Genomic DNA, 190077 nt, shown 5'->3' on the forward strand with positions numbered 1-190077 from the left:
GAGGAGGGGGGGGGGGGGGGGGAGAGAGGGGGGGGGGGGGGGGGGGGGGGGGGGGGGGGGGGGGGGGGGGGGGGGGGGGGGGGTGCCCACCCCCCCCCGCCCCCCATTGCGTCGCTCTGACGATTACACTGGGCCAGTGCCTCCGTTGAACTTCTGGTCGATCTATCAGCATGGCTTCGCACGCGTCGCCGCATGTACGGGTCACACCGTCATCGCGGACCCGCACGCCAACGCCGAAGCGGTCCTGCGCCACGCACGCCGGTGCGCCGACGAGGGGGTCGCCGTCGCCGTCTTCCCGGAGATGGTGCTGTGCGGCTACTCGATCGAGGACCTGCTGCTCCAGGACGCGCTGCTCGATCAGGTCGAGGAGGCGCTCCAGGAAGTGGTGGCCGGGTCTGCGGACCTGCTGCCGGTGCTGGTCGTCGGTGCCCCGCTGCGCCACCGCAACCGGATCTACAACTGCGCGGTGATCGTCCACCGCGGCCGGATCCTCGGCGTGGTCCCCAAGTCGTACCCGCCGAACTACCGGGAGTTCTACGAGCGCCGGCAGATCGGCGACGGCGCCGACGAGCGCGGCGGATCGATCCGGTTCGGCGGCGAGACCGTGCCGTTCGGCGTGGATTTGCTGTTCACGGCGGAGGACGTTCCCGGTCTCGTGCTCCATGCCGAGATCTGCGAGGACATGTGGGTGCCGGTGCCGCCCAGCGCGGAGGCGGCCCTCGCCGGCGCGACCGTCCTCGTCAATCTCTCGGGCAGTCCGATCACGGTCGGACGGGCCGAGGACCGCAAGCTGCTGTGCCGCTCGGCGTCCTCCCGCTGCATCGCCGCGTACGTCTACGCGGCGGCCGGCCTCGGCGAGTCGACCACCGACCTGTCCTGGGACGGACAGACCATGATCTACGAGAACGGCACGCTGCTGGCCGAGACCGAGCGGTTCCCGCTCGCCGACAGTTACGCGGTGGCCGACGTGGACCTCGACCTGCTGCGACAGGAACGGCAGCGGACGGGCACGTTCGACGACAACCGCCGTACGCACAGGGCGCGGACGAGTGACTTCCGGACGGTGGGGTTCGAACTCGATCCGCCGCTCACCGACCTGGGGCTGCGCCGTCGCCTGGAACGCTTCCCGTTCGTGCCGGCCGACCCCGACCGCCTCGCCCAGGACTGCTACGAGGCGTACAACATCCAGGTCGAGGGCCTCCAGCAGCGCCTCGCGGCGATCGGCGGCGCGAAGGTGGTCATCGGGGTGTCCGGCGGCCTGGACTCCACGCACGCGCTGATCGTCGCCGCCCGCGCGATGGACCGCGCGGGCCGCCCGCGCAGCGACATCCTGGCCTGGACGCTGCCCGGCTTCGCCACCAGCGACCACACCAAGGACAACGCCCACAAGCTGATGAACTCGCTCGGCGTCACCGCGGCCGAGCTGGACATCACGCCGACCGCACGGCTGATGCTGCAGGAGATGGGGCACCCGTTCGCCTCCGGTGAGCCGGTGTACGACGTCACCTTCGAGAACGTGCAGGCGGGTCTGCGTACGGACTATCTCTTCCGGCTGGCCAACCAGCACGGCGGCATCGTGCTCGGCACCGGCGATCTGTCGGAGCTGGCGCTGGGCTGGTCCACGTACGGCGTGGGCGACCAGATGAGCCACTACAACGTCAACTCCGGCGTGCCGAAGACGCTGATCCAGCATCTGATCCGCTGGGTCATCAGCAGCGGCCAGTTCGGCGAGGAGACCGGCAAGACGCTCGCCGCGATCCTCGACACGGAGATCAGTCCGGAGCTGGTGCCGGGCGAGGAGATGCAGTCGACGGAGTCGAAGATCGGCCCGTACGCGCTGCACGACTTCACGCTCTTCCACGTGCTGCGGTACGGCTTCCGACCGTCGAAGATCGCCTTCCTGGCGTGGCACGCCTGGCACGACGCGGAGGGCGGTGCCTGGCCGCCGAACTTCCCGGAGGCCAAGCGGGTGGCGTACGACCTGCCGGAGATCCGACGCTGGCTGGAGGTCTTCTGCCGCCGCTTCTTCGGGTTCGCGCAGTTCAAGCGCTCGGCCATGCCGAACGGCCCGAAGGTCTCGGCGGGGGGTTCGCTCTCCCCGCGGGGTGACTGGCGTGCACCGTCGGACAGTTCGGCCCGGGCGTGGCTGCGGGACCTGGATCGGTTCGACATCCCGGAGGCGTGAGGGTAGGGGCCCGCTGGGCCCCTGCCTGGTATCGATCCTCCGGAGCCGAACTCAGCTCAGTTTCTGGCGACACTCATCGAGCGCGAACTCCCCGAAACTGTCCGCGACCTTCTCCATGAGCCCGCCGTCCGGAACGCCCGGGTTCCATGCGAAGACCGGGTACTCGCCGTCCTGGTCCGGCCGAGAGGTGTCGAGAACGACGACTCCCAGGACGTCGTCGTGCATGACGACCAGGAAGCGGTGCGGCAGTCCCATCTGCGCGCGGTCCTCCAGGGTGTACGCGGATGAGCCCAACAGCTCATCTCCTCCGGCGGGAGTCCGGTACACGCCGGGGAACTCGGCAGGCGGGATGTCCCACGTACCGAATTCCTCGATCAGACGCCGGTACGAGGGCGGGAAGGAGAGGGCCATCTCAGCCTCTGCTCGTGCGATCACCTCCGCGGAGCAGCCGTCGCCGTGATGTGCGAGGTCCTCGTTCTCACGCACGAGGTCGATCACCTGCTCGGCTGCCTGCAGACCGCTCGTCATCCGAATCCCTTCGCCCTGCTCTTGCAAAAGTACTCGGCGCGAGCCCCTTGCGGCCCTCATCGAGGCGCCCGCCCCAGGACGCTGATGGTCTGATGACAGGGTTGTCGCAAGCCCTGCGAAAGGTGACAGTGCGTGGGAGGTCTGTTGAAAGGCATCTCCGGCATCCGCTGGGGGGAACTGCGCGACGCGCGACAGCTCCCCGCCGGGGACATCCCGCCGCTGCTCTCCCGGATCGCGTACGGAGGTGAGCCGGCGGCCCGCAGCGCACGAGCTTCCGGGAGCAGCCTGCCTGGGAGGTGGCAGCCCGGGCAGCCGTACGCGCAGGCCGACCGGTCGTCGAGGGCCTGGCCTCATCCATGCGACCGGAAGAGGCCGAACCAGCACGGAGACTGCTGCTGACGATGGATGAAGCGCCACCGTTCCCGGACCTCTGAGGGGAGCCGCACGCTCACGAACTGCACCGTCTCGTCGGGTGCGGACACAGAGGTCCTGCCCATCCACTGGACGAAAAGGCCAAGGCTCGGCACCCTGCCATCCCCCCTCAGCCGACCTGAGTCAGTCATCGTCGTTGACTGTCTCCACGGCCTCCCTGACATCCGGGTCGGGGTCGTCCGCGAGGCCTTGCAGCAGCTCGGCGACACCTGGCGTGGACCAGCCGGCGACCGCCCACACCAGTGCCTCCCGCACCCCGGGGTCGGGGTGGGCTGCCAGGTGGGCAAGTTGGGCGAGCGGGCCCCGGCGCCGCATGCCGAACCAGTGCAGAGCCTCCCGCAGCACGGCGGGGTCTCCCGGGTCGCCGGCCGCCGCGACCCTGGCGAGCAGCACCCTCGCCGGTGGCGGTGGGCCGTCCAGCGGATGCGGCAACCGCTCGCGCAGGCGCCGCGCCCCGTACCCGCCGCGCACCCGGCAGCCGAAACAGGTGCAGGGGCGCACACCATGCGCGTCGGGCAGGTACCGCCAACCCACCACCTGCGGTGCGGTACGGATCCGGTGCACTTCGCGCGGCCCGATCGCCCGCGGTACGAAGACCTCCCACCCGCGCGGGTCCTCCAGCACCGCGATCCGCCGCACCGCCTCGGCTGCGGACACGGTGGCCTGGGTGCCCCGCCTCCGGTCCGCGTACCGCCCGACCAGCACCTCCTGGTCGTCGTCCAGCCGCACATGCACGGCGACAAGCCCTCCCCGACTGCCGAAACGGCCCAGCTCGCGCAGCCATTGGTGGGTGAGCGTGTACGACGGCAGCACCGGGAAGCAGAACACCCCACGCGCACCGCCCTGTCCGTGACTTACGGCACGGATCCCGGACCGCCGGATGCGCGGCGCGTTCGCCGCCGACGTCAAGTGCACGAACATCGCCATGGGCGGCATGCTAGGTGCCCGTTCCAGTTCGTGCAGTGCCTCAACTCGGCAGCGAGCGTGGCCGCAAGGCGTTTCGTACGAGCCGGCCGAACCGGGGCAGCGGTCGGTCACGCAGAACGAGAAAGCCGTTGCCCAACCCAGGCAGGGTCGGGGCTGGCGTGGGGCCGGTCAACCACGACCACGGTCGAAGGCTACCGCCCGACCGAAGACAGCCCTCAGACCCGGCAGTGCGAGGTGCCGTACAGGGCCAGCCGAGTCGGGGTAACTGAGGGGACATACAGGGGGCGGAAGGGTGGAGCACGCCCGACTGCTCGGGTCCATGGGTCGCGATCACACGGCCCGCGCGGGCGGCCTCGCGGCGCCCATCCACCGCGCGGGCCACGCCCGCCACGCGCGGCCCCAGTACAGCCGACGCCGCCCCGGCCACCGCAGGAGACGTAACCCCGAAGCCCGCCGCCAGCGCCAGCCCCCCGATCCAGGCGCCGCCGGCATTCGCCAGGTTGAACGCCGCCTGGTAGGCAGAGGAGGCGAGGAAGGGAGCCGCGGCGTCCCGCGTACCGGCCGACGGCCAAAGCCTCGTGAGCGATCCAGTCAGTGAATCTTGTCCGCAACAAAGACCAACGCCGCCGAACTTGGCGATACAGACCCGCCGGCTAGTCGTGCGGGTCCAGCAACCGCGTCGCCCGTTCCGTACGCAGATGCAGCGCCGTACGACCCCTCCGCTGCGTCGTCACCAACCCCGCCCCCCGGAGGGCTCCAAGGTGCTGTGACACCGCGCTCGGGGTGACGCCGAGGCACTCTGCCAGGGTTGCTGTCGTCAGGGGTTCGGCCAAGGCCGTGAGCAGAGCCGTCCTGGTGCGGCCCAGGACCGGGACGAGGCCCGCCAGGGCCGGTGGGGGCGGTTCCCAGAGCAGGCCGACGCCCACGGCCGGGTAGCGGATCGACGCGGCGGTGAGCGGTGACTTGTCGACGCCCACGTGCGGCCAGTTGAAGACACTGGGCAGCAGGACCAGGCCGTGCCCGCCCGTGTCCACCGTCCAGACCGAGTGCGGGGTGCGCCTGCCGTGCACCACCAACTGGCCGCCGTCCCAGGCGATGTCCCGGTGCAGCTCGGCGAAGAGGGCCTGAACCCCGCCGTCGACCAGGGTGAGCGCGCGCCTGCCGACGTCCGCCTCCAGAACCGCCCGCATCCGGCCCCAGTGGGGTGCAACGACCAGGTCGTGGCAGCGGTGCAGGGCTGCGGCGAGCCGCGGCAGTACCGCCTCCGGCTCGGGAGCCTCCTCCTGCGGGACGCCCAGAACCGCCGCGTACTCGCGCCGGAAGAAGTCGTCCTCCGTGGCTCGCAGCACCTCCAGTTCCGCCGTCATCGACGGCAGCCGCTCCTGCGGCACCGGGAACAGGAACGACGGCAGCGGCCCGGCGATCAGCGCCCGCAGCAGCGGCAGTTCACACTCGTCCGCCAGCAGCGGCCGCGCCCCGCGCACCCACGGCTCGTGCACCGCGTGGCCACCCGTACCGAGCAGGATCCGCAGCGCCAGCACCGTCTCACCCAGCGGCGAGACAGCGAACCGCACCCTCGCGACCGAGGCCGCGGTGAACCGGATCTCTACCGCCATGCCGCCGTACCGCCATCCGTGCCGCCTGCCGCCCCGCCGTCCCCACCATGTAGCTGGAGCTAAACGATAGTCCGGCGCCCATCGCCACCCCCAGGCTGCCCGCCATGGACTTGAACTTCTTCACCTCGTACGACGGCACGAAGCTCGCCTACCACGTGACCGGCGACGGCCCCGCCGTGGTCTGCCTGCCCGGCGGGCCGATGCAGGACTCCGCCTATCTCGGCGAGCTCGGCGGCCTCGCCGCCCACCATCGGCTGATCCGGCTGGACCTGCGCGGCAACGGGCGGTCGGCACGGCCGGAGGACTCCGCCGGCTACCGCTGCGACCGGCTCGTCGACGATGTGGAAGCTCTGCGCCGCCATCTGGGCCTCGACCGGATCGATCTGCTCGCCCACTCGGCCGGCGCGAACCTGGGCGTGTCGTATGTGAGCCGCCACGCGGAACGGGTCGGCAGGCTCGCGCTGATCACGCCGAGCGTCCTGGCCGTCGGCGTCACGATCGGCGGAGAGGACCGACTCCGGGCCGCGCGGCTGCGTCGCGACGAGCCCTGGTTCCCGGAGGCGTTCGCGGCTCTGGAGGCGGTCGTCGCCGGGCGGGGTACGGCCACCTCCTGGCAGGCTGTCGCACCCTTCTGGTACGGCCACTGGGACGACTCCGCCCGCGCCCACCAGGCCGCGCAGGACGCACAGCGCAACGCCGAGGCTGCGGCCGCCTACGCGGCACCCGGTGCCTTCACCCCGGACACCACGCGTGCGGCGCTGGCACGCTTCCGCTCGCCGGTGCTGGTACTCGCCGGGGAGGCCGACGTGGCGGGCCCGCCCCGCGCGATGACCGAGGTGGCCGGGCTCTTTCCCCACGGCCGGCTGGTGATCCAGCCCGGGACCGCCCATTTCCCGTGGCTGGACGACGGACGCCGTTTCGTGGCAACGGTCACGAACTTCCTGAACGAGACCGAGACCCCATGAGTCAGTGCTGCAACGCCCCCGGCTGCTCAGGCACATGAGCCGCCACGACGCGTCCCACCGAAGCAACCTCCCGGCGCCGGTCCACCAGGTGAGCCACGCTGGCCACACCCAGCCCCAGTACAGCCAGCCCCGCCCCAGCCACCGCAGGCGACGCGACTCCGAACCCCGCCGCCAGCGCCAAGCCACCGATCCAGGCGCCGCCGGCATTCGCCAGGTTGAACGCCGCCTGGTTGGCGGAGGAGGCGAGGGAGGGAGCCGCCGCGGCCTTCTCCATGACCATCATCTGGAGCGGGGATCCGGTGACGAACGCCGCCATGCCGAGCAGCGCCACGGCGAGGGCAGCGCTCCACTCCGCCCGCATCAGGACCGGGAAGAGCAGCAGTACGGCCACCATCGAGGCGAGCCCGCCGAACAGCGTGCCCCGCATCGACTGGTCGGCCAGGCGTCCGCCCAGCAGGTTGCCCGCCGTCGCACCCACACCGAACAGGGCGAGCAGCACCGTCACGCTGCCCTCGGCGAACCCGGCGGAGTCCGTCAGCATCGGGGTGACGTAGCTGTACGCCGAGAAGAGCGCGCCGAAGCCCGCCACCGTCGTACCGAGGGCCAGCCAGACCGGCAGGGACCGCAGGGCGGCCAGTTCGCCGCGCAGGCCCGTGGTGGGGGCGGCGACGCGGTCGCGCGGGATCAGGAGGGCGAGCGACGCTATCGCCGCCAGGCCGATCGTGCTCACGCCGAGGAAGGTCGCACGCCACCCCAGGTGCTGTCCCATCAGCGTGGCGACGGGAACGCCCGCGATGTTGGCGACGGTCAGCCCGAGGAACATCAGGGAGACGGAGCGCGCCTTGCGCTCCGGCGGGACCATCGCCGTGGCCACCACCGCGCCCACGCCGAAGAAGGCGCCGTGCGGCAGGCCGCTGAGGAAGCGGGCGGCGAGCAGGGAGTCGTAGCCGGGGGCGAACGCCGAGAGAGCGTTGCCCACGACGAACAGGGCCATCAGGCCGATGAGCACCGTGCGGCGGGACATCCGGGCGGTGAGCGCGGCCAGCAGCGGGGCACCGATGACGACGCCCAGCGCGTACGCCGAGACCAGGTGCCCGGCGGCGGGGATCGAGATGTGCAGGTCGTCCGCGACATCGGGCAGCAGGCCCATCATCACGAACTCGGTGGTACCGATACCGAAAGCGCCGACGGCCAGAGCGAGCAGGGCCAGAGGCATTGAGGGCCTGTGCCTTTCGAGGTAGGAGAGCGGGGTTCCGTCACCAGTTTATGTTCAACTGCGGAACAAAGTCTCCCGGGCCCAGTATTCCGGCCGGTTACGAGGACGTGTCCACCTTCACACGAGCAGCCACCGGGAGGTGGTCACTGTTCGTGCGCGGCAGCGTCCAGGAGCTCTCCGGCTCGACGCCCTTGACCATGATCTGGTCGATGCGCGCCATCGGGAACGACGCGGGCCAGCTGAACCCGAAGCCGCTGCCCGCCGCGCCCTGGGTGGAGCGCATCTGCGAGGTGACGGCGTTGAGCGAGCGGTCGTTCATCGTGCCGTTCAGGTCGCCGAGCAGCACGACCCGCTGCAGGCTTTCGTGGGCGATGGCCTCGCCGAGCGCGTCGGCGCTCTTGTCCCGCTGCCGGGCGGTGAAACCGGCCTCGACCTTCACCCGCACCGAGGGCAGATGCGCCACGTAGACGGCGAGCGGGCCCTCGGGGGTCGCGACGGTCGCGCGCATCGCGCGCTTCCAGCCGAGCTTGATGTCCACGTCCCGGACGTCGGTCATCGGGTACTTGCTCCACAGGCCGACCGTGCCGACGACCGAGTGGTACTTGTACGTCGACGCGAGCGCCTTCTCGTACACCGGGACGGCGGACGCGGGCAGTTCCTCCAGCGCCAGCAGGTCGGCCCCGGAGGCAGCGACGTCCTGGGCCGTCGCGGCCGGGTCGGGGTTGTCGGCGTTCACGTTGTGGGTGGCCACCATGAGATCGCCGCCGGTGCCCGTCCTGTCGGCGAGCAGCCCGCCGAAGAGGTTCAGCCACACGATCGCCGGGAGCAGGATCGTGAGCAGGGCGGTCGCCGACTTCCGGAGCACGCCGAGGACCAGCAGGACCGGGATGGCCAGCCCCAGCCAGGGCAGGAAGGTCTCCGTGAGGCTGCCCAGGTTGCCCACCCGGTTGGGGATGTGCGAGTGCAGCAGCATCACCAGCGCGAGCAGCAGCGCGAGGACGGCGAGGACGATGCCCCGGCGCCAGATGCGTGGATCGCCGCGCCAGCCGCCGAAGAGCCGGTGCATCAGGCGCCGAAGCCGGGATCCCGGTCGCTCGGGCCCCGAGCCGCCGTTGTCCGTCTCCGTCATGTACGCCTGCTGCGCCATACCGTCTGCCTCACTGCCTGCCGTGCACACCGTCGTTCCCCTGTGTTCATCCGACCCTAGGGGATGATCGACCCCGTTCCCGCCGTCCCATGGCGGCCGTACGGAAGACGAGGACGAACGAGTCGGTGCCCGGGGTTCCGGTTACCCCCAGGACCGGCGTGGTCTGTGACGAAACGTGCACATACGTGCTACGAGCCTGTCGAGCTGACGGGTCGTAGGCCTTCCAGGACCGTGTCGACGATCTGTTCCGCGAGCCCCTCCGGCAGGTCGTCGTCCGGGCGCATGACGGAGCGCACGAGCATGGGGCCCATGAACATGTCGTTGGCCAGCTCCAGGTCGACGTCCGCCCGGAGTTCGCCGCTCTGCCGCGCGCGGCGCAGCACTTCCAGGGAGAGGGCGCGCCGGGGCGCTATGACGCCGGCGTGGTAGGCCGCCCAGATCTTGGGGCTGCTCTTCATCTGGGCGTACACGTTGTGCAGGATCGCCGACGAGCGGCTGGCGAGGCCGCGTTGGCGCAGGGATTCCAGCAGCACGATCAGGTCGTCGCGCAGACAGGTGCCGGGGAGTACGGGGTCGGGGGGTTCGGCGGCGCGCACGACGTCGACGAACAGCTCCTCCTTTCCGCTCCAGCGGCGGTAGATGGTGGCCTTGCCGACCCCGGCCGTGCGCGCGACGCGCTCGATGGAGAGCTCGGCAAGGGGCACGCCGTCCTCCAGGAGCTTCACGACGCCCTCCAGGATGGCGCGTTCCACGGCCTCACTGCGCGGGCGGCCCCGCACGGGCCCGTCCGGTCGCGGCCGGCTGTCGGCAAGGCTCACTCGTCCGTCCTTTCACTGTGCTGCGGGAATTCTCCCGCAACACCCTCCTTCCCCCGTGGACCCGTCGGTTTCGGTCATTCAGCGGCTACGACCAATTCCTGCTCCTTCTTGTCCTCCTGACCGGCCGACGGCTTGCCGGGCAGGAAGAGGGCCGTCACCAGGGCGCCGATGAGCGCCACGCCCGTACCGCACAGGGCGGTGATGTGCATGGCGTGCAGGAAGGCGTCGTTGGCAGGGGTGACGAGGACCTTGCCCTGCGCGCCGAGCTTCTCGGCGACGCCGAGCGTGGCCTCGATGGACTCGCCCGCCGTGTCCCGGAGGCCGGGCGGCAGCAGGCCGAGCTTGCCCTCGATGCCGTTGCGGTACGAGGTGGAGAGCACCGAGCCGAGGACGGCGATACCGAGGGCGCCGCCGACCTGGCGGAAGGTGTTGCTGAGCGCGGAGGCGGAGCCGGCCTTCTCGCGGGGCAGGGCCTGCATGATGACGACCGAGGTCGGCGTCATGATGTGCGCCATGCCGGTGCCCATGAGGAAGAAGACGACTTCCAGCACCCAGATCGGCGTGTCGGCCTCGAAGGAGGAGAACGCGGCCAGCGTCGCCGCGATCAGCACCAGGCCCGCGGTGGTCGTGGCCTTGTTGCCGAACCGGTCGACCAGCAGCCGGGCCCGCGGCGCGAAGATCATCTGGGCGGCGGCCAGCGGCAGCATCATCAGACCGGACTGGAACGGCGAGTAGCCGCGGACGCTCTGCATGTAGAAGACCGAGAAGAACGTCACGCCCATCAGCGCGAAGAAGACGAGCGCGATGGCGGCCATGGCGGACGAGAACACCTTGTTCTTGAAGTAGGTGACGTCCAGCGACGGGTGGTCGCTGCGCTTCTCGAAGATCACGAAGCCGGTGAGCACGGCGAGACCGGCGATGATGGTCGCCAGTACCTTGGCGTCGGTGAAGTCGGCCAGCTCGCCGCCCTTGATGATGCCGTAGACCAGCAGGACCAGGCCGACGACGGACAGGACCACGCCGACGGGGTCGAGCCGCCCGGGCCGGGGGTCGCGCGAGTCGGGCACGAGCCACACCATCAGGGCGAGCGCGATGATCACGATCGGCACGTTGATCAGGAAGACCGAGCCCCACCAGAAGTGGTCGAGCAGGGCGCCGCCGGTGATCGGGCCGATGGCGATGGCGAGGCCGACACCGCCGGCCCAGATACCGATGGCCTTGGGCTGCTCCTCGCGCTCGAAGACGTTCATGAGCACGGCGAGGGTGGCGGGCATCACGAAGGCGGCACCGAGGGCCATCAGAGCGCGGTAGGCGATCAGCTGGTTCGGGGAGCCGGACTCGGCGGCCAGGGCCGAGCCGATGCCGAACACGACGAGGCCGCCGAGCAGGACCTTCTTGCGGCCGAGGCGGTCGCCGATGAGGCCGGCGGTGAACAGCAGGCCGGCGAAGACCAGGGTGTAGGCGTTGATCGCCCACTCGATCTCGCTCTGGGTGGCGCCGAGGCCGGTGGGCGCCGGAGTGGAGATGGTCTTGATCGCGACGTTCAGGATCGAGTTGTCGAGCACCACGATGAGCAGGCTCAGCATCAGCACGCCGAGGATCGCCCATCGGCGCCGGTGTACCGCTTCCGGTATCCGGGGGGCAGGGACGGAACTTGTCATGCCTCCGAGCCTACGATCATTCCGATACGGAACCGTCTCGTATCTTATTTCTTTACCGAGGCCTTACACAGCGGTGTCGGGGCCGTGACCCGCCGAAGGGATCACAGGGGGCTCCTCTGGCCCTCGCTGGCACGAGGTGCCACCATGGAACCGATCCGGGGACGCCGTCAGGGCGCCTCGAGATGACTGAAGGAGCCGTTGCCATGACGCAGCTTTCGGCTGCCCAGAACAAGCCTTCCGACGGCAGCAATGCGCTGTACGGGGGGAAGGGCACCCGCCGCATCACCGTCCGCGACATCGCCCTCGCCAAGGAACGCGGCGAGAAGTGGCCCATGCTCACCGCCTACGACGCGATGACCGCGTCGGTCTTCGACGAGGCCGGGATCCCGGTGATGCTGGTCGGCGACTCGGCGGGCAACTGTCACCTCGGGTACGAGACCACCGTGCCCGTCACCCTCGACGAGATGACCATGCTGTCGGCGGCCGTCGTACGCGGCACCCAGCGCTCTCTGATCGTGGGCGACCTGCCCTTCGGCTCGTACCAGGAGGGCCCGGTGCAGGCGCTGCGCTCGGCGACCCGGCTGGTGAAGGAGGCGGGCGTCGGAGCGGTCAAGCTGGAGGGCGGCGAGCGCTCGCACGAGCAGATCCGGCTCCTCGTCGAGTCCGGCATCCCGGTGATGGCGCACATCGGGCTGACCCCGCAGTCCGTCAACGCGATGGGCTACCGCGTACAGGGCCGGGGCGAGGAGGCGGCGGCGCAGCTGCTGCGCGACGCGAAGGCCGTCCAGGACGCGGGCGCGTTCGCGGTGGTGCTGGAGCTGGTTCCGGCGGAGCTGGCGGCCGAGGTGACGCGGGTACTGCACATCCCGACCGTGGGCATCGGCGCCGGGCCGGAGACGGACGCGCAGGTGCTGGTGTGGACCGACATGCTCGGGCTGACGTCCGGCCGCGTCCCGAAGTTCGTGAAGAAGTACGCGAACCTGCGTGAGGTCATGGGCAACGCGGCGAAGGCGTTCGCCGAGGACGTCGTCGGCGGAACGTTCCCGCTGGAGGAGCACTCCGTCCATTAGCCACTGCGGCAACACCCCGGACAGCCCGCCGATCTTCCCCCGTCGGCGGGCTGTCCCTATTTTGCGCCTAAACCGGCGCCGCTCTCGCGTAGGTGGTTGCTCGCCGTTGTGGTTGCTCAATTGATGGTGGCTGTGGTTGTCGGGGTGTTGTCGGTGGCTGTCGGCGGACCGTCGGTGGTTTGTCGGTGGGGCCTGGCACTGTCTTCCGCATGACGCGAATCGAACACAACCCCGCCGGCGCAAGCCACGCCGTGACGGTACGGGGACTGGTCAAGCACTATGGCGAGACCAAGGCGCTGGACGGGGTCGACCTGGATGTGCGGGAGGGCACCGTGATGGGGGTGCTCGGGCCGAACGGCGCCGGGAAGACCACCCTCGTACGAATCCTCTCCACCCTGATCACGCCGGACGCCGGGCAGGCCACCGTGGCCGGCTACGACGTCGTACGGCAGCCCCGGCAGCTGCGCCGGGTCATCGGCCTGACCGGGCAGTACGCCTCGGTCGACGAGAAGCTGCCCGGCTGGGAGAACCTCTACATGATCGGGCGGCTGCTCGACCTCTCCCGCAAGGACGCCCGCGCCCGCGCCGACGAACTGCTGGAGCGGTTCTCGCTGACGGAGGCCGCCCGGCGCCCGGCGAGCACGTACTCCGGCGGTATGCGGCGGCGGCTGGACCTGGCCGCCTCGATGATCGGCCGGCCGGCCGTCCTGTACCTCGACGAACCGACCACCGGACTCGACCCGCGCACCCGCAACGAGGTGTGGGACGAGGTCAAGGCGATGGTCGGTGAGGGCGTCACCGTGCTGCTCACCACCCAGTACATGGAGGAGGCCGAGCAGCTCGCCTCCGAGCTGACCGTCGTGGACCGCGGGAAGGTCATCGCGAACGGCGGCATCGAGGAACTGAAGGCCAGGGTCGGCGGACGCACGCTTCGAGTGCGGCCGTTGGACCCGCTGCAGCTGCGGCCCCTCGCCGCCATGCTGGACGAGCTGGGCATCACCGGGCTCGCGGCCACCACCGTGGACCCCGAGTCCGGGACGCTGCTGGTGCCGATCCTCAGCGACGAGCAGCTGACCGCCGTGGTCGGCGCGGTCACCGCGCGCGGCATCACGATCTCCTCCATCACCACCGAACTGCCCAGCCTGGACGAGGTGTTCCTCTCCCTCACCGGCCACCGTGCCGGTGCCCCGCAGGACGCCACGCCCGCCGAGACCCGCGAAGAGGTCGCCGTATGACCGCCGCCACCCTCACCCCGGCCGCCACGGCTGCAAAGGGCGACACGCCCATCCCGCTGCGCGCCCACCTGCGCCACACCGGCGCGCTCGTCCGCCGCAACCTGCTGTGGATCCGGCAGGACCCGGAGTCGATGTTCGACGCCATCCTGTTCCCGGTCATCTTCACCCTGCTGTTCGTGTACGTCTTCGGCGGCTCCATCGGGCAGTCCCTGGGCGGCGGTCAGGAGCGGTACGTGCAGTACGTCGTGCCCGGCCTGATGGCCATGATGGGCATGAACATGGCCCAGGGCGTGGGCACGGGCTTCAACCAGGACTTCAACTCCGGTGTCATGGACCGCTTCCGGTCCCTGCCCATCGGGCGCGGCTCCGTGCTGTTCGCCAAGATCGCGGTGGAGCTGATGCGGATGCTCTTCGCCACCGTCGTGCTGATGATCGTCGGTGTGCTGGTGGGCTTCCACATCACCAACTGGCCGGGGCTGCTCGCCTCGGTGGGCCTGTCCGCGCTGTTCGGCTCGGCCCTGATGTGGGTGTTCCTGACCCTCGGCGTGATGATGAAGAGCGCGCAGTCCGTGCAGGCCATGGGCTTCCTGGTGCTGATGCCGCTGCAGTTCGGCTCGTCGATCTTCGCGCCGACCCGCTCGATGCCGGGCTGGCTGCAGAACTTCACGGACTACAACCCGCTGTCCGCCCTGGCGGACGCGGCGCGCGGCCTGATGGTCGGCGGCCCGGTCGCACACGGTCTGTGGGTGACCCTGGTCTGGTCGGCCGGCCTCACCGCGGTGATGGCCCCGGTCGCGATCCACAAGTTCCGCACGAAGAGCTGACGTACCGAGAGCAGACGCACGAAGAGCCGACGCTCAGCGGCTCACAGCAGGGCGGTGGCCTCCGCGAGGGAGAGGCCACCGCCCTCGGCGTACGCGGCCGCGTAAGCGGGGCCCTCCAGCGTCTCGCGGATCCGGGACTCGGTCATCTCGTACGTCCGGCGCTCCAGGGCGGAGGAGACGTGCTCGGCCGGCAGCAGGGCGTCCGCTGCGGCCAGAGCGCGGGCGGCGTCCGCGGCGCGGGTACCGCCGTCCACGCCGGCCAGGGCCATCGCCCCGATGGTGAGGCAGATGGACCCCAGATGCGGGGTGACCACCTGGGACAGCGGGTCGTCGGCGCGCTGCAACGCCGTGCGGACGCGGTCCAGGGACTCCTCGGAGCGGCGGTCGAGGGCGTCCAGCCAGGCCTCCTGGCTGAGGATCATGGCGTCGAAGACGACGAAGTGCGCGATCGTGAATTCCTCGCGCAGCAGCCGGAGTTGCTCGCGCGCCTCCGCGGTGCGCCCGGTCAGGCCGAGCCAGGCGGCGAGGAAGAGCCGGGCGGCCGGCATCGCCTCGTTGACGGCGCCCTCCTGGTGGGCGATGACGTCCCGCAGCATGCGCTCGCCGCGTTCGGCTTCGCCCGCCTCCAGGAGCACGCTGCCGAGCCGGGCGCTGAGCACGGCCATCTGGGCGCGGGCGCCGAGCCGTTCGGCGTGGGCGTTGGCCGCCTCGTAGTCGGCGGCGGCCGCGCGGTAGGCGCCCTTGCGTTCGTTGGCCTCGCCGCGCGCGGACAGCGCCTCGGCGATGCCCCACTGGTCGCCGAGGCGGCCGTAGATCTCCAGGGCCTCGTCGGCGTCGCGGGTCGCGTCGCCCGCCCAGGCGGTGCGGTTGGCCAGCAGGTTGGCGCGCAGCTGCAGGGCGCCGGCCAGCTCCCACTCGAAGCCGGGGGTGTCCCGGCAGGTCTGTATGGTGGCGTCGGAGATCGTGCGCATCCGGTCCGCGCCGTCGGTGAGGATGACGGCGTAGAACCATATGGCGCCCGGGGCGCGGCAGGTCTGCGGCAGGCCGGGCTCGTACACCTGGGCCATGACCCGCAGCTTGGCCTGGGCCTCGGGGGTCTGCCAGCTGTTGATCTCGGTGTCCATGCAGGCCAGATGGGCGAGGTGGACGCCGCGCCGGGCCTCGGCGAGGAGTTCGCCGGTGAACGGGGGCGGGGTGTCGGTGCAGCGCTCCCAGACCGGGAGGGCGGGGCGGACCGGCTCGGCGAACGGGTCGGGGCCGAGAGCCATGGCCTCCTCGCTCCAGGTGCGGCACTCGATGCGCAGGTCGCGCATCTGCCAGTACCAGACCAGGGACAGCACCAGGCTGAGCGCCTCCTGTTCGTCGCCGAGGGCGACGGCGTGCCGCAGGGCGGTGCGCAGGTTCTCGTACTCCAGCTGGAACCTGGCGATGGCGGCGCGCTGTTCGCTGCCGCGCAGCAACGGGTCGGTGGTGCGGGCGAGTTCGCGGTAGTACGTCAGATGGGCGCGCTCGGCCCCGGTCCGGCGGCCGGTCTCGTCCAGCCGTTCGGCCGCGTACTCGGCGACCGTCTCCAGCAGCCGGTAACGCATCCCGCCGTCCGCCGACGGGGAGGCCACGACCAGGGACTTGTCGACCAGGGAGCCGAGCGCGTCCAGGGCGGCCGGGCCGCACACGCCCTCGGCGGCGGCGAGGTCGCAGCCGCCCGCGAAGAGCGACAGCCGGCACAGGACGTCCCGCTCGTCCGCGTCGAGCAGGTCCCAGGACCAGTCCACGACGGCGCGCAGGGTCTGCTGGCGGGGCAGCACGGTGCGGCTGCCGCTGGTGAGCAGCCGGAAGCGGTCGTCCAGCCGGCCGGCTATCTGGCGCGGGGTCAGCATGCGCAGGCGGGCGGCCGCCAGCTCGATGGCGAGGGGCAGACCGTCGAGCCGCCGGCAGATCTCGGCACAGGCCTCGGGGTCCTCCTCCAGGCGGAAGCCGGGCCGGCCCGCCGCACCTCGCTCGGCGAACAGCCGCAGCGCGACCGGTTCGGGCAGCGGCTCCACCGGCCGCACCAACTCCCCGGGCACGCCGAGCGGTTCGCGGCTGGTGGCGAGCACGGTCAGCTGCGGGCAGCGGGCCAGCAGCCGCTCGGCCAGCCGGGCGGCCGCCTCGACGACGTGCTCGCAGTTGTCGAGGATCAGCACCATCCGGCGGCGGGCGCAGTACTCCACGAGCCGGTCGACCGGGTCGTCCACGTCGGTGATCGCGCGCATGGCCTCGACGCCGGCGCCGTGCAGCACGGTCTCGCGGGCGCCGATCGCGGTCAGCACGGCCTGCGGTACGGCGTCCGGGTCGTCGACGGGTGCCAGCTCGGCCAGCCACACCCCGTCCCGGGCGGTGTGCCGTACGGCCTCGGCGGCCTCCTGGGACAGCCGGGTCTTGCCCGCTCCGCCGGGCCCGAGCAGGGTGACCAGCCGGGCGGCCGCGAGGTCGGCGCCGATGGCCGCGATGTCGGCCTCCCGGCCGACGAAGGAGGTGAGCCGGGCGGGCAGGTTGCCGAGGGCGGCGGGCGGCGCGGGCTGCGGTTCCGGCTCGGTCTCGGTGAGCAGTTCGGTGTGCAGGGCGCGCAGTTCGGGGCCGGGGTCGGAGCCGAGCCGGTCCGCGAGGAGCTGTCGTACGTCCTCGTAGGCGGCCAGCGCCTGGGCCGGGCGGCCCGCGTCGCGCAGTGCGCGCAGCCGCAGTGCCTGGAGCGGCTCGTCCAGGGGATGGCTGTCGCACAGCGCGGCCAGCTCGGGCAGGGACTGCTCGGCCCGGCCGAGGGCGAGGGCGGCGGTGTGCCGGGCGCGCAGGGCGTCCAGGCGGCGGGTCTCCCAGCGGGCCGCGTCGGCCGTGTGGTCGGGCAGGTCGGCGAGGGCGGGGCCGTGCCACAGGGCGAGCGCGTCGTCCAGGACGGCGGCGGCCTTGGCGGGGTCGCCGTCGGCCAGGGCGCCCAGGCCCTCGCCGGTCAGCCGGTCGAACCGGCCCAGGTCGATGTCGTCGGGGGCGGCGGAGAGCCGGTAGCCGCCCTCGGCGGAGGCGACCGCGTCGGCGCCGAGGGCCCTGCGCAGCCGGCCGACCAGCGCCTGCAGCGCGCCCGTGGCGTCGGCGGGCGGCTCGGCCCCCCACACCTCGTCCACCAGCAGGTCGGTCGGGACGGTCCGGCCGGCCCGCAGCGCGAGCACGCTCAGCAGGGCACGCAGGCGCGCCCCGCCGACCGGGACGGGCGTGCCGTCGGGGCGGAGGACCTGGGTGGGGCCGAGGAGGCGGTAGCGCACGGGGTTCATTGTCTCCGGAACGGTCGGTACGGGTCACCGGGTTCAGGCGGCGTGCCGCCCGGGACCTCAGGGGCCGTCCGGGATCTCCAGGGTGACGAGGACGCCTACGGCGCGGCGCACGCGGTAGGGAACCCGGCGCGGAGGCTGTTCCTCCTCCTCGAAGTCGCCGAACCACCTCGGGCAGCTGTCGACGGGCTCCAGGGTCCGTGCGCCGGGCACCGGCTCCAGACTGCGCCCCGTCGAGCGGAAGACCACCGTGCCGGGCGCCACGTCGGCCAGGCCGACGGGTTCGGTGGCGCGCGGGTCGTGGTGGGCGGCGTACTCCTGGTGGACCAGGTCGATGGAGCGCACGCGGCCGACGGTCTCGTGCTTCGGACCCCCGTGGTTCTCCACCCATGCCTCGGCGCCCTGCCAGTGGCCGTTCCCGGCCTCGTCCTCGGCCTCGTCGACGGCGACCAGCCGCCAGCCGACTTCCTGGCCCACGCTGAAGGGCTTTCCGCAGCACTCCATCTGCCAGTCCTCGTAGAACACCTTCATCACTGCCATTCCCCCACCCTCCAGGAACCGGACGGCCACCGCGAGACGTTTTCCTGGCGAGTCCCCGGCCGGTACGGTCGGCCTCCCGACCGTACCCGCCCACAGGAGCCGCTCATGACGACCGCCACCACCCGCCACGGCGAGCGCCGGATCAGCCCCGTGTTCGTCGGGATCCTGGCCGTCACGGCGGTGACCGGCTGGGCCACCTGGACCGGATTCGCCGAGCAGCCGGGTATCGCGGTGTTCCTGTTCGTGACGGCGGCCTGGATCGTCTCCCTGTGCCTGCACGAGTACGCGCACGCGCGCACCGCCCTGCACAGCGGGGACATCACGGTCGGCGCGAAGGGCTACCTGACGCTGAACCCGCTGAAGTACACGCACGCGCTGCTGAGCATCGTGCTCCCGGTGCTGTTCGTGATCATGGGCGGGATCGGCCTGCCGGGCGGTGCGGTCTTCATCGAGCGGAGCCGCATCCGGGGCCGCTGGCGGCACAGCCTGATCTCGGCGGCGGGCCCGCTGACCAACGTGCTGTTCGCGGCGGTGTGCACGGCGCCCTTCTGGCTGCACGCGCTGGACGGGGTGCCCCGCGACTTCCGGTACGCGCTGGCGTTCCTCGCCCTGCTCCAGGTGACGGCGGCGATCCTGAACTTCCTGCCGGTGCCGGGCCTGGACGGGTACGGGGTGATCGAGCCGTGGCTGTCGTACCAGGTGAAGCGGCAGGTGGAGCCGTTCGCGCCGTTCGGGCTGCTGTTCGTGTTCGCGCTGCTGTGGGTGCCGTCGATCAACAGCGTGTTCTTCGACGTGATCGACACGATCCTGCGCGGTCTGGGCATCGACGACTTCAACCGCTACTGCGGCCAGGAGCTCTACCGCTTCTGGCGCGGCACCCCGGAGATCTGCACGATCAGCCCGTGACCGACTTCTGCTGCGCCGCGGCGGCCCGGCCGCGCTTGACGTAGTACCAGGTCATGTTGGACGACAGACCCGCCAGCAGCACCCAGACGATCCCCAGCCAGCTGCCCTGGACGAACGAGACGACCGCTGCGGCGACGGCCAGGAGGCACACGGCGAGGGTGTAGAGGGCGATGCGGGGCATGGGGGTCGGCTCCTTGCGGGGGACACTGCTACGACGAACAGTGTCCCCCATGCCCTCAGACGTCCGTGACGCGGAGCCCGGCGTGTGCCTTGTACCGGCGGTTGACGGAGATCAGGTTCGCGACCAGCGACTCGACCTGGTGGGCGTTGCGCAGGCGGCCCGCGAAGACGCCGCGCATGCCGGGGATGCGCCCGGCCAGCGCCTGGACGATCTCCACGTCGGCGCGCGCCTCGCCGAGCACCATCACATCGGTGTCGATCTCCTCGATGTCCGGGTCCTGGAGCAGCACGGCCGACAGGTGGTGGAAGGCGGCGGCGACCCGGGAGTCCGGCAGCAGAGCGGCGGCCTGCTGCGCCGCGCTGCCCTCCTCCGGCTTCAGCGCGTAGGCGCCCTGCTTGTCGAAGCCCAGCGGGTTCACGCAGTCGACGACGAGCTTGCCGGCCAGCTCCTCGCGCAGGGACTCCAGCGTCTTGCCGTGGCCGTCCCACGGTACGGCGACGATCACGATGTCACTGCGGCGGGCGGTCTCGGCGTTGTCGGCGCCCTCGACGCCGTACCCCAGCTCCTCCGCGGCGGCCTGGGCGCGCTCGGTGGCGCGCGAGCCGATGATCACCTTCTGGCCGGCCCGGGCGAGCCGGTAGGCGAGGCCCTTGCCCTGCGGGCCGGTGCCGCCGAGCACGCCGACGACCAGCCCGGAGACGTCGGGCAGGTCCCAGGGGTCCTTGGCGGGAGCCTTCGCGGGAGTCTGTGCGCTGTCGGTAGAGGTCATGGGCCGACTCTACGTGCGTGCGGCGGACGGCACCGGGTCAGGTGAGCCGCGTCACGGGTACCCGGCGGAAGGTGATGGTCTCGTAGGCGCTGAAGTCCCCTGTCTCGTAGAGGAGTCCGACGGTGCCGCGGTCGACGCGGACCAGGTCGGAGTAGGCGGCGGGCAGGCCGTCCACGGAGAGGGCCTTGCGCCAGGTCGTGCCGCCGTCGGCGGAGGCGCGGATGGTCATCAGGGCGCGGGCGGCGGGGTCGGCCGGGGCGGAGAAGAGCAGCAGGTCGGGGTCGCGGAGCTGCAGGACGGAGGCCTCGCAGACCGGGGTGGTGAGCCCGGCCTGCGGGCGGAAGGGCTTCACCAGCGTCCTGCCGCCGTCCCTGGAGTGGGCGTCGGCCCGGTTGCCGGGCGCGGGCGAGTCGTTGCGGGTGTTGAAGTAGACGCGGCCGTCGGGGAGTTCGGCGGCGGTGGTCTCGTTCACGTTGATGTAGCCGTCGGTGTTCTCGTCCAGGTAGCCGAGGTGCCAGGTCTCGCCGCGGTCGTCGCTGAGCAGGCAGTGGCCGCTGTTGTACCTGGCCTCGGCGCCGGTGTCGGTGCCGGTCGGCGGCAGGGTGTGGTTGCCGGGGACGAGCACTCGGCCGGAGCGGAGCTGGAGGGCGTGACCGGGGGTGGTGGCGTACCAGCGCCAGCCGGGCTTCTTCACCTGCGCGGTGATCTCCTTCGGCCTGGACCAGGTCGCGCCGTCGTCGTCGCTGTGCTGCACCCACACCCGACGGCCGTCGGCGTCGCCGATCCGGCCGCGCAGGATGTCGGCCTCGGTGGCACCGGCCGCGGCGCGCACGTGCACCAGCAGGATGCGGCCGGTGTCGAGGACGACCGGGGCGGGATTTCCGGCGAGGTTCTTCCCGTTGCTCGCGGCGACCCGCAGCGGGCCCCAGGTACGGCCGCCGTCCGTGGACCGCTTCAGCACGATGTCGATGTGCCCGTGGTCGGCGGCGGAGTCGACCCGCCCCTCGCAGAAGGCGAGCAGCGTGCCCTTGTTCGTGGCGACGACGGCCGGGATGCGGAAGCCGGCGTAGCCCTCCTGGCCGGCGCGGAAGGGGACGGACACGTCGGTCATGATGCGGCTCCTCACACGGAAACGGGCGGTGACGGGCCGTCAACATCCCCAGGTTGGGCGAATTCGGGGTGAACACCGCGTCACGAGTGACCGGTTGGGGCAGGATGCGGTCGCATGGACGCCGTACGGGTCGCGCTGCTGCGTGAAGTACTCGCCGGGACCGAGTGGTTGGGGGCCACCCGGCGGTTCGCGGGCATGCTGCGCGGCTCCGTGGTGGCGCACGGGGGCGGGCTGCTGCTGGTGGGCACGCCCGAGTACGAGCCCTGGCATCTGGCCGCGCATCTGGTGGACGAGGCGGCCTGGTCCGGCACTCCCGAGCTGGCTCCGACCCTCGTACGACATCACGCGCGTCCCTCCGATCCCGCGCACCTCGCTGTCGGACCCGGCCGGATCGAGGAGGCGCGGCGGGGCGAGACCCTGCTCGTGGTCGCCCCCGAGGAGCCGGCGGAGCTGCTGGAGCGGGTGCACGCGGCCCGGCGGGCCGGGGTCACGGTGCTGGCGCTCGGCGCGGGCGGGCCCGAGCTGTCCGCGATGGCCCACGACACGCTGGCCGTGCCGGAGGGGGCGGAGCTGGACCTGGACAGCGTGCAGCACCTGGTGAGCGCTGCGGCCGGCGAGAACGGAGGCTCTCTGAGGGTGCGCCGGGGTTTCCGCGACCGTCTGTCGAGGCTGGCGGAGATTCTCACGGCACCGCCTGCTGCTCCTTGGTGAGAGCCTGCTGCTCCCTGGTGAGAAAAGAAGTTGCCCCGGGCCTCCCCCGAGCCGAGCATGCCCGAGTGGCTTCAGCTCTCCTCCCCGACCTCGCCCCCTGGAAGGCCTCCGCCGACTTCCGCAGACTCTGGGCATCCGGTCTGATCAGCAACTTCGGCAGCTTCCTGACCTTCGTCGCCCTGCCGGTCCAACTGAAGGACCTCACCGGCTCGGCAGCGGCCGTGGGCGCGATCGGAGCAGTGGAGCTGATCCCCCTCATCGTCTTCGGCCTCTACGGCGGCGCCCTCGCAGACGCGCTCGACAAGCGGCAGCTGATCGTGTGGTCGGAGGCCGGCCAGGGCATCCTCAGCGCCGCCCTGCTGGTCAACGCCCTGCTGCCCGGCCCCGCGGTCTGGCCGCTCTACCTGGTCGCCGCCCTCTCCTCGGCCCTGGTCTCGGTGCAGCGCCCCGCCCTGGACTCCCTGCTCCCCCGGATCGTCGCCCACGACGACCTGCCCGCGGCGTCCTCCCTGAACTCCCTGCGCTGGACGGTCGGCGGGGTGGCCGGCCCGGCGATCGCGGGTGTGGTCGTCGCCTACGCGGGCCTCGGCTGGGCCTACACCGCCGACCTGCTGACGTTCGCCGTGTCCCTGCTCTTCATCGTCCGCATCGCCCCCTCCCCCGCGGCCCACGAGGCCGCGAAGCCGGATCTGCGGGCCATCGCCGAAGGTGCCCGCTACGCCTGGAGCCGCAAGGAACTCCTCGGCACCTACGTCGTCGACCTCGCCGCGATGTTCCTGGCCATGCCCCTCGCCGTCCTGCCGTTCCTCGCCGATGAGCTGCACGCCGAGTGGGCGCTCGGCCTGATGTACGCGAGCGTCCCGCTGGGCGCGATGGTGGTGGGCCTGACCAGCGGCTGGACCTCCCGGGTGCACGCGCACGGACGCATGGTGGTGCTGGCGGCCGCGTTGTGGGGTGTGGCGGTGGCGGGGGCGGGGGTCGTCGGCAACGTGTGGCTGGTGCTGCTGCTCCTGACCGTCGCCGGCGGCTGCGACATGGTCAGCGGGGTCTTCCGGGCCGCGATGTGGAACCAGACGATCCCCGACGAGCTGCGCGGCCGCCTCGCCGGCATCGAACTGCTGTCGTACTCGGTGGGCCCGACGCTGGGCCAGGTCCGCTCGGGCGGGGTCGCCGCGTGGGCGGGCGTACGCACGTCCGTGTGGTCGGGCGGACTGCTGTGCGTGGGCGCGATGGGGCTGCTGGCCCTGTGTCTGCCGGGGCTGATGACCTACGACGCCCGGACCAACGAGCACGCGGTGCGGCTGCGCGCGCAGCGCACCGCCGCCGCACCCACGCAGATGTGATCAGTCCTGGCCGGCGTCCTGGTCACCGCGTGCCGAGGCGTCGTGCCAGCGGGGGTCGGTGTCCCACTCCAGGTTGCGCTCGGCCGCCGTGTCCATCGCGTGCTGGGCCTCCTCCCGGGAGGCGTACGGCCCGAAGCGGTCCTTGCCCGGGCACTCCGGGCCCTCTTCGACCTTCTTGTGCTCCAGGCAGTAGTACCACTCGCCCGGCTTGCCGACGGTGCGCTTCTTGAACAGGGGCATGAACAGCTCCTCTCGCCACGGACATGTTCCCCCATGCCCGCTGGTTAGACTCGCTGGCATGTCTGGCCAGTCGCTGCTCGTACCAGGGGAGCTGTCTCCCACCCGTTCGGTACCCGGAAACATCCGCCGCCCCGAGTACGTCGGCAAGCCCGCGCCGACGCCGTACACCGGACCGGAGGTGCAGACCCCCGAGACCGTGGAGGCGATGCGCGTCGCCGGCCGTGTCGCCGCGCAGGCGATGGCGGAGGCCGCGAAGATCATCGCGCCGGGTGTCACCACCGACCAGCTGGACAGGGTGGCCCACGAGTACATGTGCGACCACGGGGCATACCCGTCCACGCTCGGTTACCGCGGCTTCCCGAAGTCGCTGTGCACCTCGGTCAACGAGGTCATCTGCCACGGCATCCCGGACTCGACGGTCCTCAACGACGGCGACATCGTCAACCTGGACGTGACGGCGTACATCGGCGGGGTGCACGGCGACAACAACGCCACGTACCTCGTGGGTGACGTGGACGAGGAGTCGCGGCTGCTGGTGGAGCGGACCCGGGAGTCACTCGACCGGGCGATCAAGGCGGTCCGGCCGGGCCGGCAGATCAATGTCATCGGCCGGGTCATCGAGTCGTACGCCAAGCGCTTCGGCTACGGGGTCGTACGGGACTTCACCGGGCACGGCATCAGCTCGTCGTTCCACTCGGGCCTGATCATCCCGCACTACGACAGCCCGCACGCGACGACCGTCATGCAGCCCGGCATGACCTTCACCATCGAGCCGATGCTGACGCTGGGCACGCACGAGTACGACATGTGGGACGACGGCTGGACGGTCGTGACCAAGGACCGCAGGCGGACGGCCCAGTTCGAGCACACGCTGGTCGTGACGGCCACGGGTGCGGAGATCCTCACCCTGCCGTAACCGCCGCCACCCTCCCGCAGCCCGCCCCGGCCCCCGGGGCGGGCTTTTCTCTGCCCGGATGTTTTACCGACAGCCTGTCGGTAAACTTACCGACAGAAGGTCGACAAACCGAGGAGAGCCCATGGAGCCGTTCTCGTCCCTCATCCGCACCGCGTCCCACGAGCAGCACGTGGAGGCGGAGACGTCGACGTTCATGAGCGACCTGCTCGGCGGCCGGCTGGGCGTGACCGCGTACGCCCGCTACACGGAGCAACTGTGGTTCGTGTACGAGGCGTTGGAGAGCACGGCCGAGCGGCTGGCGGCGGATCCGGTGGCGGGACCGTTCGTACGCCCCGAGTTGTTCCGGCTGGCCGCGCTGGAGCGGGACCTGGCGCATCTGCGGGGGTCCGGGTGGCGAGCGGGGCTGAGCCCGCTCCCGGCGACGCGGGCGTACGCGGACCGGGTGCGGGAGTGCGCCGAGCGCTGGCCGGGCGGGTACGTCGCCCACCACTACACCCGCTACCTCGGCGACCTCTCCGGCGGGCAGATCATCCGCGACCGGGCGGAGAAGGCGTGGGGCTTCGCCCGGAAGGGCGACGGGGTCCGCTTCTACGTGTTCGAGGGGATCGCCAACCCGGCGGCCTTCAAGCGTGACTACCGGGGCCTGCTGGACGGCGTCACGGCGGACGATCTGGAGAAGCAGCGCATCGTGGCGGAGTGCAGGCAGGCGTTCGCGCTGAACACCGCCGTCTTCCGGGCCCTGGGCGAGGAGTTCCCGCTGAGCGCCTAACGCTCCAGAAAGACCCGCCCGCCGATCTCCACCCATCCGTGCGGCTGAGGTGCCGCGAGGATCTGGGACCCCTTGCCCTGCGTGATGTTCAGCGCCCGCCCGAGCCGGTCGGTGAGCAGCAGCGCCGCCGCACCGGTTGCCTCGTCCTCCTCGATCCCGTCACCACGCCCGGGAAAGCCGCGGGCGCGAATCCGGCCGGCCGCCTCGTCCTCCCATGCCCAGGCATAGACCCACTCGCCGGGCGGCGGTACATCGAGGGCGTCGACCTCGGCGGCGGTGGAGTACTGACGCAGGGTGCGCGGCGGCGCCCACTCCGCGCGGGCCTCGATCCAGCTGAACTCGCCGTCCAGCCGGGCCCCCACCACCCCTGCGGGCGTGACCAGTTCGGGCACGTCCAGCAGCCAGGCCGTGCCTACACACGGGTGCCCCGCGAAGGGCAGGCGCAGGGTGGGGGTGTAGATGTCGATCACCCCGCGCTCGGGGTCGTCCACGAACACGGTCTCGCTGAACCCGAGTTTCGCGGCCAGCTCCTGCCGCTCACCCCGCTCGGGCAACACCGACCCGTCCCGGACGACACCGAGCTCGTTGCCGTAGCCGCCGTTCGGCGCACAGAACACACGGAGCACGTCGTAATCAGTCACTCCGGAATTGAAACATCGCGGCACGAGCGAACTCACCCTTGACTATCTCTTTACCTTTCCTTGGGGTCTCTTTTGAGACGTCGAGATCAAGCCGTGCCTGTGAGATTTTCGTGCGAGCTGAATTACGACCCGGGCGGGTAGTGGTGAGGTAAGCCTCATGTAAGTTAGGCCAGCCTCACCACACCAGTCCCGCTTGGAGCCTGCATGCGAGCCGTCCGACTCACCGTCACCGCCGCCGCCACCGTGGCCGCTCTGACCGCCCTCTCGGCATGCACGGCGAAGAGCGACGCCAAGGACGGTGACGCGATCCAGGTGACCGCCGCCGACTCGAAGTGCGAGACCTCCGCCAAGTCGGTCCCGGCCGGGCAGGTCACGCTGAAGATCGAGAACAAGGGCTCGAAGGCCACCGAGGTCGAGATCCTGTTCCCGGACGACCGGATCGTCTCCGAGAAGGAGAACATCGGGCCGGGTACGAAGTACACGCTGACGGCCGAGGTGAAGGCCGGCTCGTACGAGATCGCCTGCGTCCCCGGCATGAAGGGCAAGGGCGTCCGGCAGAAGCTCACGGTCACCGGCTCCGGCAAGGCGGCCAAGCGCGACCCGCAGCTGGACAAGGCGGTCGCCGACTACCGCGCCTACGCCCAGGAGCAGGCCGACGCCACGCTGCCGCTCGTCGAGACCTTCGTGAAGGCGGTCAAGGACGGCGACGTCGAGGCCGCCAAGAAGGCGTACGCCCCCTCCCGCCTCGGCTGGGAGCGCACCGAGCCGGTCGCCGAGTCCTTCGGTGACATCGACCCGAAGGTCGACGTCCGCGAGGACGGCCTGGAGGACGGTCAGAAGTGGACCGGCTGGCACCGCCTGGAGAAGGCGCTCTGGGCGGACAAGAAGATCGGTGCCGAGGAGAAGACCCTCGCCGACCAGCTGGTGGCCGACCTGAAGGACTGGCAGGGCCGGGTCGGCAAGGCCGAGATCACCCCGACCTCCATGGCCAACGGCGCCAAGGAGCTGCTCGACGAGGTCGCCACCGGCAAGGTCACCGGTGAGGAGGAGCGCTACTCGCACACCGACCTGGTCGACTTCAAGGGCAACGTCGAGGGCGCGCAGAAGTCGTACGAGCTGCTGAAGCCGGTCGCGCAGAAGAACGACGCCGCGCTGGCCACCGAGCTGGACAAGCAGTTCGCGGCGCTGAACACGCTGCTCGACAAGTACCGCTCGGACAAGAACTCGTACGACTTCACCTCGTACGACAAGGTCGGCAAGGCCGAGCAGAAGCAGCTCTCGGACGCGGTGAACGCGCTCGCGGAGCCGCTGTCCAAGCTCGCCGCCGCGGTTGTGAAGTAAGGGGAGACACGTCATGACCGAGACCCCGGAAAGCCAGGACGGCCAGGAAAGCCAGGACGGCCAGGGCGGCTCCTCCCCCTCGCGCCGGACGCTGATCGGCTGGGGTGGTGCCGGCCTCGCGCTCGGTGCCGCCGCGGCCGGCGGTGCCGTGGCTGCGGCCAAGGCGGGCAACGACGTGGAACCGGCCGCCGCCGAGGTGGGCGCCGCCGTGGAGTTCCACGGCGCCCACCAGGCCGGCATCGCCACGCCGGTGCAGGACCGGCTGCACTTCGCCGCGTTCGACGTGAAGACCGAGGACCGCGCCGAGTTCGTGCAGATGCTGAAGGACTGGACCGAGGCCGCGCGCCGGATGACCGCCGGGAAGGCGGTCGGCGAGGGCGCGTACGGCGGGCTCGCCGAGGCGCCGCCGGACGACACCGGTGAGGCCCTGGGCCTGAAGCCCTCGCGGCTGACGCTCACCATCGGCTTCGGCCCCTCGTTCTTCGACAGGTTCGGGCTGTCCGGCAAGCGTCCCGAGGCACTGGTCGACCTGCCCAAGTTCCCGGGCGACAACCTCGAGGGGACCCGCACCGACGGCGACCTGTGCGTCCAGGCCTGCGCGGACGACCCGCAGGTCGCCGTGCACGCCATCCGCAACCTGGCCCGCATCGGCTTCGGCAAGGTCGCCATCCGCTGGTCCCAGCTCGGCTTCGGCAAGACCTCCTCGACGACCCCGGACGCCCAGACGCCCCGCAACCTCATGGGGTTCAAGGACGGCACCCGCAACATCGCGGGCACCGAGACGGACCGGCTGAAGAAGTTCGTGTGGGTCGGCGAGGGCGACGGCACGAAGTGGATGACCGGCGGCTCGTACCTGGTCGCCCGGCGCATCCGGATGAACATCGAGACCTGGGACCGGACCTCGCTGCAGGAGCAGGAGGACGTCTTCGGCCGCGACAAGGGCGAGGGCGCCCCGGTCGGCAAGGCCAAGGAGCACGACAAGCCGTTCCTGAAGGCCATGAAGCCCGACGCGCACGTGCGCCTCGCGCACCCCGACGCCAACAACGGGATCACGATCCTGCGCCGCGGCTACTCCTTCACCGACGGCACGGACGGCCTCGGCCGCCTCGACGCGGGCCTGTTCTTCCTGGCCTACCAGCGTGACGTGCGCAAGGGGTTCATCCCGCTGCAGCGGCAGCTGTCGGCCAAGGACGCGCTCAACGAGTACATCCAGCACGTGGGTTCGGCCGTCTTCGCCGTCCCGCCCGGCGTCCGGGACAAGGACGACTGGTGGGGCCGCACGCTGTTCTCCGAGGAGGCGTAACCGGTGTTCTCCAACTACCTGATCGGCCTGCGCGAGGGCCTGGAGGCGTCGCTCGTCGTCTGCATCCTCATCGCCTACCTGGTCAAGACGGACCGCAGGGACGCCCTGAAGCCGATCTGGATCGGCATCGGCATCGCGGTCGCCATCGCCATGGGCTTCGGCTGCGCCCTCGAATTCGGCTCGCAGGAGCTGACGTTCGAGGCGCAGGAGGCGCTGGGCGGCTCGCTGTCCGTCGTCGCCGTCGTCCTGGTGACCTGGATGGTGTTCTGGATGCGGCGCACCGCCCGGCACCTGAAGTCCGAGCTGCACGGCAAGCTGGACGCGGCCCTCGCCATGGGCACGGGCGCGCTGGTCGCCACCGCGTTCCTGGCCGTCGGCCGGGAGGGCCTGGAGACCGCCCTGTTCGTGTGGGCCTCGGTGCACGCGGCGAGCGACGGCACCCCGCGCCCGCTGATCGGCGTGGCCCTCGGCCTCGCCACGGCGGTCGTCCTCGGCTGGCTGTTCTACCGGGGCGCGCTGAAGATCAACCTGGCGAAGTTCTTCACCTGGACCGGCGGCATGCTGGTCGTGGTCGCGGCGGGCGTGCTCGCGTACGGCTTCCACGACCTGCAGGAGGCCAACTGGATCCCGGGCATCCGGGACCTGGCCTTCGACATCAGCGACACGATCGAGCCGGACAGCTGGTACGGCACGCTGCTGAAGGGCGTGTTCAACTTCCAGCCCGACCCGACCGTGGTCCAGGTCACGGTGTGGCTGCTGTACTTGGTCCCGACACTCGCGATCTTCCTCGCCCCGGTAGGGTTCGCCTCCGGGAAGGGGAAGGTGAAGGCACCTCATGACCAGGGAACGCAGCCGTCGAAGGCTCCGCAGGCGTGACCGGAACGCGCTCATAGCGGTCTCACTGTCCGTCATGTCACTGACGGCGAGCGGATGTGTGGTGGTGCACGGGGAGCGCGAGATGCTTCCCGCCACCACCCGCGCCGAGGCCGCCAAGGCGCTCACCCAGTTCACGGACGCGTACAACAAGGCCGACAAGGCCTATGACCGCTCCCTGGACGAGGACCATGTCACCGGCGCCCTCGCCGACATCGACGGCGCCCGGCTGAAGGCCGGGCACGCCAACAGCCCGTCGGGCAACGCGCATCATGTGCAGCTCACGCTGACGGACGCCCGTTTCACGATCCCGAAGAAGGCCGGCTGGCCGCGCTGGTTCGTCGCGGACGCCAAGGGCAACCTGGGGAGCAGCAACGCCCGTTGGCTGCTGGTGTTCACCCGTGACGGCCTCGGCGATCCGTGGCGGGTGGCCTATCTGACGCTGGTCGCGGCCGGTGACGTACCGCAGTTCAAGAAGGACAAGGACGGCTGGGCCGAGGCCGTGCCCGCCGACTCCACACAACTGGCCGTGCCGCCCGCCGGTCTGAGCAAGGGCTACGCGGCCTATCTGAAGAACGCCGGCCCGGTGTTCGCGGACGGCCGGTACACCAGCGGCCTGCGCGCGGACCGCAAGAAGCAGACGACGAAGCCCGGCCTGGTCCGGCAGTACATCGACGAGCCGCTGACCCACGGCGACTACGCGCCGCTCGCGCTGCGCACGGCGGACGGCGGGGCACTGGTCTTCTTCACCACGCACCACTACGAGAAGCAGACCGCCGCCGCGGGCACCTCCGTGCCGACCCCGAACAAGGACGTGCAGGCCCTGACCAAGGGCGAGATCAAGCAGTCGCTGACCCTGGAGATCATCTCCAACGAGGCCGCCCTCGACCCGGCGGGCAGCGGCCCGGTGTCGGTCCTGGGACGGGTGCAGGGCCTGACGGCGGCACAGGGCGAGTAGGACGCCCTGAAGGGGCCCCGTGAAGCTCCCGCCTCTCCCGGCGGAGCGCTCAGTGCCGCATCGGCCAGGCGGTGCCCGCGTGGTCGGCCTCGGTGCCGACGTGGCGGGCGCAGGCGTCCGTGAGCGCCTCCAGCAGGCTCAGCGGGTCGGTCAGCGCGTGCTCCGGGCCGCGGACCCACCGCACCTGCTGGTCGTCGCCGGGCAGCCGGGCGGGCGGTACGAGGACGTAGGAGCCTCGGCAGTGCCAGCGCAGCCCCGGGTGCTCGTCCATGGTCTCGGGGTGGCAGTCCAGCGCGCAGGGCCACCACTCGTCCTCGTCCTCGGGGGTGCCCCGGGTGAGGGTGAAGAACAGCATGCGGCCGTCGTCGCTCTCGGCGACCGGGCCGACCTCCACACCGTCGCCGAGCAGGCGGTCCAGCGCTTCCCGGCCGGCTTCCAGGGGCACGTCGAGGACGTCGTGCACCATGCCGGTGGCGGTGATGAAGTTGGCCTGCGGCTGGTGCCGGGCCCAGCGCTCGATCTGCGCGCGGTCCGTCGTGGACTGCGTCTGCCAGGCGAACGACACCGGGTGCCGGGCCGGGGTGGGACAGCCGACGCGGTCGCAGGAGCAGCGGTAGTCGGCGGTGGGGTGTGCGGCGGGCGCCAGGGGCAGTCCCGCTGCGGCGGCGGCGAGCAGCAGGGCCTCACGGCCGTCGTCGCCGCCGGCGGCGGTCTCCTTCGGACGGCGTCCGCGCAGCCACTGGGAGAGTTTGCCCTGCCGGCCGGTTCGGCCGCCGAACGTCCCGCTCATCTATCGCCTCGCCTCGCTGTGTGCGGACAGCATGCCCTATCGTCCCATCTTCCGATGCTTCGGGGGGCCGGAGCGGGGATCCGGAGGAACCGGACGAGACCTGCCTCACAGCACCTCAGCGGGGGGTGAGTCCGTACAGGGCGTAGTCGACCAGGGCGTCCGTGTACGCGTACGAGATCGGCCCGGTGTGCTGCAGCCAGCGCTGGGCGAGCGGTGAGACGAACAGCTCCAGGGCGATGCGCGGGTCGACGTCGGGGCGCACCGCGCCGCTGTCCTGCGCGGAGCGCAGCCGGTCGACGTACAGCTGGAGCTGGGGTTCGAGGAGCTTGGTGACGAACTCGCGGCCGAGCTGTTCGTTGACCACGCCCTCGGCGGCCAGCGCGCGGCTGGGTGCCTCGAAGCGGGCGTCGTACAGCTGGTCGACGGTGAGCCGCAGCACCGCCCTGAGGTCGGCGGCGAGATCGCCGGTGTCCGGGATGACGTACGGCTCCTGCCCCGCCGCCCGGGCCGCCTGCTCGCCGAGGTCCACGAAGGCCTCCATCAGCACGTCCGCCTTCGACGCCCACCACCGGTAGATGGTCTGCTTGCCGACCCCGGCACGGGCGGCGATCCCCTCGACCGTGGTCTTCGGGTATCCGACCTCGGCGACCAGCGCGAGGGCCGCCTCGTAGATCGCTCTGCGGGACTTCTCGCTGCGGCGGGTGGCGTCGGGGACGGGCTTCTTGACCATGGGGTGACGTTAACAAGCCCCGGCCGGGCGGGCGGTCGAGTCCTCCGGCGGCCAGGCGTCGCCCCAGTCGGCGTCCCGGGCCGCCTTGTAGAGGTCGCCGTGGCGCTTGGTGACCGTGGTGCGGCGCAGCTGTTCGTCGGCCTCGCACAGGTCGAGGAGCACCTGGCCCTTGCGGATCTGCGGTCGCCGGACCACCCGGGCGGGGGCGGGCTCGGCGGGCAGCCGGGTGGCGGCGACGTAGCTGAACTTCTCGTCCTCGTACGCCAGGGAGCCGCCCTTGACCTGGCGGTGCAGGGAGGAGCGGCTGACCCGGGCGGAGAAGTGGCACCAGTCCGTGCCGGGGACGATGGGGCAGGCGGCGCTGTGCGGGCAGGGCGCGGCGATGCGGAACCCGGCGCGGACGAGGCGGTCGCGGGCCTCGATGACCCGGGCGTAGCCGGCGGGGGTGCCGGCCTCCACGATCACGACGGACTGCGCGGCGGCCGCGGCCGCGTCGACGAGGGCGGTGCGGTCGGCCTCGGCGAGTTCGTTGAGGACGTACGAGACCGTGACGAGGTCGGCGCTGTCGAGGGTGAGCGCCGTGCCGATCCGGGCCCGCTGCCAGCGGGCGTCCCGCAGCGCGGGGTTGGCTTCGGCGATCTCCCGGCCGAGGGCGAGTGCGGGCTCGGCCCAGTCCAGCACGGTGACGCCGCGCTCGCCGGGCCAGGTTGCGGTGACGGCCCAGGTGGCGGCGCCGGTGCCACCGCCGACGTCGACGTGGCTGCCGGGCGTCCAGTCGGGCACGGCGTCCGCGAACGCCTCCAGCGCCGAGCGGACCGCCTCGAAGGTGGCCGGCATGCGGTAGGCGGCGTACGCGGCGACGTCGGCGCGGTCGCGCAGGATCGGGGCGTCGGTCGGGGTGGCCCCGCGGTAGTTGGCGATCAGCCGTTCCACGGCGCGGGCGGCTTGCGATGGCGGTAGCCCCGCGAGCAGGTCGGCAAGGACGGCGCGGAGTTGCTCGGCCGGGCGTACGGGGTCGTTCACCCGGCGATTCTACGGCGCCCGGTGCCGGTGCCGGCCTTGCCGGGGGCTCCGCCTCCCGGACCTCCGGCCCATGCCCACCCTCCCCCACGCTCGGCTGCGCTCGCGTGGGGGACCCCCATCCCGTCTCGGTCGGCTGGAAAGGCGCCGCCACGGGGTCCGACCCGGGCGGCCGGGAGGTGCGCCTCAGACCACCGCTCGCGCCAGACGCGTGGCCGCAGCCGCCCTCGGCCGGCTGTCCGGCGGCCTGCGTACGGGGTGCACGGTGTTCGCCAGCAGCACCAGGAACGTGTCCGTCGCCGGGTCGAGGACCAGCGAGGTCCCCGTGAACCCCGTGTGCCCCGCCGCTCCCCTGCCCGCCAGCTCGCCCATGAACCACGGCTGGTCCAGGCCGAAGCCCAGGCCCGGCGGGGTGAACAGGAGTTCCACGAAGTCGGGGCCGAGGACGCGCGCGGGACCGTACCCGCCGCCCGCGAGCAGGGCGCGGCAGAAGACCGCCAGGTCGTGGGCGGTGGAGAAGAGTCCGGCGTGGCCCGCCACCCCGCCGAGCGCCCAGGCGTTCTCGTCGTGGACCTCGCCGCGCAGCATTCCGCGGTCGGCCTTGGCCCAGGGCCGTCGTTGGTCCTCGGTGGCCGCCGCGCCGGGGCAGGGGCCGAAGGCGGTCGCCGTCATCCCGAGCGGGCGGGTGATGCCGTCCTCGATCAGGACGTCGAGGGGGCGGCCGGTGATCCGCTCCAGCACGAACTGGAGCAGGATCATGTTCAGGTCCGAGTAGAGGGGGCGGCCGGGCTCGGACGTGGGGGCCTCCGCGCGGAGCATCGCGAGGCGGGCGGTGGCGTCCTGGCAGTCGTACAGCGGGAGTTCGGGGCGCAGCCCGGAGGTGTGGGTGAGCAGCTGCCGTACGGTGACGCCGTGCGCGGCGGCCGCGGTGAACTCGGGCAGGTAGGCGCCGATCCGGGCGTCCATGCCGAGGGTGCCGCGCTCGATCTGCTGCACGACGGCGACGGACGTGAAGAGCTTGGTGAGGGAGGCCAGGTCGAACGGGGTGTCGACGGTCATCGGGACCCGGGCGGCGGGCGGCAGTTCGACGCCGGTGTCGGTCTCGGGGTCGTAGGAGGCGTAGCGGACCGCCCAGCCCGCGGCCTCGGCCACGGCGATCACGGGCCCGCGTCCGGCCATGACGACGGCACCGGCGGCCCAGGGGCGTGCTCCGGCGGTGAGGGCGAGCACCTCGCCGGCCAGGTGCCCGAGCTGCCCGGGGTCGAGCCCGGCGCGTTCGGGTGTGCCGGCGCGCAGTCTGGGTGCGCTCAGTTGTCCTCTCCCTCCGACCCCGCACGGGTGTTCCAGGGACGGCACATTCCCACGAAGCAGCCCGCCGCTACCAGTGCTCCCGCCAGTTGGACGATCGCCATGGGCACGGCGGTGTGCTCCCCGGCGACGCCGACGAGCGGGGAGGCGACCGCTCCGACGAGGAAGGAGGTGGCGCCGAGCAGGGCGGAGGCGGAGCCCGCGGCGTGCCGGGTGCGCAGCAGGGCGAGGGTCTGGGCGTTGGGCAGGGTGATGCCCATCGCGGACATGAGGACGAACAGGGCGGCGGCGATCGGTGCCAGGCCGACCTCGCCGAAGGTGCCCGCGGTCATCAGCAGCAGGGCGGTCGCGGCGAGCACGATGATCGCGAGGCCGGTGCCGAGCACCTTGTCCAGGCTGACCCGGCCGACCATGATCCGGCCGTTGACCTGCCCGGCGATCATCAGTCCGACCGAGTTGACGCCGAAGAGCAGGCTGAAGGTCTGCGGGGAGGCGCCGTAGATCTCCTGGACGACGAAGGGGGAGGCGGATATGTAGGCGAACAGCGCGGCGAAGGCGAAGCCGCCGGCCAGCATGTAGCCGGTGAAGGGCAGGTCGGCGAGCAGGCCGCGCATCGAGCGCAGCGCCTGCCGCACTCCCCCGCCGTGCCTCCCCCGCTCCCGGCTCCGCTCGAGCGCGGGGACCCGCGTGGCAGGCGGCAGGGTCTCGGGCAGCCGCAGCCAGACGAGCGCGGCGAGCGCGGCCCCGACCACGGTGAGGACGACGAACACGCCCCGCCAGTCCGTCACCCGGAGGATCTGCCCGCCGATCAGGGGCGCCACGATGGGCGCGACCCCGGAGATCAGCATCAGGGTGGAGAAGAAGCGGGCCATGGCCACACCGTCGTAGAGGTCGCGTACGACGGCCCGCGCGATGACGATGCCGGCCGCGCCCGCCAGGCCCTGGGCGAGCCGGAAGGCGACCAGCGCCTCGACGGTGGGCGCGAGGGCGCACAGGGCGGTGGCGACGAGGTAGACGGCGAGGCCGGTCAGCAGTGGACGGCGGCGGCCCCAGCGGTCGCTCATCGGGCCCACGACCAGCTGCCCGAGCGCCATGCCGGCCAGGCACGCGGTGAGGGTGAGCTGGACGGTGGCGGCGGAGGCGTGCAGGGAGCGGGTGACCGCCGGCAGGGACGGGAGGTACATGTCCATCGCCAGCGGGGGTGTGGCGGTGAGGCCGCCGAGCACGAAGGTGACGAGCAGACCGGTACGGCGGACGGCGGCGCCCGAGGCGGGTGCGGTGGTGGACTGGCGCTCCGTTTCCGGTGTCGGTGCCGCCGCGTGCTCGGGCATGTGTCCCTCCCTCTCGTACTGGATCGGCCTCTATGCTCGCAGCTCGTACACACTGCCGTGGCACACATGAACGAGGGCGGGGCGGGATGGCGGAGCAGAGCGTGCGATGGGGGATCCTGGCGACCGGCGGGATCGCGGCCGCGTTCGCGGCGGACCTGGTGGACCTGCCGGACGCGGAGATCGTCGCCGTGGCCTCGCGCAGCCCGGAGTCGGCCCGGGCGTTCGCCGAGCGGTTCGGGGTCACGCGGGCGTACGGCGACTGGGAGTCCCTGGCCGCGGACCCGGACATCGACGTCGTGTACGTCGCCACGCCGCACGCGGCGCACCGGGCGGCGGCCGGGCTGTGCCTGGCGGCCGGGCGGAACGTGCTGTGCGAGAAGGCGTTCACGCTCAACCTTCGCCAGGCCGAGGAACTGGTGGCGCTGGCGAGGGAGCACGACCGCTTCCTGATGGAGGCGATGTGGATGTACTGCAATCCGCTGGTCCGGAAGTTGAAGGCGCTCGTGTCGGACGGTGCGATCGGCGAGGTGCGCACGGTGCAGGCCGACTTCGGTCTCGCGGGTCCCTTCCCGCCGGCGCACCGGCTGCGGAATCCGGTACTGGGCGGCGGGGCGCTGCTGGACCTCGGGGTGTATCCGGTGTCGTTCGCGCAACTGCTGCTGGGCGAGCCGGACGAGGTCGCGGCACGGGCGGTGCTGTCCGACGAGGGCGTCGACCTCCAGACGGGCGCGCTGCTGTCCTGGGAGAGCGGGGCGCTGGCCTCGGTGCACTGCTCGATCGTCGGCGGTACCGGGGTCACCGCCTCGGTGACCGGCTCACGCGGCCGCATCGACATCCCGTCCGGTTTCTTCCACCCCGACCGATTCGTGCTGCACCGCGACGGCCGTGACCCCGAGGAGTTCACCGCCGACCCGGCCGACGGCCCGCGCACCAGCCTCCGGCACGAGGCCGAGGAGGTCATGCGGGCGCTGCGCGCGGGCGAGAAGGAGTCGCCGCTGGTGCCGCTGGCGGGCAGCCTCGCGGTGATGCGGACGCTGGACGCGATTCGGGAGCGGGTCGGGGTGCGGTATCCCGGGGAGGCTCGCGGGGAGGCCGTGGCCAGCATCACCGTCACCGAGTAACCGTATGGCGGACATTGCGTTCCGCATCGCGGACTTCCCGCCTACGCTGCGGAACCATGACTGACAGGCAATCGAAGATCGCCGTGGTGACCGGTGCCGGTTCCGGCATCGGGCGGGCCGTCGCCGTGGAACTGCTGCGCACCGGCTGGTCGGTGGCGCTGGCCGGCCGGCGCGCCGGGACGCTGGAGGAGACGGCGGCGCTGGCGCCCGGGGCTCCCGCGCTCGCCGTGCGCACCGACGTGTCCCGGCCCGAGGACGTGGAGGCGCTGTTCGCGGCGGCCGTGGACCGGTTCGGGCGCATCGACCTGCTGTTCAACAACGCCGGGACGTTCGGCCCGGGCGGGGTGCCGGTCGAGGAGCTGCCCTACGAGGCCTGGCGGCACGTGGTGGACACCAACCTCAACGGGGCGTTCCTGTGCGCGCAGGCGGCGTACCGGCACATGAAGGAGCAGGACCCGCAGGGCGGCCGGATCATCAACAACGGCTCCATCTCCGCCCACACGCCCCGACCGCACTCGGTCGCCTACACCGCGACCAAGCACGCGCTGACCGGCCTGACCAAGTCGCTGTCGCTGGACGGGCGGCCGTACCGGATCGCGGTCGGGCAGATCGACATCGGGAACGCCGCCACCGACATGACGGCCCGGATGCAGACCGGGGCGCTGCAGGCGAACGGCGAGGTGGCCCCGGAACCGGTGATGGACGTGGCCGACGTGGCGCGCACCGTGCGGCACATGGCCGAGCTGCCGCTTGAGGCGAACGTGCAGTTCGCGACGGTCCTGGCGACGGCGATGCCGTACGTCGGACGAGGCTGAGGACAGGGCTCGGGACCGGCCCCGGGGCGGGCGGAATCGAACCCCTCAAGTTACACAAACGGAATTTCAACGTCCGTACTATTGCGGCCCGTCGGCCGCATATGCTCAACTTTCCTCCACAAGAACTTCACACTTGGAGTACGGGGGTTCCGTAGCCACACCGAGGGGGGAGTCGGCAGTCGTTCCACCGGACCGGAGTTGGGGGTGGACCTCGCGTGGGACCGCGGGGTACGCACCGGTCGGTGGAACGGCTGCCGCTGTCTCGATCCGGTGTCTCAGCGGCGGTGCCGTGGCCCCGAACCGGGCTCCGGCTCGGCCCGAGCCTCTTCAGCCCTGGTGTCTTCAGCCCTGGCCTCTTCAGCCCTGGTGTCTTCTGCCCGAGCAGTCCTGGCCCTGGCGGCCTCGGCCCGGGCCGCCTTGCCTCGCACCACGCGTCGCCGCAGCGCCCACGCACCCGCTCCCAGCAGGGCCGCCGTCCCGGCCGCGCCCTCCAGCAGCCGCCACGACGAGGGGTGCCCGGACGACGCCGAGCCGGGAGCACCGGCCGCGGCCCGCGCCGACTTGCCCTCGGGCGCCGGGCTCGCGCTCGCCCCGCCCTCGCTGATCGGCTCGACGAGCGTGCCCACCGCCTGCGCCGAACGCCCGGTACCAAAGCCCCAGTCGAGCAGCGCGGCGGTCTGCTCGTAGACGGCGTTGCTGCCCTCGGCCGGATGCATCACGGTGACCAGCAGGGTGCGGCCGCCCCGGGTGGCCGCACCGGTGAAGGTGTTGCCGGCGTGGCTGGTGTAGCCGTTCTTCACGCCGATCAGACCGTCGTAGGTGTGCAGCCCCCAGGCACCCGTGAGCAGGCGGTCGGTGTTCTGGATCTGGAAGGTCTTCTTGCCGCCGGCCGGGAAGTCGGCGGTCCTGGTGCCGCAGTAGCCGCGGAAGTCGGCGTCCTTGAGGCCGTGCCGGGCGAAGAGCGTGAGGTCGTACGCCGAGGAGAGCTGGCCCTTGTGGTCGAAGCCGTCGGGGCTCACCACATGGGTGTCCAGGGCCTGCAGGTCCTCGGCCAGGGCCTGCATCTCGGCGACCGTCTTGGCCACGCCCCCGTTCATGTGCGCGAGCACGTGCACCGCGTCGTTGCCGGAGCGCAGGAACACGCCCTGCCACAGCTGCTCCACGGTGTAGGTGATGCCGGGCTTGACGCCGACGAGACTGGAGCCGGCCGGGATGTCGGCGAGGTCGGCGTCGGTGACCTTGTACCGCTCGGTCCGCTCGAACTTCTTCAGCACGGTGTCCGCGAACAGCATCTTCAGCGTGGACGCGGGCGCCAGGCGCCGGTGCGCGTCGAAGGAGGCGAGCACCTCGCCGGTCTCGGCGTCGGCGATCAGCCACGAGCGGGCGGTGAGCTTCTTGGGCAGGCCGCCGGCGCCGCGCACCTGGACTCCGCCACGGGCCAGCCGCTCACCGCCGATCACGGTCGCGGCGGAGGCGGGGGCGGCCACGGACAGGGGGAGGGCGGCGGCCGTCAGCCCGAGGGCGGCCCGCCGACTGAGCCGGGAACATTCACGCACCCGGGGACCGTACACCGCACCCAACAGGCATTTCCTGGCAGGAGGCCCTCCCAGGCATAGGAATTTGCTGTCTTATGAAATTTTGAACCCCCATCCTGCTTTCTCAGCTCTGACACATCCTTTACTCAGCGCGCCTCAAAGGTTCCTCCCTAGCTTGTGGCCGCGCCCACAGCGGGCGCCAAGAACCTTCGAGGAACGGGATGTTTGGCATCTATCTCAAGCGTGAGCTGAGCCGCCGCAAGAAGGCCGCTCTGGTCATCGCGATGGGTCTGGCGCTCGGTATCGCGCTGGTCATCACCGTCAACTCGGTGTCGGCCGGTATGACGCAGGCGCAGGACAAGGTCCTGAAGTCGCTCTACGGCCTGGGCACCGACATGACGGTCACCAAGGCGCAGTCGGCCCCCAGGGCCGGCGGCTCGCAGGGCCCGAACTTCAAGTTCGACGCCAAGTCCAGCGGCAAGACCTCGCAGAGCTCGGACCGGGTGATGACACAGGGCGGTCAGGCCCTGAAGTCCTCGCTGGTCGAGAAGGTCGCCGCGCAGAAGGGCGTGGCGAGCGCGGTGGGCGCCCTCTCCCTGAACGTCACCAAGGTCGACGGCTCCTTCACCCAGGGCAAGGCGAAGTCCTCCACCTCGTCGTCCGGCTCCCAGCAGCAGGGCGGCCCGGGCGGCGGCACGGGCGGCGGGCAGCCGCAGGTGCAGGGCGGCGGCGCCAACTTCGACGTCAACAGCTACTCGGTGGCCGGCGTCGACGTCACCGACCAGGCCCTCGGCCCGCTGGCCACGATGAAGATCACCTCCGGGAAGACCTTCACCGCGGCACAGACCGACGCGAAGGCGGCGGTCGTCGGCAAGTCGTACGCCAAGGAGAAGAAGTACAAGGTCGGCTCGACCTTCAAGATCTCCGGCACCAGGTTCACGGTCATCGGCATCGCCACCCCGGACAGCAGCGAGTCCACCACCGACGTCTACCTGCCGCTGAAGCAGGCACAGTCGCTCGGTGACGCCAAGAACAAGGTCACCACGATCTACGTCAAGGCGACCGACTCCAAGCAGATCTCCACCGTCAAGAAGACGATCCAGAGCAACATCTCGGGTACGACGGTCACCACCTCCTCCGACCTGGCCTCCACCGTCTCCGGCTCGCTGTCCACGGCCTCGAACCTGGCCGGCAGCGTCGGCAAGTGGCTCTCGATCACCGTCCTGGTCGCCGCCTTCCTGGTGGCCGCGCTGCTCACCTCCTCTGCCGTGTCCCGGCGGGTGCGCGAGTTCGGCACGCTGAAGGCGCTCGGCTGGCCGAGCCGCAAGGTGACCCGGCAGGTGGTCGGCGAGTCCATGGTCAACGGCCTGATCGGCGGCGGCCTCGGCATCGCCCTGGGCCTCGCGGCCGCCTACACCGTCACCGCGATCAGCCCGAAGCTGCAGGCGGAACTGGGCAGCGGCGGCGGTGGCGGCATGGGCGGTGGCATGGGCGGCGGTCCCGGTGGCGGCGGCCCCGGACAGCAGGCCACCAAGAACACCCTGGAGATCGCACTGACCGCGCCCGTCTCCCTGACCACCATCGCCCTGGCCGTCGGCCTCGCGATCGCCGGCGGTCTGATCGCCGGCGCCATGGGCGGCTGGCGCGCCTCCCGGATGCGCCCGGCCGACGCCCTGCGCAGCGTCTCCTGACCCACCCTTCTGTTCACTCACGGAGCACCCATGTACAGACTCACCGGCGTCACCAAGCGGTACACCCGGGGCAAGGAGACGGTGGAGGCGCTGCGCGGCGTCGACCTCACCATCGCCGACGGCGACCAGCTGGTCATCCAGGGCCCGACGGGCGGCGGCAAGTCCACCCTCCTGCAGATGATCGGCGGCCTCGACCGCCCCTCGTCCGGCAGCGTCGAACTGGACGGCGTCGACCTCGCCACCATCAGCGAGGCCAAGCTGACCCGGCTGCGCGCCGAGAAGATCGGCATCATCTTCCAGGCGTTCAACCTCATCCCGACGCTGACCGCGCAGGAGAACGTCGAGACGGCCCTGGTCCCGCTCGGCGTCAAGCCGGACGAGCGCCGCGAACGGGCGGCCGAGGCACTGCGCTCGGTCGGCCTCGGCGAACGCCTGACCCACGTCCCGTCCGAGATGTCCGGCGGCCAGCAGCAGCGCGTCGCCATCGCCCGCGCGCTGGTGAAGAACCCGAAGGTGCTGCTGGCCGACGAGCCCACCGGCAACCTGGACGAGGGCACCCGCGACGACATCATGGCCCTGCTGGAGGGCCTGTGGCGGGAGCACGGGCTGACCTTCGTCATGGTCACCCACGACTCCTCCATCGCCCGCCGCGCCCCGCGCCTGGCCACCATCAGGGCGGGCCAGATCACGCTCACCGAGCAGGGCGGCGGCGGGACGGCACGGCAGCAGGCGTACGGCGGGCAGGCTCACGGCCGGCACCCGCAGCAGGAGCAGTACGCGCAGCAGCAGTACGGCGGTCACGGCTACTGACGTCGTGGTGAGCCCCGTCGGGGCCTGCCGCTTCTACGGCTCACCGGGGCCGCTCATCGCCCGAGCAGGCGGTCGATCTCGGCCAACTGCTCTGCGGTGAGCGGCCCCTTCGCGATCGCGCCGGCGTTGTCCTCGGCCTGGGCGACGGACCGGAAGCCAGGGATCGGCACGGTACGCGGGCTGCGCGCCCACAGCCAGGCCAGGGCACCCTGGGCGGGGGTGCGGCCGTCACAGGTGAGGATGTCCCGCAGGGCCTCGACCCGGCTCACCCAATCGGGATCGGAGCCGGACCCGTCGCCCCCGAACCCCTGGAGCCAGGCCGGCGGCCTGCTCCGGATGTCCCCGGCCTCCAGCGAGGTGTGCCGTTTGCCCGTCAGCAACCCCATCGCGAGCGGGCTGCGGTTGATGCTGGCGAGGTCCAGCCGCTCGCACAGGGCCAGCATGCCGGGCGCGTCCTGCAGCACGTTGAGCGCGTGCTGTACGGCCGCGCAGTGCTCCCCCTCGGCGAAGACGGCGGCGCGGGCGGGGTCGTCGGTACTCCAGGCGTAGGCCCGGACGAGCCCTTCCTTGACGAAGTCCTCGCAAGCATCTCGGAGTTGAGCCGCCCGCTCCGGGTCGGCGTCGGAGAGGTGCAACTGGTAGAGGTCGACGTGGTCGGTGCCGAGACGCCGCAGGGAAGCGGTCAGGGCCCGGCGGGCGTGGGCCGGTGAGTCGTCGGCACCGATGAGGGTACGGGTGTCCGCGTCGAAGACGTTGCCCCACTTGGTGGCGACGACTACCTGGTCCCGCCGCTTCCCCAGCGCACGGCCGAGGATCTCCTCGCTGTGCCCGGTGCCGTAGACGTCGGCGGTGTCGAAGAAGGTGACGCCGAGGTCGAGGGCACGGCGGACAGCCCGCACCGACTCCTCGTCGTCGACCTTCCCCCAGCCGAGGGGCTGCCCGTCGGGTGCCTGCCACTCACCGCCGATGGCCCAGCACCCGAATCCGAGGGCACTCACTTCGATCCCGCTGCGTCCCAGTGTCCTGCTGCGGTCCGGTGTCCTGCTGCGGTCCGGTGTCCTGCCGGTGGTCTCCATGCCGCAGAACGCTAGGAGTTGGAGCGCACACGAGGGCAAGCGGTTTCACAGGGGATCACGCGGGGACTCCCGGGGGACTGCTCGGGAGGGTTGCGTGGGGATTACGCCTGCCCGGTTTCGAACCGGGAGATCCGACCGTCGTCCTCGATCTCGAAGTGCCACTTGGTGCGCATCTCGCCCCAGGCGTCGTTGCGGTAGCGGGCGATGAGGTCGCGGCCGCCCCGGGACTCGTTGTCGACGTCCATGTGGCCGTTGGAGGTGAAGATCTCCCGGTCGATCCACTCGGCGAGGTCGCGGTCGGAGCCGTCGTCGGACATCGTCGCGCCCGGCGCCAGGAGGGAAAGGAAGCCCTCGCGGTCGTGCGCGTTCACGGCGCTGACGAAGGCCCGGACGGACGGATCGCTGAGCTTGGCTGGCTGAATCGTCATGGCGTCAGACTCACACCGCTCCCCCGCACCCGCCACCCGAACGCCATCCACGACGGGCCCGCAGGAACACGGGATGCGACGGTGGCAAAGGACTTCATAGGCGCTGACAGGAGTGACGACCGTGACCTGTTACGACCGACGTGATCTGGGCCTGCTGCTGCTCCGGCTGGGGACGGGCGGGGTGCTCGTCGCCCACGGCTCGCAGAAGCTGTTCGGCTGGTTCGGCGGCCACGGCCTGGAGGGCACGGGCCAGTTCATGGAGTCCGTCGGCTACGCGCCGGGCAAGGCGAGCGCGACGGCGGCGGGTCTGGCGGAGGCGGGCGGCGGCACCCTGCTGGCGCTGGGCCTGGCGACCCCGGCGGCGGGAGCGGCGGCGGCCGGCGCGATGGCCGGGGCGGCGGCGGTCCACAAACCCAACGGCTTCTTCGCCCAGGAGGGTGGCTACGAGTACGCGGCCACCCTGGGCCTGGCGGCAGCGGGCCTGGCGATCGCAGGCCCCGGCCGCCTCTCCCTCGACCACGCGTCCGGTCATGTCTTCGACCGGGGGTGGATGGTGCCGCTGGCGCTGGGGGTGACGGCGGCGGCCACGGCGGTCGTGGTCGGGGCACGGAACCGTCGGGTCCGGCAGAAGACGGAAGGCGAGCAGGAGGTCCTGTTCGAGGACTAGCCACTGGCCCACCCGAAGGCATGCCAGGCTTCGGGGCATGAGCGACCAGAACACCTCCCCCGCCCTCTGGCCGACGATCGACGAACTCTGGGACCGCCTGGAGGCGACTCGAAGGCACGCCGGCCCGGAGGGCGTACTGCTCCGCATCCTCAAGCTGTCGGAGGAGGTGGGCGAGGTGGCCGAGGCAGTGATCGGCGCGACGGGCCAGAACCCACGCAAGGGGGTCACCCACACGTGGGAGGACGTCCAGTCCGAACTGTGCGATGTGGCGATCACGGCGCTGGTGGCGCTGCGGACGTTGACGCCGGAGGCGCGGGAGGTGTTCGAAGCACACCTGAAAGGTGTGCGGGAGCGCCCACTGACTTCTCCTGCCTGAGCGCGCGCCAGATGTGACGAACAGTCAGTATCGGATCTCGACTGCGCTTGCGTGGTTACCTTGTTGGCTACGTAGGCCGACGCCCCCGGCCGGGAGCCGTCCGGACGGGGGCTTCATCATCCTCGGAGTGAGCCGGGCGGTGTGCCCTTCGCTGACCTTGATGAATTCACACACCTGTCCGTACACGGCTGCGGCAGCCTCGCGCTCCCACTCGGGAGTCTCGTCCCACGGCGTGACGCAGCCCGCCTTCGGTACACCGGGGTAGTGCTTGGTCACACCGGCGATCCACGCCTCGCGGAAGATCGGCAGGTGCGCACCCCGTCGAGAACCGCAGACCTGACCCGCGTCCGATCGGTGTACTGGCGCCGCCCGGAGTGGCCGTCTTTCCCCCACCTGCCTCCGGACGACTCCCGGTTCGCGGCGGCGCAGGTCCGCTACGGACTCGCAGGCACCCTCTACGCCCTGGACAGCCCTCTCTGGGTCAACCACCCGTTGCACATTGCGGCGGCCGACTACAAGCCCGCTCAGCTCGCCCTCGCCCAGCAGCTCGGCTTCACCATCCCGCCCACCCTCGTCACCAACGTCCCGGCCGAGGCACGCGAGTTCATCCGCACCCAGGGGAACTCAATCTTCAAGACGCTGCGGTGGACCCCGTACATGCGCGAGGGCGTGCCGGTGACCGGATGGGCTGATCCCGTCACCGCCGACGAGATCGACGACAGTGTTCGTGTCACCCCGCACCTGTTCCAGGCACGGGTGGACAAGGTCGCAGACCTCCGTGTTCTGATCGTGGGCCGGCACACGTTCGCTGTACGCATCGACTCCGAACTGCTCGACTGGCGCAAGGACTACAGCGCCCTGACCTACACCATCGAGCACCTCCCCAATCGTGTGGACAAGGCACTACACGCCTACCTCGACCGTATGGAGCTGGTGTCAGGGAGCTTCGATCTCGCGGTGGACCGGGCGGGGAACTACTGGTGGCTGGAGTTGAACCCCAACGGGCAGTGGGGATGGCTGGAGACGGAGACCGGCCTCCCGATGTCCGCCGCCTTCGCCGACCTACTCATGGAAGGAGACCGCCGATGACCAACGCGGCATCCGAGCGGCGTCGCATGGCCGCGCTGCTCACGAGCAACGGCGTCCTGAAGTCGCCCTGGCTGCGCGGAGCCGTGGAGACCGTCGCCCGCGAGCAGTTCCTCCACCCCGGCGTCTTCCTCAACGAGGGGCGGACCTGGCGGCCCGTCACCGCGCTCGGCACCGATCCGGAGGAGTGGCTGAGGATCGTGTACAGCCTCGACACCCTCACCACCCAGCTCGACGGCCACCTCACCGCCGACCAGACCGGCGAACCCGTCACGGGCGTGCCCACGTCGTCCTCCACCGACCCGACCACCGTCGTCGGCATGATCGAGGCCCTGGACCTCACGGCGGAACACCGCGTCCTGGAGATCGGCACGGGCACCGGCTACTCCACGGCCCTGATGTGCCACTACCTCGGCGAGGACAACGTCACCACTATCGAGGTCGACCCTCAGGTGGCGGCACGCGCCGATGCCGCCCTGGAATCCGTCGGCTACTCGACGTGGACGGTGACGGGCGACGGGCTTCTCGGCCATCCGCACCGGGCGCCGTACGACCGGGTCATCGCCACCTGCGCGGTCCGTCGCATCCCGTACGCGTGGGTCCGGCAGACGAAGCCCGGTGGCACCGTCCTCAGCACGGTCGGCTCCTGGCCCTGGGGTACTGGTCTCGCGAAGGTCACCGTCGGCGATGGCGGTACCGCCGAGGGTGCGATTGTCGGACGCTCCTCCTTCATGCAGGCGCGCGCCCAGGCGGTGACGCCCGTGGCAGGCGACCTCTCCGCCCGGGCCGCCTACGCGGACAGCGAGCGGACCGCACTGGTGCCCCCTCTCGCTCTGGAAGAGTGGATGCCCGCATTCCTCGCACAACTCGCCGCGCCCGGTGCGCAGTTCGTCCGCGCCGCGCGCAGCGACGGCTCACCCTTGCGGTACCTGTTCGATCCGGAACGGGAGTCGTTCGCCGAGTTCATCGCCGACGGCGAGAGCTGGACCGTCCGCCAGGGCGGCCCCGTGGCACTCTGGGACGATGTCGAGCGCGCCCTCGCCGCCTGGCAGGACGCCGGCTCCCCGGATATCGGCACTGTTCGGCTCCGCGTGACGGCCGCGTCACACCTGTACTGGATTGACCGGAGCCCATCGCTGCGCTGGCAACACCAGCTCGCCTGAACCACTACTCTCCGAGGCATCCGCTCCCGGACTGCAGGAAGCGAGCACGATGGACGACGAACCGCTGTCCGATTGGGCCGAGCGCCGTGACGCGAAGATCGGGTGGCTCCGTGCCGTCCCTCTCGTCCCCGGCGACGGTCCGCAGGCAGCACATCTGAACCCTGACGCGCCCCGCGCGATCCAGCGTTGGAACGGCCACATCTGGGAGCCCTACAGCTTCGCGGTGAATCTCGCGGACGCGAGACGCATCTTGTTCCCCGACTCCGAGGTCGCCTCGGTCTCGGGGCCGGCGCCGAAGCTCGGCCCTGGGACCGGCAGGCACCGGAAGCCTCAGGCGCCGCGATAGCCCTGGCCGGGGGCTTTAGGAGTGAGCCCGCTTCGCCACTCACTCCGGCGCCGCAAGGCCCCTGGCCTGGGAGGGCCTCTCCCCGGCTCCGCCGACGCCCACCTCCGGCCCGACGAGGCGTGGCTACCTTGGTGGCTACCTTCGTAGCCGTGAGGTCCGGTTTGAACCGGGACGGAACGGGGTGAGGCGAGGCCGGCCACTCCACGAAAAAGAGCCTCTGACTTGTCTCTGACCTGCTCTGACCTGTGATTGCGCTGGCCAGGAGCCCTGCGGGGCAGACGAGTCGGGCTGTACGCCGGGTTCTGTTCCGAGGGGTTCTCGCGAGCCCCTCGGCGACGGCCATCCATCTAGGGCCGACGTTGCCGCCGGCCTCGTGCGGTCTACCCGCGGACTCGGGCGGGCAGCCCTCGAACGTCCGCGCAGGGCCGCCTTTTACAGCGGCCCCTCTTGACCTTGCTCCGGGTGGGGTTTACCTAGCTGCCCAGGTCACCCTGGGCACTGGTGGTCTCTTACACCACCGTTTCACCCTTACCGAGGGCCGAAGCCCCCGGCGGTTTGCTTTCTGTGGCACTGTCCCGCGGGTCACCCCGGGTGGCCGTTAGCCACCACCCTGCCCTGTGGAGCCCGGACGTTCCTCGGGAAGCCCCCTAGGGGGACTCCACGCGGCCGTCCGCCCGGCTCGTCTGCCGTGTCGACCATGGTACCGGGCGTGCGGGGCGGCGTGGGCCGGCGGTCGCCGTGGCCAGTACCGAGCCCGCCAGGATCAGGGTGAAGGCGACCGCGATGCCCGTCGTCAGGGACTCGTCCAGGAACAGCGCGCCCGCCGCCACCGCCACGGCCGGGTTGACGTACGTGATGACCGTCGAGCGGGTCGGTCCGACCTCCTTGATCAGTTCCAGGAAGGCCACGAAGGCCAGCGCCGTGCAGATGACGCCCAGGCCGGCGAGGGAGGCCAGGACCTGGCCCGACGGCACGGTGGACGGCCAGGTGGCCGCTGCCGCGGGGGCGTAGACCAGGGCGGCCAGGGTGAGGCAGGGGGCCGTGAGCTGGAGGGTGGGGACGTCCTTCAGCCATCGCGCGGCTATCAGCGGGGCCGTCGCATAGCCCAGGACGGTCAGCAGGACCTCGCCGAGCGAACGCGCATCGCCGCCGGTGAGGTGGGGAACGGTGAGGACCGCCACGCCGGCGAGGCCCAGGGCCAGGCCCGCGACCCGCCGTGCGCCGAGGCGTTCCGTGTCGCCGAAGAAGCGGGCGAGGAGGACTCCGACTATCGGTACGCCCGCGATCAGCAGGCCCGCCGTGGAGCTGGACAGGTGCCGTTCGGCGTCGGTGAGGGTGAACCACGGGCCGACGATCTCGATGCACGCGAACGCCAGCATGGGACGCCAGTGCGTGCGGACCATACGGATCAGGCCGCCCTGGCGGATCGCGAACGGGAGCAGGAGGAGCGCGCCGAGCGCACAGCGCGTGAACACCACCATGGCGGGGGACAGGTCACCCACCGCCACCTTGATCATCAGATAGGGAATGCCCCAGACCACTCCCATCAGGGAGAACAGGAACCAGCCACGTGCAGTCATGGGGTCGAGTTTCGGCTGCCCCCCGCCCAGGTGTCTTGAACGCTGTTGCGGTACGCCGCCGGGGTCACCCCCAGTACGCGGCGGAACCAGCGGGTCAGGTGCGCCTGGTCCGCGAAGCCCACCAGGCCCGCCACCTCGGCCGGGCGCAGTCCGGCCTCCAGCAGGGTGCGTGCCCGCGTCACCCGGTACTGGGCCAGCCAGGCGTACGGCGGCACCCCCATCGTCGTACGGAAGGCCCGTAGGAGCTGGTAGCGGGAGAGGCCGAGGTCGGCCGCGAGGAGGGAGAGGGAGGGCGGGGCCGTCAGTTCGTCTGCCAGGCGGTCCCGGGCCGTCAGGGCAAGGGTGGTGGCGCCCGGGATGTGGTGCGGGATCTGTCGCGCCGTGGAGTGGCGCTGGGACAGGGCCGTCAGGAGCCAGGGGAGGCGGGATTCGACTTCCAGGGGGTCGGGGCACGTGCTGAGTTCCGTGTGGGTCACGCGCAGGGCCCTGGCCAGTTCGGGGTCCTCCAGGAGCGGTTCGCGGAAGTGCGGGAGGGTGCCGAGGGTGCCGTCCGCCAGCAGGGACGGCTCCGCGTACAGGGCTCGGTAGGCGTAGCCGTCGGTGGGGGTGCCGGGGCCGCCGGTGTGCATCTCGCCCGGTTCGAGGACGACGATCGTGCCGGGGCCGGTGCGGATGTGGCCGCCGCGGTAGTCGATCACCTCGGAGCCGCCCACGCAGACGCCGATCGTGTACTCGTCGTGGGCGTGCGGGGCGTAGGTGTGCCGGTGGAAGTTCGCGGTCAGGAGATCGAGCGGGGGGCCGCAACGGCCGAGTCGCGCTCTCGTCCACAGGGCCTGTTCCGCCATCGCCCACTCCCCTGCCGTACTCCCTTGCTAAGGGTGCAACGCCTTCAGGCCACGCTTCCATGCCGCGTCCAGGTCGGCGTCGGCCGGAAACCGGCCGTGGATCTCCAGGATCACCATGCCGTGGGCGAAGGCCCAGGTCGCGCGGGCCAGGTCGAGGTCCCCGGCGCAGGCCCGCAGGAGTGGCAGGGCGGCCCGGTCCTCCAGCCCTGCGGGGAGTTCGGTGCGCGGGAGGGGCTGTTCCGTGGCCAGGCAGTACAGGTGGGGGTGAGCGAGGGCGTAGGCGCGGTAGGCCCCGGCCAGCGCTTCGAGGGAGCCGGGGGTGTGGGTCTCGGCGGCTTCCAGGGCCTCGGCCGACTCGGTCAGCATCTGTGCGGTCAGCTCGACCTCTACGGCGTGCTTGTCGGGGAAGTGCTTGTAGAGGGACGGGGCCTTGATGCCGAGGCGGTCGGCCAGGGCGCGCATGGTGAGGGCTGCGCCCCCCGACTCCTCCAGGAGGGCCCGCGCCGCCGTCGCGATCTCTCGTGCCCTCGGCGTCAGACGCTCAGCCACGCTGGAAGCCCTCCTTCGTCCGCAGTCCGTATCCGAAGGCGCGATCGTACGAGATGTGGGCCAGCCAGCCGCACAGGGCTGCGAATGCGGGGGCCCAGGTGAAGGGGCCGACCGTGTACGCCGCCATCAGCGCCAGCGGGACCAGGGCTCGGTGCATCGCGTTGTAGTACGGCACCGCGCGCGGCGCCAGTTGGCCCTTCGCCATGTGGGGGGCGTCGTCCAGGGCGACCAGGAAGGTGAGGTCCGGCAGGACGAGGAGGACGAGCGCGAGGGTGCCGGCGAGCCAGCCGTGGTTGACGGCCTCCAGGACTGCGAAGGCGGACCAGAACAGGGCTCCCGCGAGCCAGGCCGTGCGGCGCAGGACGGTGAGGGGCGAGGTGGCGCTCGTGGTCGTGGCGGACATGGCTGCCTCCGGGGTCGTACGGCATCGGGGCCGGGCTGGCTAACACCGTTAGCCATACGGTATGGCTAACGGTGTTAGCCGTCAACCCGGCGACCGGCCGCAGCACCCCGGACCCGGAGCTCGCCGGCACCGCCCGGCCCGCCGCTTGACCCTGCCGCGGCGTCAACGTCTGTACTGGTCCCATGCGGATCGGAGAACTCGCCGCCACCGCCGGCGTCACGACGCGCACGGTGCGGCACTACCACCACCTGGGGCTGCTGCCCGAGCCCGAGCGCCTCTCCAACGGCTATCGGCACTACACCCTCCGGCACGCCGTGGTCCTCGCCCGGATCCGGCGGCTGACGGAGCTGGGGATGGGGCTGACCGAGGTACGGGACGTGCTCGCCGACGACGCCGGCAAGGACCTGGTCGAGGTGCTCACCGAGCTGGACGAGGACCTGGCCCGGCAGGAGGCGGAGATCCGGGAGCGCCGGCAGCGGCTGCGGGCGCTCCTGGAGGCCGGGGCGGCCGGGGAACTGCCCGCCGAGGGGCCGTTCTCGCCCGAGCTGACCGGGCTGCTCGCCGGGCTGCCGGGCAGCGACTCCCCCATGGCCGCCAAGGACCGCGAGATCCTCGCGCTGCTCGACACGGGTGCCGCGCCCGCGGAGCGGGAGCGGCTGCTGTCCACCCTGCGCGGCGCCCTGGACGGCCCGGACGCCCTGGCACGGGCGCAGGAGACGTACGCGCTGCTCGACGCGCTCGCGGACGCCGCGCCGGACGACCCGCGCGTGGAGCAGGCCGCGCGGACGCTGGCCGGCCTGCTTCCCGCGGAACTGCTGTCCGCGACGGACCTCGCCCCGGACAACGCCTTCCTGCGCGCCCTGTACGCCGACTTCGCGCCCGCGCAGGCCGAGGTGATCCGCCGGGTCCTGCGGATCCTCGCCGGGGAACGGCCGTGAGGAGACAGGGAATGGCTGTGAGCGAGTGGGGCCCGGCTGCACGCCGGGAACCCGGGCCGCCCCGTACGGGCACCCTCACGCCGGTGTGAACAGGATCTTCGCGGTGCCCGGATCCGCTCGGGCGAGGCGGACCCGCAGGCGTTCGCCGAGCGACAGGTGTTCGCCCTCGATCCGGCCGATCACGGCCGGGGACTCCAACTGCACGGTGCCGACGGTCGGTTCGTGGTCGGAGAGATCCACCACGCAGCCGTCGAAGACGTCTCCGACCCGGCCCTTGAGGAGCGCGGCCTCGACGATGTCGACGCACTCCCGCTCGACCGTGCCCGCGCGGCGGGTGCCGTCGGCCATCTGCCGGGGCAGCGTGTCGAGCGCGGCGAGGACCCAGTCGGGCGGGGTGTGGCCGGCGGCGGCCGCGAGGCAGAGCTCGGCGGCGTAGCGGTCGGCGAGGCGGCGCAGCGGCGCGGTGCAGTGGGCGTAGGGGGCGGCGACGGCGGCGTGGGTGGTGATCGCGGGCAGGTTTCCGTCCCGGAAGACGGTGTAGCCGGCGCCGCGCAGCAGGGTCGTGCACTCCTGGAGGAAGGCCGCGTGGTGCGGGTCGTGCGGGTCGAGGGTGCGGATCAGCGCCGCGTACGACACGTGGTGCGGCCAGTCGATGTGCAGGGCGACCGCGGTACGGCGCAGCCGGGCCACGGCGCCGTCGGGAGCGGCCGGAAGGGTGCGCAGGATGCCGGTGCCGGTGGCCACCATCAGGTCGGCCGCGGCCATGCCGGTGAGCAGGGAGATCTGGGCGTTCCAGCTGTCGGCGGGCAGCGGGGCGCGGAAGGCCAGCTCGTAGGTGTGGTCCCGTTCGGTGATCTCCTGCTCGGGGACGCCCAGCGAGATGCCGCCGCGCTCCGCCTCCAGGCGCTCCCGGGCCTGCCCGATCTCCCTGAGCAGCGCGACCGGCTCCTCGGCCGTGCCGCTGTCGATCTGCCGCTGCACGCCCGCGTAGTCGAGTTTCGCCCGGCTGCGGACCAGGGCCCGGCGCACGTCGACGGCGACGGTACGGCCCTCCGCGTCCAGGTCGAGCGTCCACAGCACGGCGGGCCGGGTCCGGTCGGGCAGCAGGCTCCCGGCGCCCTCGCTGAGCACCGTGGGGTGCAGCGGGACCCGCTGGTCGGGGAAGTAGAGGGTGTTCACCCGCTTGTGCGCCTCCGCGTCCAGCGGTCCGCCGGGTACGACGAAGGCGGCGACGTCGGCGATGGCGTACCGGACCCGGTAACCGGTGCCCCGCCGGGAGAGGTGCGTCGCCTGGTCGAGGTCGGTGGATCCGGGCGGGTCGACGGTGAAGAAGGGGAGGTCCGTTGCGTCGTACGACGGCAGGGTGGGCGCCTGCGCCGACCGCTCGGCCTCCGCCTGGACCTCGGCCGGGAAGGCCTCCGGTACACCCAGTTCGGCGCGGAGCGCGGCAAGGGCGGCCCGGAGAGGTGCCTTGGGTGCGCCGGTCACGCGGATCTTGCGGCAGGGCATGTGTCGAGCGTAGGTCGAAGGGGCCGGGGCAGCACCCCGTACCCTGGCGCAGAAACCGGAGAGAAGGAGTACCACCCGTGCTTGTCCTGCTGCCGCCCTCGGAAGGCAAGGCGTCCTCGGGCCGTGGCGCCCCGCTGAAGCCGGAGTCGCTGTCCCTGCCGGGGCTGGGCGACGCGCGGGAGGCGGTGCTCGGGGAGCTGGTCGAGCTGTGCGCGGGGGACCCCGAGCAGAACGAGAAGGCGCGCGAGGTGCTGGGGCTGAGCGAGGGGCTGCGCGGCGAGGTCGCGAAGAACGCCGGACTGCGTACGGCCGGTGCGCGGCCCGCCGGTGAGATCTACACGGGTGTGCTGTACGACGCCCTCGGCCTGGCCTCCCTCGACGCGGCCGCGAAGAAGCGGGCCACGCGGTCTCTGCTGGTGTTCTCGGGGCTGTGGGGCGCGGTGCGCGTCAACGACCGCATCCCCTCCTACCGGTGCTCGATGGGTGTGAAGCTGCCGGGTCTCGGGGCGCTGGGCGCTCACTGGCGGACGCCGATGGCGTCGGTGCTGCCCGAGGTCGCCGGGAACGGGCTGGTCCTGGACCTGCGGTCGGCCGCGTACGCGGCCGCGTGGAAGCCGAAGGGCGAGGTGGCCGGGCGTACGGCGACCGTGCGGGTGCTGCACGCGCCGACCCGGAAGGTCGTCAGCCACTTCAACAAGGCGACGAAGGGGCGGATCGTACGGAGTCTGCTGTCGGACGGGGCCGCGCCGAAGGGGCCGGCCGAGCTGGTGGAGGCGCTGCGGGACCTCGGGTACACCGTGGAGGCCCAGGCGCCGGCGAAGGCGGGGCAGCCGTGGTCGCTGGACGTGCTGGTGGAGGAGATCCACTGAGCCCTCCCTGAGGGCAATCCCCCCTGGCGTTGCAACATGCGCAATGCCTTTTGCGCAGCCTGCATCACGTCGGCAGGATGAGCGGCATGCCCTCGTCTGTGCTGGACCTCGCGCCCGTCGTGCCCGTCGTCGTCGTCGAGGACGCCGCCGACGCCGTACCGCTCGCCCGTGCGCTGGTGGCGGGCGGGCTGCCCGCGATCGAGGTGACGCTGCGGACACCGGCCGCGCTGGACGCGATCCGGGCGGTCGCCGGTGAGGTGCCGGACGCGGTGGTCGGGGCGGGCACGGTGATCGCGCCGGAGCAGGTGGGCGCGTGTGTGGCGGCCGGGGCGCGGTTCCTGGTCAGCCCCGGGTGGACGGACGCGCTGCTGACGGCGATGCGGGCGTCCGGGGTGCCGTTCCTGCCGGGGGTGTCGACCACCTCGGAGGTGGTGGCGCTGCTGGAGCGCGGGGTGCGGGAGATGAAGTTCTTCCCCGCGCAGGCGGCGGGCGGTACCGCCTATCTGAAGTCCCTGGCCGGTCCGCTGCCGCAGGCCCGCTTCTGCCCGACGGGCGGGATCGGGCCCGCCACCGCGCCGGAGTATCTGTCCCTGCCCAACGTCGGCTGTGTGGGCGGGAGCTGGATGGTCCCGGCGGACGCGGTGGCCGCCGGGGACTGGGTCCGGATCGAGGAGCTGGCGCGGGCCGCCGCCGGGCTCAGGGACGCAGGTGGGACGTGTCGTTGAACAGCCGCACGCTCGCGTTGCCGTCCGCGTAGTACGCCACCGCCGAGAGGGAGGCGGCGGAGAGTTCCATGCGGAACAGCGACTCGGGCGGGGCGCCCAGGGCGAGGCGCACGAGGGTCTTGATCGGGGTGACGTGCGTGACCAGCAGGACCGTGCGGCCCGCGTGGGCCGCGACCAGCTTCTCCCTGGTGGCCTCCATCCGGACGGCGGTCTCCGCGAAGCTCTCGCCGCCGCCTGTGGGGTGGGCCTCGGGGTCGGCGAGCCAGGCGTTCAGGTCGTCCGGGTGACGCTCGCGGACCTCGCCGAAGGTGAGGCCTTCCCAGGCGCCGAAGTCGGTCTCCCGCAGGCCGTCCTCGATCGTGACGTCCAGGCCCAGGCGGGCGGCGACGATGCCGGCCGTTTCCCGGGTGCGGGCGAGCGGGGAGGCGAGGATCGCCTGGATCGTGCCGCGCCTGGCGAGTGTCTCTCCGGCCCGGTGGGCCTGCTCGCGGCCGGCGTCCGAGAGGGAGGGGTCGGTGCCGCCGCTGCCCGAGAAGCGCTTCTGCGGGGTGAGCGGGGTTTCGCCGTGCCGGAGGAGGACGAAGGTGGCGGGGGCGCCCATGTCCGGGGCCGCGCTCCACCCCGGGGTCGAGGGGCGCTGCTCGGTGGAGGCCGCGGTGCTTTCCGTTCCGGTGCCGGAAAGGTGCTGCTCGCTGGGGGCGGTGAGCCGCTGCTCGCCGGGAGGTGCGCTCTTCTTCGGGACGGGCGCCGCCCCGGCGGCACGACTGCCCGCAGCTACGGCGGATGCCGCGGCATCGGCCGCGCGGCCCTGCGCCAGAGCGGCCCGCGCCTTCGCCGCGCCCGCCGCCGCGTCCCCGGGCGGCCCCGACGGCTCGGGTACGGCGCGCGGGGTGTCCAGCGCGGCCCTGGACTCGGACGGGGACCACTGGCCCCCCTTGGCTCCCGCGTCCATGGCCTCGTTGGCCAGGCGGTCGGCGTGCTTGTTCTGCTCCCGGGGGATCCACTCGTAGGTGAGCTGGTCCGCGGGGAAGACCCGGCCCGCCTCCGCCGCCAGGGGCTTCATCGAGGGGTGCTTGATCTTCCAGCGGCCCGACATCTGCTCGACGACGAGCTTGGAGTCCATGCGGACGTGGATCCGGGCGGTGGGGTCGAGGTCGTACGCGGCGCGCAGGCCCGCCAGCAGGCCCCGGTACTCGGCCACGTTGTTCGTGGCGATACCGATGTACTCCGCGGTCTCCGCCAGGGCCTCCCCCGTCGCCGCGTCGATCACCACGGATCCGTAGCCCGCGGGCCCCGGGTTGCCCCGCGACCCGCCGTCGGCCTCGACGATGAACTCCCGCACCGCCCCGGCTCCTTACAGGCCCGACTCGGCCGTACGCACCAGGATGCGGCGGCAGTTCTCGCAGCGGACCACCGTGTCCGGCGCCGCCGAACGGATCTCGCTCAGCTCGGTGATGGCCAGCTCCTGGCGGCAGCCCTGGCAGGTGCGGGCGTACAGCTTGGCCGCGCCGATGCCGCCCTGCTGCTCGCGCAGCTTGTCGTACAGCTTGAGCAGGTCCGCGGGGACGGAGGCGGCGATGACCTCGCGCTCCTTGGTCACCGAGGCGGCCTCGCCGTCGATCTCCTCGAAGGCCGAGTCCCGGCGGGCGCTCGCGTCGTCGATCCGCGACTGCACGGAGCCGACCCGCTCGGTCAGTTCGGTCACCCGCTCCTGCGCGGCCTCACGGCGCTCCATGACCTCGAGGACGATGTCCTCCAGGTCGCCCTGGCGCTTGGCGAGGGAGGTGATCTCGTGCTGGAGGTTGGACAGGTCCTTCGGCGAGGTGACGGCGCCGGAGTCCAGGCGCTGCTGGTCGCGGGCGGCGCGCTGGCGCACCTGGTCCACGTCCTGCTCGGCCTTGGTCTGCTCGCGGGCGCAGTCGCTCTCCTCGGTCTGCGCGGCCACCAGCAGGTCGCGGATCTGCGTCAGGTCCTTGTTCAGCGACTCGATCTCGGCGTGCTCGGGCAGCGACCTCCGCTTGTGTGCCAGCTGCTGCAGGCGGACGTCGAGGGCCTGGACGTCGAGGAGTCGGATCTGGTCGGCGGGCGCGGCGTTCAGTTGGGGGCTCCCGATTAACTAGTGGTGACGGTGGACGCCGCGTGGGCGGTCCAGGGGTCGGTGACCGTCTTGGACACGTGGACGCGCAGGTCCCAGCCGTGGCGGTCGGAGATCTCGTCGAGCTGGGCTGCGGCCAGCTCGCACCAGGGCCACTCGGTGGCCCAGTGCGCCGCGTCGAGCAGCGCGAGGGGACTTTGGGCCACCGCCTCGGAGACGGGGTGGTGGCGCAGGTCGGCGGTGAGGAAGGCGTCGACGCCGGCCGCGCGGACCTGGTCGAAGAGGCTGTCGCCGGAGCCGCCGCTGACGGCGACCGTGCGGACGACGGCCTCGGGGTCGCCGGCCACCCGGATGCCCTGGGCGGTGGCGGGCAGCCGCTCGGCGGCGCGGGCGGCCAGCTCGCGCACGGTCAGCGGGTGGTCGAGCTCGCAGACGCGGCCCAGGCCCCGGCGGCCCTCGGGGTCGGTCGGGTCCGGCACGAGGGGGCGTACGACACGGAGGTCGAGCGCCCCTGCGAGGGCGTCCGAGACGCCCGGGTCGGCGGTGTCGGCGTTGGTGTGGGCGACGTGCAGCGCGATGTCGTTCTTGATCAGCGTGTGCACGGCCCGGCCCTTGAAGTGCGAGGCCGCGACCGTGGTCGTACCGCGCAGGTAGAGCGGGTGGTGGGTGACGAGCAGGTCGGCGCCCAGCTGGACCGCCTCGTCGACGATGTCCTGCACCGGGTCGACGGCGAACAGCACCCGGGTGACCTCCTGGCCGGGGTCGCCCACGACCGTGCCGACCGCGTCCCAGGACTCGGCCCGCTCGGCGGGCCACAGGTTCTCCAGCGCGGCGATGACTTCAGACAGACGGGGCACGGGGAAAAGGCTACCTGGCTGTTCTGCCGGGCTGTACCGCATCCGCTCCCGCTGGTCCCGCTCAGCACAAACGCCCCGGTCTCCTCAGAGGAATCGCTTCTGCGCCACCCGTATGTGTGAAGCCGGGGCCGGGCGGTGTCACGCCTGTGCGTGCGAAAACTAGCTTCGTCGCCGGAGGTGACCGAACGATGACGGCCTGTGCGATCGAAACCCCCTCCACCGGCGAGGACGACGGTGTGCCGGGGACGCGGTGCGCCATCACGGCGGACGGCGCGTACGCCGCCCGCCTCGCGCTGGACGGCGACTGCTGGTTCCCGGAGCGCTGGACCCTGGACGGCCCGGAGCCGTACGCGGTGCCGCTGCCCGGCAACCAGCCGGAGGAGCCCGGCACCCAGCTGCAGCCGATGGCGGACGGACGGGTGCTGATCCAGCGGCTGGTGGAGCGCCGGCACACCTTCTCGCTGCTGTACCCGGCCGGTCCCGGCACCGGCGAGCTGCCGCTGGGCGCGGTGGAGTGCCCGGAGCCGGGCACCCGGCTCCGGCTGCTGCCGCCGGCGCCGGGCGGGGCGCGCGCGTACGCCCTCGCGGTCGGGCCGCGCTCCAGCGCCGTGTGGCTGGTGACGGGCGGCGCCTTCGGGCCCGAGCGGCTGGCGGAGGTGCCGGGGCGCTGCTCGGGCGGGGTCTGGCTGGACCGTGGCGGGCGGATGCTCGCGCTGGACCGGGAACTCGGCGGGCGCACCAAGACGGTCGTCGTCGACCTGGAGCGCGGCGGGGAGATCTCGCCCCTGCTGCAGATCACGGAGGGCAGCGACGACCGATTGCTGCTCGCCGACCCGGACAGCGGGCTGCTGCTGATCTCCTCGGACGCACCCTCCCCCGGGCAGGAACGATTGGGCTGGGGGGTCATGGGCAGCACGCTGCCGGTGCGCTTCCCGGAGTGCCTGCGGCTCCAGGACTGCGCGGTGACGCCGTTCGCGATCCAGCCGGGGCAGGTGCTGACGCCGGAGAGCTGCGCGGTGGCGCTGTGCGTCGAGGGGCCGGTGGGCAGCTGGGTCGGTGTCTGGCGGCCGGCCGAGCGGCAGGTGTGCCATCTCGCGGCGCCCGAGGGGTGGTTGACGGGGTCCGGTTCATGGACACGTGACGGGGTGCTGCGGCTCCCGTACGCCACGGGGGAGGTCCCGTGCGGCGTGGCGGAGCTGACGGCGCCCAGGGGGGACGCGGGCCCGGGGGATCCGGTCCGGAACGGCACGGCTGCCGGGGTGCCCGAGGCACTCTGGGAGGCGGCGGAACCGGATCCTCCGGGACCGGTGACGGTCCGTCCGGTACCGCTGCAACAAGCACCTCTCGGCCGACTTGTAACGAAGTAGCACCGGTCGGCGTGCCCGCCTGGATTCGGCCCGTGGTGTGCCGGTTACACTCGCCGCGCTGTAAGAGATCTTGTTGACGGGGTGAATTCTTCCGATGAGCGACACCAGCACGACTCAGCCGCTGTCTGCCGACTCTCAGAACGCGGCCGGACACGGCCGGCACCGGGGCCCGATCGCGGCCCAGGACAGTGAGACGGCTTCGCACGGGCGGCACCGCAAGCCGGCCCAGGAGACCGCCGAGGCGGCTGCCTGACGGTAGATGAGAAAACGAGGGGGTGCCCGCTGACCGGCGGGCGCCCCCTCTCTCGTTCTCCCGTTGCGTTCGGCCCGCTCGGGGCCCGGTCCTCAGCCGCGCCTGAGACCCAGCACCTCGGCCGCGGCGAACGTCTCCCGCGGCGGCCGCTGCGCGTAGTGCGGGGTGAGCAGCGCGTCCAGCTCGTCGTGGGTGAACGTCTCCTGCTTGCTGTCGAACTTCGCCTGCACCCGCGGCCGGTCCACCACGGCGACCATGCCGCCGTGGACGACGAGCAGCTGCCCGTTGACCCGGGCGGCGGCGGGTGAGGCCAGGTAGCCGACGAGCGGGGCGACGTGCTCGGGGGCGAGCGGGTCGAGGCTGCCCTCGTCCGGCTCCTGGAAGCCCTCGAAGACGTCCGCGGTCATCCGGGTCCGGGCGCGCGGGCAGATCACGTTGGCCGTGACGCCGTACTTGGCGAGGGCGAGGGCGGTGGAGGTGGTCAGGCCGACGATCCCGCCCTTCGCCGCCGCGTAGTTGGGCTGTCCGGCGGAGCCGGCCAGGAACGCCTCCGAGGAGGTGTTCACGATCCGCCCGTACACCTGGCCTCCCGCCGCCTTGGCGCGGTCCCGCCAGTGCGCGGCGGCGAAGTGGGTGGTGTTGAAGTGTCCCTTGAGGTGGACGCGGATCACCGAGTCCCACTCGTCCTCGGTCATGGAGAAGATCATGCGGTCGCGCAGGATGCCCGCGTTGTTGACGAGGATGTCCAGCCTGCCGAACTCGGCGACGGCCAGGCCGACGAGTTCCCGGGCCTGCTGGAAGTCGGCGACGTCCCCGGTGTGCGCGACCGCCCGGCCGCCGCTCGCGCGTATCTCGGCGGCGACGTCCTCGGCGGGCCCGGCCGAGGCCTGGCCGGAGCCGTCGCGGCCCGGCCGGCCGTAGTCGTTGACGACGACGGCCGCGCCGAGCCGGGCGAGTTCGAGCGCCTCGGCCCGGCCGAGACCGCGCCCGGCGCCGGTGACGACGGCGGACAGTCCCTCGAGTGGCAGTGGCATTCCGGTCCGTCCTCAGATCTCGATGCACGTACGCAGGGCCGTCCCGGTACGCATCTGGTCCAGGGCCTCGTTGATCTCCGCCAGCGGCACCCGGTGGGTGATCAGGCCGGCCAGGTCGACGCGGCCCGCCCGCCACAGGGCGATGGTGCGCTCGTAGGAGCTGAGGACGTCCCCGCCGCCGTACATGGACGGCAGGATGCGCTTCTCGTCGAAGAACAGCTCGAACATGTTGAGCTGCAGGAAGTCGTCCATGGCGCCGGCGCCGACCACCACGAGGGTGCCGCCGCGCCGGGTGTTCTCGTACGCGGTGCGGGCGGTGGCGGACCTGCCGACGACCTCGAAGACGTAGTCGAAGCCCTCGCCGCCGGTGACCTGCTGCTTGGCGTCGGCCAGCTCCTCCGGTGAAACGGCCTTCGTGGCACCGAACTTCAGCGCGGACGCGCGCCGGGAGGCGACCGGGTCCACGGCGACTATCTCGGCGGCGCCCTTGAGCCGCGCCCCCTGTACCGCGGAGATGCCGACGCCGCCGCAGCCGATGACGGCGACCGACGAACCGGCCTCCACGTCGGCGGTGTTGAGGGCGGCGCCGAGTCCGGTCGTCACCCCGCAGCCGATGAGGGCGGCGATGTCGAAGGGCACGTCCTGCGGGATCGGCACCGCGCAGCCCGCGTCCACGACGACCTCCTCGGCGAAGGTGCCGGTGCCCGCGAAGCCGAAGACGTCACCGCCGGGGCGCCTGAAGTTGGGGGTGCCCGCGTTCATGAACCCGGCCAGGCACAGCTCGGTCTGGCCGCGCCGGCAGGCGGGACAGGCGCCGCAGGCGGGCAGCCAGCAGATGACGACCCGGTCGCCGGGCTTCAGATGGGTCACGTGCTCGCCGACTTCGAGGATCTCGCCCGCGCCCTCGTGACCGGGCACGAACGGGGCCGGCTGGGGCAGCACCCCGTTCATCGCGGACAGGTCCGAGTGGCACAGCCCGCTGGCCCGCACCCGGACCCTCACCTTGCCGGGGCCGAAGCCCACCGCCTCTATGTCGTCGAGGATCTCCAGCTTTTCCTGGCCGATCTCGTGCAGTACGGCTGCGCGCATGGTGCGGCTCCCCTCGGAGGCTCTTCAGGAGTGCTGAACGATGGTGTCGGCCAGGACGGGCGCGTCCTCCCGCTCGACGGCGCCGACGGCGACCCTCACCCGGCCCTGCTCGCGCCACATCCGGATGCGCAGGGTCTCGCCCGGGTACACGACCCCGGCGAACCTCGTGGTGTACTCGCGCACCCGGGTCACGTCGCCGCCGAGCAGCGTGTCCACGACCGCCTTGAGCGTGATGCCGTAGGTGCACAGCCCGTGCAGGATGGGCCGGTCGAACCCGGCGAGCTTGGCGAACTCGGGGTCGGCGTGCAGGGGGTTGTAGTCGCCGGAGAGGCGGTAGAGCAGGGCCTGGTCGGCACGGACCGGGCGCTCGACGGTCCGGTCGGGTTCACCGGTGGGCGGCTCGAGTCGGGTGGAGGGGCCGCGGTCGCCGCCCCAGCCGCCCTCTCCGCGTACGAAGATCTGGGCGTCGTTGGTCCACAGCGGGCCCTCGGCGTCGGCGACCTCGGTGCGCATGACGAGGACGGCGGCCTTGCCCTTGTCGTACACGGCGGCGATGCGGCCGGTGGCGGTGGCGGTGCCCTCGGCCGGCAGGGGCCGGTGGATCCGCAGGGTCTGGCCGCCGTGCAGGACCCGGGCCAGGTCGACGTCGACGCCGGGCATGGACAGGCCGCTGATCACCCCGGGCGAACCGGCGCCGGCGACGGTGGCGAAACTCGGCAGCACGTGCAGCCGGGACTCCAGGGTGTAGCGCAGCTCGTCGGGGTCGGTGGCGGGGCTGTCCTTGTCCGGGTTCGCGCCGGCGCCGATGCCGAGGTGGTAGAGCTGGACGTCCTTGGTCGTCCAGGCGATCTCACCGGTCCGGGGTCCGGCGGCGAGGGCCTTGGCTGCGTCGATGGGCATGGGGCTCCTGACGGGGTCTCAAGACCTCGGTGCGGACGTCCGCACCGTCGGCCGCACCGAGGTCGTCCACGGGCGGATCTAGAACGCGTTCCAGTCCGGCGCCCCTTGTATAGCCCAGCGCTCACCACTTGTGAAGACTCCTGACGCTGTGTCAGGTGATCGGGCAGTGACATTTGTACTGCCCGAGTGCGGACATCCGCATCTGCCGGGGCCGGGTCCGGGTTCCTATCGTCGTAGAGGCAGGGGCCCTGCCCCGATGCGATCATCGTGCTACCGCCGCGGGGCGGGGACCATCTGATCGGGGGACGAAGAGATGTCGTGGTGGACGCGGGCGAGATGCCGGTTCCGGGCCGTACGGGAGGCACGTGCCCGGTGGCAGGCGGACATGGAGCGGTTCAAGGCGGCGCAGCGGGCCGCCCGGAAGAACGGGAACGCCGCGGAGGTCGACCATCCGGGCCCGCCGCCCACCGGCTTCGCGCTGCTGCCCTGGCTGCTGATGGGGATGGGGTCGTTCTCCAACCTGCTGCAGGGCAAGACCCCGAACCCGTGGGTCGGCGGCCTGGGACTGCTCGCCTTCAACTCGCTCTACATCTACGTCACCTTCCGCTCCTTCGACCGGGAGAAGCGCGAGGCGGTCCCCACCCGGGTGGCGCTGGGGCTGATGGGCCTGCTGACCACGGGCCTGGCCGTCGGATACGGCGGCAACTGGCTGATGTTCTTCCCGCTGCTGGGCCTCGCGACCGGCGCCACCCTGCGCGGCCCCTGGCTGGGCCGCACCGGCGTGCTGCTCTCGGTGTACGCGGGTGCCGTCTCCGGCGTCCGGGACGGCTGGGGGGACGCGGCGAACATCGGCTACGCCACCTTCCTGTCGAGCATGGTGACCGCCGCGATCCTCGGTCTGTCCGAGGCCGTGCGGGAACTGCGCGCCGCCCGGGAGGAGCTGGCCCGGCGAGCCGTGGAGAAGGAGCGGCTGCGCTTCTCCCGCGATCTGCACGACCTGCTCGGCCACACCCTGTCGGTGATCGTGGTGAAGTCGGAGGCCGCCCGGCGGCTGGCCCCGCGCGACATGGACGCGGCGCTCACGCAGATCGGTGACATCGAGTCGGTGGGCCGGCAGGCGCTCACCGAGATCCGCGAGGCGGTGACCGGCTACCGCGAGGGCAGCCTGGCCACCGAGCTGACCCGGGCCCGCTCGGCGCTGTCCGCGTCCAGCGTGGAGCCGGTGGTGCGCCAGTCCGGGACGCCGCTGGCCCCGCAGACGGAGGCGCTGCTGGGCTGGGTGGTGCGCGAGGCGGTCACCAACGTGGTCCGGCACAGCGACGCCGGCCGCTGCGAGATCACCATCGAGAGCACGACCGAGCAGGCCCGGCTCACCGTGACCGACAACGGCACCGGCAAGGCCGTCACGCGCCCCGCGGAGGGCATCGGCGGCACCGGTCTGACGGGCCTGACCGAGCGCCTCGCGGCGGCGGGCGGCTCCCTCAGGGCCGGCCCGTCGTCGCGTGGCGGCTTCACGGTCACCGCCGAACTCCCGGTGGAGCCGACGGAACCGACCGCCGTGGCAGCGGCTACGGCGCCCAGGGCGAGCTGACCGCCCAGCTGACGTCGTCGCTCCACGAGGTGCTGCTGTCCCAGGCGTTGGAGCCGCCGTTGCTCGCCGTGTAGACGTTGAGGTTGTAGTGGCGCAGGTACCTCGTCGGGTAGTTGTACGAGGCGAACGAGGTGCCCGTCCCGCTCTTGCCGGTCTGCGGGCAGAAGGTGGCGTCGGCCCGGAACTGGCTGGTGCCGTCCATGGGCTGCCGGTAGAGCCGGTAGTTGTAGTGGCGCAGGAAGTCGCCCGGGTAGTTCCGCGACTCGAAGGAGACACAGGAACTGCCGGCGAGCCCCCGGCGCACGATCCAGGTCGCGTCGCTCCTGTCGAGGGACGAACTGCCCGACGTGACCGGGGAGATGACGGCCGCGTCGTTCTGGTGGCGGACGTAGTCGGTGGTGCAGCAGGAGGTCGTCGCACGCAGCGAGATCTCCGAGCCGGCGGTCAGCGTGCCGGTGCTGCCGGTCGGGCCGCCGTAGCCGGCGGAGACGATGCCCGACTGGACGGCGTCGTCGGCGGCGTCCGTCGGGATGCCGGAGGTCATCACGCCCTCGAAGAAGGACCCGATGGAGCCGTTGCTGTTGTCGCCGCCGGTGCCGAGGACGATCGCGCCCTCCTGGTGCATCGGTGAGTAGCCGCCGGCGGTCGGTTCACCGCCGGAATAGGTCGTGGTGAGTCCGCCGGACTGCGCATTGCCGTATTTCAGCGCGAAATGGTTCTGCCCGTTGTTCTTCAGCAGCGCGGTCACGAACGGCAGCGGTCCGGTGCCGGTGTCGGACGTGTTCCTGCTGTAGCCGGCGTCGGACTGGAACAGGCCGTTCTCCAGGTCGGCCTGCACCCACGGCCCCTGCCCGTAGCAGGGCGAGAACCAGCACTCGGTACCGAAGTTGATGGCGTCCATGTGACCGTTGCCGGTGTCCAGGTTGTTCGTCTCGGCGTTGCCGTAGTCGAAGCAGCAGCGGCCGTTGACGTGGGTTCCCGAGGTCACCATGTACATCCCCTCGGCCTGACCGTTCACGGCCACGCCCGAGGTGGAGTTGTCGCGGTAGCCCATGCCCGCGGAGATCTCCAGGCCGTAGACCTGGTGCCCGCCGACGGTCACCGGCAGGGCGTCCGCCGGCGCTCCGACGTCGGCGGCGCCCGCCCCGCCCGCGCCCTCGACGGTGAGGTCGTTGTGGCGCGCGGACTGGTCGTAGATCTCGGTGATGATGCAGGTCGTGCCGGAGCAGAACGAGTCCTGGGCGGCCGCGTCGGCGTAGCCGCCGGCGGTCAGCAGGCCGATGTTCGCGGTGGCGCCGTCGGAGGCCCGCTTCACCTGGTAGAGCGAGCCGCCGTACGACGAGTACAGCGCCCGGACCAGGCTGTGCGCGGCGACGCAGGGCGTGCCCGCGGCCGCGTAGACGTCACAGGGCAGCGAACTGGCGGCGGCGGCCTGTGGGGCGGCCACGCCGACGACGAGCGCGGCGACGGTCGCGAAGGCCGCCAGCACGGACAGGGCGGCTTTTCCGAGCCGCGGCGGACATGAGCGCAGGAGTGTGGGGAGCACGTGCACCTCATTCGGTTCCTCGTAGGGCGGTGCGGGGGACGCCGAGTTGGTCGGTATACCGAACGTCGTTCGACCGAAATACCGAACCAATTCGACGTCGAAATACCGAACAATTACCGGAAATGCAGAGGCGATTGTTTGCGTGTTCCCGTGGACCGTCAACCCCTGCGGACGCGAACCATGACGAGTCTTTGATTTCCCGTTCTTGGCTACGCTGGGACCGTGAAGAACATCCGGGTCCTCCTCGCCGAGGACCAGGGCATGATGCGCGGTGCGCTCGCCCTGCTGCTCGGCATGGAGGACGACATCGAGGTGGTCGCCCAGGTCGCGACCGGTGACGCGATCGTGGCGGCCGCGCTGCTGCACCGGCCGGACGTGGCTCTGCTGGACATCGAACTCCCGGGCATCAGCGGCCTGGACGCGGCCGCCGAGCTGCGCGAGCAGGCGCCGGACTGCCGGGTGCTGATCCTGACCACCTTCGGCCGGCCCGGCTATCTGCGCCGGGCCATGGAGGCCGGAGCGGCCGGATTCCTGGTCAAGGACGGGCCGGTGGAGGAGCTGGCCCAGGCGATCCGGCGCGTGCTCACCGGGGAGACCGTGGTCGATCCGGCGCTGGCCGCGGCCGCGCTCAGCGCCGGGCCCAATCCGCTGACCGCCCGGGAGTGCGATGTGCTCAAGGCCTCGGCGGACGGGGCGACGGTCACCGACATCGCCGGCCGGCTCCATCTGTCCGAGTCCACGGTCCGCAACTACCTGTCGTCCGCGATCGGCAAGACGGGCACGCGGAACCGGGCGGAGGCGGTGCGGGAGGCCCGGCAGCAGGGGTGGCTGTGACCTCCCGGCGGTGCTACTTCGTCACCTCCGCCGACTCGTAGGACGTCCCTCCCGGTGCCGTGCACACGAACCAGTCGGCTCCCTGGAAGCCGTCGATCACGCGGATCGCCGATCCCGTGTCGTGGGCGGAGAAGCCGTCGGCCGGCTCGGCCACGGCCGTCGTACCGTCCTTCCAGTGGCAGGTGACCTGCCGGGCGGTCTTGGCGACGATGCCGATCACCAGCCGGCCGGAGCTCTCGCCGCCGTGCCCCAGCCGGGTCGCCGCGGCCGTGAGGTCCGTGCCCGAGTAGCGCTCGAACTTCTCGACCGAGTTGAACATCACCTGCTGCGGCCGGTCATAATCGCCCCAGCCCCGGGTCGCGAAGTACGAGATCTTGCCGATCAGGTCGGCGGGCTTGCGGGCGTCCGCCGGCTGGATGCCCAGCCCGGCCATGGCCTCGAACTGCCGGGCCGCCTCGTCCTTGTTGCGCGGCGCTCCCCACACCTGGACGACGACGTGCCATTCCTTGCCCTTGTAGACGCCCCGTGCCAGCTCGGTCCGCTGCGGCTCGTAGACATGCCGGGCCTCCGCCGAGGCCGGGGGCTTCGCCACGTGCGCCTGCCGGTCGGCCGGGCCGCCCCCCGGCAGCCCCGTCACCGCGAGGGCGCCCGTCGTCCCGGCCACCACCAGCGCCGTGGCCGAAGCCATCGCCCAGCGCCGTGCTCTGCGTCGCCGGCCGCCGCGGACGACCGCCTGCACCGGGGCTGTACCGATCTCGACCCCGTCCGCGGCGTCCGCGAGGAGGAGGGCGATGTCCGTCTGGCTCATGTCGTGGTTCCTGTTCCGGTCCGCGCTCATCACTTGCACCCTCCCTGCGTCACCATCTCGGCCAGTCCCGGTACGGCGCGGAGTTTCGCGATCCCCTTGGCCGCGTTGCTCTTCACCGTGCCGACCGAGCAGCTCATCGCCTCCGCCGTCTGGGTCTCCGTCAGGTCCTCCCAGTAGCGCAGGACCACCGCCTCGCGCTGCCGCGCGGGCAGTTGGGCGAGCGCCTCGAGCAGGGCGCTGCGGTCGTCGGCCTGCGCGATGCGGTCGCCCGTGTCGGGCACCTCGTGCACCAGGCCCGAGTCGTCCCTCGGCGCGAGGAACTCCTTCAGCCTTCTTCTGTGTCTGCGCGCATGCGCGTTGATCATCACGCGCCGTACGTACGCCTCCGGGTCGTCGGCCGAACCGACCCTGCGCCAGGCCACGTAGACCTTCTCGAGGGTCGACTGGACCAGGTCCTCCGCGGCGTGCTGCTCTCCCGTGAGGAGAAATGCCGTACGCATCAGCCGCGGCCAGCGGCCGATCATGAAGCTCTGGAACTCCTCGTTCCGAGCCTGCTTCCCGTCCCCCATGGGCACCTCCTAGATGTCAGAAGGAGTCCACGGGCCGCCCGGACCGTTGCCTCACCGCGCGGAACTCACCGAGATTTTCTTCGGCAGCCACAGCAGCATGAGCAGCACCCCGCCCAGCAGCACCCCGGCCCCGGTCCGGAAGGCCAGCGCGTACCCCTCGGTCAGGGCCTCGGCCCCGGCGCCGTTCCCGGTGTGCGCCGTACGTGCCGCCGCGATGGTCGACATCACCGCGAGCCCCAGCGAACCGCCCATCGTGCGCGAGGTGTTGACCAGTCCGGACACCAGCCCGGCGTCGGAGGCCGACGCCCCCGAGGTGGCGAGCGCGGCCAGTGGCGTCGCCGAGAGCCCGGCGCCCAGCATCATGAGGATGCCCGGCCCCATGACGGAGGTCGGGTAGGCGCCGTGCGCGGTCATCGTCGACTGCCAGGCGAATCCGGCGGCCGCGATCAACGCCCCCGCCACGGCCACGGTGCGCGCGCCCAGTGCCGGCAGGAAGCGGGGCGCCAGCTTGGAGCCGAGCACCACCGCGAGGGAGCTGGGCACCAGCGCGAGTCCGGCGACCAGCGGGGAGTAGCCGAGCACGTTCTGCGCGTACAGCGTCATGAAGAACCACATGCAGAACATCGCCGAACCGCTCAGGAACATCGCCGTGTTCGCCGACGCCACCGAACGCAGCCGGAACAGTCCGAGCGGCATCAGCGGGGCCGGGGTGCGGGCCTCGACGGCCAGGAACAGTCCGACCAGCGCGAGCCCGGCGAACAGCGGCACCAGCGTGGCCGCCGACGTCCACCCCTCGGACTCGGTCCGCGAGATGCCGTACGCCAGAGTCGCCAGACCCGCCGTCACCAGCAGTGCGCCCGGCAGGTCGAGCCGCCGCCCGTCCCCCGCCCGGCTCTCCGGCAGCCACCTCAGCGAGCCGGCGAGCACCACCGCGCCGACGGGCACGTTGATCAGCAGCACCCACCGCCAGTCCAGCACGTCCACCAGGGCCCCGCCGACCAGTCCGCCCGCGGCACCGCCGCCGGCGCCCACCGCGGTCCAGGTCGCGATCGCCCGGGCCCGGGCCGGGCCCTCGGGCACCGCGGCCGTCAGCAGCGTCAGTGTCGAGGGCGCCAGCACCGCAGCGCCCAGCCCCTGCGCGGCCCGTGCCAGCAGCAGCTGCCAGCCGTCCTGGGCCAGCCCGCCGGCCAGCGACGCCAGCGTGAACAGGCCCAGCCCGACGAGGAACATCCGCTTGCGGCCGTAGAGGTCGCCGGCCCGTCCGCCGAGCAGCATGAACCCGGCGAAGGCGATGGCGTACGCGTTCACCACCCACTGGAGGCCCGAGGTGCTCAGCCCGAGGTCGGTGCGCATCGACGGCAGGGCGACGTTCACCACGGACACGTCGAGCACGACCAGGAACTGTCCGGCACAGGCCAGCGCCACCACCAGCCAGGTGGGCAGGGCGACGCGGCGGGATATGAGGGGCGAGGTGTCGGCGGCTTCCAGCATGGGTGTCATGCTCTCAACCCGGTTACGGTCCTTGCATCGGCATTTCGGACCACCGGGTCCTGGGTCGTACGGCCTACACCCGGCCTACGCCGCCCGCAGCAGTGTGACCACCGCCGCACCGCCCAGGCCGATGTTGTGGGCGAGGCCCACCCGGGCTCCGGGCACCTGGCGCTCCCCCGCCTCGCCGCGCAGCTGCCAGACCAGTTCGGCCGCCTGCGCGAGGCCGGTCGCGCCCAGCGGGTGCCCCTTGGAGATCAGCCCGCCGGAGGGGTTGACCACCCAGCGGCCGCCGTACGACGTCGCCCCCGACTCCACGAGCTTGCCGGACTCGCCCACCGGACACATGCCGAGCGCCTCGTACGTCAGCAGTTCGTTGACGGAGAAGCAGTCGTGCAGCTCCACGACGTCCACGTCCTCGATCCCGAGCCCGGCCCGCTCGTACGCCTGCCGTGCCGCCGCGCGGGACATGGGCTGTCCGACGACGTCGATGCACGAGCCGGACGCGAACGACTCCTCGGTGTCGGTGGTCATGGCCTGTCCGGCGATCTCGACCAGGCCGGTCAGCGAGCGCGCCTCGGCGAACCGCTCCGACACCACCACGGCCGCCGCCGCGCCGTCCGAGGTCGGCGAGCACTGCAGTTTGGTCAGCGGCCGGTGCACCGTGCGCGCGGCGAGGATGTCGTCCACCTCGTACACGTCCCGGAACTGGGCGTAGGGGTTGTGGGCCGAGTGGCGGTGGTTCTTGGCGGCGACCGCGGCGAGCTGGGCCTCGGTGGTGCCGTACCGCTCCATGTGCTCGCGGGCCGCGTCGCCGAAGATCTGCGCGGTCGGCGGGGTCATCTCGAAGCCGTGCCGGGCGGCCATGATCCCGTAGTGCCGGGCCACCGGCGAGGTCGAGAAGTCGCCGCCGTCGGCCCCTCCCCCGAGCGCCCCCTTCCTCATCTTCTCGAAGCCCAGCGCCAGCACGCAGTCGCAGGAACCGCCCTCGACCAGCTGGCGGGCCAGCATCAGCGCGGTGGCGCCGGTCGCGCAGTTGTTGTTGACGTTGTAGACGGGTACCCCGGTCAGGCCGAGTTCGTAGGCGGCGCGCTGGCCGGCGGTCGAGGGCTGGAAGCAGTAGCCGACGGGAACCTGTTCCACATCGGTGTACGCGACCCCGGCATCGGCGAGCGCCGCACCCCCTGCCTCCCGCACCATGTCCCAGTACTGCCATTCCCGGGTCTCGGGCTTCTCGAAGCGGGTCATTCCGACCCCGGCGACATAGGCCTTCATGGCGCGTCAGAGTAGAACGTGTTCCACCAACACACCAGAGCCTGACGGCAGATCAGAAACCCATGGGCCGGTCAAGGATTCATTAGGGGCCCGAAGCAACGGAATAGTTGCCTGTGCATACGAGGTTTACCTACCACTCATGTCACGCGGGAGGCCTCACTCAATGACGCACACGACGACCGCCCAGCCCCACCGGAGGGCCGGCGGAGCCGTGGTCCCGGTGCTCGCCTTCGCGGGCATCGTGGTCGCGGTGATGCAGACGCTGCTGGTACCGGTCATCAAGGACCTGCCGCAGCTGCTGGACACCGCCCCCAGCAATGCCACCTGGGTCCTCACCTCGACCCTGCTGGCGGGCGCCGTGGCCACTCCGATCATGGGCCGGCTCGGCGACCTCTACGGCAAGCGGCGCATGCTGATCCTCAGCCTCGCCGTGATGGTGGCCGGCGCCCTGGTCAGCGCGGTCACCAGCCAGCTGCTCACGATGATCGTGGGCCGCACCCTGCAGGGCTTCGCCATGGGCGCGATCCCGCTCGGCATCGGCCTGATGCGGGACATGCTGCCGCGCGAGAAGCTCGGCTCGGCCATGGCCCTGATGAGCTCCTCGATCGGCGTCGGCGGCGGCCTCGCGCTGCCCGCCGCGGCCCTGGTCGCCCAGCACATGAACTGGCACGCCCTGTTCTACGGCGCCGCCGGCCTCGGCGCCCTCTCCATCGTCGTGACCCTCCTCGTCGTACCGGAGTCCCCGATGCGCGCCGAGGGCTCCTTCGACCTGCTGGGCGCGATAGGCCTGTCCACCGGTCTGGTGCTGCTCCTGCTGCCCATCACCAAGGGCAGCGACTGGGGCTGGTCCTCCGGCACGACGCTCGGCCTGTTCGCCGCGTCCGCCGTCGTCCTCGTCCTGTGGGGCCTGTTCGAGCTGCGCGTCCAGGCGCCCCTGGTCGACCTGCGCACCACCGCCCGCCGCGAGGTGCTGCTCACCAACCTCGCCTCGATCATGGTCGGCGTCAGCTTCTACGTCGTCTCGCTCGTCCTGCCCCAGCTGCTCCAGCTGCCGAAGGCGACCGGCTACGGCCTCGGCCAGTCCATGGTCGTCGCGGGCCTGTGCGTGGCCCCGCTGGGCCTGACAATGATGTTCACGGCGCCGGTGTACGCCCGTCTGTCCGCCCGCTACGGCCCCAAGGTCACCCTGATCGTCGGCCTGATGATCATCGCCGTCGGCTACGGCGGAGGCCTCGGCCTGATGCACGCGGCCTGGCAGACCATCGTCACGTCCGTGGTCCTGGGCGCCGGCATCGGTCTGGCCTACTCCTCCCTCCCCGCGCTGATCGTCGGCGCGGTCCCGGCCTCGGAGACGGGCGCGGCCAACGGCCTGAACACCCTGATGCGCTCCATCGGCACGTCCGTCTCCAGCGCCGTCATCGGCATGGTCCTGGCCAACACGGCCCACAACGTGGGCGGGCTCGCGATCCCGACCATGCACGGCTTCCACGTCTCCTTCCTGATCGCGACGGCCGCGGTGGCGGTGGGCCTGCTGCTCGCCCTCTTCCTGCCGAAGCCCGACCGCGCACCGCAGCTGCGGGCGAGCAGCGAGGAGGACGCGAACCTGCGGCGCGCGGAGGAGGTCCTGCGGGGCTTTCGCGGGCGGGTCCTGGACGCCGGGGGCACTCCGGTCGCCCGGGCCAAGGTCACGCTGATCGACCGGCGGGGGCGGCAGGCGGGCGCGACGCTCTCCGAGGCGGACGGCAGCTATGCCCTGGCGGTGCCGGCCGGGGGTGCGTATGTGCTGGCCGCGAGGGCTTCCGGGCATGGGCCGCTGGCTTCGTCCGCGACGCACCACGGCGAGGAGCGGGTGCTCGACCTGGATCTTTCCTTGCCGGGTGAGAGCGTCAGCGCATAGCGCCCCACCACGGTGCCGCTGTGTCTCGTCCGGCGACTGCGGCACCGTCGTGGCTTGTCGCGCAGTTCCCCGCGCCCCTTGCGGGGCGCGCTGTACGCACCCCCCGTCGTCCAACCGACAGGGGGTGCGGCAGCATGGGCGGCCACACAGCCGTACGACCGAAAGGCCGCCCATGCCCGCCGCACCCAAGCCCGAGATCCTGGCCGCGTTCGAGGCGGCGAAGGGCTTCATGCCCGTGGACGAGGGGCTGGCGCTGTACGCGGCCGCGGTCGAGGCGGGGCAGCTGGGGCTCCCTCTCCTGGAGGTCGGGACGTACTGCGGACGCTCGACGGTCCTGCTCGCGGACGCGGCCCGGCAGGCCGGCCTCAGCGCGCTCACCGTCGACCACCACCGGGGCAGCGAGGAGCAGCAGCCGGGCTGGGACTACCACGACCCGGAGACCGTCGACCCCGAGATCGGTCTGATGGACACGCTGCCGACCTTCCGCCGGACCCTGCACAAGGCGGGCCTGGAGGAGCACGTGGTGGCGCTCGTCGGCCGCTCGCCGCAGATCGCGGCGATCTGGAACTCCCCCCTCGGCTTCGTGTTCGTCGACGGCGGCCACACCGACGAGCACGCCACCGCCGACTACGAGGGCTGGGCCCCGCACGTCGCCGAGGGCGGCCTGCTCCTCATCCACGACGTCTTCCCGCACCCCGAGGACGAGTTCACCGGCCAGGCGCCGTACCGCGTCTATCTGCGCGCGCTGGAGTCGGGCGCGTTCACGGAGGTCTCCGTGACCGGATCGCTGCGCGTACTGCGGCGGACCGGGGCGGGCGTCTGACCTGATCGCCTACGGGTCGCCACCCGCCCGGCCCTCTCTGTCATGTGAAGGACCTGTGTGGCCGCTAGGGTGGCAGGCGTGTCGTACGTAGGCCCGGACTTCGATCCCCCGCAGCCCCGCCGGCCCCGGCGAGGGCCGCTGACCGTCGCGCTCGCCGCGCTCGTGCCCGGCGCTCTGCTGGGCTGGATGGTGTACGAGGCGGTGGGCGGGTCCGGGGGTTCGGGCGGCGGCTCGGACAAGGCCGCCCCGCAGACCTCCGCGGCCTCGCCGAGCACCGCCAAGCCCTGGTCGGCGCCCGCCACCGACGACGGCAAGCGGAAGAGCCCGACGCCCACCAAGTCCGCCACGTCCACCCCCGCCGCCTCCGGCCCCCTCAAGGGCAAGGTCGTCGTCATCGACCCGGGCCACAACCCCGGCAACTTCTCCCACGCGGCCGAGATCAACCGCCAGGTGGACATCGGCACGAACAAGAAGGAGTGCGACACCACCGGTACGTCCACCAACGCCGGTTACACGGAAGCCCGGTTCTCGCTGGACGTGGCCCACCGGCTGCGCGCGATCCTGGAACAGCAGGGCGCCACGGTGAAGTTGACGCACGACGGCGACTCCCCGCCCTGGGGACCCTGCGTCGACGAGCGGGCCCGGATCGGCAACACGGCGCACGCCGACGCCGCCATCTCCATCCACGCCGACGGCTCCGCCGAGGGCGACCGCGGCTTCCACGTCATCCTCCCGGCGTCCGTGCACGCCGGTGCCGCCGACACCCGCCCGATCGTCGGCCCTTCACGCGACCTCGGCGAGCGCGTCGCGGGCAACTTCCTGCGCGTCACGGGCGAACCCCCCTCCAACTACGTGGGCGACGGTACCGGTCTCGTCACACGTCGGGACCTGGGTGGTCTCAATCTGTCAACAGTCCCCAAGGTCTTCATCGAGTGCGGCAACATGCGCGATAGCAAGGACGCGGCACTGCTGACCAGTGGCGCCTGGCGGCAGAAGGCCGCGCAGGGGATCTCTGAGGGAATCGTGAGTTTCCTGCGCGAGTCGTGACCGGCGGGCGGAACCGGGCGGACAGTCCGATCTTGCGGACGATAGTGTCTACCGACGACGAGACGACTCACGAAGGACCTGTTGTGAATATCCGCTCCCTCACTAGAGGCGACGGCGTGGTGATCGGAGCAGCGGTGTTGCTGTTCATCGCGTCGTTCCTCGACAACTACTCCGATGACAAGCTGCCGGACGGCTTCGCCATCCCGAACCTGTGGGAAAGCGGCCCAGTTCTGCTCAGTGTCGTCCTGGCGGGGATCATCGGCGCGGGGCTCGTCGTCTTCGCCCGGACCAAGTCGCAGCCGCTCAAGGTGGCGGGCCTGGACCTCGGCCAGTTCGGCGTGGCGTTCACCGTCTTCGCCGCGTGGAGCGCCCTCGGCAACGTCATCGACCCGTCCGGCGGCGCGAACAACATCGGCAGCACCTCCACCGACGGGCCGGGCGCCGGCACGGGCCTGATCCTCGCCCTCATCGCCACCCTCGTCATGGCCGGCGCCGCCATCGCCACCCCGCTGGTCCCGGCCCTGCAGGCCGGTCTGGTCCCGGCTCCCAAGCCGGCCGCTCCGCAGCCCTACGGCGCCCAGCCGCCCGGTGGTTACGGCTACCCGGGTGCCGCCCAGACGCAGCAGCCGTACGGCGCCCAGCCGCAGCCGGGCCAGCCGTTCGGGCAGCAGCCGCCTCCGCAGGCCGCCGCCGCCCCGGCGCCGCAGCCGGCCCCCGGCGCGGACTTCTCGCCGTTCTGGTTCGCAGTGCCGGTACCCCGGCAGCTGTTCGCCGAGGACGGTTCGCCGACGCCGATCGCCGAACTGGCGCCCGGCAGTTGGTACCTGGCCGTCGAGCAGCGCGGTGCCGCGCTGGTCGCGCAGACCCAGGACGGCCGCCGTGGTGTGCTGCAGGACACCTCCGGGATCCAGCGCGGCTGAGCCCCACCTGTACCGTCGCCGACGGCCCCTCGCCCTTCCGGGCGGGGGGCCGTTGCCGTACAGTCGCCTCCCGCGCATTGGCTGACGCACCGTCAGGAGGCAGGTATGCGGCTCGGTCTCGCACTCGGCTACTGGGGCCGCGGCCCCTCCCCGGACCATGTGCCGCTCGCGCAGGAGGCGGAACGGCTCGGGTATCACTCCGTGTGGACGGCCGAGTCCTGGGGCTCGGACGCCTTCACCCCGCTGACCTGGATAGCCGCGCAGACCTCGACGATCAGACTGGGTACGGCCGTTGCCCAGATGGCGGCCCGCTCGCCGACCACCACCGCGATGCACGCGCTCACCCTGGACCATCTCTCCGGGGGGCGGATGATGCTGGGGCTCGGTCTGTCGGGGCCGCAGGTGGTGGAGGGCTGGTACGGCCGCCCGTTCCCGAAGTCGCCGCTGACCGCGACCAGGGAGTACGTGGACGTCGTACGGCAGGTGCTGCGGCGGGAGGGGCCGGTGGAGTCGGACGGCCGCTTCCATCCGCTGCCGTACCGGGAGCCGGACGGCACGGGACTGGGCAAGCCGCTGAAGCCGATCACCCATCCCCTGCGCGACGACCTCCAGATCCTGCTGGGTGCGGAGGGCCCCAGGAACGTGGCGCAGACGGCCCGGATCGCCGACGGCTGGCTGCCGCTGTACTGGGCGCCGAGCCGGCCCGAGGTGTACGGGGACGTGGTGCGGGAGCTGCCCGAGGGGTTCCTGGTGGCGCCGATGGCGCGGGTGAAGGTGTGCGACGACGTGGCAGAGGGTCTGCTGCCGGTGAAGGCCATGCTCGGCTTCTACATCGGCGGGATGGGCCACGCGGCCCGCAACTTCCACGCCGACCTCATGGCGCGCATGGGCTACGAGGAGGAGGCCCGGCGGATCCAGGAGCTGTTCCTGGCCGGGCGTCGTGAGGAGGCCGTGCTGGCCGTGCCGGACGCCTTCGCCGACGAGATCTCCCTGGTCGGCCCGCGCGAACGGGTCGCGGAGCGCCTGGAGTTGTGGCGCAAGGGTCCGGTGACGGACCTGCTGGCCCTGTCACCGGACCCGCACACCCTCAGGGTGCTGGCGGAGCTGAACGCCTAGCCGCCGCTCAGCTGCGAGGCGGACGGAACCTGGTCCTTGACCGGGGCGCCGGCGCTCTGGCCCGCGTCCTTCACCTTGTTGATGATGTCGTCGAAGGCGCCGGCCGCGCCCTCGTCGCCGCTGCGCAGCTTGGCCGGCAGGCTCTTCAGGCTCGCGATGCCCGCGGTGAGCGGTGCCAGGGCCTTGGAGAGCGTCGGATCGCCCTGGGCGTTCTTCTGGGCCGCCTTGAGCCGGTTGTAGGCGAAGGCGCCGGCCAGACCGGCCTTCACCAGGGTCAGCTTGCGGCCCTTGGCGCCCTTCTTGAACTTGCCCTGCTTCGCGGGCTTGACGATCCACTGGTAGACCGCGCCTGCCGCGAGGGCCGCGTTCGCCACGAACCGGGTCTTGGCGAACTTCTGGCGCTCGGCCGACGTGCTCGGACTGGGCGTGGCCGCGTCGGCGGCGGCCACCTGCGTGGTGTCCTTCGTACTGGTCTTCTCGCTGCTGCCGCAGGCCGTCGAACCGGCCAGCAGAGCGCAGCACAGGGTGAGCGCCACACAGAGACGCCGTATCGGTACGGGCACGAGGTCCTCCGGACGTGTCTCCCCGAGCGGGTACTTCCTCCGGAAGCCTCACCCGGACGGCCGGTGTCCGCCACCTGGGCGACTCCGTTCGGGTTCCCGGCCGGGTTTCGCCGCCCCGGTTGCGGCAATCCGAAGTACATGTCTCGATATCGCAAGGGTGGGAATCAGGCCGGGACGGTCATCGCGATCGTCGCCGACATCATGGCGTTCATCCTCGGCCTGTGGATTCTGATGTACCTGCTGGACGCGAACCGGGCCAACAGCCTCGTCCAGTTCGTGCACGACGTCGCCGCCTGGCTGGCCGGCTGGTCCCACGACCTCTTCACGTTCGACGAGGCCTGGGCCCGGGTGGTGGCCGGATACGGGCTCGCCGCCGTGGTCTACCTGTTCGTGGGCCACGCCGTCGCCAACCGGATTCACCGGCACTGACCGCTCAGCGGCAGCAGTCCGGGTCCAGACCGTCGGGCAGGTGTTCTCCGCCGAAGACCGCGCAGGTGGCGTCGTGGCCCCCCAGGGCCGCGACGGCCAGCAGGAGGGAGCCTGCCGTCCAGCTGGTGAGCTCGCGGGGCCAGATCGCCTCGTCGTCGAAGACGTAGCCCGTCCAGTACAGGCCGCTCTCAGCGTCGCGCAGGTGCTGGATGGACTGGAGGATCTCCAGGGCTCGGTCGGACTCGCCCATGGCCCACAGGGCCAGGGCCAGCTCGCAGGACTCGCCGCCGGTCACCCAGGGGTTGGGGACCACGCAGCGCACGCCGAGGCCGGGTACGACGAAGCGGTCCCAGTCCGCCTCGATGCGGGACTTGGCCTCCGCTCCGGTCAGGGCGCCGCCGAGGACCGGGTAGTACCAGTCCATGGAGTAGCGGTCCTTGTCGAGGAAACGCTCGGGGTGGAGGCGGATCGCGTGGCGCAGGGCGCCCACCGCCAGCTCCCAGTCCGGCTGCGGCTCCTCACGCTGCTCGGCGATGGCGAGGGCGCAGCGCAGGGCGTGGTGGATGGAGGAGCTGCCGGTGAGCAGCGCGTCCGTGGTGGGCGTGCCGTCGTCGTCGCGGCGCCAGCCGATCTGGCCGCCGGGCTGCTGCAGCCGCAGCACCCACTCCATGGCCGCGTAGACGGTGGGCCACATGCGGTCCAGGAAGGTGTCGTCGCCGGTGGACAGGTAATGGTGCCAGACGCCGACCGCTATGTAGGCGACGAAGTTCGACTCGCGGGCGCGGTCGGTGACGTCGTCGTGGGCGCCGTCGGCGTAGGCGGCGTACCAGGAGCCGTCCTCGTTCTGGTGGGCGGCGAGCCAGGTGTACGCCCGCTCGGCGGCCTCGTGCTCGCCGGCCGCGTCCAGGGCCATGGCGGCCTCGGTGTGGTCCCACGGGTCGAGGTGGTGGCCGCGGAACCACGGGATCGCGCCGTCCTCCCGCTGTACGGCGAGGATGCCGCGCACGGTCGCGGCGGCCTGCTCGGCGGTGAGGACCCCGGGCAGGACGAGGTGTTCTGTCCGGGGCGTCGTCACTTGGCGGACGCCCCGTCCGTCTCGGCGAGCAGGGGCAGGTGCGGCTTGGTCGCGTAGGCCACGAAGCTCTTGCCGATCAGCGGGTTCAGCGCCTGCTCGGCGACCCGGGTGGCGAGCGGCTTCTTCATGATGTCCCAGACCAGCAGCTTGTGGTACGCCCGCACCGGCAGCGCCTTGTCGTTGTCCACGCCGAACGCGCACTTCAGCCACCAGTACGGCGAGTGCAGGGCGTGCGCGTGGTGGGTGCCGTACGGCCTGAGGCCCGCTTCGCGGATCTTGGCGAGCAGTTCGTCGGCCTTGTAGATGCGGATGTGGCCGCCCTCGACCTCGTGGTAGGCGTCGGAGAGCGTCCAGCAGACCTTCTCGGGGCCGTAGCGGGGCACGGTGATGGCGATGCGGCCGCCGGGCTTGAGCACGCGGACCATCTCGGCGAGCACGCCCTTGTCGTCGGGGATGTGCTCCATCACCTCGGAGATGATGACGACGTCGAAGGACTCGTCCGGGAAGGGCAGCGCCAGCGCGTCGCCCTCCATGGCGGTGGCGGTGGCGCCCGCGGGGGCCTCGCCGGCCTCCTTCATCGCGGCGAACCACTTGGCGACCTCGCGGATCTCCTCGCCGTTCTGGTCGAGGGCCACGACGTGCGCGCCGCGCCGGTAGCACTCGAAGGCGTGCCGGCCGGCCCCGCAGCCGAGGTCCAGGACACGGTCGCCCGGGGCGAGCGGGAACCGGGAGAAGTCGACGGTCAGCACGTGGCCCTGCTTTCGGAAGAGATGCCGGTGTCGGTCGTGGCGGCTGCCGGGGCAGCACTCGCTGCGGTCGCGAAGCGGCCGGGTTCTGCGACCTCGGCGCGGTGGACGCCTGCCGCGGAGCCGGCGATGGCCTCGCGGTAGCGGGACACCGTTCCCTCGGCGGCGCGGGCCCAGGTGAACCGCTCCAGCACGCGCTCACGGCCCGCCGCGCCGAGCCGCGCGCGCAGCTCCGGGTCTCCCAGCAGCCGGCCGAGCCCGCCGGCCAGTGCGCCCGCGTCGCCGGGCGGTACGGCGAGGCAGGTCTCGCCGTCGCGTCCGGCGACCTCGGGGATCGCGCCGCCGGTGGTGGCGACCAGCGGGGTGCCGGTGGCCATGGCCTCGGCGGCGGGCAGCGAGAAGCCCTCGTAGAGCGAGGGCACGCAGGCGACCTCGGCCGAGCGGATCAGGTCGACGAGTTCTGCGTCGGAGATGCCCTTGACGAAGTCGACGGCGCCTTCGAGGCCGTAGCGCTCGATCGCCTGGGCGACCGGGCCCTCCGTGGGGCGCTTGCCGACGACGACCAGGTGGGCGGCCGGGTGCTCGGTGCGCACCTTCGCGAGGGCCTCGACGAGGAAGACCAGGCCCTTGAGGGGCACGTCCGCGCTGGAGGTGGTGACGATCCGGCCGGGCACCTCGGCCACGGCCGGATTCGGCGAGAACAGGTCGGTGTCGGCGCCGATGTGGACGACGTGGATGCGGTCGTCCCGGACGCCGAGGTGGTCGACGATCTCCTGGCGGGAGGTGCCGGAGACGGTGAGTACGGAGGGCAGGCGGCGGGCGACGCGCTTCTGCATGCGGGTGAAGGCGTACCAGCGGCGCACCGAGTAGCGGCGCTGCCAGCCCTGGGCCGCGTCCAGCTCCAGCTGCCGGTCGACGGTGATGGGGTGGTGGATGGTGGTGACCAGGGGGGCGCCGATGTCCCCCAGCAGCCCGTAGCCGAGCGTCTGGTTGTCGTGGACGACGTCGAACTCGCCGCGGCGGGCACGCAGATGACGGCGGGCACGCAGGGAGAAGGTCACCGGCTCGGGGAAGCCGCCGGTCCACATGGTCGCGACTTCGAGGGCGTCGACCCAGTCCCGGTACTCGTCGCGCCCGGGGCTGCGGAAGGGGTCGGGCTGGCGGTAGAGGTCGAGGCTGGGCAGCTCGGTCAGGGTCAGGCTCGGGTACCCCTCGTCCAGGACGGGATAGGGCTGTGAGCCGATGACCTCCACCCGGTGGCCGAGGCGGGCCAGCTCGCGGGAGAGGTGGCGTACGTAGACGCCCTGGCCGCCGCAGAACGGGTTCCCTTTATAGGTGAGAAGCGCGATGTTGAGCGGTCGCTCGCCGTCGGCTGCGAGGTCCGGTCGGGGACCCGCCTGACTGGCCTCAGCGGTCACTCTGGGCCCCCTTCTCCCTGCACTGTCCCGCGAGACTACGACGGGACGCTAATCTAGAACAAGTTTCAGACTTGATCGTTCAAGAGGCTCTGAATCTACCGGCAGGTAGGGGCCAGGTGAGCAGTGGATCAGGTGATTCACGCCACGACGAGAACCCCCTCCGTGCAGGATGATCACAAGCCCCAACAGACACCCTCACCGACTGTCACGGAACGGGACCCATGCCTGCGGAATCCAAGCTGGAAGCCAGTAGCGTCCGGCCCCCTTCGGCGCCGCTGACCGAGCGGCAGGAGGCCCGCCGCCGCCGGATCCTGCACGCGAGCGCACAACTGGCCAGCCGGGGCGGTTTCGACGCCGTACAGATGCGCGAGGTCGCCGAGTCCTCACAGGTGGCCCTCGGCACGCTGTACCGCTACTTCCCGTCCAAGGTGCATCTGCTGGTCGCCACCATGCAGGACCAGCTGGAGCACATGCACGGGACCCTGCGCAAGAAGCCGCCGGCGGGCGACACGGCGGCCGAGCGGGTGGCGGAGACCCTGATGCGGGCCTTCCGCGCGCTCCAGCGCGAGCCGCACCTGGCCGACGCGATGGTCCGCGCCCTGACCTTCGCCGACCGGAGCGTCTCCCCCGAGGTCGACCAGGTCTCCCGGCAGACCACGGCGATCATCCTGGACGCGGTGGGCCTGGAGCACCCGACCCCCGAGCAGCTCTCCGCGGTCCGGGTCATCGAGCACACCTGGCACTCGGCCCTGATCACCTGGCTCTCGGGCCGCGCCTCCATCGCCCAGGTGAAGATCGACATCGAAACGGTGTGCCGACTGATCGACCTGACGGAGCCGGACGCGTCGCGCTGATCCGCCCGCGACCTCAACGACGCGGGACCAAGGAGAAAGATCCGTGAAGCCGGTCCGACCGCCGGGAATTCTGAGCCTTCTCGAAGGACAGAACGCCTACGCCCGGGGGAAGCGGAATCCTCACCGATGGTGAGTTCTACCGGCGTGGCGACGCCGCACAGTATGCGGAGGTCTACGGGGTGTCCCCCAACGCCCCCCGTCCCTGCTGGACGGCCTCCCACCCGCGGGGACGCCGAACGCACGAAACCTACGAGACGGGTTCCCTTCGCCGGCATGGTCCGGATCAGGTGATGGGGGTCGCCGTCGAGCCTGACTGCTGCTTTTCGGCCTCTCAGCCCTACCGTCGCTGTCGGCCTCGGCGGATGCATGTACCTCGCGCCAAAGTCGGCTACTCCGGTCGGACTCCCTCACTCGCCTCGTAGGCTGCTTTCAGGATAGTCCCGATGCCGCACGAAAGAGCCGGACAAATGGGATTATTTTTCGCACCGGCGCTGAGCTGCGGCCACACTAGGAGACCGGTTCCAGCCCGCTCCAGCTCCGCCCCGGCAGCACCTCGCCGGCCCACTGCTCCAGCAGGCGACGGGCCTCGGCCTCGGGAGCGGCCAGGGACACGCTCTGTGCCCCCGCGTGGACCGTGCGCTCCTGTTCGTGGGTGCCCTCGCTGCAGCAGGCGCACAGGACCTCGAAGCTGCTCGCGGGCTCGGCGCCGTAGCCCTGCTCCAGGAACAGGGCGACCAGGGCGTCGACGTCGGCCGCCTCGCCCGCGTTCACCGTCACCGTCAGCGTCGGCAGGTCGGAGGCCTCGAAGAGGAGGAGTTCGTCGAAGACGGGGAACTCGCGCCCGTCGACGACCCGGCGGCCCTTGGGCTCGCCGTCGTGGACGACGATCTCGCCGAAGCGGCGCCCGCCGGTCACCGGCACGTTGACCACCCGGCCGCGGGTCGGGCAGAGGCGGTCGATCCAGACGACCTCGCGTTCGCCGCCGGTGTCCAGGCGCACGCAGGCCGCGCCGAAGCGGCCGTTGATCTCGCCCTCGCCGTCCGGGAGGTCGATGCCGAAGCCGGCCCACGCCTCGCGGGCGGTGGCCCAGTCGCGCTGGATGGTGGCGGCGATGCCGAGGTTCCAGTACGCCGGGTCGCCCTCGCCGCGCGGGGCGCGGGCGGCGGCCTCGCGGCCCAGTTCGTACGCCTTCGCCCAGTTGCGCAGGAACTTGTGGGCCAGCGCGGCGTCGTACCACCACACCGCGCTGCGCTTCTCGTCCGGGTAGTGCGCGAGGACCCGCTCCAGCAGGCCGGCCGCGGTGAGCCACTCCTCGGCGTTCCACGCCTCGTAGGCCTCGTCGATCAGCCGCTCGGCCTCGGACTCACGCACGCGTTTCCACCCTGGTCGGAACGGAGATCTTCGGAACCGCAGGAGCGTACCCCGCGGCTCCGACACCCCCTAGTCCTCGGGTGGGAACACCGGCTCCGCGCTGCCCACCAGCGTGATCATGATGGCCTCCACGGGGCAGCTCTCGGCGGCCTCCAGGACCTGTTCGCTCGCGTCGGTGTCCGGTTCGACCGGATGGGACTGGCGGGCGGAGTCGAGGCGGAAACCGTCCGGTGCGTGGTGGAGGCACTGGGCCGAGCCGATGCACACGGACCGGTCGACCTCGACGTGCCAGCGGTCGCCCATCCCTACGCCCCCGCCGGCAGGTGGATCATCTTGTGTTCGAGGAACTCGCCGTAGCCCTCGGGGCCGAACTCCCGCCCCAGCCCGGAGTTCTTGTAGCCGCCGAACGGGCCGAGCATGTCCAGGCTGAAGGTGTTGACGGAGTAGGTCCCGGTGCGGACCTGCCGGGCGACCTCGATGCCGCGCTCGGTGTCGGCCGTCCACACACTGCCGGACAGCCCGTAGTCCGAGTCGTTGGCGATCTTCACGGCCTCCTGCTCGTCGCCGTACGGCAGCAGGCAGATCACGGGGCCGAAGATCTCCTCGCGGGCGATGCGCATGGAGTTGTCGACGTCGCCGAAGAGGGTCGGTTCGACGTACCAGCCGCGCTCCAGGCCGGCCGGGCGGCCGCCGCCGGTGAGGATCTTGGCGCCCTCCTCCTGGCCGATGCGGATGTAGTCGAGGTTGCGCTGCTGCTGGCGCCGGGCGACCAGGGGGCCGACCTGGGTGGCCGGGTCCAGCGGGTCGCCGACCTTGAGGGCGTTCGCCGCCTGCGCGAAGGCGTCGGCGAACTCGTCGTAGCGGGTGCGCGGGACGAGGATGCGGGTCTGGGCGACACACGCCTGCCCGTTGTTCATCCAGGCCGCCGGGACGATGCCCGACACGGCCGCCTGGACGTCCGCGTCCGGGAGCACGACCGCCGCCGACTTGCCGCCCAGCTCCAGGGTGACCCGGGTGAGGTTGCGGGCGGCCACCTCCATCACCCGCTTGCCGGCCGCGACCGAGCCGGTGAAGGAGACCTTGTCGACGCCCGGGTGCCCGACCAGGTACTCGCTGACCTCGCGGTCGGCCGGGAGGATGGACAGGACGCCCTCGGGCAGCCCGGCCTCGCGTGCGATCTCACCGAGGAGGTACGCGTCCAGCGGCGACTCCGGGGACGGCTTGAGGACGACGGTGCAGCCGGTCAGCAGCGCGGGCGCGAGCTTGGCCGCGGCGACGAACTGCGGGACGTTCCACGGGACGACGGCCGCGACCACGCCGACCGGTTCGCGCGTCACGAGGATCGGGCCGAGGACGCCGTCGCGGCGCTCCTCGTACGGGAAGTTCTGCGCGACCTTGATCGCCGAGTCCCACACCATCATCGCGCCGAGCGCCTGGGCGAGGACGCTCCAGGAGTACGGCGAGCCGTTCTCCGAGGAGATCACGCGGGCCATCTCCTCGTGCCGGGCGAGGATGCCGTCCTTGATCCGGGTGACGACCTCGATCCGTTCGGCCAACGAGGCGCGTGGCCAGGGGCCTTCGTCGAAGGCGCGGCGCGCGGAGGCCACCGCCCGGTCGACGTCCCCCTTGGAGGCGTGCGGCACCCGGCCGATGACCTCCTCGGTGTGCGGGGAGATCACCTCGATGACGTCCCCGCCCAGCGGGTCGGTCAACTCCCCGCCGATGAACAGCTGTCCGTGTTCCACGAGCTCGGTCATGGCCGACTGCCTCCCGCCGCACCGCCTGTTTCTGACGCTGTTTCAGAACTGATACCAGTTCTAGTCGCGGTAGGCCAGACGTCAGAGGTCGAGCTGGTACTCGAACGTCATGTGGGTCGGCGCGTAACCGAGCGCGTCGTTGATGCGCATCATGTGCGGATTGTTGTCGGCGGTGTCGGTCAGCAGGCCGCCCAGATCCGGGTGCCGTTCGAGGGCGTGCCGGATGGCGGCGGCCTTCATCCAGCGGCCGAGGTCATGGCCACGGTGCCGGGGGAGGACGCCGGTGCCGTAGTGCTGGCCGTCGCCCTTGCCTTCACCGGGGACCACCAGTTCGGTGAACCCGGCGATCGAGCCGTCCGACTCGTCGACGGCGGCGACGGTGTGCAGCAGGTCGCCCCGCTTCTCGACGGCCGCGGCGGCGGCCCTGACCCGTTCCAGGTCCCAGGTCACCGTGCCGAAGTCGGTGCTGCCCATCGGCATGTCGTCCATGGCGTGCCGGGACTCGACATACGTCTCGGCGAGGTCGTCGGGGACCGTGCCCTCCCAGGAGACCAGCCGGTAGCCGGGGTGCGGCTCCTCGATGATCCCGGTGAGAGCCGTGACGTCCGCCCCGGCCAGCGGGAGCCGGGTGAAGACCAGCGTCAGGACCCTGCGGAAACCCCGGTCCGGCAGGAACCCGTCACCGGGAGAGCCGGCCTCGGCCTGGGCGACGACGCAGCGCCGGCCGTCCTCGCGCGCGGCGGCCACGGCCGCCTCCAGGAGCCGCGTGCCCGCGCCCTTCCGCCGCTCGGCCGGGTGGACCTGCAGTTCCAGTTCGGCGAGATGGTCCTGCCCGGCCCTCGTGAAGAGACGCAGGAACGCCGACCCGACGGGGACTCCGTCGGCGTCGGAGGCCAGCCACGCCAGACGGCGGGAGGACAGTCCTGCGTCGGGGTCGGTCAGCGGGGTGATGCGCACGGTCAAGGTGTCTCCATCGGCCTGGGTGATCGGCGGCCCGGAGAACGTAGTCGCTCCGGCTCGGACGCTGCAAAGGGTTAAAAGCAGAGGCACTCGGAGTATCTGACGAACAGTCAGGTCTGGTTATAGTGGGCAGCGGTCGCGGGGTGCGGACGGCGGGGTGGAGGACACATGACGGAGACGTTCGAGCACGGCGGGGGCGTACGGTCCATCCAGGTCCCCATCCCGGACAACCCGCTCGGGTACACGCTGGTGTACGTCGTGGACACCGACCGGGGTCCGGTGCTGGTGGACTCGGGCTGGGACGACCCGGCGTCCTGGGAGGTCCTGACGGCCGGGCTGGCGGCCTGCGGCACCTCGGTCACGGAGGTGCACGGGGTGGTCATCACCCACCACCACCCGGACCACCACGGTCTTTCGGGGCAGGTCCGCGAGGCCTCCGGGGCATGGGTGGCGATGCACGCGGCCGACGCGGCGATCGTGCGCAGGACGCGGGAGACACGTCCGGAGCGCTGGTACGCGTACATGGCCGCCAAGCTGACGGCGGCGGGTGCGCCCGCGGAACACGTCGCTCCGCTGCGCGCCGCCCGCCGCCGTACCTTCCCCGGACTCGCCCCCGCCCTGCCCGACCGCGAGATCGTCCCCGGCGAACTGCTCGGCCTGCCCGGCCGCCGGCTGCGCGCGATCTGGACCCCGGGCCACACACCCGGCCACGTCTGCCTGCACCTGGAGGAGGAGCATCCGGCCCGGCTGCCCGGCCACGGACGCCTGTTCTCGGGCGACCACGTCCTCCCGGAGATCACCCCGCACATCGGCCTGTACGAGGACCCCGACGACGCCACGGTGACCGATCCTCTCGGTGACTACCTGGACTCCCTGGAGCGGGTCGGCCGGCTCACCCCGGCCGAGGTGCTCCCCGCGCACCAGTACGCCTTCACCGACGCACCGGCCCGGGTACGGCAGCTGCTCACCCACCACGAGGACCGCCTCACCGACCTGCTGGCCCTCCTCTCCGAACCGCTCACACCCTGGCAGCTGGCCGAGCGCATGGAGTGGAACCGCCCCTGGCAGGAAATCCCTTACCCGTCGCGGAACATAGCGGTCTCGGAGGCCGAGGCCCATCTGCGGCGCCTGGTGAAGCTGGGCCGGGCCGAGCCGGTGGCGGGGAGCGAGCCGGTGGCGTACGTGGCGGTGTGAGTGGACCGCGGCGGGGAGCGGGACTGTTGGATGGCCTCATGGACCCTTTGGAGCAACTCTTCGGCGAACGCGCCTGCGAGCGCCTGATCCTCGACTTCGTCCACCGGCTCGACCTCGGTGAACCTCCTTCCGTGGCCGAGCTGTTCACCGAGGACGGCAGCTGGGCGTGGCCGGCGGGCGAGCGCCTGGTCAAAGGCCGGGAGGCGCTGCGCGAGTACTTCGGCTCCCGTCCGGCCGACCGGCTCTCGCGCCGCCTGATGTCCAACGTCCTCGTCACCGTGACGTCCCCGGACACGGCCACCGCCACCTCGTACTTCTCGACCTATCGCGTCGACGGGCATCGCGACGGCCTCGTCCCCGCCGGACCGCCCGTCCAGGTCGGCCACTACGAGGACGTCTTCCGGCGGACCGACGGCCGATGGCTGCTGCAGACCCGTGTCCTGCACCTGGCATTCGCGGGCCCGACGCCGAAGGTCGGCTGAGCCCGGCCGCCTCCCGCTCGGTCCGGCTCAGCGGCGGGCCGGGCAGGGGCTCCTGCGGGGCCCGAAGCAGATCGCCCAGAGCATGTCGGGGGCGAAGAGGCGGGTCGGCGGGGTCTTCAGGCTCATCACGTCCAGCGGGCCGCGCAGGGCGCGCGGGTTCCCGGAGCCGGCGGCGGCCGCCTTGTCGACGTACGCGATGAGCAGCCGCTCGACGGCGGTCGGCGGCCGGGGTGCGGCGCCGGGGCAGTACGCGCCCCGGCCCACCGCCAGGTTCCAGGCGTTGCCGACCGGCCGGGCCACCGCGCGCTGGATGCGGCGGGCGGTGGCTCCGTCAGGCATGAATGGTGAGACCTTCTGTGCCGACCGCCTCGCGGCGGAAGGTTTCGACAACCGACGAGTGGAACCGCAGAGCCTGCGCGATGCACTCCAGCTCGCTGTCGCGCTCCGGGCTGCCGCCGGACACCGAGACGGTCCCGGACCCGGATCCGCCCGCCGGCGCCGGCTCCATGGGCCCTGCCTCGGGCGGCTCGTCCCCGGTCGCCGGTGAGCGCAGGATGTCCGTGGCGATCAGGATGTCCACCGCTCCGGCGATGCCCCGGGCCGCGGAGTCGGAGTGACCGGCCGCCGTTGCGGCCCGTTGGGCCCGGTGGCGGCGGGCGGGGCTGAGGTGCGGGGAGAGTTTGAGGAGGCCGTCGTTGATGGCGGCCCGGCGCAGTTCCAGGCGCAGGGCGGCACCGCTGACCCGGCCGGTGGCCGGGGCGGCCGGGGGCGTGACGGTGAGCATCGCCTGCCACAGGGGCTTGAGGCGCCGGTGGGTGCGGACGAGGGCGCGGCGCTCGTCGAGGACCGGGCCGGCCTGCCCGGCGATGAAGCCCACGGCGACCAGTCCCGCCTCGGCGATGGCGAACGGCGGGGCGACGTACGTCGACAGCCAGTCCCAGTCACGGCCGCTCCAGCGCGCGCCGATCGCGGCGAGCTTGGCGACGTCGAAGATGAGCCCGAGCGCGTAGGCGACCTGGAGGAAGACCACGGCCCGGCGCAGCCAGGTGTTCTCGACCTCCTGGAACCAGGCCCACAGGATGCCCGCCGCGACCAGCGCGGACACCATGTGCGCGACCAGGTAGAGCAGTGCGAACTCACGCATCCAGGGCGTGTTGGCGTAGTAGGTGTCGAGGTCCCGCAGCCGCTCCACGTGGTGGTCGCCGAGCAGGAACGTCGTCCACAGGCCGAGGATGATGGCGCCGTAGGCCATCCAGACCGTGCGGGTACGCCGGCTGCGCACCGCGGACGGCGGCTCGCGCCAGGTGATGATCAGCCAGAGGCAGGCCCCGCAGTAGGCGGTGAGGAGTGAATAGACCCACAGGCCCGCGAAGTTGGGGACTCCGGTGATCTCGTTGATGCCGTGCAGGTTGCCCGGCGGCAGCGAGGCGAAGACGACCGCGCCGATGCCGAGCAGCAGCGCCGTGGCCCGCAGGATCGGGTCCTGCCAGGCCCGGCGCAGCAGCGGCAGCTTGATCACGAAGGCCACCGCGAGGAGCACCGCGGGGACGGCGTAGGCGGCGAACGAACCCGCCATGTCCCAGCGCATCACGGGCCGCCGATGTTGCCCAGCGAGGAGGACAGCCGGCCGGCGAGGGTGTCCTGCGTCGTCCGTCCGGCCGCCGCGCCCGGACCGACGACCTTGGAGAACTTGGCAGCCAGCCGCAGCCCGCACTCCTCGGCCTCCCACTCCGCAGCGGCCGCCACCGCGGCGGGCGAGCGGGTGGCCATGGCGACCACCTGGTCCCAGGGGATGTCCCCCTCGGCCTGGGACAGCAGCCGGCGTGCCGCGGCGGGCATGCCGGCCGGGTAGTGCACGTCCAGCGTCTGGTAGTGGATGTGGCCGATCTCGTGCCCCGCGATGACGAACTTGTGCTCGTCGGGCGCCATCTCCTCGACCACGACGATGTACTGCTCGTCCATGGCGAAGGTGACCCCGGAGACGTCCAGGCCCGGCGGGAAGTTGACGAACTTCAGCCGGACCGGACGGTCCAGCTGCGGGCTGAGCGTGGCGCAGACCGCGTGCAGGAACGCCTTCGGCTCGGTGGGCGGGGTCAGCGTCCGGGCGGTGTCACGGACGAGCCGGTCGAGGAACCGCTTCGGCGACCTGGCGGGTCTGCGGGACTTCGGCGCTCTGTCGGGGCTCATGCGTCGTCCTTGCGGTCGGCGGGGGTGCGGCGACCATAAGGCGGGGAAGACGGTAACGGCACGTTCCCGCACCCGCAACGATCATTTACGGCCAGATCTGGGTGAGTTACGGCCGGAAGCGCATCAGGCACGCGCGGCGCCCTTGAGGTCCGCACCCTTCAGGTCCGCACCCTTCACGTCCCCGGGGCACCCACCGTCTTCCCGGCACCCCCGGCCTGCTCCGAGACGATGATCATCTCCGCCAGGTCGGCGAGCGTGGCCAGCTGACGGGCGTTCATCTGCGGGGCCCGCGCGGCCAGCCGGACCAGTCCGCTCTCCCGCAGCCGCAGCAGCGGGTCCGCCTCCGCCTCCAGGACCTGCAGCACCGGTTGCAACGCCTCGTGCAGCGCCTCCGGTTCGTCAGCGGTGAAGAAGCCCGCGGGCAGACCGAAGAACCTGCGCAGCCGGTCGGTGTGTTCGAGGCTCGGCATACCGCTCTTGCGCCACTCGCTCAGCCACTGCCGGCTGGTGCCGGCGATCCGGGCCAGCTCGTCCAGCGAGTACCGCTTGCCGTCGGGCCGGCGCCGGGTCTCGCGGATGAAGTCCAGCCGCTGCCGCACCCGTTCGGCGAGGCAGCCCTCCGTCGCCCGGCCGCCCGAGAGCAGCTCGACGACGGTGCCGACCGGAATGCCGGTGCGATGCGAGAGGCCGGCGACGTCCAGGACCTCCGGCAGCCGGCCGGGCCGGCCGGTCAGCTCGCCGAGGCGGTCGAGCACATCGGCCAGCAGGGCGTAGGCGTCACTCACCGAGGTCCCCCCTGGGCGTGTCGTCCGTTCCGTGGCTGAGCTGACGCGAGGCTACCCGGTCACCAGTGCGCCGACCAGACGTGACAACTCCCGCTGCGGAATTAGGCAGCAATCGTTGACAGTTGATGGTGCGGTGGGTGAGGATCGAGGCACAGAGAGCAAGATCGACCCGCCTCGGGTGCTGCCTATGGGGGAGCAGCATCCGGGGCGTCTCTGTCTGCCTTCTCCCCACGAAGGTGAGCCTCCGATGCCGCACGCCGTCCTTCTCCTCGGGGTGAGCCACCGGGCCGCGTACGACGCGTACCCGCTGGAGCGGATCGCGGCGGTCCACCCGGTGGTGCTGGTCGATCCGTCCCCGCCCGTCTGGGCGCGTCCGTACCTGGCCGGCCACATCGCGGCGGACCCCGGCCAGGACGCGGCCACCGCGGAGGCGGTCGCACGCTACGCGTTACGGCACGGGGTGAGCGGCGTACTGACCTGGACCAGGCGGTACCTGCCCGCCGCCGCACACATCGCGGCCCGGCTGGGCCTGCCCGGCATCCCGTACGAGACGGCCGCCGCCTGCGCCGACCCGACCGCGTCGCAGGTGCTGCTCGCCCGGCACGGAATTCCCCCGGCCGGCCGGGAGGACGCCGGGGCCCCGCTCGTCCGCGCCGAGACCGTCGTCCTGGACGACGAGGTCCGCATCGCCGCGCTGACCCGTACGGCACCGGGCCCGCCGCCCGCCCGGCAGCCGCTGCGGCACTCCGTGCACGCCCACGACGGGCTGCTGCACAACCGCTTCCTGCGGCAGACGGTGGAGCGGACCGTGCGCGCGCTCGGCCTCGCGCACACCGTCGCCCACATCGGCCTGCGGCTCACGGCCCGCGGGCCCCGCGTCACGGACGTCGTCCCGCACCTGCCCGGCGATCTGATCCCGCTGCTGGTCGAGCGGGCCACCGGTGTCGACCTCGCCCGGGCCGCCGCCGCTCTGGCCGTCGGCCGGCTCCCGGACGTGACGCCGACCCGGCAGCGGGCGGCCTCGATCCAGTTCGCCTACCCGGCCACGACCGGCCGGCTGACCCATGTGGACATGGACCCGGCCGCCGCGTACGAGCCGTCCGCCGAGCGCATGGTCCTCACCCGGCAGCCCGGCGACCACGTCACGGAGGCCGCCCGGGCGGACCCCGAGGACCGCCTCGCGCACTGGGTGGCGGAGGGCGAGACCCCGGCGGACTGCGCACACACCCTGCGCCGCATGGCCCGCCACCTGACCGTGTCCGTCACCCCACCGGCCCGGCCGTTCGCGGCCTAGCGGGCCAACACCCGCGGCAGCCAAGCCCCTTCGGTCCCGTATCCGCCGCCGGGGCGCCACGCCTCCCGCACCCTTCCCGCAGCCGCGGCGACCGTGACCCCGGTCACCGTCTCCGTGTGCCCACGGCCACCCCTCGGGCCGCGCACGGCTGCCGGTAAAGTGGCGGGGTCGTCATCACACCTGTACGGGGGGAAGCCGGTGGAATTCCGGCGCTGACCCGTCCCCAAGCTCTCGACCTCGCTCGAGCAGGGGATACCCCAATCGTGAACCGTCCCCCGGACGGTGAGCCGGACTGCCCCGCCCGGGACGTTGACCGGCTCGCGTGCGCGGCGACCCGCAGCGCACGGCACCGTCGAGGTTTACGGAGCCGAGCCGCCCGGGTGTTCCCGTGCGCTGCCGGTTCCCCGCAGGAGAGGCAGTCGCCGACCATGAACGTCCGCCGCAGTGCAGCGGCTCTCGCCGCCGTAGGTGTGCTGGCCGCCGCCGCACCCGCCATGGCCGCCGGCCCGTCCCCGTCCGCACCCCCGAAGGTGACGATCCCGGCCGGGCTGTTCGGCAAGGCCGACCCCACGTACGACGGGGTCTGGCGCCAGTCGCTCGCCCTGCTCGCCCAGCGGACGCTCGGCTCCCGTCCGGCCGGCTCGGCCGTGGACTGGCTGGTCGGGCAGCAGTGCGACAAGGGCGGCTTCGCCGCGTTCCGGGCCGACACGGCCAAGGCCTGTGAGGGCAAGGGCGGCGCCCAGCCCGACACCAACAGCACGGCCGCCGCCGTCCAGGCGCTGCAGGCGGTCGGCGGTCACGACGCCGAGGTCCGCAAGGCCCTGGTCTGGCTGACGACGCTGCAGAACGAGGACGGCGGCTGGGGCTACTCGCCCGGCGCCCCGAGCGACACCAACTCCACCGGCGTCGTCGTCGGCGCGTTCGCCGCGGTCGGCCAGGACCCCGCCCAGCTGCATCTGAAGGGCAAGAGCCCGTACGACCTGCTGGCCAAGTGGTCGCTGCCGTGCGACGGCACCGGGGGCGGGGCGCTCGCCTACCAGCCGGACAAGAAGGGCAAGCTGGTCGCCAACTCGGACGCGACGGCGGCCGGCGTGCTGGGCGCGCTCGGCAAGGGCTTCGCGCCGAAGGCCGGGAAGGCCCAGGAGCAGGGCTACGCCTGCGCCGACTCCGACAAGCCGCTCACCCCGGCGGAGGTGGCGAACAACGGCTCCGCCTACCTGGGGGACGCCATGACCGACGGCGGGTACCTGAAGTCCGCCCTGCCCGGGGCCAAGGACCAGCCCGACTACGGAAACACCGCGGACTCGGTCGTCGCGCTCGCCGCGAACGGCTGGATGCGGCAGGCGAAGAAGCCGTACGCCTGGCTGGAGAAGAACGCGGTGAAGTGGGCGCGGCAGAGCGGCCCGGCCGCCTACGCCGAGCTGGTCTTCGCCGCTCACGCGATGGGTGACGACCCGCACGACTTCGGCGGCACGGACCTGGTGCAGGCGCTCGACGCGACGGGTCCGGCGCCGCAGAAGGCCGCCCGCACCGCTGAGCCCGGCAAGCGCGCCGAGCACGACTCGGGCATCGGTGTCTGGTGGATCGTCGGTGCCGGCCTCGTCTTCGGCGTCGGCATCGGCATCCTGCTCAGCGGCCGCCGCAAGCGGCAGCAGCTGTGACCGCCGTCCGCCGTGCCGCGGCCCTGCTGGCCGCCGCGCTCGTCCTCGTCGCAGGCGCCGCCCAGGCGCACGCCACCGGTTACCGCTACTGGTCGTTCTGGGAGCGGGACGGCGGCCGCTGGACGTACGCCACCCAGGGCCCGTCGACCGCGCGTCCCGACGACGGCGCGGTCCAGGGCTTCCGGTTCGCGGTGAGCGAGGACTCCGCGGACGCGAGCCGGCCGCGCGGCACGGCGGACTTCGCCGCGATCTGTGCGGGGACGCCTGCGAAGGCGGGTACGAAGCGGGTCGCCCTCGTCATCGACTCCGGCACGCCCGCGGACGCCCCGTCCGGCGAGACCCCGCCCACCCGCCGCACGGCCTGCGCGCGCGTCTCCCCCGACGCGACGACGGCCGAGGCCCTGGCAGCCGTCGCCAAGCCGCTGCGCTACGACGCCAACGCCCTGTTGTGCGCGATCGCCGGGTATCCCCGCAAGGGGTGCGGGGAGCAGGTGTCCGCCGACGGCACGGAGAAGAAGCCGACGGCTGCCGGCGGGGAGCCCCGGCAGAAGGACAGCGGCCCCTCGCTCGGCCTGCCGATCGGCGTGGGCGCGGTCGTCCTCCTGGGCGGGGCGGCGGTGTGGCAGGCCCGGCGGCGCGGGAATGCGTAGTCCCCGGGCGCGGACTGGTGGGGGCTGGTCGCGCCCACGCGGCGGAGCCGCAGATCGACACGGCCCGCGCCCCTGGGGAGTCGCAGCGGCACCCCGCCGGCCCGGGCAGGCGAAGCCCACCCCCGCCCGGCAGCAGCACCGCGCACCGCTCCACCCCGGCGCCTGGTGGCTCTGGTCCCTCGGACTCGGTACCGCCGCGACCCGGACCACCAACCCGCTCCTCCTCGGCCTCCTCGTGGGCGCGGCGGGCTACGTGGTGGCCACCCACCGCTCCAGCGCGCCCTGGGCCCGCTCCTACACCGCCTTCGCCAAGCTCGCCGTCGCCGTGCTGCTCGTCCGCCTCGCGTTCACGGTCGCCCTCGGCTCCCCCGTGCCCGGTACGCACGTCCTGTTCACCCTCCCCGAAGTGCCCCTCCCGCACTGGGCGCAGGGCATCCGGCTCGGCGGTGCGGTCACCGCGGAGGCGCTGCTCTTCGCCGGCTACAACGGCCTGAAGCTCGCCGCCCTCCTCATCTGTGTCGGCGCCGCCAACGCCCTGGCCGGCCCGGCGCGTCTGCTCAAGTCCCTGCCCGGTGCCCTGTACGAGATCGGCGTGGCCGTGGTCGTCGCGCTCACCTTCGCACCGCATCTGATCGCCGACGTCCAGCGGCTGCGGGCCGCCCGCCGGCTGCGCGGCCGCCCGGACCGCGGGGTACGGGGCCTGCTCCAGGTCGGACTGCCGGTCCTGGAGGGCGCGCTGGAGCGTTCGGTCGCCCTGGCCGCCGCGATGGACGCCCGCGGCTACGGCCGTGCCGCCGCCGTCCCCGCCCGGGTGCGCCGTACGACGTCCGCGCTCACGCTCGGCGGTCTGCTCGGCGTGTGCGCGGGGACGTACGGGCTGCTCACCGCGGAGGGCGGCGTGTACGGGCTGCCGGTGCTGGGGGCCGGGGTCGCCGCCGCGCTCGCGGGCCTGCGCCTGGGCGGCCGCCGCACCCCGCGCACCCGGTACCGCCCGGAGCCGTGGGGTGTGCACGCGTGGCTGGTCGCGGGCTCGGGTGCCACGGTCGCCGGGCTGCTCGCGGTCGCCTCCGTACGCGACCCGGACGCGCTGTACCCCGGCGTCGTACCCCTGGTGGCCCCCACTCTGCCGCTGTGGCCCGCGGCCGTGGTCCTGGTGGCCCTGCTGCCCGCCTTCATCGTCCCCAAGGAACCCCAGGCCCCCGAGGAGCCGTCGTGATCCGCTTCGAGGAGGTCAGCGTCACCTACGAGGGCGCGGCCGAACCGACCGTCCAGGGCGTGGACTTCGAGGTCCCCGAGGGCGAACTCGTGCTGCTCGTCGGTCCGTCCGGGGTCGGCAAGTCGACGGTGCTGGGCGCGGTCAGCGGGCTGGTCCCGCACTTCACCGGCGGCACCCTGCGCGGCCGGGTCACGGTGGCCGGCCGGGACACCCGGACCCACAAGCCGCGCGAACTCGCGGACGTGGTCGGCACGGTGGGGCAGGACCCGCTCGCGCACTTCGTGACGGACACGGTGGAGGACGAACTCGCCTACGGCATGGAGTCGCTGGGGCTCGCTCCGGAGGTGATGCGGCGCCGGGTGGAGGAGACGCTGGACCTGCTGGGCCTGGCCGGTCTGCGTGACCGTCCGATCGCCACGCTCTCCGGCGGACAGCGGCAGCGGGTCGCGATCGGCTCGGTCCTCACCCCGCACCCGCGGGTGCTGGTCCTCGACGAGCCGACCTCGGCGCTGGACCCGGCCGCCGCGGAGGAGGTCCTGGCGGTACTGCAACGCCTGGTCCACGACCTGGGTACGACGGTCCTGCTGGCCGAGCACCGCCTGGAGCGCGTGATCCAGTACGCCGACCGGGTCGTGCTGATGCCCGCCCCGGGCGCCGCCCCGCTGCACGGCGACCCGGCCGAGGTGATGTCCGTCTCCCCGGTCTGCCCACCGGTGGTGGACCTGGGCCGCCTGGCGGGCTGGACCCCGCTGCCCCTGACGGTGCGCAACGCCCGCCGCCAGGCCGCCGGCCTGCGGGAACGACTGTCAAAGGCCCGGCAGACCGGCGTACTGCCACGGCAGTACGCGCCCGCCGCTCCCGCCGCCCCGCACATCCCGCTGCCGTCCCCCCGGCGCCGCCTCTTCCGCCGGGCCGCGGCCCCCGGCTCCCCCGCTCCCGCGCAGATCGCCGAGGTCAGCTCCCTGGCCGTCCGCCGGGGCGGGATCACGGCCCTGCGGCACATCGACCTGACCGTGGCCCCCGGTGAGACGGTCGCGCTGATGGGGCGCAACGGCGCCGGGAAGTCCACACTGCTCGGCTCGCTCGTCGGGCTGGTGGAGCCCACCGCCGGCACGGTCCGCGTCGGCGGGGCCGTACCGCACCGGACCTCGCCCCGGGACCTCGTGCGCCGGGTCGGTCTGGTGCCGCAGGAACCGCGGGACCTGTTGTACGCGGACACGGTGGCGGCCGAGTGCACGGCCGCCGACCGGGACGCGGGCGCCGCGCCCGGCACCTGCCGGGCCCTGGTGTCCGAGCTGCTGCCGGACATCACGGACGACACCCACCCGCGTGACCTGTCCGAGGGCCAGCGCCTGGCGCTCGCCCTTGCGGTCGTACTGACCGCCCGGCCTCCCCTTCTTCTGCTCGACGAGCCGACCCGGGGCCTGGACTACGCGGCCAAGGGCCGCCTGGTCACCGTGCTGCGGGGGCTGGCCGCCGAGGGGCACGCGATCGTGCTGGCCACGCACGACGTGGAGCTGGCGGCGGAGATCGCGCACCGGGTGGTGCTGCTCGCCGACGGCGAGGTGATCGCCGACGGCCCGACGGCGGAGATCGTGGTCTCCTCCCCTTCCTTCGCCCCACAGGTCACCAAGATCCTGGCCCCGCAGCCCTGGCTGACCGTCGCCGAGGTCCGGGAGGCCCTGGCATGACCACCACCTCGCGGGCCCGGGTCCGCGCCGTCCGGCTCGGCCCCCGCTCCCTCGCCGCCCTGGTCCTGGTCAGCGCGGTCGGCGTGGTCGGCTTCTTCTGGCCCTTCCTCGCCCCGCCCAGCTCGCAGATCGGCGCGCACGCCGAGGATGCGCCCTGGCTGTTCGCGGGCCTGCTGATCCTGCTGGTCGCGGTCGTGTCGGCGACGATCTCCGAGTCCGGCCTCGGCCCGAAGGCCGTCGCGATGCTGGGCGTCCTGGCCGCGACCGGGGCGGCGCTGCGCCCGATCGGCGCGGGCACGGCCGGGATCGAGCCCATGTTCTTCCTGATGGTGCTGAGCGGGCGGGTGCTCGGCCCCGGCTTCGGCTTCGTGCTCGGCTCGGTGACGATGTTCGCGTCGGCGCTGCTCACGGGCGGTGTCGGCCCCTGGATGCCGTTCCAGATGCTGGCGATGGGCTGGTTCACCATGGGCGCCGGGCTCCTCCCGGGCCGGGTCCGGCTGCGCGGCCGGGGCGAGCGGCTCCTGCTGGCGGTCTACGGCTTCTTCGCGGCCTTCGCCTACGGCACGATCATGAATCTGGCCGGCTGGCCCTTCATGGGCGCCCTGACCTCGAACATCGCCTTCGACCCGGACGGGACGGTCCGCGCCAACCTGGCCCGGTTCGTCGCCTACTGCCTGACCACTTCCATGGGCTGGGACCTGGGCCGGGCGGTCTGCACGGTCGTCCTGACCCTGGTTCTCGGCCCGGCGCTGCTGCGCGCGCTCCGCCGGGCCACCAGGCGGGCCGCTTTCGAGACCGCGGTCACATTCGACGCACCCGCTGCGTGAGGGGCCGTATCCGGGCTGTCAGCTCCCCGGTGAAGCACCCCACATGACGCAGGTCACCTACGATCCGGGGTCGTTGTTCGGAATGTCCGATTAATCCCTTCGTGCACCCCTTCTGACCTGCGCATTGAGACCCACGCCACACAAGCGACCTTTGCCGCCGATCCGGCCACAACTAGTAAAAGGGGTCATTGCGGACGCCCATCGAGCCTGCTTCTGTAGTGGACGTCGCCAGGCACCACGAGCCCGACCGGGTCGCGGTGCCGACGTATGCGGCAGGTCCCCGCACAGGGGGCTGCGACATACAGGCGATTCCTTGTCCCCGACGTAAGAGGTTCTCCGTGTCCGTCTCCTTCATCCGCCGCATCGCTTCCCCGAAGAAGGCCCTCACCACCGCCGCCGTGGCCGCCGCTGCCGCCGGTCTGGCCCTGACCGCGGCGCCCGCCCAGGCCGCCACCACCCAGGCCTCCTCCGCCCAGGCGATCGCGCACAAGATGATCCCGGACACCGCGCAGTTCAACGCCTTCAGCAAGATCGTCGAGCACGAGAGCGGCTGGAACCCCGCCGCCACCAACAGCTCCTCCGGCGCCTACGGCCTGGTCCAGGCCCTGCCGGGCTCGAAGATGTCCGCCGCCGGTTCCGACTGGAAGACGAACCCGGCCACCCAGATCAAGTGGGGTCTGGACTACATGAACTCCCGCTACGGCAGCCCGGTCCAGGCCTGGAGCTTCTGGCAGGCCAACGGCTGGTACTGAGCCACCCGGCTCCCGGCCCCTCCCGGCCCCAGGCCCCCGGCCTAGGCCACCCCGCGCCAGGCCACCGCGCCACCGAAGAAACGCGCGATGCCGGCCAGCGCCGCCCGGTACGACCCTCCGTGGTCGACGGGCCCCATATCCAGCACCCGCACCCTCGCCCCCTGCTCGGCGAGGGTGCGCGCGCATGTCCGGGCGTTGCCGATCGGCACGTCGGTGTCGTTGTCACCGGCGTAGAGCCGCACCGGCACGCCGGGCTTCCAGTCACAGGTGTGATCGCCCGCCCGCAGCGCCTCGCGGAAGGCCCCCGTCGGCCGGGTGAGCTGCCGGTAGAAGTCGTCCGTCAGCAGCTCCCGCACGGTCGGGGCGAGCTGTCGGACGACGTCCTCCTCCTGGTGCCGCCCGTCGAAAAGCCCCTCGACCCGGCCCGCGTACGGCGCCCGGAACACCTCGGACGGGTCCTTGTATATGGAGTGCAGCCGGTTCTGCGCGACGAGGAAGTAGGAGATGTAGAGCACTCCGCTGATGTCGTTGACCCGCCCGTCCGTGAGCGCGGGCACCTCGGTCCCCGCCAGGTCGTACGGCCCCGCCACCGGCGCCAGCGCCTTCAGCCGGAATCCGGGCGCGTCCCCGTGCTGCACCGCCCGCCCCACCGCCATCGCGACCTGCCCGCCCTGGGAGAAACCGGTCGCGTACAGATCCCCGTTCACCGTGCGACCGAGTCGCCCCGCCGCCGTCCGGGCCGCCCGCAGCATGTCGACGGAGGCGGTGACGGCGGACCGCGTGTCCATGTACGGATGGCGGCCCGGCCCCTTGCCCAGCCCCAGATAGTCGGGCGCGGCCACGGCATGTCCGGCCGAGGCGAAGAGGTACGACTGCGCCCGCGCGTCCTCCGCGACGGAGGGTGCGTAGTCACGGTCGGTCATGGTCCCGTGCGTGTCGGAGACGAGACCGAGGGTGCGGCCGCCGCCCTCGGGCAGGGTGAGCAGACCGGTCGCGGTGGTGGGCCGCCCGTACGGGTCGACGGTGCGGTACGTCACCCGGTACGCCCGGACGCCGTAGCGCAGGGAGTCGGTCCCCACCTGAAGCTCCTCCAGGCCGCGGGCGACCTCGGCACGGCTGTGCCGCGCGACAGGTACGACGGACACCACCTCTCCCCGACGGTCGCCGCGCGGTCCGGCGACGGCGGCCGGGGCGGCGGCCAGGCCGGCGAGCAGTGCGGCGGCCGCGGCGGCACCCACCTTCCGCATACGCCAACTGGGCTGCTTTTCCGCTGATTTGCGCGTGTCTTCTGTCATGTTCCGAACGCTACGGACGCACGCTTCGGCGGGACATCCGAGAGTCCCCCGCGCCCGTGGTGGACTTGCCACCACCCTGCCCGTCCGGCTGACCGGAGGAAGCATGACGACACCGCCACCGCCCCTTCCCGACCCGGAGGCGCGGGGGGTGCGGCTGGTGGTCGTGCTCCTGGTGCTGACCGTGGTCAGCGGTCTGATCGACGCGGTCAGCTATCTGGGCCTGGGCCGGGTCTTCACGGCCAACATGACCGGCAACGTGGTGGTGCTCGGCTTCGCGGCGGCCGGTGCGCCCGGCTTCTCCGTCCCGCACACCGCGACCTCGCTGGCCGCCTTCCTGCTGGGCGCGGTGGCCGGCGGCCGGGTGGCGGCCAGGTACGGCAAGGGCTCGCGGCGCAGATGGGCCCGGCTGACCCTGGCGGCGGAGGCGCTCCTGGTCGGCGCGTCGGCGGCGGTGGCCTTCGTCTGGCCGGACACGAACGGCACCCGCTACGCGCTCATCGCCCTCACCGCGTTCGCGATGGGCCTGCGCAACGCGACGGTCCGCAAACTGGGCATCCCCGACCTGACGACCACGGTCCTCACCATGACCCTGACCGGCCTGGCCTCCGAGTCCCGCCTCGGCGACGCCACGGGCCACCGCTCCCCGCGCCGCACGGCATCGGTGATCGCGATGCTCGTGGGCGCCACCCTGGGCGCCTTGCTGGTCCTCCACCACGGCCTGGGCATCCCCCTGCTGATCGCGGCGGCGCTGTCGGGGGTGCTGGCCGTGGTGGCGTCGGGTCGGGAGTGAAACCGGGAGCAGCGGGACGGTTCAGCGTGTGCGCTGCGCGGTGCCGATCCGCGCGACCTGCTTCCGGATCAGGCCGGCCGGGAACGAGGCGTGCCTGCCGAGGTCCTGCGCCTTGAAGGTGACGACGACGGAGCCCACCCGGACCGCGGTGTACTGGATCTGGTTGAGCCGCTTGTCCTCGGGCATGGGGATGGTGAGCCGGTAACGCACGGCTTCGTCCCCGAGGCGGGGTGCCTTCTCGGGTGTCAACTCCGCCTTGTACGGGCCGGCCCAGCCGGTGCCGGAGTAGGACCGGCAGGTCTTCAGGCCGCCCTGAAGACGCTCGAAGGCCGTGCCGGCCTTGCTGCCCTCATAGGACGCGAGGGTCGAGGCCCCCGGCCAGATACTGTCCTTCCAGTTGAAGATCTGCGAGACCCGGGCGAACGACCCCTTCGCGTCCATGGCGTCGATCACGACCTGGCACGCCGGATCCGACACCGGAGGGAACGTCCTGTCCCCACCGCCCTTTTCCGCATGGCCCGGCTCGAACGGAACCTGACCGCCCTGCACCTGGGACACTTCCCCGTCGCGGAAGGCGAGGGCCTTGAGCTGCCGAACGCCCAGCGGCGCTCCGTCCGCGGCTTGGGACGCCCGCGCTCGGGCCGTCCCGGTCGCGCCCGGCTGCCCGTGCCCGTCCCCGCACCCCGCGGCCAGAACAGCTCCGATCATGACGAGCACCCCGCGTCTCGCCGCCCGATTCCCCACGTGCGCACTCCCCCTGTGACCGGGATCGCCACCCCAGGACGATCCACCGGGCCCAGACTCTAGCGTTGTTACCGAACGGGAGTTTGAAATTGGGTACTTGTCCGCGCGGAGCCTGGCCGGTCGCCGCACTCGCCGCACTGGTTCTGAGTGCCTGCGATCCGGCGGACCTGGATCCCACGGACCCCGGCAACTTCAGCTCGGTCGTCTTCGTCAACGACACCGGCTCACCGGCCGTCCTGTTCGAGTGCGGCGACAGCCGTGGGCACGGCTGCCACGACATGAGCGGTCGGCTCGCTCCCGGAGAGCGCTCGAAGCAGCGGGTGTACCGGGGGGGCTGGTTCCGATCCCTGGCAGGTCCGGGACACGCGGGGGCGGATCGTCGGCCGGCTGCTCGTGAGCACGCCGCGCCGTGAGGCCGGAGCCGTCTACGACCTCGGCGACGCCGAGCCCCGGCCCGGCAGGCCGACGACTCCGCGCGTCTCGCCGCACCCCGACCTCGGGGGAGGCAGGAACAGGGCATAGGGACGGGATGTTCCTGCCTCCCTCGGGGTGGGCCGGCGGCGTCGGGAGCCGTCGGCCCCGATCGGTGGGTCAGGCCATGGTGACCTGGAGCTCCTTGACGCCGTTGATCCAGGCCGAGCGCAGCCGGCGGGGGTCGCCGACCAGGCGGAGGTCCGGCATGGCGTCGGCGATCGCGGTGAAGATGAGGTCGATCTCCAGGACCGCCAGGGACTTGCCGAGGCAGAAGTGGGGGCCGCCACCGCCGAAGCCGAGGTGGGGGTTGGGGTCACGGATGATGTCGAAGTCGTCGGGTGAGGCGAAGACCTCCGGGTCGTGGTTGGCGGAGGCGTAGAAGAGGCCGACCCGGTCGCCCTTCCCGATGTGCACTCCGCCGAGTTCCGTGTCCTGGGTGGCCGTGCGCTGGAACGCGTTGACCGGGGTCGCCCAGCGGACGATCTCCTCGGCCGTCGTGGCAGGACGCTCGCGCTTGAAGAGGTCCCACTGGTCGGGGTGGGTGAGGAAGGCGTGCATTCCGTGGGTGATGGCGTTGCGGGTCGTCTCGTTGCCCGCCACCGCCAGCATCAGCACGAAGAAGCCGAACTCGTCGGAGTTCAGGTTGCCTTCGTTCTCCGCGGCCACCAGTGTCGACACGATGTCGTGGGCCGGGCACTGCTTGCGCTCGGCGGCCATGTTCATCGCGTAGGCGAGGATCTCGGTGGCCGACTGCGCGCCGACCTCCTCGGTGATGGCGTACTCGGGGTCGTCGTAGGCGATCATCTTGTTGGACCAGTCGAAGATCTTGGACCGGTCCTCCTGCGGTACGCCGATCAGCTCGGCGATGGCCTGCAGGGGCAGTTCGCAGGCGACCTCGGTGACGAAGTCGAAGGGCCCGGAGCGGGCGCGGGCCGCCTCGACGATCGCCCCGGCGCGGGCCCGCAGGCGCTCCTCCAGGGCGCGGATCGAGCGGGGCGTGAACCCGCGCTGCACTATCTGGCGCACCCGGGTGTGCTCGGGCGGGTCCATGTTCAGCAGGATCAGCCGCTGCGCGTCGATCGCGTCGCGTTCGATGTGCTCGTTGAAGCGGATGATCGCGGTGTTGAGGGTCGAGGAGAAGATCTCGGGGTGCGTGGAGACGTACTTGACGTCCGCGTGCCGGGTCACGGCCCAGTAGCCGTCGTCGGCGAAGCCCGCCCGGCCGTGCGGCTGCGGGATCCAGCGGACCGGCTCGGTGCGGCGCAGCTCGGCGAACTCCGGGAGGGGCACCCGGTGGTGCAGCAGGTCGGGGTCGGTGAAGTCGAACCCGTCGGGCAGCGCGGGGCAGTGCATCGGCGACTCCCAGCCATCTGACGGTCCATCAGCAAGTGTCGTGAACGTAGTAACGGGTTCTAGAACTGGCAAGAGGTGCGGCACCCCCAATCCGTGCGGAGTTCGTGCAGATCGTGACTTCGGCGCCTGCAAGACCCTTGCGGTGATGGACATCACGTCAGCAGACTGCACAGAGAACTAGAACGCGTACTAGTTCTGGAGGAGAGCCCTCTCGGAGAGGACCCGCACCCATGGCCGCCGAACCCGTGATCGTCGAAGCCGTACGCACCCCCATCGGCAAGCGCGGCGGCGCGCTCGCCAATCTGCACCCCGCCTATCTCCTGGGCGAGACCTACCGTGAACTCCTCGGCCGCACCGGCATCCCCGCCGACGCGGTCGAGCAGATCGTCGGCGGCACGGTCACCCACGCCGGCGAGCAGTCCATGAACCCCGCGCGCACCGCCTGGCTGACGATGGGGCTGCCGTACGAGACCGCGGCGACGACCGTCGACTGCCAGTGCGGCTCCTCGCAGCAGGCCTCGCACATGGTGGCCAACATGGTCGCGGCGGGCGTGATCGACGTGGGCATCAGCTGCGGGGTCGAGGCCATGTCGCGCGTACCGCTGGGTTCGGGCTCCAAGCACGGCCCGGGCAAGCCCTTCCCCGACGAGTGGAACGTCGACCTGCCCAACCAGTTCGAGGCGGCCGAGCGGATCGCCCGGCACCGCGGTCTGACCCGCGAGAACGTGGACGCGCTGGGCCTGCTCTCACAGGAGCGGGCCGCGCACGCGTGGGCGGAGGAACGCTTCAAGCGGGAGACCTTCGCCGTGCAGGTGCCCACCACCGAGGAGGAGCAGCACGCCGGGCAGGGCATGTGGCGACTCGTCGACAAGGACGAGGGGCTGCGGGACACGTCGATGGAGGCGCTCGGCGGACTGAAGCCGGTGATGCCCACGGCCGTCCACACGGCCGGCAACTCCTCACAGATCTCGGACGGCGCGGCCGCGATCATGTGGGCCTCGAAGCGGATGGCGCGCGCACTGAAGCTGAAGCCGAGGGCACGGATCGTGGCGCAGGCGCTGGTGGGTGCCGACCCGCACTTCCATCTGGACGGCCCGATCGACGCCACGAAGGCCGTTCTCGGCAAGGCGGGCATGTCCCTGAAGGACATCGACCTGGTCGAGATCAACGAGGCCTTCGCATCCGTGGTGTTGAGCTGGGCTCAGGTGTTCGAACAGGATCTGGAGAAGGTGAACGTGAACGGCGGCGCGATCGCCCTCGGGCACCCGGTCGGGGCGACCGGGGCACGGCTGATCACCACCGCGTTGCACGAACTGGAGCGCGCCGACAAGGAGTTCGCACTGATCACGATGTGCGCCGGTGGCGGACTGGCGACCGGGACCATCATCCAGCGCCTGTAACGGACGACTGCCGCGTATTCCCACATTCCGGGGACGGAGAGTACCCGAGGGATTACTGTGCTCGGCATCGCGGTCGCCGGGGGGCGTTTCACCGGGGGGTGAAGGCGCGACGACCGCGTGGTGCGCGTAGCGGGTGATCCGACTTGGGGGGAGTGCGCATGGCGCTGCTCGACGAGATGACGGCTCTGGCACAGGCCGGAGGAGCGGCGGTCCTGGCGGCCGCGGCCACCGACGGGTGGCACCGGTTCAGCGACCGGGCCGCCCGCCTCCTCGGGCGGGGCGATCCCGCTCTGGAGGGCGCGGCCGCCGACCGTCTGGACCGCACGGCCGCCGCCCTGCGAGCCGCCTCGGACGAGGCTGAGCGTCAGCGGGTGCGGGTGGTGCACGAGGAGGAGTGGCGCGAGGAGTTCGCCCGTCTGCTGACCGACGTCGGGGCCGCGGAGCGCGCGCATCTGATGGGTGAACTCCAGCTGCTTGCCCGGGAGTTCGGGACCGTCACCGGCGAGGCCCTGGGGCCCGTGATGTCCGGCAACACCTTCCACGGGCCCACCAACGTCCAGGTGGGCCACCACGGCCACCAGGAGATCCACTTCGGGTCGGCGGGATGACCGACGCGAACCCACCGGTCCACAACGAGTTCCACGGCCCGGCCAACGCCCAGTTCGGCCACCACAACACCCAGGTCATCCAGCACAGTTACGCGGTCGTCGCCCCGTCCCGCCTGGACCGCGCGGCCGACGAACTGGCCGAGGTCGTCCTGCGCTGGTGGCGGAAGGAGGCGGACCGAAGGGGCCTGCAGACACCCGCCCCGCTGCCGCTGCACTGGCAGCTGAGCAAACAGGGGCTCACGGGCCGGGTCGCCGCGGCCACCGCCGAGAGGACGGAGGCCAGGTTCGAGCCGCTGCCCGGACTCCCCGCCGTCACCGAGGAGCGGTTACGGGCGGGCGGGGCTCTCGACGAGCTGTACGAGATCTACGGCGGGCTCGCCTCGGGCCGGATCCTCCTGGTCGGGCCCGAGGCCGCCGGCAAGAGCGCGGCCGCCGTGCTGCTGCTCCGGAAGGCTCTGGAACGCCGGAAGCTGACGGAGGCACCACAGGCGAGGGCCTGCATGCCGGTGCCGGTGCTGCTGTCGCTGAACGGCTGGGAGCCGCAGGAGGAGGAGCCCCTCGACTGGGCGGTGCGCAGCCTGTCCCGGCGTCATGGGCACAAGCACGTCCGTGAGCTGCTGACGGCCGGCCGTATCGCGCTGTTCCTCGACGGGTTCGACGAGGTCGCCAAGGAGGTGCGGGCCGATGCGATCACCGCGCTGGCGGCGGCGCCGTACCGGGTGCTGCTGATCTCCCGTACCGTCGAGGCCTTCGAGACCGCCAACGACGACCGGGCACGGCTGAGCGACGCCATCGCCCTGGAGCTGCAGCCGATCCGCCCCGCCGACGCCGCCGCCTATCTGCTCGGGCCGCACGATCCGCCTCCCCCCGCCTGGCAGGAGCTCTCCCGCCGCCTCCTGAAGGAGCGAAACAGCGGCCTCGCCAAGGCACTGACCAAACCCCTGGCGATCAGCCTGCTGCGGGAACAGTGCACCGACGAGCGGTCGGTGGAGGAGATCCTCGCCCTCAACGGTTCCCGCGCCATCGAGGACCGTCTGCTCGACCACGCGGTCCGGGCCGCCTACACCCCGAGACCTGGCCGCAAGCCTCCCCGCTACTCCCCCGAGCAGGCGGAGCGCACGCTCAGGTACATCGCCCAGCGGCTCACCGAGGAGGAGACGTACGACCTGCGGTGGTGGCAGATCCCCTGCTGGGGCCGCCCGCGAGCCAGGGCGGTCGTCACCTGGTCGCTCTCCATGTGCTTCTACCTGGTGCTCATGGCCTACATGCTGGTGTTCGCGACGAGTTTCCTGAACGTCGTCGTGGCTGTGGGAGTGCCGGTCGGAGCCGGCGTCGATCTGGCTCTGCGGCTGCGCCGGCTCAATTACCCGCAGCCACTGGAGAGCGCGGGCTGGCGGGACGTGTTCCCCGGCAGAGCGATCGCCACGGGCATCGCCGTCTGGCTCGCGGGGGCCGCCTGGTACGGAGCCACGCGGTGGTACTGGGGCAGCCCCGCCCCGGTGTGGATGTGGTTCCTGATCACCGTCCCCTTCGGACTCGGGACGGCGATGCTCAGGGGCCGCGGTGACACGCTCATGGGCCGGACCATGCTCGCCCCCTGGGCGCGTTCTCCGTACGAGCTGCGTGAAGAGGAGTTCCTGCCGAGCCCGACGGCCGAGAGCCGGGTGATCGACCCGACCGACGTGTGGCGGCACCACGTCCGGCTGCGACTGCCCCTCGGCCTGATGGTCGGCGTGACCATCGGCTCATTCTGGGGCTGCGTGAGCGGGGACGCGGGCGGGCTCGTGTCCGGCATCGTCGTCGGCGCGTTCTGTGCTGTCGGGCCCGCTCTCAGATGCGGCGTGGTCCCCAACCTCGCCGTCGCCACCACCCTCACCGCCGTACAGCTGTCCCGGAGCGAAGGCGCCCCCGTACGCCTGATGTCCTTCCTGAAGGACGCCCACGAACGCAACCTGCTGCGCGCGACGGGCCCGGCGTACCAGTTCCGCCACGCCCGCCTGCAGGAACGGCTGGCCCGGCCGGCGAAGTGATCAGCCGACCTCGGTGGTCCAGCCGAGGAACGCGTTGAAGGCCTGGGACTGGAAGTCGAGCCGCGGGCCGGAGGGGTTCTTGGAGTCGCGTACGGCTACGGTGGCGCACGGGGCTTCGGCGATCTCTACGCACTCGCCACCTTGATCGCTGCTGTAGGTGGACTTACGCCACCGAATCGCGTTGCTCTCCATAGCGGTCCTCCATCATGCGCCGGATCAACTCCGCCGAATCCCTGAGGGACAGAGCGGTGGCTTGGAGATGATCGTATCGGAGCGAGCAGTCCTTGACGGTGTCTGGGTTTGCGGTCGGATGCCCGCTGCCGTAACCCTCCGTGTAGACGATGGTCGGGTCGCTCGCGAAGCGGAAGACCGTGAACGAGCCTGTAAGTCCCGCGTGTGCCCCGGCCGAGAACGGCAGGATCTGGACGTTGATCCGAGGGTTGCCCTCGGAGGACAACAGATGGGCCAGTTGGCCGCGCATGGTTTCCGCACCACCGATCTCCTGGTACAGCGCGGCCTCGCTGAGGATCATCCAGAAGACCGATGGTTCCTCCTTCTCGAAGATGCGCTGACGTGCCAGTCGTACAGCGGTCCGGTCGTCCAGGTTGGTCTCGTCGATCGTGCCGAGTGTGGCCCGTGCATACGCCTCGGCCTGAAGAAGCCCATGGACCATGCCCATCTGAAAGGTGCAGATCTCAGTGGCCCGCGCTTCCAGCTCCGCCACATGCCGAAACCACGCCGGAAGTTGACTTCGCATCACCAGCGTGACGAGCCGGGACAGCAACCCGCCCGTCTCCAGTGCCACATCCGCCCGCTCGCTGAACTCCGGTGTCGGCAACTTCCGGGCCGTCTCGATCTGGCCGACAAGAGACCCCGTGTAATTGAGGACGTCCCCGAGCTGCCGCTGCGTCAGACCGGCCGCCTCTCTGCAGCGGCGCAGCTCATAGCCGTAGTAATCGAGCGGAGAAGCCCCCGGGTCGAGGGCGTTGATGTGGGCCACGGCGGTCCCCTCTCGCGCAACTCGGTCCACTGCGGGACCTGTTGTATCCGATCCGTAGCCGAGAGTAGTCGCGCGAGGCCAGTCTCGTACCGTGAACCTCCACTTCCCCCGGACCCCCCAGTACCGCATGAGCCTCACCCTGGGCGAGCACTCCGTACGCCACATTCGCCGTATCGTCCGCTCGCTGCTCGTCGAGTGGGAACTGCCGCACCTGACCGATTCCCTGGAGCTCGCCGTCAGCGAGCTGGTCACCAACGTCGTACGCCACGTCCCGGACCGCCGCTGCTCGTTGGTGGTGATGCGACAGACGACGACGGTGCGGGTGGAGGTGACGGACAGCTGCCAGGAACTCCCTTCGGTGCCGACCATGCCGATTCCGGAGACGGAGAGTGGCCGTGGGCTTACTCTGCTGGACGCCGTGGTCGACAAATGGGGCGTGGCACCGGGGGTCGCCGGCGGCAAGACCGTGTGGTTCGAGTGCGGAGTGACCTGAGGGCGGGGAGGTGGGCGACGATGCTTGCAGAGGTGCTGTCGGCGGCCGCGGCGGCCGGAGGAACGGCTGTCGTGGAGTCCGCGGGCTCGGATTTCTGGGCCTGGTTCAAGACGCGGGGTGCCCGGCTGATCGGGCGGGGTGACGTCGAGCGGGAGAGCGAGGCGCTGGACCGCCTGGAGCGGACCGCGGCCGCGCTGGCTGCCGCGTCGGGCGAGGAGGAGCGGGAGCGGGTCAGGGTCGCGCACGCGCGGCTGTGGCAGGGCGAGTTCGCCTCGCTGCTGGAAATCCTGGGACAGGAGGAGCGGGAGCGGGCTGTGGCCGAACTCAATGCGCTGGCACGGGAGTTCGGCTCGGCAGGCGAGAAGGCCGGGCCGGTCGTGTCCGGGAACACCTTCCTCGGGCCCGCGAGCGTCCAGGTCGGCGACCACAACCGCCAGGAGAACAACTACGGGTCGGCGGGATGACCGGTTCGGGCGAGGTCTCGCACAACACGTTCAACGCCGAGGCCAACGTCCAGATCGGCAGGCACAACACCCAGAACAACATCACGAACTACACCACCGTCGCTGTATCGCCTCTTGACGCGATGGCCGACGAGCTGGCTCGGGTCGTGGGCGCCCAGTGGCAGGAGGAGGCAGGACTGCGGCGCCTGCTGAACCCGGCTCCGCTGCCCGTCCGTTGGCGGGTGAGTGAGCGTCAGGTCGCGGGCGGGACGGCCGGAGCGACCGCCGAGGGGGCGCGGGCCCGGTTCGCCCCGCTGCCCGGTCTGCCGGCGGCCACCCGCGCCCGGCTCCGTGAGGGCGGCGGCCTGGAGGAACTGCACCAGGCCTACGGGGGCCTGGCCTCGGGCCGGCTGCTGCTCGTCGGGCCGCCGGCGGCGGGCAAGACGGCGACTGCCGTGCTGTTGCTCCTGGACGCCCTCAAGTACCGCGAGCGGGCGGCCCCGCAGGACCGGACACGCATCCCCGTACCGGTGCTGCTGTCGCTGGACGGCTGGGAGCCGGAGAAGGAGAGCGCGGTCGACTGGGCGGCGGGCCGGCTGTCCGGCGAGTACACACTGCTGCGGGGCGGGCAAGGGGAGGAACACGCCCGAGAGTTACTGCGTGCGGGCCGCGTCGCGCTGTTCCTGGACGGGCTCGACGAGGCTGGTCCTCAGCTGCGGAAGGCCGTCGTACGGGCGCTGGAGCCGGCACCGTTCCGGCTGGTGCTGGTCTCCCGGGCACTGGAGGCTGTGGCCCTGGCCAAAAAGGCCCGGTTGAGCGGTTCCCTGGGGCTGGAGCTCCAGCCGGTGCGTCCCGCCGACGCCGCGGAATACCTGCTCCGCCCGCTGCCCGAGTCGGTCCCGCCCGCCTGGCTGAGGCTCACGGGCCGTCTGCGGGAGGATCCGGGCAGCGCCGTCGCCCGGGCTCTGGCCAGTCCGCTGGCCATCAGCCTGCTGCGGGACGTCTACCCGGAGGACGGCCCGGTCGACGAGCTCCTGGACGCGGACCGCTTCCCCGCCCCGCGCGCCATCGAGGACCATCTGCTGGACCGCGCGGTCACGGCCGCGTACACCCCGAGGCCCGGGCAACGGCGCCCGCCCTGCTCTCCCGAGACGGCCGAGCGGACGCTGCGCTTCATCGCCGCGCGGCTCACCGAGCAGGGCACGCGGGATCTGCGGTGGTGGCACGTGCCGTCGTGGGTGGATCCGCGGGGCAGGGCGAGGCTCCTCGGGGTCGTGGGCGGCCTGCTGTCCATCGTCGTGGGATTCGTCGTCTTCTCACCGGCCGTCGGCCCGTACTGGGCTCTGTTCATCGGCTTCGTGGGCGGCGCCATGTACGGAGGCGTGACCCACTTCGGCGTGGTGATGCTCAACTTCCCGCAGGCGCTGCCGAGCGCCGGATGGCGGGACATCTTCCCGCCGAAGGCAATCCGTTTCGGGGTCGGCAACTGGCTCTTCAGTGGGACTGTCCTCTGGCTCGGCGCGCGCCTCATGGGTGCTCCATGGCCCGTGTGGACGTTCTACGGGAGCGGCGCGACGATCGGGTTCGCCACCACCTTGGTCAGCGGTCACGGCTACGCACTTCTGGGCTCCACCCCCCTGGGCGTCGGTGCTCTGCACCCGCGGTACCAACGGCTGAGACGTGAGCTGGTTCCGCGGCTGACGTCGGAGACCCGGGCGATCGGACCGCGCGATGTGTGGCGGCACCACGCCGGACTCAGACTGGCCCTCGGGGGCCTGACCTGCCTCGCCGTGGCCATGGTCGCCGGTTTCACCGCGTGGGGGTACGGACCTCGGCAGGCCGCCCTGATCGCCCTGATGGCCGCCAACGGTCCCGTCCTCTGGTTCGGCCCCGACAACCTGGCCGTCACCACCGCGCTCACCGCCGTCCAGCTCTCCGCCCGGGAGGGCACGCCTGTACGCCTGATGTCCTTCCTGGAGGACGCCCGCCGCCGCAATCTGCTGCGGGCGGCGGGCCCGGTGTACCAGTTCCGGCACGCCAGGCTTCAGGAGCGCCTGGCAGCGCGCAGAGGGTGAAGTTGCCCTGGTCGGGCGCGAGAAGGATCACAGTGCGGGCTCCGGATACCGCCCCGGAAACGGGCACACGTAGCTGGGTACAGCGCATTTAGCTGCACTCTGCATCGATTCACGTACGACGCGTAACGGGGTGAAGTTCTCCTAAGGTCGCTTTCCGTCCCGTCCCCGTCGAAAGGTAGGCGAGCCCCGTTTTGGCGACCGCCACAGCCGTCACCCCGCATCCGAAGACCCCGCGGGCCGCACAGGCCCACGCCGAGGTCACCGTCACCGACCCCGCCCTCGTCCGGCGCGCCGTGAAGGCGGCCGCGCTCGGCAACGCGATGGAGTGGTTCGACTTCGGTGTCTACAGCTACATCGCGGTCACCCTGGGCAAGGTCTTCTTCCCCTCCGGCAACCCGACCGCGCAGCTGCTCTCGACGTTCGGCGCCTTCGCCGCGGCCTTCCTGGTCCGCCCGCTCGGCGGCATGGTCTTCGGCCCGCTGGGCGACCGCGTGGGCCGCCAGAAGGTCCTCGCCCTCACCATGATCATGATGGCGGCGGGCACGTTCGCGATCGGTCTGATCCCGTCGTACGCGTCGATCGGCGTCGGAGCGCCGCTGCTGCTGCTCGCCGCCCGCCTGGTGCAGGGCTTCTCCACCGGCGGCGAGTACGCGGGCGCGTCGACCTTCATCGCCGAGTACGCGCCGGACAGGAAGCGCGGCTTCTTCGGCAGCTGGCTGGAGTTCGGCACGCTGGCCGGTTACATCGGCGGCGCGGGTCTGGTCACCCTCATGACCGCTCTGCTGTCCTCCGACGACCTGCTCTCCTGGGGCTGGCGCGTCCCGTTCCTGATCGCGGGCCCGATGGGCATCATCGGCCTGTACCTGCGGATGCGCCTGGAGGAGACCCCGGCGTTCGCCGCCGAGGTCGAGAAGGCGGAGGCCGCCCGGCCGAAGGTGCCGCTGCGCGAGATGGTCGCCGGTCAGTGGAAGGCGCTGCTGATCTGCATGGGCCTGGTGCTGGTCTTCAACGTCACCGACTACATGCTGCTGTCGTACATGCCGAGCTACCTGACCAGTGAGCTGAAGTACGACGAGACGCACGGCCTGCTGGTGGTGCTCGGTGTGATGGCGCTGATGATGATCGTGCAGCCGTTCGCCGGCGCGCTGACCGACCGGATCGGCCGCCGCCCGGTGATCGCGGCGGGCTGCGCGGGCTTCCTGCTGCTGTCCGTCCCTGCGCTGCTCCTGATCCGCGAGGGCAGCCTGCTCGCCGTCGCGCTCGGCATGGGGGCGCTGGGTCTGCTCCTGGTCTGCTTCACGGCGGCCATGCCGGCCGCGCTGCCCGCCCTCTTCCCGACCCGGGTGCGCTACGGCTCCCTGTCCATCGGCTTCAACGTCTCGGTGTCGCTGTTCGGCGGGACGACCCCGCTGGTCGTCACGGCGCTCATCGGTGCCACCGGGAACATGATGATGCCCGCCTATTACATGATGGCCGCGGCTGTCGTGGGCGGGTTCGCGGTGTGGCGGATGACGGAGTCGGCGGGGCGGCCGTTGCCCGGTTCGGCGCCGTCCGTGGAAGCCGCGGGGTAAGCGCCGCTGGGCCGCGGGCCCGGTCGTCGGCTGCGGGTGCGGGGGCCGGTGATCCCCGCCCGGGGAGGTCGGCCCCGTTTCCCCGGGCGGTGGAGATCATCAGTGCGCGTGGGCGTCGTACAGGGTCTTGCAGTGGTTGTCGGCCTGCAGGGTCATCCAGTGCCACGTGAGCTTGTCGCGGGTCTGCGGGCCGTAGACGCCGTCGGGGTCGAGGCCGAGGCTCTTCTGGACGCGGGCCAGGGCGGCCGCCGTCTTCGGGCCGAACTTGCCGTCGAGCGTTCCGAGGTCCTGGCCGTAGCAGTAGCTCAGGGTGTCCTGGAGGTAGTACACCTGCATGCCGCTGGCACCGGAGCGCAGGGTGCAGAAGTTGGTGCCCTGGGGACCGACGGTGGGGACCTTCGTGTACCAGGCGTTGCTGGAGCCGCTGTAGTAGATCGCGTAGTCGGAGCAGCCGGGGGTGGCTGCGTGTGCGGCCGGGCTGAGGCCGAAGAGGCCGACGGTCATCGCGGCGGCGGAGCCGAGAGTGGCGAGCGTGCGCTTGAGCTTCATGGTGGGTCGTCCCCCTGGGTGCGGTGCGGTCCGATGCGAGCCGAAGCGATCGGATGCGAACGGATGTGAGCGGTCGACGAGTTGCCGTCCGACGCCGAGAAACCTAGCCGCGATCCGGCATCCCGGATTCCGCCTGCCACCGGGCGTCCCGGGCCCGGCCGGCGTCCCGGGAAGGGACGGTGGGACGACCGCGGTGGAAGGCCGTGCGCAGGTCCTAGGGGCCCCGCCCCGTCCTGCGGACCGCCTCGCGCCCGGTCCGTCCCGCTGTGTCCCAGGCGCGTCCCACGGGCGTCCCGAACTACGTCCCGACTCGCGTCCCGAGCCGCTTCCCGGTACGCGTCCAGTCCGCCGACCCCGGCCCCACCCCGCTGCGGCGCCGGAACCGATCACGCACCGGCACCGTCTGTAGCCCCGTGAAACGCGGCCGCATACTCGCAGTTGTCCTCGCCCTGCTCGGCGTCCAGCTGAGCTGGCTGATCGCCCCCGCCTACGCCTGCGGGTGCGGCGCGATGGTCCCCTACCCCTCGCAGCGGATCGCCGTCTCCAGCGAGCAGTCCGTGCTGCGCTGGGACGGCCGGCAGGAGCAGATCGTCATGCGGCTGACGGTCGGCGGCGACGCCGACCGGGCCGCCTGGATCATGCCCGTCCCGCACCGGGCGACGGTCCGCCTCGGCGATCCGGCCCTCTTCGACCAGCTGGCCGCCGCCATGGCCCCGGTGCACCGCACGCGCCACCACTTCTGGCCGCAGAACGGCGACTGGCCCTTCGACGGCAACGACGGGGTCGGCGCCGCCGCGCCCCCCGCGGCGGGCGGCGTCGGCGTGGTCGGGCGCCAGCGACTGGGCCCGTTCGACGTGGCCCGGCTGACCGCGACCGACCCGGCCGCGCTGGACACCTGGCTGCACGAGCACGGCTTCACCTTCCCGGCGAGGCTGAGGACCGCACTGCAGCCGTACGTCGACCGGCACTGGGAGTACGTGGCCGTACGGCTCGCCCCGAAGGCCTCGCGCACCCCGCTGGGCGGCGCCCTCGACCCGCTCCACCTCACGTTCGCCAGCGACCGCGCGGTCTACCCGATGCGCCTGTCCCGCCTGGCCCGCACCCCGCAGTCCCTCGGCCTGTACGTGCTCGCCGCCCACCGTATGGCGACGCGCACGACGATCGGCGGGGCGCAGCCCGAGGTCGTGTTCGCGGGCCGGATCGGCAAGCCCGGCGGCGCGTTGGGCAGGCTCGCCTCGGGGACGCCGTACCTGACGGCCCTGACCCAGCAGTTCCCGGACCCGGCCCGGATCTCCGGCGACCACGAGCTGCGCCGCGCGGCGGCCGACACCCGGGTCCAGAAAGTGATCTACGAGGACCGGCTGCGCGAGGTGGCCGGGATCCCGGCGTGGCTGATCACCGTCGGTGGCGGTCTGTTGGCAGCGCTCACAGCCGTCACGCTGGTCGTCGTACGACGCTCGCGGCGGCCGGTGACTCCCCCGCCGCCCGTGCAGTCCCCGCCGCCCTTCCCCCCGTCCGCGCCGATCGGCTGAGATCATTCGAGGTGAAGCCAGGAAGCCTCGGGAAGAGACTCGAGGGGACACTCGGGAAAGGCAGCAGGCGATGAGCGGGTCGCAGCTCTGGGACGACGTCGACTTCTACTTCAGCAGCCATCTCTCACCGGAGGACGATGTGCTCCAGGCGGCCCTGCGCGACAGCGAGGCCGCGGGGTTGCCGCACATCAGTGTCACGGCCCCTCAGGGCAAGTTCCTCCAGCTGCTCGCCGAGATCCAGGGTGCCCGGAACATCCTGGAGATCGGCACGCTCGCCGGTTACAGCACGATCTGGCTGGCCCGCGCCCTGCCGGAGGACGGCAGACTGATCTCGCTGGAGTACAGCGCGAAGCACGCCGAGGTGGCGACCCGCAACATCGCCCGGGCGGGCCTGGAGCGGATCGTGGAGGTGCGGGTGGGCCCGGCCCTGGAGTCGCTGCCCAAGCTCGCCGACGAGAACCCGGCCCCCTTCGACCTGGTCTTCATCGACGCCGACAAGGCCAACAACCGGCACTACGTGGAGTGGGCGCTGCGGCTGTGCCGCGCGGGCAGCCTCATCGTCGTGGACAACGTGGTGCGCGGCGGCCGGGTCGCCGACGCCGACAGCACCGAACCGGACATCCTCGGCACCCGGGCCGCCGTCGAACTGATCGCCGCCCACCCCAGGCTGAGCGGCACCGCGGTCCAGACGGTGGGCAGCAAGGGGTACGACGGCTTCGCGCTGGCCCGGGTGCTGGGCTGACGGCCCGCAGGCTCTTGCGGGCCGGGGCTCATGCCTCGTGGTAGAAGCCCACGTTGATGCTGCGCGGCTCGGTGCGGTCCTGCACGACGACCTCGCCGGCGCCGCCGCGCGGCAGCGCCACGACCCCGCCGTAGGCGACGGTCTGCGCGTACTCGCCGACGATCAGCCGGACTTCGGCGGACGGCTCGGCCTGCGAGCCGCGCAGCCAGGACAGCTGCCAGCCGCCGTCGGGGCCGCACAGGAACTCCAGGTGGACCCGGGAGACGAACAGCCAGTCCTCGGGCGTGACCAGCCGGCACACGGACGCGTCCCGGCCCACCCGGAGCACGGCACCCGGCTCGCTGGGCGCGTCGGCCATCGTCATGCCGGCCGTGGCGCCCGCGTCGGCCCCTGAGACGGTGGCCATGGTCAGTTCGAGCACGTGCGTTCCCCCTGGAGGACCCGAAGAAGCCGAGACGTCGGAAACGTCCTTGTGCGGCGCCTGTGTGCACCGCCGCCGCATGATAAAACGCCCGGCCGGGCCGCGTCCGGCACAATGGGTTCATGACCGAGCGAAAGCCACCGGGTGTCCCGTTCGAGTCCTGGGTCGATCACCAGATCCGCGTCGCCCAGCAGCGGGGTGAGTTCGACCATCTGCCGGGCGCGGGCGAGCCGCTGCCCGCCGACGTCGACTCCAGGTACGACGAACTGTGGTGGGTCAAGCGGAAGATGGCCCGCGAGGGGCTGGCGGTGCTGCCGCCGGCGCTGGCGCTGCGCAAGGAGGCCGAGGACGCGCTCGAGGCGGCCTGGGCGGCACCCTCGGAGCGGATCGTCCGGAAGATCATCACCGACGTCAACGTGAAGATCCGCGACATGATGTTCAAGCCGCCGCCCGGCCCGCCGCTCGGCAAGAAGCCGTACGACGTCGAGGAGGTCGTACGGGAATGGCGGCAGCGGAGGGCTGCCGCCACGGGAGACGTGCCGGCGCCGGAGGGGTAGCCGGTCAGAAGTGCAGCAGGCGCCCGGCCAGCTCCTCGTAGTCCCGCAGGGCCAGGCGCAGCTGCTCGGTGTCGCTCTCCACTCCCTCCTGCCAGGACATGCGAAGGGTCCGGCGGCGCCGCGTCACGGCCTCGGCGAACCGGGTGGCGATCTCCTCCAGCTCCCGGTCGGCCTCCTCGACCGCGGCACGCGGCGCGTCCACGAACCCGGCCGCCGTCTGCAGCAGCCGTGTCTCCCACTGCTCCCGCTCCTCGTGCGGCAGCAGCGGGACGCGCAGCCCGATTCCCGCCGGGCCGGGCGGCGCCGGCCAGGCGTCCGGCGCCCGGCCCTCCGTCGTCGCCGCCTCGCGTGCGGTGATCTCACCCGGGGAGGGCACGCCGAGCCCGTCCTCGGGCATCTCGTCGTCCCACGCGTTGCCCCGCCGGTGCGGCGCGACGCCACGCAGGGCCTGCTCCCCACGGGCATCCGCCGCCAGGCCTGCCACGGCGGGTGCGGGGCGCACGGGTCCGGTCTCCCGGTGCTTGACCATGGCCCACCTCTCCTTCGGCCGGTTCTCCCCCCGGGTGACCCCGGCGGGCGGACCACAAACGGCCGTCAGGGCGCGAAGCGGCGCAGCCCGGTCACCGACCACACGGTCGCGATGCGCCCGTCCGCCACCTCGAACAGGTCGATCCCGCTCTTGTGCAGTCCGCCCGGCCCGGTCACGTACCAGCGGGAGGCGACCTGCCCCAGAGCACCGTCCACCAGCGGGGTCCCCTCGACGGCGTACGTCAGCCCCGGCCTCTGCGTGCGGAAGGCCGAGATGAAGGAGACGATGCCGGCCGGGCCGTGGATCTCGTCGGTGGCCGCGTCGTCGGGGTCGTTGCCGAAGCGGATGCGGAAGCCGGGCGCGAGGAAGGCCTCCGGGTCGTCGAAGTCGCCGTTCCACAGGGCGGTCCAGCGGTCGAAGAGGGCGCTGCCGGTGGCGGGAGTGAGGGTGTCGCCGGCCGTCGTGTTCGGGGATGCCGTGGTCGTCATTTCTGGTGCCTCCGGTGCAAGCCGTCGCTGATCTGAACGGGCACCAGCCTCCGCCTCGCCCGCGACACCCCCCTGTCGGTGATTGCCGTCACATTCCCAGCTCGCCGAGGGGGACGAGGTCGGAGCCGAGGGTGTCGAGCGCGGCCAGGTCGACGGCGCGCTCGGGTGCCCGCTCGTCCAGCGCCGTGACCGTGCGGATACGGTCCAGGCGGAAGCCGCGCGGGGCGTCCCGCAGCCGGCACCAGGCGGCCAGGTACCAGTGCTCCTCGCCGCCGAGGAAGGCGAGCGGTTCGACGTCGCGGGCGGTGGCCGCGCCCGTCGCGTCGGCGTACGCGAGGCGCAGCACCTTCCCCGCCGACAGCGCCTCCCGCAGCGCGGCGGGCACCACCGGCTCGGCGCTCCGGGCCGGGCGCGCGGCCGGTACGAGCAGCCGCACCCGCCCGGCCAGCTGCGCCGCCGCCCGCCGCTCCCGGCCGGGCATCACGGCCAGCACCTTGTGCAGCGCGCTGCGCGCGTCCGCCGCGAACGGCGTCCCGGCGAGGGCGTGCAGCCCGACGGCCAGGGCGGTCGCCTCGGCAGGGGTGATGGTCAGCGGGGGCAGAGTGCGCTCCCGGTCGAGCACGTACCCGCCGGTGCGGCCCGGCTCCGCGTGGATCGGCACGCCGGACTGCTGCAGCGCCAGCAGGTCGCGCTCGATGGTGCGCACACTGACCTCGAAGCGGCGGGCCAGCGCGCGGGCGCTGCGCGGACGGGGTGCGGCGGCGCGCAACTCCTCGACCAGGGCGTAGAGACGGTCGGTTCGGTTCACGACGGACAGTCTCCTTCGGCGCAGGTACATCTATTCACTTGCGGAGGGTCCGTGACGGCGCCCGAGAATGGCCCGCATGACCTGGAAGATCGCCCCAGAACCGTACGACTGCCCGGCCGCCGCCGCACTGTGGCGGGCGTACTACACGGAGGTCAGCGACCGCTGGTACCTCCTGCACGAGGGGCACCGCACCGACCCGGACGAGCTGGAGCGCGAGGTCGCGGCCGGGACGGGCGCCGAACTCGCTCCGCCCGCCGGCCGGTTGCTGATCGCCCGGTACGACGGTGAGCCGGCCGGCTCGGCGGGCGTACGGCTGCTGGACGCGGACACGGCCGAACTCACCCGGGTGTTCGTGTGCGAGGGCATGCGCGGCCGGGGCGGGGCCGCGCTCCTGGTCGCCGCCGCCGAGGAGGCCGCCCGCGCCCTGGGGGCCCGGCAGTTGATCCTCGACACCCGCAGCGACCTGGTGGAGGCCCGCGCCCTGTACGCCCGGCTCGGCTACGCGGAGACCGGGCCCCACAACGACGACCGGTACGCCGAACACTGGTTCCGCAAGGACCTGTCGGCCCCCGGGACCGTCAACTGAGCCTGGTCGGCGCCCCGTCGCGGGGGCGCTCGCGCTCCGAGCCGCACAGTTCGCCGGTGAGTTCCTTCACCAGCTGGGCCAGGTCGGTGGATCGGCCCGGCTGCCACCAGTCGCCGAGCAGCTCGGCCAGGGACTCCTCGCGGGCCTTGGCGAGGCGTTCGGCGGCCTCGCGGCCGGACTCGGTGAGCGTCAGGTCCAGGCCTTCGCGGTCGACCAGGTGCCGCTCCTCCATCTGGCGTTCGGCGGCGAGGACGGCCCGCATCGGGACGTCGGTGCGCTCGGCGAGCTGCCCCGGCTCCACCGAGCCGTACCTGCGGATGCGCAGCAGCATCCAGCTGGCGGCCGGCAGCAGGTCGTACCCCGCCCGGTCGGTGATCTTCCGGTAGATCTCGCGGCGCCCCTCGCGGGTGCCGAGCACGGACAGCGCGCGGCACACCTCGTCGTAGGAGGAGCGCTCGACCGGGTTGGGCGCGATGGTCTGGGAGACGTCCGGTGCGGTGACCGAGCCGCGCAGCGGGTCCTCCTTCAGGAACCACGCCAGCACGAAGCCGAGGAAGGCGACCGGGGCGGCGTACAGGAAGACGTCGGTGATGGAGGTCGCGAAGGCGTCCAGGGCCGCCGGGCGCAGCGAGGCCGGCAGGGCGGCGATGCTGCGCGGGTCGGACTGGAGCGCGTCGGCCGAGACACCGGGCGGCAGGCGCACGCCCCGGAAGGCCTCGGCGAGCTGGTCGCCGAGGCGGCTCGCGAAGACGGTGCCGAAGATGGCGACGCCGAAGGAGGCTCCGATGGAACGGAAGAACGTGGCGCCGGAGGTGGCGACGCCCAGGTCCTCGTACGAGACCGCGTTCTGCACGATGAGGATGAGGACCTGCATGACCAGGCCGAGGCCCAGGCCGAACACGAAGAAGTAGACGCTCATCAGGGCGGTCGAGCTGTGGGCGTCCAGCCGGTGCAGCAGGAGCAGGCCGATGGCGGTGACGGCGGTGCCCGTGACCGGGAAGACCTTCCAGCGGCCGGTGCGGCTGACGATCTGCCCGGAGGCGGTCGAGGACAGCAGCAGGCCGATCACCATCGGCAGCATGTGCACGCCGGACATGGTCGGCGAGATGCCGTGCACGACCTGGAGGAAGGTCGGCAGATAGGTCATCGCGCCGAACATGGCGAAGCCGACGATGAAGCTGATGACGGCGGCGAGGGTGAAGGTGCGGATGCGGAACAGCCCGAGCGGCAGGACCGGTTCGGCGGCCCGCCGCTCGACGGCGACGAACGCGACGGCGAGCACGACGCCCAGCACGGCGAGCCCGACGATCTGCGGGGAGCCCCACGCCCACGTCGTACCGCCGAGGGAGGCGACCAGCACCAGGCAGGTGGCGACCGCGGCGATCAGGAAGGTGCCGAGGTAGTCGATGACGTGGTGCGCGGCCCGGCGCGGGATGTGCAGGGCGGTGGCGATCACGGCGAGGGCGACGACACCGACGGGCAGGTTGACGTAGAACACCCAGCGCCAGCTCAGCTGCTCGGTCAACAGCCCGCCGAGCAGCGGCCCGAGCACACTGGTCGCACCGAACACGGCACCGAACAGCCCCTGGTAGCGCCCGCGTTCACGGGGCGGCACGATGTCGCCCACGATCGCCATCGACAGCACCAGCAGCCCGCCGCCGCCCAGCCCCTGCAGCGCCCGGAAGCCGATCAGCTGCGGCATGTTCTGCGCCATGCCGCACAGCGCAGACCCGATGAGGAAGATCACGATCGCGGTCTGGAACAGCCTCTTGCGCCCGTACTGGTCACCGAGCTTGCCCCACAGCGGGGTGGCGGCGGTCGAGGCGAGCAGATAGGCGGTGACGACCCACGACAGATGTTCCAGCCCGCCCAGGTCGCTGACGATGGTGGGCAGCGCGGTCGACACGATCGTCTGGTCGAGCGCGGCGAGCAGCAGCCCGAGCAGGAGGGCACCGATCGAGACGAAGACGTTGCCGGGGACCTGCTCGGCGGCCTTCATCTCCTTCGCCGTGGCGTGCGTTTCCAGGGGCATGGAGACCTCCCGGGGCTCTGGGACTCCTACCATCCTCGGCGGTGTGGCCGTTTATGGCCTGTTGAGGTCCCTCTGTGTCCGGTTTGCGGCGTGTCCCGGTTCGGTGGTTGTGGAGGACGTCTGCATAAACTCGGGAGTTCCCGAGGGGAGGGGACTTACGCGTGACGGAACCGACGGGCCACACCTGCCCGGAATGCGGGGCGCCGAGGGGGGCGGACAACACCCCGTCCTGCGACTGCACCCGGCGGGCGTCGGACGCCCTGTGCGAGGCGCGTACGGCGCAGGCGGCAGCGGCGGAGGACTTCAACCCGCTGCGCATCCGCCCGTATGTCGAGGTCGCGGGTGCCGCGGACGAGGGTGCGGCGGCCGAGACCCGCCCGGTGCCGGCCGTCGAGGCCACTCTTCCCCTGCGCCCGATGCCCGGCGCGAGCACCGCCGACCTGAGCCTCTTCGAGCAGGAGCCGCCGCACGGGCCCGCGGCGAGCCCGGCGGACGAGGAACCGCCGCGTCGTTCCCGCCGTACGGTCCTGCTGTCCGTCGCCGGTGCGGCGATCGCGGTCGTGGCGGCGGCAGGCATGGCGAGCGGGCTGTTCTCGTACCACCCGCCGGCCCGGGACCGGGCGGCTCAGGAGGTACGCCCGAGCGTCCCCGCGACGAGGGCACCGGGCACCTCGTCGGCCCCGGCGGCGCCTGCCGCACCCCGCCCTTCCCCACCGCCCGTGTCCCCGTCGCCGGACCCGACCCCGAGCGCCACGGCCACGGCCACGTCGGCTTCTCCGACCCCGACCCCGACCAGCTCACACAGCGCGTCCCCCGCCGCCTCCGCCACCCCCTCGGCGACGGCCAAGGGCACCCCGAACGCGGCGCCCACCGCCTCCGCGCCGGTGCTGCAGCGCGGCGACAAGGGGCCGGAGGTCATGGAACTCCAGCTTCGCCTGAAGCAGTTGAACCTCTACGACGACGCGGTGAACGGCGTCTTCACACGCGCCGTGGAGGACGCGGTACGCACGTACCAGTGGGCCAGGGGTCTTACGGACGACCCCCTCGGCGTGTACGGGCCGGCCACCCGGGAGAGCCTGGAGTCGGAGACGACGGCCCCGTGAGCCACCGCCCGACTCGGTGAGCCGGAAAAGGGGGCCGTCCCGGCTCACCCCACGTGCAGCCGGACGGACCCGTCCCCCACGGCCTCGACCCGCACCTGCGTGAGGTCCCGTACGACCACGTCGGGCCCATGGGCGGCGGCCCGCGGCCCCACGCCCACGACCTGCATGCCGGCGGCCAGGCCGGCCGCGATACCGGCGCCGGAGTCCTCGAGGACCGCACACTCCCGCGGATCGATCCCCAGCTCGGCAGCCCCCTTCAGGAAGCCCTCGGGGTCGGGCTTGCTCGCACCGACCGACTCGGCCGTGATCCGCACCCCGGGCAGCGGCAGCCCTGCGGCGGCCATGCGCGCGGTGGACAGGGCGACGTCGGCGGAGGTGACCAGCGCGTGCGGCACACCCCGCAGCGAGGCGAGGAACGCGGCCGCACCCGGGACCTCGACCACGCCCTCCACGTCGGCGGTCTCCTCCGCGAGCATCCGGGCGTTGTCGGCGAGGTTCTGCTCCACCGGCCGCCCGGGCAGCAGCACCGCCATCGAGGCGTGGCCCTGCCGCCCGTGGACGACCTCCATCACCTCGTCGCCGTCCAGTCCGTGCCGCTCGGCCCAGCGCCGCCAGATGCGCTCGACCACGGCGTCCGAGTTGACGAGGGTGCCGTCCATGTCGAGCAGGAGGGCGCGGGCGGTGAGCACGGTGGGGACGGTGGCCGGCATCGGCAGCTCCAAAAGGGGAGAACGGGACAAGGCGGCCCCGCCCGCCGGTCAGGGAAAACGGGCGGGAACCACTTTGTTCCTCCACGGTACAAAACATGGCGCGGGTCCGCCACCACCGTCGGCGAGGGTTCACCGACCGTTCAGCTCAGCCCGCCACGGCCTCGTACAGGCTCCACACACCGAGCCCCAGCATCAGCAGGGCCGCGATCTGCGTGATCAGCCGCAGCGGCACCCGCTTCATCAGGGCCTTTCCGCCGACGATGCCGAGCCCGGCCACCGCCCACAGACCCAGGACGGCGCCGAGGCCGACGGAGACGGGGTCGTCGTAACGGGCGGCGAGGTTGGCGGTCATGATCTGGGTGAGGTCACCGAACTCGGCGACGAGGATGAGCATGAAACCCGTACCCGCGACCTTCCAGAAGGACTGGTCGGCCGGCCTGCGGATCTCCTCTTCATCCTCGTCCTTCTTCATCAGCAGCACCGCGGCGCCACCGAGGAAGAGGACGCCGGTGATCGCGTGCACGATCTGCTGGGGCAGCAGGGTCAGCACGCTGCCGGCAGCGACGGCGAGCACGACATGGAGCAGGAAGGCGGCGGCGACACCCGCGAAGACGTACGAGGCGCGGTAGCGGGTGCCGAGGACGAGGCCGGCGAGCGCGGTCTTGTCCGGCAGTTCGGCAAGGAAGATGACGCCGAACACGAGCGCCGTCACGGTGATGCTGATCAACATTCCTCAATCGGTCGGGGGCTGCCCCACCGAGAGTGCTGAACCTCACATGAGACACCTCGGCATGGCAGCACACTCGGCGCCCATGCCGTGGGGCATGGGCGTGCACTGCTTGCCGAAGGTCTCGCTGGGCGGTCCTGCAGGGATCCGCCTCCGGGCGCCGGCTCAGGCTGGCTGAGCAGTATGTCGACGGTCCGGCGAAGAGCTACTCCCCTTCTGCGCATCCCATAGTACGCGACGCGAAAATTCCGCCGTAGAACTTGTCGTGTCATGAACACGTCACTAAGTTCTTACCGGGCGCTCACCCTCTGGCAACACGGCACCGCGAGCATTCCCTCGCTCGCGCTCCAACACCCCCACCCCACCAGGGAGTTCGCATGCCGAAGTTCTACGCGCGTCGACGTCTGAGCATACTCTCCGCCCTTACCGGACTCATAGCTTCCGTCGCCCTGTTCAACTCCCCGAGCGCCTCCGCCGCGCTCCCCACGCCGGTCAGCGCCGCCACCGCCCGCAGCTACCTCTCCCAGCTGACCGTGGCCACCGAGGACCGCACCGGCTACAGCCGCTCCCTCTTCCCGCACTGGATCACCATCAGCGGCTCCTGCAACACCCGCGAGACGGTCCTCAAGCGGGACGGCTCGAACGTCGTCACCGACTCCTCCTGCGCGGCCACCAGCGGCAGTTGGTACTCCCCGTACGACGGCGCCACCTGGACCGCAGCCTCCGACCTGGACATCGACCACCTCGTCCCGCTCGCCGAGGCCTGGGACTCCGGCGCCGGCAAGTGGACGACCGCCCAGCGCCAGGCCTTCGCCAACGACCTGACCCGCCCGCAGCTCATCGCCGTCACCGACAACGTGAACCAGGCCAAGGGCGACCAGGACCCGTCCACCTGGATGCCCTCGCTGACGTCCTACCGCTGCACCTACGTCCGCGCCTGGGTACAGGTGAAGTACTACTACGACCTCTCGGTCGACTCCGCGGAGAAGACCGCGCTGACGAACTACCTGGCGAGCTGCTGACCGCTGCCGTTCCTCCGCCCTCCTCGACCCCGCCTCCGGGCGGGCCGTCGCGGGGGGCGGCCGGCTGTCCGGACGGCTACGCCGGCCGCCGCCGCATCAGGAACCCGGCCGCGGCACCGGCACCGAAGAGCGCAGCCACCGACACACCCGTGGCCAGCCAGGTGGCGCCCAGCCAGCGGGCACCGTAGTAGCCGAGGGCGACGCTGTAGGCGGCCCAGGACAGGCCCGCCAGGGCGGACCAGGGGACGAAGTCGCGGGCGCGGCGGTGGGCGGCACCGGCGCAGAACGAGACGACCGAGCGCCCGGCGGGCGCGAAGCGGGCCAGGACGACCAGGGCGCCACCGCCCCGGGACAGGGCCTCGCCGAGACGTTCCTGCGCGGCGGTCAGGCGGCGGGACCGGGCGATCGCGCGGTCCAGGCGCTCACCGCCCCGCCAGGCCAGCCGGTAGGCCACCAGATCGCCGAGGACCGAGGCCGTCGCGGCGGAGAGGATCAGGCCGAAGATGTCCGGCACGTCACCCGTCGCCGCGCCCGTACCCGCCGCCGCTGCCGTGGCCGCCGTGATGACGAGCACTCCGCTCGGCAGCACGGGCACGAAGACGTCGAGCAGTACCGACAGGGCCACCATGGCGTAGATCCATGGACCGGCGGCCAGTGCCCCCACGCTCTCCCACACGACAACTCCCCCATTGCTCCCCCATGACAGCCATACAGCGTACGCCGGGGGTGTGACAGGAGGTTCGCGGGGGGCACATGTGGTCGACACAGCGTTTTCACGCACGCACTCGACCGCGACGGCACCCCCGCACATGAGCGACGGCGCCCCTCCCCGCACAGCAGGGGAGGGGCGCCGTCGCCCGGCGGGGCGGTCAGGCCGCCATCGGGGCCCGCTCCGCGGCCGACTGCCGCGTCTCGTCCGCACGCCGCGCGAGCAGCCGGTCCAGACCGAAGGCGCCGGAGCCGGTGAAGACCAGCAGGAGGAAGGCCCAGCTGAACAGGGCCGACAGCTCGCCGCCGTTCTGGATGGGCCACAGGGCGGCCTGCTGGTGGACGTCGAAGTACGCGTACGCCATCGAGCCGGAGGCGATCAGCGCTGCGCCTCGGGTGCCGAGGCCGAGCAGGACCAGTCCGCCGGCGACCAGCTGGATCACGGCCGCGTACCAGCCGGGCCAGGTCCCGGACGGGATCGTGCCGCCGTCGGTGCCGACGGCACCGCCGAGGACACCGAAGAGCGAGGCGGCACCGTGCACGGCGAACAGCAGGCCGATGACGATGCGGAAGAGGCCGATGACGTACGGCTGAGCGGAGTTGAGACGTGCGGACATGAGGGGGCTCCTCTTCGGTGTCGGTGTGGCCGGCCGGCCGGGGACGGGGCCGGTCGTGGGGGCGGCGGTACCGATCGAGGGACCCAGGTTAGGCGTACCTAATTCATGCTTGCAAGTTCAACATTTGGCCAGGGTTCCGCTTCCGCTTGCGGTTCCGCATCGGCCGCGGCCGCACGTAGGACGGCTCGCGCCACCGCGTCGGCATCCGAAAGCGTGACCGAATCCACCCCTGGACGAGCGCCCGCGGCGGTCACCCAGTGCACACCCTCCGTCGGCACGCCGAACGCGAACCGCCGTGCGTGTACCTGGTTCTGACGATTAATCAGACGGTAAGGGCGACGTGTCACGTCCAGCCCTCCGGTTTCGTAACCGTCCACGATGTGCGGCCGGCAGGCGCCGCTCGCCAGCAGCCCGGCGAGCAACTCGTCGGACGTGCGCCGCAGATCGGGTTCCGGAAGACGCGCCTCTATGAGGGTCGTCACACGCACCGCCGACCCCGGCACGGCCGGCGAGCGGGCCACCCACGCCCCCTGCCCGGCCCGCACCTCCAGACGCGGCCCCAGCACCTCGACCACGCCCGCCTCGACCAGGGCCGCCAGTTCCTCGATCCGGCGCCGGGGCGGGCCGATGGACAGGAAGGCGTTGAGCGGGGTGTACCAGCGGTCCAGGTGGGCACGCCGGGAGTCGCCGGTCAGGCCGCCGTGGTCCACCACCAGGCGTATCTCGTTGCGCAGATCACGCAGCACGTCCAGCGCCGCCTTCAGCGGTCCGCGCACATTGCCCAGGGCGGCCTGCACGGCGTCCTCGCGCAGATACGCCAGCAGCCACGCCCGCCACTGCCCGCTCTCCGCGAACTCCCGCTCCCCGTAAGGCCGGGAGATCCGCTCCCAGCTCCAGCGGTCCTCGGCGCCGACCCCGTACTCCTCCAGCAGCTCCGCCTCCCGGGGATCCCCGTGCGGCACGGCGAGGAAGCGGGCGGCGAAGTCGGGCCGGCCGGTCAGCGCGCCGTAGTAGACCGTCTCCACCTCCTTCGCGACCAACGGCCATATCTCCGCGCGGAAGTCGGGCGGCTCACCGGAGTCGGCGCGCTTGCGGAAGCCCGCCGTCACCTCGGGGGTGAGCACCAGCGGGAGATGACGGCCGTACGGGCCCTTCGCGTTGTCGCCCCGCGCCTGGTACGGCACCCCGCGCCGTGAACCTGCGTACACGCGCGGCTCCTGTCCGGAGGGCCGGTAGCGCAGGACGCCGTCGGCGGCGCGGACGAAGCGCCCGCCCCGGCCTGTGGTCAACAGGGCCGTGTGGTCGAAGAAGTTGAGGCCCAGGCCGCGCAGCAGCACCGGTTCGCCGGGCGCCAGCGGGGAGAGGTCGACATCGGCCGGATTGGCGGGCGGTACGTGGCGCAGGCCGTGCCGCTCGGCGTGTCCGGCCGCCCGCTCCTGTTCCGCGTCCGCCGCCGTCGGCAGGTGTCCCTGGGCCAGGACCACCGCGGCCAGCCCGGACAGCACCCGGTCGTCGTCGAGGGTGAGCGTCTGGCCGCCGCCGGGGCCGTCGTCCAGCCCTACGGCGCGGGCCCGGTGGGTCTCGACGCGCACCGTATGCGGGGCCGCCCGGACGGTCCGCGCGAACACCCACTCCAGGTAGCGGCCGTAGTGGGCGCGGGTGGGGTAGTCGTCCGGGCCCAGCGTTCCGTCCGCCCACTCGTGCAGGCTGGGGCCCGGGCGGATCGGGCCCGAGCAGTCCACGCTGGCGTCGGTGAACAGCGTCACCTGGCTCGCCACGGTGTTCATCAGCAGCTCGGCCGACTGCGCGGTCCGCCAGACCCGGCCCGGGCCGGGCGGCGCCGGGTCGATCACGTGGACCGTCAGCCGGACGCCCGGCGGAAGGAGTTCCGGCGCGGAGGCGCAGAGGCGCTCCAGGACGCTGGTTCCGCGGGGCCCGGCCCCGACCAGGGCGACGGAGACCGTGGGTGATTCCTGGATCGGTGCAGACAACGACGTGACTCCCGGGCGTGTGGGGCGCATGGCAGCAGACCGCCGACTGGAAGCGGACGGTCCGCCTCATCATGCCTGTCCGGGGCCCGCCGGGCGGTGCGCCCCCTGGGCCCGTCCGCCTCAAGCAGCCTTTCCCCGGCCCGGGTTGTCCGTCATTCCGGTCATGGCCGCACACTCAGGGCGCGCCGGCTCCGTGCTCCTGGCCGTGCTCCCGCGCATGCACATGCCCGGCGAGCGGGAACGCGGGCGGCGCGGCCGGAAGCAGCCGGGCCAACGCGTACCCGCACTTGTGAGCGACCCGGCACGAGGCCGCGTTGTCCGCCTGGTGGAGCAGTTCGAGGCGGGTCAGCCCGTCACCGCCGAAGGCCGCGAAGGCCCAGTCGGTCAACGCGTGCAGCGCGCGCGGCGCCACTCCCCGGCCGCGCGCGGGAGCCGCCGTCCAGTAGCCGACCTCGGCGGAGGGGGCGCCCGGGGCCTCGGCGAACTTCAGGACCGCGTGCCCCAGCACCCGCTCCGGCTCGGGGCCGGACTCCACGACGGCGAAGGCGAACCGGCGCCGCTCCTCCCACCCGCGCGCCTGCTCCCCGATCCACCGGGCCGCGCCCGCCTCGTCCTCCACCACCCCGCTGGTCCAGTGGCGCAGGGCGTCGTCGCGGTACGCCTCGACCAGCGCGGCCGCGTCTCCCGGGCACCACGGCCTCAGCAGGAGACCGGGGCCCGAGGGGGTGGCGGCCACTTCCAGCCGTGCCGTGGACATGCGGTCCTCCCGATCTCTCGACGCTCCTGTCACCGGGCCTTTCCCGTGCTCAGCGCCTCAACTGCCCATTCGATCACGGGAGTCAGCGGTTGCGGGGCGGGCCAGCCGTTGATCACGGCGAGGAGTCGGGTGTACCGGTCCCAGCGGGGATCGTTCACCGTGGCCAGGTGACGCACCAGCCAGGTGCGCAGCTCGGCGTCGTCGGGCCGGCCGACGGTGGCCGCGCAGGCGGCGGTGAGCCGTGCGACGACGGGCTCGGCCCGCGGAGACCGCGGATCGACCCCCAAGGACACGGCCGTCGCCACGACATCACGGGTGACGGCGACGACGTCCGGCCGCGGCGGCACGGCGGCGCCGTCGGACCGCTCGCCCGCGTACTCCTCGACCAGCCCCCGCATCCGGGCCCGGAAGTCCGGGTCCAGGGACAGCTCCGCCACCTCCACCCACGCCGTGACCTGCTCCTCCGTGGGCCGGTCGGGCAGCTCGGGAGTCAGCGACCGCAGGGCGGCCGCGGCCGGGCCCGTACGGTCCGCCCCGCCGCCGGAGACGGCACCGAGGAAGTCGTCGATCAGGCGCCGCCGTTCGGCCTCGGACAGGGTGGCGAGCTGGTGCATGCGTTCCATCTCCTCGAAGGTGGCCTCGCGCCCGGCCGCCGCGACCAGCACCGCCCGCCGCAGCCGCAGGATGCCGATCTGCGCGTCCAGGGCAGCGGCATGCTCCGCGGCGACCCGGCCGAGCGGGACGTCCCGGTCCAGGACACGGCGGATCGTGTCGAGGCCGAGCCCCAGCTCGCGCAGGGTCCGTACGAGGGCGAGACGGGCGACGGCGTCCGGGCCGTAGCGGCGGTAACCGGCGGGCGTGCGGTCGGCCGGCGGCACCAGGCCGCGATCGGAGTAGAGCCGGATCGTCTTGACCGTCAGCCCGGTACGCCGGGCCAGCTCACCGATCGAATACAGGGTGCCGCCGTCCATGACCCCACCTTCGGGTCTCCCCCTGCGGGAGACTCAAGCGCCCGGCGATGGCACGGGCAGCGCGACCCACCCGGAGCGGCGACCGGCCGCCGCTCCGGGCACCTGTGAACGCGGGTCCTACCCCGCCGCGCCCCGCACGGACCGCCCCCGCACCTCCAGCCCGCCCAGCAGCTCCGCCGTGGCCTCGGCGACGGCCTGCACGGCCTGTTCGAACACCTCGCGGTTGTGGGCGGCGGGCGCCCGGAACCCCGAGACCTTCCGCACGTACTGCAGCGCGGCCGCGCGGATGTCGTCCTCGGTGGCGTCACCGGGCAGTACGGGCGGACGCAGCGTCTTGATACTCCGGCACATGCCCCCAGTCTCACGCACGGCGCGCGCCCCTGCGAGGATCCCTCCGAAGGCGGCCACCGACTCCCGGGGCCGACCGACGAGAGGAACATCCTCATGACGAAGCACACCGTGGCGATCCTGGGCCCCGGCGGCACCGGCGGCCTCCTCGCCGCCCTCCTGTCCCGCGCCGGCAACCGCGTCGTCTGCCTGGCCCGGCAGGCCACCGCCGACACCCTGCGCGACACCGGAATCCGGGTCCGCAGCCGCCGGTTCGGCGAGTTCACCGCACCCGTGGAGGCGGACACCGAGCTGCGCGAGCCGGTGGACGCCTGCGTGATCGCCGTCAAGCACACCACCCTGGACGCCGCCCTCACCCGCGTCCCGTCCGCCGTCCTCGGGGACGCCCTCGTCGTACCGCTCCTGAACGGCGTCGAGCACCCCGCGGCGCTGCGCACCCACTACCGGCCCGACCGCGTGGCCCCCGCGGTGATCCGAGTGGAGTCGACCCGCGTGGCCCCCGGCCTGATCGAACACGGGAGCGACTTCGTCGAAGTGGACCTGACCGGCGACACGGCGGCCCGCCCCCGCCTCGAAGCCCTGGCCGCCACCCTCTCCGGCGCGGGCGTGACCACCCGCGTACTCGAGGACGAGACGACGGCCCTCTGGTCGAAGATGTCGTTCCTGGCACCCTTCGCCCTGCTCACCACCCGCTACGGCCTCCCTCTCGGCGAGATCCGCACCCGCCACCGCGAGGAGCTGGAGGCCCTGGTCGCCGAGACCACCGCGGTCAGCCGGGCCTGCGGCGCCCCCACGGACCCGGCGCAGGCCCTGGCCCGGTACGACGCCTTCCCGCCGGCCGCCAGGTCCTCCATGCAGCGCGACGCCGAGGCGGGCCGCCCCCTCGAACTCGACGCCATCGGCGGGGCGTTGCTGCGCGCGGCGGACCGGCACGGCGTGCCGGTGCCGGTGGCGGCCCGCCTGGTGCGGGAACTGCGCGCCGCCGGTCACCGAGCCGGGGGGCGGGCGCTACTCGTTCGCGTGAACCTCACAAGCGAACTCGCCACCCAAAATCGAACAGGCGTAGCATTGCCGCGTGGCTACGACCTATGAATTCCCCAGTGACCTCCTCGCCGGTCAGGAGGAGCTGCATCAGGTCCGGGCCGAACTGTCGGGCCTGCTCAAGCGGCTGCCCTGGTCGGTCGAGCCGATGGACGGCTTCAGCGACGACAGCGGCTGGCGGAAGGTGGAGCGGCCCGCCTCCCCCGGCTGGACGTCGGACGAGCAGGCCGAGGTGGAGAAGCTGCGCCGGCGCGAGCACGAGCTGGCGGTGTTCGTCAGCGGCCACCGCTTCTGGTCCGAGGTCACGGCGGCGGAGCGGGTCGAGGCCCGCACGAAGCTGAAGCACGCCCGCGAGGCGGCTGCCGAGGACCAGAAGTGAGCCGGGGACAAGAGGTCACACACGAAAGCCCCCCGACCGGGACCGGTCGGGGGGCTTCTCGTTTCTTCTGGTGGGCGCGGACGGTTTCGAACCGCCGACATCCTGCTTGTAAGGCAGGCGCTCTACCCCTGAGCTACGCACCCGGGACAGGCCGACAGCCTACATGGCCAGGGGGGCTGTGCCGCAAACCCCGTCCGGGGCGGGGACGGGTCCCGAGGGGCGGAAAAGTGACGGTGCACACGGCGAACTGACCGGCCCGTGTGTTCGTCCTGAACGGGTGGGAGAATGACACCACCCAGGGCGAACAACAGCACGGGAGAGGGATGTGACGGCGACACCGGGCACGCCGGCGACGAGGTCGCACCCTCCTTCGGGCGCCCCCTCGGCTCTGCGCGACACCCTCATCCTGATGAGCCTGCCGGTGCTCGCCGCGCTCGCGCTGCCCGCCGCGTTCGCCGGCGGCGGTACCCGGCGCTGGTTCGGCGGCCGCGCGGAGAGCCAGCGGGCCGAGGCGCAGGCGGCGAAGGACGCCGCCGCTGCCGCGTTCTACGAGCTGGACACGGCCCAGCGGGACCTGCGGATCTCCATAGAGACCATCTCGGCCGTCGACGACTCCCCCGCCGCCCGGCGCGCGGTGGCCGACTTCGCGGCGCTGGGCGGCCGGATCGACGAGGTCAGTCAGCACTACATCCAGGCCGTGGACGCCCATGACCTGGACCGGGACGACCTGGAGGCCGCAGCGGCCGCCCGGGCGCGCGCCGAGCTGACCGCGGCCAAGGACGAACTGGTCCGGGTCAAGCAGGAGCTGGACCGCTTCGGCAGCTCCCTCGGGCCGCTGCTCGGCAAGGCCGAGACCCAGCTGGCCCGGCTCGCCCCGGCCGTGGAGCGGGCCCGGCAGGCGCTGCTGGGCGCGAGCAACGCGCTGGACGCCGTACGGGAGATGGGCCTCAGGGCCGACGACCTCGCCGCGCGGCTCGCCGCGCTCTCGCCCGAGCTGACCAGGCTGAACCAGGGGGCCGGTCAGCACGGGGTGGCGCCGACGCTGGAGCGGGCCGAGCGGGTGCAGCGGGAGGCCGCGGCGATCCGGGCCGAGGCGGAGCGGCTGCCGGAGAAGGCGGCCGAGATCGACCACCGGCTGGTGAGCCTGCGCACCCGGGCCCAGGCGCTGACCACCCGGGCGGGCCAGGTGGACCCGGTGCTGAGCGAGCTGCGGCGGCGGTTCGCCGCCGCGTGCTGGCAGGACCTGCAGCAGGTGCCGGCACAGGCCGCGGAGAACGTGCGGCAGGCCGAGCTGAAACTGCGCGAGGCCCAGGCCGCCCGGGACACCCAGCGCTGGCCGGACGCCACCTCGCTGCTGTCGACGGTACGGGCACTGCTGAACACCACGGACGAGGCCGTGTCGGCCGCCGGTGACCGGCTGACCCGGCTGAACGCCGTGCAGAAGGATCCGGAGCAGGAGATCCAGCGGACCCGGTTCGCGATCCGGGACGCCCAGCGGCTGGCCATGACCGGCCGTACGACCCCGGACCCGCGGCACGCGCGGCCGCTGGACGACGCGGTGGCACGGCTGGACCGGGCGATCGGCACGCTGGAGGGCCGGCACCCCGACTACTGGCACTTCCTGACCGAGACGGACGCGGTGCGGCAGAGCACGGCCCGCGTGGTGGCGCAGATCCGGGAGGAGCGCGGGGGCCCCGGGCACTGAGCCGTTGCCGCCGGGCCACGTCGGGCGGATATTGGGTGGAGGTACGTAGGGCCGCCGCCAGCACGCACAGGGAGGCGAAGATGGCCTCACACACCATGCACACGGGAGAGCGTCACCGGATCCGGTTCGACGACCATCTCCCCGTCGACCATCGCCTGAGCACCGTCTACCGGATCGGCGCGGGCCTGATGGGCCTGTTCCTGCTCGCCTTCGGCATTCTCGGCCTCACGAACAACATCGGCTTCTTCGACACCGGCGGGAACACCGCCCTGGGCCTGAACACCAACGGCACGCTCAGCGTCCTGTCCGTCTGTGTCGGGCTGCTGCTCTGCGTCGGGATGGTGATCGGCGGGAACTTCGCGTCGACGCTGAACATGACGCTGGGCATCCTGTTCATCCTGAGCGGCTTCCTGAACCTGGCCCTGCTCGACGGCGACTACAACTTCCTGGCCTTCAAGATCCAGAACGTGCTGTTCAGCTTCGTGGTCGGTGTGCTGCTCATGGTGTTCGGGATGTACGGCAGAGTCGGCTCGACCCTGCCGCACGACAACCCGTACTGGCGGGCCCGCCACCCCGACGCGGAGCAGCGGGCCGATGCGACCGGGGATCAGGTGCGGTAGGCGTAGAAAGCCGCGCTGGGGTACGACGCGACGAGGCTCGCCACCGACCGGTTGTAGGTGTTGTTGGAGTGGTACGTCACGTACGGCACGCCCTGCGGGCTGCGGTACGTGACGATCATGGAGTGGTCCTTGGACCCGTCCCTGTTGAAGTCCATCTGCAGCACGTCACCGATGTCCAGCTGGTAGACGTTGGCCAGGCTGGTGACGCGCTTGGAGGACAGGGCGAACCAGGAGAACTCGTTGACGCCGACGAACGAGTCCGACTGGATGTCGGCGTTGCCGAACCACTTGTGGAAGTCGTTCGTGTAGCCGGGCACGTGCTTCCAGCCGCCCGCCTTCAGGGACTGGCTGACGAAGTTGGTGCAGTCGCCGCCCGCGCCCTGCCCGTTGTAGTCCGGGTAGTCCGGGTTGTAGTTCTTCCAGTACTTGGACGCGTACGCCACCATCGCCTTGTAGTCGTAGGCGCCGGTGGTGACGTTCTTCTGGTTGGCCGGGGCGGGCCACGTGGTGGCCGCACGGGGCGCGTCGGGCGGGCCGTCGTCGGCCGGGGTGGCCTTCACGGAGGACGGCTTCGCGACCTGGTTCACCGCGAGGTAGCCGCCGTCCGTGTCGCGGACGCCGGTCAGCTGCCAGTTGCCCTGCTGGTCGGCCTTGAAGGTCAGCTCGTGGTGGGCCTGGAAGCCGGTGGTCTTCGGCTCGGTGCCCTTGACCTTCGCGTAGGTCAGCGCCGTGGTCTCGGTGACATCGGCCTTGGCCGTGCGACCGGTCACGCGCGTCGCGTCCAGCGTGACGCGGGTGCTGGCCTTGCTGTACTTCTCGCCCAGCTTCGCGAGGCGGGACTGGCGGCCGCGCAGTTCGGTCAGCGCGGAGTTCTCCTGGCGCGACTGCCCGGAGGACAGCTTGACGTCGCCGGAGAAAGTGGAGGCCAACGGCTTGGAGCGGTGCTGGTCGCTCCGGTCCACCAGGGCGTCCGTACGGTCCGTGAAGACCGCGTCGGCCAGCTTCTGGAAGGTCGCCTTGGTCGCGGCGTCCACGGTCGGGTCGTCCACGACCGCCGCGCCCGCGCTCCAGTTGGGCACCAGGGCCACACCGGCGACGACCGAGGCGGCCGCCACCGAGACTATGCCGGCGCGACGCCCCTTACGGCTCAGTTTTCTCGATTTCAATGATGTTCCCCTCTACACCGGCACACCGACCGGGCGAGGGCATCTTCGCATGACGTGTGGGCCAGTTGTGAAGGGGGTTGCACAAGTGGAACTTGCGGCGCCCGGACGTCACTTGACCACTGTCGACCAGTCACGCGGCGACTGCGCAGGGTCAAGGGCGCGCAGCTGCTGCAGGGTCGCCGGCTTCTGCACGTCGAGCCAGTCGGACAGTTCCTTGAAGGACACGCACTTGACACCCTTCTTCGTGCACACGTTCTTCACAACCTGGTCGATGGCCTTCATGTAGATGCCGCCGTTCCAGGACTCGAAGTGGTTGCCGATGAACAGCGGTGCCCGGCTGCCGTAGTACACGCGGTTGAAGCCGGCCATGTAGGTGTCGACGGTCTCCTGCTCCCACTTCGGGTAGTCCACGGGGTTGCCGTCGGTCTGGCCGTCGGACTGGTTGGCGAGGAAGTTGAAGTCCATGGACAGGCCCTGGTAGTCGCCGCCCTCGTAGGGAAGCAGCTGGAGCGGGAAGTTCCAGACGCCGTTCTTCTTGGCGGGCCATATCTGGAAGTCGCCGGTGGAGCTGGCGTCGTAACGCCAGCCGTAGCCGTAGGCCTTGATGGCCTTCAGCAGGTTCGGCTGGCCCTCCAGGCAGGGCGCGCGGCCGCCGGCGACCTCCTTCTTGAAGTCGAAGGGCAGCGGCGCGATGTCCTTGAAGCCGGTGTTGGTCTTCCAGTGCTCCACGATGTCGTAGAACTGGTCGATCTCGCTCTTCCACTCCTCGACGCTCCAGTCGCCGCCGCCCTTCTTCTCGCAGAAGTGGCCGTTGAAGTGGGTGCCTATCTCGTTGCCCTGGTCGTAGGCCTGGCGGAGCTGCTCCAGGGTGGTGCGTATGTGCTCGTCGGTCGCGTAGTCGATCGCGGCGTCGCCCGGCTCGTGCTGCGGGCCGTGGTAGAGGGTCTTCTTGTCCTTGGGCAGCAGGTAGATGCCCGTGAGGAAGAAGGTCATGTGGGCGTTGTACTCCTTGGCCAGCTCCCGGTAGTGCGAGAAGAGGTGGTCGCTGCCCTCCAGCGCGCCGTCCCAGGAGAAGACGACGAACTGGGGCGGCTTCTCACCGGGCTTGAGCGGCTTGGGTACCAACTGCCCCTTCTGGGGGCCGGTGTAGGAGGTGGAGCCGTCGCCGAGGATCTTCGTTTTGCCGTCCCACGCGGGCGTCCTGGCGGGCTTCGGCGCGGCCTTTCCGGAGGTGTCCTTGCTGGCGGCGGTGGGCGCGGTGTTGTCCCGGTGGTTGAGCACCAGGTAGCCCGCGATCGCCGACGCGACGGCGAGGAGGGCAGCAAGCATCCGCATCCCGAGGCCGTTGGGACGGGGGCTGGATTTTACCCGGCGGCGACGGCCGGTCTGCGGCTTCTTGTTCATGCGGCGGCTCATTCTGGTGCGAGGGGAGGGAGGTCGGCGGGGAGCCTCGGGGGTCAGCCGAGGCCCGTGGCGTGCGCCCAGATGCCGTACGGGACGTCGACGTCGTCGGTGGTGGTTCCGGCGAACCCGTCGAGCGAGAGGGGTTCCAGGGACTTGGTCAGGTCGATGCGGTAGACGACGACGGAGGTGGACACGGACGCGGAGGTGCCGACGTACCAGGCGGCGCTGTCGTCGTCGGTGGTGCCTGCCTTGCCCGACACCTGGGCCGTGCTCGTGGGGTGGGCGAGGCGGTAGGACTCCGCCAGCGCTCGCTCGACCTTCTCCGCGACGCCCACGCCCACCGCCCGTTGCGGGCGCGGGGTGGCCAGGGCCACCTGGGTGCCGTTGCGGGTGATGCGGCGCACCGAGTACGGCTCGGTGTGCGTGCCGGAGGCGGCGAAGGTGGCGTATCCGCTCGCCATCCGGATCGCGCTGGGTGTGGAGTTGCCCATCGACAGGGCGGGCACCTGCGGACCCATGCTGGAGGAGAGCAGGCCCGCCGCCACGGCGGTCTCACTGACCTTGTCCAGACCCGTGTCCATGCCGAGCTGCATGAAGGGCGTGTTCACCGACTGGGCGAGGGCGTTGTCCAGGGTGATCTGCCCGTAGGACTTCTCGCCGTCGTTGTGGGCGGCGACCTTCTTGCCGCTGCGGTCCCAGTAGGGACCCTCGGGCGTGGTGACGGGGACGCCGTCGTCGCCGTCGTAGACGCTCTCGGGCGTGACGGGCGTCGCGGCTCCGCCGCGGGTCTTGTGGACCCCGTGCTCCAGACCGGCGGCGTAGACGAAGGGCAGGAACGCCGAGCCGGCCTTGACGGTGGTCGCATTGGACTCGTTGTAGCCCTGCTTGCGGTGGTCGGGGCCACCGTAGACGGCGAGTATCCGGCCGTCGGCGGCGACCGAGGCGGCGCCGTAGTGGGCGGTCTTCGCCTGCTCGGGGTGGCCCTTCTTCCCCTGCTCACGGGCCTTGGCGACGGCGGCGGTCAGCGCCGTCTCCCGCTTGCGGTCGAAGGTCGTGTAGATCTGGTAGCCGCCGAGGTCGAAGTCGCGATCGGAGATGTGGGCGGCCTTCTTGGCGTACTGCTGGGCCAGCTCCACCAGGTAGTCGCTCTGCGTGCCGGTGTCGTAGACGCGGCCGGACTTGAGCGGCTCGGGGAAGGTCTTGTACTTGGCCCGCTGGGCCGGCGACAGCTTGCCGATGTCGACCATCCGGTCCAGGATCCAGGACCAGCGCTCGACGGCCCGCTTGTGGTTGGCCGCACTGAGGGTGGGGTCGTAGAGCGCGGCGCCCTTCAGCATGGAGGCGAGCACGGCCGCCTCGCTGGCGTTGAGCCGGCTGACGTCCTTGCCGTAGTAGGCCTGGGAGGCGCGCTGGATGCCGTAGGTGCCGCGGCCGAACCAGCTGGTGTTGAGGTAGCCCTCCAGGATCTCGTCCTTGCTCATCTTGTTGTCGAGCTTGAGCGAGATCATCGCCTCGGTGAACTTACGGCTGACGGTCTGATTCTGATTCAGGTAGACGTTCTTGACGTACTGCTGAGTGATGGTGGAACCACCCTCGGTGTCCCCCTGCCCGATGGTGCGCCATATGGCGCGGGTGATGCCTTTGACGGAAATACCGGGATCCGTATAGAAACTCGCGTTCTCCGCGGCGAGCACCGACCAGCGGACCTGCTCGGGTATGTCCTTGAGCGGCATGTCCTGACGCCGCACCCAGCCGGTGCGGGCCATCGGCGTCCCGTCGGACCAGAAGTAGACGTTGTCCTGCTGGGTGGCGAAGGTGTTCAGGTTCTTCGGTATGTCCGTCATCTCGTAGGCGATGAACAGGGACAGGCTGATCACGACGAAGCCGGACAGCACGGCGCCGAGCCACTGGCGCCAGGAGGGTATCCAGCGGCGCCAGCCGATACGGCCGGGGCGCGGGTACAGCGGCCTGAGGCGGCGGGCGTACGGGGCCAGCGGCGCGAGCCGGGGGCCCGCGACGGCACGCAGCCGGGCGAGGGCGGACGTGGCGGCGACGGTGAGGCGGGCGCGGGCCGGAGGGCGGGCGCTGCGCCGGCGCTGCGCGCGGCCGCCGGAGGCAGCAGGCTCCGGCGGCGGAGGCACCCGCAGCTGCATGGTGACGTCCGCACGAAGGGCGTCGACCTTCAGATGCAGAGTGGCGTCCGTCTCCTGCGGCTGCCGCTCCTCGGGCCGGGGACTCTTTTCGTCCCCGCTGCCTTCCGGCCGCTGCCATGACTTGGCCAAGGCTGCGTCTCCCCTCGCACTGGTCCTTGCGCGCGCGGTTCAGACTCAGCAAGGTGGACACCGCCGCAATGGACATCGCGGTGCGGTGAACCCCCCTTTTCCCCCGGTCTTACGGCTCCTCGCGGCTAAGCTAAGTTATCAGCGATCTTTTCAAAATCTCCGCACCAGTTTCGGGCAGAAGCGAACACTCATAAAACTTTGAAGTGCTGTGACAAGCGCCACTCCGGTTAACCTGTGCGCATGCCTCGCTATGAGTATCGCTGCCGCACCTGCGGCGACACCTTCGAACTGAGCCGTCCGATGGCGGAGTCCGGTGCGCCGGCCGCCTGCCCCACGGGCCACGACGACACGGTCAAGCTGCTGTCGACGGTAGCCGTGGGCGGCACCTCCGCAGCGCCCGCCCCGGCGCCCCGGGCGGGCGGGGGCGGGGGCGGCTGCTGCGGCGGAGGCTGTTGCGGCTGACGCCGACCGTGCGGGTCAGGCCTTCGGACGGGAGGCCCGCAGGAACTCCCGTACGATCCGCTCCCCGGCCAGCACGCCACGTTCGGGGAGCGCGCTGATCTCCGGTGCGCTCCAGCCGCTGTCCGCCAGCTCGCCGTGGCCGGGGCGCCAGCCGCGGTCGGCTGCCAGCAGCAGGTCGGCGTCGAGCAGGGAGTCGCCGGCGGCCAGCGTGAGGTGGGCGCCGGTGCGCCGGGCCACCTCGCGTACGGCCGCGCTCTTGGTGAGCGGCTTGGGGACGGCGTAGATCTTGCGGCCCTGGAGCGAGACCGTCCAGCCCAGGTTCTCCGCCCAGGCCGCCAGCTCCTTCACCCACTCCTCGGGCAGCAGCTCGCGTTCCACGACGAGATAGGCGAACAGGTCCTCGGCGACCCGGTGCTTACGCACCCAGAGGGGGTCGGCGGTGGCCGTCAGATGCTCGCGGACCTCCTCCAGCGGCGCGCACTCCTCGGCGAGTCTGGCCAGCACCTGTGCGTGCCAGTCCTGGTCCGTGACGCCGTCGACCAGCAGGTGCCCGCCGTTGGCGCAGATCGCGTAGGCCGGCTGCGGGCCGGGCAGGTTGATGCGCTGGTACTGCTTGCGGGTGCGGGTCGTGGTCGGCACGAAGACGGCTGCGTCACCGAGGTCGGTCAGCAGCTGGGCGGCCGTCTCGGTCATGTAGGACAGCGGCCTGCTCTCGTGGACCTCGACGCACAGCAGCCGGGGCGCCCGCGCGTCCGGCATGGTCAGCGCGAGGGCCGCCGAGGAGTAGATCAGCGTACGGTCGAGATCGCTCGCCACCAGCACCGGCATCAGACGTTCACCGCCTTGCCGTCGGCGCCCGTGGCACCCCGGGTGTACTTGGGGTGGATCAGACCCACGCAGGTGTACGGCAACTCGCCGACCTCCTCCACCGGAACCCCTCTCTGCTCGGCCAGCAGCCGTACGTGGTCGAGGTCGGCGCCCGCACCGGCCTTGGCCAGAATCTTCCATGGCACCCGGCGCAGCAGCACCCGGGTGGTCTCGCCGACGCCGGGCTTGACCAGGTTGACGTCGTGGATGCCGTACTCCTCGCTGATCCGCTCGACGGCCCGCCAGCCCTCCCAGGTCGGGGTGCGGTCCTCGGCCATCAGCTCCTTGGCCGCCGCGTCGACGGTGTCGGCGACCTCGGGGAAGCAGGCGGAGACGGCGTCGAGGAAGGCCACGGAGACGTCGGCGCCGGCGAGTTCGCGGTAGAACTTCGCGCCGTGGAAGTCGTCCGGGCCGACCAGGTCCGCACGCAGAACCGTACGGGATATGAGCCCGGACACGGTCGAGTTGAGGCAGGCGGACGGGATGAGGAAGTCCTCGCGGGTGCCGTAGGTACGCACGCACGAGCCCGGGTCGGCGAGTACGGCGATCTCCGGGTCGAAGCCGGTGACGCCCTCCTTGTCCTCGAACTCCTCGATGGCCTGGGCGAGTTCGCGGGTGATGGCGCCCTTGCCCGTCCAGCCGTCGACGAAGACGACGTCCCGGGGGTCGTGGTGGGCGGCCAGCCAGCGCAGGGCGTTGGCGTCGATGCCGCGGCCGCGGACGATCGAGACGGCGTAGTGCGGGAGTTCGAGGCCGTGCCGGAACCGGGCCCAGCGGCGCATGAGCACGCCGACCGGGGTGCCCGCGCGGGCCAGGGAGACCAGCACCGGGCGGGGCGACCGCTCGGCGATGACGGTCTCGGTCACGACACCGACGGCCTGGGCGATCCGTGCGGCGGAGGCGTCCAGGGCGCTGTGGAACAGCTCCTGGTACTGCTCGCTGGGCTGGTACTCGACCGGCAGCGACTCGGCGTAGTGGGCGCCGCCGCTCTGGATGGCCTCCTCGCGCTCCTCGGTCGGCGCCTCCAGGGTCACGTCCGAGAGGTCCTGCAGCAGCCAGCCGACCTCTTCGGGGGCGTACGAGGAGAAGGCGGGGCCGCGGAGGGGCTCGGGCAGCATGGCCGGCCTTTCGGGAGAGGAGAGGGGCTCGGGGGCGTACGAGGGGACGACCGCGAGCAGGACGCACGGGGTGTGGGCGGTCAGGCGGGCCGGCAGACCGTCGGGGGCGTGCAGCGCGGGGGTGTCGGCGACCGAGTCGACCACGGCGACGACGGCGTCGAAGCCGGCGCCGGCGACGTTGTAGGCGTACCGCTCACCGGGGCCGTCGGCCGGGTCGTCGTGGGCGGGGAAGACCAGGCGGGTGCGTATCGCGTAGCCGGGGTCGTCGACCGCGAGGACGGGCGAGCGGGTGGTGGTGGAGAAGCGCACCTCGGCCGGGATCATCTGCTCCAGTTCGCCGGCGATCCGCAGCGGGGCGTACATCAGCTCCTCGAAGCCGAGCACGAGCACCCGCCGGGCGTCGGCGGGCAGCGCCTCGGCGACCCGCGCGGCCATGGCGGGCAGCGCTGCCTCCAGCCGGGCCCGGTGGGCGGGGGTGAACCCGTGCCGGCCGCCGTCGGGCAGGCCGGTGGGCCAGCGGAGGTCGACGCGGGCGATCCGGCCGTACGACGGCTCGGATGCCTCCTGGACGGGCTCGTGCCGGGCGACCAGCTCCTGCCCCTTCTCCAGCACGCCCTCCGGCAGCCGTACGGTCCCGGTCGCGGCCGCGACGAGGTCCACCCGGGCGCCGATCTCGGTGGCGAACCGCTCCAGGCGGGCGGTGTCTTCGGCCGAGCGCATGTCCACCAGGGCGACCACCACATACCGCTGCCGCGGATAGCGTTCATGCAGGTCACGGATGGTGTTGAGGACCGTGTTCCCGGTGGAGAACTCGTCGTCGACCAGGACCAGCGGGCCATCTCCGGCCAGGAGCGCCGCGTCCTCGGGGAGCAGCAGGTGGGAGGTGGCGTGCGAGTGGGACTCCTCGAAGCCGCCCGCCCGGGCGACCCCGGCCACCGGGCGACGCGTGGAGTGCAGGTACGGGGCGAGACCCAGGCCGTCGGCGACCGAGTGGCCGAGTCCGGTGGCGGTCTCCGCGTAGCCGAGGACGACCGCCGAGGCGGTCTCCGTCTCGCCGAGCAGCTCGCGGACCCGGCGGCCGAGGCGGAAGCCGTGGCCGTAGACCACGGACGGCGACTGCGGTACGTGCTTGCCGAGCACGTGTGAGACCAGCAGGTGGGCCCGCTTGGGGTTGCGGCGCAGCGCCAGCCCGAGCAGGTCCCGGAGCCCGTCGTCGCCCTCCAGTCCGACTCCGAGCCGCTCGGCGACCCAGGTGCCGGACCAGACCCCGTCGTTCACTGCGTTCTTCATGCGTTCCTTGGGTTGAAGAGGGTCAGCCGGGTATGCCGGCGGCGAGCAGCTCCACGAAGCCGACGTCCTCGCGTGCGACGCCGAAGACCTCGGCGCGGAGCAGGGTCCGCTCGGCCCAGGCGCGATGCGGCTTCACTTCATTCATCTTGTTCGTGTAGGCCGACCGGAGTACACCCCCGCCGCCGCGTTCCGGCCGCAGAATGTCCTGGGCGTCACTGAACTCCTCGTGACTGACCACGGACAGTGCGTGCACGGGCAGCACATGGGAGGGGTGGATGCAGGTCTTGCCGAGCAGGCCGTTGGCCTGGTCCAGGGAGATCTCGCGCAGCAGGCCGTCCATCGCGTGCTCGATGAGCTTCTCGCGCAGCTCGACGGCCTGGACCTCCAGGAACGGGCTCTGCCGCAGCTGCGGCTTGAACATGCGCTCGGGGACCCGGAAGTACTCCCAGACCGGCCCGGTCACGGTGAAACCGGTGCCGTCCGCACGCCCGAGCATGTTGACCACGTCGGCGATCACGGAGGCGACGACCTGGACGTCGTAGGCGGTCATGTCGGGGGCCCGGCGCAGGCCGTAGGAGGAGCAGAAGTCGGTGACGCCGAGGCGCAGGGCCAGCACACGGTCGCGGAACTTGTCGACCGCGCGGGCGATGCCCTCCAGGGTGTCCACCCGGGACTCGCGGTACAGCAGCTCGGGCGACTCCAGGACGGGCATGGCGAACAGCCGGCGCCCGCTCTCGGCCTCGGCGGCGGCGAGGGCCTCCAGGAACGGGAGGCCGCGCTCCTCGGTGAACTTCGGCATGACGAACCCGGACAGCAGCCGCGCACTGGCGCCGAGGCGTCGCACCAGGTCGGGGATCTGCTCGGGGGCGCGCACCCGGATGAAGAGCAGGGGTGGTTCCGCGCCCGCGCGGTCGAGGTCGGCGAACTGCCGGACGAGGTTCTCCTCGCCGGCCACGACGTCCGCGTCGTCGATCGAGTCCTCCAGGCACAGCACCATCGAGACCACGCCGTTGCCGGTCTGCTTGACGATGTCGTCGGCCAGCCGCGGCCGGGTCGCCGGGCTGTAGAGCGTGGCGCCCAGGGCCGCGGAGAGCAGCCGGGCCGGGGAATCGACGGTGAACGCGCACGGCTCCTGATGGAACAGGCGCTGCCGCACCTCGGGGGCGATGTGCCCGAAATGACGCATATGGCTCCTCAGTGCGCGCAAGCCGAGCTTGTGGATTGGGTAAAGGGTGGCCGGTAATAGTACGTAGGGATCCATGTCGAAGGTTCCCCTCGGGCATGAATTTCCGGTAACTCACCCGTGTCGGCGCCGACACCCCCCGCATTGTCGTGGCCAGGACCAAGAAGGCAGGATGACCACATGACGCACGCGATGCTGAAGGGGTCGAACGTCCCGCTCGAAGCCAACACGGTGCGCGCCGTGCTGCGCTGGACCCCCGGACAGGGGGTCCCGGACGTGGACGCCTCGGCGCTGCTGCTGGGCACCGACGGCCGTGTGCGCTCCGACGAGGACTTCGTCTTCTACAACCAGCCCCGGCACCCTTCGGGCAAGGTCTGGCGACTGGGCAAGAAGCGGATCACCGAGGGCCTGACCGACACCATCCAGTCAGATCTCTCCGGGGTCGAGCCCGGCGTCGGCCGCATCCTGCTGGTCGCCTCCGCGGACGGCGAGCCCTTCGACCGCGTCCCGGCCCTGTGCATCGTGCTGTACGACGCCGCCGTCGTCGACGGCGAGCCGCTGGCCCACTTCGAGATCACGCCGGAGACGGGCGCGGAGACCGCAATGATCTGCGGCGAGCTGTACCGGCGCGGGGAGGGCTGGAAGTTCCGCGCGCTGGGCGAGGGCTACTCGAACGGCCTGAAGGGCCTCGCCACGGACTTCGGCATCTCGGTGGACGAGTCGGAGCCGGAGGAGGAGGCGCACCAGCCCCTGCCCCTGCCCGAGACCACATCTCAGCCGCTGCCCGAGACCACGTCCCAGCCACTGCCCCCCGAGCTGCCGACGACGGTCCCGACCCAGTCGGCCTACGGCTACCCGCAGCCCGTGTCGGCGCAGCAGCCGGCCTACGGCTACCCCCAGCCGACGTCACCGCAGCAGCCGGCCTACGGCTATCCCCAGCCCCAGCCCCAGCCGGCCCTGACGGCCCCGGATCCGAACTTCCGGCTGCCCCCTCAAGGGCCGCAGTTCATCGGCCGCTAGGGTCGGCCGGCCCAGGGGCGCGGCGTCACTTCTCCACCTTGGACTTGTACCCGCGCCCCCAGGTCAGCCCCCACCCGTACAACCGGTCCAGCTCCCCCTGGAACCCGTACACGAACTTCACCTCGCGCCGGACGATCAGCTCCCCCTTCACGTTCTCGATCATCACGACCGCGCATGACCGGGCCTGGGGATGCCGCTCGTCCAGGCCTATCTCGATACGAGGCCCGTTGCTCGGGTAGAGAGTCACGATCGCGTGCGTACGGTCGAAGGCGGGCGTCTGGTCGTAGATGTACACGAAGACCAGCAGCCTCTTGATCGCGTCCCGGTGGTCCAGGTTGATGTACATCGTCTCGCCCGACGCCGATCCGAACCGGTCGTCCCCGCTGAGCTTGATGTACGGCGGTGCGTTGACATCGCCGAGGTAGCCGCCGAGCGGCTGGACGACCCCCTTGGTGCCGTCGGTCAGCTCGTACAGACAGCCCAGGTCGAGGTCGACGTTGACCATGCTCTGCCCGTGCCCGAGCACCTCCGGCGGCTTGAGCGCCTTGAAGGGGTGCCGGAAGAGGCTGGTGCGCTGGTTGCTGTCGAAGTCGGTGGTCCGCATCCGCCAGGTCAGGTTGACGCGCAGATGGCCGGTGGCCGCGTCCTGCTTGGTGAGCGACACCTGGTGATGGCGCCCGGTCAGCTCGATCGCGTTGCTCGCCGCGCTGCCCGAGTCGAACTCGGCCCGGCCGCCCCGCAGCCCGTCGAAGAACCCCATTCCCGCCCCCACGTACTCGTCCCGAACGCCGTCGGGGCGGCCGACCACGTCGGCCGCCCCGAACAGAGCGTTCCTCACCGGACGGGGTGTCACACCCCGTCACGTCCCTGATCTTGCCCGTAAGGGGCGCTCAGGGGTCGCCGGACGTCAGACGCCGGACGGGATCTCGGCCTTCTCGTCCGAGCCCGCTTCACCCTCCGCGGCCGCCAGTGCGCGGTTGCGGCGGACCGAGGACCAGAAGGACCATGCGATCAGGACGACGCCGACGAGACCGGTGATGACCTCGTTGATCTCGTACCGGATGGTGACCATGAGGATCACGGCCAGGGCGCCGATCGCGTAGTGGGCGCCGTGCTCCAGGTAGACGTAGTCGTCGAGGGTGCCCTGGCGGACCAGGTAGACCGTCAGCGAACGGACGTACATCGCGCCGATGCCGAGGCCCAGCGCCATCAGGACGATGTCGTTGGTGATGGCGAAGGCGCCGATCACACCGTCGAAGGAGAAGGAGGCGTCCAGGACCTCGAGGTAGAGGAACATGAAGAACGCGGCCTGGCCGGCCAGGACCACCGGAGAACGATTCTTCCCGGTGCGGGCGGCCTCTTCCTCCTCCTCGTGCTCGCGCTCCTCCTCTTCCTCGAGCTTGTCCTCGAAGTAGCCGGAGAGACCACCGACGATCATGTACGTGATCAGGCCGGCGATGCCGGCGATCAGGACCGTCTGCGCCTTGTCGACGTGGGCGCCGCCGTGCTGGTGGGCGTGGGTGGCGAAGGTGAAGGAGGTGATGAGCAGGACGATCAGGGAGATGCAGACCGACAGCATGTCGACCTTGCCGAGCTTGGCCAGGGGCCGCTCGATCCAGCGCAGCCACTGGATGTCCCGGTCCTCGAAGATGAAGTCGAGGAAGATCATCAGCAGGAACATGCCACCGAAGGCCGCGATCGCCGGGTGGGCGTCCGTGACCAGCTCCTGGTAGCGGTCCTTGTTGTTGAGAGCGAGGTCGACGGCCTCGATCGGGCCCATCTTGGCGCTGATCGCGACGATGACGACGGGGAAGACCAGCCGCATGCCGAAGACCGCGATGAGGACGCCGACCGTGAGGAAGATCTTCTGCCAGAAGGCGTTCATCTTCTTCAGGATTCCGGCGTTGACCACCGCGTTGTCGAACGAGAGCGAGATCTCCAGGACGGAGAGGATCGCCACGATGCCGAAGGCCTCCCACCCCCCGTAGAGGACCGCAGCGACCAGACCGATCGCGGTGACCGCGAACGACCAGCCGAAGGTTTTCAGAAGCACTGGCTACCCCATCGTGTTGGTACGGGTCTCCCCCGCGCCGTACTCAGCTTTACGAAACGTTGACTCCGAAGTCTAGAGCGATGCCGCGCAGCCCGGACGCGTACCCCTGCCCCACCGCACGGAACTTCCATTCGCCCTGGTAGCGGTAGAGCTCTCCGAAGATCATGGCGGTTTCGGTGGAGGCGTCCTCGCTGAGGTCGTAGCGGGCCAGCTCCTGGCCGTCGGCCTGGTTGACCACGCGGATGAAGGCGTTGGAGACCTGTCCGAAGGTCTGGCCGCGCTCGTCGGCCAGGTGGATGGAGACGGGGAAGATGACCTTCTCGCACTGGAGCGAGACCTTGGTCAGGTCCACCAGGATCGATTCGTCGTCGCCCTCGCCCTCACCGGTGAGGTTGTCGCCGGTGTGCTCGACCGAGCCGTCGGGGCTGGTGAGCTGGTTGTAGAACACGAACCACTCGTCGCCCAGCACCCGGTTCCCGGCGCCGCACAGCAGGGCGCTGGCGTCCAGGTCGAAGGGGGCGCCGGTGGTGGAGCGCGCGTCCCAGCCGAGTCCGATCAGGACGTTGGTGAGGTTCGGTGCGGCTTTGGAGAGGGAGACGTTGCCTCCCTTGGCGAGCGTGACGCCCATGATGCTGGTCCTCCCCTTGTGGTGCTTCTTTGGTTGTCCTGCGCGTCCGGCGCCGCCCGTAAACGGTGCGGCGCCGGACGGTATGGGCGTCGGAACCCTGCTGGGATCAGACGTTGACGCCGAAGTCCTGGGCGATGCCGCGCAGCCCCGAGGCGTACCCCTGGCCGATGGCGCGGAACTTCCACTCCGGGCCGTTCCGGTACAGCTCGCCGAAGACCATGGCGGTCTCGGTCGAGGCGTCCTCGCTCAGGTCGTAGCGGGCGATCTCCTGCCCGCCCGCCTGGTTGACGACGCGGATGAACGCGTTGCGGACCTGCCCGAAGGACTGCTGGCGGTTCTCGGCGTCGTAGATCGAAACCGGGAAGACGATCTTGTCCACGTCGGCCGGGACGCCGGCCAGGTTGACCTTGATCTGTTCGTCGTCGCCCTCGCCCTCACCGGTGAGGTTGTCACCGGTGTGCTCCACGGAGCCGTCGGGGCTCTTGAGGTTGTTGAAGAAGACGAAGTGCTGGTCGCTCGCGACCTTGCCGGAAGTGTTCAGCAGCAGCGCACTGGCATCGAGGTCGAAGTCGGTGCCGGTCGTGGTGCGCACGTCCCACCCCAGACCGACGATGACGGCGGTCAGGCCCGGGGCCTCCTTCGTCAGCGATACGTTGCCGCCCTTGCTGAGGCTGACTCCCACGAGTCCTCCATGTGGTGTCCAGGGGCGGGGAGCCCCGTCGTGCTCGGATATGGGATCAACGTGCCGATCCTAGTGACGGGTTCCCGCCCCCCGCAGACCCTGGACCCGATGACTCACAGGTGTCGGCCCCGAGGCCGGATCACAGGGTGTCGAGCGCCTTCACGTACTCGCTCAGGTCGCGCGCGTCCGGCAGGCCGTTGATCACGGTCCACCGCACGACGCCCTCCTTGTCGATGATGAAGGTGCCGCGGACGGCGCAGCCCTTGTCCTCGTCGAAGACGCCGTAGGCGCGCGAGACGTTGCCGTGCGGCCAGAAGTCGCTGAGCAGCGGATACTCCAGACCCTCCTGCTCGGCGAAGACGCGCAGGGTGTGGATGGAGTCGTTGGAAACGGCGAGCAGCTGGGTGTCACGGTCCGAGAACTGCGGCAGGTTGTCGCGCAGCTCACACAGCTCGCCGGTGCACACGCCGGTGAAGGCGAAGGGGTAGAAGAGCACCACCACGTTCTTCTCGCCGCGGAAGTCGGAGAGCTTCACGGTGCGGCCGTGGTTGTCCTTGAGCTCGAAGTCGGGCGCCTTGTCGCCGACCTGGATCGCCATCGTCCTGCATCCCTTCGGTGGGCTGATCGGGTGAGAGCGTGCAAACGCTCGGAACCACCCTACGCAGCGATCACCGCGGGTCCAGCGCGGACTTTCGGACGGGCCGGGTATCCCCGGCCCGTCCGATGCCCTTGGGACGAGGCGTCTACTTCTTGCCGGACTTCGCGGCCTTCGGCGTCGCCAGACGCGAGCCGCTCCAGTCCTTGCCGACGCTGACGCTCTTGGACGCGGTCAGACCGGCAGTCGTCGCGGCCTCCGAGATGTCGCTCGGCTCCACGTACCCCGTACGGCCGGTCTTCGGCGTGAGCAGCAGGATGGCGCCGCCCTCTTCGATGTACGTGGTGGCATCGACGAGTACATCGGTCAGGTCGCCGTCCTCGTCACGGAACCACAGCACGACGGCGTCGGCCACGTCGTCGTAGTCCTCGTCCATCAGGTCGCCTTCGATGGCTTCCTCAATGGCCTCGCGGAGCTCCTGATCGACGTCGTCGTCGTAGCCGATCTCCTGGACCACCTGCCCGGGCTGGAACCCCAGCCTGGCGGCAGGGTTCGTCCGCTCCTCCGCGTGGTCCGCGGTCGCGCTCACGGGTTGCCTCCTGATCATGTTTTGGTGAATGTCTCAGCCACGCGCGTGCGCGAAGCATTGGCCGTAGTCCACACGGGCGGGACGGATCGCGCAAGTACCCGGCCGTTCAGACCGCCGAAACGGTGACGTTCCCGGCCGTGTCGCCGCAACTTCTGGCACCGTACCCCGATTCACCATGACCCACATCACACCGATGCGCCCGGTTTGCGCCGTTCGGAATCATCCGGCACTACGACCCTCGAACAAGTTTGCCAAGTCCGTCACAGCCCGGGCGTATCGTTGCGTTTTGGCCGGACCCACGCCTTGGTTACCCCACGGTAGAGATGACGTGGGCCTTCCCGAGGTACACGATGGGGATCGGTGTAGGCAGTAGGAAAAAAGTGGCCCTCTGACAGGTAAGGAACAGCGTGGCTTCCGGATCCGATCGCAATCCGATCATCATTGGCGGCCTTCCGAGTCAGGTTCCTGACTTCGATCCCGAAGAGACCCAGGAGTGGCTCGACTCCCTCGACGCCGCCGTGGACGAGCGCGGCCGTGAGCGGGCCCGCTACCTCATGCTGCGCCTGATCGAGCGGGCCCGCGAGAAGCGCGTGGCCGTGCCCGAGATGCGCAGCACGGACTACGTCAACACGATCCCCACCCGGGCCGAGCCGTTCTTCCCCGGCAACGAGGAGATCGAGCGCCGGATCCTCAACGCGACCCGCTGGAACGCGGCCGTGATGGTCTCGCGCGCGCAGCGCCCCGGGATCGGCGTCGGCGGCCACATCGCCACCTTCGCGTCCTCCGCCTCCCTGTACGACGTGGGCTTCAACCACTTCTTCCGCGGCAAGGACGAGGGCGACGGCGGCGACCAGGTCTTCTTCCAGGGCCACGCCTCCCCCGGCATCTACGCGCGCGCGTACATGCTCGACCGGCTCAGCGCGGAGCAGCTCGACGGCTTCCGCCAGGAGAAGTCGAAGTACCCGAACGCGCTGTCCAGCTACCCGCACCCGCGCTCCATGCCGGACTTCTGGGAGTTCCCGACCGTCTCCATGGGCCTCGGCCCGCTGGGCGCGATCTACCAGGCCCGGATGAACCGCTACATGCAGGCGCGCGGCATCGCGGACACCTCCAAGTCGCACGTGTGGGCGTTCCTCGGCGACGGCGAGATGGACGAGCCGGAGTCGCTCGGCCAGCTGACGATCGCCGCGCGCGAGGGCCTGGACAACCTGACCTTCGTCGTCAACTGCAACCTGCAGCGCCTGGACGGCCCGGTGCGCGGCAACGGCAAGATCATCCAGGAGCTGGAGTCGGTCTTCCGGGGCGCCGGCTGGAACGTGATCAAGCTGGTCTGGGACCGCACCTGGGACCCGCTGCTCGCCCAGGACCGCGACGGCGTGCTGGTCAACAAGATGAACACGACCCCGGACGGCCAGTTCCAGACCTACGCCACCGAGTCCGGCGACTACATCCGCCGGCACTTCTTCGGTGACGACCACCGGCTGCGCGCGATGGTCGAGAACATGACCGACGACCAGATCCTGCACCTGGGCCGCGGCGGTCACGACCACCGCAAGATCTACGCGGCCTTCAAGGCGGCCGTCGAGCACAAGGGCCAGCCCACGGTCATCCTCGCGAAGACGATCAAGGGCTGGACGCTGGGCCCGAACTTCGAGGGCCGCAACGCCACGCACCAGATGAAGAAGCTGACGGTCGACGACCTCAAGGGCTTCCGGGACCGTCTGCACCTGCCGATCTCCGACAAGGAGCTGGAGTCCGGCCCGCCGCCGTACTACCACCCGGGCCGGAACTCGGAGGAGATCCAGTACATGCACGACCGGCGCAAGGGGCTCGGCGGGTACGTCCCGACGCGCGTCGTGCGCTCCCAGCCGCTGCAGCTGCCCGACGACAAGACGTACGCGACCGTGAAGAAGGGCACCGGTCAGCAGTCCATCGCCACCACGATGGCCTTTGTCCGGCTCCTCAAGGACCTCATGCGGGACAAGGAGATCGGCCGGCGGTTCGTGCTGATCGCACCGGACGAGTACCGGACGTTCGGCATGGACTCCTTCTTCCCGAGCGCGAAGATCTACAACCCGCTCGGCCAGCAGTACGAGGCGGTCGACCGTGACCTGCTGCTCGCGTACAAGGAGTCGCCGACCGGCCAGATGCTGCACGACGGCATCTCGGAGGCGGGCTGCACGGCCTCCCTGATCGCGGCGGGCTCGGCCTACGCCACGCACGGCGAGCCGCTCATCCCGGTCTACGTCTTCTACTCGATGTTCGGTTTCCAGCGCACCGGCGACCAGTTCTGGCAGATGGCCGACCAGCTGTCGCGCGGATTCGTGCTGGGTGCCACCGCGGGCCGTACGACCCTGACCGGTGAGGGCCTCCAGCACGCGGACGGCCACTCCCAGCTGCTCGCCTCGACGAACCCGGCGTGCGTGGCCTATGACCCGGCCTACTCGTACGAGATCGCGCACATCGTCCAGGACGGCCTGCGCCGGATGTACGGCGGCGACGCCGGGCACCCGCACGGCGAGGACGTCTTCTACTACCTCACCGTCTACAACGAGCCGATCCAGCACCCGGCCGAGCCGGCGAACGTGGACGTCGAGGGCATCCTCAAGGGCATCCACCGGATCAGCGAGGGCGCGGCGGGCTCGGCCCGGGCGCAGATCATGGCGTCCGGTGTCGCGGTGCCGTGGGCGCTGGAGGCGCAGAGGCTCCTCGCCGAGGACTGGAACGTGAAGGCCGACGTCTGGTCGGCGACCTCCTGGAACGAGCTGCGGCGCGAGGCCGTGGCGGTGGAGGAGCACAACCTGCTGCACCCGGAGGAGGAGCAGCGGGTGCCGTACGTGACACAGAAGCTGAGCGGTTCCGAGGGGCCGTTCGTGGCCGTGTCCGACTGGATGCGCTCGGTTCCGGACCAGATCGCCCGGTGGGTGCCCGGCACGTACCAGTCGCTGGGTGCCGACGGCTTCGGCTTCGCGGACACCCGTGGCGCGGCCCGCCGCTTCTTCCACATCGACGCCCAGTCGATCGTGGTGGCGGTGCTGACCGAGCTGGCCCGGGAGGGCAAGGTCGACCGGTCCGTGCTGAAGCAGGCCATCGACCGGTACCAGCTGCTGGACGTCTCGGCGGCGCACCCGGGCGCCGCGGGCGGCGACGCGTAACGCTGTACGGCCTGCGCAGGCCGAGGGCGGTGGAGTTCGATTCTCCACCGCCCTTACGTTTTCCTTACGATGCGGGCATGAAGCAACAATCGGCGCAGGCGCGGTGGGAGCGGCGTACCCAACGGCCCCTGCTGGCGCTGGCCGTGGCCTTCGCCGTCGCGTACGCCGTGCCGATCGTGGACAGTTCCGCGGGGCAGGACCTGACGGTCGTGTGCACGGTGGTGGAGTGGGTGGTCTGGGGCGCGTTCGCCGTGGACTACTTGATACGGCTCACGCTCACGCCCCGGCGCAAGGAGTTCGTGCGGACGCACTGGCTCGACCTGTGCGCGGTGGTGCTGCCCATCCTGCAGCCGCTCAGGCTGTTGCGTCTGGTGTCGACGCTGATGCTGGTGGGGCGGCGGGCCCGGATGGCTCCGCAGATCCGGCTGACGACGTATGTCGTGGGATCCGTGGTCGGGTTGTTGATGTTCGGGTCGCTCGCCGTGCTGTCGGTGGAGCGGGAGTCGCCGAACGGGAACATCCGGACGCTGGGTGATGCGGTGTGGTGGTCCTTCACGACGATGACGACCGTGGGGTACGGGGACCATGCGCCGACGACCGGCCTGGGGCGGATGATCGCGGTCGGGCTGATGCTGTCGGGGATCGCGCTGCTGGGTGTCGTCACCGCGAACATCGCCGCGTGGTTCATCTCTCGGTTCGAAAAGGACGACGTGGAGGAACGGCGTCAGACGGAGGCGATCGCTTCCTTGACGGAGGAGGTCCGGCTGCTGCGAGCTGAAGTAGCCCGGCTGGCCGCGGACCGTGAAGAACAACGGAGTTGAGCCCGCGGCCGCGTACGGTGCTGTGGAGCGGGCGGCACCGGCAACTCCCCAGGGGCGCGGGGCTGCGGTTCATATGCGGCTCCGCCGCGTGGGCGCGACCGGCCCCCACCGGCCCGCAGGCAAAGAAACGAGCCGGAGTTGAACGGCCGAACCGCCGGAGGCGCGCGCAGCCCCCTCCGCAGCGCGCGCCGCGGCCCGGTCGTCCCCCCCCCCATGTCCTGCGGAGGACTTGACCCACTGTGACCTGCGGCGCGTGCCGAGTGCGAGGAATCTTTAGCGGAGTCACCCTGATAGGGGAAATCCGCCCCGGACGGGACCTCAGATGTGGCCGACTCCCGCGCCGGCCTCCGCGTTCTGCCCCCGCTTGGTGAGCAGCGCGACGAGGATGGCGGCCGCCGCCACGCCCGCCGCCACCAGGGACGCGAGGCTCATGCCGGAGATGAACGTGTCATGGGCGACGCCGGTGATCTTCGCGATGATCGGCTCCGGGGTGCCCTTGGCGACCGGGGCCACACCGACCTGAACGGCCTCGGAGGCCTTGTCCAGCTGAGCCGGGGTCAGCGGCGGCAGCCCCGCGCCGGTCCAGTTGCCCGGCAGGTCGCTGTCGACCTTCGAGGCCATCACGGCACCCAGCACGGCCGTACCGAGGCTGCCGCCGATCTGCATGGCCGCCTGCTGGAGGCCGCCCGCCACACCGGAGAGCTCCATGGGCGCGTTGCCGACGATGACCTCGGTGGCGCCGACCATGACCGGCGCGAGGCCGAAGCCGAGGAGGGCGAACCAGATCGACATCACACCGCTGCCGGTGTCGGCCTTCAGCGTCGACATGCCGTACATGGCGATCGCGGTCGCGGCCATGCCGCCGGCCAGCGGGATGCGCGGGCCGAGCTTGGTGATCGCGGCGCCCGCGAGCGGGGAGCCGACGATCATCATGCCGGTGAGGGGCAGCAGGTGCAGACCGGCGGCGATGGGGCTCATGCCGTGCACGTTCTGGAGGTAGAACGTCACGAAGAACAGGCCGCCCATGAAGGCGATCGCCATCAGGACCATCAGCACGACACCCGCGGACAGCGGCACCGAACGGAACAGACCCAGCGGGATCAGGGGTTCGGCGACCCTCGTCTCCCAGAAGGCGAAGAAGGCGAAGAGCAGGACCGAGGCGGTGATGAAGAGCCATGTCCGGCCGGAGCCCCAGCCCCAGCTCGGCGCCTTGATCAGGGCCCACACCAGGCAGAACATCGCGCCGGAGAGCAGGACGATGCCGAGGATGTCGAACGAGCGCGGGGCGTTCTCGGCGCGGTGGTCGCGCAGGATGAGCACACCCAGGACCAGGGCCAGCAGACCGACCGGCACGTTGATGAAGAACACCGACTGCCAGTTGACGTGCTCCACCAGGACGCCGCCGAGGATCGGGCCGCCCGCGGTGGAGGCGCCGATCACCATGCCCCAGATGCCGATCGCCATGTTGAGCTTCTCGGCCGGGAAGGTGGCCCGCAGCAGACCGAGCGCGGCCGGCATCAGCAGCGCGCCGAACAGGCCCTGGAAGACGCGGAACGTGACCACCGCGGCGATGCTGTTCGACAGCCCGATGGCGCCGGACGCGGCGGCGAAGCCGGTCACGCCGATGAGGAAGGTCTGCCGGTGGCCGAAGCGGTCACCGAGCTTGCCCGCGGTGATCAGGGAGACCGCGAGGGCGAGGAAGTACCCGTTGGTGATCCACTGGACGTCGGCGAAGCTCGCCTTGAGGTCCTTCTGGATGGCCGGGTTGGCGATCGCCACGATGGTGCCGTCGAGGGCCACCATCATGACCCCTACGGCGACGGTGATGAGGGTGAGCCACGGGTGCCCGCGCAGCCCCGCGGCCGGGGTCGCCTCCGACGGGGCTGCCGGCGTCTCGTCCTCCGGCCCCGTCGTGTCGATGGTGGTCTGACTAGTCATGCGTTCGAGGCTAGTGACAGCCACTGACAATTGACAAACCAATTCACAAGTCGGTAACTGACACATTATGGAAACACTGCGTGAGCGCAAGAAGCAGCGCACCCGGGACGCCCTGCTGCGCTCCGCCCTCGAACTGTTCACGACCCGCGGCTACGAGCACACGACCGTCGACGAGATCGCCGAGGCCGTAGGCGTCTCGCAGCGCACCTTCTTCCGCTACTTCGCCGGCAAGGAGGACGCGGCGTTCGCCGTCCAGGACCTGGCGGAGGCCCGCTTCGTGGCCGCGGTGCGGGAACGGCCGGCGCACGAGACCCCGATGGAGACGCTGCGGCAGGCCGTGCTGGAGGGCTGGGACGGGCTCAGCGAGGCCGTCGAGGCGGTCGTACCGGTCGAGTTGTACGTGCGCATGTACCGGACCATCGAGTCGACCCCGTCCCTGCTCGCCGCCCATCTGCTGCGCTCCGCGGCCACGGAGGAGACCCTGGCGCGGCTGCTCGCCGAACGGGAGGGCGTCGACGTGGACGCCGACCCGCGACCGCGGCTGGCCGTGGCCGTCTTCGGCGGGGTGATAAGGGTCACCGAGCGGCAGTGGAGCACGGGCGACGACTTCAGCATGGGGGCGATCCGCGAACTCACCGCGTCGTACCTCGATCAGGTGGGTTCCGCGCTCACCGGGAACTGGCGTATCTCCTGAGGTCGTTCGGGGTTCGTTCGACACCTCACGAAACGTGATACCTGTCACTCGGTTACCCCGAGACCCTCCCGTTCTCCTAGTGTGTCCTCCCAGTGACTTCCTTCGACACCTCCCCGCAACTCAACGTCTGGCGCATGCTGCTCGCGCTGGCCGTGGTGTTCGTGATGCTCGCGACCACCGGCTGGACCGCGCTGCGCAGCCACCGGGAAGCGAGCGCGCTGCAGGCCTCGCTCGCCAAGTGGGAGCACGGCAGCATCCACGGCCTGCACCTGCCGGACCCCAAGGGCTCCCCCGCGCGGCTCGCGCACTTCTTCGGCTCGCTCACCCCGCACGAGCAGGACCGCCTCGCCCACCGCTACCCCCTCGCGGTCGGCAACATGAACGGCGCGCCCGTCTCGCTGCGCTACCGCGCCAACCACGTCGCGCTGGACCAGGCGCGCAAGGTCGAGAAGAAGCGCATGCACGACAGCCGGCTCAGCGCGGCCGGGCAGCAGGACGCGGGGCGTCGTATGCACCGCTACGAGTCGCTGCTGAACCCCGGACGGCAGATCCTCGCCTTCGACCCGGAGGGGTCGGGCCGGATCGCCGAGGTCATCGGGAACCTCACCGAGGCCGAGCGGATCTCCGTCGTCGTCCCCGGCGTCGCCACCGACCTGCTCACCTTCCAGCGCACGAACCGCAGGTACAGCGCCCCGGTCGGCATGGCCAAGGCCCTGTACGCGGCAGAGCGGGAGCAGAGCCCCACGACCCGTACGGCCGTGATCGCCTGGGCCGACTACACCGCGCCGGACGGACTCGGTGTGGACGCGGCCACGGGGCTGCGCGCCGCGGAGGGCGCCCTGCGCCTGAACGCGCTGCTGGACGCCCTGCCCGGCAAGGCTCCGGTGTCGATGTTCTGCCACAGCTACGGCTCGGTGGTCTGCGGGGTCGCCGCGCACGGCATGCCCCGCCGGGTGACCGACATAGCGGTGGCCGCGAGCCCCGGGATGCGCGTCGGCAAGGCCTCCGGCCTGGGCACCTCGGCCCGGGTATGGGCGATGCGGGACGCCACCGACTGGGTGCAGGACGTGCCGTACCTGGAGGTCGGCGGGCTCGGGCACGGCGCCGACCCGGTCTCCTCCGCGTTCGGCGCACGGGTGCTGTCGGCGCAGGACGCGCAGGGTCACGCGGGCTATTTCCAGCCGGGCACGGACAGCCTGCGCAACCTCGCCGACATCGGGGTGGGCGCGTACGACGCGGTCACCTGCGCACGCGAGAACGATGCGTGCCGGGCCGGTCTGCCCCGCACGTCGATGGCCCAACGCGCGTAGAAACAGCAGGAAGTGCGGTCTGCGCGGGTGGCGACGGAGGAGCACGTGCCGCATACGATGAGCCGCATGGGTGACGTACTGGCGGGTTTTCATGCCGTCTGGGAGTTCGAGTCCGACTCCGTGCTCATCCGCTACGAACGGGGGATTCGAACACCGAAGCTCTTCCAGGCGCTGGGCGAACGGCGGATCCCGCTGTCGGCGGTCGAGGAAGTGACTCTCACGCCGGGCAGGCGCGGCACCGTCGCACTGCGGCTGCGGCCGCGCGTCGGCGCCGACCCGCTGTGGGAGGCGGCGGCCGGGCAGCTGCGCGAGGGCTCGGACCCGTACCGGCTGGCGCTGCCGGCCGAGCGGTCGACGCTCGCGGAGTACTACGCCGACGAGCTGAAGGGGCTGCTGACCGAGTCCGGGCCCACCGACCGGTACCTGGTGGCCGCGCCGGCGGCACCGCTGCAGTTCAAGGCGTACGACGGGAAGGCGTCCTTCGACGGGAGCACCGTGCAGTTCCGCTGGTCCTGGACGGGAGCCTCCTCGGCGAAGTGGAAGGCCGGGGACCAGAGCTTCGCGGTCAGCGGCCTCAGCGGGGTGGAGTGGCGGTCGCCGGAGGTCTTCGAGGGACATCTGCGGCTGCTGCCCCGCGAGGGCGGCTCCGCCCGGCCGGCGCAGCCCGACCAGGATCCGGCGTCCGTCGTCTTCGGGCTCGGCTACGGCCCGGTGCACGAGTCGCTGCCGTTCGCGGCGGCCGTCCTGGAGGCCGCACGCACCCGCGGGCCGGTACCGGCGGTACCGGCACCGGCACGCCGGGACCCGGCCGACATCGCCGAGCGGATCCGCCACCTCGGGGAGCTGCACGAGGCGGGGCTCCTCACGGACGAGGAGTTCTCGCAGAAGAAGGCGGAACTGCTGGCCGAGCTGTAGTCGGCGCCCTGCGGTCAGCGCTCCGTGGCGTAGAAGCTGATCTTCCGGTCCAGCACCGAGAGGGTGTCGTGCAGCTCCGCGATCCTGGCCAGCACGTCCCGGCGGGTGGACTCCAGCAGGGCCTGGCGTTCCGGGTAGGTCGTCTCGCCCTCGCGCACGAGTTCCGCGTAGCGGACCATGTCCGCCACCGGCATGCCGGTCAGGCGGAGCTTGGTCACGAAGTCCAGCCAGTCCAGGTCGCGGTTGCTGTAGCGGCGCTGGCCGGTGTGGGAGCGGTCGATGTGGGACATCAGCCCGATCCGCTCGTACCAGCGCAGGGTGTGTGCGGTCAGGCCGGTGAAGGCGACGACCTCGCTGATCGTGTAGCGGTCCTGTCCGTCGGGGCGTGGGTGCCGCCGGGGCGGGGCTGCGCAGATGTCGGTCCGGCTCGCGTTCTCCTCGGTCTGCATCACCGTCATGGCCCCCACGCTATGGCCTTCGAGTGCACTCCAGGCAAGCGGAACCCGGTAAGAAATACCCACGACGGGCCCCGGGTGCGGTCATTAGCGTGCGGGACATGATTTCTGTACGCCGGGCGCTGCCCGAGGACGCCGAGGAAGTGCTGCGGCTGCGGCAGGTGATGATCGATTCGATGGCGGGCGCCGACCCTTCCACCGACTGGCACGAGGAGTCCCTGCCGGGACTGCGCGCCCGGCTGGGCGAGCCGGACGGGGGCTTCGCCGCCTTCGTCGTGGACCACCCGGAGCGGCCGGGGGCACTGGCCGCGCTGGTGGCCGGGACGGTCGACTACCGGATCGGGAAGGCGGGCGATCCGTTCGGGACGGTCGGGTTCGTCTTCAGCGTCGCCACCGACCCGGGCACCCGGCGCCGGGGGTACGCGCGGGCGTGCATGGACACGCTGCTGGACTGGTTCCGCGGGCGCGGCGCCGGTCGAGTCCACCTCACCGCGTCCGCCGAGGCCGCGCCGCTCTACGCCGACCTCGGCTTCCGGCCCAAGCCCGACCCTTTGATGGAGCTGAGGCTCTGAGCGCTTAGGCTCGACGGCATGTCGCTGAAGAGCCTCGCGTTGATCGAGAACTGGCCGGTTCCCACCGCCGCGGCCGGTGTCGTACGGGCCGACGGGACCGTCCTCGGGACCCATGGGCGCGTCGGGCACCGGTTCCCGCTGGCTTCGGTGACCAAGCCGCTGGCGGCCTACGCGGCGCTGGTCGCGTACGAGGAGGGTGCCGTCGAGCTGGACGAGCCGGCCGGGCCGGCCGGTGCGACCGTCCGCCATCTGCTCGCGCACACCTCCGGGCTGGCCTTCGACGAGCACAAGGTGATGGCGCCTCCCGGGGAGCGGCGGCTGTACTCCAACGCCGGGTTCGAGCAGCTCGGGGATCACATCGCCAAGGCGACGGACATTGCGTTCGCGGAGTATCTGCGGCAGGCGGTGCTGGAGCCGCTGGGGATGACGCAGACCTCGCTGGACGGGTCCCCCGCCAAGGACGGCGTCTCGACGGTGGACGATCTGCTGCGGTTCGCGGCGGAGGTGCAGGCGCCGAGGCTGCTGGACCCGCGTACGGTCGCCGAGGCGATGACGGTGCAGTACCCGGGGACGAAGGGTGTCCTCCCCGGCTACGGGCACCAGAACCCCAACGACTGGGGGCTGGGCTTCGAGATCCGTGACTCCAAGTCGCCGCACTGGACGGGGTCTTCGTCTTCGCCGCGCACCTTCGGACACTTCGGCCAGTCCGGCACGTTCCTGTGGATCGACCCGGCCGCGGGTGTGGCCGCTGTCGCCCTGACGGACCGCGCGTTCGGCCCCTGGGCGACCGAGGCGTGGCCGGCGTTCACGGACGCCGTGCTCGCGGAGCTGCGGGGCTGAGGTCCACTGCTGCCGGCCGGGGGTGCATCTCGCTCACCCGCGCTGGGCGGGGTGCCGCTGCGCCTGGCCCCCTTACCGCGCCATCTCCCACAGCAGCAGTTCCGTCGGTGTGACCCCGACCGCTTCCAGACCCTCCGCGGCCGTGATCCGGACCGAGTCCCCCGGGCCCAGCGTCTCCCCCGCCAGGCGGACCTCGCCGCGCACCACGTGGACGTAGACCTGCGCCGCGTCCGGCACGGCCGTCCGCTCCCCCGCGGCCAGGCGGCGGACGTGGAGCATCGCACCGGCGGCGGGGACGGCGTACGGGGTGGAGTCGGCGATGCCTGGGACGATCGAGTAGGACGGGTCGCCGCCGGGCGTCAGGGGGGCCAGCCACATCTGGAGGAAGACCAGGGGGGTGGAGCCGTCGTTGCGCTCCACGTGCCGGACGCCCGCCGCCGCGCTGAGGTGCTGGACGTCTCCGGCGCGGACCCGGGTCTCGTGGCCCGTGGAGTCGCGGTGGGTCAGTTCGCCCTCGACGACCCAGGTGACGATCTCCGTGTGGCTGTGCGGGTGCTCGTCGAAGCCGGCGCCGGGGGCGAGCCGTTCCTCGTTGCAGGCGATCACCGCGCCGAAGCGCAGGTTCCCGGGGTCGTAGTGCGGGCCGAAGGAGAAGGCGTGGCGGGTGTCGATCCCGGTCCCGGGGTCCCCTCCGGGGTAGCGCTCTGCGGCGCGCCGTACGTCCATCACGGCACCACCGTAGACCGCGCGCACACCTGCCGGACCCGGCGGGGGCGTCTCACCTGCTGACCCCGGCGGCGCACGCTCAGGTCCGGATAAGGCAGTCTTGTCCACGTGCCCGAACCCGAATCCCGCCACAGCGAACACGCAGCACGCGCCGTCCACCCGCACTCCGCGACCCTGAAGCGGCTGGAGAAGTCCTCCGGGAGCCTCGCCGCGCAGGCCATCGCACGCATGGACGAGAGCCTGCCGTGGTACCGGGCCATGCCCCCGGAGAACCGTTCCTGGATCGGGCTCGTGGCCCAGGCGGGCATCGCCGCCTTCACCGAGTGGTTCCGGCATCCCGACGCTCCACAGGCGATCTCGACGGATGTCTTCGGGACTGCGCCCCGTGAGCTGACCCGGGCCATCACGCTGCGGCAGACCGTGGAGATGGTGCGCACCACCATCGAGGTCATGGAGAGCGCCATCGACGAGGTGGCTGCGCCCGGCGACGAGAACGTGCTGCGCGAGGCACTGCTCGTGTACGCCCGGGAGATCGCCTTCGCCACCGCCCAGGTGTACGCCCAGGCCGCCGAGGCACGCGGTGCCTGGGACGCGCGGCTGGAGTCGCTCGTCGTCAACGCCGTACTGAGCGGGGAGGCCGACGAGGGGGCCGTGAGCCGGGCCGCCGCGCTCGGCTGGAACTCGCCCGAGCATGTGTGTGTCGTGCTCGGAACCGCTCCCGAAGGGGACAGCGAGCTGACCGTGGAGGCGATCAGGAGGGCGTCGCGGCACGCCAAGCTCCAGGTGCTCACCGGGGTGCTCGGCGACCGGCTGGTCGTCATCGCGGGCGGCAGCTCGAATCCGCTCGCCGTCGCCAAGTCGCTGATCGGGCCGTTCGCGGCCGGACCGGTCGTCGCCGGGCCCGTCGTACCCGATCTGCTCGCCGCCACGCGGTCCGCGCAGGCCGCCGCCGCGGGGCTGAAGGCGTGTTCCGCCTGGCAGGACGCGCCGCGGCCGGTGCTGGCGGACGATCTGCTGCCGGAGCGCGCCATCGCGGGCGATCCGAGCGCCCGCGAGCAGCTGGTGGAGGAGATCTACAGACCGCTGGAGGAGGCTGGTTCGGCGCTCCTGGAAACGCTGAGTGTCTACCTGGAGCAGGCGAGCAGCCTGGAGGGCGCGGCCCGGATGCTCTTCGTTCACCCGAACACCGTGCGCTACCGGCTCCGACGTGTGACAGACGTCACCGGTTGGTCGCCTTCGGATGTACGATCCGCCTTCACACTGCGGATCGCGCTGATCCTGGGGCGTCTGGCCGATGGAGACGCCCAACCCTAGGCTTTTGTCGGGGCCCCACAAAAGCCCCCCGTGTTCTTCGTCCCTGTCCCCACGGGCGGCCCTGGCCGTCCCCAAGAGAGAGTGTGAGAGTGCTCGTACTCGTCGCTCCCGGCCAGGGCGCCCAGACGCCCGGCTTCCTGACTCCCTGGCTCGACCTCCCCGGTGCCGCCGACCGCATCGCCGCATGGTCGGACGCCATCGGACTGGACCTCGTCCACTACGGCACCCAGGCCGACGCGGACGCCATCCGCGACACTGCGGTGGCGCAGCCGCTGCTGGTCGCCGCCGGCATCCTGTCCGCCGCGGCACTCGGTGACATCTCCGAGATCGCCCCGGGCGCCGTCGCCGGTCACAGCGTCGGTGAGATCACCGCCGCCTCCTTCGCGGGCGTCCTGGACGACACCGCCGCGCTCGGCCTCGTCCGCAGGCGCGGACTGGCCATGGCCGACGCCGCCGCGATCACCGAGACCGGTATGTCCGCGCTGCTCGGCGGTGACCCCGAGGTCTCCGTCGCGCACCTGGAGAAGCTGGGCCTGACCCCCGCGAACGTCAACGGCGCGGGCCAGATCGTCGCCGCGGGCACGCTGGAGCAGCTCGCCGTGCTGAACGAGGACATGCCCGAGGGTGTCCGCAAGGTCGTCCCGCTGAAGGTCGCCGGCGCCTTCCACACGCACCACATGGCTCCTGCCGTGGACGCGCTGGCCAAGGCCGCCGCGGAGCTGACGCCCGGCGACCCGAAGGTCACCTACGTCTCCAACAAGGACGGCCGGGCCGTCGCCACCGGCGCCGAGGTGCTGGAGCGGCTGGTCGGCCAGGTCGCCAACCCGGTGCGCTGGGACCTGTGCATGGAGACGTTCAAGGCACTGGGTGTCACCGCGCTCATCGAGGTGTGCCCGGGCGGCACGCTGACCGGCCTGGCCAAGCGGGCCCTTCCGGGCGTCAGGACGCTGGCCCTGAAGACCCCCGACGACCTCGACGCGGCCCGCGAGCTCATCGCCGCAGCAGCTGATTCCGCTGCTGCCGCAGCGGGCGCCGACGCTTAAGGAGCCGTACCGATCATGGCGAAGATCAAGCCCAGCAAGGGCGCCCCGTACGCGCGCATCCTCGGTGTCGGCGGCTACCGGCCGGTCCGGGTCGTGCCCAACGAGGTGATCCTGGAGAAGATCGACTCGTCCGACGAGTGGATCCGTTCGCGCTCCGGCATCGAGACCCGGCACTGGGCCGGCCCCGACGAGACGGTCGCCGCGATGGCCATCGAGGCCTCCGGCAAGGCGATCGCCGACGCGGGCATCACCGCCGAGCAGATCGGCGCCGTGGTCGTCTCGACCGTCTCGCACTTCAGCCAGACCCCGGCCGTCGCCACCGAGATCGCCGACAAGCTGGGCACCGACAAGGCCGCCGCCTTCGACATCTCGGCCGGCTGCGCGGGCTTCGGCTACGGCCTCACCCTCGCCAAGGGCATGGTGGTGGAAGGTTCCGCCGAGCATGTGCTGGTCATCGGCGTGGAGCGACTGAGCGACCTGACCGACCTGGAGGACCGGGCCACGGCCTTCCTGTTCGGTGACGGCGCCGGCGCGGTCGTGGTCGGCCCCTCCCAGGAGCCGGGGATCGGCCCGACCGTCTGGGGCTCCGAGGGCGACAAGTCCGAGACCATCAAGCAGACCGTCCCCTGGGACCGCTTCCACATCGGTGACGTCTCCACGCTGCCCCTGGACAGCGAGGGCAACATCAAGTTCCCTGCGATCACGCAGGAGGGCCAGGCGGTGTTCCGCTGGGCCGTGTTCGAGATGGCGAAGGTCGCCCAGCAGGCGCTGGACGCGGCCGGAATCACCCCGGACGACCTGGACGTCTTCATTCCGCACCAGGCCAACGTGCGGATCATCGACTCGATGGTGAAGACATTGAAGCTGCCGGAGCACGTCACGGTCGCCCGTGACATCCGCACCACCGGCAACACCTCGGCCGCCTCGATTCCGCTCGCGATGGAGCGGCTCCTGGCGACCGGGGAGGCGAAGAGCGGCGACACCGCGCTCGTCATCGGATTCGGGGCGGGTCTCGTCTTCGCCGCCACGGTCGTTACCCTCCCCTAGGCACTCCGTGCCGGATCATGCGTCCGGTACGGGATCATCTGCCACAAACCGTCTGGATTATCGAAGAAGGAGCGCCAACATGGCCGCCACTCAGGAAGAGATCGTCGAAGGTCTCGCCGAGATCGTGAACGAGATCGCCGGCATCCCGGTTGAGGACGTCCAGCTGGACAAGTCCTTCACCGACGACCTGGACGTCGACTCGCTGTCCATGGTCGAGGTCGTCGTCGCCGCCGAGGAGCGCTTCGACGTCAAGATCCCCGACGAGGACGTCAAGAACCTCAAGACCGTCGGCGACGCCACCGACTACATCCTCAAGCACCAGGCCTGAGCCACCCCTTAGGCAACAGGCTGCAAGGCCCCGCCACCCGGCGGTGGCGCCGTATGAATCCCGCATCCGTTGGAGAAAGAATTCCCGTGAGCCCGACCAATCGCACCGTGGTCGTCACCGGTATCGGCGCAACCACACCGCTGGGTGGCGACGCAGCCTCGTTCTGGGAGGCACTGCTCGCCGGCAAGTCCGGCGTCGGTGTCCTCGAGCAGGACTGGGCGGCCGAACTGCCGGTCCGTATCGCCGCGCAGATCGCCGTCGAGCCGGGCGAGATCATCCCCCGCCCGCAGGCCCGCAAGCTGGACCGGTCCGCGCAGTTCGCGCTGATCGCCGCCCAGGAGGCCTGGAAGGACGCCGGATTCACCGCCAAGGCCGGTGAGGACGTGTCCGTGAACCCCGACCGTCTGGGTGCGGTCATCGCCTCCGGAATCGGCGGTGTGACGACGCTCCTGGACCAGTACGACGTGCTCAAGGAGAAGGGCGTACGCCGTGTCTCCCCGCACACCGTGCCGATGCTGATGCCCAACTCCCCGGCGGCCAACGTCGGTATCGAGCTGGGTGCCCGCGCCGGTGTGCACACCCCGGTCTCGGCCTGCGCCTCGGGCGCGGAGGCCATCGGGTACGCGATCGAGATGATCCGCACCGGGCGTGCGGACGTGGTCGTGGCCGGTGGTACCGAGGCCGCCATCCACCCGCTTCCCATCGCCGCGTTCGGCAACATGATGGCGATGTCCAAGAACAACGACGACCCCGAGGGCGCCTCGCGTCCGTACGACTCCGGCCGGGACGGCTTCGTGCTCGGCGAGGGCGCCGGTGTGATCGTCCTGGAGTCCGAGGAGCACGCGAAGGCTCGCGGCGCCCGGATCTACGCGGAGGCGGTCGGCCAGGGCATCTCCGCCGACAGCCACCACATCACGCAGCCCGAGCCGTCCGGCAACGGCATCGCGCAGGCGCTGCAGAACCTGCTGGACAACACGGACCTGAAGCCGGCCGAGATCGTGCACGTGAACGCGCACGCCACCTCGACGCCTCAGGGTGACGTGGCCGAGATCAAGGCGCTGCGGAAGGTGTTCGGCGACGACGTCGACCACATGGCGATCTCCGCGACCAAGTCGATGACGGGTCACCTGCTCGGTGGCGCCGGCGGTATCGAGACGGTCGCGTCGATCCTGGCGCTGGTGAACCGTACGGCTCCGCCCACGATCAACGTGCGCGAGCTGGACCCCGAGGTCAACGCGGACGTCGTCGTCGGTGAGGCGCGTGCTCTCCCCGAGGGTCGGATCGCCGCGCTGAACGACTCGTTCGGGTTCGGCGGGCACAACGTGGTCCTGGCGTTCCGGACCATCTGAGTGACATGAGGAAGGGCCCCCGCCTGCCGGCGGGGGCCCTTCCTCATGTCCCGGTCCTCACACCACCTGGTGCAGCCAGCGCACGGGCGCGCCCTCGCCCGCGTACCTGAACGGCTCCAGTTCGTCGTCCCACGGCTTGCCGAGGAGCTTGGAGAGCTCCGCTTCCAGGTCGGTCTCGCCGCGCTGGCTGCGGAGCAGGGCCGCGCGCAGGCGGTCCTCGGGGATGAGGATGTCGCCGTGGATGCCGGTGACGGCGTGGAAGATGCCGAGGTCCGGGGTGCAGCTGTAGCGCTCGCCCTCGGCGGTGGGGCAGGGCTCGGCGGTGACCTCGAAGCGCAGCAGGTGCCAGCCGCGCAGGGCGGAGGCCAGCTTGGAGGCCGTGCCCACCTCGCCCTGCCAGGAGAACTCCGAGCGCCAGGTGCCGGGGGCCGCGGGCTGCCGGATCCAGTCGAGGCTGACGCGCGTGCCGAGCACCCCGGCGACGGCCCACTCGACGTGCGGGCACAGCGCGCGCGGCGCGGAGTGCACGTACAGAACTCCACGTGTCGTCACCGGAACCTCCGGGCAGAGCGGGACATCTTGCGGACTGGCTGGGCGGCTGTGGCGCGACGGCCGCGTTGATGGCGAGGCTACCCTGCGGCGGCGCAAGGAGTGTGACGTACCGTCGGTCCCAGTGCCAGGAAACTCCCGCCATTCACCCATGGGGACGCTTGTACGGGGGTGAGCCGTTCCAAGGTCCCCGGGCCGGGAACCCTCGCGCGTTGTTATGGGAGGGAGCACTGCACGTCGAGCGAGGGGATCAGCAGGGATGCGGAAGCGAAGGCACCGTGCGCGGGCTGCCCTTGCCGTCGTGACGGCGGCCGTGCTGAGCACGGCGGGGTGTGACGCCTTCGGTGGTGGCGGTGACGGTACGAAGGATTCCGGGGCGAGCGCGTCCCGTCCCTCGCCCCGGCCCACACCGGTGTGGAACCGCAGCCCGGACTCGATCGCCGCGGTCGGTGACTCCATCACCCGCGGGTTCGACGCGTGCACGGTTCTCTCCGACTGCCCCGAGGTGTCGTGGGCGACGGGCAGCGACGCCACGGTGGACAGCCTGGCGGTGCGGCTGCTGGGCGTGACGGGGGCGGCGCAGCGCAGCTGGAACTACGCGGTGACCGGTGCCCGGATGTCCGACCTGCCGGAGCAGGTGGCCCAGGCGGCCACCCGCGCCCCCCAGTTGGTGACGGTGATGATCGGCGCGAACGACGCGTGCCGCTCGTCGGCCCGGGCGATGACCTCGGTGGCCTCCTTCCGCGCGGACTTCGAGGAGTCGCTGGCCACCCTGCGCGCGGCGCTGCCGAAGACGCAGGTGTACGTGGCGAGCGTGCCGAACCTGAAGCGGCTGTGGTCGCAGGGCCGGACGAACCCGCTGGGCAAGCAGGTCTGGAAGCTGGGCATCTGCCCGTCGATGCTGGGGGACGCGGACGACCTGACCGTCCGGGCCACGCTGCGCCGGGACAAGGTGCAGAAGCGGGTGGAGGCCTACAACGCGGTGCTGAAGGACGTGTGCGCGAAGGACCGCCGCTGCCGCTTCGACCGGAACGCGGTCTTCGACTACCGCTTCGACACGGAGCAGCTCAGCCACTGGGACTGGTTCCACCCGAGCCGGAACGGCCAGGCACGGCTCGCCGACATCGCCTACCGCACGGTGACCGCGGAGCAGCCGTGACCTAGGGTTTCCCGCATGAGCGACCTTTTCGGCACACTTTCCGACGGCACCCCGGTGCACCGCTGGACACTGGAGCGGGCCGGGGTGCGGGTGCGGGTGTTGTCGTACGGCGGGATCGTGCAGTCGGTCGAGGTCCCGGACCGGGAGGGGCGTACGGCGGACGTGGTGCTGGGGTTCCCGGGGCTCGACGAATACCGGGAGCATCCGGAGCCGTTTCTGGGCGCTCTGGTCGGCCGGTACGCCAACCGCATCGCGGGCGGTCGCTTCCCGTTGGACGGCTGCACGTACGCGCTGGAGCAGAACAGCGGCCCCAACTCGCTGCACGGCGGCTCACAGGGGTTCGACAAGCGGGTGTGGGAGGCCGAGCCGGTCGAGGACGGGCTGCGGCTGAGCCGGGTGAGCCCGCACGGCGAGGAGGGGTTCCCGGGCCGGCTGGAGGTGACGGCCACGTACACGCTGGACGCGTCCGGCGCGCTGCGGATCGCCTACGAGGCCGTCACGGACGCGCCGACCGTCGTCAACCTCACCAATCACACGTACTGGAACCTGAGCGGCTCCGGCCACGCGGGCGGGCACGAACTGCGGCTGGCCGCCTCCCGGTACACCCCGGTGGACGGCGACCTGATTCCCACCGGAGAGCTGGCGGACGTCTCCGGCTCCCGCTTCGACTTCCGTGCGGCCCGCAAGGTGGGCTCCGGCTACGACCACAACTTCGTGCTGGACAAGGGCGTGACCGAGGCGGCCGAGGAGGTGGCCGAGCTGTACGACCCGGCGTCGGGCCGGGTGCTCACCGTGGCCACGACCGAGCCGGGCCTGCAGCTCTACACCGCCGACCACCTCGCGGACCCCTTCGCCCCCGGCGACGGCATCGCCCTGGAGACCGAGCACTTCCCGGACTCCCCGAACCACCCGGACTTCCCCAGCACCGAGCTGCGGCCGGGCCGGGTCTTCCGCTCGGAGACGGTGTACGGCTTCGGCGTGCGGGGCTAGGGCCGGCGGGGCCCTGCCGCACGATTGCCCCGGTCCAGGGGTCAGGTCCCGGACCGGGGCGGCTCGTGGGGGCTTTGTCCCCGGTGTGTGGGGACTGTCCCGGATCAGACGTTAATCGGCGCGGCGAGCTTGTGGTCGGCGATCGAGCGGGCGACGGTGATCTCGTACGAACCCTTCACAAATGCCCAGGCCTTCGTCGTGTCGTCCCAGACCTCGAAGGCGCGCCGGGGCAGTTCGACGCTCACCTCGACGCTCTCGCCGGGTCCGGCCTCGGCGCCCGCGAATCCGGCCAGGAAGCGTGCCGGGCGCCGGACGTCCGGCTCGGCCGGGGCGACATAGACCTGGACGACCTCGCGGCCGGGCCGCTCGCCGGTGTTGCGCAGCCGGATGCGGGCGGTGGTGCCGTCCGTCTCCAGGGTCTCGTAGGCCCAGTCGGTGTAGCCGAGGCCGTGGCCGAAGGGGTACGACGGGGTGCGTCCAGCCTTCTCCCAGGCGCGGTAGCCGATGAGCAGGTCCTCGGTGTAGGACAGTTCGCCGTCGGCGGGAACGACCTGGGTGACGGGGGCTTCGGTGAGGGAGCCCCAGGTGGTGGGGAGGCGGCCGCCGGGCTCGTGGGCGCCGGTCAGCACGTCGGCGAGGGCGGCTCCGCCCTCCTGGCCGGGGAACCAGGTCAGGAGCACGGCGGCGACCTCGTCGCGCCAGGGCAGTTCGACCGGTGAGCCGGAGTTGACGATCACGACGGTGTTCGGGTTGGCGGCGGCGACGGCGCGGACCAGGTCGTCCTGGCGGCCGGGGAGGCGCAGGTCGGTGCGGTCGAAGCCCTCGGACTCGACGCGGTCGGTGGTGGCGACCATGACGACGGCCGTGCCGGCGCCGCGGGCGGCCTCGACGGCCTCGGCGATCAGCTCGTCGGGGTCGCGCCGGGGGCCGGAGTGGGCGAGGCCGAAGGTGACGACCTTCATGGGGATGTTCTCCGGGAACCGGACGACGTAGGTCAGGGAGACGTCGACCGTTTCGCCCGCGACGAGTTCGGCCCGGGCGCGGGGCGCCGGGGGCGCGAAGAGGGTCTCGAAGGGGTCCTCGCTCTCGGGGCGCTGGACGTCGTCGTAGTACGTCGTCCCGTCGATGACGAGGGTGAAGGCGCCCATGCCCTTGATGCCGAAGGTGTGCGGGCCGGACTCGCGCGGGGTGAACGTGCCGGTCAGCTCGACGGTGTGGAGGGTCTCGTGCGTGACGCCCTCGGGGAGGTCGGCGCCCATCCACTGGATCTGGCCGCCCGGGGCGGTACCCGTGCCGATGACGCCGCCGTCGGTGTCTCGGCAGACCGCGCGGAGCGCGAAGCCCTGGCCGGCGGGGGCGAGTTCGGTGGCCGGGTCGGCGCCGACGGCGTAGGTGAGGGCACCCTCGGGGAGGGCGGCGCCGAGACCGTCGAGCGGGGAGACGATCCGGGCGGGGAAGACGGTGGCGGAGCCGCCGCCGAGGACGCGGGCGTCGCGGGCGGCGGCACCGATCAGGGCGACCGTGCCGGCCTTCAGCGGGAGTGCGCCGTTCTCGTTGCGCACGAGGACGAACGAGCGGCGGGCGATCTCGCGGGCCAGTGCCTCGCCGTCGACCGGCGCGGGCGGCTCGGCGACGACGGGCTCTGCGCCGTCCAGGATGCCGACGCGGGCCGCGAGGCGCAGTACCCGGCGTACGGCCGCGTCGACGGCGGCCTCGGCGACCCGGCCGTCCCGGACGGCCCGGGCGAGGGCCTCGCCGTAGACGGTCTCGGGGCCGGGCATGGCGACGTCGAGGCCGCCCCCGATGTCGCCGACGGTGTCGCGGGCGGCCATCCAGTCGGAGACGTTGAAGCCGTCGAAGCCCCACTCGCCGCGCAGGACTTCGTTCACCAGGTGGTGGTGCTCGGTCATCGTCGTGCCGTTGACCTGGTTGTAGGCGGTCATGATCCCCCAGGGGCGGGCGTTCGCGACGATCGCCTCGAAGGGGGCCAGGTACAGCTCGCGCAGGGCGCGTTCGGAGACCACGTTGTTCACGGTGAAGCGGTCGGTCTCGGCGTCGTTGGCGACGAAGTGCTTGACGGTGGTGCCGACGCCGCCGGACTGGACGCCGGTCACATAGCCGGAGCCGATCTCGCCGGTCAGGTACGGGTCCTCGCTGTACGCCTCGAAGTGGCGGCCGCCGAGCGGGGAGCGGTGCAGGTTCACGGTCGGGGCGAGCAGCACGTGGACGCCCTTGCGGCGGGCCTCCTGGGCGAGCAGCACGCCTGCCCGGCGGGCGAGGTCCGGGTCCCAGGTGGCGGCAAGCGCGGTCGGCGAGGGCAGGGCGACGGAGGGGTCGTCGGCGGTCCAGCGCACACCCCGGACGCCGATCGGGCCGTCGGACATGACGAGGGACTTCAGGCCGATCTCCGGCAGGGCGGGCAGGGTCCACATGTCCTGTCCGGCCAGCAGCCGTGCCTTGGCGTCGAGGTCGAGCCGCCCGAGCGCGGCCTCCACGGCCGTCTCGCGGGCCTGGTCTGCTCGCGCCTTGCCTGTCTCCGCCACGGCGGTACCTCCTCGCTCAGTGCCTTTGGTCCCTCTCATCCTGCATCCGTTACCTGTAGAGCGGTAGGTTTCGTTATCTTGCCGTTATATTCACGGGGTGGGGATGTCGTACGGTGACGTCATGAACGCGAGGGTCAGGAGCGAGGAGCGGCGCTCGGAGATCGTGGGGGCGGCCCTGGAGGTGATCGCCGAGCGCGGCTACCGGGGGGCGAGCCTGGCCGCGGTGGCCGAGCGGGTCGGGCTGACCCAGCAGGGGCTGCTGCACTACTTCCCGACGAAGGACGCCCTGCTGGTGGCCGTGCTCCGGGAGCGGGACCGGTGGGACGCGGTGCCGGACACCCGGTGGCGGGTCGACCTGCTGGCCTCGCTGGTCGAGTACAACGCGATGCGCCCGGCCATCATCCAGACCTTCTCTGCACTGCTCGGCGAGAGCGTGACGGAGGGCCACCCGGCCCGCTCCTACTTCACCGAGCGCTACGCCCAGGTCCGCGAGAACATGACGGCGGTCCTGCGCACCGAGTACGGCGACCGGCTGCCCAGCGGTCTCACTCCCGAGCGCGCCGCCCCACTGCTCATCGCGGTGATGGACGGCCTCCAGTACCAGTGGCTGCTGGACCCGGACTCGGTCGACATGCCGGGCGCGTTCCGCGACTTCCTGCACCTGCTGGGCGAACCGGTGGAGTGAGGAACCGTTTTCCCCCTCGCACCATGGCGTAGACCACTCCCCGCACGCGATACTTCCGCCGCACCACGCGTCCCGCAGCGACGGAAGGACTCCAACTCCCGTGACCTCGTTACGTATACGGACCGCCGTGCTCGGCATGGCCCTGCTGGCCGGGCTGTCGACCCCCGCGACGACGGCCTGCGCCACCCAGGCAGCCGCCCTCTCCCCCACCGTCGAGGAGCAGCGGCTCACGGCGGCCGTACCGCAGGAGATCCTGCGCCGCTCCGGATTCGACGGCGTGGCACCGGAGTTCGCCGACGCCCTGGAGGGCGCGCACTCCTACACGCAGGCCCGGCGCATCGTCGTGCGCGAGGGGTCCGGGCTGTGGCGGCGGGCCGTGGAGCGGGCTCAGGGGCGGGGTCCTGCGGGCGGTGATCTGAGCCGGGACGACGACCGGCCGCTGTACTGGGCGCGCCTCGGAATGACCCGGGAAGTGCGCACCTGGGAGCCGGGGTTCAGCCTCACGGACACCCAACGCTCCTCACTGCTGGACCAGTTGGAGCGCACCTCACGTGGTCAGACCGACATCCGCTATCCCGGGCAGCCGCACCTCAGGCGCGTCCTGCTCACCGGCTTCGACCCCTTCACGCTCGACCGGGACATCCGTATCTCCAACCCCTCAGGGGCGAGCGCGCTGGCACTGGACGGCACGGTGATCGAGACGACCGAGGGTCCGGCCCGGGTGGAGACGGCCGTGTTCCCGGTGCGCTGGCAGGACTTCACCGAGGGCACGGTGGAGCGGACCCTCCGGACCTACCTGCCGAAAGTCGACCTGTTCACGACCGTGAGCCAGGGCCGGGTCGGGCGGTTCGACATCGAGCGCAGCAACGGAGCCTGGCGGGGCGGCTTCCCGGACAACGACAACGCCTCCCGCACCGAGACCGTCCCCGTCACCGATCCGGCCGCTCAGCCCCAGTGGACGACGACGACCCTGCCGTACGCCGCCATCACGGCCGCGGACACGGGCCGGTTCCCGGTGTACGACCACACGGAGGTGACCGAGATCCCGGCGGGCGGCACCGATCCCGTCGTACGGCCGGACGGCCCGACCACCGGCTCCACGGCCCGTGCGGGCGGCGGCGGCAACTATCTCTCCAACGAGATCGCCTACCGCGCGACCCTGCTCCGGGACAGGCTGGGCCTGCACGACACGCTGCCGGGCGGCCATGTGCACACGCCCGTGCTGCAGTTCGGCGCCGGCAACACCGACCCGGCGACGGGCACGGTGACCGACCCGGAGTTCGTCCGGAACCGGCTGGACATCATCGCGCAGGTGCGGTCGATCCTGACGGTGGCGGCACAGGCCACGTTCAGGAGGTGACCCGCTCGCCGTCCTCGGCGTCCTCCTCCTCGGCGCTCTCCTCGCCCAGCAGGTCACGGGCGAGGAGCGTGGCGCCGGCGACCGCGCCCGGCATCAGGAACACCGCGACGAACGGGACCAGGAAGGCCAGGCCGAGGGGCGTGCCGAAGCCCCAGACCAGGCTCTTGCGGGAGCGGAGCAGGGTGAGGCGGGCGCGGAGTTCGACCCCGCGGCGCTGGAGGGCCACGGCGGTCAGTTCCTCGGTGAGGAAGAAACCGGTGACGAAGAAGCCGAGCACCGGGACGACCGTCTGGCCGACCACGGGCAGGAAGCCGAGACCGAAGAGGAGGATGCCCCACAGCAGGGCCCGGACCAGGATCCGCAGGCTGTCGCGGGCCGAGATCCACAGCTCGCGCCAGAGCGGGAGGCCGGAGCGGGGCGCGGTGCCGTCGGGCGAGACGTCCTCGTCGACCTTCTCCGACAGGCTCTCGTAGAAGGGCTGGCCGATCAGCAGGGTGACGGCCGTGAAGGTGAGGACGGCCAGCAGCAGGCCGAGCGCGAAGAGGACGACCGTGAGGAAGCCGCGGAACAGACCCTGCCAGGGGCTAGACCAGTCGTCCGCGAACGGGGTCGCCCAGGCGACACCGCTCTCGCCCCACACGGCGAGCGCGACCAGCGCCGCCGCGTACAGGACCAGCGCGATCAGGCCGGGCAGCAGGCCGAAGCCGTACTGCCTGCCGTGCCGGCCCACCCACCGCTGGCCTTTGAGGAGATAACCGAAACCCACCCCGAGATCGCGCATGGGGAAACCCTATCGGGGGACGCCGTTGGCCTGTTCATGACCTTGTCCGGGCCGGCGGGCGGGGGCTAGGCGTCCAGCATGCGGCGCAGCAGGTCCCTCAGGGAGCTTCGCTCCTCGTCGGTGAGGCCGGCCAGGGGCTCGCGGGCGAAGCGCAGGCCCTCGCGCAGGTCGCGGGCGACCCGGAGGCCCTCGTCGGTGGGGGCGGCCAGCTTCACCCGGCGGTCGGCGGGGTCGGGCCGGCGCGCCACCAGGCCGCGCGCCTCGAGACGGTCCACGATCCCGGTCACGTTCGACGGCTCACACTTCAGCTTCTGGGCCAGCTTGCGCATCGGCAGCGGCTCCAGCGACAGCAGGCCGAGCAGGCGCGCCTGCGGACCGGTCAGCGCGTGCTCGCCCGCCGCCAGCTCGTAGTCCGCGTAGAAGCGGGCCACGACGTCCCCGATCAACTCGACGACCTCCATGGTCACGGCGTCGGGGCGGCGGGTCTTCTCTGGGGTGGACATGGTCCCCAGGATACTCCGTTGCTTGACATCCTGAAATATTCAGGTGCATGATTGTTTCAGGTACTGAAGTAAATCTCGAAAGGCACTGTCATGATCAACCGCGAATGGCACCTGCTCAGCCGCCCGGTCGGCTGGCCGAAGCCCGAGGACTTCGCCCTGGTCGAGACGGAGGTCCCGACGCCGGGTGAGGGCCAGGTGCTGGTACGGAACAAGTACCTCTCCGTGGACCCGTACATGCGCGGCCGAATGAGTGCCGCGAAGTCGTACGCCGCCCCCTTCGAGCTGGGCAAGGTCATGCAGGGCGGCGCGGTCGGCGAGGTCGTCGCCTCCAATGCCGAGGGCATCGCGGTCGGCGACCACCTCCTGCACTTCTTCGGCTGGCGCGAGTACGCGGCCCTGGACGCGAAGCACGCCGTCAAGGTCGACCCCGCGGCCGCGCCGCTGTCGACGTACCTCGGCGTGCTCGGCATGACCGGCCTGACCGCCTACGCCGGTCTGCTGCGCACCGCCTCCCTCAAGGAGGGCGACGTCGTGTTCGTGTCCGGCGCCGCGGGTGCCGTGGGCAGCCAGGTCGGGCAGATCGCCAAGCTCAAGGGCGCCTCGCGGGTCATCGGCTCGGCCGGTTCCGACGAGAAGGTCAAGCTGCTGGTGGAGGAGTACGGCTTCGACGCCGCCTTCAACTACAAGAACGGCCCGGTGGCCGAGCAGCTGCGCGAGGCCGCCCCCGACGGCATCGACGTCTACTTCGACAACGTCGGCGGCGAGCACCTGGAGGCGGCCATCGGCTCGCTCAACGAGGGCGGCCGGATCGCGGTCTGCGGCATGATCTCCGTCTACAACAACACCGAGCCCGCCCCCGGCCCGAGGAACCTCGCCCGACTGATCGCGACCCGCGGCCGCATCGAGGGCTTCCTGGTCGGCGACCACTACGACCTGCAGCCGCAGTTCGTGGCCGAGGTCGGCCCCTGGGTGGCCTCCGGGCAGCTGAAGTACCGCGAGACCGTCGTCGAGGGCATCGAGAACAACCTGGAGGCGTTCCTCGGGGTCCTGCGCGGCGACAACACCGGCAAGATGATCGTCAAGCTCTGAGAAGCCCAGACCCCTGGCCTGAGCTTTCCGGCATGCGGTAACTTCTTTCCGAAATTCGCCGTCGATCGTGGGCGCGAGTCACGGCGGACCGAGGAGGAAGGCAACCGCATGCCCATTCAGCAGTCCGACGTCCTGTACACCGCCGTCGCCACCGCGGAGAACGGCCGCGACGGCCGGGTCGCCACCGACGACGGCAGGCTCGACGTCGTCGTGAACCCGCCCAAGGAGATGGGCGGCAACGGCGCCGGCACCAACCCCGAGCAGCTGTTCGCCGCCGGGTACAGCGCCTGCTTCCAGGGTGCGCTCGGCGTGGTCGCCCGACAGGAGGGCGCCGACGTGTCCGGCTCGACCGTCACCGCGAAGGTGGGGATCGGGCGGAACGAGGACGGGTTCGGGATCATCGTGGAGATCTCCGCGAACATCCCGGACGTCGAGGAGAGTGCCGCGCGGAAGCTGATCGAGAAGGCGCACCAGGTGTGCCCCTACTCGAAGGCGATTCGCGGCAACATCACCGTGACGCTGGTCTGAGCACCGTCGTTGCGTACAACGGCAGCCGCATCCTTGGACGTGGGATGCGGCTGCGCCGCGCCGGCTTCGGCGGGATCTGTCCGCCGGGTGCGGTGAGCGTTCAGGTGCGGGCTGTGGTGGGTCGTTCGCGCAGTTCCCCGCGCCCCTCAGGGAGTCAGCGCTGCCCGGTGTGCCGCCGCAACGAACTTTTCGTTTTCTGGAGCCGCTCCTCCCGGGAAAGCGAACCGTCTGCGTGTGTAGCCGTACGCCAGGCCGCTGCGGGGGTCTGCGAAGGCCTGGGAGCCTGCTGCTCCGCTGTGGCCGATCGCGCCGGCGCCCAGGAAGGGGTGCCAGGTGTCGGCCGTGGCCTGGAAGCCGAGCCCGTACGACTTGTGGGTGCGGGCCACCAGGTCGTACCCGACGGAGTGCAGCTGGCCGAACTCCGCGACCGTGTCCTCCTTCAGCAGCGGTGCCTTGCCGTCGACCTCGCTGATCATCGCCGCGTACATCCCGGCCAGGCCGCGCGCCGAGGCGACACCGCCCACCGAGGCCGGGCCCTTGGCGCGGACGCCGCGCTCGTTCGGCAGGGCGACCAGGTCGGTCGGCTCGGAGGTGTGCCGGTTGAAGGCGATCGCGGAGAGGCTGTGCGGTCCGGAGGGCAGCCCGTCGAGCACCGCCTGCTGCCCGGGGGTCGGCAGCATCGGCTGGACCGTGCGGAAACGGGGCTCGCGGGAGACCGGCAGGCCCAGGTGGAAGTCCAGGGCGTAGGGGGCGCGCACCCGCTCCTCGTACAGCTCCTGGATCGTGCGGCCCGTCGCGCGCCGGACGACCTCGCCGGTCAGCGCGCCGATGACCAGCGCGTGGTAACCGAAGGCCGTGCCCGGCCGCCAGAACGGCCGCTGGTCGGCCAGACGTTCGGCCAGCGCACGGTCGTCGGCCAGCTCGGCCGCGCTGAAGCCGGTGTCGGTGCCGACCAGGCCCGCGCGGTGCGCGAGCACGTCGCGCAGGGTCAGCGCGCCCTTGCCCTCGGCACCGAACTCCGGCCAGTAGTAGGTGACTTTGCGGTCCAGCTCCAGCGTGCCGTCCTGCACGAGCAGGGCCACGACGAGATGGGCGGCACCCTTGGTGGACGAGAACACGCCGTACAGCGAGTCCCCGTCGGCGCCCTCGCCCGCCCACAGGTCGACGACCCGCCGGCCGTGGACGTAGGCGCACAACTGGCCCTCGTAGTCGTCCCGTTCCCCGGCGACGAAGGCGGCGAACTCCGCGCGCACCGCTTCGAATCCCTCGGCGACCGTGCCGTGCACGGTGGTCCCCTGAGTCATCCGCTCTCCTCCACTGAGCCGCTGCCCGCTGCTCCCCCTGTGCACGACGCCCGTTCGGCCGTCGCGCGTTCCCTGGATCGTGTACGGCGAGACATACCTGTCCGACTCAACCGCCTCGGAGGCGTGTTGGTGTCATCGATACCCCGGATGGCCGATGGCGCGGGGCAGTACGTGACAGGGGGTGTCCCAGGGAGGGGTCAGGGGAGGGGTCGAGCCGTGCGGCGCGCGCCGGAAGCGGCCGTCTACGTGCACCACCACAGGAAGCGGTTGCACGTCTTCGTCGGCGACGGCGCCGGGGTCGGGACCGCGGTCGTCGGGGCGGTCGTGGGGGTGGACGCCGGACGGGAGGTGGCCGGGGCGGTCGGCGCCGTGGAAGGCCCGCCCGCGCCCGACGCCGAAGACTGTTCCGCCCGGTCCGTGGCGGACGGGGAATCGGACGCCTTGTCCTTGGGGGACTTGGAGGCGGAGGCCGAGGCCGAGGCGTCCGGGGAGGCGGAGGCGCCCGCCTTCCCCGCGGCACCCGAGGTGTCGTCGAGGGGGTTCGCTGTCCGGTCCGGGGACGCGGAGGAGGTGCCGCCGTCCGCGGACGTGTCCGCCGACGTGGCCGGCTCGTCGCTGGAGAACGGGGAGAAGGGGGCGTCCGTGCCGAGTTCGGCGACGCTGAGGCCGCCGGCCGCCAGCACGAGGCCGGCGGCGATCAGGACGGTACGACGGCGGCGGCGCCGGTGCGCGGCGGCCTTGCGATCGCGGCGGCTGGCGTCGGCGGCGCCGGGGCCGCTGTCCGCGTCGCCGCCCGTGGGTGCACCACGGCCCCGGCCGCGCGACTGGCGCCGGGCGGCGCGGCCCCCGGGTTCGCCGGAGGTGCCGGAGGGGTCGTCGGCGTCGCCGTACGCCTCGTCATGAACGTCTGCCGGGGCGTCCAGGTCGGCGTGATCGTCCGGGCCGTCGTACGCGTACTCGTCCGTGCTCGCGTAGGCGTCCGCCGCCTCCGTCGCGCCGAACTGCGTGGGCACCCGCGGGGACTCGTGGGGGTAGTAGGCGGCCTGCCCGGGGTACTGCTGGGCCGCTGCACTCGTGAAGGTTTCCTGACGGTACGGACCCGCCGTCGCGCCCGCCTGTCCGTGCGCGGCGAGAGAGGGCGCCGGCGCGCCGCACCCGGGGCAGGCCAGGGCGCCGTTGAGGTGCCGTTGGCACGGGTGGCAGAAGTCCATGACGCCGGAAGACTAGATTCCCCATCGGTCACGTTCCTAGGCGCGGCTGTGAAGGTTTGGTGCGGGACCGAAAAGGTTCTCGAAAGTCTTGTCGAAACCGTTACCCGTTCGACCCATTGACACCCCCGCCGCGCCGTCCTTACTGTCACGCCAGCATTTCGAACGTGTGACGAAATCTCGAACAGCTGAGGGGCAACTGCCGTGCGCATCACCGGAATCAGCACACACGTGGTCGGGACGCCGTGGCGCAACCTGACCTACGTCCAGGTGCACACCGACGAAGGGATCACGGGAGTCGGCGAGACCCGGATGCTCGGTCACACCGACGCGCTGATCGGCTATCTGCGGGAGGCCGAGGCCAACCACATTCTCGGATCGGACCCGTTCGCTGTCGAGGACCTCGTCCGCCGCATGAAGTACGGCGACTACGGCCGGGCCGGCGAGATCGTCATGTCCGGCATCGCGGTCGTGGAGATGGCGTGCTGGGACATCAAGGGCAAGGCCCTCGGCGTGCCGGTGTGGCAGCTGCTGGGCGGCAAGGTCACCGACAGGGTCAAGGCGTACGCCAACGGGTGGTACACGACCGAGCGAACGCCCGAGGCGTACCACAAGGCCGCCCAGGGGGTGATGGAGCGCGGATACAAGGCGCTCAAGATCGACCCGTTCGGCACCGGGCACTTCGAGCTGGACCACGAACAGACCCTGTACGCCGTCTCGCTCATCGAGGCCGTGCGCGACGCCATCGGCCCGGACGCCGAGCTGATGCTGGAGATGCACGGCCGCTTCTCCCCCGCCACCGCCGTCCGGCTCGCCCACGAGCTGGCGCCGTTCGAGCCGGCCTGGCTGGAGGAGCCGGTGCCGCCGGAGAACCTGAAGGCGCTGGAGAAGGTCGCAGCCAAGGTGGACATCCCGGTCGCCACCGGTGAACGCATCCACGACCGGATCGAGTTCCGCGAGCTGTTCGAGAGCCAGGCCGCGGACATCCTCCAGCCCGACGTCGGCCACATCGGCGGCATCTGGGAGACCCGTAAGCTGGCCGCCACCGCCGAGACCCACTACATGCTGGTCGCCCCGCACAACGTGGGCGGGTCGGTGCTGACCGCCGCCTCGCTCCAAGTCGGCTTCACCTCACCGAACTTCAAGGTCCTGGAGCACTTCAACGACTTCGCGGACGCCGACATCAAGAAGGTGGTCAAGGGGGCGCCGGAGGTCGTCGACGGCTACTTCCACCTCTCCGACAAGCCCGGTCTCGGCGTCGAGCTGGACACCGACGCGGCCGCCGAGTTCCCGCAGCAGCAGGCCCGGTTCGACCTGTGGGCCGAGGGCTGGGAGCAGCGCAGGCCGAAGGGTTCGAAGTGAGTTCCCAGGTCCTGGTCGAGGCGCCGGGCGCGCACCGGGTCGAGGAGCACACGCCCTGGGACCCCGGTCCCGGCGAGGCGCTGGTCGCCGTGCACGCGGTGGGCATCTGCGGCAGCGACCGCGAGGTGTACCAGGGCAACCGGCCCGAGGGGTACGTGCGTTATCCGCTCACGCCCGGCCACGAGTGGTCGGGGACCGTGCGCGCGGTGGGCGCGGGCGTGCCGGAGAGCCTGACCGGCCGCAAGGTCGTCGGTGAGGGCTTCCGCAACTGCCAGGTGTGCGACCGCTGCCACGCGGGCGAGACCACGCTGTGCACGGCCGGGTACGAGGAGACCGGGTTCACCCAGCCGGGTGCCATGGCCGCCACCCTCACCCTGCCCGCCCGGCTGCTGCACCCGCTGCCGGACGACGCCGACCTCACCGCCGCCGCCCTCCTGGAGCCGGCCGCGTGCATCGCGGCCGCCGCGCTGAAGGCGAACGCCCGGCCCGGCGAGCGGGTCGCGGTGGTGGGCACGGGGACGCTCGGGATGTTCGCCGTGCAGTTCCTGAAGGCGGTCTCGCCGGCGGAGCTGCTCGTCGTGGGCACCCGGGGCGACCGGGAGGCGCTGTCCCGGCAGTTCGGGGCGAGCGACTTCCGGCTCAGGGACCGGCACCTGCCCGACGACTTCGACGTGGTGATCGAGACCGCCGGGTCCGCGTCCGCCGCGCGCACCGCCGCCGCCCTGCTCAGACGCGGCGGACGCCTGGTCCTGACGGGCATCCCGGCGCCGGGCGCCGAGGGGCTCGACCCGACCGATCTCGTCGTACGGCAGCTGGAGGTGCACACCGTGTTCGGGGCGCCGCCGGACGCCTGGGCGCACACCGTGCGGGTGTTCGGCGCCGGGCTGCTGGACCCGCTGCCGCTGGTCACGCACGAGCTGCCGCTGACCGAGTTCCCGCGCGCCATCGAGCTGGTGGGAGCCGGCGATCCGAAGGTGGGCAAGGTGCTGCTCCGTCCCTGACCGTACGCCGGCCGGGGCGTGACCTGACGGCGCCCCGGCCGGCGTACACCAAGGCCTTTTTCCACCCAGAGCCGCGAACCTTGTCCGAAATACCGAACACGAAGGACAGCTTGTGACCGACGCTTCCGCCCCGGCAGCCCGCAGGCCCGGCGAGCAGGTGCTCGCCGCACTCGGCCTGGGCGCGCCCGCCCTCGACCCCGCCGACACCTCCGCCCACAGCTTCCCGGGCGGCGGCCGCTGGCGCACCGAGATCCCCTCGTGCGAGGGTCCCGAGGCGCTGGCGGTCGTACTGAAGGAGGCCTCCCGCCTCGACGTGCCGATCCACCGGATCAGCCAGGGCAGCGGCGTGTGGATGCTGACCGACACCGAGATCACCGAGATGGTCGACGCGACCGGCGAACGTGACATCGAACTCTGCCTGTTCACCGGCCCGCGCGGCACCTGGGACATCGGCGGCTCGGTACGCACCGACTCGCGCGGGGCCGGACTGCGCGCCCGTGGCCACGACGCCGTGGCCGGCTGTGTCGAGGACGCCGTCCGGGCCACCGAGCTGGGCGTCAAGTGTCTCCTCGTCGCCGACGAGGGCGTGCTGTGGACCCTGCACCGGGCCCGCCGGGAGGGCATCATCCCGGCCGACACCACCCTGAAGGTCTCGGCGCTGATCGGACCGGTCAACCCCGCCTCGTATGCGGTGTACGAGGGGCTGGGGGCCGACTCGATCAATGTGCCCAGCGATCTGACGCTGGATCACCTCACCGAGATCCGCCGGGTGTCCGGCGCCCCCATGGACATGTACATCGAGGCCCCCGACGACCTCGGCGGCTATGTGCGGATGTACGAGGTCGCCGAGCTGATCCGGCGCGGCGCACCCCTCTACCTGAAGTTCGGCCTGTCCAAGGCTCCCGGCATCTACCCGTGGGGCACCCATCTGCGGGACGTGACCCTGGACACCGCCCGGGAGCGGGTGCGGCGCGGCCGGCTCGCCCTCGACCTGCTCGCCCGGCACGGAGCGGACGGCGACATGGCACCGCTCGGCTCCCGGCTGCCGGGGTCTTTGAACCGGTTCCCCGCCGAAGGTGCCACTCGATGACCGAAGGGGGCTGCGGGTCCGTCGTGGCCGGTCGCGCCCACGCGGCGGAGCCGCATATGAACCGCAGCCCCGCGCCCCTTCGGGGCGCTTCACCGACCTCGCTTGAAACATCTCAACGAAGAGAAGAACAGGGACGATCACTATGCGCACTCGTAGAAGCGCCCTCACCCTCATAGCCGCAGCCGCATCGCTCGCCCTCACCCTGTCCGCCTGCGGCCAGAGCGGCGAGGGCGGCAGCAAGGAGGAGAAGGGCAGCGCCAAGGGCGGCACCATCGGCATCGCCATGCCGACCAAGTCCTCCGAGCGCTGGATCGCCGACGGCAAGAACGTCGTCAAGGACCTGGAGGCCAAGGGCTACAAGACCAAGCTGGTCTACGGCGAGGACGACCCGGAGACCCAGGTCTCGCAGATCGAGAACCTGATCACCCAGGGCGTCAAGGGCCTGATCATCGCGGCGATCGACAACAAGTCCCTGAACAGCGTGCTCCAGGAGGCCGCGGACGCCGACATCCCGGTCATCTCCTACGACCGCCTGATCCTCGGCACCAAGAACGTCGACTACTACGCCTCCTTCGACAACGAGAAGGTCGGCAGGCTGCAGGGCACCTACATCGTGCACAAGCTCGGCCTGGACAGCGGCAAGAAGGGCCCGTTCAACATCGAGCTGTTCGCGGGCTCCAACGACGACAACAACACCCGGTACTTCTTCAACGGCGCGATGAGCGTCCTGAAGCCGTACATGGACAAGAAGCAGCTGGTCGTCCGCTCCGGCCAGACCGAGCTGACCAAGGTCACCACCCTGCGCTGGGACGGCGCCACCGCGCAGAAGCGCATGGACGACATCCTCACCTCCTCCTACAAGAGCGAGCAGGTCGACGCGGTCCTGTCACCGTACGACGGCATCTCCATCGGCATCCTGTCCGCCGTGAAGTCGGACGGCTACGGCACCAAGACCAAGCCGCTGCCGGTCATCACCGGCCAGGACGCGGAGCTGGCCTCGGTGAAGTCGATCATCGCCGGTGAGCAGACGCAGACCGTCTACAAGGACATCCGCAAGCTCGCCGACGTCGCCTCGACGATGGTCGACGACGTCCTCCACAACAAGAAGCCGCAGGTCAACGACACCAAGTCGTACGACAACGGCACCAAGGTCGTCCCCGCCTACCTGCTCGAGCCGGTCAGCGTCGACAAGACCAACTACGAGGACGCGCTGGTCAAGACCGGTTACTACACCGACTCCCAGCTGAAGTAGTCCGGCCGACCGACCCCACACTGATTGGAAGGCACGACCATGGCGGGACCCGTCCTGGAAATGCGCTCGATCGTCAAGACCTTTCCCGGTGTCAAAGCGCTGTCGGACGTCACACTGACCGTCCGTCAGGGCGAGGTCCACGCCATCTGTGGTGAGAACGGCGCCGGCAAGTCCACCTTGATGAAGGTGCTCTCCGGCGTCCATCCGCACGGCAGTTACGAGGGCGAGATCCTCTTCGAGGGAGAGGTCTGCCGCTTCAAGGACATCCGGGCGAGCGAGCAGCACGGCATCGTCATCATCCACCAGGAGCTGGCGCTGGTGCCGTACCTCTCCATCGCGGAGAACATCTTCCTCGGCAACGAGCATGCCGCGCGCGGCTTCATCAACTGGAACAAGACCCTCAGGCACGCCACCGAACTGCTGCGCCGGGTCGGCCTCGACGAGCACCCGGAGACCCGGGTCGCCGACATCGGCGTCGGCAAGCAGCAGCTCGTGGAGATCGCCAAGGCGCTGTCGAAGTCGGTGAAGCTGCTCATCCTCGACGAGCCGACGGCAGCCCTGAACGACGAGGACAGCGGCAAACTCCTCGATCTCATCCTGGAGCTGAAGAAGCAGGGCATCACCTCGATCATCATCTCCCACAAGCTCAACGAGATCCGCCGGGTCGCCGACTCGGTGACGATCATCCGCGACGGGCACTCCATCGAGACGCTCGACGTGAAGGCGAAGGAGATGACCGAGGAGCGGATCATCTCCGGCATGGTGGGCCGCGACCTGGACCACCGCTTCCCCGAGCGCACCCCGCACGAGGCGGAGGAGGGCGCCGCCCCGGCGCTCGAGATCCGCAACTGGACCGTGCGCCACCCCATCGACCAGGAGCGCAAGGTGGTCGACGACGTGTCGGTCACCGTGCGCCGCGGGGAGATCGTCGGCATCGCGGGCCTGATGGGCGCCGGCCGCACCGAGCTCGCGATGAGCGTCTTCGGGCGGGCCTACGGCCGGTACGCGGGCGGCACGGTCCTCAAGAACGGCGAGGAGATCCGTACGAAGACCGTCGCGGAGGCGGTCGGCCACGGCATCGCGTACGTCACCGAGGACCGCAAGCACTACGGCCTCAACCTCATCGACACCATCAACCGCAACATCTCGCTGACCGCGCTGAAGAAGGTCGCCAAGCGGGGCGTCGTCGACGAGCACGAGGAGCGGCAGGTCTCCGAGGGCTTCCGCAAGTCCATGAACATCAAGGCACCGACCGTCTTCGAGCCGGTGGGCAAGCTGTCCGGCGGCAACCAGCAGAAGGTCGTCCTCAGCAAGTGGATCTTCTCGGGTCCGGACGTGCTGATCCTGGACGAGCCCACGCGCGGCATCGACGTGGGTGCCAAGTACGAGATCTACACGGTCATCGACCAGCTGGCCGCCCAGGGCAAGGCGGTCGTCTTCATCTCCTCCGAGCTGCCCGAGCTGCTCGGCATGTGCGACCGCATCTACACGATGGCCGCGGGACGGCTGACCGGTGAGGTGCCGCGGGCCGAGGCCACGCAGGAAGTGCTGATGCGCCATATGACGAAGGACAAAGAGGTAACGCGATGAGCACCGACGTGACCGACAAGATCCCGGCCTCCGCGCCGCCGGGCAAGGGCGGATCGGGCACCGGCGAGGGCCTGCTCCAGCTGATGCTGGACGGGCTGCGCGCGAACATGCGCCAGTACGGCATGCTGCTCGCGCTCGGCCTGATCGTCCTGCTCTTCGCGGTCTGGACCGACGGCGACCTGCTGCTGCCGCACAACGTCTCCAACCTGGTGCTGCAGAACGCCTACGTCCTGATCCTCGCCATCGGCATGATGCTGGTGATCATCGCGGGTCACATCGACCTGTCGGTCGGCTCGCTGACCGCCTTCGTGGGCGCGTTCGCGGCACTGCTGACGGTGGAACACAGTGTGCCCTGGCCGATCGCCGTGGTGCTGTGCCTGCTGGCCGGCGCGGCGGCGGGCGCGGCGCAGGGGTTCTTCATCGCGTACCTCGGCATACCCTCGTTCATCGTCACCCTCGCCGGGATGCTGATCTTCCGCGGCTTCACGGAGATCCTGCTCAAGGGTCAGACCCTCGGCCCCTTCCCCGACGGTGTGCAGAAGATGGGCAACGGCTTCCTGCCCGAGGTCGGCCCGAACACCAACTACCACAACCTCACGCTGCTCCTCGGCCTCGTCCTGATCGTCGCCGTGGTGTGGCAGGAGGTGCAGGACCGGCGCCGCCAGCAGGAGTTCGCGCTCGAGGTGCTGCCCGGCCGCCTCTTCCTGCTCAAGCTGGTCGCCCTGGTCGCCGCGATCCTCACCCTGACGATGCTGCTCGCCAGTTACAAGGGCGCCCCGATCGTGCTGATCATCCTCGGCGTCCTGGTGGTCGCCTACACCTACGTGATGCGCAACGCCGTCTTCGGCCGCCACATCTATGCGATCGGCGGCAACCTGCCTGCGGCGAAGCTGTCCGGCATCAAGGACAAGAAGGTCACCTTCTACGTCTTCCTGAACATGGGCGCGCTCGCGGCCCTGGCGGGTCTGGCGATCGCCGCCCGCCTCAACGCGGCCTCGCCGAAGGCGGGCCTGAACTACGAACTCGAGGCGATCGCCTCGTCGTTCATCGGTGGCGCGTCCATGAGCGGCGGTGTCGGCACCGTCCTCGGCGCGATCATCGGCGGTCTCGTCCTCGGCGTGCTGAACAACGGCATGAACCTCCTCAGCGTCGGCACCGACTGGCAGCAGGTCATCAAGGGCTTCGCCCTGTTGGCGGCGGTCGGCTTCGACGTGTGGAACAAGCGCAAGTCCGGTTCGTAAGTCAGCGCGAACGCTCCGCTGGGAAGGCCGGATCAAAGCTGCGGGCCGTCGGGGGCCGGTCGCGCAGTTCCCCGCGCCCCTTCGGTGCGCGGGGCTCAGCGGGCGCCTTTCAACTCTCTTCTCAAGGAGCCGCTAGATGGAACTGAACAGACGCACGGTCATTGCGGGCGCGGCAGCCGCGGGCCTCGCCGCCACCACCCTCGGCACGGGCAGCGCCGAGGCCGCCCCGGGAAGCAGGAAGCCGGTGAGGGAGCCCTTCGGGAAGCTCGCCGACGGCACGAAGATCTACCGCTGGTCGCTGGAGAACGGCGGCACGCGGCTGAAGGTCCTCAACTGGGGCGGTGTCGTCCAGGGCCTGGAGATCCCCGACCGGCACGGCCGGCACGCCAACGTCTCGCTGGGCTTCGACAACATCGACGACTACGTCGCGAAGACCCCGTACTTCGGCGCCCTCATCGGCCGCTACGGCAACCGCATCGGCAAGGGCCGGTTCACCCTGGACAGCACGGCCTACCAGCTGTCCGTCAACGACGGCGTGAACAGCCTGCACGGCGGCAAGCAGGGCTTCGACAAGCACGTGTGGGACGTGGAGCCGTTCACCGAGGGCACCGACGTCGGCCTGCGCCTGCACTACACCAGCGTCGACGGCGAGATGGGCTACCCCGGCACGCTCAGGGCGACGGTGACGTACACCCTCACCCGGCACGGCGAGTGGCGCATCGACTACGAGGCCACCACCGACAAGGCGACCGTCGTCAACCTCACCAGCCACGTCTACTGGAACCTGGCCGGCGAGGGCAGCGGCACGATCGAGGACCACGAACTCCGCATCGCCGCCTCCCGCTACACCCCCACCGACTCGGGTCTGATCCCCACCGGTGAACTGGCGAAGGTCGCGGGCACCCCCTTCGATTTCCGGCACGCCAAGCCGATCGGCCGGGACATCCGCGCCGGCCACGAGCAGCAGGTGCAGGCCAAGGGCTACGACCACAACTGGGCCCTGGACAAGGGCATCACCGCCAAGCCTGAGCACGTCGCCACGCTGCGCGACCCGCGCTCCGGCCGCACCCTGAAGATCGCCACCGACCAGCCGGGCCTGCAGTTCTACTCCGGCAACTTCCTCGACGGCACCCTGACCGGCACCGGCGGCCGCACCTACCGCCAGGGGGACGCCCTGTGCCTGGAGACCCAGCACTTCCCGGACTCCCCGAACCACGCGAACTTCCCGTCGACCGTGCTGCGGCCGGGCCAGACCTACCGGACGACGACGGTCCACACGTTCTCGGCGTGAAGCGGCTCACACAGCAGGTGAGTTGAACGCCACTGCTGCGTCCTCCGTATCCATGGGTGGTCCGGGCTCCCCCGCCCGGGCCACCCTTCGACGGAGGTTCCCTTGCCTGACAACGTCACCTCGTTGTTCCGCAACACCGCCGCGCACAGCCCTTCGATGGCGGCGCTGACGCGGGAGAGCGACGGGTCGGGCCCGGTGGACTTCTGCATCCCGTGCAATCCGTACTTCCCCACTCCCGCCATGTTCGAGGAGATGGCGGTCCGGTTGCGCGAGATCATCACGTACTACCCGAGCAGCGCCGACACCATCACGGCCGAGCTGTGCAGTCTGCTCCAGCTGCCGCCGCAGTGCGTGGCGATGGGCAACGGCTCCACGGAGCTCATCACCTGGATCGATCATCTCCTGGTCCGCGAGTCCCTGGCCGTCCCCGTCCCCACGTTCGGCCGCTGGACCGACCAGCCGATGGAGACCGGCAAGCGGGTCGACATGTTCCCGCTGCAGGAGGCGAACGGCTTCGCGCTCGACCTCGCCCAGTACGCCGACTTCATCCGCGCCCGCGGCACCCGTGTGGCGGTCATCTGCAACCCGAACAACCCCGACGGCGGCTATCTGCGCAAGCAGTCGGTGGTGCAGTTCATGGACGCGATGGCGGACCTGGACCTGGTGGTCGTGGACGAGTCGTTCCTGGAGTTCGCCGACGCGGAGGCCGAACCGAGCGTCGTCCAGGAGGCCATGCTCCGGCCCAACGTGGTCGTGCTCCGCAGCCTCGGCAAGAACTTCGGCCTGCACGGCATCCGCTTCGGCTACCTGGTGGCGAACCCGGCCCTGGCCGGGCGGGTCCGCTCGATGCTGCCGAAGTGGAACCTCAACTCCTTCGCCGAGCACGTGGTGTTCATGCTGAAGGAGCACGGTACCGAGTACGCGCAGAGCCTGATGCAGGTGCGCCGGGACCGTCTCGACATGGCCAGTCATCTCTCCGCCCTGCCCGGCCTCACGGTCTATCCCTCCCAGGGCAACTTCCTGTTCGTGCGCCTCCCCGTGGGAGCCGAGGGCACTGTGGTCCGGGACCGGATGCTCACCGAGCACCGGATCCTGGTCCGTGAGTGCGGCAACAAGATCGGCTCCTCCAGCCGCTTCCTGAGACTCGTGGTGCGCCCCCAGGTCGACGTGCGTCGCCTGGTGTCCGGCCTGGAGCAGGTGCTCTACGGGTCCAGGAGGGGAGCCGCCGTACCCGAGCTGGGCACAGGGACCAGCTACAGCTCGGGTACGGCGGCCGTGGATCGGCTGGTGAGTGCGACCAACGGTGCCGGAATGCCGGGGCTTGCCGCGCAGGCCCTCGGCATCGGCGCCGCCCCGGCCGCCGGCACCGGCATGCCGCTCCCCGCCGCCGCAGCGCCGACCGGCGGCGGGATGCCGATGCCGGCGGCAGCCCAAGCGATGCCGGTGCAGCAGCCGGTACCGGTCCCGGTGCAGCAGCCGGTGGCGCCGGCACCCGCACCGATGCCTGCCCCGGTTCCTGTCCCGGTGCCGGTGCCCGCACCGCCTCCGGTGCCTGCGCCGGCGCCGTACCCGACACCGGTACCCGCACCCGTTCCGGTCCCCGTGGCTCCAGTGCCCGTGGCTCCTGTCCCCGTGGCTCCTGCGCCGGTCCCGGTCGCGGCCCCGGCCGCCGCGCTCGGCCCCACCCCGCCGGGAGTCCCGGCCCGCGGGGGCCTCACGGCGGCCCAGGTACGCGGCATGACGGCCCCGGGCACCCCGGCCCCGGCCGCCGGTCTGACCCCGGCCCCGGCGACCGGCTGGCCCAACGCACAGAGCTGGCCGAACGCGGCGGGTATGGGGCAGACGGGTTAGGGCAGCCGGAGTGCCTTGACGCCCGAGAGGATGGGAACGGGGAGGAAGTTTCCGTCTCCGGGACCGCACGACGGCGTCGTGTCTGCGGTGTTGGAGATGTTCGTCCCGGCCGCGAACCGCCCGTCACGGCTCGTCACGACCGTCGTGAAGTGATCCTTGAGGGAGCTGGAGTAGTACATGCACTGGTGCAGGTTCAGATAGCGCCCGGCGTGCAGGTCCAGCGCTTTGGCGCTCGACAGCAGGGGGATGACCTCATAGGTCCCGATCTGCGTTCCGGGACCGCACGACGGCGTCGTGTCGGCCGTGTCGGAGATGTTCGTCCCGGCCCCGGCCTGTCCACCCGGGTTCGGCACCACCGTCGTCTCGTGGTCCTGCCAGTAGGTGGAGTAGTACGCGCACTGGTGCAGGTTCAGATAGCGTCCGGCGTTCAGGGGCAGGTTCGTGACGAGGTCCAGTGCGACGGAGTGGATGTAGTTCCCGTCTCCGCCACCACAGGTGGGCTGGGAGTCCGCGGTGCTGGAGATGTTCGTCCCGGTCGCGAACCGCCCGTCGAGGCTCGGCACCACGGTGGTGAGGTCTTCGGTCTGCAGGCGCCCCCAGTAGAGGCACTGGTGCAGGTTCAGGTACGGGGGATCCGCGGCTGCGGTGGCCGTGGCGGGGCCCGGCGCGAGCGACAGCGCTACGGCGGATACGACGGCGATGAGCCACGTCCGGAGGTGTCCCTGGTGACGCACTCTTGTCTCCCTTTCTCGGTGGGGCGAGGAGCGAGGAGGCGGAACAGGAGTCAGCACACCAGGTGACGATGGGTATGGAGGCGATGACTCTCCGAAACCGACCGAAGGCATGGACCGGTTGCACGCCCGGCGCCAGTACGCCACCGGCGGAGTAGAGCAGGTAGCGGCCGGCGGAGGTACGGATCATGGTGGGGTCATGGAGGACGACGTCACCGGTGACCTTGCCCGGGTCGGGACAGGCCGACGCGGCGCTCGGGACGAGGGCGAGCAGGGTCGTCTCATCAGGCATCTTGACGGTCCGCCGCTTTGCACAACTGACAGCCTGCGGACAGCAGGCGTTTCTGCGGTGCCGTGTCCATGACAGAAGACTCAGATGCCCGCTCGATCGGGCGCCGCACCGTACTGATCGCCACCGGCACCACGGCCGCCGCCCTGGCCGTGGGTGCCGCGACGGCCCAGCAGGCCCCTGCGGCCACCCGCACCCCCGCTGCCGCGCCGGCCGCCGCGGCAGCGGTCTGCACCCTCACGAAGGAGATGACCGAAGGCCCCTACTACCTCGACGGAGCGCTCGTCCGCTCCGACATCACCGAAGGCAAGGCGGGTGTCCCGCTCGAGCTCGCCCTGACCGTCGTCGACTCCGCCTGCACCCCGATCGGCAACGCCCTGGTCGAGATCTGGCACGCCGACGCGCTCGGCGAGTACTCCGGCTACGTCGGCAGGAACGGCCACAACGAGCCGGACGACGGCACCTTCCTGCGCGGCGGCGTCCTCACCGACTCCAGCGGGGTCGCCGGCATCACCACGGTCTACCCGGGTTGGTACCGGGGCCGCTGCATCCACATCCACGTGAAGGTCCACACCGGCGTCACGCTCACCTCCGACGGCTCCTTCACCGGCGGCTCCACCCTCCACACCGGCCAGCTCTTCTTCAGCGAGACGGTCACGTCGGCGGTGGCGAAGGTCTCCCCGTACTCGACCAACACCGTCACCCGCACCACCCTCTCCCAGGACTCCGTCTACGACGGCGGCGGCGCCTCCTCCGGCCTGCTGACCCTCACCGCCCTGGGCGGCTCGGCCTCCGCCGGCTACACCGGCACCCTCACCCTGGGCGTGTCCGGCTGACCGAAGGCGCACCGGAGTGACCGCCCCGGGGGGGGGGGGGGGGGGGGGGGGGGGGGGGGGGGGGGGGGGGGGGGGGGGGGGGGGGGGGGGGGGGGGGGGGGGGGGAGGGGGGGGGGGGGGGG

At 71.5% G+C, this 190077-nt stretch carries 183 protein-coding genes, 1 tRNA gene, 1 other RNA gene and 3 pseudogenes; 93 read left to right on the forward strand and 95 right to left on the reverse strand.

Going from position 1 to position 190077, the window contains the following annotated elements; all coding sequences use genetic code 11:
- Positions 1-136: 136 nt before the first annotated feature.
- Positions 137-2185: an NAD(+) synthase gene (locus tag AC07DS_RS22930; RefSeq protein ID WP_479147981.1), complete on the forward strand. Its 2049-nt coding sequence runs from the start codon at positions 137-139 to the stop codon at positions 2183-2185.
- Between the two features lie 51 nt (positions 2186-2236).
- On the opposite strand, the gene AC07DS_RS22935 is transcribed toward AC07DS_RS22930, so the two are convergent.
- The 4 genes and pseudogenes from AC07DS_RS22935 to AC07DS_RS22950 all read right to left on the reverse strand — a co-directional run bounded on the left by AC07DS_RS22935 (position 2237) and on the right by AC07DS_RS22950 (position 5688).
- Positions 2237-2713 carry an SMI1/KNR4 family protein gene (locus tag AC07DS_RS22935; protein WP_479147983.1) on the reverse strand — a complete coding sequence of 159 codons (477 nt, stop codon included), beginning with the start codon at positions 2711-2713 and terminating at the stop codon, positions 2237-2239.
- 555 nt (positions 2714-3268) lie between these two features.
- Complete coding sequence (locus AC07DS_RS22940; protein WP_479147985.1) at positions 3269-4072, reverse strand: HEAT repeat domain-containing protein; 804 nt, start codon at positions 4070-4072, stop codon at positions 3269-3271.
- A 298-nt stretch (positions 4073-4370) separates the two neighbouring features.
- Positions 4371-4619 (reverse strand): annotated as a pseudogene (locus AC07DS_RS22945) (MFS transporter); the annotation flags it as partial.
- Positions 4620-4725: 106 nt separating this feature from the next.
- The gene (locus tag AC07DS_RS22950; protein ID WP_479147987.1) at positions 4726-5688 is read right to left on the reverse strand and encodes an ArsR/SmtB family transcription factor; all 963 of its coding nucleotides are present in this window, start codon (positions 5686-5688) and stop codon (positions 4726-4728) included.
- Between the two features lie 104 nt (positions 5689-5792).
- Here AC07DS_RS22950 and AC07DS_RS22955 point away from each other — a divergent pair, with 104 nt between their 5' ends.
- Positions 5793-6653, forward strand: a complete 861-nt coding sequence (locus AC07DS_RS22955) for an alpha/beta fold hydrolase (RefSeq protein WP_479147989.1) — start codon at positions 5793-5795, stop codon at positions 6651-6653.
- Between the two features lies 1 nt (position 6654).
- Here AC07DS_RS22955 and AC07DS_RS22960 read toward each other — a convergent pair whose 3' ends face one another.
- From AC07DS_RS22960 to AC07DS_RS22975, 4 genes are all read right to left on the reverse strand, one after another.
- On the reverse strand, positions 6655-7869 hold the full coding sequence (locus AC07DS_RS22960) for an MFS transporter (RefSeq protein WP_479147991.1): 1215 nt from the start codon (positions 7867-7869) through the stop codon (positions 6655-6657).
- Between the two features lie 97 nt (positions 7870-7966).
- On the reverse strand, positions 7967-8935 hold the full coding sequence (locus tag AC07DS_RS22965; protein ID WP_479148286.1) for an endonuclease/exonuclease/phosphatase family protein: 969 nt from the start codon (positions 8933-8935) through the stop codon (positions 7967-7969).
- Between the two features lie 269 nt (positions 8936-9204).
- The gene (locus AC07DS_RS22970; RefSeq protein ID WP_186581303.1) at positions 9205-9834 is read right to left on the reverse strand and encodes a TetR/AcrR family transcriptional regulator; all 630 of its coding nucleotides are present in this window, start codon (positions 9832-9834) and stop codon (positions 9205-9207) included.
- 74 nt (positions 9835-9908) lie between these two features.
- Positions 9909-11495 carry an MFS transporter gene (locus AC07DS_RS22975; protein WP_479147993.1) on the reverse strand — a complete coding sequence of 529 codons (1587 nt, stop codon included), beginning with the start codon at positions 11493-11495 and terminating at the stop codon, positions 9909-9911.
- A 203-nt stretch (positions 11496-11698) separates the two neighbouring features.
- Here AC07DS_RS22975 and panB point away from each other — a divergent pair, with 203 nt between their 5' ends.
- The 3 genes from panB (at position 11699) to AC07DS_RS22990 (ending at position 14624) form a co-directional block, all read left to right on the forward strand.
- Positions 11699-12565 (forward strand): 3-methyl-2-oxobutanoate hydroxymethyltransferase, encoded by an 867-nt coding sequence (gene panB, locus AC07DS_RS22980; protein ID WP_479147995.1) that lies wholly within the window; start codon positions 11699-11701, stop codon positions 12563-12565.
- Between the two features lie 209 nt (positions 12566-12774).
- On the forward strand, positions 12775-13800 hold the full coding sequence (locus AC07DS_RS22985) for an ATP-binding cassette domain-containing protein (RefSeq protein WP_479147997.1): 1026 nt from the start codon (positions 12775-12777) through the stop codon (positions 13798-13800).
- Entirely contained in the window at positions 13797-14624 is an 828-nt protein-coding gene (locus AC07DS_RS22990) for an ABC transporter permease (protein WP_479147999.1), read from the forward strand. Before AC07DS_RS22985 ends, AC07DS_RS22990 begins: the two co-directional genes overlap by 4 nt.
- A gap of 41 nt (positions 14625-14665) precedes the next feature.
- Here AC07DS_RS22990 and AC07DS_RS22995 read toward each other — a convergent pair whose 3' ends face one another.
- Positions 14666-17926 (reverse strand): AfsR/SARP family transcriptional regulator, encoded by a 3261-nt coding sequence (locus AC07DS_RS22995; RefSeq protein ID WP_479148001.1) that lies wholly within the window; start codon positions 17924-17926, stop codon positions 14666-14668.
- A gap of 57 nt (positions 17927-17983) precedes the next feature.
- On the reverse strand, positions 17984-18463 hold the full coding sequence (locus tag AC07DS_RS23000) for a DUF6578 domain-containing protein (protein ID WP_479148003.1): 480 nt from the start codon (positions 18461-18463) through the stop codon (positions 17984-17986).
- A 105-nt stretch (positions 18464-18568) separates the two neighbouring features.
- Between AC07DS_RS23000 and AC07DS_RS23005 the strand changes: the two genes are divergently transcribed.
- On the forward strand, positions 18569-19369 hold the full coding sequence (locus AC07DS_RS23005; protein ID WP_479148005.1) for a site-2 protease family protein: 801 nt from the start codon (positions 18569-18571) through the stop codon (positions 19367-19369).
- Here AC07DS_RS23005 and AC07DS_RS23010 read toward each other — a convergent pair.
- Genes AC07DS_RS23010 through AC07DS_RS23020 form a run of 3 tightly spaced genes read right to left on the reverse strand, consistent with a single transcriptional unit; the run spans position 19359 to position 21430 of the window.
- Complete coding sequence (locus AC07DS_RS23010) at positions 19359-19601, reverse strand: hypothetical protein (protein ID WP_186581305.1); 243 nt, start codon at positions 19599-19601, stop codon at positions 19359-19361. The two genes, AC07DS_RS23005 and AC07DS_RS23010, sit on opposite strands and share 11 nt — an antisense overlap.
- Positions 19602-19605: 4 nt before the next feature.
- The gene (gene npdG, locus AC07DS_RS23015; RefSeq protein WP_479148007.1) at positions 19606-20319 is read right to left on the reverse strand and encodes an NADPH-dependent F420 reductase; all 714 of its coding nucleotides are present in this window, start codon (positions 20317-20319) and stop codon (positions 19606-19608) included.
- Between the two features lie 37 nt (positions 20320-20356).
- The gene (locus tag AC07DS_RS23020; RefSeq protein WP_479148008.1) at positions 20357-21430 is read right to left on the reverse strand and encodes a sialidase family protein; all 1074 of its coding nucleotides are present in this window, start codon (positions 21428-21430) and stop codon (positions 20357-20359) included.
- Between the two features lie 114 nt (positions 21431-21544).
- On the opposite strand from AC07DS_RS23020, the gene AC07DS_RS23025 reads away from it, so the two are divergent.
- Both AC07DS_RS23025 and AC07DS_RS23030 read left to right on the forward strand, forming a co-directional pair.
- Positions 21545-22141 carry a hypothetical protein gene (locus AC07DS_RS23025; RefSeq protein ID WP_479148010.1) on the forward strand — a complete coding sequence of 199 codons (597 nt, stop codon included), beginning with the start codon at positions 21545-21547 and terminating at the stop codon, positions 22139-22141.
- A 65-nt stretch (positions 22142-22206) separates the two neighbouring features.
- Positions 22207-23484, forward strand: coding sequence for an MFS transporter (locus tag AC07DS_RS23030; protein WP_479148012.1), 1278 nt, complete (start codon positions 22207-22209; stop codon positions 23482-23484).
- Here AC07DS_RS23030 and AC07DS_RS23035 read toward each other — a convergent pair whose 3' ends face one another.
- Complete coding sequence (locus tag AC07DS_RS23035) at positions 23485-23724, reverse strand: hypothetical protein (RefSeq protein ID WP_479148014.1); 240 nt, start codon at positions 23722-23724, stop codon at positions 23485-23487.
- A 58-nt stretch (positions 23725-23782) separates the two neighbouring features.
- Between AC07DS_RS23035 and map the strand changes: the two genes are divergently transcribed.
- A complete protein-coding gene (gene map, locus AC07DS_RS23040) occupies positions 23783-24640 on the forward strand; it encodes a type I methionyl aminopeptidase (protein WP_479148016.1) in 858 nt (285 codons plus the stop codon).
- Positions 24641-24761: 121 nt separating this feature from the next.
- The gene (locus AC07DS_RS23045; RefSeq protein ID WP_145875542.1) at positions 24762-25409 is read left to right on the forward strand and encodes a biliverdin-producing heme oxygenase; all 648 of its coding nucleotides are present in this window, start codon (positions 24762-24764) and stop codon (positions 25407-25409) included.
- Here the strand turns inward: AC07DS_RS23045 and AC07DS_RS23050 are convergent.
- The gene (locus AC07DS_RS23050; RefSeq protein WP_479148019.1) at positions 25406-26050 is read right to left on the reverse strand and encodes a PhzF family phenazine biosynthesis protein; all 645 of its coding nucleotides are present in this window, start codon (positions 26048-26050) and stop codon (positions 25406-25408) included. The two genes, AC07DS_RS23045 and AC07DS_RS23050, sit on opposite strands and share 4 nt — an antisense overlap.
- A gap of 204 nt (positions 26051-26254) precedes the next feature.
- On the opposite strand from AC07DS_RS23050, the gene efeO reads away from it, so the two are divergent.
- From efeO to AC07DS_RS23070, 4 genes are read left to right on the forward strand one after another with little or no spacing between them, the layout of a single operon-like run.
- Positions 26255-27391, forward strand: coding sequence for an iron uptake system protein EfeO (efeO, locus tag AC07DS_RS23055; RefSeq protein WP_479148021.1), 1137 nt, complete (start codon positions 26255-26257; stop codon positions 27389-27391).
- A 13-nt stretch (positions 27392-27404) separates the two neighbouring features.
- Positions 27405-28694 carry an iron uptake transporter deferrochelatase/peroxidase subunit gene (efeB, locus tag AC07DS_RS23060; RefSeq protein ID WP_479148023.1) on the forward strand — a complete coding sequence of 430 codons (1290 nt, stop codon included), beginning with the start codon at positions 27405-27407 and terminating at the stop codon, positions 28692-28694.
- A 3-nt stretch (positions 28695-28697) separates the two neighbouring features.
- Positions 28698-29570, forward strand: a complete 873-nt coding sequence (gene efeU / locus AC07DS_RS23065) for an iron uptake transporter permease EfeU (protein ID WP_145875550.1) — start codon at positions 28698-28700, stop codon at positions 29568-29570.
- A complete protein-coding gene (locus AC07DS_RS23070; RefSeq protein ID WP_479148025.1) occupies positions 29530-30525 on the forward strand; it encodes an SCO2278 family lipoprotein in 996 nt (331 codons plus the stop codon). The genes efeU and AC07DS_RS23070 overlap by 41 nt, the downstream gene beginning before the upstream one ends.
- 49 nt (positions 30526-30574) lie before the next feature.
- Here the strand turns inward: AC07DS_RS23070 and AC07DS_RS23075 are convergent, their stop codons facing one another.
- The 5 genes from AC07DS_RS23075 to AC07DS_RS23095 form a co-directional block, all read right to left on the reverse strand.
- Positions 30575-31315: a bifunctional DNA primase/polymerase gene (locus tag AC07DS_RS23075; RefSeq protein WP_479148027.1), complete on the reverse strand. Its 741-nt coding sequence runs from the start codon at positions 31313-31315 to the stop codon at positions 30575-30577.
- 115 nt (positions 31316-31430) lie between these two features.
- Positions 31431-32045, reverse strand: coding sequence for a TetR/AcrR family transcriptional regulator (locus AC07DS_RS23080; protein WP_479148029.1), 615 nt, complete (start codon positions 32043-32045; stop codon positions 31431-31433).
- A gap of 9 nt (positions 32046-32054) precedes the next feature.
- Positions 32055-33068: a small ribosomal subunit Rsm22 family protein gene (locus AC07DS_RS23085; protein ID WP_479148031.1), complete on the reverse strand. Its 1014-nt coding sequence runs from the start codon at positions 33066-33068 to the stop codon at positions 32055-32057.
- A gap of 183 nt (positions 33069-33251) precedes the next feature.
- The gene (locus AC07DS_RS23090; RefSeq protein WP_479148032.1) at positions 33252-34421 is read right to left on the reverse strand and encodes a serine hydrolase domain-containing protein; all 1170 of its coding nucleotides are present in this window, start codon (positions 34419-34421) and stop codon (positions 33252-33254) included.
- Entirely contained in the window at positions 34373-35704 is a 1332-nt protein-coding gene (locus AC07DS_RS23095; protein WP_479148034.1) for a multidrug effflux MFS transporter, read from the reverse strand. Before AC07DS_RS23095 ends, AC07DS_RS23090 begins: the two co-directional genes overlap by 49 nt.
- Before the next feature lie 86 nt (positions 35705-35790).
- Here AC07DS_RS23095 and AC07DS_RS23100 point away from each other — a divergent pair, with 86 nt between their 5' ends.
- Together AC07DS_RS23100 and AC07DS_RS23105 are read left to right on the forward strand one after the other, a co-directional pair.
- Positions 35791-36825, forward strand: a complete 1035-nt coding sequence (locus tag AC07DS_RS23100; protein ID WP_479148036.1) for a Gfo/Idh/MocA family protein — start codon at positions 35791-35793, stop codon at positions 36823-36825.
- Positions 36826-36881: 56 nt separating this feature from the next.
- On the forward strand, positions 36882-37640 hold the full coding sequence (locus tag AC07DS_RS23105) for an SDR family oxidoreductase (RefSeq protein ID WP_479148038.1): 759 nt from the start codon (positions 36882-36884) through the stop codon (positions 37638-37640).
- Between the two features lie 275 nt (positions 37641-37915).
- Here the strand turns inward: AC07DS_RS23105 and AC07DS_RS23110 are convergent, their stop codons facing one another.
- Entirely contained in the window at positions 37916-39196 is a 1281-nt protein-coding gene (locus AC07DS_RS23110) for a D-alanyl-D-alanine carboxypeptidase family protein (RefSeq protein ID WP_479148040.1), read from the reverse strand.
- A 200-nt stretch (positions 39197-39396) separates the two neighbouring features.
- Between AC07DS_RS23110 and AC07DS_RS23115 the strand changes: the two genes are divergently transcribed.
- A complete protein-coding gene (locus tag AC07DS_RS23115; protein ID WP_479148042.1) occupies positions 39397-40866 on the forward strand; it encodes an ABC transporter permease in 1470 nt (489 codons plus the stop codon).
- A 30-nt stretch (positions 40867-40896) separates the two neighbouring features.
- Positions 40897-41676, forward strand: coding sequence for an ABC transporter ATP-binding protein (locus AC07DS_RS23120; RefSeq protein WP_479148044.1), 780 nt, complete (start codon positions 40897-40899; stop codon positions 41674-41676).
- A gap of 53 nt (positions 41677-41729) precedes the next feature.
- Here AC07DS_RS23120 and AC07DS_RS23125 read toward each other — a convergent pair whose 3' ends face one another.
- Both AC07DS_RS23125 and AC07DS_RS23130 read right to left on the reverse strand, forming a co-directional pair.
- Complete coding sequence (locus tag AC07DS_RS23125; protein ID WP_479148046.1) at positions 41730-42752, reverse strand: aldo/keto reductase; 1023 nt, start codon at positions 42750-42752, stop codon at positions 41730-41732.
- A 101-nt stretch (positions 42753-42853) separates the two neighbouring features.
- Positions 42854-43180 carry a nuclear transport factor 2-like protein gene (locus AC07DS_RS23130; protein WP_479148049.1) on the reverse strand — a complete coding sequence of 109 codons (327 nt, stop codon included), beginning with the start codon at positions 43178-43180 and terminating at the stop codon, positions 42854-42856.
- Between the two features lie 121 nt (positions 43181-43301).
- On the opposite strand from AC07DS_RS23130, the gene AC07DS_RS23135 reads away from it, so the two are divergent.
- Complete coding sequence (locus tag AC07DS_RS23135) at positions 43302-43847, forward strand: DoxX family membrane protein (protein ID WP_479148051.1); 546 nt, start codon at positions 43302-43304, stop codon at positions 43845-43847.
- Positions 43848-43884: 37 nt separating this feature from the next.
- Positions 43885-44223 carry a MazG-like family protein gene (locus AC07DS_RS23140; RefSeq protein WP_479148053.1) on the forward strand — a complete coding sequence of 113 codons (339 nt, stop codon included), beginning with the start codon at positions 43885-43887 and terminating at the stop codon, positions 44221-44223.
- A 126-nt stretch (positions 44224-44349) separates the two neighbouring features.
- On the opposite strand, the pseudogene AC07DS_RS23145 reads toward AC07DS_RS23140, so the two are convergent.
- Positions 44350-44532 (reverse strand): annotated as a pseudogene (locus AC07DS_RS23145) (hypothetical protein); the annotation flags it as partial.
- Between AC07DS_RS23145 and tgmB the strand changes: the two are divergent.
- The 3 genes from tgmB to AC07DS_RS23160 are packed head-to-tail and all read left to right on the forward strand — an operon-like array spanning position 44488 to position 46818.
- Positions 44488-45312: an ATP-grasp ribosomal peptide maturase gene (gene tgmB, locus AC07DS_RS23150; RefSeq protein ID WP_479148055.1), complete on the forward strand. Its 825-nt coding sequence runs from the start codon at positions 44488-44490 to the stop codon at positions 45310-45312. The pseudogene AC07DS_RS23145 and the gene tgmB overlap by 45 nt on opposite strands.
- Positions 45309-46472 carry an ATP-grasp peptide maturase system methyltransferase gene (tgmC, locus tag AC07DS_RS23155; protein ID WP_479148057.1) on the forward strand — a complete coding sequence of 388 codons (1164 nt, stop codon included), beginning with the start codon at positions 45309-45311 and terminating at the stop codon, positions 46470-46472. Before tgmB ends, tgmC begins: the two co-directional genes overlap by 4 nt.
- 49 nt (positions 46473-46521) lie before the next feature.
- Complete coding sequence (locus tag AC07DS_RS23160) at positions 46522-46818, forward strand: DUF6087 family protein (protein WP_479148059.1); 297 nt, start codon at positions 46522-46524, stop codon at positions 46816-46818.
- Between the two features lie 275 nt (positions 46819-47093).
- Here the strand turns inward: AC07DS_RS23160 and rnpB are convergent.
- The 5 genes and pseudogenes from rnpB to AC07DS_RS23185 all read right to left on the reverse strand — a co-directional run bounded on the left by rnpB (position 47094) and on the right by AC07DS_RS23185 (position 50195).
- An RNA gene (rnpB, locus tag AC07DS_RS23165) (RNase P RNA component class A) lies at positions 47094-47500 on the reverse strand.
- 118 nt (positions 47501-47618) lie between these two features.
- Positions 47619-48398, reverse strand: a pseudogene (locus tag AC07DS_RS23170) (DMT family transporter); the annotation flags it as partial.
- The gene (locus AC07DS_RS23175) at positions 48395-49243 is read right to left on the reverse strand and encodes an AraC family transcriptional regulator (protein WP_479148061.1); all 849 of its coding nucleotides are present in this window, start codon (positions 49241-49243) and stop codon (positions 48395-48397) included. The gene AC07DS_RS23175 and the pseudogene AC07DS_RS23170, both read right to left, overlap by 4 nt.
- A 27-nt stretch (positions 49244-49270) precedes the next feature.
- A complete protein-coding gene (locus tag AC07DS_RS23180) occupies positions 49271-49780 on the reverse strand; it encodes a TetR/AcrR family transcriptional regulator (RefSeq protein WP_479148288.1) in 510 nt (169 codons plus the stop codon).
- 4 nt (positions 49781-49784) lie between these two features.
- Positions 49785-50195, reverse strand: coding sequence for a DUF4260 family protein (locus AC07DS_RS23185; protein WP_479148063.1), 411 nt, complete (start codon positions 50193-50195; stop codon positions 49785-49787).
- Positions 50196-50377: 182 nt separating this feature from the next.
- Here AC07DS_RS23185 and AC07DS_RS23190 point away from each other — a divergent pair, with 182 nt between their 5' ends.
- A complete protein-coding gene (locus AC07DS_RS23190; RefSeq protein ID WP_479148065.1) occupies positions 50378-51133 on the forward strand; it encodes a MerR family transcriptional regulator in 756 nt (251 codons plus the stop codon).
- 75 nt (positions 51134-51208) lie between these two features.
- Here the strand turns inward: AC07DS_RS23190 and AC07DS_RS23195 are convergent, their stop codons facing one another.
- Positions 51209-52642, reverse strand: a complete 1434-nt coding sequence (locus AC07DS_RS23195) for an RNB domain-containing ribonuclease (protein ID WP_479148067.1) — start codon at positions 52640-52642, stop codon at positions 51209-51211.
- 77 nt (positions 52643-52719) lie between these two features.
- Here AC07DS_RS23195 and yaaA point away from each other — a divergent pair, with 77 nt between their 5' ends.
- Together yaaA and eda are read left to right on the forward strand one after the other, a co-directional pair.
- Positions 52720-53511, forward strand: coding sequence for a peroxide stress protein YaaA (gene yaaA, locus AC07DS_RS23200; protein WP_479148068.1), 792 nt, complete (start codon positions 52720-52722; stop codon positions 53509-53511).
- Positions 53512-53588: 77 nt separating this feature from the next.
- Complete coding sequence (gene eda, locus AC07DS_RS23205; RefSeq protein ID WP_479148069.1) at positions 53589-54236, forward strand: bifunctional 4-hydroxy-2-oxoglutarate aldolase/2-dehydro-3-deoxy-phosphogluconate aldolase; 648 nt, start codon at positions 53589-53591, stop codon at positions 54234-54236.
- Here the strand turns inward: eda and AC07DS_RS23210 are convergent.
- The 3 genes from AC07DS_RS23210 to AC07DS_RS23220 are packed head-to-tail and all read right to left on the reverse strand — an operon-like array spanning position 54208 to position 57188.
- Positions 54208-55578, reverse strand: coding sequence for a bifunctional RNase H/acid phosphatase (locus AC07DS_RS23210; protein ID WP_479148071.1), 1371 nt, complete (start codon positions 55576-55578; stop codon positions 54208-54210). The genes eda and AC07DS_RS23210 overlap by 29 nt on opposite strands.
- Positions 55579-55590: 12 nt before the next feature.
- Complete coding sequence (locus AC07DS_RS23215) at positions 55591-56334, reverse strand: zinc ribbon domain-containing protein (protein WP_479148289.1); 744 nt, start codon at positions 56332-56334, stop codon at positions 55591-55593.
- Between the two features lie 14 nt (positions 56335-56348).
- Entirely contained in the window at positions 56349-57188 is an 840-nt protein-coding gene (locus AC07DS_RS23220) for a Nif3-like dinuclear metal center hexameric protein (protein WP_479148073.1), read from the reverse strand.
- Between the two features lie 188 nt (positions 57189-57376).
- Here AC07DS_RS23220 and AC07DS_RS23225 point away from each other — a divergent pair, with 188 nt between their 5' ends.
- Both AC07DS_RS23225 and AC07DS_RS23230 read left to right on the forward strand, forming a co-directional pair.
- Positions 57377-58555: a hypothetical protein gene (locus AC07DS_RS23225; protein ID WP_479148075.1), complete on the forward strand. Its 1179-nt coding sequence runs from the start codon at positions 57377-57379 to the stop codon at positions 58553-58555.
- A gap of 94 nt (positions 58556-58649) precedes the next feature.
- Positions 58650-58808: a hypothetical protein gene (locus AC07DS_RS23230; RefSeq protein ID WP_479148076.1), complete on the forward strand. Its 159-nt coding sequence runs from the start codon at positions 58650-58652 to the stop codon at positions 58806-58808.
- Positions 58809-58900: 92 nt separating this feature from the next.
- Here AC07DS_RS23230 and AC07DS_RS23235 read toward each other — a convergent pair whose 3' ends face one another.
- From AC07DS_RS23235 to AC07DS_RS23245, 3 genes are read right to left on the reverse strand one after another with little or no spacing between them, the layout of a single operon-like run.
- Entirely contained in the window at positions 58901-59842 is a 942-nt protein-coding gene (locus tag AC07DS_RS23235) for a 3-oxoacyl-ACP reductase (RefSeq protein WP_479148077.1), read from the reverse strand.
- A 12-nt stretch (positions 59843-59854) separates the two neighbouring features.
- The gene (locus AC07DS_RS23240; RefSeq protein ID WP_479148079.1) at positions 59855-60931 is read right to left on the reverse strand and encodes a Zn-dependent alcohol dehydrogenase; all 1077 of its coding nucleotides are present in this window, start codon (positions 60929-60931) and stop codon (positions 59855-59857) included.
- Between the two features lie 24 nt (positions 60932-60955).
- The gene (locus tag AC07DS_RS23245) at positions 60956-61831 is read right to left on the reverse strand and encodes a MaoC/PaaZ C-terminal domain-containing protein (RefSeq protein ID WP_479148080.1); all 876 of its coding nucleotides are present in this window, start codon (positions 61829-61831) and stop codon (positions 60956-60958) included.
- 313 nt (positions 61832-62144) lie between these two features.
- On the opposite strand from AC07DS_RS23245, the gene AC07DS_RS23250 reads away from it, so the two are divergent.
- On the forward strand, positions 62145-63422 hold the full coding sequence (locus AC07DS_RS23250; RefSeq protein WP_479148082.1) for a sensor histidine kinase: 1278 nt from the start codon (positions 62145-62147) through the stop codon (positions 63420-63422).
- Here AC07DS_RS23250 and AC07DS_RS23255 read toward each other — a convergent pair.
- Entirely contained in the window at positions 63400-64968 is a 1569-nt protein-coding gene (locus AC07DS_RS23255) for an alpha-L-arabinofuranosidase B (protein ID WP_479148084.1), read from the reverse strand. The two genes, AC07DS_RS23250 and AC07DS_RS23255, sit on opposite strands and share 23 nt — an antisense overlap.
- Positions 64969-65190: 222 nt before the next feature.
- Between AC07DS_RS23255 and AC07DS_RS23260 the strand changes: the two genes are divergently transcribed.
- Positions 65191-65802, forward strand: a complete 612-nt coding sequence (locus AC07DS_RS23260; RefSeq protein ID WP_145875606.1) for a response regulator transcription factor — start codon at positions 65191-65193, stop codon at positions 65800-65802.
- 13 nt (positions 65803-65815) lie between these two features.
- On the opposite strand, the gene AC07DS_RS23265 is transcribed toward AC07DS_RS23260, so the two are convergent.
- From AC07DS_RS23265 to AC07DS_RS23280, 4 genes are all read right to left on the reverse strand, one after another.
- The gene (locus AC07DS_RS23265) at positions 65816-66610 is read right to left on the reverse strand and encodes a hypothetical protein (RefSeq protein WP_479148087.1); all 795 of its coding nucleotides are present in this window, start codon (positions 66608-66610) and stop codon (positions 65816-65818) included.
- Positions 66611-66639: 29 nt separating this feature from the next.
- Positions 66640-67179, reverse strand: a complete 540-nt coding sequence (locus tag AC07DS_RS23270) for a SigE family RNA polymerase sigma factor (protein WP_479148089.1) — start codon at positions 67177-67179, stop codon at positions 66640-66642.
- Between the two features lie 51 nt (positions 67180-67230).
- Complete coding sequence (locus AC07DS_RS23275) at positions 67231-68679, reverse strand: MFS transporter (RefSeq protein WP_479148091.1); 1449 nt, start codon at positions 68677-68679, stop codon at positions 67231-67233.
- A 75-nt stretch (positions 68680-68754) separates the two neighbouring features.
- The gene (locus AC07DS_RS23280; protein WP_479148093.1) at positions 68755-69942 is read right to left on the reverse strand and encodes a thiolase C-terminal domain-containing protein; all 1188 of its coding nucleotides are present in this window, start codon (positions 69940-69942) and stop codon (positions 68755-68757) included.
- A 163-nt stretch (positions 69943-70105) separates the two neighbouring features.
- Here AC07DS_RS23280 and AC07DS_RS23285 point away from each other — a divergent pair, with 163 nt between their 5' ends.
- The 5 genes from AC07DS_RS23285 to AC07DS_RS23305 all read left to right on the forward strand — a co-directional run bounded on the left by AC07DS_RS23285 (position 70106) and on the right by AC07DS_RS23305 (position 75745).
- The gene (locus AC07DS_RS23285; RefSeq protein WP_479148095.1) at positions 70106-71839 is read left to right on the forward strand and encodes an MFS transporter; all 1734 of its coding nucleotides are present in this window, start codon (positions 70106-70108) and stop codon (positions 71837-71839) included.
- A gap of 172 nt (positions 71840-72011) precedes the next feature.
- Positions 72012-72662, forward strand: coding sequence for a class I SAM-dependent methyltransferase (locus AC07DS_RS23290; protein WP_479148097.1), 651 nt, complete (start codon positions 72012-72014; stop codon positions 72660-72662).
- A gap of 78 nt (positions 72663-72740) precedes the next feature.
- Entirely contained in the window at positions 72741-73709 is a 969-nt protein-coding gene (locus AC07DS_RS23295; protein WP_479148099.1) for an N-acetylmuramoyl-L-alanine amidase, read from the forward strand.
- A gap of 83 nt (positions 73710-73792) precedes the next feature.
- Entirely contained in the window at positions 73793-74629 is an 837-nt protein-coding gene (locus AC07DS_RS23300; protein ID WP_479148101.1) for a hypothetical protein, read from the forward strand.
- 105 nt (positions 74630-74734) lie between these two features.
- Positions 74735-75745, forward strand: a complete 1011-nt coding sequence (locus AC07DS_RS23305) for an LLM class F420-dependent oxidoreductase (protein WP_479148103.1) — start codon at positions 74735-74737, stop codon at positions 75743-75745.
- Here the strand turns inward: AC07DS_RS23305 and AC07DS_RS23310 are convergent.
- Positions 75742-76308, reverse strand: coding sequence for a hypothetical protein (locus AC07DS_RS23310; protein ID WP_479148105.1), 567 nt, complete (start codon positions 76306-76308; stop codon positions 75742-75744). The genes AC07DS_RS23305 and AC07DS_RS23310 overlap by 4 nt on opposite strands.
- Positions 76309-76446: 138 nt before the next feature.
- On the opposite strand from AC07DS_RS23310, the gene AC07DS_RS23315 reads away from it, so the two are divergent.
- Positions 76447-76737 carry a hypothetical protein gene (locus tag AC07DS_RS23315; RefSeq protein WP_479148106.1) on the forward strand — a complete coding sequence of 97 codons (291 nt, stop codon included), beginning with the start codon at positions 76447-76449 and terminating at the stop codon, positions 76735-76737.
- Positions 76738-76741: 4 nt separating this feature from the next.
- On the opposite strand, the gene AC07DS_RS23320 is transcribed toward AC07DS_RS23315, so the two are convergent.
- The 3 genes from AC07DS_RS23320 to AC07DS_RS23330 are packed head-to-tail and all read right to left on the reverse strand — an operon-like array spanning position 76742 to position 79976.
- Positions 76742-77812, reverse strand: a complete 1071-nt coding sequence (locus AC07DS_RS23320; protein ID WP_479148108.1) for a prenyltransferase/squalene oxidase repeat-containing protein — start codon at positions 77810-77812, stop codon at positions 76742-76744.
- Entirely contained in the window at positions 77809-78561 is a 753-nt protein-coding gene (locus AC07DS_RS23325) for a class I SAM-dependent methyltransferase (protein ID WP_479148110.1), read from the reverse strand. Before AC07DS_RS23325 ends, AC07DS_RS23320 begins: the two co-directional genes overlap by 4 nt.
- Positions 78555-79976: a glycosyltransferase family 4 protein gene (locus tag AC07DS_RS23330; RefSeq protein ID WP_479148112.1), complete on the reverse strand. Its 1422-nt coding sequence runs from the start codon at positions 79974-79976 to the stop codon at positions 78555-78557. The genes AC07DS_RS23325 and AC07DS_RS23330 overlap by 7 nt, the downstream gene beginning before the upstream one ends.
- A 221-nt stretch (positions 79977-80197) precedes the next feature.
- Between AC07DS_RS23330 and AC07DS_RS23335 the strand changes: the two genes are divergently transcribed.
- The gene (locus AC07DS_RS23335) at positions 80198-80830 is read left to right on the forward strand and encodes a TetR family transcriptional regulator (protein WP_479148114.1); all 633 of its coding nucleotides are present in this window, start codon (positions 80198-80200) and stop codon (positions 80828-80830) included.
- A 507-nt stretch (positions 80831-81337) separates the two neighbouring features.
- Here AC07DS_RS23335 and AC07DS_RS23340 read toward each other — a convergent pair.
- The 4 genes from AC07DS_RS23340 to AC07DS_RS23355 all read right to left on the reverse strand — a co-directional run bounded on the left by AC07DS_RS23340 (position 81338) and on the right by AC07DS_RS23355 (position 84921).
- On the reverse strand, positions 81338-82201 hold the full coding sequence (locus AC07DS_RS23340) for a tetratricopeptide repeat protein (RefSeq protein ID WP_479148115.1): 864 nt from the start codon (positions 82199-82201) through the stop codon (positions 81338-81340).
- A 69-nt stretch (positions 82202-82270) separates the two neighbouring features.
- Positions 82271-82504: a ferredoxin gene (locus AC07DS_RS23345; RefSeq protein WP_094218068.1), complete on the reverse strand. Its 234-nt coding sequence runs from the start codon at positions 82502-82504 to the stop codon at positions 82271-82273.
- A 2-nt stretch (positions 82505-82506) separates the two neighbouring features.
- Positions 82507-83958: an aldehyde dehydrogenase gene (locus AC07DS_RS23350; RefSeq protein WP_479148118.1), complete on the reverse strand. Its 1452-nt coding sequence runs from the start codon at positions 83956-83958 to the stop codon at positions 82507-82509.
- A gap of 81 nt (positions 83959-84039) precedes the next feature.
- Entirely contained in the window at positions 84040-84921 is an 882-nt protein-coding gene (locus AC07DS_RS23355; RefSeq protein ID WP_479148120.1) for a GNAT family N-acetyltransferase, read from the reverse strand.
- A 165-nt stretch (positions 84922-85086) separates the two neighbouring features.
- On the opposite strand from AC07DS_RS23355, the gene AC07DS_RS23360 reads away from it, so the two are divergent.
- Positions 85087-86112 carry an MBL fold metallo-hydrolase gene (locus AC07DS_RS23360; RefSeq protein ID WP_479148122.1) on the forward strand — a complete coding sequence of 342 codons (1026 nt, stop codon included), beginning with the start codon at positions 85087-85089 and terminating at the stop codon, positions 86110-86112.
- A 38-nt stretch (positions 86113-86150) separates the two neighbouring features.
- Positions 86151-86594, forward strand: a complete 444-nt coding sequence (locus tag AC07DS_RS23365) for a nuclear transport factor 2 family protein (protein WP_479148124.1) — start codon at positions 86151-86153, stop codon at positions 86592-86594.
- Between the two features lie 27 nt (positions 86595-86621).
- On the opposite strand, the gene AC07DS_RS23370 is transcribed toward AC07DS_RS23365, so the two are convergent.
- From AC07DS_RS23370 to AC07DS_RS23385, 4 genes are all read right to left on the reverse strand, one after another.
- Positions 86622-86933: a hypothetical protein gene (locus AC07DS_RS23370; RefSeq protein WP_479148126.1), complete on the reverse strand. Its 312-nt coding sequence runs from the start codon at positions 86931-86933 to the stop codon at positions 86622-86624.
- Positions 86926-88182: an MAB_1171c family putative transporter gene (locus AC07DS_RS23375; protein WP_479148291.1), complete on the reverse strand. Its 1257-nt coding sequence runs from the start codon at positions 88180-88182 to the stop codon at positions 86926-86928. The genes AC07DS_RS23370 and AC07DS_RS23375 overlap by 8 nt, the downstream gene beginning before the upstream one ends.
- Positions 88182-88781 carry a hypothetical protein gene (locus AC07DS_RS23380; RefSeq protein WP_479148128.1) on the reverse strand — a complete coding sequence of 200 codons (600 nt, stop codon included), beginning with the start codon at positions 88779-88781 and terminating at the stop codon, positions 88182-88184. Before AC07DS_RS23380 ends, AC07DS_RS23375 begins: the two co-directional genes overlap by 1 nt.
- Before the next feature lie 173 nt (positions 88782-88954).
- A complete protein-coding gene (locus AC07DS_RS23385; RefSeq protein ID WP_479148130.1) occupies positions 88955-89566 on the reverse strand; it encodes a helix-turn-helix domain-containing protein in 612 nt (203 codons plus the stop codon).
- Between the two features lie 247 nt (positions 89567-89813).
- On the opposite strand from AC07DS_RS23385, the gene AC07DS_RS23390 reads away from it, so the two are divergent.
- The 7 genes from AC07DS_RS23390 (at position 89814) to AC07DS_RS23420 (ending at position 97657) form a co-directional block, all read left to right on the forward strand.
- Positions 89814-90860 carry a hypothetical protein gene (locus AC07DS_RS23390; RefSeq protein WP_479148132.1) on the forward strand — a complete coding sequence of 349 codons (1047 nt, stop codon included), beginning with the start codon at positions 89814-89816 and terminating at the stop codon, positions 90858-90860.
- A 428-nt stretch (positions 90861-91288) separates the two neighbouring features.
- Complete coding sequence (locus tag AC07DS_RS23395) at positions 91289-92521, forward strand: prenyltransferase/squalene oxidase repeat-containing protein (RefSeq protein ID WP_479148134.1); 1233 nt, start codon at positions 91289-91291, stop codon at positions 92519-92521.
- Entirely contained in the window at positions 92518-93171 is a 654-nt protein-coding gene (locus AC07DS_RS23400) for an SCO2322 family protein (RefSeq protein WP_479148136.1), read from the forward strand. Before AC07DS_RS23395 ends, AC07DS_RS23400 begins: the two co-directional genes overlap by 4 nt.
- Positions 93164-94387, forward strand: a complete 1224-nt coding sequence (locus AC07DS_RS23405) for an energy-coupling factor transporter transmembrane component T (RefSeq protein WP_479148138.1) — start codon at positions 93164-93166, stop codon at positions 94385-94387. Before AC07DS_RS23400 ends, AC07DS_RS23405 begins: the two co-directional genes overlap by 8 nt.
- The gene (locus AC07DS_RS23410) at positions 94384-96078 is read left to right on the forward strand and encodes an ABC transporter ATP-binding protein (RefSeq protein WP_479148140.1); all 1695 of its coding nucleotides are present in this window, start codon (positions 94384-94386) and stop codon (positions 96076-96078) included. The genes AC07DS_RS23405 and AC07DS_RS23410 overlap by 4 nt, the downstream gene beginning before the upstream one ends.
- Positions 96075-96905, forward strand: a complete 831-nt coding sequence (locus AC07DS_RS23415) for an ECF transporter S component (protein WP_479148142.1) — start codon at positions 96075-96077, stop codon at positions 96903-96905. The genes AC07DS_RS23410 and AC07DS_RS23415 overlap by 4 nt, the downstream gene beginning before the upstream one ends.
- Positions 96906-97243: 338 nt before the next feature.
- The gene (locus tag AC07DS_RS23420) at positions 97244-97657 is read left to right on the forward strand and encodes an aggregation-promoting factor C-terminal-like domain-containing protein (RefSeq protein WP_479148144.1); all 414 of its coding nucleotides are present in this window, start codon (positions 97244-97246) and stop codon (positions 97655-97657) included.
- Positions 97658-97698: 41 nt separating this feature from the next.
- Here the strand turns inward: AC07DS_RS23420 and AC07DS_RS23425 are convergent, their stop codons facing one another.
- Positions 97699-98952, reverse strand: a complete 1254-nt coding sequence (locus tag AC07DS_RS23425; protein WP_479148146.1) for an alpha/beta hydrolase family protein — start codon at positions 98950-98952, stop codon at positions 97699-97701.
- A gap of 103 nt (positions 98953-99055) precedes the next feature.
- Between AC07DS_RS23425 and AC07DS_RS23430 the strand changes: the two genes are divergently transcribed.
- Entirely contained in the window at positions 99056-99742 is a 687-nt protein-coding gene (locus AC07DS_RS23430; protein WP_479148148.1) for a YoaK family protein, read from the forward strand.
- Between the two features lie 21 nt (positions 99743-99763).
- Here the strand turns inward: AC07DS_RS23430 and AC07DS_RS23435 are convergent, their stop codons facing one another.
- Together AC07DS_RS23435 and AC07DS_RS23440 are read right to left on the reverse strand one after the other, a co-directional pair.
- On the reverse strand, positions 99764-100450 hold the full coding sequence (locus AC07DS_RS23435; RefSeq protein ID WP_479148150.1) for a hypothetical protein: 687 nt from the start codon (positions 100448-100450) through the stop codon (positions 99764-99766).
- A gap of 627 nt (positions 100451-101077) precedes the next feature.
- The gene (locus AC07DS_RS23440; protein WP_479148152.1) at positions 101078-102313 is read right to left on the reverse strand and encodes a cytochrome P450; all 1236 of its coding nucleotides are present in this window, start codon (positions 102311-102313) and stop codon (positions 101078-101080) included.
- Between the two features lie 230 nt (positions 102314-102543).
- Here AC07DS_RS23440 and AC07DS_RS23445 point away from each other — a divergent pair, with 230 nt between their 5' ends.
- The 3 genes from AC07DS_RS23445 to AC07DS_RS23455 all read left to right on the forward strand — a co-directional run bounded on the left by AC07DS_RS23445 (position 102544) and on the right by AC07DS_RS23455 (position 106351).
- The gene (locus tag AC07DS_RS23445; protein WP_145883377.1) at positions 102544-103713 is read left to right on the forward strand and encodes a steroid 3-ketoacyl-CoA thiolase; all 1170 of its coding nucleotides are present in this window, start codon (positions 102544-102546) and stop codon (positions 103711-103713) included.
- Positions 103714-103871: 158 nt separating this feature from the next.
- Entirely contained in the window at positions 103872-104321 is a 450-nt protein-coding gene (locus AC07DS_RS23450; protein ID WP_479148155.1) for a hypothetical protein, read from the forward strand.
- A complete protein-coding gene (locus AC07DS_RS23455; RefSeq protein ID WP_479148157.1) occupies positions 104318-106351 on the forward strand; it encodes a hypothetical protein in 2034 nt (677 codons plus the stop codon). Before AC07DS_RS23450 ends, AC07DS_RS23455 begins: the two co-directional genes overlap by 4 nt.
- On the opposite strand, the gene AC07DS_RS23460 is transcribed toward AC07DS_RS23455, so the two are convergent.
- Positions 106352-106543: a DUF397 domain-containing protein gene (locus AC07DS_RS23460; RefSeq protein WP_479148159.1), complete on the reverse strand. Its 192-nt coding sequence runs from the start codon at positions 106541-106543 to the stop codon at positions 106352-106354.
- Positions 106515-107351 (reverse strand): helix-turn-helix domain-containing protein, encoded by an 837-nt coding sequence (locus tag AC07DS_RS23465; protein WP_479148161.1) that lies wholly within the window; start codon positions 107349-107351, stop codon positions 106515-106517. The genes AC07DS_RS23460 and AC07DS_RS23465 overlap by 29 nt, the downstream gene beginning before the upstream one ends.
- Before the next feature lie 91 nt (positions 107352-107442).
- Here AC07DS_RS23465 and AC07DS_RS23470 point away from each other — a divergent pair, with 91 nt between their 5' ends.
- From AC07DS_RS23470 to proP, 4 genes are all read left to right on the forward strand, one after another.
- Positions 107443-107844, forward strand: coding sequence for an ATP-binding protein (locus tag AC07DS_RS23470; protein ID WP_479148163.1), 402 nt, complete (start codon positions 107443-107445; stop codon positions 107842-107844).
- A 20-nt stretch (positions 107845-107864) separates the two neighbouring features.
- Entirely contained in the window at positions 107865-108308 is a 444-nt protein-coding gene (locus tag AC07DS_RS23475; protein WP_479148165.1) for a hypothetical protein, read from the forward strand.
- Positions 108305-110362, forward strand: coding sequence for a hypothetical protein (locus AC07DS_RS23480; RefSeq protein ID WP_479148167.1), 2058 nt, complete (start codon positions 108305-108307; stop codon positions 110360-110362). The genes AC07DS_RS23475 and AC07DS_RS23480 overlap by 4 nt, the downstream gene beginning before the upstream one ends.
- Before the next feature lie 191 nt (positions 110363-110553).
- A complete protein-coding gene (gene proP / locus AC07DS_RS23485) occupies positions 110554-111933 on the forward strand; it encodes a glycine betaine/L-proline transporter ProP (protein WP_479148169.1) in 1380 nt (459 codons plus the stop codon).
- A gap of 99 nt (positions 111934-112032) precedes the next feature.
- Here the strand turns inward: proP and AC07DS_RS23490 are convergent, their stop codons facing one another.
- On the reverse strand, positions 112033-112482 hold the full coding sequence (locus AC07DS_RS23490; RefSeq protein WP_403954154.1) for a peptidoglycan-binding domain-containing protein: 450 nt from the start codon (positions 112480-112482) through the stop codon (positions 112033-112035).
- A 413-nt stretch (positions 112483-112895) separates the two neighbouring features.
- Between AC07DS_RS23490 and AC07DS_RS23495 the strand changes: the two genes are divergently transcribed.
- Together AC07DS_RS23495 and AC07DS_RS23500 are read left to right on the forward strand one after the other, a co-directional pair.
- Entirely contained in the window at positions 112896-114014 is a 1119-nt protein-coding gene (locus tag AC07DS_RS23495; protein ID WP_479148171.1) for a DUF2330 domain-containing protein, read from the forward strand.
- A 70-nt stretch (positions 114015-114084) separates the two neighbouring features.
- Positions 114085-114756: an O-methyltransferase gene (locus AC07DS_RS23500; RefSeq protein WP_479148173.1), complete on the forward strand. Its 672-nt coding sequence runs from the start codon at positions 114085-114087 to the stop codon at positions 114754-114756.
- Between the two features lie 28 nt (positions 114757-114784).
- On the opposite strand, the gene AC07DS_RS23505 is transcribed toward AC07DS_RS23500, so the two are convergent.
- Positions 114785-115177 carry a hypothetical protein gene (locus tag AC07DS_RS23505; RefSeq protein WP_479148175.1) on the reverse strand — a complete coding sequence of 131 codons (393 nt, stop codon included), beginning with the start codon at positions 115175-115177 and terminating at the stop codon, positions 114785-114787.
- Between the two features lie 122 nt (positions 115178-115299).
- Here AC07DS_RS23505 and AC07DS_RS23510 point away from each other — a divergent pair, with 122 nt between their 5' ends.
- The gene (locus AC07DS_RS23510) at positions 115300-115734 is read left to right on the forward strand and encodes a DnaJ family domain-containing protein (protein ID WP_479148177.1); all 435 of its coding nucleotides are present in this window, start codon (positions 115300-115302) and stop codon (positions 115732-115734) included.
- Positions 115735-115738: 4 nt separating this feature from the next.
- On the opposite strand, the gene AC07DS_RS23515 is transcribed toward AC07DS_RS23510, so the two are convergent.
- The 3 genes from AC07DS_RS23515 to AC07DS_RS23525 form a co-directional block, all read right to left on the reverse strand.
- Positions 115739-116263 carry a hypothetical protein gene (locus tag AC07DS_RS23515; RefSeq protein WP_479148179.1) on the reverse strand — a complete coding sequence of 175 codons (525 nt, stop codon included), beginning with the start codon at positions 116261-116263 and terminating at the stop codon, positions 115739-115741.
- 65 nt (positions 116264-116328) lie between these two features.
- Entirely contained in the window at positions 116329-116751 is a 423-nt protein-coding gene (locus AC07DS_RS23520; RefSeq protein ID WP_479148181.1) for a nuclear transport factor 2 family protein, read from the reverse strand.
- 88 nt (positions 116752-116839) lie between these two features.
- Positions 116840-117559 (reverse strand): helix-turn-helix transcriptional regulator, encoded by a 720-nt coding sequence (locus AC07DS_RS23525; protein WP_145883366.1) that lies wholly within the window; start codon positions 117557-117559, stop codon positions 116840-116842.
- Between the two features lie 67 nt (positions 117560-117626).
- Here AC07DS_RS23525 and AC07DS_RS23530 point away from each other — a divergent pair, with 67 nt between their 5' ends.
- Positions 117627-118145 (forward strand): GNAT family N-acetyltransferase, encoded by a 519-nt coding sequence (locus AC07DS_RS23530; RefSeq protein WP_479148183.1) that lies wholly within the window; start codon positions 117627-117629, stop codon positions 118143-118145.
- On the opposite strand, the gene AC07DS_RS23535 is transcribed toward AC07DS_RS23530, so the two are convergent.
- Positions 118138-120177, reverse strand: coding sequence for a DHA2 family efflux MFS transporter permease subunit (locus AC07DS_RS23535; protein WP_479148185.1), 2040 nt, complete (start codon positions 120175-120177; stop codon positions 118138-118140). The two genes, AC07DS_RS23530 and AC07DS_RS23535, sit on opposite strands and share 8 nt — an antisense overlap.
- A gap of 161 nt (positions 120178-120338) precedes the next feature.
- Here AC07DS_RS23535 and AC07DS_RS23540 point away from each other — a divergent pair, with 161 nt between their 5' ends.
- Complete coding sequence (locus AC07DS_RS23540; protein ID WP_479148187.1) at positions 120339-121280, forward strand: peptidoglycan-binding domain-containing protein; 942 nt, start codon at positions 120339-120341, stop codon at positions 121278-121280.
- Between the two features lie 44 nt (positions 121281-121324).
- Here the strand turns inward: AC07DS_RS23540 and AC07DS_RS23545 are convergent, their stop codons facing one another.
- Together AC07DS_RS23545 and AC07DS_RS23550 are read right to left on the reverse strand one after the other, a co-directional pair.
- Positions 121325-121990 (reverse strand): HAD-IA family hydrolase, encoded by a 666-nt coding sequence (locus AC07DS_RS23545; RefSeq protein WP_479148189.1) that lies wholly within the window; start codon positions 121988-121990, stop codon positions 121325-121327.
- Between the two features lie 145 nt (positions 121991-122135).
- Entirely contained in the window at positions 122136-122717 is a 582-nt protein-coding gene (locus AC07DS_RS23550; protein ID WP_479148293.1) for a TMEM165/GDT1 family protein, read from the reverse strand.
- Between the two features lie 377 nt (positions 122718-123094).
- On the opposite strand from AC07DS_RS23550, the gene AC07DS_RS23555 reads away from it, so the two are divergent.
- The gene (locus AC07DS_RS23555) at positions 123095-123739 is read left to right on the forward strand and encodes an HNH endonuclease family protein (protein WP_479148191.1); all 645 of its coding nucleotides are present in this window, start codon (positions 123095-123097) and stop codon (positions 123737-123739) included.
- Between the two features lie 76 nt (positions 123740-123815).
- Here the strand turns inward: AC07DS_RS23555 and AC07DS_RS23560 are convergent, their stop codons facing one another.
- The 6 genes from AC07DS_RS23560 to AC07DS_RS23585 all read right to left on the reverse strand — a co-directional run bounded on the left by AC07DS_RS23560 (position 123816) and on the right by AC07DS_RS23585 (position 129134).
- Positions 123816-124415, reverse strand: coding sequence for a DedA family protein (locus AC07DS_RS23560; protein ID WP_261386568.1), 600 nt, complete (start codon positions 124413-124415; stop codon positions 123816-123818).
- A 193-nt stretch (positions 124416-124608) separates the two neighbouring features.
- Positions 124609-125064, reverse strand: coding sequence for a DoxX family protein (locus tag AC07DS_RS23565; protein ID WP_479148193.1), 456 nt, complete (start codon positions 125062-125064; stop codon positions 124609-124611).
- A 98-nt stretch (positions 125065-125162) separates the two neighbouring features.
- On the reverse strand, positions 125163-127085 hold the full coding sequence (locus tag AC07DS_RS23570) for an FAD/NAD(P)-binding protein (RefSeq protein WP_479148195.1): 1923 nt from the start codon (positions 127083-127085) through the stop codon (positions 125163-125165).
- A 145-nt stretch (positions 127086-127230) separates the two neighbouring features.
- Positions 127231-127812, reverse strand: a complete 582-nt coding sequence (locus AC07DS_RS23575) for a GNAT family N-acetyltransferase (protein WP_479148197.1) — start codon at positions 127810-127812, stop codon at positions 127231-127233.
- Between the two features lie 29 nt (positions 127813-127841).
- Positions 127842-128783, reverse strand: coding sequence for a MerR family transcriptional regulator (locus AC07DS_RS23580; RefSeq protein ID WP_479148199.1), 942 nt, complete (start codon positions 128781-128783; stop codon positions 127842-127844).
- A gap of 117 nt (positions 128784-128900) precedes the next feature.
- The gene (locus tag AC07DS_RS23585) at positions 128901-129134 is read right to left on the reverse strand and encodes a DUF2277 domain-containing protein (RefSeq protein ID WP_479148201.1); all 234 of its coding nucleotides are present in this window, start codon (positions 129132-129134) and stop codon (positions 128901-128903) included.
- A 93-nt stretch (positions 129135-129227) separates the two neighbouring features.
- Between AC07DS_RS23585 and AC07DS_RS23590 the strand changes: the two genes are divergently transcribed.
- Positions 129228-130223 (forward strand): ketopantoate reductase family protein, encoded by a 996-nt coding sequence (locus AC07DS_RS23590; protein WP_479148203.1) that lies wholly within the window; start codon positions 129228-129230, stop codon positions 130221-130223.
- Positions 130207-130551, forward strand: a complete 345-nt coding sequence (locus AC07DS_RS23595) for a hypothetical protein (protein ID WP_479148205.1) — start codon at positions 130207-130209, stop codon at positions 130549-130551. Before AC07DS_RS23590 ends, AC07DS_RS23595 begins: the two co-directional genes overlap by 17 nt.
- A 68-nt stretch (positions 130552-130619) precedes the next feature.
- On the opposite strand, the gene AC07DS_RS23600 is transcribed toward AC07DS_RS23595, so the two are convergent.
- Positions 130620-130694 (reverse strand) — tRNA-Val (locus AC07DS_RS23600).
- 182 nt (positions 130695-130876) lie between these two features.
- On the opposite strand from AC07DS_RS23600, the gene AC07DS_RS23605 reads away from it, so the two are divergent.
- Positions 130877-132256: a hypothetical protein gene (locus AC07DS_RS23605; protein ID WP_479148207.1), complete on the forward strand. Its 1380-nt coding sequence runs from the start codon at positions 130877-130879 to the stop codon at positions 132254-132256.
- Between the two features lie 80 nt (positions 132257-132336).
- Entirely contained in the window at positions 132337-132876 is a 540-nt protein-coding gene (locus AC07DS_RS23610) for a DUF4383 domain-containing protein (protein ID WP_479148209.1), read from the forward strand.
- Here AC07DS_RS23610 and AC07DS_RS23615 read toward each other — a convergent pair.
- From AC07DS_RS23615 to AC07DS_RS23625, 3 genes are all read right to left on the reverse strand, one after another.
- Entirely contained in the window at positions 132864-133991 is a 1128-nt protein-coding gene (locus AC07DS_RS23615; protein ID WP_479148211.1) for an amidase domain-containing protein, read from the reverse strand. The two genes, AC07DS_RS23610 and AC07DS_RS23615, sit on opposite strands and share 13 nt — an antisense overlap.
- Positions 133992-134150: 159 nt before the next feature.
- A complete protein-coding gene (locus AC07DS_RS23620; protein WP_479148212.1) occupies positions 134151-135446 on the reverse strand; it encodes a polysaccharide deacetylase family protein in 1296 nt (431 codons plus the stop codon).
- A gap of 53 nt (positions 135447-135499) precedes the next feature.
- A complete protein-coding gene (locus AC07DS_RS23625; RefSeq protein ID WP_479148295.1) occupies positions 135500-137599 on the reverse strand; it encodes a transglycosylase domain-containing protein in 2100 nt (699 codons plus the stop codon).
- 369 nt (positions 137600-137968) lie between these two features.
- Here AC07DS_RS23625 and AC07DS_RS23630 point away from each other — a divergent pair, with 369 nt between their 5' ends.
- Positions 137969-138190 (forward strand): FmdB family zinc ribbon protein, encoded by a 222-nt coding sequence (locus AC07DS_RS23630; RefSeq protein ID WP_145883350.1) that lies wholly within the window; start codon positions 137969-137971, stop codon positions 138188-138190.
- Positions 138191-138205: 15 nt separating this feature from the next.
- Here the strand turns inward: AC07DS_RS23630 and AC07DS_RS23635 are convergent, their stop codons facing one another.
- From AC07DS_RS23635 to AC07DS_RS23645, 3 genes are read right to left on the reverse strand one after another with little or no spacing between them, the layout of a single operon-like run.
- Complete coding sequence (locus tag AC07DS_RS23635; RefSeq protein WP_479148214.1) at positions 138206-139018, reverse strand: HAD family hydrolase; 813 nt, start codon at positions 139016-139018, stop codon at positions 138206-138208.
- On the reverse strand, positions 139018-141465 hold the full coding sequence (locus tag AC07DS_RS23640) for a phosphoribosyltransferase (protein WP_479148216.1): 2448 nt from the start codon (positions 141463-141465) through the stop codon (positions 139018-139020). The genes AC07DS_RS23635 and AC07DS_RS23640 overlap by 1 nt, the downstream gene beginning before the upstream one ends.
- Before the next feature lie 22 nt (positions 141466-141487).
- Positions 141488-142651 (reverse strand): HpcH/HpaI aldolase/citrate lyase family protein, encoded by a 1164-nt coding sequence (locus AC07DS_RS23645; RefSeq protein ID WP_479148218.1) that lies wholly within the window; start codon positions 142649-142651, stop codon positions 141488-141490.
- A 177-nt stretch (positions 142652-142828) separates the two neighbouring features.
- Between AC07DS_RS23645 and AC07DS_RS23650 the strand changes: the two genes are divergently transcribed.
- Positions 142829-143668: a TerD family protein gene (locus AC07DS_RS23650; RefSeq protein WP_479148220.1), complete on the forward strand. Its 840-nt coding sequence runs from the start codon at positions 142829-142831 to the stop codon at positions 143666-143668.
- A gap of 25 nt (positions 143669-143693) precedes the next feature.
- Here AC07DS_RS23650 and AC07DS_RS23655 read toward each other — a convergent pair whose 3' ends face one another.
- From AC07DS_RS23655 to AC07DS_RS23680, 6 genes are all read right to left on the reverse strand, one after another.
- Positions 143694-144428, reverse strand: a complete 735-nt coding sequence (locus tag AC07DS_RS23655; protein WP_479148296.1) for a TerD family protein — start codon at positions 144426-144428, stop codon at positions 143694-143696.
- Between the two features lie 147 nt (positions 144429-144575).
- Entirely contained in the window at positions 144576-145721 is a 1146-nt protein-coding gene (locus AC07DS_RS23660) for a DUF475 domain-containing protein (RefSeq protein WP_479148222.1), read from the reverse strand.
- A 49-nt stretch (positions 145722-145770) separates the two neighbouring features.
- Positions 145771-146349 (reverse strand): TerD family protein, encoded by a 579-nt coding sequence (locus AC07DS_RS23665; protein ID WP_145883343.1) that lies wholly within the window; start codon positions 146347-146349, stop codon positions 145771-145773.
- Between the two features lie 106 nt (positions 146350-146455).
- A complete protein-coding gene (locus AC07DS_RS23670; protein WP_145883342.1) occupies positions 146456-147031 on the reverse strand; it encodes a TerD family protein in 576 nt (191 codons plus the stop codon).
- Positions 147032-147170: 139 nt separating this feature from the next.
- Positions 147171-147629 carry a peroxiredoxin gene (locus tag AC07DS_RS23675; protein ID WP_145883341.1) on the reverse strand — a complete coding sequence of 153 codons (459 nt, stop codon included), beginning with the start codon at positions 147627-147629 and terminating at the stop codon, positions 147171-147173.
- Positions 147630-147774: 145 nt separating this feature from the next.
- Positions 147775-148215, reverse strand: coding sequence for a DUF3052 domain-containing protein (locus AC07DS_RS23680; RefSeq protein WP_186581706.1), 441 nt, complete (start codon positions 148213-148215; stop codon positions 147775-147777).
- 407 nt (positions 148216-148622) lie between these two features.
- Here AC07DS_RS23680 and aceE point away from each other — a divergent pair, with 407 nt between their 5' ends.
- Together aceE and AC07DS_RS23690 are read left to right on the forward strand one after the other, a co-directional pair.
- Positions 148623-151370, forward strand: a complete 2748-nt coding sequence (gene aceE / locus AC07DS_RS23685) for a pyruvate dehydrogenase (acetyl-transferring), homodimeric type (RefSeq protein ID WP_479148225.1) — start codon at positions 148623-148625, stop codon at positions 151368-151370.
- Positions 151371-151447: 77 nt separating this feature from the next.
- Positions 151448-152191, forward strand: a complete 744-nt coding sequence (locus tag AC07DS_RS23690; protein ID WP_479148226.1) for a potassium channel family protein — start codon at positions 151448-151450, stop codon at positions 152189-152191.
- A 318-nt stretch (positions 152192-152509) separates the two neighbouring features.
- Here AC07DS_RS23690 and AC07DS_RS23695 read toward each other — a convergent pair whose 3' ends face one another.
- The gene (locus tag AC07DS_RS23695) at positions 152510-154129 is read right to left on the reverse strand and encodes an MFS transporter (RefSeq protein ID WP_479148228.1); all 1620 of its coding nucleotides are present in this window, start codon (positions 154127-154129) and stop codon (positions 152510-152512) included.
- A gap of 67 nt (positions 154130-154196) precedes the next feature.
- Between AC07DS_RS23695 and AC07DS_RS23700 the strand changes: the two genes are divergently transcribed.
- The 3 genes from AC07DS_RS23700 (at position 154197) to AC07DS_RS23710 (ending at position 157048) form a co-directional block, all read left to right on the forward strand.
- Positions 154197-154823, forward strand: a complete 627-nt coding sequence (locus AC07DS_RS23700; RefSeq protein WP_479148230.1) for a TetR family transcriptional regulator — start codon at positions 154197-154199, stop codon at positions 154821-154823.
- 92 nt (positions 154824-154915) lie between these two features.
- Positions 154916-156133, forward strand: coding sequence for an alpha/beta hydrolase (locus AC07DS_RS23705; RefSeq protein ID WP_479148232.1), 1218 nt, complete (start codon positions 154916-154918; stop codon positions 156131-156133).
- Between the two features lie 66 nt (positions 156134-156199).
- Positions 156200-157048 carry a DUF4429 domain-containing protein gene (locus tag AC07DS_RS23710; RefSeq protein WP_479148233.1) on the forward strand — a complete coding sequence of 283 codons (849 nt, stop codon included), beginning with the start codon at positions 156200-156202 and terminating at the stop codon, positions 157046-157048.
- Between the two features lie 14 nt (positions 157049-157062).
- Here the strand turns inward: AC07DS_RS23710 and AC07DS_RS23715 are convergent, their stop codons facing one another.
- Positions 157063-157506, reverse strand: coding sequence for a MerR family transcriptional regulator (locus AC07DS_RS23715; protein ID WP_479148235.1), 444 nt, complete (start codon positions 157504-157506; stop codon positions 157063-157065).
- 98 nt (positions 157507-157604) lie between these two features.
- Between AC07DS_RS23715 and AC07DS_RS23720 the strand changes: the two genes are divergently transcribed.
- Both AC07DS_RS23720 and AC07DS_RS23725 read left to right on the forward strand, forming a co-directional pair.
- The gene (locus AC07DS_RS23720) at positions 157605-158075 is read left to right on the forward strand and encodes a GNAT family N-acetyltransferase (RefSeq protein WP_479148237.1); all 471 of its coding nucleotides are present in this window, start codon (positions 157605-157607) and stop codon (positions 158073-158075) included.
- 18 nt (positions 158076-158093) lie between these two features.
- Positions 158094-158915: a serine hydrolase domain-containing protein gene (locus AC07DS_RS23725; RefSeq protein ID WP_479148239.1), complete on the forward strand. Its 822-nt coding sequence runs from the start codon at positions 158094-158096 to the stop codon at positions 158913-158915.
- 72 nt (positions 158916-158987) lie between these two features.
- Here AC07DS_RS23725 and AC07DS_RS23730 read toward each other — a convergent pair whose 3' ends face one another.
- Positions 158988-159641, reverse strand: a complete 654-nt coding sequence (locus tag AC07DS_RS23730) for a pirin family protein (protein WP_479148298.1) — start codon at positions 159639-159641, stop codon at positions 158988-158990.
- A 108-nt stretch (positions 159642-159749) separates the two neighbouring features.
- On the opposite strand from AC07DS_RS23730, the gene AC07DS_RS23735 reads away from it, so the two are divergent.
- The 5 genes from AC07DS_RS23735 (at position 159750) to fabF (ending at position 164722) form a co-directional block, all read left to right on the forward strand.
- Positions 159750-160955 carry a PucR family transcriptional regulator gene (locus AC07DS_RS23735; RefSeq protein ID WP_479148240.1) on the forward strand — a complete coding sequence of 402 codons (1206 nt, stop codon included), beginning with the start codon at positions 159750-159752 and terminating at the stop codon, positions 160953-160955.
- 89 nt (positions 160956-161044) lie between these two features.
- Positions 161045-161998 (forward strand): ACP S-malonyltransferase, encoded by a 954-nt coding sequence (locus AC07DS_RS23740; RefSeq protein WP_479148242.1) that lies wholly within the window; start codon positions 161045-161047, stop codon positions 161996-161998.
- 15 nt (positions 161999-162013) lie between these two features.
- Positions 162014-163045, forward strand: coding sequence for a beta-ketoacyl-ACP synthase 3 (locus AC07DS_RS23745; RefSeq protein WP_479148244.1), 1032 nt, complete (start codon positions 162014-162016; stop codon positions 163043-163045).
- Positions 163046-163124: 79 nt separating this feature from the next.
- A complete protein-coding gene (locus tag AC07DS_RS23750; protein ID WP_046425089.1) occupies positions 163125-163373 on the forward strand; it encodes an acyl carrier protein in 249 nt (82 codons plus the stop codon).
- 86 nt (positions 163374-163459) lie between these two features.
- The gene (gene fabF, locus AC07DS_RS23755; protein ID WP_479148247.1) at positions 163460-164722 is read left to right on the forward strand and encodes a beta-ketoacyl-ACP synthase II; all 1263 of its coding nucleotides are present in this window, start codon (positions 163460-163462) and stop codon (positions 164720-164722) included.
- Positions 164723-164779: 57 nt separating this feature from the next.
- On the opposite strand, the gene AC07DS_RS23760 is transcribed toward fabF, so the two are convergent.
- On the reverse strand, positions 164780-165274 hold the full coding sequence (locus tag AC07DS_RS23760; protein ID WP_094217995.1) for a DUF3145 domain-containing protein: 495 nt from the start codon (positions 165272-165274) through the stop codon (positions 164780-164782).
- Positions 165275-165530: 256 nt separating this feature from the next.
- On the opposite strand from AC07DS_RS23760, the gene AC07DS_RS23765 reads away from it, so the two are divergent.
- Positions 165531-166430, forward strand: coding sequence for an SGNH/GDSL hydrolase family protein (locus AC07DS_RS23765; protein WP_479148249.1), 900 nt, complete (start codon positions 165531-165533; stop codon positions 166428-166430).
- 15 nt (positions 166431-166445) lie between these two features.
- Positions 166446-167420: an aldose epimerase family protein gene (locus AC07DS_RS23770; protein WP_479148251.1), complete on the forward strand. Its 975-nt coding sequence runs from the start codon at positions 166446-166448 to the stop codon at positions 167418-167420.
- Positions 167421-167524: 104 nt separating this feature from the next.
- Here AC07DS_RS23770 and AC07DS_RS23775 read toward each other — a convergent pair whose 3' ends face one another.
- A complete protein-coding gene (locus tag AC07DS_RS23775; protein ID WP_479148253.1) occupies positions 167525-170002 on the reverse strand; it encodes a beta-glucosidase in 2478 nt (825 codons plus the stop codon).
- Between the two features lie 64 nt (positions 170003-170066).
- Here AC07DS_RS23775 and AC07DS_RS23780 point away from each other — a divergent pair, with 64 nt between their 5' ends.
- Complete coding sequence (locus AC07DS_RS23780) at positions 170067-170648, forward strand: TetR/AcrR family transcriptional regulator (protein ID WP_479148300.1); 582 nt, start codon at positions 170067-170069, stop codon at positions 170646-170648.
- 100 nt (positions 170649-170748) lie between these two features.
- A complete protein-coding gene (locus tag AC07DS_RS23785; protein ID WP_479148255.1) occupies positions 170749-172008 on the forward strand; it encodes a pyroglutamyl-peptidase I in 1260 nt (419 codons plus the stop codon).
- Here AC07DS_RS23785 and AC07DS_RS23790 read toward each other — a convergent pair.
- Complete coding sequence (locus AC07DS_RS23790; protein ID WP_479148257.1) at positions 171998-172789, reverse strand: EI24 domain-containing protein; 792 nt, start codon at positions 172787-172789, stop codon at positions 171998-172000. The two genes, AC07DS_RS23785 and AC07DS_RS23790, sit on opposite strands and share 11 nt — an antisense overlap.
- A gap of 65 nt (positions 172790-172854) precedes the next feature.
- Positions 172855-173292, reverse strand: coding sequence for a MarR family winged helix-turn-helix transcriptional regulator (locus AC07DS_RS23795; RefSeq protein WP_145883321.1), 438 nt, complete (start codon positions 173290-173292; stop codon positions 172855-172857).
- 90 nt (positions 173293-173382) lie between these two features.
- Between AC07DS_RS23795 and AC07DS_RS23800 the strand changes: the two genes are divergently transcribed.
- A complete protein-coding gene (locus AC07DS_RS23800) occupies positions 173383-174381 on the forward strand; it encodes an NADP-dependent oxidoreductase (RefSeq protein ID WP_479148261.1) in 999 nt (332 codons plus the stop codon).
- A 108-nt stretch (positions 174382-174489) separates the two neighbouring features.
- Complete coding sequence (locus AC07DS_RS23805; protein ID WP_479148263.1) at positions 174490-174909, forward strand: organic hydroperoxide resistance protein; 420 nt, start codon at positions 174490-174492, stop codon at positions 174907-174909.
- A gap of 146 nt (positions 174910-175055) precedes the next feature.
- Here AC07DS_RS23805 and AC07DS_RS23810 read toward each other — a convergent pair whose 3' ends face one another.
- Complete coding sequence (locus tag AC07DS_RS23810; RefSeq protein WP_479148265.1) at positions 175056-176213, reverse strand: serine hydrolase domain-containing protein; 1158 nt, start codon at positions 176211-176213, stop codon at positions 175056-175058.
- Positions 176214-176455: 242 nt separating this feature from the next.
- Positions 176456-177424 carry an SCO2400 family protein gene (locus AC07DS_RS23815; RefSeq protein ID WP_479148267.1) on the reverse strand — a complete coding sequence of 323 codons (969 nt, stop codon included), beginning with the start codon at positions 177422-177424 and terminating at the stop codon, positions 176456-176458.
- A gap of 201 nt (positions 177425-177625) precedes the next feature.
- Here AC07DS_RS23815 and AC07DS_RS23820 point away from each other — a divergent pair, with 201 nt between their 5' ends.
- From AC07DS_RS23820 to AC07DS_RS23855, 8 genes are all read left to right on the forward strand, one after another.
- Positions 177626-178783: a mandelate racemase/muconate lactonizing enzyme family protein gene (locus tag AC07DS_RS23820; RefSeq protein WP_479148269.1), complete on the forward strand. Its 1158-nt coding sequence runs from the start codon at positions 177626-177628 to the stop codon at positions 178781-178783.
- Positions 178780-179784 carry a zinc-dependent alcohol dehydrogenase gene (locus AC07DS_RS23825; protein ID WP_479148271.1) on the forward strand — a complete coding sequence of 335 codons (1005 nt, stop codon included), beginning with the start codon at positions 178780-178782 and terminating at the stop codon, positions 179782-179784. The genes AC07DS_RS23820 and AC07DS_RS23825 overlap by 4 nt, the downstream gene beginning before the upstream one ends.
- A gap of 112 nt (positions 179785-179896) precedes the next feature.
- Entirely contained in the window at positions 179897-180874 is a 978-nt protein-coding gene (locus AC07DS_RS23830) for a hypothetical protein (RefSeq protein WP_479148273.1), read from the forward strand.
- 142 nt (positions 180875-181016) lie between these two features.
- Positions 181017-182126, forward strand: a complete 1110-nt coding sequence (chvE, locus tag AC07DS_RS23835; RefSeq protein WP_479148275.1) for a multiple monosaccharide ABC transporter substrate-binding protein — start codon at positions 181017-181019, stop codon at positions 182124-182126.
- A 39-nt stretch (positions 182127-182165) separates the two neighbouring features.
- On the forward strand, positions 182166-183716 hold the full coding sequence (mmsA, locus tag AC07DS_RS23840; protein WP_479148277.1) for a multiple monosaccharide ABC transporter ATP-binding protein: 1551 nt from the start codon (positions 182166-182168) through the stop codon (positions 183714-183716).
- Entirely contained in the window at positions 183713-184957 is a 1245-nt protein-coding gene (gene mmsB / locus AC07DS_RS23845) for a multiple monosaccharide ABC transporter permease (protein ID WP_145883311.1), read from the forward strand. Before mmsA ends, mmsB begins: the two co-directional genes overlap by 4 nt.
- A gap of 136 nt (positions 184958-185093) precedes the next feature.
- The gene (locus AC07DS_RS23850) at positions 185094-186248 is read left to right on the forward strand and encodes an aldose epimerase family protein (RefSeq protein WP_479148279.1); all 1155 of its coding nucleotides are present in this window, start codon (positions 185094-185096) and stop codon (positions 186246-186248) included.
- A gap of 102 nt (positions 186249-186350) precedes the next feature.
- Positions 186351-188099, forward strand: a complete 1749-nt coding sequence (locus tag AC07DS_RS23855; protein ID WP_479148281.1) for a pyridoxal phosphate-dependent aminotransferase — start codon at positions 186351-186353, stop codon at positions 188097-188099.
- Here the strand turns inward: AC07DS_RS23855 and AC07DS_RS23860 are convergent.
- The gene (locus tag AC07DS_RS23860) at positions 188096-188833 is read right to left on the reverse strand and encodes a hypothetical protein (protein WP_479148303.1); all 738 of its coding nucleotides are present in this window, start codon (positions 188831-188833) and stop codon (positions 188096-188098) included. The genes AC07DS_RS23855 and AC07DS_RS23860 overlap by 4 nt on opposite strands.
- Positions 188834-189190: 357 nt before the next feature.
- On the opposite strand from AC07DS_RS23860, the gene AC07DS_RS23865 reads away from it, so the two are divergent.
- Entirely contained in the window at positions 189191-189955 is a 765-nt protein-coding gene (locus AC07DS_RS23865; protein ID WP_479148283.1) for an intradiol ring-cleavage dioxygenase, read from the forward strand.
- Positions 189956-190077: the final 122 nt, after the last annotated feature.

The sequence above is a fragment of the Streptomyces sp. NPDC044064 genome (assembly GCF_056434245.1).

Coding starts and splice junctions, on each gene's coding strand:
- AC07DS_RS22940 (WP_479147985.1), bottom strand. CDS start 4,072: ATGGCGATGTTCGTGCACTTGACGTCGGCGGCGAACGCGCCGCGCATC.
- AC07DS_RS23455 (WP_479148157.1), top strand. CDS start 104,318: ATGACCGACGCGAACCCACCGGTCCACAACGAGTTCCACGGCCCGGCC.
- AC07DS_RS23635 (WP_479148214.1), bottom strand. CDS start 139,018: ATGCCGGTGCTGGTGGCGAGCGATCTCGACCGTACGCTGATCTACTCC.
- AC07DS_RS23075 (WP_479148027.1), bottom strand. CDS start 31,315: ATGAGCGGGACGTTCGGCGGCCGAACCGGCCGGCAGGGCAAACTCTCC.
- AC07DS_RS23245 (WP_479148080.1), bottom strand. CDS start 61,831: ATGCCCATCGACGCAGCCAAGGCCCTCGCCGCCGGACCCCGGACCGGT.
- AC07DS_RS23625 (WP_479148295.1), bottom strand. CDS start 137,599: ATGCAGCTGCGGGTGCCTCCGCCGCCGGAGCCTGCTGCCTCCGGCGGC.
- AC07DS_RS23390 (WP_479148132.1), top strand. CDS start 89,814: ATGCCGCACGCCGTCCTTCTCCTCGGGGTGAGCCACCGGGCCGCGTAC.
- AC07DS_RS23665 (WP_145883343.1), bottom strand. CDS start 146,349: ATGGGCGTCACGCTCGCCAAGGGAGGCAACGTCTCCCTCTCCAAAGCC.
- AC07DS_RS23230 (WP_479148076.1), top strand. CDS start 58,650: ATGAGCGACACCAGCACGACTCAGCCGCTGTCTGCCGACTCTCAGAAC.
- AC07DS_RS23710 (WP_479148233.1), top strand. CDS start 156,200: ATGGGTGACGTACTGGCGGGTTTTCATGCCGTCTGGGAGTTCGAGTCC.
- AC07DS_RS23350 (WP_479148118.1), bottom strand. CDS start 83,958: ATGACCGAGCTCGTGGAACACGGACAGCTGTTCATCGGCGGGGAGTTG.
- AC07DS_RS22990 (WP_479147999.1), top strand. CDS start 13,797: ATGACCGCCGCCACCCTCACCCCGGCCGCCACGGCTGCAAAGGGCGAC.
- AC07DS_RS23580 (WP_479148199.1), bottom strand. CDS start 128,783: ATGGACGGCGGCACCCTGTATTCGATCGGTGAGCTGGCCCGGCGTACC.
- npdG (WP_479148007.1), bottom strand. CDS start 20,319: ATGACCTCTACCGACAGCGCACAGACTCCCGCGAAGGCTCCCGCCAAG.
- AC07DS_RS23765 (WP_479148249.1), top strand. CDS start 165,531: ATGCGGAAGCGAAGGCACCGTGCGCGGGCTGCCCTTGCCGTCGTGACG.
- AC07DS_RS23315 (WP_479148106.1), top strand. CDS start 76,447: ATGTCTCGATATCGCAAGGGTGGGAATCAGGCCGGGACGGTCATCGCG.
- AC07DS_RS23430 (WP_479148148.1), top strand. CDS start 99,056: ATGACGACACCGCCACCGCCCCTTCCCGACCCGGAGGCGCGGGGGGTG.
- AC07DS_RS23000 (WP_479148003.1), bottom strand. CDS start 18,463: ATGGCAGTGATGAAGGTGTTCTACGAGGACTGGCAGATGGAGTGCTGC.
- AC07DS_RS23120 (WP_479148044.1), top strand. CDS start 40,897: ATGTACAGACTCACCGGCGTCACCAAGCGGTACACCCGGGGCAAGGAG.
- AC07DS_RS23750 (WP_046425089.1), top strand. CDS start 163,125: ATGGCCGCCACTCAGGAAGAGATCGTCGAAGGTCTCGCCGAGATCGTG.
- AC07DS_RS23450 (WP_479148155.1), top strand. CDS start 103,872: ATGGCGCTGCTCGACGAGATGACGGCTCTGGCACAGGCCGGAGGAGCG.
- AC07DS_RS23865 (WP_479148283.1), top strand. CDS start 189,191: ATGACAGAAGACTCAGATGCCCGCTCGATCGGGCGCCGCACCGTACTG.
- AC07DS_RS23645 (WP_479148218.1), bottom strand. CDS start 142,651: ATGCGTCATTTCGGGCACATCGCCCCCGAGGTGCGGCAGCGCCTGTTC.
- AC07DS_RS23275 (WP_479148091.1), bottom strand. CDS start 68,679: ATGACACCCATGCTGGAAGCCGCCGACACCTCGCCCCTCATATCCCGC.
- AC07DS_RS23460 (WP_479148159.1), bottom strand. CDS start 106,543: ATGGAGAGCAACGCGATTCGGTGGCGTAAGTCCACCTACAGCAGCGAT.
- AC07DS_RS23695 (WP_479148228.1), bottom strand. CDS start 154,129: ATGACTAGTCAGACCACCATCGACACGACGGGGCCGGAGGACGAGACG.
- AC07DS_RS22965 (WP_479148286.1), bottom strand. CDS start 8,935: ATGCACCGGCTCTTCGGCGGCTGGCGCGGCGATCCACGCATCTGGCGC.
- mmsB (WP_145883311.1), top strand. CDS start 183,713: ATGAGCACCGACGTGACCGACAAGATCCCGGCCTCCGCGCCGCCGGGC.
- AC07DS_RS23535 (WP_479148185.1), bottom strand. CDS start 120,177: ATGCCCCTGGAAACGCACGCCACGGCGAAGGAGATGAAGGCCGCCGAG.
- AC07DS_RS23620 (WP_479148212.1), bottom strand. CDS start 135,446: ATGAACAAGAAGCCGCAGACCGGCCGTCGCCGCCGGGTAAAATCCAGC.
- AC07DS_RS23440 (WP_479148152.1), bottom strand. CDS start 102,313: ATGCACTGCCCCGCGCTGCCCGACGGGTTCGACTTCACCGACCCCGAC.
- AC07DS_RS23555 (WP_479148191.1), top strand. CDS start 123,095: ATGCCGAAGTTCTACGCGCGTCGACGTCTGAGCATACTCTCCGCCCTT.
- AC07DS_RS23290 (WP_479148097.1), top strand. CDS start 72,012: ATGCCCGCCGCACCCAAGCCCGAGATCCTGGCCGCGTTCGAGGCGGCG.
- AC07DS_RS22935 (WP_479147983.1), bottom strand. CDS start 2,713: ATGACGAGCGGTCTGCAGGCAGCCGAGCAGGTGATCGACCTCGTGCGT.
- AC07DS_RS23190 (WP_479148065.1), top strand. CDS start 50,378: ATGCGGATCGGAGAACTCGCCGCCACCGCCGGCGTCACGACGCGCACG.
- AC07DS_RS23360 (WP_479148122.1), top strand. CDS start 85,087: ATGACGGAGACGTTCGAGCACGGCGGGGGCGTACGGTCCATCCAGGTC.
- AC07DS_RS22955 (WP_479147989.1), top strand. CDS start 5,793: ATGGACTTGAACTTCTTCACCTCGTACGACGGCACGAAGCTCGCCTAC.
- AC07DS_RS23305 (WP_479148103.1), top strand. CDS start 74,735: ATGCGGCTCGGTCTCGCACTCGGCTACTGGGGCCGCGGCCCCTCCCCG.
- AC07DS_RS23020 (WP_479148008.1), bottom strand. CDS start 21,430: ATGACCGACGTGTCCGTCCCCTTCCGCGCCGGCCAGGAGGGCTACGCC.
- AC07DS_RS23080 (WP_479148029.1), bottom strand. CDS start 32,045: ATGGTCAAGAAGCCCGTCCCCGACGCCACCCGCCGCAGCGAGAAGTCC.
- eda (WP_479148069.1), top strand. CDS start 53,589: ATGAGCGGCATGCCCTCGTCTGTGCTGGACCTCGCGCCCGTCGTGCCC.
- AC07DS_RS23795 (WP_145883321.1), bottom strand. CDS start 173,292: ATGTCCACCCCAGAGAAGACCCGCCGCCCCGACGCCGTGACCATGGAG.
- AC07DS_RS23700 (WP_479148230.1), top strand. CDS start 154,197: ATGGAAACACTGCGTGAGCGCAAGAAGCAGCGCACCCGGGACGCCCTG.
- AC07DS_RS23720 (WP_479148237.1), top strand. CDS start 157,605: ATGATTTCTGTACGCCGGGCGCTGCCCGAGGACGCCGAGGAAGTGCTG.
- AC07DS_RS23780 (WP_479148300.1), top strand. CDS start 170,067: ATGTCGTACGGTGACGTCATGAACGCGAGGGTCAGGAGCGAGGAGCGG.
- mmsA (WP_479148277.1), top strand. CDS start 182,166: ATGGCGGGACCCGTCCTGGAAATGCGCTCGATCGTCAAGACCTTTCCC.
- AC07DS_RS23815 (WP_479148267.1), bottom strand. CDS start 177,424: ATGGACTTCTGCCACCCGTGCCAACGGCACCTCAACGGCGCCCTGGCC.
- AC07DS_RS23425 (WP_479148146.1), bottom strand. CDS start 98,952: ATGACAGAAGACACGCGCAAATCAGCGGAAAAGCAGCCCAGTTGGCGT.
- AC07DS_RS23225 (WP_479148075.1), top strand. CDS start 57,377: ATGACGGCCTGTGCGATCGAAACCCCCTCCACCGGCGAGGACGACGGT.
- AC07DS_RS23405 (WP_479148138.1), top strand. CDS start 93,164: ATGCGTAGTCCCCGGGCGCGGACTGGTGGGGGCTGGTCGCGCCCACGC.
- AC07DS_RS23140 (WP_479148053.1), top strand. CDS start 43,885: ATGAGCGACCAGAACACCTCCCCCGCCCTCTGGCCGACGATCGACGAA.
- AC07DS_RS23280 (WP_479148093.1), bottom strand. CDS start 69,942: ATGAAGGCCTATGTCGCCGGGGTCGGAATGACCCGCTTCGAGAAGCCC.
- AC07DS_RS22960 (WP_479147991.1), bottom strand. CDS start 7,869: ATGCCTCTGGCCCTGCTCGCTCTGGCCGTCGGCGCTTTCGGTATCGGT.
- AC07DS_RS23125 (WP_479148046.1), bottom strand. CDS start 42,752: ATGGAGACCACCGGCAGGACACCGGACCGCAGCAGGACACCGGACCGC.
- AC07DS_RS23775 (WP_479148253.1), bottom strand. CDS start 170,002: ATGAGAGGGACCAAAGGCACTGAGCGAGGAGGTACCGCCGTGGCGGAG.
- AC07DS_RS23745 (WP_479148244.1), top strand. CDS start 162,014: ATGGCGAAGATCAAGCCCAGCAAGGGCGCCCCGTACGCGCGCATCCTC.
- AC07DS_RS23800 (WP_479148261.1), top strand. CDS start 173,383: ATGATCAACCGCGAATGGCACCTGCTCAGCCGCCCGGTCGGCTGGCCG.
- AC07DS_RS23365 (WP_479148124.1), top strand. CDS start 86,151: ATGGACCCTTTGGAGCAACTCTTCGGCGAACGCGCCTGCGAGCGCCTG.
- AC07DS_RS23045 (WP_145875542.1), top strand. CDS start 24,762: ATGGAGCCGTTCTCGTCCCTCATCCGCACCGCGTCCCACGAGCAGCAC.
- AC07DS_RS23235 (WP_479148077.1), bottom strand. CDS start 59,842: ATGCCACTGCCACTCGAGGGACTGTCCGCCGTCGTCACCGGCGCCGGG.
- AC07DS_RS23545 (WP_479148189.1), bottom strand. CDS start 121,990: ATGCCGGCCACCGTCCCCACCGTGCTCACCGCCCGCGCCCTCCTGCTC.
- AC07DS_RS23565 (WP_479148193.1), bottom strand. CDS start 125,064: ATGTCCGCACGTCTCAACTCCGCTCAGCCGTACGTCATCGGCCTCTTC.
- AC07DS_RS23010 (WP_186581305.1), bottom strand. CDS start 19,601: ATGGGGGACACTGTTCGTCGTAGCAGTGTCCCCCGCAAGGAGCCGACC.
- AC07DS_RS23650 (WP_479148220.1), top strand. CDS start 142,829: ATGACGCACGCGATGCTGAAGGGGTCGAACGTCCCGCTCGAAGCCAAC.
- AC07DS_RS23590 (WP_479148203.1), top strand. CDS start 129,228: ATGACGAAGCACACCGTGGCGATCCTGGGCCCCGGCGGCACCGGCGGC.
- AC07DS_RS23240 (WP_479148079.1), bottom strand. CDS start 60,931: ATGCGCGCAGCCGTACTGCACGAGATCGGCCAGGAAAAGCTGGAGATC.
- AC07DS_RS23850 (WP_479148279.1), top strand. CDS start 185,094: ATGGAACTGAACAGACGCACGGTCATTGCGGGCGCGGCAGCCGCGGGC.
- AC07DS_RS23805 (WP_479148263.1), top strand. CDS start 174,490: ATGCCCATTCAGCAGTCCGACGTCCTGTACACCGCCGTCGCCACCGCG.
- AC07DS_RS23095 (WP_479148034.1), bottom strand. CDS start 35,704: ATGCCCGAGCACGCGGCGGCACCGACACCGGAAACGGAGCGCCAGTCC.
- AC07DS_RS23435 (WP_479148150.1), bottom strand. CDS start 100,450: ATGATCGGAGCTGTTCTGGCCGCGGGGTGCGGGGACGGGCACGGGCAG.
- AC07DS_RS23270 (WP_479148089.1), bottom strand. CDS start 67,179: ATGGGGGACGGGAAGCAGGCTCGGAACGAGGAGTTCCAGAGCTTCATG.
- AC07DS_RS23630 (WP_145883350.1), top strand. CDS start 137,969: ATGCCTCGCTATGAGTATCGCTGCCGCACCTGCGGCGACACCTTCGAA.
- AC07DS_RS23285 (WP_479148095.1), top strand. CDS start 70,106: ATGACGCACACGACGACCGCCCAGCCCCACCGGAGGGCCGGCGGAGCC.
- AC07DS_RS23610 (WP_479148209.1), top strand. CDS start 132,337: ATGGCCTCACACACCATGCACACGGGAGAGCGTCACCGGATCCGGTTC.
- AC07DS_RS23575 (WP_479148197.1), bottom strand. CDS start 127,812: ATGTCCACGGCACGGCTGGAAGTGGCCGCCACCCCCTCGGGCCCCGGT.
- AC07DS_RS22995 (WP_479148001.1), bottom strand. CDS start 17,926: ATGAACCCCGTGCGCTACCGCCTCCTCGGCCCCACCCAGGTCCTCCGC.
- tgmC (WP_479148057.1), top strand. CDS start 45,309: ATGACCAACGCGGCATCCGAGCGGCGTCGCATGGCCGCGCTGCTCACG.
- AC07DS_RS23395 (WP_479148134.1), top strand. CDS start 91,289: ATGAACGTCCGCCGCAGTGCAGCGGCTCTCGCCGCCGTAGGTGTGCTG.
- AC07DS_RS23675 (WP_145883341.1), bottom strand. CDS start 147,629: ATGGCGATCCAGGTCGGCGACAAGGCGCCCGACTTCGAGCTCAAGGAC.
- AC07DS_RS23490 (WP_403954154.1), bottom strand. CDS start 112,482: ATGAAGCTCAAGCGCACGCTCGCCACTCTCGGCTCCGCCGCCGCGATG.
- AC07DS_RS23725 (WP_479148239.1), top strand. CDS start 158,094: ATGTCGCTGAAGAGCCTCGCGTTGATCGAGAACTGGCCGGTTCCCACC.
- AC07DS_RS23130 (WP_479148049.1), bottom strand. CDS start 43,180: ATGACGATTCAGCCAGCCAAGCTCAGCGATCCGTCCGTCCGGGCCTTC.
- AC07DS_RS23370 (WP_479148126.1), bottom strand. CDS start 86,933: ATGCCTGACGGAGCCACCGCCCGCCGCATCCAGCGCGCGGTGGCCCGG.
- AC07DS_RS23445 (WP_145883377.1), top strand. CDS start 102,544: ATGGCCGCCGAACCCGTGATCGTCGAAGCCGTACGCACCCCCATCGGC.
- AC07DS_RS23530 (WP_479148183.1), top strand. CDS start 117,627: ATGGCCCGCATGACCTGGAAGATCGCCCCAGAACCGTACGACTGCCCG.
- AC07DS_RS22950 (WP_479147987.1), bottom strand. CDS start 5,688: ATGGCGGTAGAGATCCGGTTCACCGCGGCCTCGGTCGCGAGGGTGCGG.
- AC07DS_RS23585 (WP_479148201.1), bottom strand. CDS start 129,134: ATGTGCCGGAGTATCAAGACGCTGCGTCCGCCCGTACTGCCCGGTGAC.
- AC07DS_RS23375 (WP_479148291.1), bottom strand. CDS start 88,182: ATGCGCTGGGACATGGCGGGTTCGTTCGCCGCCTACGCCGTCCCCGCG.
- AC07DS_RS23790 (WP_479148257.1), bottom strand. CDS start 172,789: ATGCGCGATCTCGGGGTGGGTTTCGGTTATCTCCTCAAAGGCCAGCGG.
- AC07DS_RS23715 (WP_479148235.1), bottom strand. CDS start 157,506: ATGACGGTGATGCAGACCGAGGAGAACGCGAGCCGGACCGACATCTGC.
- AC07DS_RS23105 (WP_479148038.1), top strand. CDS start 36,882: ATGACTGACAGGCAATCGAAGATCGCCGTGGTGACCGGTGCCGGTTCC.
- AC07DS_RS23005 (WP_479148005.1), top strand. CDS start 18,569: ATGACGACCGCCACCACCCGCCACGGCGAGCGCCGGATCAGCCCCGTG.
- AC07DS_RS23520 (WP_479148181.1), bottom strand. CDS start 116,751: ATGACGACCACGGCATCCCCGAACACGACGGCCGGCGACACCCTCACT.
- AC07DS_RS23570 (WP_479148195.1), bottom strand. CDS start 127,085: ATGCGCCCCACACGCCCGGGAGTCACGTCGTTGTCTGCACCGATCCAG.
- AC07DS_RS23415 (WP_479148142.1), top strand. CDS start 96,075: ATGACCACCACCTCGCGGGCCCGGGTCCGCGCCGTCCGGCTCGGCCCC.
- AC07DS_RS23335 (WP_479148114.1), top strand. CDS start 80,198: ATGCCTGCGGAATCCAAGCTGGAAGCCAGTAGCGTCCGGCCCCCTTCG.
- AC07DS_RS23640 (WP_479148216.1), bottom strand. CDS start 141,465: ATGAAGAACGCAGTGAACGACGGGGTCTGGTCCGGCACCTGGGTCGCC.
- AC07DS_RS23025 (WP_479148010.1), top strand. CDS start 21,545: ATGGACGCCGTACGGGTCGCGCTGCTGCGTGAAGTACTCGCCGGGACC.
- AC07DS_RS22985 (WP_479147997.1), top strand. CDS start 12,775: ATGACGCGAATCGAACACAACCCCGCCGGCGCAAGCCACGCCGTGACG.
- AC07DS_RS23345 (WP_094218068.1), bottom strand. CDS start 82,504: ATGGGCGACCGCTGGCACGTCGAGGTCGACCGGTCCGTGTGCATCGGC.
- AC07DS_RS23175 (WP_479148061.1), bottom strand. CDS start 49,243: ATGGCGGAACAGGCCCTGTGGACGAGAGCGCGACTCGGCCGTTGCGGC.
- AC07DS_RS23655 (WP_479148296.1), bottom strand. CDS start 144,428: ATGGGGTTCTTCGACGGGCTGCGGGGCGGCCGGGCCGAGTTCGACTCG.
- AC07DS_RS22975 (WP_479147993.1), bottom strand. CDS start 11,495: ATGACAAGTTCCGTCCCTGCCCCCCGGATACCGGAAGCGGTACACCGG.
- AC07DS_RS23265 (WP_479148087.1), bottom strand. CDS start 66,610: ATGAGCCAGACGGACATCGCCCTCCTCCTCGCGGACGCCGCGGACGGG.
- AC07DS_RS23480 (WP_479148167.1), top strand. CDS start 108,305: ATGACCGGTTCGGGCGAGGTCTCGCACAACACGTTCAACGCCGAGGCC.
- AC07DS_RS23730 (WP_479148298.1), bottom strand. CDS start 159,641: ATGGACGTACGGCGCGCCGCAGAGCGCTACCCCGGAGGGGACCCCGGG.
- AC07DS_RS23070 (WP_479148025.1), top strand. CDS start 29,530: ATGACCAGGGAACGCAGCCGTCGAAGGCTCCGCAGGCGTGACCGGAAC.
- chvE (WP_479148275.1), top strand. CDS start 181,017: ATGCGCACTCGTAGAAGCGCCCTCACCCTCATAGCCGCAGCCGCATCG.
- AC07DS_RS23810 (WP_479148265.1), bottom strand. CDS start 176,213: ATGACTCAGGGGACCACCGTGCACGGCACGGTCGCCGAGGGATTCGAA.
- AC07DS_RS23035 (WP_479148014.1), bottom strand. CDS start 23,724: ATGCCCCTGTTCAAGAAGCGCACCGTCGGCAAGCCGGGCGAGTGGTAC.
- AC07DS_RS23195 (WP_479148067.1), bottom strand. CDS start 52,642: ATGCCCTGCCGCAAGATCCGCGTGACCGGCGCACCCAAGGCACCTCTC.
- AC07DS_RS23475 (WP_479148165.1), top strand. CDS start 107,865: ATGCTTGCAGAGGTGCTGTCGGCGGCCGCGGCGGCCGGAGGAACGGCT.
- map (WP_479148016.1), top strand. CDS start 23,783: ATGTCTGGCCAGTCGCTGCTCGTACCAGGGGAGCTGTCTCCCACCCGT.
- AC07DS_RS23160 (WP_479148059.1), top strand. CDS start 46,522: ATGGACGACGAACCGCTGTCCGATTGGGCCGAGCGCCGTGACGCGAAG.
- AC07DS_RS23510 (WP_479148177.1), top strand. CDS start 115,300: ATGACCGAGCGAAAGCCACCGGGTGTCCCGTTCGAGTCCTGGGTCGAT.
- AC07DS_RS23380 (WP_479148128.1), bottom strand. CDS start 88,781: ATGAGCCCCGACAGAGCGCCGAAGTCCCGCAGACCCGCCAGGTCGCCG.
- AC07DS_RS23100 (WP_479148036.1), top strand. CDS start 35,791: ATGGCGGAGCAGAGCGTGCGATGGGGGATCCTGGCGACCGGCGGGATC.
- AC07DS_RS23500 (WP_479148173.1), top strand. CDS start 114,085: ATGAGCGGGTCGCAGCTCTGGGACGACGTCGACTTCTACTTCAGCAGC.
- AC07DS_RS23515 (WP_479148179.1), bottom strand. CDS start 116,263: ATGGTCAAGCACCGGGAGACCGGACCCGTGCGCCCCGCACCCGCCGTG.
- AC07DS_RS23115 (WP_479148042.1), top strand. CDS start 39,397: ATGTTTGGCATCTATCTCAAGCGTGAGCTGAGCCGCCGCAAGAAGGCC.
- efeB (WP_479148023.1), top strand. CDS start 27,405: ATGACCGAGACCCCGGAAAGCCAGGACGGCCAGGAAAGCCAGGACGGC.
- AC07DS_RS23185 (WP_479148063.1), bottom strand. CDS start 50,195: ATGTCCGCCACGACCACGAGCGCCACCTCGCCCCTCACCGTCCTGCGC.
- efeO (WP_479148021.1), top strand. CDS start 26,255: ATGCGAGCCGTCCGACTCACCGTCACCGCCGCCGCCACCGTGGCCGCT.
- AC07DS_RS23690 (WP_479148226.1), top strand. CDS start 151,448: ATGAAGCAACAATCGGCGCAGGCGCGGTGGGAGCGGCGTACCCAACGG.
- panB (WP_479147995.1), top strand. CDS start 11,699: ATGACGCAGCTTTCGGCTGCCCAGAACAAGCCTTCCGACGGCAGCAAT.
- AC07DS_RS23250 (WP_479148082.1), top strand. CDS start 62,145: ATGTCGTGGTGGACGCGGGCGAGATGCCGGTTCCGGGCCGTACGGGAG.
- AC07DS_RS23770 (WP_479148251.1), top strand. CDS start 166,446: ATGAGCGACCTTTTCGGCACACTTTCCGACGGCACCCCGGTGCACCGC.